This window comes from Paenibacillus sp. FSL R5-0475, assembly GCF_038004585.1.
In the GTDB taxonomy this organism is placed as follows: domain Bacteria; phylum Bacillota; class Bacilli; order Paenibacillales; family Paenibacillaceae; genus Paenibacillus_AQ.
This window is the reverse complement of the sequence record NZ_JBBORK010000001.1, coordinates 4,496,514-4,727,199: the sequence shown is the minus strand read 5'-3', so window position 1 is coordinate 4,727,199 and position 230,686 is coordinate 4,496,514. Positions and strand designations below refer to the sequence as shown.

The 230,686-nt window shown below is 43.8% G+C and carries 199 protein-coding genes, 16 tRNA genes, 2 rRNA genes, 1 pseudogene, 2 riboswitches and 1 other annotated feature (2 of these 221 only partly in view); of the genes and pseudogenes, 184 read left to right on the top strand and 34 right to left on the bottom strand.

Going from position 1 to position 230,686, the window contains the following annotated elements; all coding sequences use genetic code 11:
- From MKX41_RS21155 to MKX41_RS21100, 12 genes and pseudogenes are all read left to right on the top strand, one after another.
- On the top strand, positions 1 to 2,473 hold the 3' portion of the coding sequence (locus MKX41_RS21155; protein WP_340972936.1) for an S-layer homology domain-containing protein. It extends 845 nt beyond the left edge of the window; only the last 2,473 of its 3,318 coding nucleotides appear in the window; its start codon lies beyond the left edge, outside the window; it ends in the stop codon at positions 2,471 to 2,473.
- Positions 2,474 to 2,583: 110 nt separating this feature from the next.
- Entirely contained in the window at positions 2,584 to 3,612 is a 1,029-nt protein-coding gene (locus tag MKX41_RS21150) for a peptidyl-prolyl cis-trans isomerase (RefSeq protein ID WP_076300932.1), read from the top strand.
- Between the two features lie 267 nt (positions 3,613 to 3,879).
- Positions 3,880 to 4,785, top strand: coding sequence for an NAD(P)/FAD-dependent oxidoreductase (locus MKX41_RS21145; protein WP_340972933.1), 906 nt, complete (start codon positions 3,880 to 3,882; stop codon positions 4,783 to 4,785).
- A gap of 104 nt (positions 4,786 to 4,889) precedes the next feature.
- Positions 4,890 to 5,390, top strand: a complete 501-nt coding sequence (locus MKX41_RS21140; RefSeq protein ID WP_340975017.1) for a cysteine hydrolase family protein — start codon at positions 4,890 to 4,892, stop codon at positions 5,388 to 5,390.
- Between the two features lie 106 nt (positions 5,391 to 5,496).
- Positions 5,497 to 6,163: pseudogene (locus MKX41_RS21135) on the top strand (Type 1 glutamine amidotransferase-like domain-containing protein).
- A gap of 214 nt (positions 6,164 to 6,377) precedes the next feature.
- Positions 6,378 to 6,866: a DUF2199 domain-containing protein gene (locus MKX41_RS21130; protein WP_340972931.1), complete on the top strand. Its 489-nt coding sequence runs from the start codon at positions 6,378 to 6,380 to the stop codon at positions 6,864 to 6,866.
- A gap of 609 nt (positions 6,867 to 7,475) precedes the next feature.
- Positions 7,476 to 8,318, top strand: coding sequence for a membrane protein insertase YidC (gene yidC, locus MKX41_RS21125; protein ID WP_339798771.1), 843 nt, complete (start codon positions 7,476 to 7,478; stop codon positions 8,316 to 8,318).
- A 299-nt stretch (positions 8,319 to 8,617) separates the two neighbouring features.
- Complete coding sequence (locus MKX41_RS21120; RefSeq protein WP_340972929.1) at positions 8,618 to 8,866, top strand: DUF6678 family protein; 249 nt, start codon at positions 8,618 to 8,620, stop codon at positions 8,864 to 8,866.
- A 373-nt stretch (positions 8,867 to 9,239) separates the two neighbouring features.
- Positions 9,240 to 9,644 carry a GNAT family N-acetyltransferase gene (locus MKX41_RS21115; RefSeq protein ID WP_038573410.1) on the top strand — a complete coding sequence of 135 codons (405 nt, stop codon included), beginning with the start codon at positions 9,240 to 9,242 and terminating at the stop codon, positions 9,642 to 9,644.
- A gap of 70 nt (positions 9,645 to 9,714) precedes the next feature.
- Positions 9,715 to 10,143: an SRPBCC family protein gene (locus MKX41_RS21110; RefSeq protein ID WP_339798767.1), complete on the top strand. Its 429-nt coding sequence runs from the start codon at positions 9,715 to 9,717 to the stop codon at positions 10,141 to 10,143.
- 246 nt (positions 10,144 to 10,389) lie between these two features.
- Entirely contained in the window at positions 10,390 to 10,887 is a 498-nt protein-coding gene (locus MKX41_RS21105; RefSeq protein WP_340972927.1) for an LURP-one-related/scramblase family protein, read from the top strand.
- A gap of 436 nt (positions 10,888 to 11,323) precedes the next feature.
- Entirely contained in the window at positions 11,324 to 14,863 is a 3,540-nt protein-coding gene (locus tag MKX41_RS21100) for an alpha-amylase family glycosyl hydrolase (RefSeq protein WP_340972925.1), read from the top strand.
- 82 nt (positions 14,864 to 14,945) lie between these two features.
- Here the strand turns inward: MKX41_RS21100 and MKX41_RS21095 are convergent, their stop codons facing one another.
- Together MKX41_RS21095 and MKX41_RS21090 are read right to left on the bottom strand one after the other, a co-directional pair.
- Positions 14,946 to 15,539: a YdeI/OmpD-associated family protein gene (locus MKX41_RS21095; RefSeq protein ID WP_339267314.1), complete on the bottom strand. Its 594-nt coding sequence runs from the start codon at positions 15,537 to 15,539 to the stop codon at positions 14,946 to 14,948.
- Between the two features lie 188 nt (positions 15,540 to 15,727).
- Positions 15,728 to 16,648 carry a phosphotransferase enzyme family protein gene (locus MKX41_RS21090; protein ID WP_340972923.1) on the bottom strand — a complete coding sequence of 307 codons (921 nt, stop codon included), beginning with the start codon at positions 16,646 to 16,648 and terminating at the stop codon, positions 15,728 to 15,730.
- Between the two features lie 202 nt (positions 16,649 to 16,850).
- Between MKX41_RS21090 and MKX41_RS21085 the strand changes: the two genes are divergently transcribed.
- The 13 genes from MKX41_RS21085 to MKX41_RS21025 all read left to right on the top strand — a co-directional run bounded on the left by MKX41_RS21085 (position 16,851) and on the right by MKX41_RS21025 (position 29,549).
- Positions 16,851 to 17,729 carry an aminoglycoside phosphotransferase family protein gene (locus tag MKX41_RS21085; protein WP_340972922.1) on the top strand — a complete coding sequence of 293 codons (879 nt, stop codon included), beginning with the start codon at positions 16,851 to 16,853 and terminating at the stop codon, positions 17,727 to 17,729.
- 229 nt (positions 17,730 to 17,958) lie between these two features.
- A complete protein-coding gene (gene ahpC / locus MKX41_RS21080) occupies positions 17,959 to 18,522 on the top strand; it encodes an alkyl hydroperoxide reductase subunit C (protein ID WP_042192019.1) in 564 nt (187 codons plus the stop codon).
- Between the two features lie 14 nt (positions 18,523 to 18,536).
- Positions 18,537 to 20,066 (top strand): alkyl hydroperoxide reductase subunit F, encoded by a 1,530-nt coding sequence (gene ahpF / locus MKX41_RS21075; protein ID WP_042192017.1) that lies wholly within the window; start codon positions 18,537 to 18,539, stop codon positions 20,064 to 20,066.
- Between the two features lie 224 nt (positions 20,067 to 20,290).
- Positions 20,291 to 21,112: a methyl-accepting chemotaxis protein gene (locus MKX41_RS21070; RefSeq protein ID WP_340972919.1), complete on the top strand. Its 822-nt coding sequence runs from the start codon at positions 20,291 to 20,293 to the stop codon at positions 21,110 to 21,112.
- A gap of 114 nt (positions 21,113 to 21,226) precedes the next feature.
- Positions 21,227 to 21,943, top strand: a complete 717-nt coding sequence (gene deoD, locus MKX41_RS21065) for a purine-nucleoside phosphorylase (protein WP_149644832.1) — start codon at positions 21,227 to 21,229, stop codon at positions 21,941 to 21,943.
- 270 nt (positions 21,944 to 22,213) lie between these two features.
- A complete protein-coding gene (locus MKX41_RS21060; RefSeq protein ID WP_339271802.1) occupies positions 22,214 to 23,191 on the top strand; it encodes a cation diffusion facilitator family transporter in 978 nt (325 codons plus the stop codon).
- A gap of 73 nt (positions 23,192 to 23,264) precedes the next feature.
- Positions 23,265 to 23,585 carry a metal-sensitive transcriptional regulator gene (locus tag MKX41_RS21055; protein ID WP_042131123.1) on the top strand — a complete coding sequence of 107 codons (321 nt, stop codon included), beginning with the start codon at positions 23,265 to 23,267 and terminating at the stop codon, positions 23,583 to 23,585.
- Between the two features lie 109 nt (positions 23,586 to 23,694).
- Positions 23,695 to 23,931 (top strand): glutaredoxin family protein, encoded by a 237-nt coding sequence (locus MKX41_RS21050; RefSeq protein WP_042192013.1) that lies wholly within the window; start codon positions 23,695 to 23,697, stop codon positions 23,929 to 23,931.
- A gap of 104 nt (positions 23,932 to 24,035) precedes the next feature.
- The gene (locus MKX41_RS21045) at positions 24,036 to 24,365 is read left to right on the top strand and encodes a four-helix bundle copper-binding protein (protein WP_042192011.1); all 330 of its coding nucleotides are present in this window, start codon (positions 24,036 to 24,038) and stop codon (positions 24,363 to 24,365) included.
- A 207-nt stretch (positions 24,366 to 24,572) separates the two neighbouring features.
- Positions 24,573 to 27,005, top strand: coding sequence for a heavy metal translocating P-type ATPase (locus MKX41_RS21040; protein ID WP_340972916.1), 2,433 nt, complete (start codon positions 24,573 to 24,575; stop codon positions 27,003 to 27,005).
- Between the two features lie 32 nt (positions 27,006 to 27,037).
- Positions 27,038 to 27,661, top strand: coding sequence for a nitrite reductase (locus MKX41_RS21035; RefSeq protein ID WP_042192007.1), 624 nt, complete (start codon positions 27,038 to 27,040; stop codon positions 27,659 to 27,661).
- Between the two features lie 238 nt (positions 27,662 to 27,899).
- Positions 27,900 to 28,898: a globin-coupled sensor protein gene (locus MKX41_RS21030; RefSeq protein ID WP_042192005.1), complete on the top strand. Its 999-nt coding sequence runs from the start codon at positions 27,900 to 27,902 to the stop codon at positions 28,896 to 28,898.
- A 33-nt stretch (positions 28,899 to 28,931) separates the two neighbouring features.
- Positions 28,932 to 29,549 carry a dihydrofolate reductase family protein gene (locus tag MKX41_RS21025; RefSeq protein ID WP_340972913.1) on the top strand — a complete coding sequence of 206 codons (618 nt, stop codon included), beginning with the start codon at positions 28,932 to 28,934 and terminating at the stop codon, positions 29,547 to 29,549.
- Between the two features lie 63 nt (positions 29,550 to 29,612).
- On the opposite strand, the gene MKX41_RS21020 is transcribed toward MKX41_RS21025, so the two are convergent.
- On the bottom strand, positions 29,613 to 29,783 hold the full coding sequence (locus MKX41_RS21020) for a hypothetical protein (protein ID WP_156113190.1): 171 nt from the start codon (positions 29,781 to 29,783) through the stop codon (positions 29,613 to 29,615).
- A 192-nt stretch (positions 29,784 to 29,975) separates the two neighbouring features.
- Between MKX41_RS21020 and MKX41_RS21015 the strand changes: the two genes are divergently transcribed.
- The 11 genes from MKX41_RS21015 to arsC all read left to right on the top strand — a co-directional run bounded on the left by MKX41_RS21015 (position 29,976) and on the right by arsC (position 41,824).
- Positions 29,976 to 30,785 carry a CPBP family intramembrane glutamic endopeptidase gene (locus MKX41_RS21015; protein ID WP_340972912.1) on the top strand — a complete coding sequence of 270 codons (810 nt, stop codon included), beginning with the start codon at positions 29,976 to 29,978 and terminating at the stop codon, positions 30,783 to 30,785.
- 135 nt (positions 30,786 to 30,920) lie between these two features.
- Positions 30,921 to 33,308: an ATP-binding protein gene (locus tag MKX41_RS21010; RefSeq protein WP_340972911.1), complete on the top strand. Its 2,388-nt coding sequence runs from the start codon at positions 30,921 to 30,923 to the stop codon at positions 33,306 to 33,308.
- The gene (locus MKX41_RS21005; protein WP_076285527.1) at positions 33,286 to 33,942 is read left to right on the top strand and encodes a response regulator transcription factor; all 657 of its coding nucleotides are present in this window, start codon (positions 33,286 to 33,288) and stop codon (positions 33,940 to 33,942) included. The genes MKX41_RS21010 and MKX41_RS21005 overlap by 23 nt, the downstream gene beginning before the upstream one ends.
- A gap of 62 nt (positions 33,943 to 34,004) precedes the next feature.
- On the top strand, positions 34,005 to 34,532 hold the full coding sequence (locus MKX41_RS21000) for a DinB family protein (RefSeq protein ID WP_340972908.1): 528 nt from the start codon (positions 34,005 to 34,007) through the stop codon (positions 34,530 to 34,532).
- Between the two features lie 472 nt (positions 34,533 to 35,004).
- Complete coding sequence (locus MKX41_RS20995; RefSeq protein ID WP_339243541.1) at positions 35,005 to 36,966, top strand: ABC transporter ATP-binding protein/permease; 1,962 nt, start codon at positions 35,005 to 35,007, stop codon at positions 36,964 to 36,966.
- 27 nt (positions 36,967 to 36,993) lie between these two features.
- The gene (locus MKX41_RS20990) at positions 36,994 to 37,662 is read left to right on the top strand and encodes a response regulator transcription factor (protein WP_042191977.1); all 669 of its coding nucleotides are present in this window, start codon (positions 36,994 to 36,996) and stop codon (positions 37,660 to 37,662) included.
- Positions 37,663 to 38,988: a sensor histidine kinase gene (locus MKX41_RS20985; RefSeq protein WP_052404427.1), complete on the top strand. Its 1,326-nt coding sequence runs from the start codon at positions 37,663 to 37,665 to the stop codon at positions 38,986 to 38,988.
- Positions 38,989 to 39,037: 49 nt separating this feature from the next.
- Complete coding sequence (locus MKX41_RS20980; protein ID WP_340972907.1) at positions 39,038 to 39,586, top strand: GNAT family N-acetyltransferase; 549 nt, start codon at positions 39,038 to 39,040, stop codon at positions 39,584 to 39,586.
- Positions 39,587 to 39,668: 82 nt separating this feature from the next.
- A complete protein-coding gene (locus MKX41_RS20975; RefSeq protein ID WP_042191975.1) occupies positions 39,669 to 39,995 on the top strand; it encodes an ArsR/SmtB family transcription factor in 327 nt (108 codons plus the stop codon).
- A gap of 99 nt (positions 39,996 to 40,094) precedes the next feature.
- A complete protein-coding gene (locus tag MKX41_RS20970) occupies positions 40,095 to 41,384 on the top strand; it encodes an arsenic transporter (protein ID WP_340972905.1) in 1,290 nt (429 codons plus the stop codon).
- Positions 41,385 to 41,404: 20 nt separating this feature from the next.
- The gene (arsC, locus tag MKX41_RS20965) at positions 41,405 to 41,824 is read left to right on the top strand and encodes an arsenate reductase (thioredoxin) (protein ID WP_339798721.1); all 420 of its coding nucleotides are present in this window, start codon (positions 41,405 to 41,407) and stop codon (positions 41,822 to 41,824) included.
- A gap of 89 nt (positions 41,825 to 41,913) precedes the next feature.
- Here arsC and MKX41_RS20960 read toward each other — a convergent pair whose 3' ends face one another.
- Complete coding sequence (locus MKX41_RS20960) at positions 41,914 to 43,125, bottom strand: oxalate decarboxylase family bicupin (RefSeq protein WP_340972904.1); 1,212 nt, start codon at positions 43,123 to 43,125, stop codon at positions 41,914 to 41,916.
- A gap of 169 nt (positions 43,126 to 43,294) precedes the next feature.
- On the opposite strand from MKX41_RS20960, the gene MKX41_RS20955 reads away from it, so the two are divergent.
- From MKX41_RS20955 to MKX41_RS20915, 9 genes are all read left to right on the top strand, one after another.
- Positions 43,295 to 44,149 (top strand): copper amine oxidase N-terminal domain-containing protein, encoded by an 855-nt coding sequence (locus MKX41_RS20955; protein ID WP_340972903.1) that lies wholly within the window; start codon positions 43,295 to 43,297, stop codon positions 44,147 to 44,149.
- 49 nt (positions 44,150 to 44,198) lie between these two features.
- A complete protein-coding gene (locus tag MKX41_RS20950; RefSeq protein ID WP_340972902.1) occupies positions 44,199 to 45,755 on the top strand; it encodes a tetratricopeptide repeat protein in 1,557 nt (518 codons plus the stop codon).
- Positions 45,756 to 45,823: 68 nt separating this feature from the next.
- Positions 45,824 to 46,084: a binding site (T-box leader), on the top strand.
- A gap of 183 nt (positions 46,085 to 46,267) precedes the next feature.
- Positions 46,268 to 47,947: a glutamine--tRNA ligase/YqeY domain fusion protein gene (locus MKX41_RS20945; protein ID WP_340972901.1), complete on the top strand. Its 1,680-nt coding sequence runs from the start codon at positions 46,268 to 46,270 to the stop codon at positions 47,945 to 47,947.
- 74 nt (positions 47,948 to 48,021) lie between these two features.
- On the top strand, positions 48,022 to 48,228 hold the full coding sequence (locus MKX41_RS20940; protein WP_339267279.1) for a DUF2933 domain-containing protein: 207 nt from the start codon (positions 48,022 to 48,024) through the stop codon (positions 48,226 to 48,228).
- 266 nt (positions 48,229 to 48,494) lie between these two features.
- On the top strand, positions 48,495 to 49,754 hold the full coding sequence (locus MKX41_RS20935) for an Nramp family divalent metal transporter (protein ID WP_042194556.1): 1,260 nt from the start codon (positions 48,495 to 48,497) through the stop codon (positions 49,752 to 49,754).
- 81 nt (positions 49,755 to 49,835) lie between these two features.
- On the top strand, positions 49,836 to 50,471 hold the full coding sequence (locus tag MKX41_RS20930; protein ID WP_231573348.1) for a TrkA C-terminal domain-containing protein: 636 nt from the start codon (positions 49,836 to 49,838) through the stop codon (positions 50,469 to 50,471).
- Positions 50,472 to 50,665: 194 nt separating this feature from the next.
- Entirely contained in the window at positions 50,666 to 51,805 is a 1,140-nt protein-coding gene (locus MKX41_RS20925; RefSeq protein WP_340972900.1) for an ABC transporter ATP-binding protein, read from the top strand.
- Complete coding sequence (locus MKX41_RS20920) at positions 51,802 to 52,458, top strand: ABC transporter permease (protein ID WP_042191953.1); 657 nt, start codon at positions 51,802 to 51,804, stop codon at positions 52,456 to 52,458. Before MKX41_RS20925 ends, MKX41_RS20920 begins: the two co-directional genes overlap by 4 nt.
- Positions 52,459 to 52,501: 43 nt before the next feature.
- The gene (locus tag MKX41_RS20915) at positions 52,502 to 53,416 is read left to right on the top strand and encodes a glycine betaine ABC transporter substrate-binding protein (RefSeq protein ID WP_340972898.1); all 915 of its coding nucleotides are present in this window, start codon (positions 52,502 to 52,504) and stop codon (positions 53,414 to 53,416) included.
- 72 nt (positions 53,417 to 53,488) lie between these two features.
- Here the strand turns inward: MKX41_RS20915 and MKX41_RS20910 are convergent, their stop codons facing one another.
- Positions 53,489 to 54,640, bottom strand: coding sequence for an N-acetylmuramoyl-L-alanine amidase (locus MKX41_RS20910; protein WP_340972897.1), 1,152 nt, complete (start codon positions 54,638 to 54,640; stop codon positions 53,489 to 53,491).
- Positions 54,641 to 54,797: 157 nt separating this feature from the next.
- Between MKX41_RS20910 and MKX41_RS20905 the strand changes: the two genes are divergently transcribed.
- Together MKX41_RS20905 and MKX41_RS20900 are read left to right on the top strand one after the other, a co-directional pair.
- Positions 54,798 to 55,805, top strand: a complete 1,008-nt coding sequence (locus MKX41_RS20905; protein WP_340972896.1) for a TIR domain-containing protein — start codon at positions 54,798 to 54,800, stop codon at positions 55,803 to 55,805.
- Positions 55,802 to 56,038, top strand: a complete 237-nt coding sequence (locus MKX41_RS20900; RefSeq protein ID WP_076285512.1) for a hypothetical protein — start codon at positions 55,802 to 55,804, stop codon at positions 56,036 to 56,038. The genes MKX41_RS20905 and MKX41_RS20900 overlap by 4 nt, the downstream gene beginning before the upstream one ends.
- Before the next feature lie 368 nt (positions 56,039 to 56,406).
- On the opposite strand, the gene MKX41_RS20895 is transcribed toward MKX41_RS20900, so the two are convergent.
- The gene (locus tag MKX41_RS20895) at positions 56,407 to 57,492 is read right to left on the bottom strand and encodes an LLM class flavin-dependent oxidoreductase (RefSeq protein ID WP_340972895.1); all 1,086 of its coding nucleotides are present in this window, start codon (positions 57,490 to 57,492) and stop codon (positions 56,407 to 56,409) included.
- A gap of 242 nt (positions 57,493 to 57,734) precedes the next feature.
- On the opposite strand from MKX41_RS20895, the gene MKX41_RS20890 reads away from it, so the two are divergent.
- The 10 genes from MKX41_RS20890 to MKX41_RS20845 all read left to right on the top strand — a co-directional run bounded on the left by MKX41_RS20890 (position 57,735) and on the right by MKX41_RS20845 (position 68,367).
- Positions 57,735 to 59,072: a PQQ-binding-like beta-propeller repeat protein gene (locus MKX41_RS20890; RefSeq protein ID WP_340972894.1), complete on the top strand. Its 1,338-nt coding sequence runs from the start codon at positions 57,735 to 57,737 to the stop codon at positions 59,070 to 59,072.
- Positions 59,073 to 59,238: 166 nt separating this feature from the next.
- Positions 59,239 to 60,522: an ArsB/NhaD family transporter gene (locus MKX41_RS20885; protein WP_042191940.1), complete on the top strand. Its 1,284-nt coding sequence runs from the start codon at positions 59,239 to 59,241 to the stop codon at positions 60,520 to 60,522.
- 181 nt (positions 60,523 to 60,703) lie between these two features.
- Positions 60,704 to 61,480, top strand: a complete 777-nt coding sequence (locus MKX41_RS20880) for an ABC transporter ATP-binding protein (protein ID WP_042191938.1) — start codon at positions 60,704 to 60,706, stop codon at positions 61,478 to 61,480.
- Between the two features lie 104 nt (positions 61,481 to 61,584).
- Positions 61,585 to 62,388, top strand: coding sequence for an ABC transporter permease (locus tag MKX41_RS20875; RefSeq protein ID WP_339267262.1), 804 nt, complete (start codon positions 61,585 to 61,587; stop codon positions 62,386 to 62,388).
- A 36-nt stretch (positions 62,389 to 62,424) separates the two neighbouring features.
- Complete coding sequence (locus MKX41_RS20870) at positions 62,425 to 63,312, top strand: ABC transporter permease (RefSeq protein ID WP_340972892.1); 888 nt, start codon at positions 62,425 to 62,427, stop codon at positions 63,310 to 63,312.
- 23 nt (positions 63,313 to 63,335) lie between these two features.
- On the top strand, positions 63,336 to 64,943 hold the full coding sequence (locus MKX41_RS20865; RefSeq protein ID WP_340972891.1) for an FAD-binding protein: 1,608 nt from the start codon (positions 63,336 to 63,338) through the stop codon (positions 64,941 to 64,943).
- The gene (locus MKX41_RS20860) at positions 64,940 to 65,272 is read left to right on the top strand and encodes a 4Fe-4S dicluster domain-containing protein (protein ID WP_076285505.1); all 333 of its coding nucleotides are present in this window, start codon (positions 64,940 to 64,942) and stop codon (positions 65,270 to 65,272) included. Before MKX41_RS20865 ends, MKX41_RS20860 begins: the two co-directional genes overlap by 4 nt.
- A gap of 48 nt (positions 65,273 to 65,320) precedes the next feature.
- Positions 65,321 to 66,379, top strand: a complete 1,059-nt coding sequence (locus MKX41_RS20855) for an ABC transporter substrate-binding protein (protein ID WP_339243516.1) — start codon at positions 65,321 to 65,323, stop codon at positions 66,377 to 66,379.
- A gap of 39 nt (positions 66,380 to 66,418) precedes the next feature.
- Positions 66,419 to 68,029, top strand: a complete 1,611-nt coding sequence (locus MKX41_RS20850) for an FAD-binding protein (protein WP_340972890.1) — start codon at positions 66,419 to 66,421, stop codon at positions 68,027 to 68,029.
- On the top strand, positions 68,026 to 68,367 hold the full coding sequence (locus MKX41_RS20845; protein ID WP_076285502.1) for a 4Fe-4S binding protein: 342 nt from the start codon (positions 68,026 to 68,028) through the stop codon (positions 68,365 to 68,367). Before MKX41_RS20850 ends, MKX41_RS20845 begins: the two co-directional genes overlap by 4 nt.
- 205 nt (positions 68,368 to 68,572) lie before the next feature.
- Here MKX41_RS20845 and MKX41_RS20840 read toward each other — a convergent pair whose 3' ends face one another.
- Positions 68,573 to 69,118, bottom strand: a complete 546-nt coding sequence (locus MKX41_RS20840) for a glutathione peroxidase (protein ID WP_042191922.1) — start codon at positions 69,116 to 69,118, stop codon at positions 68,573 to 68,575.
- Between the two features lie 680 nt (positions 69,119 to 69,798).
- Between MKX41_RS20840 and MKX41_RS20835 the strand changes: the two genes are divergently transcribed.
- The 6 genes from MKX41_RS20835 to MKX41_RS20810 all read left to right on the top strand — a co-directional run bounded on the left by MKX41_RS20835 (position 69,799) and on the right by MKX41_RS20810 (position 76,104).
- A complete protein-coding gene (locus MKX41_RS20835) occupies positions 69,799 to 70,875 on the top strand; it encodes a bifunctional 3-deoxy-7-phosphoheptulonate synthase/chorismate mutase (protein ID WP_076285501.1) in 1,077 nt (358 codons plus the stop codon).
- 192 nt (positions 70,876 to 71,067) lie between these two features.
- Positions 71,068 to 72,510: a SulP family inorganic anion transporter gene (locus MKX41_RS20830; protein ID WP_445671345.1), complete on the top strand. Its 1,443-nt coding sequence runs from the start codon at positions 71,068 to 71,070 to the stop codon at positions 72,508 to 72,510.
- A gap of 189 nt (positions 72,511 to 72,699) precedes the next feature.
- Positions 72,700 to 73,182 (top strand): RrF2 family transcriptional regulator, encoded by a 483-nt coding sequence (locus MKX41_RS20825; protein WP_042191916.1) that lies wholly within the window; start codon positions 72,700 to 72,702, stop codon positions 73,180 to 73,182.
- A gap of 21 nt (positions 73,183 to 73,203) precedes the next feature.
- Entirely contained in the window at positions 73,204 to 74,202 is a 999-nt protein-coding gene (locus MKX41_RS20820; protein WP_340972887.1) for an LLM class flavin-dependent oxidoreductase, read from the top strand.
- A 189-nt stretch (positions 74,203 to 74,391) separates the two neighbouring features.
- A complete protein-coding gene (locus MKX41_RS20815; RefSeq protein ID WP_340972885.1) occupies positions 74,392 to 75,165 on the top strand; it encodes a hypothetical protein in 774 nt (257 codons plus the stop codon).
- A 105-nt stretch (positions 75,166 to 75,270) separates the two neighbouring features.
- The gene (locus MKX41_RS20810) at positions 75,271 to 76,104 is read left to right on the top strand and encodes a prohibitin family protein (RefSeq protein ID WP_042191910.1); all 834 of its coding nucleotides are present in this window, start codon (positions 75,271 to 75,273) and stop codon (positions 76,102 to 76,104) included.
- Positions 76,105 to 76,179: 75 nt separating this feature from the next.
- Here MKX41_RS20810 and MKX41_RS20805 read toward each other — a convergent pair whose 3' ends face one another.
- Both MKX41_RS20805 and MKX41_RS20800 read right to left on the bottom strand, forming a co-directional pair.
- Entirely contained in the window at positions 76,180 to 77,172 is a 993-nt protein-coding gene (locus MKX41_RS20805) for a ketoacyl-ACP synthase III (RefSeq protein WP_340972884.1), read from the bottom strand.
- Between the two features lie 10 nt (positions 77,173 to 77,182).
- Positions 77,183 to 77,524 (bottom strand): hypothetical protein, encoded by a 342-nt coding sequence (locus tag MKX41_RS20800; RefSeq protein ID WP_042191906.1) that lies wholly within the window; start codon positions 77,522 to 77,524, stop codon positions 77,183 to 77,185.
- Between the two features lie 322 nt (positions 77,525 to 77,846).
- Here MKX41_RS20800 and deoC point away from each other — a divergent pair, with 322 nt between their 5' ends.
- The 6 genes from deoC (at position 77,847) to MKX41_RS20770 (ending at position 85,321) form a co-directional block, all read left to right on the top strand.
- On the top strand, positions 77,847 to 78,524 hold the full coding sequence (gene deoC / locus MKX41_RS20795) for a deoxyribose-phosphate aldolase (protein WP_339267252.1): 678 nt from the start codon (positions 77,847 to 77,849) through the stop codon (positions 78,522 to 78,524).
- A gap of 312 nt (positions 78,525 to 78,836) precedes the next feature.
- Entirely contained in the window at positions 78,837 to 80,129 is a 1,293-nt protein-coding gene (locus MKX41_RS20790) for a homocysteine synthase (RefSeq protein WP_042131076.1), read from the top strand.
- Between the two features lie 209 nt (positions 80,130 to 80,338).
- A complete protein-coding gene (locus MKX41_RS20785; protein ID WP_340972883.1) occupies positions 80,339 to 81,415 on the top strand; it encodes a hypothetical protein in 1,077 nt (358 codons plus the stop codon).
- A gap of 540 nt (positions 81,416 to 81,955) precedes the next feature.
- Positions 81,956 to 83,920, top strand: a complete 1,965-nt coding sequence (locus tag MKX41_RS20780) for a heavy metal translocating P-type ATPase (protein ID WP_340972882.1) — start codon at positions 81,956 to 81,958, stop codon at positions 83,918 to 83,920.
- Between the two features lie 156 nt (positions 83,921 to 84,076).
- Positions 84,077 to 85,018: a thioredoxin-disulfide reductase gene (gene trxB / locus MKX41_RS20775; RefSeq protein ID WP_042191901.1), complete on the top strand. Its 942-nt coding sequence runs from the start codon at positions 84,077 to 84,079 to the stop codon at positions 85,016 to 85,018.
- Between the two features lie 69 nt (positions 85,019 to 85,087).
- Complete coding sequence (locus MKX41_RS20770) at positions 85,088 to 85,321, top strand: glutaredoxin family protein (RefSeq protein ID WP_042191899.1); 234 nt, start codon at positions 85,088 to 85,090, stop codon at positions 85,319 to 85,321.
- Positions 85,322 to 85,586: 265 nt separating this feature from the next.
- Here the strand turns inward: MKX41_RS20770 and MKX41_RS20765 are convergent, their stop codons facing one another.
- Both MKX41_RS20765 and MKX41_RS20760 read right to left on the bottom strand, forming a co-directional pair.
- Entirely contained in the window at positions 85,587 to 85,787 is a 201-nt protein-coding gene (locus MKX41_RS20765; RefSeq protein ID WP_042191897.1) for a hypothetical protein, read from the bottom strand.
- A 215-nt stretch (positions 85,788 to 86,002) separates the two neighbouring features.
- Positions 86,003 to 87,163, bottom strand: coding sequence for an ROK family transcriptional regulator (locus MKX41_RS20760; protein WP_076285493.1), 1,161 nt, complete (start codon positions 87,161 to 87,163; stop codon positions 86,003 to 86,005).
- A gap of 376 nt (positions 87,164 to 87,539) precedes the next feature.
- Here MKX41_RS20760 and xylA point away from each other — a divergent pair, with 376 nt between their 5' ends.
- The 9 genes from xylA (at position 87,540) to MKX41_RS20715 (ending at position 102,412) form a co-directional block, all read left to right on the top strand.
- The gene (gene xylA, locus MKX41_RS20755; protein WP_042131068.1) at positions 87,540 to 88,856 is read left to right on the top strand and encodes a xylose isomerase; all 1,317 of its coding nucleotides are present in this window, start codon (positions 87,540 to 87,542) and stop codon (positions 88,854 to 88,856) included.
- Positions 88,857 to 89,042: 186 nt separating this feature from the next.
- Positions 89,043 to 90,539, top strand: coding sequence for a xylulokinase (xylB, locus tag MKX41_RS20750; RefSeq protein ID WP_076285492.1), 1,497 nt, complete (start codon positions 89,043 to 89,045; stop codon positions 90,537 to 90,539).
- 215 nt (positions 90,540 to 90,754) lie between these two features.
- Positions 90,755 to 92,542, top strand: a complete 1,788-nt coding sequence (locus tag MKX41_RS20745; protein WP_076285491.1) for a sensor histidine kinase — start codon at positions 90,755 to 90,757, stop codon at positions 92,540 to 92,542.
- Entirely contained in the window at positions 92,539 to 94,080 is a 1,542-nt protein-coding gene (locus MKX41_RS20740; RefSeq protein ID WP_340972878.1) for a response regulator transcription factor, read from the top strand. The genes MKX41_RS20745 and MKX41_RS20740 overlap by 4 nt, the downstream gene beginning before the upstream one ends.
- Before the next feature lie 750 nt (positions 94,081 to 94,830).
- Positions 94,831 to 95,766, top strand: a complete 936-nt coding sequence (locus MKX41_RS20735) for an ABC transporter permease (protein WP_256716397.1) — start codon at positions 94,831 to 94,833, stop codon at positions 95,764 to 95,766.
- Positions 95,767 to 95,831: 65 nt separating this feature from the next.
- Positions 95,832 to 96,737 (top strand): carbohydrate ABC transporter permease, encoded by a 906-nt coding sequence (locus tag MKX41_RS20730; RefSeq protein ID WP_042131063.1) that lies wholly within the window; start codon positions 95,832 to 95,834, stop codon positions 96,735 to 96,737.
- A 146-nt stretch (positions 96,738 to 96,883) separates the two neighbouring features.
- Positions 96,884 to 98,641 (top strand): ABC transporter substrate-binding protein, encoded by a 1,758-nt coding sequence (locus MKX41_RS20725; RefSeq protein ID WP_076285489.1) that lies wholly within the window; start codon positions 96,884 to 96,886, stop codon positions 98,639 to 98,641.
- Positions 98,642 to 98,759: 118 nt separating this feature from the next.
- Positions 98,760 to 101,132, top strand: coding sequence for a glycoside hydrolase family 95 protein (locus MKX41_RS20720; RefSeq protein WP_340972874.1), 2,373 nt, complete (start codon positions 98,760 to 98,762; stop codon positions 101,130 to 101,132).
- 140 nt (positions 101,133 to 101,272) lie between these two features.
- Positions 101,273 to 102,412 (top strand): transglutaminase domain-containing protein, encoded by a 1,140-nt coding sequence (locus MKX41_RS20715; protein ID WP_340972873.1) that lies wholly within the window; start codon positions 101,273 to 101,275, stop codon positions 102,410 to 102,412.
- Positions 102,413 to 102,490: 78 nt separating this feature from the next.
- Here the strand turns inward: MKX41_RS20715 and MKX41_RS20710 are convergent, their stop codons facing one another.
- Positions 102,491 to 103,969 carry an amino acid permease gene (locus MKX41_RS20710; protein WP_042131059.1) on the bottom strand — a complete coding sequence of 493 codons (1,479 nt, stop codon included), beginning with the start codon at positions 103,967 to 103,969 and terminating at the stop codon, positions 102,491 to 102,493.
- Between the two features lie 201 nt (positions 103,970 to 104,170).
- Positions 104,171 to 104,376: riboswitch (Lysine riboswitch) on the bottom strand.
- A 103-nt stretch (positions 104,377 to 104,479) separates the two neighbouring features.
- Positions 104,480 to 105,616, bottom strand: coding sequence for a virulence factor (locus MKX41_RS20705; protein WP_042191874.1), 1,137 nt, complete (start codon positions 105,614 to 105,616; stop codon positions 104,480 to 104,482).
- A 243-nt stretch (positions 105,617 to 105,859) separates the two neighbouring features.
- On the opposite strand from MKX41_RS20705, the gene MKX41_RS20700 reads away from it, so the two are divergent.
- From MKX41_RS20700 to MKX41_RS20690, 3 genes are all read left to right on the top strand, one after another.
- Complete coding sequence (locus MKX41_RS20700; protein WP_340972871.1) at positions 105,860 to 106,825, top strand: MBL fold metallo-hydrolase; 966 nt, start codon at positions 105,860 to 105,862, stop codon at positions 106,823 to 106,825.
- 156 nt (positions 106,826 to 106,981) lie between these two features.
- The gene (locus MKX41_RS20695) at positions 106,982 to 108,607 is read left to right on the top strand and encodes an ABC-F family ATP-binding cassette domain-containing protein (protein ID WP_042131056.1); all 1,626 of its coding nucleotides are present in this window, start codon (positions 106,982 to 106,984) and stop codon (positions 108,605 to 108,607) included.
- 115 nt (positions 108,608 to 108,722) lie between these two features.
- A complete protein-coding gene (locus MKX41_RS20690) occupies positions 108,723 to 109,331 on the top strand; it encodes a histidine phosphatase family protein (RefSeq protein WP_340972869.1) in 609 nt (202 codons plus the stop codon).
- A gap of 82 nt (positions 109,332 to 109,413) precedes the next feature.
- Here the strand turns inward: MKX41_RS20690 and MKX41_RS20685 are convergent, their stop codons facing one another.
- Positions 109,414 to 109,599, bottom strand: a complete 186-nt coding sequence (locus MKX41_RS20685; RefSeq protein ID WP_042191867.1) for a hypothetical protein — start codon at positions 109,597 to 109,599, stop codon at positions 109,414 to 109,416.
- Between the two features lie 124 nt (positions 109,600 to 109,723).
- On the opposite strand from MKX41_RS20685, the gene MKX41_RS20680 reads away from it, so the two are divergent.
- Together MKX41_RS20680 and MKX41_RS20675 are read left to right on the top strand one after the other, a co-directional pair.
- Positions 109,724 to 110,593, top strand: coding sequence for a cation diffusion facilitator family transporter (locus MKX41_RS20680; protein ID WP_042191865.1), 870 nt, complete (start codon positions 109,724 to 109,726; stop codon positions 110,591 to 110,593).
- A 201-nt stretch (positions 110,594 to 110,794) separates the two neighbouring features.
- Positions 110,795 to 111,871, top strand: a complete 1,077-nt coding sequence (locus MKX41_RS20675) for a C40 family peptidase (RefSeq protein ID WP_076285484.1) — start codon at positions 110,795 to 110,797, stop codon at positions 111,869 to 111,871.
- A 236-nt stretch (positions 111,872 to 112,107) separates the two neighbouring features.
- On the opposite strand, the gene MKX41_RS20670 is transcribed toward MKX41_RS20675, so the two are convergent.
- Together MKX41_RS20670 and MKX41_RS20665 are read right to left on the bottom strand one after the other, a co-directional pair.
- A complete protein-coding gene (locus tag MKX41_RS20670; RefSeq protein WP_042191861.1) occupies positions 112,108 to 112,482 on the bottom strand; it encodes a hypothetical protein in 375 nt (124 codons plus the stop codon).
- Positions 112,483 to 112,608: 126 nt separating this feature from the next.
- Entirely contained in the window at positions 112,609 to 112,776 is a 168-nt protein-coding gene (locus tag MKX41_RS20665; RefSeq protein ID WP_042131050.1) for a DUF1328 family protein, read from the bottom strand.
- A gap of 188 nt (positions 112,777 to 112,964) precedes the next feature.
- On the opposite strand from MKX41_RS20665, the gene MKX41_RS20660 reads away from it, so the two are divergent.
- From MKX41_RS20660 to MKX41_RS20620, 9 genes are all read left to right on the top strand, one after another.
- Positions 112,965 to 113,471 carry a DUF948 domain-containing protein gene (locus tag MKX41_RS20660; RefSeq protein ID WP_076285482.1) on the top strand — a complete coding sequence of 169 codons (507 nt, stop codon included), beginning with the start codon at positions 112,965 to 112,967 and terminating at the stop codon, positions 113,469 to 113,471.
- A 60-nt stretch (positions 113,472 to 113,531) separates the two neighbouring features.
- Positions 113,532 to 114,056, top strand: coding sequence for a hypothetical protein (locus tag MKX41_RS20655; RefSeq protein WP_076300663.1), 525 nt, complete (start codon positions 113,532 to 113,534; stop codon positions 114,054 to 114,056).
- Between the two features lie 235 nt (positions 114,057 to 114,291).
- Positions 114,292 to 115,464: a SpoIIE family protein phosphatase gene (locus MKX41_RS20650; RefSeq protein WP_076285480.1), complete on the top strand. Its 1,173-nt coding sequence runs from the start codon at positions 114,292 to 114,294 to the stop codon at positions 115,462 to 115,464.
- Positions 115,461 to 119,129, top strand: a complete 3,669-nt coding sequence (locus tag MKX41_RS20645) for a response regulator (protein ID WP_339267232.1) — start codon at positions 115,461 to 115,463, stop codon at positions 119,127 to 119,129. Before MKX41_RS20650 ends, MKX41_RS20645 begins: the two co-directional genes overlap by 4 nt.
- Positions 119,130 to 119,216: 87 nt before the next feature.
- A complete protein-coding gene (locus MKX41_RS20640) occupies positions 119,217 to 120,083 on the top strand; it encodes a CheR family methyltransferase (protein WP_076300661.1) in 867 nt (288 codons plus the stop codon).
- Positions 120,084 to 120,104: 21 nt separating this feature from the next.
- On the top strand, positions 120,105 to 121,775 hold the full coding sequence (locus tag MKX41_RS20635; RefSeq protein ID WP_339267230.1) for a response regulator: 1,671 nt from the start codon (positions 120,105 to 120,107) through the stop codon (positions 121,773 to 121,775).
- 99 nt (positions 121,776 to 121,874) lie between these two features.
- A complete protein-coding gene (locus tag MKX41_RS20630) occupies positions 121,875 to 122,213 on the top strand; it encodes an STAS domain-containing protein (protein WP_042131044.1) in 339 nt (112 codons plus the stop codon).
- 18 nt (positions 122,214 to 122,231) lie between these two features.
- On the top strand, positions 122,232 to 122,684 hold the full coding sequence (gene rsbW, locus MKX41_RS20625; protein WP_042191848.1) for an anti-sigma B factor RsbW: 453 nt from the start codon (positions 122,232 to 122,234) through the stop codon (positions 122,682 to 122,684).
- Positions 122,681 to 123,451, top strand: coding sequence for a sigma-70 family RNA polymerase sigma factor (locus tag MKX41_RS20620; RefSeq protein ID WP_042131042.1), 771 nt, complete (start codon positions 122,681 to 122,683; stop codon positions 123,449 to 123,451). Before rsbW ends, MKX41_RS20620 begins: the two co-directional genes overlap by 4 nt.
- 207 nt (positions 123,452 to 123,658) lie before the next feature.
- On the opposite strand, the gene MKX41_RS20615 is transcribed toward MKX41_RS20620, so the two are convergent.
- From MKX41_RS20615 to MKX41_RS20605, 3 genes are all read right to left on the bottom strand, one after another.
- Positions 123,659 to 123,991, bottom strand: a complete 333-nt coding sequence (locus MKX41_RS20615) for a DUF5665 domain-containing protein (protein ID WP_042191847.1) — start codon at positions 123,989 to 123,991, stop codon at positions 123,659 to 123,661.
- A gap of 148 nt (positions 123,992 to 124,139) precedes the next feature.
- Positions 124,140 to 124,649 (bottom strand): YtxH domain-containing protein, encoded by a 510-nt coding sequence (locus MKX41_RS20610; RefSeq protein ID WP_340972861.1) that lies wholly within the window; start codon positions 124,647 to 124,649, stop codon positions 124,140 to 124,142.
- A gap of 106 nt (positions 124,650 to 124,755) precedes the next feature.
- The gene (locus tag MKX41_RS20605) at positions 124,756 to 126,516 is read right to left on the bottom strand and encodes a glycoside hydrolase family 13 protein (protein ID WP_340972859.1); all 1,761 of its coding nucleotides are present in this window, start codon (positions 126,514 to 126,516) and stop codon (positions 124,756 to 124,758) included.
- Positions 126,517 to 126,969: 453 nt separating this feature from the next.
- Here MKX41_RS20605 and MKX41_RS20600 point away from each other — a divergent pair, with 453 nt between their 5' ends.
- The 4 genes from MKX41_RS20600 to MKX41_RS20585 all read left to right on the top strand — a co-directional run bounded on the left by MKX41_RS20600 (position 126,970) and on the right by MKX41_RS20585 (position 131,833).
- On the top strand, positions 126,970 to 128,304 hold the full coding sequence (locus MKX41_RS20600; RefSeq protein WP_339798623.1) for a sugar ABC transporter substrate-binding protein: 1,335 nt from the start codon (positions 126,970 to 126,972) through the stop codon (positions 128,302 to 128,304).
- 19 nt (positions 128,305 to 128,323) lie between these two features.
- The gene (locus MKX41_RS20595; protein ID WP_340972857.1) at positions 128,324 to 129,631 is read left to right on the top strand and encodes a sugar ABC transporter permease; all 1,308 of its coding nucleotides are present in this window, start codon (positions 128,324 to 128,326) and stop codon (positions 129,629 to 129,631) included.
- Positions 129,628 to 130,464 carry a sugar ABC transporter permease gene (locus tag MKX41_RS20590; protein ID WP_042131038.1) on the top strand — a complete coding sequence of 279 codons (837 nt, stop codon included), beginning with the start codon at positions 129,628 to 129,630 and terminating at the stop codon, positions 130,462 to 130,464. Before MKX41_RS20595 ends, MKX41_RS20590 begins: the two co-directional genes overlap by 4 nt.
- A 364-nt stretch (positions 130,465 to 130,828) precedes the next feature.
- On the top strand, positions 130,829 to 131,833 hold the full coding sequence (locus tag MKX41_RS20585) for an asparaginase (protein WP_340972856.1): 1,005 nt from the start codon (positions 130,829 to 130,831) through the stop codon (positions 131,831 to 131,833).
- A 77-nt stretch (positions 131,834 to 131,910) separates the two neighbouring features.
- Here MKX41_RS20585 and MKX41_RS20580 read toward each other — a convergent pair whose 3' ends face one another.
- A complete protein-coding gene (locus MKX41_RS20580) occupies positions 131,911 to 132,135 on the bottom strand; it encodes a DUF1128 domain-containing protein (protein WP_042191840.1) in 225 nt (74 codons plus the stop codon).
- A gap of 144 nt (positions 132,136 to 132,279) precedes the next feature.
- On the opposite strand from MKX41_RS20580, the gene yyaC reads away from it, so the two are divergent.
- The 6 genes from yyaC (at position 132,280) to MKX41_RS20550 (ending at position 139,193) form a co-directional block, all read left to right on the top strand.
- A complete protein-coding gene (gene yyaC, locus MKX41_RS20575) occupies positions 132,280 to 132,807 on the top strand; it encodes a spore protease YyaC (RefSeq protein ID WP_256716395.1) in 528 nt (175 codons plus the stop codon).
- A 90-nt stretch (positions 132,808 to 132,897) separates the two neighbouring features.
- A complete protein-coding gene (locus tag MKX41_RS20570; RefSeq protein ID WP_340972854.1) occupies positions 132,898 to 133,704 on the top strand; it encodes an alpha/beta fold hydrolase in 807 nt (268 codons plus the stop codon).
- Positions 133,705 to 134,003: 299 nt separating this feature from the next.
- Complete coding sequence (locus tag MKX41_RS20565; protein ID WP_340972853.1) at positions 134,004 to 134,675, top strand: DUF6483 family protein; 672 nt, start codon at positions 134,004 to 134,006, stop codon at positions 134,673 to 134,675.
- Complete coding sequence (locus tag MKX41_RS20560; RefSeq protein ID WP_340972852.1) at positions 134,675 to 135,481, top strand: PhzF family phenazine biosynthesis protein; 807 nt, start codon at positions 134,675 to 134,677, stop codon at positions 135,479 to 135,481. The genes MKX41_RS20565 and MKX41_RS20560 overlap by 1 nt, the downstream gene beginning before the upstream one ends.
- Before the next feature lie 85 nt (positions 135,482 to 135,566).
- Entirely contained in the window at positions 135,567 to 136,757 is a 1,191-nt protein-coding gene (locus tag MKX41_RS20555) for a class I SAM-dependent methyltransferase (RefSeq protein ID WP_340972851.1), read from the top strand.
- Positions 136,758 to 137,000: 243 nt separating this feature from the next.
- Positions 137,001 to 139,193, top strand: coding sequence for an O-antigen ligase family protein (locus MKX41_RS20550; protein ID WP_340972850.1), 2,193 nt, complete (start codon positions 137,001 to 137,003; stop codon positions 139,191 to 139,193).
- On the opposite strand, the gene MKX41_RS20545 is transcribed toward MKX41_RS20550, so the two are convergent.
- Both MKX41_RS20545 and MKX41_RS20540 read right to left on the bottom strand, forming a co-directional pair.
- Entirely contained in the window at positions 139,182 to 139,835 is a 654-nt protein-coding gene (locus MKX41_RS20545; RefSeq protein ID WP_340972849.1) for an SdpI family protein, read from the bottom strand. The two genes, MKX41_RS20550 and MKX41_RS20545, sit on opposite strands and share 12 nt — an antisense overlap.
- Before the next feature lie 2 nt (positions 139,836 to 139,837).
- Positions 139,838 to 140,173: an autorepressor SdpR family transcription factor gene (locus MKX41_RS20540; RefSeq protein ID WP_076285584.1), complete on the bottom strand. Its 336-nt coding sequence runs from the start codon at positions 140,171 to 140,173 to the stop codon at positions 139,838 to 139,840.
- 217 nt (positions 140,174 to 140,390) lie between these two features.
- Here MKX41_RS20540 and MKX41_RS20535 point away from each other — a divergent pair, with 217 nt between their 5' ends.
- The 19 genes from MKX41_RS20535 to MKX41_RS20445 all read left to right on the top strand — a co-directional run bounded on the left by MKX41_RS20535 (position 140,391) and on the right by MKX41_RS20445 (position 155,959).
- A complete protein-coding gene (locus MKX41_RS20535) occupies positions 140,391 to 141,149 on the top strand; it encodes an SDR family oxidoreductase (RefSeq protein WP_340972847.1) in 759 nt (252 codons plus the stop codon).
- Positions 141,150 to 141,506: 357 nt separating this feature from the next.
- On the top strand, positions 141,507 to 142,121 hold the full coding sequence (locus tag MKX41_RS20530; protein WP_042191826.1) for a DedA family protein: 615 nt from the start codon (positions 141,507 to 141,509) through the stop codon (positions 142,119 to 142,121).
- A complete protein-coding gene (locus tag MKX41_RS20525; protein WP_340972845.1) occupies positions 142,118 to 142,684 on the top strand; it encodes a thioredoxin family protein in 567 nt (188 codons plus the stop codon). Before MKX41_RS20530 ends, MKX41_RS20525 begins: the two co-directional genes overlap by 4 nt.
- Before the next feature lies 1 nt (position 142,685).
- Positions 142,686 to 143,318, top strand: coding sequence for an MBL fold metallo-hydrolase (locus MKX41_RS20520; RefSeq protein WP_060625706.1), 633 nt, complete (start codon positions 142,686 to 142,688; stop codon positions 143,316 to 143,318).
- 186 nt (positions 143,319 to 143,504) lie between these two features.
- Positions 143,505 to 143,828 (top strand): hypothetical protein, encoded by a 324-nt coding sequence (locus MKX41_RS20515; RefSeq protein ID WP_340972844.1) that lies wholly within the window; start codon positions 143,505 to 143,507, stop codon positions 143,826 to 143,828.
- A gap of 75 nt (positions 143,829 to 143,903) precedes the next feature.
- A complete protein-coding gene (sigY, locus tag MKX41_RS20510) occupies positions 143,904 to 144,449 on the top strand; it encodes an RNA polymerase sigma factor SigY (protein ID WP_339267204.1) in 546 nt (181 codons plus the stop codon).
- Positions 144,436 to 144,771 carry a YxlC family protein gene (locus MKX41_RS20505; protein WP_339267202.1) on the top strand — a complete coding sequence of 112 codons (336 nt, stop codon included), beginning with the start codon at positions 144,436 to 144,438 and terminating at the stop codon, positions 144,769 to 144,771. Before sigY ends, MKX41_RS20505 begins: the two co-directional genes overlap by 14 nt.
- Positions 144,768 to 144,983 carry a hypothetical protein gene (locus MKX41_RS20500; protein WP_339267200.1) on the top strand — a complete coding sequence of 72 codons (216 nt, stop codon included), beginning with the start codon at positions 144,768 to 144,770 and terminating at the stop codon, positions 144,981 to 144,983. The genes MKX41_RS20505 and MKX41_RS20500 overlap by 4 nt, the downstream gene beginning before the upstream one ends.
- 52 nt (positions 144,984 to 145,035) lie before the next feature.
- Positions 145,036 to 145,227, top strand: a complete 192-nt coding sequence (locus tag MKX41_RS20495; protein WP_036680175.1) for a PLDc N-terminal domain-containing protein — start codon at positions 145,036 to 145,038, stop codon at positions 145,225 to 145,227.
- Complete coding sequence (locus MKX41_RS20490) at positions 145,227 to 146,141, top strand: ABC transporter ATP-binding protein (RefSeq protein WP_340972843.1); 915 nt, start codon at positions 145,227 to 145,229, stop codon at positions 146,139 to 146,141. The genes MKX41_RS20495 and MKX41_RS20490 overlap by 1 nt, the downstream gene beginning before the upstream one ends.
- Complete coding sequence (locus tag MKX41_RS20485) at positions 146,138 to 146,908, top strand: ABC transporter permease subunit (protein ID WP_340972841.1); 771 nt, start codon at positions 146,138 to 146,140, stop codon at positions 146,906 to 146,908. Before MKX41_RS20490 ends, MKX41_RS20485 begins: the two co-directional genes overlap by 4 nt.
- Before the next feature lie 243 nt (positions 146,909 to 147,151).
- Positions 147,152 to 147,535, top strand: coding sequence for a hypothetical protein (locus MKX41_RS20480; protein ID WP_042131017.1), 384 nt, complete (start codon positions 147,152 to 147,154; stop codon positions 147,533 to 147,535).
- Between the two features lie 122 nt (positions 147,536 to 147,657).
- Positions 147,658 to 147,945: an Asp-tRNA(Asn)/Glu-tRNA(Gln) amidotransferase subunit GatC gene (gene gatC / locus MKX41_RS20475; RefSeq protein ID WP_042131015.1), complete on the top strand. Its 288-nt coding sequence runs from the start codon at positions 147,658 to 147,660 to the stop codon at positions 147,943 to 147,945.
- Between the two features lie 27 nt (positions 147,946 to 147,972).
- Positions 147,973 to 149,430: an Asp-tRNA(Asn)/Glu-tRNA(Gln) amidotransferase subunit GatA gene (gene gatA / locus MKX41_RS20470; protein ID WP_042191806.1), complete on the top strand. Its 1,458-nt coding sequence runs from the start codon at positions 147,973 to 147,975 to the stop codon at positions 149,428 to 149,430.
- 11 nt (positions 149,431 to 149,441) lie between these two features.
- Positions 149,442 to 150,887 carry an Asp-tRNA(Asn)/Glu-tRNA(Gln) amidotransferase subunit GatB gene (gatB, locus tag MKX41_RS20465; protein ID WP_076300655.1) on the top strand — a complete coding sequence of 482 codons (1,446 nt, stop codon included), beginning with the start codon at positions 149,442 to 149,444 and terminating at the stop codon, positions 150,885 to 150,887.
- Positions 150,888 to 151,009: 122 nt separating this feature from the next.
- Positions 151,010 to 151,480, top strand: a complete 471-nt coding sequence (locus MKX41_RS20460; protein WP_339243492.1) for a GNAT family N-acetyltransferase — start codon at positions 151,010 to 151,012, stop codon at positions 151,478 to 151,480.
- A 46-nt stretch (positions 151,481 to 151,526) separates the two neighbouring features.
- Positions 151,527 to 153,437 (top strand): DUF4097 family beta strand repeat-containing protein, encoded by a 1,911-nt coding sequence (locus MKX41_RS20455; protein WP_340972835.1) that lies wholly within the window; start codon positions 151,527 to 151,529, stop codon positions 153,435 to 153,437.
- Positions 153,438 to 153,563: 126 nt separating this feature from the next.
- On the top strand, positions 153,564 to 153,995 hold the full coding sequence (locus MKX41_RS20450; RefSeq protein ID WP_340972834.1) for a Fur family transcriptional regulator: 432 nt from the start codon (positions 153,564 to 153,566) through the stop codon (positions 153,993 to 153,995).
- Between the two features lie 242 nt (positions 153,996 to 154,237).
- Positions 154,238 to 155,959 (top strand): glycosyl hydrolase family 18 protein, encoded by a 1,722-nt coding sequence (locus MKX41_RS20445; protein ID WP_340972832.1) that lies wholly within the window; start codon positions 154,238 to 154,240, stop codon positions 155,957 to 155,959.
- Between the two features lie 115 nt (positions 155,960 to 156,074).
- Here the strand turns inward: MKX41_RS20445 and MKX41_RS20440 are convergent, their stop codons facing one another.
- Positions 156,075 to 156,440, bottom strand: coding sequence for a DUF2614 family zinc ribbon-containing protein (locus MKX41_RS20440; protein ID WP_076285462.1), 366 nt, complete (start codon positions 156,438 to 156,440; stop codon positions 156,075 to 156,077).
- A gap of 128 nt (positions 156,441 to 156,568) precedes the next feature.
- Here MKX41_RS20440 and MKX41_RS20435 point away from each other — a divergent pair, with 128 nt between their 5' ends.
- The 19 genes from MKX41_RS20435 to MKX41_RS20345 all read left to right on the top strand — a co-directional run bounded on the left by MKX41_RS20435 (position 156,569) and on the right by MKX41_RS20345 (position 164,191).
- The gene (locus MKX41_RS20435) at positions 156,569 to 157,447 is read left to right on the top strand and encodes a nucleotidyltransferase-like protein (RefSeq protein WP_042191792.1); all 879 of its coding nucleotides are present in this window, start codon (positions 156,569 to 156,571) and stop codon (positions 157,445 to 157,447) included.
- 428 nt (positions 157,448 to 157,875) lie between these two features.
- Positions 157,876 to 159,433: ribosomal RNA gene (locus MKX41_RS20430) — 16S ribosomal RNA — on the top strand.
- Between the two features lie 242 nt (positions 159,434 to 159,675).
- Positions 159,676 to 162,604, top strand: a 23S ribosomal RNA gene (locus MKX41_RS20425).
- The 16S and 23S rRNA genes sit together here with 16 tRNA genes alongside, the layout of an rRNA operon.
- A 61-nt stretch (positions 162,605 to 162,665) precedes the next feature.
- Positions 162,666 to 162,741: transfer RNA gene (locus tag MKX41_RS20420), tRNA-Asn, on the top strand.
- A gap of 3 nt (positions 162,742 to 162,744) precedes the next feature.
- A tRNA-Ser gene (locus MKX41_RS20415) sits at positions 162,745 to 162,837 on the top strand.
- Positions 162,838 to 162,855: 18 nt separating this feature from the next.
- Positions 162,856 to 162,930, top strand: a tRNA-Glu gene (locus tag MKX41_RS20410).
- A 55-nt stretch (positions 162,931 to 162,985) separates the two neighbouring features.
- Positions 162,986 to 163,061, top strand: a tRNA-Val gene (locus tag MKX41_RS20405).
- A 17-nt stretch (positions 163,062 to 163,078) separates the two neighbouring features.
- Positions 163,079 to 163,155, top strand: a tRNA-Met gene (locus tag MKX41_RS20400).
- A gap of 26 nt (positions 163,156 to 163,181) precedes the next feature.
- Positions 163,182 to 163,259, top strand: a tRNA-Asp gene (locus tag MKX41_RS20395).
- 7 nt (positions 163,260 to 163,266) lie between these two features.
- Positions 163,267 to 163,342, top strand: a tRNA-Phe gene (locus MKX41_RS20390).
- Between the two features lie 20 nt (positions 163,343 to 163,362).
- Positions 163,363 to 163,438: transfer RNA gene (locus MKX41_RS20385), tRNA-Thr, on the top strand.
- Between the two features lie 5 nt (positions 163,439 to 163,443).
- Positions 163,444 to 163,529: transfer RNA gene (locus MKX41_RS20380), tRNA-Tyr, on the top strand.
- A gap of 7 nt (positions 163,530 to 163,536) precedes the next feature.
- Positions 163,537 to 163,610: transfer RNA gene (locus MKX41_RS20375), tRNA-Trp, on the top strand.
- 36 nt (positions 163,611 to 163,646) lie between these two features.
- Positions 163,647 to 163,722: transfer RNA gene (locus tag MKX41_RS20370), tRNA-His, on the top strand.
- Between the two features lie 40 nt (positions 163,723 to 163,762).
- Positions 163,763 to 163,835 (top strand) — tRNA-His (locus tag MKX41_RS20365).
- Positions 163,836 to 163,856: 21 nt separating this feature from the next.
- Positions 163,857 to 163,931 (top strand) — tRNA-Gln (locus MKX41_RS20360).
- 6 nt (positions 163,932 to 163,937) lie between these two features.
- Positions 163,938 to 164,012 (top strand) — tRNA-Gly (locus MKX41_RS20355).
- A 12-nt stretch (positions 164,013 to 164,024) separates the two neighbouring features.
- A tRNA-Cys gene (locus MKX41_RS20350) sits at positions 164,025 to 164,098 on the top strand.
- Between the two features lie 14 nt (positions 164,099 to 164,112).
- Positions 164,113 to 164,191: transfer RNA gene (locus MKX41_RS20345), tRNA-Leu, on the top strand.
- Positions 164,192 to 164,324: 133 nt separating this feature from the next.
- Here the strand turns inward: MKX41_RS20345 and MKX41_RS20340 are convergent.
- Positions 164,325 to 165,074, bottom strand: a complete 750-nt coding sequence (locus MKX41_RS20340) for an AraC family transcriptional regulator (protein ID WP_042191790.1) — start codon at positions 165,072 to 165,074, stop codon at positions 164,325 to 164,327.
- Positions 165,075 to 165,401: 327 nt separating this feature from the next.
- Here MKX41_RS20340 and MKX41_RS20335 point away from each other — a divergent pair, with 327 nt between their 5' ends.
- The 21 genes from MKX41_RS20335 (at position 165,402) to MKX41_RS20235 (ending at position 186,355) form a co-directional block, all read left to right on the top strand.
- Positions 165,402 to 166,541, top strand: a complete 1,140-nt coding sequence (locus MKX41_RS20335; RefSeq protein WP_339267182.1) for a BMP family ABC transporter substrate-binding protein — start codon at positions 165,402 to 165,404, stop codon at positions 166,539 to 166,541.
- 102 nt (positions 166,542 to 166,643) lie between these two features.
- Positions 166,644 to 168,206, top strand: coding sequence for an ABC transporter ATP-binding protein (locus MKX41_RS20330; protein ID WP_340972829.1), 1,563 nt, complete (start codon positions 166,644 to 166,646; stop codon positions 168,204 to 168,206).
- Positions 168,199 to 169,245, top strand: a complete 1,047-nt coding sequence (locus MKX41_RS20325; RefSeq protein ID WP_042131006.1) for an ABC transporter permease — start codon at positions 168,199 to 168,201, stop codon at positions 169,243 to 169,245. The genes MKX41_RS20330 and MKX41_RS20325 overlap by 8 nt, the downstream gene beginning before the upstream one ends.
- Positions 169,242 to 170,180, top strand: coding sequence for an ABC transporter permease (locus MKX41_RS20320; RefSeq protein WP_042131005.1), 939 nt, complete (start codon positions 169,242 to 169,244; stop codon positions 170,178 to 170,180). Before MKX41_RS20325 ends, MKX41_RS20320 begins: the two co-directional genes overlap by 4 nt.
- 44 nt (positions 170,181 to 170,224) lie before the next feature.
- Complete coding sequence (locus MKX41_RS20315; RefSeq protein ID WP_076285325.1) at positions 170,225 to 171,178, top strand: nucleoside hydrolase; 954 nt, start codon at positions 170,225 to 170,227, stop codon at positions 171,176 to 171,178.
- A 3-nt stretch (positions 171,179 to 171,181) separates the two neighbouring features.
- Positions 171,182 to 172,579, top strand: a complete 1,398-nt coding sequence (locus tag MKX41_RS20310) for an ADP-ribosylglycohydrolase family protein (protein ID WP_340972827.1) — start codon at positions 171,182 to 171,184, stop codon at positions 172,577 to 172,579.
- A gap of 375 nt (positions 172,580 to 172,954) precedes the next feature.
- Positions 172,955 to 173,716, top strand: a complete 762-nt coding sequence (locus MKX41_RS20305; protein WP_340975006.1) for a methionine ABC transporter ATP-binding protein — start codon at positions 172,955 to 172,957, stop codon at positions 173,714 to 173,716.
- Positions 173,709 to 174,371, top strand: a complete 663-nt coding sequence (locus MKX41_RS20300) for a methionine ABC transporter permease (protein ID WP_042191779.1) — start codon at positions 173,709 to 173,711, stop codon at positions 174,369 to 174,371. The genes MKX41_RS20305 and MKX41_RS20300 overlap by 8 nt, the downstream gene beginning before the upstream one ends.
- A 71-nt stretch (positions 174,372 to 174,442) precedes the next feature.
- Positions 174,443 to 175,270 carry a MetQ/NlpA family ABC transporter substrate-binding protein gene (locus MKX41_RS20295; protein WP_042191777.1) on the top strand — a complete coding sequence of 276 codons (828 nt, stop codon included), beginning with the start codon at positions 174,443 to 174,445 and terminating at the stop codon, positions 175,268 to 175,270.
- Between the two features lie 184 nt (positions 175,271 to 175,454).
- Positions 175,455 to 176,129, top strand: coding sequence for an ABC transporter ATP-binding protein (locus MKX41_RS20290; RefSeq protein ID WP_076285322.1), 675 nt, complete (start codon positions 175,455 to 175,457; stop codon positions 176,127 to 176,129).
- Positions 176,129 to 178,627, top strand: coding sequence for an ABC transporter permease (locus tag MKX41_RS20285; protein ID WP_340972825.1), 2,499 nt, complete (start codon positions 176,129 to 176,131; stop codon positions 178,625 to 178,627). The genes MKX41_RS20290 and MKX41_RS20285 overlap by 1 nt, the downstream gene beginning before the upstream one ends.
- Before the next feature lie 65 nt (positions 178,628 to 178,692).
- Positions 178,693 to 179,370 (top strand): response regulator transcription factor, encoded by a 678-nt coding sequence (locus MKX41_RS20280; RefSeq protein WP_340972824.1) that lies wholly within the window; start codon positions 178,693 to 178,695, stop codon positions 179,368 to 179,370.
- Between the two features lie 2 nt (positions 179,371 to 179,372).
- Positions 179,373 to 180,398 (top strand): sensor histidine kinase, encoded by a 1,026-nt coding sequence (locus MKX41_RS20275; protein ID WP_340972822.1) that lies wholly within the window; start codon positions 179,373 to 179,375, stop codon positions 180,396 to 180,398.
- 226 nt (positions 180,399 to 180,624) lie between these two features.
- Positions 180,625 to 180,927, top strand: a complete 303-nt coding sequence (locus tag MKX41_RS20270; protein ID WP_076285318.1) for a LiaF transmembrane domain-containing protein — start codon at positions 180,625 to 180,627, stop codon at positions 180,925 to 180,927.
- Between the two features lie 44 nt (positions 180,928 to 180,971).
- Positions 180,972 to 181,649 carry a PspA/IM30 family protein gene (locus MKX41_RS20265; protein ID WP_042130994.1) on the top strand — a complete coding sequence of 226 codons (678 nt, stop codon included), beginning with the start codon at positions 180,972 to 180,974 and terminating at the stop codon, positions 181,647 to 181,649.
- A 4-nt stretch (positions 181,650 to 181,653) separates the two neighbouring features.
- The gene (locus MKX41_RS20260) at positions 181,654 to 182,121 is read left to right on the top strand and encodes a PspC domain-containing protein (protein WP_042194525.1); all 468 of its coding nucleotides are present in this window, start codon (positions 181,654 to 181,656) and stop codon (positions 182,119 to 182,121) included.
- A 3-nt stretch (positions 182,122 to 182,124) separates the two neighbouring features.
- A complete protein-coding gene (locus tag MKX41_RS20255) occupies positions 182,125 to 182,829 on the top strand; it encodes a PspA/IM30 family protein (protein ID WP_042191765.1) in 705 nt (234 codons plus the stop codon).
- Positions 182,830 to 182,998: 169 nt separating this feature from the next.
- Positions 182,999 to 183,646 carry a cell wall-active antibiotics response protein LiaF gene (gene liaF / locus MKX41_RS20250; protein WP_042191763.1) on the top strand — a complete coding sequence of 216 codons (648 nt, stop codon included), beginning with the start codon at positions 182,999 to 183,001 and terminating at the stop codon, positions 183,644 to 183,646.
- 30 nt (positions 183,647 to 183,676) lie between these two features.
- On the top strand, positions 183,677 to 184,711 hold the full coding sequence (locus MKX41_RS20245) for a sensor histidine kinase (RefSeq protein WP_042191761.1): 1,035 nt from the start codon (positions 183,677 to 183,679) through the stop codon (positions 184,709 to 184,711).
- 18 nt (positions 184,712 to 184,729) lie between these two features.
- On the top strand, positions 184,730 to 185,383 hold the full coding sequence (locus MKX41_RS20240) for a response regulator (RefSeq protein ID WP_179085807.1): 654 nt from the start codon (positions 184,730 to 184,732) through the stop codon (positions 185,381 to 185,383).
- A 162-nt stretch (positions 185,384 to 185,545) separates the two neighbouring features.
- Positions 185,546 to 186,355, top strand: a complete 810-nt coding sequence (locus tag MKX41_RS20235; RefSeq protein ID WP_340972819.1) for a YwmB family TATA-box binding protein — start codon at positions 185,546 to 185,548, stop codon at positions 186,353 to 186,355.
- 18 nt (positions 186,356 to 186,373) lie between these two features.
- Here the strand turns inward: MKX41_RS20235 and MKX41_RS20230 are convergent, their stop codons facing one another.
- Genes MKX41_RS20230 through MKX41_RS20220 form a run of 3 tightly spaced genes read right to left on the bottom strand, consistent with a single transcriptional unit; the run spans position 186,374 to position 190,052 of the window.
- Positions 186,374 to 187,501: a Ger(x)C family spore germination protein gene (locus MKX41_RS20230; RefSeq protein ID WP_340972818.1), complete on the bottom strand. Its 1,128-nt coding sequence runs from the start codon at positions 187,499 to 187,501 to the stop codon at positions 186,374 to 186,376.
- Positions 187,498 to 188,592: a GerAB/ArcD/ProY family transporter gene (locus tag MKX41_RS20225; RefSeq protein ID WP_340972816.1), complete on the bottom strand. Its 1,095-nt coding sequence runs from the start codon at positions 188,590 to 188,592 to the stop codon at positions 187,498 to 187,500. Before MKX41_RS20225 ends, MKX41_RS20230 begins: the two co-directional genes overlap by 4 nt.
- A 32-nt stretch (positions 188,593 to 188,624) precedes the next feature.
- A complete protein-coding gene (locus MKX41_RS20220) occupies positions 188,625 to 190,052 on the bottom strand; it encodes a spore germination protein (protein WP_340972814.1) in 1,428 nt (475 codons plus the stop codon).
- Positions 190,053 to 190,405: 353 nt separating this feature from the next.
- Between MKX41_RS20220 and zwf the strand changes: the two genes are divergently transcribed.
- Both zwf and MKX41_RS20210 read left to right on the top strand, forming a co-directional pair.
- Positions 190,406 to 191,956, top strand: a complete 1,551-nt coding sequence (gene zwf / locus MKX41_RS20215; RefSeq protein WP_042191750.1) for a glucose-6-phosphate dehydrogenase — start codon at positions 190,406 to 190,408, stop codon at positions 191,954 to 191,956.
- A gap of 1,036 nt (positions 191,957 to 192,992) precedes the next feature.
- A complete protein-coding gene (locus MKX41_RS20210; RefSeq protein WP_042191749.1) occupies positions 192,993 to 194,591 on the top strand; it encodes a peptide chain release factor 3 in 1,599 nt (532 codons plus the stop codon).
- A gap of 98 nt (positions 194,592 to 194,689) precedes the next feature.
- On the opposite strand, the gene MKX41_RS20205 is transcribed toward MKX41_RS20210, so the two are convergent.
- Complete coding sequence (locus tag MKX41_RS20205; protein WP_042191747.1) at positions 194,690 to 194,926, bottom strand: small acid-soluble spore protein SspI; 237 nt, start codon at positions 194,924 to 194,926, stop codon at positions 194,690 to 194,692.
- A gap of 136 nt (positions 194,927 to 195,062) precedes the next feature.
- Between MKX41_RS20205 and MKX41_RS20200 the strand changes: the two genes are divergently transcribed.
- Positions 195,063 to 195,722, top strand: coding sequence for a potassium channel family protein (locus MKX41_RS20200; protein WP_076285312.1), 660 nt, complete (start codon positions 195,063 to 195,065; stop codon positions 195,720 to 195,722).
- A gap of 97 nt (positions 195,723 to 195,819) precedes the next feature.
- Positions 195,820 to 196,608, top strand: coding sequence for a TrmH family RNA methyltransferase (locus tag MKX41_RS20195; RefSeq protein ID WP_042194519.1), 789 nt, complete (start codon positions 195,820 to 195,822; stop codon positions 196,606 to 196,608).
- 72 nt (positions 196,609 to 196,680) lie between these two features.
- Here the strand turns inward: MKX41_RS20195 and MKX41_RS20190 are convergent, their stop codons facing one another.
- The 6 genes from MKX41_RS20190 to MKX41_RS20165 all read right to left on the bottom strand — a co-directional run bounded on the left by MKX41_RS20190 (position 196,681) and on the right by MKX41_RS20165 (position 203,657).
- On the bottom strand, positions 196,681 to 198,441 hold the full coding sequence (locus MKX41_RS20190; protein WP_340972810.1) for an ABC transporter ATP-binding protein: 1,761 nt from the start codon (positions 198,439 to 198,441) through the stop codon (positions 196,681 to 196,683).
- Positions 198,441 to 200,198, bottom strand: a complete 1,758-nt coding sequence (locus tag MKX41_RS20185; RefSeq protein ID WP_340972808.1) for an ABC transporter ATP-binding protein — start codon at positions 200,196 to 200,198, stop codon at positions 198,441 to 198,443. Before MKX41_RS20185 ends, MKX41_RS20190 begins: the two co-directional genes overlap by 1 nt.
- Positions 200,199 to 200,365: 167 nt before the next feature.
- Positions 200,366 to 200,851: a GNAT family N-acetyltransferase gene (locus MKX41_RS20180; protein WP_340972806.1), complete on the bottom strand. Its 486-nt coding sequence runs from the start codon at positions 200,849 to 200,851 to the stop codon at positions 200,366 to 200,368.
- Positions 200,848 to 201,927 (bottom strand): HAMP domain-containing sensor histidine kinase, encoded by a 1,080-nt coding sequence (locus MKX41_RS20175; RefSeq protein ID WP_340972805.1) that lies wholly within the window; start codon positions 201,925 to 201,927, stop codon positions 200,848 to 200,850. The genes MKX41_RS20180 and MKX41_RS20175 overlap by 4 nt, the downstream gene beginning before the upstream one ends.
- A complete protein-coding gene (locus MKX41_RS20170) occupies positions 201,924 to 202,595 on the bottom strand; it encodes a response regulator transcription factor (RefSeq protein WP_076285307.1) in 672 nt (223 codons plus the stop codon). Before MKX41_RS20170 ends, MKX41_RS20175 begins: the two co-directional genes overlap by 4 nt.
- Before the next feature lie 78 nt (positions 202,596 to 202,673).
- Positions 202,674 to 203,657: a LacI family DNA-binding transcriptional regulator gene (locus MKX41_RS20165; RefSeq protein WP_340972804.1), complete on the bottom strand. Its 984-nt coding sequence runs from the start codon at positions 203,655 to 203,657 to the stop codon at positions 202,674 to 202,676.
- A 113-nt stretch (positions 203,658 to 203,770) separates the two neighbouring features.
- Between MKX41_RS20165 and MKX41_RS20160 the strand changes: the two genes are divergently transcribed.
- The 19 genes from MKX41_RS20160 to MKX41_RS20070 all read left to right on the top strand — a co-directional run bounded on the left by MKX41_RS20160 (position 203,771) and on the right by MKX41_RS20070 (position 230,444).
- Entirely contained in the window at positions 203,771 to 205,183 is a 1,413-nt protein-coding gene (locus MKX41_RS20160; RefSeq protein WP_340972803.1) for a glycoside hydrolase family 1 protein, read from the top strand.
- Positions 205,184 to 205,391: 208 nt separating this feature from the next.
- A complete protein-coding gene (locus tag MKX41_RS20155) occupies positions 205,392 to 207,257 on the top strand; it encodes a beta-glucoside-specific PTS transporter subunit IIABC (protein WP_340972802.1) in 1,866 nt (621 codons plus the stop codon).
- A gap of 278 nt (positions 207,258 to 207,535) precedes the next feature.
- Positions 207,536 to 208,375, top strand: a complete 840-nt coding sequence (licT, locus tag MKX41_RS20150) for a BglG family transcription antiterminator LicT (RefSeq protein WP_340972801.1) — start codon at positions 207,536 to 207,538, stop codon at positions 208,373 to 208,375.
- Between the two features lie 206 nt (positions 208,376 to 208,581).
- On the top strand, positions 208,582 to 209,604 hold the full coding sequence (locus MKX41_RS20145; protein WP_042191724.1) for an ABC transporter substrate-binding protein: 1,023 nt from the start codon (positions 208,582 to 208,584) through the stop codon (positions 209,602 to 209,604).
- An 8-nt stretch (positions 209,605 to 209,612) separates the two neighbouring features.
- The gene (locus tag MKX41_RS20140; protein ID WP_340972799.1) at positions 209,613 to 211,670 is read left to right on the top strand and encodes an iron ABC transporter permease; all 2,058 of its coding nucleotides are present in this window, start codon (positions 209,613 to 209,615) and stop codon (positions 211,668 to 211,670) included.
- Positions 211,671 to 211,860: 190 nt separating this feature from the next.
- Positions 211,861 to 214,518, top strand: a complete 2,658-nt coding sequence (locus tag MKX41_RS20135; RefSeq protein WP_340972797.1) for a copper amine oxidase N-terminal domain-containing protein — start codon at positions 211,861 to 211,863, stop codon at positions 214,516 to 214,518.
- Positions 214,519 to 214,761: 243 nt separating this feature from the next.
- Positions 214,762 to 215,688, top strand: coding sequence for an EamA family transporter (locus MKX41_RS20130; RefSeq protein WP_339267131.1), 927 nt, complete (start codon positions 214,762 to 214,764; stop codon positions 215,686 to 215,688).
- Between the two features lie 159 nt (positions 215,689 to 215,847).
- The gene (locus MKX41_RS20125) at positions 215,848 to 216,636 is read left to right on the top strand and encodes an isocitrate lyase/PEP mutase family protein (protein ID WP_340972795.1); all 789 of its coding nucleotides are present in this window, start codon (positions 215,848 to 215,850) and stop codon (positions 216,634 to 216,636) included.
- 7 nt (positions 216,637 to 216,643) lie between these two features.
- The gene (locus MKX41_RS20120; RefSeq protein WP_340972794.1) at positions 216,644 to 217,699 is read left to right on the top strand and encodes a bifunctional transcriptional activator/DNA repair enzyme AdaA; all 1,056 of its coding nucleotides are present in this window, start codon (positions 216,644 to 216,646) and stop codon (positions 217,697 to 217,699) included.
- 201 nt (positions 217,700 to 217,900) lie between these two features.
- On the top strand, positions 217,901 to 219,430 hold the full coding sequence (locus tag MKX41_RS20115; RefSeq protein WP_340975003.1) for a response regulator: 1,530 nt from the start codon (positions 217,901 to 217,903) through the stop codon (positions 219,428 to 219,430).
- 28 nt (positions 219,431 to 219,458) lie between these two features.
- Positions 219,459 to 221,264 (top strand): sensor histidine kinase, encoded by a 1,806-nt coding sequence (locus MKX41_RS20110; RefSeq protein WP_076285332.1) that lies wholly within the window; start codon positions 219,459 to 219,461, stop codon positions 221,262 to 221,264.
- 15 nt (positions 221,265 to 221,279) lie between these two features.
- Positions 221,280 to 222,818 (top strand): response regulator transcription factor, encoded by a 1,539-nt coding sequence (locus tag MKX41_RS20105; protein ID WP_340972792.1) that lies wholly within the window; start codon positions 221,280 to 221,282, stop codon positions 222,816 to 222,818.
- A gap of 115 nt (positions 222,819 to 222,933) precedes the next feature.
- Positions 222,934 to 224,637: a sugar ABC transporter substrate-binding protein gene (locus tag MKX41_RS20100; RefSeq protein ID WP_042191712.1), complete on the top strand. Its 1,704-nt coding sequence runs from the start codon at positions 222,934 to 222,936 to the stop codon at positions 224,635 to 224,637.
- 84 nt (positions 224,638 to 224,721) lie between these two features.
- Positions 224,722 to 225,690, top strand: a complete 969-nt coding sequence (locus MKX41_RS20095; protein WP_076285296.1) for an ABC transporter permease — start codon at positions 224,722 to 224,724, stop codon at positions 225,688 to 225,690.
- A gap of 59 nt (positions 225,691 to 225,749) precedes the next feature.
- Positions 225,750 to 226,652 carry a carbohydrate ABC transporter permease gene (locus tag MKX41_RS20090; protein WP_340975000.1) on the top strand — a complete coding sequence of 301 codons (903 nt, stop codon included), beginning with the start codon at positions 225,750 to 225,752 and terminating at the stop codon, positions 226,650 to 226,652.
- A 47-nt stretch (positions 226,653 to 226,699) separates the two neighbouring features.
- Positions 226,700 to 228,232, top strand: coding sequence for a glycoside hydrolase family 43 protein (locus tag MKX41_RS20085; RefSeq protein ID WP_340972790.1), 1,533 nt, complete (start codon positions 226,700 to 226,702; stop codon positions 228,230 to 228,232).
- 28 nt (positions 228,233 to 228,260) lie between these two features.
- The gene (locus MKX41_RS20080) at positions 228,261 to 229,280 is read left to right on the top strand and encodes an endo-1,4-beta-xylanase (RefSeq protein ID WP_340972789.1); all 1,020 of its coding nucleotides are present in this window, start codon (positions 228,261 to 228,263) and stop codon (positions 229,278 to 229,280) included.
- 111 nt (positions 229,281 to 229,391) lie between these two features.
- Positions 229,392 to 230,186 (top strand): Nif3-like dinuclear metal center hexameric protein, encoded by a 795-nt coding sequence (locus MKX41_RS20075; protein WP_340972788.1) that lies wholly within the window; start codon positions 229,392 to 229,394, stop codon positions 230,184 to 230,186.
- Between the two features lie 84 nt (positions 230,187 to 230,270).
- Entirely contained in the window at positions 230,271 to 230,444 is a 174-nt protein-coding gene (locus tag MKX41_RS20070) for a hypothetical protein (protein ID WP_170880375.1), read from the top strand.
- Between the two features lie 221 nt (positions 230,445 to 230,665).
- Positions 230,666 to 230,686: riboswitch (cyclic di-AMP (ydaO/yuaA leader) on the top strand; it runs 164 nt beyond the window's last position.

Sequence of the window (230,686 nt, the reverse complement as noted above, 5' to 3'; positions counted from 1 at the left end):
CGCTCCAGAAGCGGCGAGTAGGTACGGCATTTATATTCAAATTGACAATGAAGATAGTGAGAATCCTTTAACAGCAGATCATATTTATGTTAAGGATTGTTATGTGCATAATGTTAAAGGTGATAATCGGAGTCCCCATACAGGGGTAGGCATATTTTATTATGTGACAAGTGCGGATACCTCGACTTTTAATGATATTTTAATCGAGAATAATACAGTTAAAACCGTTGACCGATCGGGAATTATTCTGAGAAGTCCAGATGGAACATTTAGTACGAATGTAGTGATTAGAAGCAACTTTGTTGAAGACATAGGCGGAGATGGGATCGTTGCAAAAACGAGTAAAGCGCCTCTAGTAGAATACAATATAGCAAAGGATACCTCAGCAAGAGCTAATAATGCTAACGTTGCGATATGGACCTGGTACACGGAGGATGCTACCGTTCAATACAATGAAGCCTATGGCACAAAACGTCTGCCTAATAATTTAGACGCCCATGGTTTTGATAGTGATTTTAATAATCGTCGGAATATCTTCCAATACAATTATAGTCATGATAATGGCGGGGGCTTTATGCTTATCATTAACGCTACTGAAGGCGGTTATAATGATTCTACTATTGTTAGATATAATATTAGTCAGAATGATAAGGCAAAGGTAATTGAATTATTAGGTGATAATACGAATGCTCAAATTTACAATAACACTATCTATCTGGATAGCTTATCCAACGCATTGATGGTACGAGTTAGTAACTATTTCGGCATTCCGAAGTCAGCAAGCTTTTATAATAATATATTTTATAATTTAGGAAGTGGCAGTTATGAATTTCCTAAAGTAGAAAACTTTTTGTTTGATACCAATATCTTTTATGGCATGTCGCCACCGGTTTCAACAGAGGAAGCGGACATTACTGTCATAAATTCGGTATACGGTGATCCAAAGCTGGTGAACCCTGGTTCTGGCGGAATGAACATCGATTTTGGCGATCCGAACAGACTTAGTGGGTATAAGCTACAATTGGATTCATCTGCGATCAACGCTGGTCTAGTTATCGAGAACAATGGAGGAATCGATTTCTGGGGAAATTCATTGTACAATGGGCAGCCGGATATTGGGGCATTTGAATATCATCCCGAGACTAACAGTGGGTCAGGCAACAATGGCAACGGAAATACGGGATCAGGAAGCAATATCATATATGTTACCCCAACTCTTCCGCCCTCTAGTAAAGATGCTTCACTTTATATACCAAAAGATACTGAGCTTCGGAAAGATTCTATGAAGGATGGAAATAAAGCAGTAAATGTCGTGATTGATAGTAGTCGACTAGCTCGAAAATTAGCTGATCTAAGCGTTAAGGATAAACCCACACTAACAATCGATATACCAGGGGGGCATTCATCGGTCGCTGTTCAATTACCACTGTCTATATTGTATAACAGTCTTAAAGATAATTCAGAAACTGTGATAACTGTAAAAAGTGACTTAGGTTCATTCGATTTTCCGCTTGAAATATTGAAGCGCAAAGAAATCGAGGCTGTGAATGCTTCTGATACAGGTGCCGCTCTGATCGTCCGTATGGATAAGAATAATACACAGATGACACAGCAGTTTGATCAAGCGTTTGCCAATCAAGGATTAGGTCGTTTAAGCGATATTTTTGAGTTCAAAGTATTTCTTAAATCTAATGATAAAGTAGAAGAAATTCGTAACTATGGCGACAAATTTATTACACAAGTGCTGAAAGTAAATAAAGCTATTAAGAATACTTCGCGAGTTACTGCAGTTGTTTACGATCCGGTTAGTGGGAAATTGAAGTTTATTCCATCGTTCTTCACTGTGAAAAATGATCAGACAGAAGTGGTGATTAACAGCAATACAAGTAGTTTGTACACCATTGTTCAATACGAGAAAGTATTTGAAGATATGGATGGACACTGGGCAAAAAGGGATGTGGAGAGCTTGGCTGCCAAAATGGTTATCCAAGGAACAACAAACCGCTTGTACTCACCAGATATGCAGGTTACACGTGCACAGTTCGCAGCTCTTCTCGTAAGGGCACTAGGATTGTCTTCGGATTTCGTTTCTAATGCATTTGCGGATATTACTTCTTCAGTGTGGTATGCATCAGAAGTCAATGTCGCTGCGAAATATGGCTTGGTTCAAGGAACGGGTGAAGGTGAATTCGATCCTGATAGCCTTATCACGAGAGAGCAAATGGTCGTTATGATGATGAATGCTGTTCGATTAATCGAGGGGGATGGGGGAACCGAAGTATCCAGTAATATTCCTTTTGAAGATAAAGAACAGATATCAGACTATGCATACGGTGCTATAGGAGCTGCTTTAAATGAAGGCCTGATAACTGGAAGGACGGCAACAACCTTTGCTCCACAAGACGCTGCGACACGTGCTGAAGCTGCTGTCCTCTTAAAGCAAGCCATGCAATATTTGAGGCTTATGAATTAAATTAATTATCTGGAATATCTGAGTTAAAGGTTGATTTAATATCAACCTTTAACTTTGATGATCTAAAAATATTTAAAGTTCATTCCTATGTGAGAGGAGTGTTATCTTTGATGAAGACGTTCATTATACTAGTGACAGTTATTGTTGCTTTGCTATCCTTATTTCTTATTGCACCGTCTTCCAATAATGATGTTGAAGATATTCAAACCGTAGCGACAATGAATGGTGAACCGATTCAAATCCCAGAATTCATGCTTATTTTGAACAATAATTATGTTGCAAAAACATATAATTATTTTTCAAATAACTACGGTGTCAAAAATTATAAAGATTTTTGGACAACAGTCTATGGTAACGAAAAACCTATAGACTATGCAAAGAATTTGGCCTTGAAAGAGTTGATTAGAATAAAATCAGAACAAATATTGATGAAAGAGTATGGAGTGGCTAACGATATTTCTTATGGATCCTTCTTGAATGAACTTGAACAAGAAAACAAACGGAGAAAAATAGCAGTTGATAATAATCAGGTTATATACGGTCCGATTGAATATAGCGAGTATCAATATTTTTCACATGTATTTGCTAATCATGTTGTAGAGCTTAAGAAAAAACTTGAAAAAGAAACCTTTAATATTAATGAAAGCGACTTAAGAGCGTTATATGAAAATGTAAAAGAAGAGTACTTCATGGATTCATATCAAATAAAAGTAGAAAAAATAAGTATGAAAAAAAGTAAGAACGCAGACAAGGTAATGAAGAACTTGTTAACAAGTCTACAAAATGGATATTCTTTTAAACAATTAAGTAATGCTAATCAAGAGATCTTGTTTGAAACACAGACCTTCAATGAAACTACATCAAAAACGGATTATGATGTAAATCCACAACTTCTTAATGAAGCCAAAAAAATAAGCGTTGGTGAGATTAGTAATATTATAGAAGAAAATAACACTTTAACAATTATAAGATGCATAGAAAATAAAGATAGAGGTTTTCAAGAGTATGACAAAGTTAAGGAGCAAGTCAAAACCCAAATCATAGATGAAAAATATGAGGAACTGATTCATAATAAAATAGAACATGCGGATGTGGAAATTTCCGATGTTGTGTTTAATAATTTAATCGTAGAGCAGTAGAGAATTCTACAATGAAGATGGGGCTCAAATCAGGTTTGAATGGAATAAATGCTTGCGTTTTAGTTATATCGAAGTTATTATAGACTCCTAAAGTCTTTAATTGGTTTACTGAATGAAATATTCAAAGCGGTGGGCACCGACTCAGACGGAAGCAGATCTTCTTTCTGGATATCATCCGTGCGATCCGTTCTTTTTTTGGGAATATTACAGATAACACAAGTCCTTAATATCTTTAATGTAAATTGAAAAGCGAAAGGGAGAATTAGTATGACTCATGATTGTGTAATAATCGGTGGAGGACCGGCAGGTCTAAATGCTGCTCTGGTGCTAGGCAGGGCAAGAAAAAATGTGGTTGTTATTGATGAAGGACGGGCACGTAATAGGGTTACTCGAGAAACGCATGGCTTTCTTACTAGAGATTCTATAAGTCCAAGCGAATTTAGGAGGATTGCGAAGCAGCAGATTAGTGCTTATCCATCCGTTACTTTTGCGGAAGATACCGCCCTATCGATTACGGGAACCGATGGCGATTTTCAAATTACGACGGTTCAAGGTCAGACCTATAAAAGTAAAAAGGTGCTCTTCGCCATAGGGATGAAGGACCTCCCGATGGATATTAAGGGACTCTCAGACGTATATGGTAAAAGCGCCTTTATCTGCCCCTATTGTGATGGATGGGAACTAAGAGATCAGCCTCTTGTCGTAATTGTTAAGGGAGCCGATGCAACGCATATGGCTCAAGTGTTATCTGGTTGGACGAAAAAGATTACCATATGTGCTAATGGATCTGATGACTTGACGGATGCACAACGCGAAGAGTTAAATCAACATAACATTCCTGTCTACGACTCACCGATTCAGTCGATCGAATCTGACAATGGCATGGTGCAGCAAGTTGTGTTGAAGGATGGTACTAGCATCGTATGTACGGGGATATTTTTTAGACCGAAGCTTATGATCGGGTCAGATTTGCCACAAGCCATTGGTTGTGAACTCACAGAAACAGGAGCAGTCATCATCGATAATCTCGGTAAAACGAACGTTCCAGGCGTTTATAGTGCCGGTGATGCAGCAACACATCTTCATCAAGCCATTATTGCCGCTTCTATGGGCTCCTTAGCTGGGGTCGGCATTAACAACGAGCTGAATGAAGAGGAATGGCGTAACGTATGATGCTATTGTACAAAATAGTCTAATTCATTTATTCCCTTGAGCTGAATCTACATCCAGATTAATATAGAAACTAGCTATATTTATTCTGAGAGGGGTAGTTCAAAATAAAAATTGGATTCCTAATTGTTGATATGCAAAATCTTTTCTTACACGATCATATGGAGAAATTAAATGTAAGTGAGGCTTGTGAATACATTAATCATGTGTCTGGGTTACTTCGTGCGAAGGACCAAATCGTCATCCATATACAAGACATGGAAGGGGCGAATTCGGATACAGATCCAGAAGCAAGAAATAGTATACCGGAAATTACAGTAGCACCGACAGATATCCAGATGGCAAAAGAATATTCTAATGCTTTTTGGAAAACGGATTTGGAACAACTGCTACGTGAACATGGTGTTGAATTCATCATCGTTGCGGGATTCGCCGCAGAACATTGTGTAACCTTTACTATTAACGGTGCACAAGAAAGAGGCTTTCAAGCAGCCCTTTTACAGAAGGCAATCCTTAGCACACGGCCTGATGCTATTACCTCGATTTACCGTGATCGGCATATGATCTCTTACCCGGTGATCGAGTTTTTAATGGAGACCATTGGTTGAAATTCTACTAATAGAAGCTAATGAAAATAAATGGAGTTACGTATTAGATTACTAATATGTAACTCCATTTTATAATTGTAAAAAATACATATGGAGGTAATTAAGTTTGACTACTCACTACTATCTCAGTTGGTTTAATAATTTTTTTCCAGAGAAGCTGGTCCATTGTTTGCATGAGGATATACAAGACAGAAAATCGCTTGTTATGATTAGCTGAACCGTCTGGTTATACAGGTGAGCAAATTAACATTGATGATGTTTCTGAATGTACATGGTTAAATCAGGCTAACATTATTTTTGATGAATATCATTTCATTGATTATCGCATGCAGAAGAAAGAGGCCCAGCGATTAATTCACAACGCTTCTGTCATTTTTTTATGCGGTGGAGATCCTGTTTTGCAAAACGATTTTTTGGCGGATTATGAATTATCAAATGTTATTAAGAACAGCAATGCCGTTATAATGGGTGCCAGCGCCGGTGCGATAAACATGGCTGCAAAATGGTTATGCTTGAAAAACACTGGCAATGAAGTTGAAACAAGTACTATTTATGATGGTATTGGCTTTGATCATTTTGCCTATGAATCTCATTCTAAACGTGACTATGCTACGTTTGTTCAAGGTTACCTGTTCCCCTTGTCTGAAGAGATTGATGTTTATGCGGCAGAACAGGAGAGTGCAATGCGTGTAAAGGACGGAAAAATAGAAATAATGGGTCCTCTATATTTAATTTCCCACTCAAAGATTCAGAAATTGGTTGAGACGCTCTAATTAGGCTTACAGCGAATCATCTCAGGTTTTTAAAATCCCCAGGACTTATTGTTGGGCAAAAATGATAAATTTTTAGACCGCCTTCAATGGCGGTCTTTCTATGTCCGGCAGATGCTAGCTGCCCATTTTATTGAAGTAAGGGGCAGGATAACTCAGTAATTTCGCGAATAAGACGTTATAAGAAATCAGCGAGAAACTATAAGGAGCAGAAAACATGAAATGCCCTCACTGTAACAACGAATTAAATGAACTTCCTTTATGTTACGGAAGTGAAGCACCATATTATTTTTACACTGTACCAGAAGAGAAAAGAACAGAATTAATTAGAGATTTTTGTGTAATTGATGAACAGCATTTCTTTATTAGAGGACATATTGAAATACCAATAATTGATAGTAAAGAGAAATTTATATGGAGTGTTTGGGTTTCTCTTAGTGAAGAGAACTTTTTGAAATCTAATGAATTATTGCACGTAGAAGGAAGGGAAACTGAAGAACCTTATTTTGGTTGGTTATCGACTGAACTTTCAATATATCCAATAACTACATTATCGTTAAAGACAATGGTACATACACAAGAAGTTGGTGCTGTTCCGTTAATAGAATTAGAACAAACGAATCATCCACTTGCAGTTGAACAAAGAGAAGGAATTACAATGGAGAGAGTTAAAGAAATTGCTCATTTAATTAATCATAGTCTGTAAGAGAAGAATTTGAAAGAAAGTATGGTCGAAAAAGCTGCCGTGCCGACAGCTTATAAAATCGTATCTACGCCGCGTCGCCGCTCTCCTTGGTCTGCTAAGGGGTTTCGGTGAAACGTAATCAGCAGACAACCCCGCAAGGCTAAATCCTTTGGACTCGGTGCGTAATGTCGATTAAGCTAGCGGGGCGCATTAGTGGAATAGCGGTTGCTTCGGCAGCCATTTTTTTATTTGTTCAACTAACGGGCAGGTTAGTGAAACCACACAGTTTTCTCTAACGTATAATCATTATTCAAATTTTTCCAATATGGCTCATACAGAGGTGAACTTGGCTGGAGCATTTTTATGACTTGGTTCAATTGGCGTTCTCGATCGCTCTCATCTATTCCTTAGTGTCAATTCCATTCACCTATTTTTCTACACAAGAGATACACTGGGGTTATGAAATTGCTCCAGCCGGTTTAACTTGGTTTGTAGCTGTCAGACTGTCACAACCGAGCAGCATTCAGCGGTGGATAGTACGTACCGCCAGACGAAGAGAAGCACCTAATGAAGAAGACCATAGTCCTTCCCCACATTGATATTCCATACTTTCAATTAGGGAGGACAACGATGAAAAAGATTTTGTTGTTTCAAAAATGGGCCAAACCCATTCTCGTCATGTTGATTGGAGTTATTCCGATCATTGTGCTCAGCGGGTGTTCGACAGCATCCCAATCAAACTCGATTAATGCCGATTCAGCAGGGGTATTTAACCACTTTTTTATTTATCCATTTTCGATCTTGATCAAATTCTTCGCGAATGTATTTCACGGAAACTACGGATTATCGATCGTGCTGATGACTTTCATCATCAGACTCGCGATCATGCCGCTCATGATGAATCAAACCAAGAAACAAATGGACATGAAAGAAAAGATGGCCGTCCTCCAGCCGGAGTTAACTGCACTTAAGGAGAAGTATAAGAACGACGTCAGTGCGGATGCAAAAAAACAACAGCAAGTCGAGATGATGCAGCTCTACCAGAAGCATCAATTTAATCCCTTAAATATGGGGTGTTTACCGATGCTTCTCCAATGGCCGGTCACCCTCGCATTTTACTACGCCATTCGTCGTACCCCAGAGATTGCAGCGGACGATTTTCTGTGGTTTAGCTTGGGGAAAACAGATATGATTTTGCCGCTTATTGCCGCTGCGGTGTATTACGTTCAGTTCCGCGTGTCTCAATCCGTTTCAGCGCAGTATCAGCAAAATCAAAATAACCAAATGGCTTTCATCGGATTGTTGTCACCGATCATGATGGGTGTATTTTCTTTTCAGATGCCCGCCGCGTTACCATTATATTGGGCAGTTGGCGGTATATTCATTATCGTGCAAACGATCATACTCAATAAAATGTACACGAAGCCAAATGTAGTGAGTAAAAACTTACCCACCGGTGTAGAAGATTTATAAAATTGAACCAGGTCATAAAACAATACTAAACACAAGGCATCTGAGGCGCGACCTCAGATGCTCTGTTTTTTATGTTGGCGGCTCGTTAACGGGGAACATAGTTCAACATAATGAGAAAAATGAAAGGGCCATCCCACAAAAGGATGGCCCTAAAACTTACCGTTACAGACAGCGCGGAGAACCGTATCATAAATAACGATTAAGCTAATGGCAAACTATAGCTCAATAACACCAGAACGAAGCTGCCGACTTGAATCGGCAGCTTTGTTCTGCTAACGGGCAGTTTTGTACAAGAGAAAATGATAAAATGGAGGACTAAAAACATTGATACTGGCTATATCAGCCTTTGGGATGGAGATTGGTATTACCATTTTTCAGATGGCGGCTACAAATTAATTGAGTGGTTAGAAATTCATGCTGAAGATGACTTGATAAAAACTGATTTAATTCAAATCCTAAAAAAAATACATGTTCCAGGTGAAGTAACTACCGACTCGATCATAATTTATGGTTATAAAAAAACTAATGAATTCATTGATTATATTTGAGTAATTGCGCCAACGGGTAGCGTTAGCTCAAATACGATTAGGTAGCCGTCAGTCAATGCGATCAGCTGCCTTTATTCAACTAACGGGCAGATTAACGCTATAAACCTTTTAGGATTAGTATGCTTAGGTAAAAGAAGTATTCTCATGAATTCTCTAATGTAAATAAATACAAATTCCACTTCAGTTAATCCATTTTCTATACATATTTTTAAGAGTATATTGAGGTAAATAAAGTGATTATTCACTTTGATAAATCCGAAATTGCTATGTCGGTATTATTTTATGGCTTCGTAAGGATTGCAAAACCATCGAAATATGGGAGTTTAAAACAGATGTTGTACCGTAGTTAGTTTTATGAAAGGAAGGTACAGGGGTGAGTATTTATTACGCTTCAAGCAAAGAGGATATCACTAAGGATGCACTCCAAGAGTTATTTCTTTCAGTAGAATGGGAGTCTGGCAAGTACCCAAACGAGCTTTTACAAGCAATCGGAGGATCTCATTCAATTGTTACCGCTTGGGAAGGAGGAAAGCTTGTCGGTTTAATAAATGCTTTGTCAGATGGTGTTTTAACGGTATATTTTCATTATATGCTTATTAATCCTAGTTATCAGAGTATCGGTATAGGTAAGGAAATGATGAATATAATGCTTGATAGATATAAAGGGTGTAAAACAAAAGTATTAATTTCTTATCCTCATGCAGTGGATTTCTATAATAAATTTGGCTTTAATACAGAGGATGGAGCTACACCAATGTTTATCTCAGAGTTGATATAATTGATGGTATAATTTTCATATACAAATAATTACATAAATTAGATCCTTATAAAAAAGGGGAATGAGCAATATGGCAAATATCGAGCACTTGCAGACCGTGAATGTTCCAGCTTCAAAGGTATATGAAGCATTAACCACTGCAAAAGGACTTTCAGAAATATGGACAAATGAACTAATAGTCAATGATCAGATCGGTTGTATAAATGAGTTCCTATTCGGCGGAAAAGGCTTAACAAAGATGCGAGTTGATGAGCTTGTTCCCGATAAAAAGATTTTGTGGCAGTGTGTTGATTCAGATCCAGAATGGATAGGTACGACAATTTCTTTTGATATGAAGGAAAAAAACGGGAAAACTTCAATCATTTTTCGTCAGATGAATTGGGAGGAAGTGACCTCATTTTATCGCGTATGTAATTATAACTGGGCTATTTTTTTGTACAGTCTTAAACAGTATTGCGAAGAAGGCGAGGGTCTTCCGTATCATAAACGGAAGTTTTAGAACCATTGAAAACACGGTTGGGTGACTAAAGTACAGGATCCCGAGAAATGATTTCGGAAGTACTGGGTAAGTACGAAGAAGTTTTCACCCAAGTTTTTACAATCATTCGGTTCAACTATTGGGAAACTATAGTTCAATAATGAGAGGGTTAACGAAAGGTAGTTCATGGTTAGGTGGCTATCACTATTAATATCTATGATGAAATCTGCGCTTTAATAATATGCTTATATCGAAGGAGGTATTGGAATGAAGCAGCTTTATATAAAGCAGAAGGTATTCAGTCTAAGTGGTAAATTTACGGTAAAGAATCCGCAGGAGCAGGATGTCTATTATGTAGAGGGCAGTTTTATGCAAATACCAAAGACGTTCTCCATTATGAATACAACAAGAGATGAAGTCGCACTTATTACGAAGAAGGTATTTAGTTTTTTACCGAAGTTTTTTGTTGAGGTCAATGGCCGAGAGGTGTTAACGATTAAGAAGGAGTTTTCTTTCTTTAAAGCACGCTATACGATTGATGCGGCTGACATTGAGGTACATGGTAACTGGTGGGACATGGATTTTCAGGTCTTGCAGCATGGTGTAGTCATAGGTAAAGTGAATAAGGAGTGGTTCACTTGGGGTGATAGCTACAAGGTTCAAATACTAAATGAGGAGATGGAGGCAATCATAATTGCGTTCGTTGTTGCAATTGATTGTGTAAAAGCTGACCAAGCAACTGCTTCCTCATCAGCGACGAATTAATTTAGGGACATACAAAATAATATATTTAAGGAATTAATATTTCATAAAATCATACTAGAATAGTTACGAAAGTATAGAGCCTAGTTCTATAAATAGCGGTAATTTAAGATTTTAATATGCCTTGAACAACTGATGAATGAAAACGATTGAACTATGTATTTAAACTCTTAAATTTTTATGTTTTTAGCCTAAAAGATGCATTGACCCGGAAAAGGTTGGAGCCTATAATCATAAACAGGGAAAATTCATTAGATATGGAGCTATCTGTAACCTGAGGATTTCTCAATAGTTCTATTTGTAAACGCATACAATGAGGTTTTTCCATATTTTCTATGAAGGAGGAGATTGGATAAGTTAGATTGTTTCTTTTTTTCTCATTTTTGCAAACGTTTGCACAACGTAATTTGCACTTAAAATTAATGAGGAGGTTATTTAATTGGTACGAAAACAATCTAGGCGGTTTGTTTCTTGGTTGATCATTTTTTCGCTAATCTTTAGTTTATTCGGTTTATCGGGCGGGGCTTCAGCCAGCAACACTGATTATACAGTCTCCTATACGAACACCACAGCATCTTCTGTGACACTGCATTGGACTACGAATAATTGGACGAATACTACGGACACAGTCATGTCTAAAAGTGGGACCACGTTTACGGCCAACCTCAATGTGCAGGAGGGCGCAACACTCATTTATTGTTATCACATCACAGCCCCGACGGATAGCTGGGACAGCAACGGAGGGAAGAACTGGACGGTAGTTATTCCGGTTGCTGGGAAGTATGAAGCTGAGAGCGCAGCCTTGTCAGGTGGCGCAAAAATAAATACGAATCACACCGGATATACCGGCACCGGTTTTGTTGATGGATACACAACCACAGGAGCAACTACCACCTTTAATGTTCAATCTTCCGCTGCAGGCGCCTATAATGTCACGCTTCGCTATGCCAATGCGACTGGCAGTGCCAAGCAAGTTTCCATTTATGTGAATGGAGCAAAGGTAAAGCAGACCAATTTAGCGAACTTGCCAAATTGGGATGCATGGGGTGAACAAACAGAAACGCTCTCCTTACAGGCAGGAAATAATACGATCGCTTACAAATATGACTCGGATGATACTGGGAATATCAATATCGACTATCTAACTCTTTCAGCCACAGCAACACCAACCGTAACACCAACCGTAACACCAACCGTAACACCAACCGTAACACCAACCGTAACACCAACACCAACACCAACACCAACACCAACACCAACACCAACGCCAACACCAACCGTAACACCAACACCGACACCAACACCAACACCAACACCAACCGTAACACCAACACCTACACCAACTTCGGCTGGCTTAACGGTTCATTTTAAGAAACCAGCAAACTGGAGCTCAACGATCCGAATCCATTACTGGAATCTGAGTCCGACAACAGTTCCAACAAGCGGAGCTTGGCCAGGAATTCTGATGAAATCGGACGGAAACGACTGGTACAGCTATACTATTGCCAACGCCACCGGCACAAGCCTTATCTTTAATGATGGCAACGGCAAACAGACCGCCGACTTATCCCGCAGTATAAAAGAGGGCTGGTATTCCTCGGATAATGTGTGGTATGACGCTAATCCAGAAATTCCGAAGATCCCTGTGATTTCAGTCTCTCCTACACCGAAGACATATGATTCTGCCCAAACTGTGAAGCTCTCCAGTATCAATACTGGCGATAAAATCTACTATACGACAGACGGGTCGACACCTACGACATCCTCTACCTTGTATACCACTCCAATCCAAGTGGCCTCTACTATGACTATTAAGGCTTTTGGTGTTAACTCCATCGGTCAAGCAGGCAGTGTAGGCACCTTTGCTTATGTCATTGACCTAAATCTCGACCTGCAGGCCCCAACGATAACCGCGAATTTACCTGTTGGGAATTCAAGCTCTGCGGTTACCGTCTCTTTTAATATAAAAGATAACAAAGGAGCAACGACCACCGCATATTACACAGATAATGGGACGGAACCAACTACCAGTTCAAATCTCTATGTCTCGGGCAATGCTTTAACTGCTCTGGCAGGACCGTCCATTCTTATTAATAAGACGACGACACTGAAATTCCTGGTGGTTGATGGTGCCGGAAATGAAACGAAGCAGAGCTTTGTCTATACGATTGGAAATAAAGGTGATTTCCGTGAAGACACCATTTATTTCGTAATTACTTCACGATTCTATGATGGTGATCCGAGTAACAATGTACATTCATGGGAGGATGCTAAAGCAGGAAATCCGGATTCAGACCCAGCTTGGAGAGGTGACTTTAAGGGACTGATTCAAAAGCTCGATTACATCAAAGCGCTTGGATTCAGTGCTATTTGGATTACGCCAGTGGTGCAGAATGCCAGCGGGTATGATTATCACGGCTACCATGCGATTAATTTTTCCAAAGTAGATCCAAGGTATGAATCAGCCGGAGCCTCTTATCAGGAATTGATTAATGCAGCTCATGCCAAAGGGATAAAGGTTATTCAGGATGTTGTTGTGAATCATACCGGTAATTTTGGGGAAGAGAATCTGTTGCCTATGTTCAAAAAAGATCCGACTGCAGCGGACACCGTAAATAACATGCTTAAAATTACGGATAAACTGCCAGCTAACTATGATACGATGACCCCTGATCAGCAATATCAGGCCAGACTCGCAATCATGAAAAATGCGGAAACTAACAATAACATGTATCATACCGAAAAAAGTCTTTCCTGGGAATCTTACACCGTACAGACAGGACAGATTGCAGGAGACGCCGTGGACTTGAATACTGAAAATCCTGTAGTGAATCAGTATCTAATTGACAGCTATAATCAGTATATTGATATGGGTGTTGATGCTTTCCGGGTCGATACTGTGAAGCATGTGAGTCGGTATATTTTTAACAAATACTTTGTTCCTGCTTGGAAATCAAGAGGGGGCTCAAACTTCTTTGTCTTTGGTGAAGTGGCTACTCGGTACAGAGATGTATGGAATAGTGGAATTCCGGCAATATCGACTCCATTCTATACATGGAAAAGCTCGAAAGCCTATCCGGGTGATGGACAAAATGACTACGCTTCCAACAAGCTGTCAGTGGAACAAGAGTGGGCAGATAACTCTACTACAACAGGGCAGCCAACCTCGAACAATGCTTTTTTAATAGGCAATAATTATCACGCGCCTGACTATTCGATGAAATCGGGTATGGATGTTATTGATTTCCCGATGCATTGGGCATTCAAGACTGCACAGGAAGCATTCAGTATGAAGAGCGGTGATCAATATTATAACGATGCTACTTGGAATGTAACTTATGTTGACTCTCATGACTATGCACCTGACCAAGCCCCAGAGAATCAACGATTTGCAGGGACACAAGACACTTGGGCTGAGAATCTCTCGCTGATGTTCACTTTCCGGGGAATACCTGCGATCTATTACGGTTCTGAAATCGAGTTTAAAAAAGGATCAGTCATCGATGTAGGCCCGAATGCACCACTTAGCTCAACAGGGCGTGCTTACTTTGGAGATCAAATTGAGGGTAGCGTTACTGTTCAGGACTACGGTAAGTATACAAATGCTACTGGCACACTTGCCGATTCATTAAACTATCCTTTGGCAAAACATATTAGACAACTCAATTTAATCAGAAGAGCTGTTCCAGCCTTGCAAAAAGGCCAGTATTCCACAGAAAATGTATCCGGTGATTTGGCATTTAAAAGAAGATATACCGATAGCGCAAAAGGTATTGATAGCTTTGCGTTAGTTACGATCTCAGGAAATGCGACATTTACCGGAATTCCGAACGGAACTTACGTGGATGCGGTGACTGGCGATACCAAAAACGTTACTAACGGTACAATCACTCTGGTATGCTCTGGAAAAGGAAATGCTAGAGTGTATGTATTGAACGGTAGCGGTGGAATAGGAGTAACCGGAACCTACCTGAAGTAGTATAAAGTCTTTTAGTAAAAAGAGAAGAAGCAACCTCAGTTCGGATTGTTCACCGATCTAAGGTTGCTTCTTCATATACAACTTAATCATTTAATCCTTTTCCATCCAGAATTTGCGGCATCCATTTTTCAACCCTAGATACTCGAGTTTTGGATTGCTTGGGTTCAGAAAAATGATGAAGGTATGCTCTTTGCCGCCCGGGCGTCAAGGCTTCAAAAGCATTTTTCAAGGCAGGCATTTCATCAAGTTTAGTTTGAAATTCATCAGGAATGATGAAATCTGTATTCTTTTTGAATTCCACTTCCAAACCAGCTTTTTCAACTTCGATGGCTTCATAAATATATTCTTTTATGATGCTTTCTTTTTCAAGGATTTCTTGAACATTGGTGAAACGGATCTGGCGTGCAGCTTGTACATTCTCCGTTTGTTGAATCAGAATCCCATGGGTATCCTTTAATAAGACACCTTTATGAAACAGCAGTGCAATATATTCTTTAAATCCATGGATTAAGACTATGTTTTTGTTCTCAAACGTGTAACAAGGATGCATCCATTTAAAGTCTTCGGTCAGCTCACAGTCAAGAACGATATTTCTCAACGTCTCGTATTCTTCCTGCCACTGTTTTACTTTCCTTAGAAATCCGTCCACCTTCGGATTCGTTTTACTATTAGTCATTAAGGAACACCCTTCTTCCTCGTAATCATATTAAGATTTCAACTTGCTTAGCTTGTCCCTTTTGTGGCTGATCTAATTGCATAGTTTGCATACAGACACTAGTAAAGCTAACATAATATTAGATGTCTCTTATGGAAATGGCTAGTAAAACTTATGTTAGCGAGGTATTTATGAACCGAATAGAAGTATCAATGTTTAATGCAAACTTCCTGCCACTTCATAAGCCAGTGATATTGTTGATCGCAAAATTCTTTAGATATACATTGTAATCCTTGGCACTGTACTATTCTTGAGATAATTTGAAAATGTCTGATCGCAATAAAATCGAAAATCGCAAGAATCTCCTGGTCGCTCAGTGTGCGTATTTTACTATATCCTTTATAAAAGCGTTCGTATAAACGTAAGGTTTGATCATACATTGATTCATGAAATTCATTAAAATGGGTATCATCACACATATATGCAACATCCATACTCGAATAATCACCTGAAGCGTCGTCAAAGTCAAAGAGAACATATTCGCCATGCTCGTTTCTGATCATATTTCCCGTATGAAGGTCACCGTGACAAAAGTTTTTTGGGAGCCTAGTGATGCGTTCCCATAATTCATTACCGTATTGATTAAGTTCTAGAATTTTTTCTGGATCAAAATGGAGTTCTTTCATATTGGAGATATAGCCATCGATGTAATCGACTTTCGTCCTGTTAATAAGTTTATTGGGATATAGTTTCATTAGGTTATGGAGTTCTGCAATCTGATTTCCGATACTCTCGGCCTCAAGCTTAACCTCGGGCATTGCGCCCTCGACATAATCGTATAATATACCTACGCAGCTACCAACCTGATTACTAAGCATAATATGGCTATCATTTTCGACAGTTCTAACCACAGATACTGCTGGATATGAATTTGCTTTTAAATAATCTAAGATCTGAACCGTCTGCAAGGCGTCATCCGATTTAAAGTTACGGTATATTTTAAACATATACTTTTGTTCTTGATTCTGTAAGTAATATACTTTACCGATCATTTCTCGATGAAGTTCGATATTCTCTATATTTATTTGATAGGCTCGCTTGATTTCACCGATAAGACTATCAACTTTCATAAGCTGAATTCTCCTTTGAGTAGAACTTGGGCTATATAAATTATCTTTACTGTATATCCAATATGTAAATACTAACGATAGCTTATGTCACAAACAAATATACGGAAGTATTTTACAATAATGACAGTGAAGTTGAATATGGGCTGTTCAGCGATATTTTTTATGATAGGTGACAAATAACTTTTGTTTGGAGAGATAAACATTGAATACAATTACCGTCGATTTAGTTGCAAGATTAATTAATGAACAATTTCCCGCGTGGTCCGATTTAGAGATTAGGCCAGTAAAATTCAGCGGGAATGATAATCGTACGTTTCATTTAGGTGGGCATATGAGCGTGAGGTTACCAAGTGCAGCAGCTTATGCTCCACAAGTAGAGAAAGAGCAACTATGGTTGCCCATATTAAGTAAAGAACTCACGTTACCTATTCAAATACCATTAGTCAAAGGGAAGCCTAACGAAGAATATCCATTGCCGTGGTCTATCAATAAGTGGGTAGAGGGTGAGACATTAACGCACCAAAATATTAATGATCTTAACCAGTTTGCAAGAGATTTGGGAGCATTTTTAATTGAATTACAATCTATTGATGCTAGTAGGGGGCCTTTAGCAGGAGAACATAATTTCTATAGAGGTGGATCTTTAGCTGTATATGATGAAGAGTCTAGACATGCGATTGAGCATAATAAAGATATTTTTAAAGAAGATCTATTGAGAGAAATCTGGGAATTAGCATTAGATTCTAAATGGAATTCCAAGCCGGTTTGGGTTCATGGAGATATTGCGCCAGGGAATTTACTAGTCAAAGATGGAAAGCTGTGTGCAGTCATTGATTTCGGAATCTTGGGTGTAGGCGATCCTGCTTGTGATGCGGCAATGGCATGGACCTTTTTTGATGAGGATAGTAGAAAGGTATTCAAGGATGTATTACAGATGGATGAAGAGACTTGGAATAGAGCAAGAGGATGGGCTTTATGGAAAGCATTAATCACATATAATGGAAATCGATATTCTAACCCAAAGGTAGCGAGAGAATCTTTAAATATTATCAATCTAATAGCAGATGACTTCGAATTGTAGAAATTGCCCTACATAAAACATGTAAACTAACCCATACTAGTTCATAAGTATGATAATTTATGAACATTTAGCGACTGACAACGATTATCATATTAGAATTATTATAAATAACTTGACAGGCCTTAATTTGGTTAATTATAATAATTACAAATAGTATTCAGATATGTGATGTTTGCAGATTTGAATATTGTATCCACAAAAAATAAAACTTAAAGGAGATTTAAATAATATGTCACTTATCGGAACAGAAGTCCTACCATTCAAAGCAAGCGCATTTCAAGATGGGAAATTCATCGATGTATCAGAAGAAAACTTTAAAGGTAAATGGAGTGTAGTTTGCTTCTACCCAGCTGACTTTACATTCGTATGCCCAACTGAACTTGAAGATCTGCAAAACCAATATGAAACCCTAAAACAATTGGGTGTTGAAGTATATTCCGTTTCCACAGATACTCACTTTACACATAAAGCATGGCATGAAAGCTCTGCAGCTATTGGCAAGGTAAAATACATTATGATCGGCGATCCTTCTCATGTAATTTCCCGTAACTTTGATGTTCTGATCGAAGCTGACGGTCTTGCTGATCGTGGTACATTCATCATTGATCCAGACGGTATTATCCAAACCGTTGAAATTAATGCTGGTGGTATTGGTCGCGATGCTAGTGCACTTGTTAACAAAATCAAAGCAGCACAATATGTACGCAATCATCCAGGTGAAGTTTGCCCAGCGAAATGGTCCGAAGGTGCAGAAACTCTTAAACCAAGTCTCGATCTTGTAGGTAAGATTTAAGGAGCGAAAGCTAAATGAAATTAGATCAAGAAATAAAAGCTCAACTAGCTCAATACCTAGAACTCTTGGAAGGCGACGTAGTACTGAAAATCAGTGCAGGCTCTGACGAAGCATCTCAAGAGATGGAAGCGCTGGTTGATGAAATTGCCAAAATGTCAGCTAGGATAACGGTAGAAAAAACCGAACTGCCTAGAACCCCAAGCTTTAGCGTAAATCGTGTGGGTGAAGATACGGGCGTAACCTTTGCTGGAACTCCGCTAGGACATGAGTTTACTTCATTAGTGTTGGCTCTATTGCAAGTTAGCGGAAGAGCGCCTAAGGTTGAGCAAAGTGTTATTGATCAGATCAAAAGCATTAATGGCGAATATAAGTTTGAAACTTATGTCAGCCTAAGCTGTCACAATTGCCCTGATGTTGTACAAGCACTGAACCTAATGAGTATCTTCAATCCTGGCATTACCCATACGATGATTGACGGCGGAGTGTTCAAAGAAGAGGTAGAACGCAAAGAAATTATGTCTGTTCCAAGCGTTTACCTTAACGGAGAATTTTTCGAAAGTGGTCGTATGACGGTTGAAGAAATTCTAGCTAAAATGGGTAGTACTGTAGACGCATCAGAGTTTGACAATAAAGCTCCTTATGATGTTCTTGTTGTTGGCGGTGGCCCAGCAGGTGCAAGTGCAGCAATTTACGCAGCGCGTAAAGGAATTCGCACAGGGATTGTCGCTGAACGCTTAGGCGGACAGGTTAACGACACACTTGGCATTGAGAACTTTATCAGTGTAAATTACATTGAAGGTCCTCAGCTAGTGGCTAAACTCGAAGAGCAAGTGAAAGAGTATGGCATTGATGTGATGAAGTTACAACGTGCCACACGTTTAGATAAGAATGATTTAATTGAAGTTGAACTCGAGAACGGTGCTGTTCTAAAGAGTAAGACGGTCATTCTGTCGACAGGTGCTCGTTGGCGCAATATGGGTGTGCCTGGTGAAGCTGAATTCAAGAATAAAGGCGTAGCCTACTGCCCACACTGTGATGGTCCTTTGTTTGCAGGCAAAGATGTTGCCGTTGTCGGCGGCGGTAATTCAGGGATTGAGGCAGCTATTGACCTTGCGGGTATAGTGAAGCATGTAACGGTTCTGGAATTTGCTCCAGAGCTCAAAGCAGATGCTGTACTGCAAGATCGTCTCTACAGCCTACCTAACGTTACTGTGCTTAAAAACGTGCAAACGAAAGAAATTACCGGAACTGATAAGGTAGATGGTATTTCTTATATCGATCGTGCGACAGAAGAAACTCACCATATTGAATTACAGGGTGTGTTTGTACAGATCGGTTTGGTTCCGAACACAGATTGGTTAGGTGACATGGTTGAACGTACTCGCGTTGGCGAGATCGTTGTAGATAGCCATGGTGCCACAAATGTACCAGGAGTATTTGCTGCTGGCGATTGCACTAATAGTGCTTATAAACAAATCATCATTTCGATGGGATCCGGTGCAACTGCAGCTTTAGGTGCATTTGATTATCTGATCCGCAACTAATCGATACTGTTAATTAAAGCAAGTAACCCAAAGCCCTCACTTTTCACAAGGTGGGGGCTTTTTTGTATGCTATCCGTATGTTATGAGAGAAAAAGGGGATTTGTAAACTTTTTTGGAGGATTTTATGAGAATTCCTCGAATACATATTTCAAATATGAATTAAGCAAAATTGAGAATTTAGCACGGTTGGAAAAACCTTTTGCTGGAATGGAGACTATATTTCTGTGATTAATAATATTGAATCTTTAGACAAATTTATCGCGATTATACCTATAATAAAATTATCTATTCCGGCTGATTTATCCATAGCCATATGTGATTTGGAACGGTTTGTTGCTTATTTTCCTGGCAATACCATTAATTTAAACATTACCGAAGGACAGCTTTTAAACAAAGAAGAACCGCTTTACATAGCTATACGAGAGAATCAAGAATTAAAGTCCGATGTTCCGGCCAACTTCTATGGATTTGAGTTTACGGGTACAGCGACACCTCTTCATGATCAAAACGGTCAGGTCATTGGCGGGATTGCAGTTCAGATTCGTAGACAAAGTGAATTAAAGGCTATTGTAGAACAAATCTCAGAATCACTGACCCAAGCTAATGAGCAAATCAATAATATTTCGTATGGATCCAATTCACTTGCGGATTACTCTCAGCAACTACTTATTCAATCCCAACAAGCTGGTAGAGATGTGGAGAATACTACAGAGGTCCTATCGATTATTAAAAAGGTTGCTGACCAAACGAATTTACTCGGGCTGAATGCAGCAATAGAAGCAGCTCATGCAGGTGAGAAGGGAAGAGGGTTTGAAGTCGTAGCTAAGGAAATTCGGAAATTTTCACGGGAAACCGTTTCTTCAACTCAAAACATAAATGAAACCATGTTACAGATTAAGGGGATTACGAACCAAATGGCTAATTCGATAGAGAAGATAGCGGCGATCGGACAAGAACAGGCTGCATCTGTTCAGCATACTTCTGCATTTATTGAGGAAATAAAAATAATGTCCCAAAAGCTTAACGAGTTTGCGAATAAATTGTAGCAAGAGAATCAGTTCTTTTTTTGTTGAAACAAAAGAATATTTTAAACGTATATTTAAATTCATGGATGGTATAGTAAGATAGTAGTTGAGTAACAAACTTAGGAGGAATAAATTATGTCAACGCCGCACAATGCAGCACAAAATGGTGAAATCGCCAAAACAGTATTAATGCCAGGAGATCCGTTAAGAGCGAAGTATATCGCAGAAACCTATTTGGAGAACCCAACCCAATTTAATACGGTACGGAATATGTTTGGATATACAGGCACTTACAAAGGTAAAGAAGTGTCAGTAATGGGTTCGGGAATGGGAATGCCAAGTATCGGTATTTATTCTTATGAACTATACAAAAATTATGGTGTGGAAAACATCATTCGTATCGGTAGTGCAGGTGCCTACACAGATAAATTGAATTTATTTGATGTGGTACTGGCGGATAGTGCGTGGAGTGAATCTACATACGCCTATGTGCAAAGTGGTGTAGAAGGAGACGTGCAGCTGCCAAGTAAAGAATTGAACGAAGTCATTGAAGAAGCGGCTAAACGTATTAACAAGCCACTTTTGACGGCTAGAATTCATTCAAGCGATGTATTCTATCATGAAGATAACGTGCCAGGCCACAATGAATTTTACAATGAACATGGCTGTGTATGTGTAGAAATGGAGAGCTATGCATTGTTCCATAATGCGAAAGTATTAGGTAAACAAGCAGCATGTATTCTTACTATTTCAGATTCATTAGTTACTCATGCAGTAACCACGGCAGAAGAAAGACAAAATTCTTTCAACAGCATGATGGAAGTTGCATTAGAAGCAGCGATTTCTCTTTAAGATTAAGAAGTGAAAGATAAACTAAAACATCTTTATACAGAAATTGTATAGAGGTGTTTTTTTGTGTTTTCAAGACTAAAGAGGATATACCCTTAGGTTCGTTATTGACAAGAAGAAAAATCCAGATCATAATAACATATGAGCACTTGTTCATATGTTATTATGATCTGGAGCTTTTGAATACCACTGCGCGCGCATACAAATACTATCTTGCTGAAGGTAAATAGGAGGTAAATCATGAAGGACAAGAAGAATAATCACAATCATCAGATGGAGCACGTAGACGGGCAACACTCCGATCACGATCACAGCGATCACAATCACTCCCATGCAGGACATGATCATTCCCATGGGCCTCACGGTCATCATCATTTTGATCCTAGCGGAAACAAAAAAGGACTAATGATTGCATTAATAATTACAGTAGGAATTATGTTTTTGGAGTTTTTTGGCGGACTGATCACTAACAGCTTAGCGCTGCTATCGGACAGTGGGCATATGCTAAACGATGCAAGCTCCTTAGCATTAAGTCTAGTGGCGGTCTGGTTTGCAACTAAACCTGCATCTCCCAATAAAACATATGGATTTCATCGGTTTGAAATTCTAGCGGCACTATTGAATGGGGTCACCTTATTTGTAGTTGCTGGTTTTATCATCGTGGAGGCTTATGGCCGATTCTTCGAGCCGCCTACGGTTGCAAGTGGTTCTATGATGCTGATCGCATGTATAGGTCTTTTAGCCAATGTTGCTAGTGCTTGGTCTCTTATGAGAAAAGGAGATGTAAAGAATAACATTAACCTTCGCAGCGCTTATCTTCATGTGCTTGGCGATGCTTTAGGCTCGGTGGGGGCTATTATTGCAGGTTTAGTTATGATGATTTTTGGCTGGTATATTGCTGACCCGATTATAAGCGTACTAGTTGCTCTATTAATTCTTAGAGGCGCTTGGGGAATCATTAAACATACCGTTCATGTTCTTATGGAAGGTACACCGATTACAGTGAATCCATCTGAGGTGAAGGCAGTTCTAGAAAGTATCGAGGGCGTTATAAATGTTCATGATCTTCATGTTTGGACAATTACCTCGGGTCTTGATTCACTAAGCTGCCATCTCTTAATCAAAGATCAGGAAGATGATCAACGTATTTTGCAGCAAGCCATTCAGTTAATAGCGGAACGCTTCAAAATCCAGCATACTACTATTCAAATTGAGACATCGGTGATATCCCATGAAGTGATGAAAGTCTAATTATATTTTATATTTTGAATAGATTAGGGGGGCTATAGTATAATAAAACTATATGGAAAGGAGTGATTGGTGCATGGAAGATCATACGCACGAGCACGAATCATGTAGCACGGGTGAACGAAAAAGTCATCACTCTGAGAAGACTAAAAAGAACCTGGTTAGCCGTCTCAATAGAATTGAAGGACAAGTAAGAGGGCTAAAAGGATTGATTGAAAAGGACACCTATTGTGATGATGTGCTGCATCAAATCTCTTCGGTCCAATCTGCTTTGAACGGCGTAGGAAAGCTTTTGTTAGAACATCATATGAAGAGCTGTGTCGTGGAACGAATCCAAGATGGTGAAAATGAAGTGTTAGACGAGTTATTAATTACCATCAATAAATTAATTAAATAATGGATAATAGAAAGGATTCGTTGGTGGAATCCTTTTTTGTTAGATTCAAATATAGTGTAGGGGGGTATACTAACAATGTTAGAAAATATACTGAAGGAAGGAGATCCATATGAACGTAGAGGTATTTACAACACCGACTTGTGAGGATTGCAGAAATTTTAAAAAGTTCTTGAATGAGCATCATATTCCATTTACTGAATTTAATATTGCAGATCATCCTGACCATGCAGATACGTTATTTAATCGAACGGGAAAAAGATTGGTTCCTACCATTTTCATTAACAATCAGGTATTCTTCGGATTTGTGTTCAATCGTCAAGAAATTGAGAAACAGCTGCATGTCTAATGTTCAGTTCGGACAATTTCTCTGAGCATGATAAGTTAGCTCACGATTGGGTATATATAGAGTAGGGGACTATACTAAATTACATCTTGAGAGGAGCTTTTATGATGTCACATCAAAACTACAAAGCGTGTATTGAAGAATGTTTAAAATGTATGGTGGCTTGTAATCACTGTTACTCATCTTGCTTGGAGGAAGATCATGTTGGAATGATGAAGGAGTGCATTCGCCTGGATCGTGAATGTGCAGAAATATGCGGATTCACTGCACATGCCCTGTCGATGAACAGTAAATATGCCAAGGCCTTATGTTTAGCTTGTGCAGAGGCTTGTGAAGCCTGTGGCAACGAATGCAAAAAACATGACCATGATCATTGCCAGCAATGTGCAGAAGCATGTTTTGCCTGTGCGAAAATTTGCCGAGAAATGGCTGCTTAACTCAGTAGGACTCTCTTCAGAGAGGACGGATTCATGAAGGAGTTTTCTCAGAAACAGGATTTCTGTTACTGAGAAAACTCCTTTTTAAGTGCTTTGGTGTATAGCTTGTCGCTTGACAAAATATAGGGTAGGGGGGTATACTAGCGTCAAGAAGATGATGATACAAACAATGGAAATCATCACAAAAGTGAAAGAGGTGTTTATATAATGACTACTGCTGCGGCGGGACAATCGCAAACTTCATTACAAATCACAGGGATGACTTGTGCTGCTTGTGCGAACCGCATTGAAAAAGGCTTGAATAAATTAGAAGGTGTAAGTGAAGCCAACGTAAACTTTGCAATGGAAAGGGCTACAGTGACTTATGATCCGAACATAGTGGACGTTAGTAAGATGGAAGCAAGTATTCAGAAGCTTGGGTACAGCACAGCTAAAGAAGCTGTAGAATTACAGCTTGTAGGTATGACATGCGCTGCTTGTGCATTGAAAATTGAGAAGACTCTGAATAAACTGCCTGGCGTAAGCACTGCCAATGTGAACTTTGCGATGGAAACAGCACATGTCGAATATAATCCCGTTGAAGTTTCTGTATCTGACATGCAGAAGCGGGTGGAGAAGCTTGGATACAAGGCTGTTCCCAAACAAGAGCAAGGTGACCCAGCGGAACAGCGACAACAAGATTTATCCAAGCAAAAACGTAAGCTGCTGATCTCCGCGATTCTATCGTTTCCACTACTGTGGGCGATGGTGAGCCACTTTTCCTTCACTTCGTGGATATGGCTGCCTGATCTTTTTATGAATCCATGGTTCCAATTGATTTTGGCAACACCAGTTCAATTTTATATTGGTAAACAATTTTACATCGGTGCTTATAAAGCACTTCGTAACGGCAGTGCGAACATGGATGTTCTAGTTTCACTTGGGACCTCAGCGGCCTTTTTTTACAGCCTTTATTTAACCATTGTTTGGGCTGTCGAAGGTGGGAGCGCGCATCATGGACCAGAAATGTATTATGAAACGAGTGCAGTATTGATTACTCTGGTTCTTATGGGAAAATTGTTTGAATCCTTGGCAAAAGGACGGACCTCGGAAGCTATTAAATCTTTGATGGGACTACAAGCCAAGACAGCTTTAGTTGTCCGCGACGGTGAAGAATTAAGCATTCCGGTAGAGGAAGTTATTACTGGTGATATAGTACTTGTTCGTCCAGGGAATAAAGTACCTGTGGATGGTGAAGTTCTGGAAGGGATCTCTTCGGTAGATGAATCCATGCTGACCGGAGAAAGCCTCCCTGTTGAAAAGAAAGCCGGAGATTCCGTCATTGGAGCGACGATTAATAAAAACGGCATGCTTCGAATCAAAGCAACAAAAGTAGGTAAAGAAACTGCTCTTGCGCAGATCATCAAAGTGGTAGAAGAAGCGCAAGGCTCGAAAGCTCCTATTCAACGGGTTGCTGACGTCATCTCCGGTATCTTTGTTCCTATCGTAGTTGGAATTGCCGTTATTGCATTTTTAGTGTGGTACTTCATCGTAACACCGGGTGATTTTGCAGGAGCTTTGGAAAAAGCAATCGCCATTCTGGTTATCGCTTGCCCTTGTGCTTTGGGTCTGGCTACGCCAACCTCCATTATGGCTGGTTCCGGACGTGCAGCTGAACTAGGAATCCTGTTCAAAGGCGGAGAGCATTTAGAGCAAACACATAAAATTGATACGATTATCTTGGATAAAACAGGCACAGTAACAAAGGGCAAACCTGAGCTTACCGATATTTTGGTCGAAGGCAACGAGACAGAATTTCTTAGACTGGTGGGTGCAGCTGAGAAAAATTCAGAACATCCACTTGCAGAAGCTATTGTCGCAGGCATCTTGGAAAGAAATATTGAATTGCCAGGGACAGAATCTTTTGAAGCTATACCGGGTTTTGGGGTCAAAGCTGTCGTGGAAGGCAAAGAGCTGTTAATTGGTACTCGGCGTCTCATGGACAAATACGGTGTAGAGGCAAGTCATGCTTATAACATCATGTCTACTTTAGAAGAATCCGGTAAAACAGCAATGCTTGTTGCTATAAATAAAGGGTACGTGGGTATGGTAGCTGTTGCGGACACCATTAAAGAAACCTCTCAGGCTGCTGTCAGTCGGTTGAAAGGAATGGGAATCCAGGTCATCATGATTACCGGAGATAACGAACGTACGGCAAAGGCGATCGCAGCTCAAGTTGGCATTGACCATGTACGCGCTGAAGTGCTTCCAGAAGGAAAAGCGGAGGAAGTGAAAAAATTACAAGCGCAAGGCAAGATAGTAGCCATGGTTGGCGATGGTATTAATGATGCTCCAGCTCTCGCAACTGCAGATATTGGGATGGCCATTGGTACCGGTACGGACGTGGCTATGGAAGCTGCGGATGTTACTTTAATGCGAGGCGATCTATCCAGTATTCCCGACGCTATCTACATGAGTCGTAAAACAATGACTAACATTAAACAAAATCTATTCTGGGCACTTGGCTACAACTCACTTGGCATTCCGATTGCAGCACTTGGTTTCTTGGCTCCGTGGGTAGCGGGTGCGGCAATGGCTCTCAGTTCGGTTTCCGTTGTTCTTAATGCACTCCGTCTGCAACGTGTGAAGATCCGTAACTAAATCACTAGAGGAATGAGGACGGAGATAAGGATATGGGAGAGATCACAAAAATCGCAGTTGCACCTCCAATTCAAGTGGGGGGAAGCCTGTTTACACCAGAGCAGCTTGCTACAATAGGAGCAATTCTAGGAACGAATGCAAAAATTGAAATGACATCTTTTAAACAGCTTTATTTGGAGGTGCCTCTTGAACAACGTGAAGTGATTGTGGAGCAACTTGAGCGTATAGGATTAGAAGTATATTCAGCGGGTTTTGTCACGAAAAGCCTGATTGCTTGTAATTTTTGTAAAGGGGCTGAGGAAGCAGGTCTGGCAGTTGCACAGAAATTAAATCAGTCCATCGCAGGGATTGAAACACCTATGCCACTGAAGATTGGTTATGCGGGCTGTGCACTCGGAACCAGCGAGCCTCTGTTGAAAGACATTAGCGTTGTGAAAATGCGTAATACCTATGAGATTTTTGTGGGTGGAGAACCAAAAGGGCTTAAGACTTCAATCGCTCAATCCCTTAGATCAGGGCTAAGTGAAGATCAACTTATTCCAGTGATTCTGTCATTGATTAACTACTATAAGGCCAACGCCAAAGGGAAAGAGAAATTCAGAAAGTTCATTGACCGGGTGACGATAGAATTGCTGCAACAAGTTGTTGCTGTGTAGGATAAGGTTTTAATTTTAAGAGGGGCTTCCTTTATAGGGGCTCCTCTTTTTAGTGTGATCTAAGAATAATGCTACGAAATGCAAAGTTTGTAAAATTAATAAACTATTTAAGTAAATAAAGTGTTAAAATTTATAAAAATAATACCTTTATTATCAAGATAAATAGATGCCATAGGGGATGGCATGGAAGATGCGATGATCATTATATAAACAGAATGAGAGGGAAGTTGACCAAATTATGATCAATCTTAGTTCAGAGCGACAACAGCAAGTTAGCTATATTGGGATTACTGAGGCTGATTTAAATGTATTGAAAAGTAAGGAGAAAGAATTCAAGCAAATCGTAAGCTCCCTTGTAGATGAATTGTATAAGCAGATGATAGAGGAACCTGAGCTACTCCACATCATTGAACAGCACAGTACGCTTGATCGATTGAAGGAAACGCAGCAGTGGTATTTTTTATCCATGGCATCGGGTGTGATTGATGAAGCATTTATTGAAAGACGACTGCTTATAGGTAAAATTCACTCGCGTATTGGTCTGACAACAAATTGGTATTTGGGCACTTACATATTATATTTGGATCTCGCTACAGCTTATTTTGAACGGATATTACCCACTGATTGGAAACCCGTCATTCATGCATTAACCAAGATGTTTAATCTGGATTCACAGTTGGTTCTGGAAGCCTACGAAGTCGATGAAAAAGCAAAAATAGAAAATTTATTAGAAAAGCAAAACCACTTGCTTACAGGTGTTAGTTCTGCGGTTCAAGAATTAGTATCCTTAATGGTTCAACTGAAAGATAGCAGTGAATCCATCGAGGAATTAGCTAGTAAGAATGCTGATTATCAAGAGAAAACACATCAAACTGTGTTATATCTTGACAAAGAGGTAGAGTCTATTCATCAAGTGGGTACAATGATTAGGGAGGTTGCTGATCATACACATCTTTTGGGCTTAAACGCAGCCATTGAAGCGGCAAGAGCAGGGGAGTACGGTAGAGGCTTTGAAGTCGTCGCGAATGAAGTACGCAAGTTAGCTCGTCGCTCTAAAGATTCAATCGGAACGATTGATGAGAAGCTGAATAATATCAACTCCACACTGTCCAAGGTGAAAAAAGAATCGGAACACAATTCCATGTATTCTAGAGATCAGGTGAAGGGCTCTCAAGAACTGGCCTCCTTCGTGAATCTGATTGAAAAAGTGACCGTCGAGTTAGAAAACTTGAAATAATCAAGCATGTCCTCATATTGCGGATCGAATGTTATGTATTCATTTCTGGTACAAGGAGCGATGAGTGTGCCTGTAGATCATCATGAACAAGATGTGGAAAATTCATCTAGAAAGATTGTGGCAGGATTATTCATGTCGCTGGATGGAGTGGTAGACTCGCTTGAAGCCTCACCTAAGAAGTGGGGGAGTAATGAAATGAATGAGACGATTGCTGCGGGTGTTGCACAGGCGGATACTGTACTGCTTGGACCACTTACTTACAAGATGTTAGCCCAGTTCTGGCAGCATCAGAGTGACGATCTACCCATGGCAAGATTCCTGAACCATTCTGACAAATATCTGATCTCCAGTAAGATTACGAAGGACATGCTCGAATGGCAACCTGCGAGCCTGATCAAGGGCAAGCTCTTCGAGGAAATAATGAAGCTAAAGCAACAGCCTGGAAAGAACATTCAGATCCCTGGTAGTCCGAAATTAGTCAGATCCCTATTACAAAATGGATTGTTAGATGAGCTTAGGCTTAATATCTGTCCCGTTGTCGTTGGCTCTGGAATGCGTCTTTTTGACGAGATCACGAATCTAGTCCCACTTCATCTTGTGGACTCAAAAACTTACAGCAACGGTGTAGTAGGCTTAACGTATCGCATATAATCTTTGAAATGAAACACTCCTTCAGAATATTCTGAGGAGTGTTTTTTTGTTTAGCAGTGCGGTTTAGACGTCGGTTTTGGAAACACCGTTTAAGCTGGGAACATAATCGGCAGCTTTATCGATGTTTACCATCTGAGCCGCTTCATTAAAGTTATTGTTATTCTGTGCATTGTTTTTCTTACTTGGTTGATGTTTGCCTGGTTCACCTTTGGGACTGGCGTTATTTTTTGGCATGACATTCACCTCCATATTCTCCCCATAGTATGAGAAGGTAGTTTGAATTTTATGCCAGACAAGGAGGTGATGGGGTGCACCCCCGCAAAAGATTTGCGGTTTTAACGGCAGTTATTTTCGGTGAAATGACCTGGCTGTCATTGTAGAATTGGATTAAATAGGAAAAATAGGCGTTTAATTATTAAAAGGTAGGTGAGAATATTGCTCTCTGACAAGAAACAATCTCTTCTATTTATTATTATTGTGTGGGCAATGGCACTTGGGATGCTGCTACTCCCAGAATCAGCACAAGGTCTGTACGGATTTACCCCGTTACTCACAGTATTTCTCATGATGTTCTTGATTGTACGAGATGGTTATCGTGCTGAGGGCTGGAGAAGGTTAGGTTTCAGATTTAGAGGAGGGAAAGAATACATATTGGCTTTGGTTATTCCCTTCATTTCACTGGGAGCGGGTTATGCTGTCTATTGGACAGGATGGGCATCAAGCTTGATCCCTCCAGATTCATGGATCAAGACGGCTATATATTTGGTCGTTTATATTGTTCTGGGTTCGCTATCTGCATTGGGGGAAGAAATAGGCTGGAGGGGCTGGCTGCTTCCGCGCTTTCAATGGATGGGAAGAGTTAGTTCCAGTATCACAATGGGTTTTATCTGGGCAATATGGCATTATCCAGCGATTCTTGGCCCACGTGCCTATCATTCTTCAGGGGACCGCTGGCTTGTGTTGACCCTGTTCACCTTATCCGTTGTATTTGCGGGAATTATTATTAATGAACTGCGTCTGACCTCTGGTAGCATATGGCCGGCAGTGCTTTTACATGGAACTAATAATGCTATAGATAGTGTGTTGCGCAATATTACTGCGAGTTCATCACCGATGCTAGAGTATGTAGCTGGAGAGAGTGGTTGGATCCCGGTAATTTTATATGGCGCTGTAGCTATTTGGATTCTGAATCGAAACCTCAGGATTAAACGGCAGCCGATCAGTTTAGCGCAATAACACTTGCGTTCGTTTATAAATGAAGGAATATCATGCATAAAAGTATATTATTCCCTATTGAATTCATTTAAAATGGTATAGGATACATGATCTGAATTACAAATATGTATAATTTTGTTCTTCCGGGGGATTCAAATGAGAGTGAAACTCCGTTATTTTTTCATATCAGGGTTACTTTGCGTTTTTGCCTTTCTTATCATTCATTTTGTGGGAATCATTCACTCCAATATCTTACTTGAAGTTGGTCTGGAGCAGAATGAACAAGGACAATATTATATCGCAGAGGTCGACGTTTCCAGTGAGGGTTATAAGCAGAATTTACGGGAAGGGGATATTTTAGTAGCGGTTAATGGAACACCTATTGAAAAAGTAGATGGACCGGTGAGATACGGAAATCTCACGCAAGTTCAATCCATTGACCTCCTCCGTATTTCTAAAGAGGGTACCCTGATCGCAGAACATTATGATATCAAGAATAAATCCTCGGTATATCATACGTTCACACAGCTTGTAGTACCTGGAGCAACCTTTGTTTTTTTGGTGGTGTTAAGTCTTCTTTTATATCGTAGAAAAAGTGGAGAACGCGCAGCTGAACTGCTAATGTTGTTCTTTTTATTGGTGGGAGTGACGTACTTCGCCGGATATGCCTCAAGCAGATCAGATCTCATCGGTAGAATTACTTTGAGTGGCTTGCTACCTCTAATCCCGCTGGTGTTTATCCACTTTGTCCAAGTATATCTGAAACGATTTAATGTTCTATTTCTTTCTGCTTTTCTAATCAAGACATACTACGGATTCGTCATTTTACTTGGTATGGTTTCAAGCTTTAGTTTAGTTATTTACTCCTGGGATAGAGCCTTATATTCCTTTATGCGTCTGATCATTATTGGACTCTTTGTTGTAGGCATCCTATACAGCATATTTCAGCTGCTCTATGTATACATCAATTACCGGAGCACAGCACTTAAATCGATGCTTAAAATTATGTTAACTGGACAGATCCTTGCGTTTACACCGTTTGTTCTTCTTTCAGCTGTGCCGATTGCGTTTGGGGTTGAATTGATTCCTTACGAAATCACTACGATTTTCTTGTTTTTAATGCCAGTTACCTATTTTTATCTGCTCACTGCTAAACAGCTATTTGATATTGATTTCGCTTTTAGTCGATTTAAATATGATCTGTTCATTGCTTTCATTCCGGCGCTAATCATTGTGGTAGTACTGGCGATCATTCAGAGTAGGCTGGAATATGATTGGATCAAATGGGTTCAGATGTTTTTGGTGGTGTATTTATCGATTACGACTTTCTTATTTTTTAAGGAGAAAATAGATCATTATTTCCGGCCTAAGCTGGTCCATGAACTTCATCATTATCAAGGGAGTTTGGAACGATTCTCTAAGCAAATCTCAAAGGTTATGAAGATATCTGATTTGGAAGCTGCACTCAACAAGGAGATCAATGAGATTATACCGGTTAATCGGTCGGCTTTTTTTGAGATAGATGAGGATGAAAATTTGCATAGTCTCGAGCCAATCGTGGATGATTCAGGCCAAGACATCTATATACAATTTGTATCACAATACCCTGTTCTTAAAGTAGGGGAGGTCATTCAACTCCAGCAAGGGATCCTACTAGTGTTAGGTCGTCATAAAAAGAGTGTTCATCTCCTATGGATCGATCATAAGAAGAATCATATCAAGATGAATATGGATGAGCTAAATTGGTTAAATACCATCGCAAACTATGCAAGCATCGTCTATGAGAATTTATATCTGATTGAAGGTCTGATTGAAGACCTTGAAGTTGAAATGAAAAAAGATCAACATGGGGCACCCTGGGTTCTGCGCCTGATTTTTAACTTGTCAGAGAATGAGCGAAGAAAGCTGGCGGCGGATTTACATGATTCTGCCCTTCAAGATCAACTTATTTGGCTTCGTAGGCTGGAAACGCTGATCTCCGATCACGAAATTTCACCGAGAATCTTACCGGAGCTGCTTCAGATTAAAGAAGGACTTCTGGATGTTATCTATCAGATTCGGGAGACTTGCAATGAACTGCGTCCTCCGCTTCTTAGGGAAGCTGGGATTGTGAAGGCGCTGGAAATTTTATTTGAGTATGCTCAGCTGCAGTCCAATTATATTATTAGCTTTACATCAAGTCCGATAGGCGAGTTAAGTGATGAACTGGTGATAGCCCTTTATCGAATTGTGCAGGAACTTCTGAGAAATGCCGGGAAGCACGCCAAGGCAAATCAGATTGAGATTGAACTGGATCAGAAAGAGCATCTCTATTTCCGTTACAAGGATGATGGAGTAGGCATGAATATCGTAGATATTAAAGAATCATTTCAGCATATGGGCTTGTCCGGCATCAAAGAACGTGTAGCGAGTCTAGAAGGGGATTGTACGTTTAACTCGGAGAAGGGTAAAGGGTTGGAGGTTATTATTTATTTACCGACAACGTCTTTTGTGGAGAAGAAAAATAGAGGAGGCGATGACGATGATACGTATCTTGTTGGTTGATGATCACCCTTCAGTTGGAGAAGGAACCAAGAATATGATTGAGCAGGATGCTGATATGGAGGTAACCTTTGTTTTGTCAGCGATGGAAGCTTTCGATATGCTGGAGCAGCAAGGATTTGATGTGATATTATGCGATCTTAATATGCCTACAATTAGTGGACTCGAATTCACCAAAAGAGCCGTTCAGCGTGATCCCGAATCTAAAGTGGTGATTTATACCGGATATGAAATCAGTGCGCATTATAACCTGTTGATGGAGTCAGGGGTTACAGGATTTATCTCTAAGACAGCTTCCAGAGAACAGTTGTTAAATACCATTCGTTGCGCACTAAGAAATGAGGCTGTCATTCCAGTTTCTTTACTAAAGCAGCTGCGCAGAAGTGATATCAAGATATCCAATAACCGGGATAATCAGTTCATTCAAGAAGTATCTATTAATCAAAAAGAACAAGAAATACTCCAAGAAGTTGCCAGTGGAAAAAGCAACAAAGACATAGCCAGCAAGCTCTTAATGTCACAAAGGACTGTGGAGTATAATCTGACGAGAATCTTCGAGAAGCTGAGTGTACATTCCAGATCCGAAGCTATCGTAGAGGGAAAACGGCTGGGACTTGTTAGAACGGAGCAATTTTGAGCTGGACAAATACATAGTCTTGTAAATTTACAATTTCGAAGATAAGAAGGAGAGAACTCATTATGATCGATATGGAACAAATATATCTAATTACGGATATCCCAGGTTATACGCCGGAAATTAGTCGTCTTTTATCCATGATGAACTATGCCAGACACACAACACTACAAGCCGTTGCAGGTTTAACAGTGGAACAATTGGACTACTTATTGAACTCAGAGAGCAACTCCATTGGAGCGTTATTATCACACTACGCTGCGGTAGAATATGCGTATCAAGTGGCTACGTTTGAGGGAAGAGATTTGTCTGAGGAAGAATTAACAATATGGGGGCCAGCGTTAAGCTTAGGAGACGAAGGGCGAGCGATGATTAAAGGGAATGATCTTAACTATTATTTAGACCGTTTAAATGAAGTAAGAGAAAGAACGTATGCATTGTTCGCAACCGTTGATGATGACTGGTTATATACAGAAGAGGAATTCTGGCATCACAAACAGGCGAACTACTATTTCATGTGGTTTCATGTATTCGAAGATGAAATTAATCACAGAGGCCAAATTAGATTGATACGAAAAAGAGCGCTAGCTTAAAGAAAGGGGAACATGAATGGAGTTATCTTAGCAGTGCTAATCTTTGATATCGTCTATTACACAGGTAAAGAAATTGGGCGAATGGACTATTATATGACTCACTAAATCCTTATAAAATGTGCCTAACAGAAAAAGGCGAATTCGACTCCATGCTGAGTGAGAATTCGCCTTTTTCTATGACTTGACCTAAAAATAAAGGGTGGAGAGTTACGAAGGGGAAATTTGGAACAGTAGGAGCGGTAGCGACCGCCTTTGTCTCCGAATTTCATCCGCTAAGCGGTACATTCAGGGAATTTGGAGACAACAGCGGCCGGAAGTCCAAAAGTTCTCCGTAGTTACCACTCCCTCCTTAAATGTATTGTCTCAAGATGAGGAGGTTCTCCAGTTCATTATCAGTTCACATAAATTTGTTAGGATAGGCAACATCAAAGGAAGAGATAAAGAGCGTGACCCAGGAGAGGAAGAGATCGGAATGAACATATTAGAGGTTAAGAATGTTAAAAAATCGTATACTTTGTATGGTAAGGAAAAGGTTCCAGTACTCCATGATGTGAATTTAAGCTTTGAGACAGGTGAATTTGTCTCCATACTCGGTGAGTCTGGTTGCGGTAAGTCCACACTAATGAATATCATTGGTGGAATGGACTCTGATTATGAAGGCGATGTCCTTGTTCGCGGGAAGAACCTAAGCAAGATGACCGAAAAGGAAATGGATGACTATCGCAAAAACAACATTGGCTTCGTATTTCAAAACTTCAATCTGATTCCACACTTATCAGTCTTGGAAAATGTTACGGTTGCGATGCAGATGACGAATACAAGCGAGAAGGAACGTAATAAGCGTGCTATAGAGATTTTGACGGAGGTAGGATTAAAGGATCATCTGAAAAAACGTCCGAATCAACTGTCCGGTGGACAGAAGCAACGGGTATCCATCGCACGCGCATTGTCGAACAATCCAGATATTATACTGGCAGATGAACCTACGGGTGCGCTGGATAAGGATACAGGTGATCAAATCTTAGTTTTGTTGGACAGCATAGCGAAAAGAGGAATCTTGGTCATTACCGTGACCCACTCGCAGAAAGTAGCTGATTACGGTAGCCGTATCGTTAAGCTTGAAGAGGGATTGGTGAAAGACGATATTCATTTGAAGGAACGTTCCATGGCTACCTATGATGGGGGAGATGGTTCGGCCCGAAATCTCAGCTTAATGGCTTCTTTCAAAATGGCCCTTCAAAATATGAAGCTTAACGCCAAACGTAATGTATTGGTAGCATTGGGGGGTTCGATAGGTATTTTAAGTGTACTCTTGATGCTTTCCTTAGGAAATGGGATCACGAGCTATATTAATAATGAAATAAATTCAAGTATGGACCCTTTACTGGTGGATATTACTAAGCCAAATCCAGAAGCCAAGGACATGAAGGGCCCAGAAGCGATGATGTTACCCGGCGTTACGTTTACAAAGGCCGATGTTGAAACGATTCGTAACCTTCCAAATGTAGATCATGTAGAGACCATAACAACCATTACAGGCAAATCTACCACGGTTTTTGGGGAACAAACGAGTAGTCTTACACAATTAACCACCTTAAACGATACGTTTGATAAAGCGACGATTAAAGCAGGGGCTTTACCGAAAGAAAATGAAGTATTATTACCAACGAAAATAGCGAGTCAATTAAGTGGAAATGACCAACCGAATGCTATGGTAGGGAAGTCTATTCATCTGTATATTAATGAAATGGATGCTCAACATAAACCGATAACATTGGAAAAAGAAATCACGGTCTCTGGTGTTTATGAAGCCACTGATCCAAGAGCGCAAATGTCACCAACAGGATATATTCCAACACAGACACTGGAGCAAATGTATACTGATAAAGGGATTACCATTGGCCCGATTCAGGTTAATGCTTTTGCAACGGATATGAAATATGTGAATGATATTAATAAAGCAGCTGTTGATGCGGGCTTCTCGGGCTCCCAAACGGCAAAAATCATGGAGCGTATCACGACTTATGTGGATATGGCTACGATCGTTCTATCTGGTATTGCAGGGATTTCGCTCATCGTATCAGGGATTATGATATTGGTTGTACTTTACATTAGTGTAGTGGAACGGACGAAAGAAATTGGGATCCTTCGTGCGATTGGAGCAAGAAAGAAAGATATCAAGCGAATATTCTTTTCCGAATCCGCATTATTGGGTATATTTAGTGGTGTCTTCGCAATAATCTTTGCAGCTATCATTAGCTTTGGTTTAAATATACTTTTGGAAAATGCTTTTGGCGTAAAGCTTATTAACTTATCTGGATCTTATATCGTATTCGGATTAGTTGTAAGTACAGGGATTAGTATTGTCGCTGGTTTGATGCCTTCATCGAAGGCTGCCAAGCTCGATCCAATGGAATCTCTGCGATACGAATAAATACAATGTTGGAAAGGAAATTGATGTATGAGCACAATTCTAGTGGTTGATGATGATTCCCATATCCGCAAATTAATACGATTATATCTTGAAAAAGATCAGTTTTCCGTAGTGGAAGCGGAAGATGGTCAAATAGCATTAGACATTCTAGCTCATACAAAAATAGATTTAGCGATTGTGGATGTGATGATGCCTCATATCGATGGTATTGAACTGACAGAAGATATTCGATCTTATATTGATATGCCGATCCTAATGGTTACAGCCAAAGGAGAGTCTAAGGATAAAGTCAGAGGATTTAATGCGGGGTCAGACGATTATTTAGTAAAGCCGTTTGATCCCATTGAATTGGTACTGCGTGTGAAATCTTTATTAAAGAGATATCATGTAACCCCTTCGAATGTTATTCAATTAGGGGGAGTAACGATTGATCTAGGGAATTTAACAGTCGCTAATGCCGATCAAATGGTTGAATTGAAAAAGAAGGAATGTGAATTGCTATTTGCTTTGGCGGGTTCGCCAAGGCAAATATTCACCCGCACTCAGCTAATAGAGAATATATGGGGAATGGATTATGAAGGCGATGAGCGGACGGTTGATGTGCATATCAAACGCTTGAGAGAACGTCTTGAACCCATCCCTCAGTTCATCATTTCTACAGTAAGAGGACTTGGTTATCGTCTGGAGCTAGCCTAGATGGTGAGAAAAAGCCTACGTCTTCGAATCGTCGTTACGTTCATTGGTATTGTTTTAGTCAGTTTAATTATTTCCTTTTTTCTTTTTATGCAGTTTTCAGAAAAAAATAATACCCCAAACCATATGTTTATTAATATTGCTAAAGATATAGCAAAGGTGACAAATCTAATAGATGATCCGGAAAAAGTAAACGCATTTGCAGATCTGCTTAATCGATTTGGTATAGATATAGCGGTTGTTAATGAGCCAAGTGAATCTGTTTTTTCTGTAGACAAGGAGAAAGTTGCTATCTTATTCAATTCCAACACAACCGATGCGGTCTTTCTATCGGGTAGGGGTGGACTTGCTATCGTAGGGGTTCCTAAGATAGATGATGGAAAAGGTGCTTTCATTATTAAGATTGATTTTTCATCGACTGTAAGAGGCTTGAGAATTACGCTTCTGTTTACACTATTAGCTGTACTAATCATCGGAAGCTTGCTTATCTTGTTCATGTCCAGGTATATTGTGAAGCCTATTAAGAAGCTAACTGTTGCAGCGAAGGAAATGGCGTCAGGCAATTTATCTGTCCGATTGACTTATCGTAATAAAGATGAATTTGGTGAACTGATGGAGAGCTTTAATCGTATGGCAAGTGAGCTGCAGAAAATGGACTCAGTTCGTGATGATTTTGTCAGCAATGTTTCTCATGAAATGCAGTCACCACTTACATCGATTAGAGGATTTACAAGAGCGCTGCAAGACGGTGTCATTCCATTAGAAGAGCAAAAAGAGCATCTGGATATTATCTATGAGGAAACCTTACGCCTATCTAGGCTTAGTGATAATCTGCTCCGATTAGCCTCACTCGATTCGGAGCACCATCCGGTTAATCCCACCACATTCCAATTAGACGAACAATTAAGAAGAACGATCGTATTAGCGGAACCACAGTGGGCACGGAAAGATATTATGATTGAATTGGATTTATTGCCTTGCGAGATCACGGTGGATAAAGATTTATTTGATCAGGTCTGGCAGAACTTAATAAATAATGCTATAAAATATACGGGGCAAGACGGTACCATTCATGTTGAAATTGAGATGAACGCGCAATTTGTGAAGGTATATATCAAAGATTCTGGTAAAGGCATTCCTGAGGAAGCACTTCCGCTTATCTTTGATCGATTTTATATGGTGGAGAAAGCGCGTAGCAGCGCTCTTAAAGGGAATGGACTTGGACTTTCCATTGTGATGAAGATTCTAAAAATACATGATTGTAATATTGATGTGGAGAGTAAAGTTGGAGAAGGAACCCAGTTTGTTGTAACGATTCCTAGAACCTAAACCACATGAATAGTTAATATGCTAAAGCTAAAGGTAAACTTTGAGGGGGATGATGATGAAAGATCTAAATCCTATCTATTTACGCGAATTGAAGCATACGGACTGGAAAGATGTTCATTCGTATTGTTCACAGGATCATGTGTGCCGTTTTCAAGCCTGGGGTCCAAATACTGCTGATCAAACTCGTTCATTTGTGAGCCAGGCACTAGATGACTCTCAAAAAGTTCCCAGAACTCGGTTCGCGCAAGCCATAGTTGCAGTAGGAACTGAAAATTTGATCGGCATGGTTGAATTAAATATTAGAAGCCATACGGACAGAAGAGGTGAAATCGGCTATATTGTCCATCCTGATGTCTGGGGACAGGGAGTCGCTACAGCAGCAGCCGGACTAATGTTGAAGTTTGGTTTTGAAGAACTGCATCTACATCGAATATACGCGACCTGTGACCCTCGAAATAGTGGATCATCCAAGGTGCTCACCAAGATTGGCATGACCTATGAAGGCAGATTAAGAGATGCTTTACTCATAAAAGATGGCTGGCGAGATTCTTTAGTGTTTAGTGTATTGGAGCAAGAATGGGATAAGGAAGTGCGCTAAAATAAAGTCTTGCTTCTAAATGTCTAGTTCATTACAATATAAGTATTCGCTTATATAAGTGTTGAAAGGAGGAGAAGTAGGGATGCAGTCACTGACGGATATTGCAGATGATTTGAAGCTCTTAGGAGATAAGACGCGACTGGCCATGCTTTCACTTTTGAAAGAACGGGAATGGTGCGTGTGTGAATTCCTTGATATTTTTGATATATCCCAGCCGGCGATTAGTCAGCATTTACGGAAATTGAAGAATCGAGGGATCGTGAAAGAAAGCAAACGAGGGCAGTGGGTGCATTATTCATTAAATGTCGAGGATAAACCACATCTTAAGGCTGTTCTTCAACAAATGCCCAGCTCAGCCGCGATATTGGCTAGTTTGAATAAGGAAGTTAAAGCACCGTGCTGCGACTAAAATATAGTTGTAGTTTTTTAAAGTGTATATAACTATATAGTTATATGGTGATATAGGATTTATTAGGATTTATTCATAGATTATAGGAGTGTTGAGAAAGTGGTCATTCTAGCCATACTTATTTTTATGGTAACTTTAATTTTTGTAATCTGGCAGCCTCGAAATTTATCGATTGGATGGTCAGCCTGCGGCGGAGCGATCATTGCTTTACTAGCTGGGGTAGTTAGTTTTAATGATGTTCTGGATGTAACACAAATGGTTTGGAATGCGACGTTGGCGTTTGTTGCAATCATCTTAATTTCCTTAATTTTAGACAGTATTGGATTTTTTGAATGGGCTGCGTTACATATGGCGCGAGCAGCACGGGGGAACGGAACACGAATGTTTGTCTATGTCATTGTTCTTGGTGCGTTGGTTTCTGCCTTTTTTGCAAATGATGGAGCGGCGCTAATACTTACCCCTATTGTACTTGCTATGGTTAGAGCGCTGAATTTTGATGAGAAAAAAGTATTTCCATTCATTATTGCTAGCGGCTTTATTGCGGACACCACCTCATTGCCGCTTGTGGTTAGCAATCTTGTGAATATCGTATCGGCTGACTTTTTTGGAATTACCTTTATGGAGTATGCGGGGAAAATGATTGTACCTACGCTATTCTCATTGATAGCGAGTATCGTGGTGCTTTATTTCTTTTTTCGCAAAAGTATACCGAAGCGATTTAATGATTCCGAACTAAAAGATCCGCAAGAGGCTATTAAAGATAAGAAGATGTTCCGTCTATCATGGATTGTACTGGCTATTCTTTTAATAGGGTATTTCGTTAGTGGATTCTTGAAGATTCCGGTATCAGTGGTTGTGGGAATCATTGCAATTTTGTTCATGCTCCTCGCGAGAAGAAGCCCTTCCGTCAAGGTGAAAGAAGTACTTACAGGAGCACCTTGGGCGATTGTGTTCTTCTCCATTGGAATGTATGTCGTGGTATATGGACTTCGGAATGCGGGTCTAACTGATCTACTCGCTAAGGCGATAGGAATGATTGCTGATCAGGGTCTATTTGCTGCAACTATGGGTATGGGGTTCATTGCTGCATTGATCTCATCATTGATGAATAATCTGCCTACTGTAATGATTGACGCACTCGCAATTGATGCAACGCATACAATCGGAGTTATTAAAGAGGCATTAATATATGCGAATGTTATAGGTTCAGACTTAGGGCCTAAAATCACCCCGATTGGCTCACTAGCAACGCTGCTGTGGCTCCATGTGCTTTCGGCCAAAGGTGTGAAGATATCCTGGGGAACGTATTTTAAGACGGGCATTATATTAACTATCCCAACGTTGTTTATTACACTTTTAGGTCTTTATCTGTGGTTGTTGATTACTTAATTTGAAAAGGGGAAGATCAGATGGACAAGAAAACGATTTATTTTTTATGTACAGGAAACTCTTGCCGGAGTCAGATGGCTGAGGGCTGGGCGAAGCAATATTTAGGGGGAGAATGGAACGTGTACAGCGCTGGAATTGAAGCCCATGGTCTAAATCCAAAAGCTGTACAAGCTATGAGCGAAGTAGGCATAGATATCACTGGACAGACCTCGGATATGATTGATTCTAATCTGCTGAATAATGCTGATTTAGTCATTACGTTATGTGGGGACGCTGCGGATAAATGTCCAATGACGCCTCCGAAGGTCAAACGGGAACACTGGGGCTTCGATGATCCGGCAAAAGCGCAAGGGACCGATGAAGAGAAGTGGGCAGTGTTCCAGCGTGTGCGTGACCAGATTGAGGAAAGAATCAAACGATTTGCGGAGACCGGCGAATAGTTACCAGGTGAAGCATCCTATTCTTTTAAAAATATAAGAAAGTATAAGTTTCACACTATACCTTATCCTTATATTTCTCGCAAAAACGCTTACCGTCCTTTAGGAACGCCGGAGGCGTTTTTGCTTGGCTTAGGATATTTCACAACGGGCCATTTCACTTTCCTTAAGGCGTTCATAACCTCTGGTCCAACGTTCAGGTTACTTTGAACCAATTCATGGGGAGTGAGAGCCATCCATTGATTCAGAGAAACGTCGGCAAAACGATCGCTTTTGAACATTTCAAGGAACCATAAGGAGTCATCGCCTGTATTCTGAATATAATGTCCAAACGCAAAAGGAACATATCCTACATCGCCTGCTCTGTAATTAAATGTTCTTGCTACACCGTTTCCAGCAAATACAGTCATACGTCCTTTTCCGGTAAGATAATATTGCCATTCATCGTTATTTGGATGCCAGTGCAGCTCTCTCATCCCTCCGGGTTCAATTTCTACCAATGCGGCAGCTACGGTTTTGGAGATGGGAAAGTTACTGGAATCGACTATTCTGACACTCCCGCCGGGAGTCCTCAGCGGAGGTTGAGCCAATAAGGAATGTTTAAAGGTTTGTGGGATCTCTCCGTATGGAGATTCTACCCTTTGACTTTGCAATGAACCCGGAACCTGATCCTGATAAATATAGACCTGTTCGGTAGGAATGGAGTCAAATGCAGCGGCAGGCACCCCAAAGTTAGCCGAAAGCACTTCTTTCGGAGTATGGGCAAACCAATCGGAAATGGACAAGGTGTTTAGATCAGAGAAACTTCCATCGTCGAATACAAGCAGAAACTCACAGCCTTCTTCAAGACCTTGTATAGAGTGGGGAATACCTGGCGGGAAATACCATAGATCACCTGGCCCCACATCTGCTATGAAGTTTCGACCATTTTGATCTACGGCAGTAATTCGAGCTCGACCTAGCAGCATATAAGACCATTCCGCTTGCTGATGCCAATGGAGTTCACGTACTCCACCGGGGGTTAGGCTCATGTTGACGCCAGCTAGTGTAGTGGCGATGGGGAGGTCTCTGACTGTCACCTCTCTCGACCAGCCACCATGATTAAGCTGCATATGTGCATCGGAAAAAGAAAATTTTAAATTGGGGACGAGACCGGCATCGGTCACGGGAGGGACAAACATGTCGGGATTCTCCAAATCCCGCATTATATCACGTGGTCCTTTATCTAATCCACCTGCGCCATCGCTTCGAATGGGCTGTGGGATATTTGTCTTTCTTGGCGAATCCTGTCCATCTGCAGTCATCCATCGCACTCCTTTCATGATTCTAAATAACTCAATGAAAATATATGCGGAATCCTGTCTTTTATGATGAATAACAAAAGTGGAACAAGTTGACATGCGCAAGGGGATCATTGATTATTACTAATAGAGGCTTTGTTCTAGACGGAGTAGAGAGGGAGAGGGGTTTGAGATGAATCACATTAAGGAGTCCTTACAACGATTAGGGAGAATAAGAGCTTATGTCATAGGTCTGTTGGTAATTATGTTCGCCGCGGGTTCCGCGGTTACACCTACATCGGTGTCGGCGGCTGTTCAGTTAGGGACTCAGGTAATGCCACTGTCATATGGTGGGTATTACGTCCTTTTTCCAGGTAAACTCGCTCCTTATTTTAAATCAGGTAAATTAATGGTGCCGATTCGGGCTTTCTCGAGTGCGATTGGTGCGGATTTGCTCTATGACGCATTAACGAACAGCGTTACAGTTTCACTACTGGATCGCTCTGTAGGGAAGATTAAAGCAGGGCAGCTAGAGGCAGAATTTAATGGGGAGACAGAAGATTCATTAGGGATCGCCCCAGAGATCAAGGATGGAATCCTGTTTGTTCCAGCATCCCCTATTCTAGAGGGGTTAAAGACATTTCGCTGGGAAACTCAGTTCAATAATGTGAATAAATTAACCCTTGGCATTGGCGCCAGAAAAGGGGAGGAATGGGCAAAGCCTGAGGCGGATCGAGCGCTTACCCCTTACCCAGTGGAAACAACAGCACATCCATATCCGTTATATCCGTTTAAGCTAACACAGACTCAATCTGGGAAAGAATACAGAATAACCTTAGGCGTGCAAAATACCTCTGGTTTTGTCATCCCTAAAGGGAATGCGGAACTGGAGCTGGTGAGTGTGGACAGTAAAGGTAACTCTTACTACCAAACGTTAAAAGGACCTGACTCTTTAACCTCCAAGGCGGCATTATTATCATTTTCCGTTTCCATTCCTACAGAGGCTGAATACGTCATTTTCAGATCACGTACATTGAGAGCGGAATAAGTATCATAGGTGTTCTAACAAGATATACAGAGAGCAGGTTAAGAAATAGATGACAGGTAACGAAGGGCAGCACTATCGCTTCAGTGAAGCACCCATTTGGGAGTTGCAGCGGGCTTATTATGAAGAACAGGGATTAAAGGCTTGGAATAATGATCAGGTTCCGCAGTATATTACGAGTAATCCTATGATTGCGACAGCATATGCGGAAATGATCTTCGGATTCCTGCAAGATCGGGCTGGACAAGGACATCTCTCTGAAACAGTCACTATACTGGAATTGGGAGCTGGGGCGGGTCGGTTAGCGTTCCATATCCTTAAGAAGCTATGCGAAATCATAGATTATGCGGGGACTCCACTTCCTCCTTTTCGTTATGTGATGAGTGATTTACCCGTTAAAAATATAACCAGCTGGCAGCAGCACCCAAGCTTACTTCCATTCGTAGAGCAGGGTATACTGGACTTCGCACGATTTGATGCTGTACAGGATACTGAACTGTATTTAGTACAGGCTAAGCTCAGCATCAAACCTGGTGATTTACAGCAGCCGCTGCTGCTTGTGGCAAATTATTTTTTTGACAGTATCCCGCAGGAATTAATTTATGTGGATGAAGGTAAAATATTTGAATGTGAGGTGTCGATTCAGTATTCAGAGGCTGCAGGATCGGACAACCCCTCTGATGTACTCGGTACAATCATTCCACAATATCATTATGTTCGAGCGGCTAATTACGAAGTGGAAACCTACCCCTATCACGATGTTATAAAGCTCTACCAGCAGAAGCTGGAGGATTCCCATATTCTGTTTCCTGTTGTGGGGCTTACTTGTTTGGAGCGGCTAGCTAAGTTGTCTATAGAAGGGTTCGTACTCCTTACAGCGGATAAGGGAGATCACCGAATAGAGAATTGGGAATTTGCGGAACCCCCTTTGCTGATTCATCACGGTAGCTTCTCCTTAACGGCGAATTATCATGCAATTCAGTATATGTTGGAGCAAAAAGGAGCACACTCCTTATTTACCACTCATCATTACAAAAACTTGAATATCGGATGCATTCTTATGCTGGACGCGCCGATGAGCTATACGAACACTCGGTTAGGTTACAAGCGGTTTATAGAGCGTTTTGGCCCGGATGATTTCTTCAGTATGAAGGAATGGATGGATCAGCAATTAGATACAATGGGTCTCCAGCAGATTTTGGCTTTTTGGCGCTTAGGTGGGTATGATGCAGAATGGTTTATCCATAGTGCAGAACAGATTTCGGAGCTGCTGCCGGATGCCAGTGATGAAGAAATGCTGGATCTTCAGCAGGGAATACGATTAATGTGGACAGGTTACTATCCGATGGAACAGAGCTATGACCTATCACTGGATGCTGGGTTACTGCTGTATGAAATGGATAAGTTCGAGGAGGCGTTAGCCTACTTAGAACGGTCTATGCATGACAATTCGGAAGAACCATTAGCCTTGGTGCTTTATAGTATGGCGATTTGTAATTATGAGCTTGGAGCTGAAGGGGCTGCACTGGATTACGCGCGTAGAGCTTTGGCTGTAGAGCCTGATAATGAAGTAGTGTTGGAACTGATAACGGCTCTGAGCGAGGATTAAATTGTAAGAAGACAGAAGTACAGCACCATTTACACTGGACCCTCAATTTGGTATCCTATACAAAATAATTAAACGCGATGACGAGAAGAGTAAATAAAATCATTCCTTCACAGAGAGCCCTGAATGATGAGAACAGGGTAAGGGAGATTTTATCGAAACAAGCCTCTGAGCGGCATATCGGAACCGATCGACGGGGATGGTATGACGGGAGCTCCTGTTATAGAGCTAGAGTATAACCAATGCGTAAGATGCATTGCCGTACTTGATGAGATTAATATGGCGACATATTAATGAACCTGGGGTGGTACCGCGAGAATTTCGTCCCCAAGACCATAAGTCTTGGAGGTGAGGTTCTTTTTTATTTAAATATAAGGATAAAGTATAAGTTTCACACTATACTTTATCCTTATATTTCTCGCTTAAACACTTACCGTCCTTATAGGACGCCGAAGGCGTTTATGCTTGTGCTGAATAATCAGGCGGATATCACTTATAAACAGGAGGTAATACCAATGAACAAGGAACCGGAAGTATTAGCAGAGAGTTACATCGACAGATTGATTCAAGAAGAGCTGGAAGCTGGGACTTACAGTAGAGATATTTGCACGAGATTCCCACCGGAGCCTAATGGGTATTTGCATATTGGCAGTGCGTATGCGATTCACACGAACTATACGACTGCGAAAAAGTATGGCGGGAAGTTCCATTTGCGGTTCGATGACACCAATCCTTTAAAAGAGGATCTGGAGTATGTAAATGCTATTTGCGAAGATATGTTATGGATGGGCTACCCGCCAGACCATACTTTCTACGGATCAGACTATTCGGAAAAAATATATAATAGCGCGGTAAAGTTAATCCAAAAAGGAAAAGCCTACGTCTGCGATTTATCACCTGAAGAGGTGTCAGCTTATAGAGGAACGCTTACGGAGCCGGGAAAGAACAGCCCTTATCGGGAGCGTTCTGTGGAAGAGAATTTGAAGTTATTCACGGAGATGAGGAATGGAGCCTATCCGACGGGAGCCAGAGTATTACGGGCCAAAATAGATATGAGCTCACCTAATATCAACTTGCGTGATCCAGTGATTTACAGAATCATTCATGCGGAGCATTATAGAACCGGCAACGATTGGTGCATCTATCCGATGTATGATTTTGCCCATCCTATACAAGATGCAATCGAAGGGATTACGCATTCCCTATGTTCCATTGAGTTTAAGGATCATCGACCACTGTATGAGTGGGTGCTGAATGAACTGGATACCCCTGAGGCTCCAAAGCAAAGGGAATTCGGACGCGTAAATATCACCGGCGTCGTTACTAGCAAACGGTATATTAGACAACTGGTTACAGGACATTATGTGGATGGCTGGGATGATCCAAGACTTCCAACGCTTCGCGGACTGCGGAGAAGAGGTTTTACGCCGGAGAGTATTCGGAATTTTGTGAAGGAAATTGGTTTTGTTAGAAATAGCACCATTGTAGATATTGCCATGTTAGAGCATTCGCTTAGACAAGATTTGAAGGCGAAGGCAACTAGCGTGATGGCTGTTCTAAAGCCTCTAAAGGTGGTTATTACTAACTACCCTGAGAATCAAAGCGAATGGCTGAAGATTGAGAATAACAGTGAGGATAAGACGCTTGGGGAAAGGGAAGTTCCTTTTTCACGGACGCTTTATATTGAACAAGAGGATTTCATGGAGGAGCCACCCAAAGGTTATCACAGGCTGACTATAGGGAATGAGGTTAGGTTAAAGGGCGCCTACTTCATTAAGTGCAATGAGGTGCTCAAGGACGAAGCAACTGGAGAAGTTATAGAGCTTCGCTGCACCTATGATCCGAGAACGAAGAGTGGAAGTGGATTTAATGAACGGAAGGTTAAAGCGACCATCCACTGGGTATCGGCAGAGCACGCGATCAAGTCGGAAGTTCATCTATATGAGCGGTTGCTAAAAGATAACGACGGTCCTAAAGAAGAGGATGAGCGCTGGGACGCGTATCTTAATCCAGATTCCCTAACCATTCTGAAGGATTGTTTGTTGGAGCCTTCCATGGCGAGTGCACTTCCAGAAGATAAATTTCAATTCATCCGGCATGGATTCTTCTGTGTGGATAAGAAATATACCACAGCAGATAAGCTGGTACTGAACCGAATTGTGCCGCTGAAGGATACATGGAAGAAAAATTCGTAATTCACAGCACATCCTTTCTCCACAACTTTTCTTTATGATATAGAGGTCATAATGAAATTGTAGGAGGTAATGCTATGAATTGGTCTTGGTTAATCACATTGATCTGTCCTTTGATGATGTTATTTATGATGTTCGGACTGGGTGGGAAACATGGACACGGGCACGGGCATGGGTCGAGAAAGCAAGCGTCGCCTGATTATCAGGAGCTTCAGAAAGAATTGAATGAGCTGAAAATGCAGAATGAACAAATGAGAAGAGATATTCAAAGTCTTACACTATAAGCTTTTCGGAGTAATTGGCTTAAGCTGGGCGAAGATCGGGTAATTTCTGATCATCGTCCAGCTTTTTTGTTCTTGGTCGTAGGTGGACAAGCATATGAAAATTTCTAATGAAACATATTTACATTTTTCAGAAATGAGCATATACTTTAAATATAAGTTGCACAGAGGAAACTTTCGTGTATATAGACAACTTTTTTTGGGCAAGAGGAGGAATGGACATGTTGGAACAAACTTTAATAGAAAAACCACATATAGAACAACCGCATATGAGACAACATAAAAACTCCATTTCGGCGCAAGCCGTACTTAATGGGGAGACCAAAGGAATTAAAAGATTACTTCCTTTCTTAGGTCCAGCGTTTATCGCTGCGGTTGCTTATCTGGATCCGGGTAATTTTGCCACCAACATTACGGCGGGTTCAAAATACGGCTATCTCCTATTATGGGTGATTGTAGCCTCGAACTTAATGGCCGTTCTTATTCAGGCCTTATCCGCCAAGCTTGGTATTGCTACAGGAAAGAACCTGCCGGAGATCGCTCATGATCGTTTTCCGAAGAGTGTATCGATCTTCTTATGGATTCAAAGTGAACTGGTGATAATAGCTACGGATCTGGCGGAGTTTATCGGGGCAGCATTGGGGCTTTATCTATTATTTGATATTCCCATGCTACCGGCAGCACTCATTACTGCGGTCGGTTCATTTGCTATCCTGGAGCTTCAGCGCCGGGGTTACCGTTCCCTTGAGGCCGGAATTGCTGCAATGATTCTTATAGTTGTATTAGCTTTTGCTTTTCAAGTAATTGTAGCTAAACCGGATATGGGTGCTGTTGCTGTAGGCATGTTCACACCTAAGTTTGAAGGGGTGGATAGCATTCTTTTGGCCGCAGGAATTCTAGGCGCAACCGTGATGCCACATGCCATTTATCTACATTCATCACTTACACAGAACCGTATTGTCGGAGTAAATGAAGCGGAGAAGAAACAAATCTTTAAACTGGAATTCATAGATATTATTATTGCGATGATTATTGCAGGGGCAGTGAATCTGGCGATGGTTATTGTCTCAGCCGCATTATTTTTTAAAAATGGTATCGTGGTTGAGGATTTGGATGTTGCGTTTCAGCAATTTAGTCACTTAGCTGGACCCGTAACGGCCATCTCCTTTGGCTTAGGACTACTCATCGCAGGACTATCGAGCTCTTCTGTAGGAACTATGGCTGGCGATGTGGTAATGCAAGGCTTCATCAACAAAAGAATTAACCTGTACTTACGCCGTGCGATTACGATTATTCCACCTTTGGCTATCATTGGTTTTGGTGTAAATCCAACGAAAGCACTCGTTATCAGCCAGGTGATCTTGTCCTTTGGGATTGCCTTTGCTCTGGTACCACTGGTTATGTTTACAAGCAATCGTCAGATTATGGGCGGGTTAGTGAATCGTAAGATGACAGCTGCTCTCGGCTGGCTTATCTCTGGTCTTGTTGTATCGTTAAATTTATTTTTGGTATATCAAATATTTGGATAAGGCAGGACATCTTTATTTGGTGAGTGAAAAAAGGTATACTTGAGCATGTTTATAATTCACGCCAGAGTAAGGAGATCGACAATGTCCATGCAAGAAATATCCGGTTATAAGTCTATAGCCCTTGATATTGCACAAAGAATTGTAAGCGGGGAATTTCCCGTACAGAGTAAGCTATCCGGGCGTTCTCTATTGGCAGGGCAATATCATGTTTCTCCAGAAACGATTCGTAAGGCTATGGGATTATTGAAGGATGAGAATATAGTGTTTGTTTCGCAGGGAAAAGAGATTATTGTCATCTCTGATCAAAAGGCGTATGAGTATATTACCAGGAATAACTATCTGAAATCAGCTTATTCGTTGAAACAGGATCTAGAGCAATTGTTGCTTGAAAAGAAGAAGCTCGACGGCAAGTTCGAGAGGGTACTAACTGGAATTATCGAGGCATCAGACCGGATGAAGAATTTAAAGCCGTACCACCCGGAAGAAATTACAATCCATGAAGAATCACATGTGGTTGGCAAAACCATTGGAGCATTACAATTTTGGCAGAATACAGGTGCTACGATTATAGCGCTTCGCCGGGGTGCGAACGTAACAATCTCCCCAGGTCCACATGTCATACTCAGAGAAAATGATGTACTTGTAGCAGTTGGTGATGAGAAAATGTACCAAAGAACAGAGCAATTTATTAATAAAAATGCAGAGAATCATTTATAATAATAGATCAAAAAAAGGCTATCCAGCGGGGTTTATCACTGGATAGCTTTTTTTATAATTACAATATTACATTTATTTACAAACAACTTATTATAACAATGTAGGTTGTCAGTTGGGGAGTTGTTTGTTATAGTTTAACTTACAGAGTCGCCCGGTGAGATGATCTGACGATAGAAATAAGAAGGAGAGACCCTATGCTGAAATTTGAAAAAGTAGGTAAGAAATACCCGAATGGTTATGAAGCAGTTAAGAATATTAGCTTTGAAATTGAAGCTGGAGAAATACTAGTATTGATCGGTCCGAGCGGTTGCGGAAAGACAACAACGATGAAAATGATAAATCGTCTTGTTCCGCATACTTCAGGCCATATTTATATCCACGGCAAAGATATCACCAAGGAGAACCCCGTAACCCTCCGCAAGAACATCGGTTATGTTATTCAACAAGCTGGTTTGTTCCCGCACTACACCATAGAAGATAATGTAGGCTTGATTCCCGACCTAAAGGGCTGGGATGTGAAGAAGAAAAAAGAACGGGTGCTCGAAATGCTCCGCCTAGTCGGACTTGATCCGGCCATATTTGCCAAACGTTATCCGAAACAATTATCAGGTGGGCAGCAGCAGCGTGTAGGTGTAGCCCGTGCATTGGCTGCTGATCCCGAGATTATATTGATGGATGAACCGTTTGGTGCTTTGGACCCTATTACCCGTGAGCAGCTGCAGGATGAACTGCTGCGCATGCAACAAGAAGTGAAGAAGACAATAGTATTTGTAACACATGATATGGATGAAGCACTGAAGCTTGGAGATAAAATCGCTATTCTTAAAGATGGTGAAATCGTTCAACTAGATACACCTTATGAGCTGCTCAGCCGGCCTGCTAATGATTTCGTAGAATCATTTATCGGCAAAAACCGTATTTACCAAAACCCTGAGTATATCCCCGTAACAGAAGTTATGCGCGACAATCCATCTACATCTCTTCCCGGGCGCACACTGGGTAAAGCTCTTACCTTTATGCGTCAACGCAAAATGGATACATTACTGGTTGGAAACGAGAAAGGTAAGCTGCTTGGCATAGTCTCCGCTTATGATGTTACCGCCAAAATGGAACAAAGCCTTACTATCGAGGAAATTATGACACCACCTCAAGTGGTGCTGCAGGATACAGCAACAGCAAGAGACGCATTATCATTGATTACGGAAGCTCCATACGGCATTATTCCGATTGTAACCGCTGAGGGGAACATTGCGGGGATTGTTACAAGAGGTAGTCTTCTGACGGCGTTTGCAGCACAATGGGGAGGCACGAAAGAGGAGGAAGTGTCTGTATGAGAGATCAATCGTTATGGCAACAACTCATATATCAATTAGATTTACGTAGGGATGATTTGATTCATTCTATGGGAGTGCATATGCAACTTGTGCTCTTGTCCATGTTATTTGCGATTATTGTTGGCATTGCGCTTGGAATCATGATTACACGGGTTAAACCACTGAAAGGGATTACGCTTGGTGCTGCGGGGATTCTTCAGACAATACCTAGTCTGGCGATGCTCGGATTTATGATTCCTCTATTTGGCATAGGGATGAAGACGGCAGTTGTAGCTTTGTTTCTGTATTCACTGCTGCCAATCATCCGCAACACCTACACGGGAATTACTGATGTGGATCCGTCTATAGTGGAAGCGGCCCGGGGAATGGGAATGAAGAGCTGGCAAATTCTATTCAGGGTTCAACTCCCTTTAGCTTTAAGTGTAATTATGGCGGGGATCCGTACTGCTGCAGTTATTAATGTCGGGACAGCAACACTGGCAGCCTTTATCGGTGCTGGCGGATTGGGTGAATTTATTTTCTTAGGTATTCAACGGAACATCGAAGCTCTAACCTTACTTGGCGCTATTCCGGCCGCGATTCTTGCACTCGTGCTGGATTATCTACTCGGATTGCTTGAAAGATTAACGACTCCAAAGGGATTGAAAGTATAACTAAAACTCTAGTCTTGAAAGAATATAAAAGGGGAGATTATATATGAAAATTCCAAAATTGATGACAGGCGTTCTAACTACAGTATTAATGGGGACGTTACTTGCTGGGTGTGGTGGCGGGAATAATAACGCTGCTGCGGGTAACAGTGGAGAAATCACGATTGGCTCCAAAAACTTCACGGAGAATGTTCTACTCGCTCATATGATGGCAGATTTGATAGAAGATAAAACAGATATTAAAGTGAAGCGTCAGATGAACTTGGGAGGCTCTAATGTAGCTTGGAGTGCGCTTGAGAATAATAATATCCAGCTATATCCGGATTACACCGGAACCATTGTAGCCAATTACTATCAAGAGGAGACGGGAAACTCTGAGGAATCGTTGGCAAAAACCAGAGAACTGCTTGAAAAAGATGGACTGGCCTTTCTGGATCCATTCGGCATAAATAATACCTATACTTTAGCTGTTAGTCGTGAAACGGCTGAGAAGTACAATTTAAAGACTTTCAGCGATTTGGCCAAAGTATCTGGAAATATGGTTCTTGGCGTAGAGTTCGAGTTCTTGGATCGTGAGGACGGATACCCCGGTATCCAAAAACTCTACGGAATGGATTTCAAGCAGAGCAAAGGAATGGACCATGGTATCATGTACCGTTCGATTGACGATGGGGAAACAGATGTAACCAATGCATACGCGACGGATGCACAAATTAAAGTACATGATCTGGTGATTCTACAGGATGATAAGGAATTCTTCCCACCTTATGATGCAGGACCGATTATTCGTCAGGAAACGTTAGATAAATACCCTGAATTGAAAGGCGTCTTAAATCAATTGAACGGACAAATCAGTGACGAAGAAATGCAGCAATTGAACGCAGAAGTTGATGTGGATGCGCTCAAGGAAGAGGATGTAGCTCGTAATTTCCTGATCAAAAAGGGATTAATAGAAGGCTAAATATGAAATATAAACTAAAGCAGGCTAGGGAATTTCCTAGCCTGCTTCTTTGCTGATTATTTATAGGTCTGTCTAGTTTCTGAAGTAGTCTGCCAATCCTTCGGCGATAGCCTTGGCCGCTTTTTTCTGATAGGAGGATTTACGGACAATTGACTCATCTGTAGGGTTGGTAAGAAATCCGAGTTCAACTAAGGTAGCTGGAATTCGATTCTCCCTTAGGATGTGATAGTCACCAAAGGACAACCCATTGCTCTTTAGACCGATGCCTTGTCCCAGCCGGGTTTCAATCGCCCGTGCCAGCTTTAGATCATCGGACTCGGAGTAAAAGAAGGTTAGTGTCCCGGACACTTTTTTCGGAGAAGAATTATAATGAATGCTTACAAATGCATCTGCACGCAGAGCCTCACTCATCTGAACACGCCGAGCGAGTGTAGGCTTCTGATCCTCCCGGGTACGTGTCATCTCAACCCGTGCACCTTTAGCTAAAAGGGCATCGCGGAGATAAAGTGCGGTTTGCAGATTCAAATCCTTCTCCATGGTGTTATATGTAGTGCCGAGCATTCCCGGATCACTGCCGCCATGACCGGGATCTACGACGATTAATTTTCTTCGTAAATTTCCTGTGTGCGAAATGCTGCTTGTAGTGCTTGTGCTTCTTGGCGTGGTTCCAGATCGGATGTATTGTGCTGCGACCCAACCGATGTCACCGCTAGCTGTTCGAATTCGTGCCCAATCGTTCTGACGAAGGAGGAGGATAGCTGTATCCTTAGCTTTTAAAGAACCGAGTACCTTATATTGTGTGCCTGGACCGCTTCGTACGCGTAGTGAATCTGCCGTAACTGTAACCTTTGTGGTACTACTCAAGGTGCTGGTTGAGGTGGAAGAAGTAGTGCTGGGTTTGGAAGCTACCGATGATCCAGAAGCGCCAGATTGCTTGGAGCTATTGTTCACCTTTTTAAGGTAATAGCCGGCTACCCAGCCAGAGGTGTTCCCCGTCTTAACCTTCAACCACCCGTGTTGTTCATCGGTCACAGTTACTTTTGCTCCGTTCTTAATAGATCCTACAACAGTTGCATTCTTTGCCGGCTCACTGCGTACATTTAAAGAGTTCGCGTATACCTGAGCGGTATAACTAACTGCTGCCGTTTTAGCTTCAGCAGGCTGTGACGCTGTTATACCCATAAGGCTTGCTGCAAGCAATGTGACACCTATCATTTTTTTCATAGTATCCTCGCTTTTTCAAAGTAGTCGTAATTTTTTACCCACTTTACGAGGTTTAGAATAATATTTTTTGAGAAATTTATGAGAACTTGGCCTCTTTTCCGGTGGTCTAAAGACTTGTATAATTATTACATATTGGGAAGGATGAAGGAGCACTGCCGTGACTAAACCAAAGCTATTCATTGGATCTTCCAGAGAATCCATACGTTATGCAAGAGCGATTCATGAGCAGCTGAAGAGGGATGCTGAAGTACATCCTTGGTATGCCAATGCCTTTCGAGCGAATGAATACACGATGGAGGCACTGGAGAGAAATTTGGATGAGAGCGATTTTGCCGTATTTGTGTTCTCGCCAGATGATGTCGCCAAAATACGCGGTAAATTTTATTATGTGACTCGTGATAATACGGGGTTTGAAATGGGATTGTTTTGGGCCAGATTACGGCGTAATCGTGTTTTTTGCTTAGTGCCGGATCAGGTGACTGCCCGCGACGATTTAATCCCTGGACAGAATGTTGAAGAATATCATCTGTTGTCCGATTTGTCGGGAATTACAGCTTTAGAGTATGAGATGCACCATGATAATCCTACGGCTGCTGTGGATGTGAGCTGTGGTAAGATTATTGACAGTATCCAGGGGTTTGGAAAATTCCGTGACCCGTTGAAAGATTTAGAACAGCTAAAGATGGAATTAAGGCGCAAAGAAAGTATCCTTCATTTTTTTTGGCAATATAATAGTAATGTGACCATCTCTGAGGATGGAGAGAAGTATCACGCACTCAGTGAGGCGATTCGCAATTCTTTCTTACCTCCGAAGCATTGTCGTGTGATCGGTGCTGCGATTTGGCAGGCTCAAGAGGAAGAACAGCTTGTTCAGGTGGGAGGGAATGTCGGACGTGGGCACTCCTATTCCTTGACTGTTACGAAAGGGAATGAGAAGCAGCCTAGTGTGGTAGATGCATTTTTATCGAGCAAATGGACTTTTTTTCAACGCACGGAAGTTGCGGAGGTATATATCCTATGCTATCCTCTAGGTAAGAAGTATGTTCTTTCCGTACACTTTTCAGGGAGTGATGGATTATCTGCGGATGATCTTAAGGCGGTAGTTGCGAATAATCAGGATTTATTCCGTACCATCAATCATTTAGTAGGGGAGGATTCAGCATGAAGCGAATAAAGGGTATTAACAACTTATCGGGTGCTGTTCTCCGTTCTGCAAGTGGTGGAAGCAGGAGTGCAGAAGATAATAAGAATACCACAAGTAAAACAGGGTCGAGCCATTCCGCTCAGCAACCAGCTTCAGCTCAAATTTATACTGCGCCTTCTTTAGATGGCGGAGACGATGAATATAAGAAGCTTATTAGCGGGAAGGTAGACAACAATAAACCATCCTTTGCGTGATGAGCATAAGTGCTGTCTCAAAAGTAGTGATCTACTTATGGGCAGCTTCTTTTTTTTGAGAGTAATTAGGGAAAAGCTCCCTGAAAATAGCTGATAATTACTCTAAATGAGTGAAATCAGGGAATTCCTCCCTAAAAATCGGGGGAATATCTATATTTACCGCCGAATCAGGTTAATTATAGGGAGGTATTCCCTAATTGTTAGTCTATTGAGTAGAAATCTCCGATTTTCAGGGAGATATTCCCTAATTCTTGAGCAGAGCTTCCGGTTCACTTCTTACAGCAAGACACAATGTTGCAACAGCACAAAAAGCACTTCTCCACGAGCGGGAGAAGTGCTTTTTTATTAACTGGTACAGCCCCTCAGTTCTATCGGCTATTCTTCTTGGCAATTTCGCGTCGTACGACAGGGGCGACCTCAGTTGCTAATAGTTCAATAGCTTTGGCTACCTTGGCGTAAGGAAGGCCGCCGATGTCGAGCTGAGTCATAAAGCGGCTATGGCCGAACAGCTCATGCTGATAGAGGATTTTTTCAATAATTTGCTGCGGGCTACCTACAGCCATCGTGTTATCAGCAGATACATATTGCCCAAAGTCGTCACGAGATACACTGTATTCTTGACCAGGTTTTGGGCTGATGGAATTACGATAACTATAGTAGTATGGGTAATATTCATCGAGCGCTTGCTGTGAAGTTTCGGCAATGTAGCCGTGGCTAGTAATCGCAATCTTTAAAGATTCAGGGGCATGACCCGCCTGAATTCCAGCGCGTCGATAAGTTGCAGCAAGCTCTTGGAAAGGTTCTGGACTACCGCTAAGAATGGCGATGGTCATTCCAGTCCCGAGTACCCCAGCTTTTTCCGCGCTTTCAGGAGAACCACCTACACCAATCCATACAGGAAGGCTTTGCTGAAGAGGGCGTGGTGCAATCTCAGAATCCTTCAAGGATGAGCGGAAGGAACCCTCCCAGTTCATAATTTCATGCTTATTAAGCTCGAGAAGCAGATTAATATTCTCGGCGAATAGTCGATGATAGTCTTCAAGTTCGTACCCAAAGAGCGGAAAAGATTCCACAAAAGCACCACGTCCAGCAATAATCTCTGCACGGCCATCTGATAGTAAATCAAGTGTGGCAAAATCCTCGAATACGCGCACGGGATCAATGGTGCTTAATACAGTAGTGGCGCTCGTCAACTTGATTCTGCGGGTAACCTGGGAGATGGCTGCCAGCACGACTGGAACCGAAGAAATTGCAAAATCAAGACGATGATGCTCACCTACACCGAATACATCAAGCCCCGCCTCATCCGCCAGCTTGGCCGCAGCTACAACTTCGTCGAGTCGTTGTTTCGGGCTGATCTTATTCCCGGTATGACAATCAGCCACAATATCTCCTAAGGTGTAGATACCGAATTCAAAATCGGATGCTGGTGCTGTGGTTACCTCGTTACTCATGATTACAAACCCCTTGTTATTCATATATTTGATAAAGCTTGTTCGTTTATAGAAGAATGTGATTATTATAACACAATAACTTACAAATTGTAAGTTTATGAGTAAATGTTTTGATTTCTGCTCTTGCGGATGTCAAAATGAGGAAGAATAATCCATGTTCTTACATCCTGCTCGTCATTAGTATTATATTTTATTTTGAGAATCTATCCAATTGAGGCATTTATATGAGGAGGCGTGTGGTGGTGAGAGGAATATTATTGAAGTCATATCTTCGTACTGCGATTATTGGTTTAGGGGTATTGCTTATGGTAAACCCGGTACAAGCTGCTGCGGTTGATTCGCACAGTTCCTTTATAGGCTCGAATTTAGATGATTATTATGTGAATTTGTCTGCTGCGAAGGTTGAGTGGTCCACTACGATGGATTTGCCAACGCTAGGAGATATACCGACGGACTACATTATGGGCAAGGGCGTTGTTGCAGTTGGTGCGGGCAAAGCTTTTATCCTACAAAAGGGTCAGCTTTTAGCCATTAACGCTCAGACGGGAAAAGTAATGTGGAAATATGGCTCCAAATTAAAGACACCGTTACTTTACCAAGATGGTGTGGCCTATGTGACCTCAGAAGCAGGCACAATCTATGCAGTCAACGCGGCTACTGGAAAAAATAAATGGAGTTCATCGGCAAACAGCAAAGGCATCAGCCAATTAGTTATTGATAAAGATCAGCTTTTTGCTGCCAATGGTGATATTCAAGCCTACAATCTGAAGGATGGGAAACTGCAGTGGCGTGATAATTTTGGTGAAAAGCTGTATGAACCGTTCATGGTTGAGGGAAACCTGATATTAGCTCAAAACTCAGAATCCGGAGCGTATACGTATGACATTCTACATGCCTTTGATCGAACAACGGGTAAAGAGCTTTGGAATAACAGAGATCATTATTTTCCGATTACTGAGATTAATGGAACGCTTATAACACAACGGAAGGCTACCTTATTCGACACTCTTCCTCTTACTACACTCGACAGTTTGGATGTTAAGACAGGTAAAGTAGTGAAGACGGTAGTTTATAACCCTGCTAATATTGACCCAAATGATCCTGAAGCACCAAGGGGGGGCATTGCTTGGAGTGACGGTGACAGAATTTTTATAACAGGACAAAAAGGTGTCTACAGCTATCCAGTCAATGCTGATCCTGCTACCGTAACACGCGATAATTATTCTTACGAATCCATCGGAGCTAAGTTATCCTACGCCGCTGGTCCTTATGATGGAAGAATTCTTTTTAGTAACGAACAGAGCATTTATGGTGTTAAAATGGTGAATAAATCAGCGGTTCAGTACAGTGGAATCAGCAATCCGATTGCCCGCTTCGATCTGCTCGGACATGGCATGTATGTAGCCCAGACTGACGGCAAATTAATCGCGATAGATTTGATTTCCGCAAAACCGGTTGTACAGCTCAAAACATCAGGTAGAGTGTTCGGCCCAACCTTGCTGGAAAGCGGTATGATTATTGTGCAGAGCAAAGGTATTTTGACCGCTTTCAAGGAGCCTCAGGTTTTGAAAATGAAATAATCGACTCCATAAAAAACGGCTCTCCGATAAATACTCGGCAGAGTCGTTTTTTATGGATTAATCCACAATTCCAGTGCGAAAAATACAAATCTATTTTATGATAAATAGGTTATATAATGAGTAGGTTATACATTAACGAAATTAAAGAGAAGGACCGGGGGATATCATGGAACAGCAAGCGATTTGGGCGATAGGTATTTTTCTACTGATTTATGGACTGATTATTTCTGAGAAAATTCACCGTACAATCTTAGCGATGTTAGGCGCTATTGTTATGGTAGCGATGGGTATTGTGGATCAGGAGACGGCACTGCATCATATTGATTTTAATACCATCGGATTACTTGTAGGCATGATGATGATTGTAGGGATTACTGCAGAGACAGGACTTTTTAAATATGCGGCAGTGAAATCAGCAAAGCTGGCGAAAGGGAAGCCGAGAAGAATCCTGATTGCTTTGTTTGTTGTTACTGCTGTGGCATCTGCTTTCTTGGATAATGTTACAACAGTGCTACTTATGGTGCCTGTTACCTTCAGTATTACAAGGCAACTGCGTATAAATCCGCTGCCTTTTTTGATGTCACAAATTATTGCATCGAATGTCGGTGGGACGGCAACATTGATCGGAGATCCACCGAATATTATGATCGGCAGTGCTGTGAAAGAGCTGACGTTTATGTCCTTTATCAGCAATCTAACACCTGTGATTATCATCATTATGTTAGCGTATATCCCGCTTTTACTACTGATGTTTAGTAAGCAAATTAAATCCACTCCGGAATTGCAGCAAAGTATCATGAACATGGACGAGAAGGCAATGATTACGGATCATAAGCTGCTGCGAAAATGCCTTACCGTACTTGGATTTACGATTATAGGCTTCTTTTTACATCAGGCGCTACATTTGGAGTCCGCTACGGTTGCCTTAGCGGGGGCTTTTTTACTGCTCTTATTAACTGGAGGAGAACACATGCTGGAAAAAGCTTTTCACAGCGTGGAATGGATTACGATCTTCTTTTTTATCGGACTGTTTGTTTTGGTATCAGGACTCGTCGAGACAGGTGTCATCGCGGAGCTAGCTGCCAAAGCGATTGATTTAACGGGTGGGGATGTGCTCATGAGCTCGATGATGATCTTATGGGTCAGTGCAATTGCTTCTGCGTTTCTTGATAATATTCCTTTTGTAGCAACGATGATTCCTTTGATACAGGAGATGGGGCAGATGGGGATTACCAATCTGGAGCCCCTCTGGTGGAGTCTAGCCTTGGGTGCCTGCTTGGGTGGCAATGGTACATTGATCGGTGCCAGTGCTAATCTGATTGTTGCTGGTCTAGCTGGAAAAGAGGGCTATCCGATTACATTCATGAAGTATTTGAAGGTGGGTTTCCCTTTAATGCTGCTGTCCATTGTGATCTCAAGCATATATTTATATTTAAGATATCTGATGTAAACAAGTGTGTCTGAAAAAAGTTTTATTGTTGACAGCTTTTCAAATGGATGATATTTTAAATATTATAATTCCAATTGATTTACTTTGAATAAAAATTACCGACTGTTCCTACAGAGGTATTGCGAATGTAAAAGCGCAATACCTCTGTTTTTTTGTATACAGAATTGAAGGAGGGGTCACGATGGGAGAAGCGTTGCTGTCGATTTCAAATCTAAATAAACGTTTTGAGACTACCGGAGGGCATGTTCAGGCACTGTATAATGTTGATCTCCATGTGCAAGAGGGTGAATTCATTACGGTCATCGGGCCCAGTGGCTGTGGCAAAAGCACGCTGCTGCGCATCGTGGCCGGTTTGGACAGTGGATATACGGGGAGCGTTACCTTAGGAGGGACGGAGATTGGGGGTCCCGGAATCGATAAGGGATTTATTTTTCAAGAGCATCGTCTCTTTCCTTGGCTCACCGTAGAGAAGAATATTGCTTCTGATTTGCCGCTAGGCAACAAAGAAATTAGACGTAAGGTCGATGAGTTGATTGATCTCGTCAAGTTAAATGGGTTTGAGAAATCTTATCCCCGGGAGTTATCGGGAGGGATGGCCCAACGGGTGGCGATAGCCCGTGCGCTACTGCGAAATCCCAAAATCCTGCTGCTGGATGAACCGTTTGGTGCACTGGATGCGTTCACTAGAGCGCATATGCAGACGGTGTTACTGGACATTTGGCGGGCCAACAAAACAACCATGATTTTTGTAACGCATGATATTGATGAGGCTGTATTTCTAGGTAATCGGGTAGTGATTTTAGAACCTCGCCCCGGGAAAATACGTAAGATTGTCCCGGTTGATTTGCCGTATCCACGAAAAAAAACAACGTCTTCCTTTCAAGAGCTACGCCTGAAGGTACTGAATTATTTTGAAAAAGTCGATGAGCTTGAGCTTATTGACGGGGCAGGAATATAAATATGTCGACCATACCAATGGAGACCTCCGAAAGTGTTCAATATTCGAGGGTCTCTTTTTGTTATTTAAAGAGATTGTAAAGCTAAAAAAGGTGGGTGCAGAGCATGACAAACCGGGCTATAGCCGTAAGAACTTCCGGACGCCCCGGAAAGGTAACAACATTTGGACTGGGCCTTCTGCTGCCGGGCACTGTGCTGATTCTGTGGCAGACCCTTGGACACTATGGAATGATCTCAGAGATGCTGTTCCCGACGCCGTATACCATTGCTGAATCATTTGTAACCTTGGCTGCTTCAGGGGATTTATGGCCGAACTTTAGGATCAGCTTGGTCAGAGCCCTTTCCGGATTCCTGCTCGGTGGTGGACTTGGTCTGCTATTAGGCATTCTCGTAGGTCTGTTCCGCAGATCAGAGAAATTGCTAGATCCATCCCTGCAAATGATTCGTATGATACCAAGCTTGGCGGTAGTGCCGCTATTCATTTTATGGTTCGGGATCGGTGAGGAGTCTAAAGTGCTGTTGATTGCTAAAGGAGCATTTTTTCCGCTTTATATTAATACGTTCATGGGTATTCGCGGCGTGGATAACAAGCTGTTCGAAGTATCTCGAGTGCTTGGATTCAGCCGGTTAAAGCAGGTTGTAAGACTAGTACTTCCAGCCGCATTGCCGAATATTATTCTCGGAGTGCGCCTTTCCTTGGGGCTCTCTTGGTTAGGTTTGGTAGTCGCAGAGCTGATTGCTTCCACTTCAGGCATTGGGTATATGATGTCGGACGCGCGTCAATTCGCGGATACACCTGTGGTGTTCGTGGGAATTATTATTTTTGCCATTGCAGGACTGGTGAGTGATTCTATTGTTCGCTACATTGAACGTCGGCTGCTGAGATGGCAGGACAGCTATCGCGGATAAACAGAAAACGCGCAAGAAACGAAAGGGGGATGCGCCATGAGCGATGGAGCAGAAGCGATTTTGAATAACACTACAAGAGCAAGAGAATCGCTAGATAGCAGTGATATTGCCCCTTTATCGACTAAGACATTGGAGAAACCCGCGGTACCTATAGCATGGAAATCTCTACTGTCAGATTGGGGAACGGGCGCTATCATTCCGGTGGTGACAATAGTAATTTGGCAGCTGGCAGGAAGCACCGGACTGATCTCCGCGCAGTTTCTGCCGACTCCATTGTCGATCGCCAGAGCTTTTACAGGCCTATTGGTGACTGGAGAGTTAACTCATCATCTAGGTGTCAGTATGGGGAGGGCGGGAGTTGGATTTCTTATCGGAGGTGTTCTAGGCCTTTTATTCGGAGTACTGACTGGCTTGTTTCGCAGTGTGGAATATGTGCTCGATCCTAGTGTACAGGTCCTTAGGCTTGTTCCTCATCTAGCTATAGCACCGCTGATTATTTTGTGGTTCGGATTTGGGGAGATGTCCAAAGTAGTGATCATTCTGACAGGGTCATTCTTTCCACTCTATATTAATACGTTTATGGGCATCCGCAATGTGGACAATAAGCTGTTTGAGGTGTCCCGGGTGTTAGGCTTTAGTCCTTACCAAAAGCTGCGCAGGCTGATATTGCCGGCAGCATTACCCGGGATTTTGTTAGGATTGCGGCTGTCATTGGCTGTAGCATGGATCGGTCTTGTTGTAGCTGAACTCATTGGATCACAATCCGGCATTGGATTCCTGATCAATGAGGCGAAGCAGAACTCTAATACAGAGGTTGTGTTTGTAGGCATTATTATCTTTGCTATTGTCGGGAAGCTAATCGATTCTTTGTTCCGAATCATTGAACGCAAGTTCCTGTTCTGGCGCGATAGTTACGAAGGGTAAATCATTTGAGGAGGTCTTGAGCTATGAGTGGATCGATACAAAAAGGATCGTTGAATTTGGTGGCAGATGTGCTTGTTATAGGTGGAGGACCGGCAGGAACATGGGCAGCCCTTACGGCCTCAGCGAAGGGGGCGAAAGTTGTCCTCGCAGATAAAGGCTACTGCGGTTCGAGCGGTGCAACGGCCCCCTCAGGAACAGGAGTTTGGTATGTGAAGCCGGATGAGAAGCTCCGGGAGGAGGCCAAAGCAAGTCGTTATACATTGGGCGGTCAGTTGGCTGAATCCCGCTGGATGGACCGAGTGCTAGACCGTACCTATGCCAATATGAACAAACTTGGCGTTTCAGGATATCCATTCCCTGTAGATGAGCAGGGTAACCAGTATCGCAAGAGTCTTCAGGGACCGGAATATATGAAATTAATGCGTAAGCTAGTGAAAAAGGCGGGCGTTAAAATTTTAGATCATAGCCCAGCCATGGAGCTTCTTGCGGATGAGCATGGCGTAGCCGGAGCGGCTGGAGTCCATACCCAGAGTGGTGAGACCTGGACAGTTCAAGCAGGGGCAGTCGTTATTGCTACTGGGGGTTGTGCCTTCCTAAGTAAGGCGCTTGGTTGCAACGTGCTTACTGGTGATGGCTATCTATTTGCAGCTGAGGCTGGGGCGAACTTGTCCGGCATGGAATTCTCCAATGCCTATGCTATCTGCCCTACGTTCTCCTCTGTAACCAAGACAGCATATTACAACTATGCCAGCTTTTATTATGAGGATGGAAGCATTGTGGAAGGGGCGGGTTCCAAGAAAGGGCGTTCAGTTATCGCTCGGAATCTGCTAGCAGGCAATCAGGTATATGCCAAGCTGGATGGAGCACCAGAAGATTTAAGACCTCTTCTGCGGGTGGCGCAGACGAACTTTTTCCTGCCCTTTGATCGACAAGGGATCGATCCTTTCAAGGATGCATTTCCGGTTACGCTTCGTCTCGAAGGAACGGTTCGTGGGACGGGTGGTATTCATATCACAGACGAAAGCTGTGCTACAGGTGTTCCCGGACTTTATGCGGCAGGAGATGCAGCTACCCGTGAGCTAATTTGCGGGGGATTTACTGGTGGTGGCAGCCATAATGCGGCTTGGGCTATGTCATCCGGCAGTTTTGCAGGAGAAGGGGCTGCTGTCTATGCGCAGAGCCTTGGCTCGAATGCAGCGTACCGTAATCCAGTCGGCTTATCATCTTCTCCACTGGTTCATCAAGAAGTGAAGCCTGGAGTATCAGCCCATACGTCAGAGGTTGTGTCTGCTGTGCAGGCTGAAGTGAAGCCGTATGACATTAATTTATTCCGTACGGATAAAGGGCTGACCTCTTCATTAGGTCGTTTGGATGAATTGTGGAAAGATCAGCGTAGCCGTGAGATTCAGCGTACACCTGAAGGGGTTAAAGCGCGTGAAGCTGAAGCCATGACTGCAACCGCCCGCTGGATGTACAATTCCGCGCTTGCCCGTACGGAGACGAGGGGCATGCATAAGCGTGAAGATTTTAAGGGAACGGATCAAGAACAGCATCATCGCTTGATTAGCGGTGGATTGGATCAGGTATGGGTGAAGACAGAAGCCGTGGCCAAGGAGGGTGTTCTATCATGATTGAGGTGATCAGCGCTGCCAGATGTGTAGAGTGCAACCAATGTGTATCGGTCTGCCCGACCAATGTCTTCGAACGGGTAGAGGATGGCATTCCTGTTATTGCCCGGCAGAGCGATTGCCAGACTTGCTTTATGTGTGAGCTGTATTGTCCTGTGGATGCTCTCTACGTTGCGCCAGATTCAGAGAAAGTGATTGGGGTGACAGAGGCAGGGCTAGAGGAGCAGGGATTACTTGGTGGTTATCGTGAAAAGGTAGGCTGGGGCAAAGGCAGACAACCGGTAGCAAGTCATGACTTTATGTACAAATTGGCGTCGAGGGCAGGGTTCTGACCTTGATTAAGATTAAGATAAATAACATAAATCTAGGGGGAGAAAGAAATGAAACCAGCGTACAGAGAGATTCAAGGGAAACGTTCTAAAAGGATACGATTTGCACTTTTAACTACGATTATGATGGTTATGCTGGTTCTTCAGGCTTGCGGAAATAACGCTGGAGGAAATGGAGCATCTGCATCCGGCGGCTCTAGTACAGAGAAATCTGGAGGCAAAGCCGAAAGTAACGTTCCAGCGGTACTGAACTTTGGTTTTATAGGCTCTAATAAGCTGAATGTGCCAGGTGGCGCGGAGGGCTGGGGCTTTTATAAAGGGATCATTCAAGAAGAGTTGAAGAAATATGGCATTACTGAAGTGAAGCTTACGGGCTTTCCAAACGGCCCTGATCAGACAGAATCCTTAATTAGTGGTCGATTAGATATCGGCAGCCTTGGGGATACACCTGCTATTATTGCTTATGCTTCTGGCGCCAAGACACGTCTGATTTCACAATCCTCAGCCAACACTATCGGTTATCTAATCGGTAAGAAGGATGGACCAAAGACGGTGAAGGATCTGCAAGGGAAGACTATTGCCATTCAAAAAGGCTCTTTCATGCACCGCTATGTGGTTGGATTACTTCAGGAGGAAGGCGTAACTGACTATAAACTCGTGCATATGCTCATTCCGGATGCTACCGCAGCTTTGGCCCGTGGAGATGTAGATGCTACGACTAATTTGGGTGTACCTGCGCTGAAGTTAATTGACCAAGGTTATACTCACTTAGACGATGCCTCGAAGCATCCGAACTTGCTCGGCACTAGTGCAACTGTCGTGTCCGAGGACTATCTGGCGAAATTCCCTGACTTTCCGAAGGCGTGGAACGAAGCCCGTGAGAAAGCCTTGGCGGATTTGAAACAACACGAGGATGAATATTATCAATTTTTGGCCGAAATCGGAGATACAACGCCAGAGCTGGCGAAGCAAGTAAATCCAATCAGTGATATCAAAGATACCGCGTTCACTGACGAAGGAACCAAGCTACTGGAGGGTACCAAGAACTTCCTTGTCGAAGAAAAATTAGCGAAAAAAGACTTTAATATTAGCGATTGGCAGCTGAAATAACAATTGCTTGGAAAGCGCAAATGCTTGGGAGGAAAAGATATGTCGCAGCTTAAGAAGGAAATGACAGTGGATGTCCTCGTGCTTGGCGGAGGTCCCGCAGGAGCTTGGGCGGCATGGAGTGCAGCGTCACAGGGTGCAAAGGTAGTCCTGGCCGATAAGGGCTACTTGGGCACAAGCGGCGCCACTGCTCCGGGCGGTACAACGCTGCTCGTTATCCCTCCAATTGCCGAGCTGCGTGAGCAGGCGGTTCAATCCAGACTAAAATCTGGTGGATATCTGTCGGAGAATGCTTGGATTCACCGCGTGCTGGATCAGGTAGAGCAGAATCTGGCTCTAGTCGAGCAGTGGGGTTATCCTTTTCCGAAGGATGATGAAGGTAACTCACTGCGTACACATCTGCATGGACCAGAGTACATGCGGATTATGCGAAGAGTTGTCCGCAAAGCGGGGGTCACGATCCTCGATCAGTCGCCAGCGCTAGAGCTTCTTCATGATGAACATGGGGTTGGCGGGGCACGTGGGATTAACCGTCTGACAGGGGAGTCTTGGGAAGTGAAGGCCAATGCCGTTGTGATGGCAACCGGAGGCTGTGCTTTTCTCAGCAAAGGTCTTGGCTGCAATGTACTGACAGGAGAAGGGCTGTTGATGTCCGCTGAGGTGGGAGCCGATTTGTCAGGCATGGAATTCAGCCGCCAGTACGCTCCGAGCTTTGCAGATGGAACTGTAACACGTGGCCGTATGCTAGCTTGGGCAACGCTTTATGATGCGGACGGTCATCCGCTGCATAAAGGGGATCGGACCTTTGGCAGCATCCCTGAAATGATGCTCAAGGGGCCGGTTTATGCTTCGCTCGATCTGGCAGATACAGCGGAGAAACAGGATTTTCTGCGAAAAGCGCATCCGATTTTCTTTATGCCGCTGGAGCGTGCGGGAATTGATGCGTTTAAGCAGAAATTCCCGCTCACCCTGCGCTATGAGGGCACGATGCGCGGCACTGGGGGTCTGCGCCTTACGGGCACGGACTGCCGGACGACCGTGCCCGGACTCTATGCGGCCGGAGATGCCGCATCTCGCGAGAAAGTGACCGGCGCCATCTCCGGCGGCGGGGCTTATAACGCTTCCTGGGCCATATGCAGCGGAAGCTGGGCAGGTCAGGGAGCCGCGCAGCATGCGCGCTCCAGCCGAGGGCAGGCGAACAGCCGCAATCTGACCGCAGCGGGACGCTACGGTCTGGCGGCTGGCGCCGACACCTCGGAAACACTGGAGGTGAAGCCGCTAGTCGCGGCGATCCAGCGTGAAATCTTACCGCTGCAGATTAATTATTTCCGCAGCGAGCCGGGCATTTCTTCAGCCTTGAAGCGGCTGAATGCCTTGATGGCCTTGTTGAACGGGCGCGTTCCCGCCACCGTACAGGGCATCGTGCAAGCACGCGAAGCCGCGGCTATGCTCGCGGTCGGCAGATGGATGTACACTGCCGCGCTGGCCCGGAAGGAGACGCGCGGCCTGCAAAAGCTCGCGGAATATCCGGAGCTTGATCCGCGTCAAACCCACCGGCTGATTGTATCCGGTATAGAGCAAATAAGCATCGGTACCGAGGCTGTGCCCCATGCTCATGAACTGAATCTACTAAAGGAGGGGCAGGCGATATGATTGAACTAATCAGCGTGGAACGCTGCGTGGGTTGTAAACTGTGTACGAAAGTATGTCCGACAAACGTATTCGAAATGCAGGGGAAGATTCCGGTTATTGCGCGTCAGGAAGATTGCCAGACTTGTTTTATGTGTGAAGCTTATTGCCCTGTAGATGCACTTTATGTAGCACCACAGGCAGATCAGCTGATCGGTGTAAATGAGGAGGCGCTAATCCAGACAGGGTTGCTAGGGAGCTGGCGGGCTGAGATCGGCTGGGGACCGGGCGCTAATGGCTCAATGGCTGAAAGGGATACCACCCCTTATTTTGAAGTGTTTACCGAGCAGTACCGCACGTGAAAAAGCCGCCCAGAGTTGGAGTCTGGGCGGCTTATTGTTGTATAGAAATTCAATCTATGTAGGCCTTTGTCCCGGGATTTCCACCGCGAAGAGCGGTTTCAATCAAGAAATCTGGGGACAACAGCGGCCGGAAGTCCAATTATTCACCGCAGTGACTACTGTGCTTTAAGTTGATATCATTAGTTCGGTATATATCTAAAAAAAACTATAGCAGTGCTTCGATCGCTGGCTCAATATCCAGCGGATCCACAGTAGATTCGAATCTTGTAATTACATTGCCTTCGCGATCAATTAGAAATTTAGTAAAGTTCCATTTGATTTCGTCATTGTTCAGTGCTTCCGGATCTTTGCTCTCAAGCATGCTTTGAAGCAGCTTTCCTGAAGAATGGTTCATGTCGAAGCCTTCAAATCCAGCCTGCTCAGTAAGGTGAGTGAAGAGGGGATGTTTATTTTCGCCCTTTACTTCAACCTTCTCAAAGAGAGGGAACGTAACGCCGTAATTGATTTGGCAAAATACATTCACTTCTTCATTGCTGCCAGGCTCCTGTTCCCCAAACTGATTGGAAGGGAAACCGAGGATTTGGAAGCCGCGATCTTCGTATCGCTCATAGAGCTTTTGCAGGTCGGAGTATTGGTGGGTAAATCCACACTTACTTGCTGTATTCACAATCAAAAGTACTTTACCTTTGTATTCCTCTAGTTCGATCTCTTTTCCTCGAATACTGCGTGCTGTATATGGATAAATGCTCATGCTGCTACATCCCTTCAGTTATGTATTGTCAACGCTAAAGCTGCCAGTGAATAAGAACAGGAAATATTTTCAATGATTTAATTGTAAACAATCAAAATATCGCTGTCAACTTCATACATAGAAAGGGATTGGAACCTTTTAAGCAGTGGCAGAATAGTATGGGTATGGGTTATTTCATACTTCAAAGCCTATTCTAGCGAGTTGTTATAAGAATAGTTGTATCTCATATGATTTTACTGCGTTAAAGCTACTCAGCGTTCCATTATTATCTTGCATCGGAAACATTTTTTGATTAAGATAGCAGAAACCAGCGCAAAAGACGCGCTGACATAAATAAGACTATGACGAAGAGAGTAAGCATTATAGCGGATCTTAACAGGGAAGGCGTGCCGGAGACTGAGAGCACCCTCATGAGACGATTAATGCCGAAGTTCACTTCCGAGTCGGCCCCTGAAGTAGTTTGTCACAGGTCGTGACAGGTATGAGTAGGGAGGCCCGCGCCCCGCGTTACCGGGTTTAAGATAGAGTTAATCTTTAGTCGAGGGAATCTGATTTTCTATTCCTTTGTGCTAGTTTAAGGGTTAATTCTAAATAAGGGTGGTACCACGGCTCCTCGTCCCTTGCGACGGGGGGCCTTTTTGCGTTTCAAATTATAAATAAGAAGAGGGAGTGGAAGGGTAATGAGTAACGTGGAATTGGATGTTCTTAGAGGTCGTCTGGATGAAATTAATGGGCAATTGCTGGAGCTGATTTCCGAGCGGGCTAAAATTGTGCAGGAGATTGGAGTAGTTAAAGAAAAGCAAGGTGTGCCTAAATTCGATCCAGAACGTGAAAAGAAAATGCTGGATCAGCTCGTAGCGAGCAACAAAGGACCTTTCACTAACGGAACCATCCGCAGCCTCTTCAAACAAATTTTTTCAGCATCTCTGGACTTACAATCCGATGAACATAAAAAAACTTTACTAGTAGCGCGTAAGAGTCACAAAGAAGACACTGTGATTGTTCTGCCAGGAGATGTTACTGTTGGCGGTCCTTCTTCACTGATGGTAGCTGGTCCTTGCTCTGTGGAAAGTGAACTACAGACCCGCACCGTAGCTGCAGCCCTGCAAAAAGCTGGTGTACGTGTTATGCGTGGAGGTGCCTTCAAGCCGCGGACTTCTCCTTATGATTTCCAAGGTCTAGGTATGGACGGCCTAAGAATATTACGTGAAGCAGCAAATGATTATGGTCTGCTGACCATCAGTGAAATTGTAGATCCAAGACATATTGAAGAGTCCTTAGATTATGTAGATATCATCCAGATCGGTGCACGGAACATGCATAATTTCGAGCTGCTTAAAGCGGTCGGAGAAGTCAATAAGCCTGTGCTGCTGAAACGCGGATTGGCTGCTACGCTCGATGAATTCATACATGCAGCGGAATACATCATGTCTCGTGGTAATACACAAATCATGTTGATTGAACGCGGAATTCGTACGTATGAAAAAGCGACCCGCAACACGCTCGATATCTCAGCAGTGCCTATTCTTAAGCAGGAATGCCATCTGCCAGTATTGGTCGATGTTACTCACTCCACAGGACGCAAAGATATTCTTATCCCTTGTGCAAAAGCCGCACTCGCAGCCGGAGCCGATGGTATTATGGTCGAGGTTCATCCTGATCCTGCAACTGCGTTGTCCGATGCTGCGCAGCAGCTGAATATTGATGAGTTCAACAACTTCTTTAATGAAGTGAAAGCTTCCGGACTATACCGGTAATCTAGAAATATAGAATTTGAATGATAATTCAAGGATTGGCTAGAAAATGAGGTGAATAAGCGCTTACAAGTCTATCTAATCTTTTTGTGAAGGTGAAGGCGGGTCGAGTACAATAAGGAACATTAGCGTTGCACCGGCCCCGGGTCTTTTTGAAAAGGCCTATATACCTTATTAGTCACAGGAGGAAATTAGATTTTGAAGCAGCTTACCTTAAATAATGGGTGGTTTTCTAACACTCGAACCGATATTTTATCGGGGATGACCGTAGCCGTTGCACTGATTCCTGAAGCGATCGCTTTTTCGATCTTGGCGGGAGTAAGTCCGATGGTTGGTTTATATGCCTCTTTCTGTATTGCAATTGTAACCGCACTTGCCGGAGGCAGACCCGGAATGATCTCGGCGGCTACAGGGGCTATGGCCCTATTAGTCGGAAGTCTCGTACTAGAGCATGGAATAGAGTATCTGTTCGCGGCAACTGTACTGGCTGGTGTGTTTCAGATATTGATGGGGATGCTAAAGCTGGGCCGATTCATCACTTTTTTGCCACAGCCGGTCATGACGGGGTTTGTCAACGCGCTGGCGATACTGATTTTTATGGCACAGCTTACCCATTTTAAAGGACAAGGCTGGGTGATGTACGGACTGGTAGCTCTGACCTTGCTTATTATCTACACGGTTCCTCGGTTTACCAAAGCCGTACCTTCAGCACTTGTAGCGATTGTTATTGTTTCTGTTCTTAGCATCGCTCTTCATCTGGACGTAAGAACCGTAGGGGATATGGGGAATATTACAGCAACTTTGCCACTATTCCATCTCCCGCAAATCCCGTTCACGCTGGATACGCTGCTTATTATTTTGCCATATTCACTTTCGCTGGCCGTAGTTGGGTTATTGGAATCACTGATGACTGCCACCTTAATAGACGATATTACGGGCACAGGTAGTGATAAGAACAGAGAGGCGAAGGGACAGGGGCTTGCCAATGTAGTCACTGGTTTTTTCGGAGGGATGGCAGGCTGTGCGATGATTGGCCAGTCAATGGTTAACATGAAGTCAGGAGGACGCACGCGTCTGTCTACGTTTGTATCAGGGATCTTTTTATTGTTCCTAATTATCGTACTTGGCGATGTGGTGAAGCAGATTCCGATGGGCGCGCTCGTTGGCGTAATGATAATGGTCTGTATCAGCACCTTTGAATGGGGCTCGCTTAAATCTCTAACCCGTGTTCCGCTTAGCGATGCGCTGGTTATGATTGTGACGGTGATCACCGTGGTGGCAACAGACAATCTTTCTATTGGCGTTTTGTTTGGGGTTCTGCTAAGTGCTTTAACGTTTGCTTGGAAAATAGCTTCGATCCGCCTAACAGTTCAGGAAGCAGCCTCTTCCAAAACATATGCGGTTACCGGCCAGCTGTTCTTCGGCACGACAAGCCACTTCATTCATGAATTCGCCTACGATAGCGATCCCGATCATATTATTATCGATTTTTCACATTCCCATGTGTGGGACCAATCTGCAGTTCATGCCATAGCGAAGACGATGAGCAAATACGCCGAGCGTGGCAAAAAAGTCACCATTACCGGACTTAATGCTCAGAGCTCACAGTTGGTTCAGCGGGTGGGACTATCCATATAAAAAAAGATTGCGCTATATGCGCGATCTTTTTTTTATAGCAGATATTAACTGTAAGAGAAGACGAGCAGGGTTTTACTTTTGGTGCAAACTGATATAAAGTATAAAGTGGATAATGTTTATCCGCTTTATACGCGGGTGGTATAGTCTACAGTTTGTATTAAGCAATTTATGTAGATCGAGGTGCTGTACATGCATATGAAAACAGGGGTAGAACAGTCAGTGTATGCACTGGTTCTGCTTAACATGCTGCCGGACAAAGCGGTGTTGTCTGGAGAAGCGATTAGCCAGCAGCTCGGAGCATCGGCGACCTATTTTCAGAAACTGTTAAGAAAGCTGGTAACCGCAGACATCATCACGTCTGTTCCCGGCATTAAAGGTGGCTTTAAATTAAAGAAGAGACCTGAAGATATTCGTGTATATGACGTTTACCTTGCGGTGGAAGGACAGCAGTCGCTGTATTCATCCAATGGTATTCTGGTAGACATGTTGGATTTAGAGAAAGAAGATAGCTGCTGCCTGTTAACCAATCTGATGGAAGAAGCTGAATCCTCTTGGAAAGCTGTATTAAAGCGGGAGACTATTGCTTCGTTGTCGGAGGAAATGCGTGGTGAACGCTTTAAAGATAAGATTGCAGCCTTAGAGGAATGGATCAGCAATAAAATGGTCATCTGACCAAAGAAGGGATGTATTCGCATGAGATTAAGCGTATTGGATCAGGCACCCGTGACAAGTGGTAACACAGCGGAAGGTGCTCTGAATAAAGCAGAAGAACTAGCTATTTTAGCAGATGAGTTGGGATATAGCAGAATGTGGATGGCTGAGCACCATGGCGGAAATACATTTGCTAGCTCGGCTCCGGAAGTAACGGCAGCCCGTTTAGCCGCTAAGACCAACCGTATTCGAATCGGCACCGGCGGTGTAATGATGATGCATTATTCTCCACTTAAGCTGGCGGAAGTATTTAAAACGTTAAGTGCTTTTTCCCCGGGGAGAATTGATTTCGGTGTGGGACGAGCTCCTGGTGGCGATACAAGTGCCATGTACGCTCTGTCTGAAGGCCGCGAGTTAATGCTGCATAACATGTATGATAAGCTTGGCATTACTATGCAGCTGCTTAGTGATCAGATTCCGGAAAATGAGTTGTATGCCAAAAATCTTGCCGCTCCAACGAAGGTGGCGCTCCCTGAGGTATGGTTGTTAGGCTCGAGCGGCAACAGTGCGCGAAAAGCAGCACAGATGGGAGTCGGATACTCCTTTGCGCAATTTTTTAATGGTGCGATGAGTAATGAGATTTTGGATCAATATCGGAATAACTACCAGCCTTCTATCTTCATGGACAAACCTGAGATTAGTGTATCCTATATGGTGACCACAGCAGAAACGAAGGAAGAAGCTGAGTATGAAGCATTACCGCAGGATATTTTTCGGTTGATGATGAGTAAGGGCCGGATTACTCAGGTGCTGACACCAGAAGAAGCTCAGAACATTTCGCTATCGGAAATTGACCGGATGTCAATCAAGGAAGGGCGCAAGATTCATTTAGTTGGTGCGGTTAAAGACATCGCCGTACGTTTGCAAGAAGAACAAGCACAATATGGATTCCAAGAAGCAATGATATGCAGCATCCCACATTCGCAGGAGAAACGGCTAGAGGTTTACCGACTACTGGCGCGTGAACTGCTAGGCTCTTGATTCTTTCCTCTCAAACCCGCATTTGATGCGGGTTTTTTGTATGCCCAATCTAGCTTTTTGATCGACGCATGCCCTCAAAAGACAATAAATTAACCCTCTCGCCCCCTAAAAGTAACATTTGAATATCTAACTTCATCTATGATTAATGAAAGATTTGATTTTAAAGAGAGGATAGGAAGTGAATAAGAGATGTTTCCTCTACATAAATCCGTTACGCTGACAGCTTTGCTTCTAATGAATCTGCTGGCAGGTTGCCAACATCAGGTTGACCCATCCCCCTCTCAATCGGCTAACGACTACCACACATCAAGACCGAAGCCAACGGACACCGCTGCAAATCTCATTAAGCTGGAGTGGAAGCTGGTGGATACAATCCCCGTAGTCTCTCAACTAAGTGCTCCACCTACAGGCGTTACTTTGATTACAGAGAAAAAGCTGGATAATTTCGGAGGAGTCAAAGTGAGGGTGTATACGATGGCTAGTGACGAAGACTACGTGTATGCCAACATTTCTACTTCCAAAGGACAATACAGTCTAGGGGCGATAGGAACTTATAATTATCGTCAGCCGGAGGATATCAAGGTAGAAGTGGTGCGGATTTTTAGCGAAAAGGTGCTGAAAATCACCGGTGGACTAGGAGCAAATAACTCGCTCACTAACTATTATTTAATCGACGAGAGTGGTAACCCCTCGGGATTGCTGCAGATAGATACCGGACATTCCAAAGAGCTGGATGTTGATGGGGATGGATCTATTGAGGGTGTAGCCGCGCATGGAAATCCAATGAGTGCCTACATTTACCGCTGGAATGTTGATCATGCTGAGGTAAGTTACGTTAATGATGCTTTAAGGGCGGACTCCGTAGTGCTAACGGATGAAGGAATATATGAAGCTTTTAATATCGGGGACAAGCAGAGCAAAAGATTCCGATTGACCCTAGAAGGACTGATCCCAGAGCGGTAATGCCATGACTACTGCTGCTGAAATATTTCCTGCGACCAATTCCCTCGAACCTCCGTATAGACGATTAAGCTTAAATGATTATCCATAATCTAGGAGGGGTATTGGATGAATATGCAAATGAATCCGAAATTGAAACAGCTGCGACCGGGGAAAATAGTTAGCGGTGTTGCAGCGGTGCTCATTGTATTGTTGATTGGCGCGAACTCTTTTGTATCTGTGGAATATGGGCATGTAGGTTTGTACAAAACCTTTGGTAAATTAAATGACAATACGTTGTCACCTGGTATTCATTTTAAAGTTCCGTTTATTCAGACGGTGATTCAAGTCAATACGCAGGTAACGAAAGCGGAGACCGATACTTCAGCCTCTTCAAAAGATCTTCAGCCCGTATCCACACATGTGGCGGTGAACTATTCCGTAAATAAGGCTTCTGCCTTTAATCTGATGAACAATATCGGGGGTAATTTTGATAATGTAATTATCAATCCGGCCATTCAAGAAATCGTTAAAGAAGTGACAGCCAAATATCCAGCAGAGGATTTGATTACACGCCGTGATGTAGTGTCGAGTGAGATCAGTGAGCACTTAACCGCTAGGCTGGCAAAATATGATCTGATCGTCAACGATATTAACATTGTTAACTTTAAATTCTCTGAGGCGTTTAACCAGTCGATTGAAGCGAAGCAGGTCGCCCAGCAGCAGGCGCTGAAGGCCGAAAATGATCTCCGGCGGATTGAAATCGAAGCGAAGCAAAAGATCGCACAAGCTCAAGCCGAAGCCGAATCTTTAAGACTTAAGAAGCAGGAGGTTACACCTGAGCTGGTGCAGCTGAAGCAAATAGAGGTTCAGGAGAAAGCGCTGGAAAAATGGAACGGCGTACTGCCATCTGTAACAGGGGGAGCCACTCCATTTGTGGATGTTCAATCCCTGACTAAATAATTCATTATTAGATTTCTGATTTGTTTCCTCTGATGAGAAAGCCCTACTTCTATAGAAGTAGGGCTTTTTATGCTATTAATATTGATAAAGCATTGTAGGAATTTGCCAACCAGCACCAACCGACCAGAAGAAGACATAGTCGCCACGTTTGATTCGTCCGTCTTCGACTCCGCGTTGAAAGGCGATAAAAGGACTGCTTGTAGCCGTATACCCGAACTCGTCACCTACATAGATGAATTTCTCATCAGTAAGTCCAAGACCCTCTTGGATGAGCTCGATATTTTTGAGAGAGAATTGTGAAAGGCAGAAGGCAGAGATATCATCTGTAGTCAGGCCGTTTCTTGAGAGAAGCTCTTTCATGTCTGCAACCGCCGCATTTACACAAACTGTACCGTCAAAGGGTGTCCAGCGTATCCGAATTTGCTCAGGTGTAATGTCCTTGTGATAAATATTCGATAAACCGCAAGCAGGGAACATAATATTCTCAGATCCCTCAGAATCAGTGTAATAAAGGGAGTCAATGAAGCCTGATTGCTCGCCACTTCGTTCCAGAATGACAGCTGCTGCGGCATCCCCGAAGTTAGGGTAAGTAATTTCATCATCCGTATTGCAGTGCACTGAGCTATAGTCGCTTCCCACGACGAGTGCGTACCGGATACTAGGATTAGCTTGCATATAACGACTTGTCTGCTCTACAGCAGACACCATTCCTGCACAGTTGGCATTGGAATCTTGCGTAATGGTCCGATGTTTACCATGTAGCATGTGGTGCAGCAGGAGTGCGTTGGTAGGATAGGTATATTCCGGTGTCTGTGAAGCGAACATGATCATATCCATATCTTCACCTTGTAAATTGGCTTCTTGTAGCGCTTTTTGGGCGGCCTTGAGTCCCATCGTTAGGGCATTTTCATCCTTATCGTTTACGATGTATCTCCGGTCACGACCCATGACTTCTAGGAATCGCTTAATGTCCTTGCCCATACTCTGGAAATGCTCCAGATAATAATCATTAGATACGACATGTTCCGGATGGTAATAAGCGGCTTGGCGGATGGTTATATGTCCCAAATGAAACCTCCTATGCTTCAATAATTTCGTAATTTTCTAATTTCGTTGCCCGGGCTACTCGGCTTAGCTGCATTTTTAGGACAGGGCTTTTGGCAATAATGAAGGTTACTTTTTTAAATCCTGATTCTTTATACAGTATGTAGCATTGCTCAAGCATAGGAAGAGTGTCGGGCGAGGATACGTTTAATGTCTTGCAATCTAAAATGATCTCATATTGTGCTGGGTCAAATGTACTTACGATTTGGTTGTACTCCTGAATGAAGCGCCCGGCGTCCTCCGGTGACATAGAACCTTCTACTTGTACATTCAGTTTTTGGGCTGCAGCGTTTGAGGTGAAATTAAAGTTTCCCATTTTAAATCGATCTCCTCCTAAATATGATGAAAGAAAAATTTAAATAAATAGGCTAAAAAACCCATTTATATAGATATTATCGTATTTTTTAATGGGAAAGTTTAGGGGGATTATCCTTTATATTTTAAAAAATACAAGAAGGTATAAAATTAACTTGAAAAGATAATTTAGTAAATAATGACCTTCTTTAAGTGTATTTATATGAGTTAATCGAGGTTAGGGTGGGTCTGATCGTCCAGTCGACTTTGCAAAGCAGAGTTCTATTGGTATGATTACAGAGATGAAAAAAATTAACTATCCAAATCATGGAGGAATGACAAAAATGAGCGAAATTACACTATCGCGGATCATTGATCATACACTGCTTAAAGCTGATGCACGGAAAGAAGATATCGTTAAATTGGCAGAGGAAGCAAAAGCATATAAGTTTGCTTCAGTCTGCGTAAACCCTGCTTGGGTAGCTACTGCCCATGAAGTGTTGAAGGATACGCCTGAAGTTAAAGTCTGCACAGTTATCGGCTTCCCGCTCGGATCCTCGACAACAGAGACCAAAGCATTTGAGACTACCAATGCTATCGCTAATGGTGCAGGTGAAGTGGATATGGTCATCAACATCGGAGCGCTGAAAGATGGTGACAATGAGTTGGTTAAACGTGATATTGCAGCAGTTGTAGACGCAGCTCGCGGCAAAGCACTGACTAAGGTCATTATCGAGACCTGTTTATTAACGGAAGAAGAAAAGGTTCGTGCCTGCAAGCTTTCTGTTGAAGCTGGAGCAGACTTCGTAAAAACATCCACAGGATTCTCTACAGGTGGGGCAACGAAGGAAGATATCGCGCTGATGCGTGCAACGGTTGGACCTAATGTGGGTGTGAAGGCTTCCGGTGGTGTTCGTAGTGCAGAAGATGCACATGTAATGGTACAAGCTGGTGCAAGCCGTATTGGTACCAGCGGTGGTGTAGCTATTGCTAAGGGTGAAACAAGCCAAAGCAATTACTAAAAGAAGATAAGTAAAATGGTAGCGGTGAGATGAGGTGGATAAGCTTTATCCGCCGCTATTCTATTTTTTATTGCGTAGACGTTCTGTGTCAGGTACATATGGTTTTACACGTTTCTTCGGCTTAAAAATTTTTATTGAAAGCGTTATCTGATATTCATCGGACATGCTTTCCTTCGAATAAATCAAAATATAATAATTCGCACCGGAATAATGAGATTTTTTTCTTTTCAAATGATGTCGTTTATGAGAGAATGGGTACAATTATTATTTGTTAAAGATTTCTATTCTTATTTATAAAGGGAGGAAATACCTATGTCAGAAGACCGTAAGCTGTCATTTGAAACTTTGACTGTTCATGCAGGCCAGGAAATTGATCCAACTACTTTCGCACGTGCTGTACCGCTTTATCAGACCACGTCTTATGGATTCCGTGATGCTGATCATGCAGCGGATCTGTTTGCGCTCAAAGAATTCGGTAATATTTACACTCGGCTGATGAATCCGACTACAGATGTATTTGAACAGCGTTTGGCAGCACTAGAAGGTGGAGCAGGTGCACTTGCTACAGCTTCCGGGGCAGCGGCTATTTCGTTCTCCATTCTAAATATTGCGGGCGCTGGGGATGAAATTGTATCTGCGGCAAGCCTATACGGTGGAACTTATAATCTTTTTTCTACAACGCTGCCTAAGCTTGGCATTAAGGTGCATTTTGTGGATTCGGATAATCCAGAGAACTTCCGTGCTGCGATTAATGATAAAACCAAAGCTTTGTATGCAGAAACTATTGGTAACCCACAGGGGAATGTACTAGATATTGAAGCCGTTGCAGCGATCGCACACGAACATGGAATTCCTCTTATTGTGGATAATACGTTCCCAAGCCCATATTTACTGCGTCCGATTGAGCATGGAGCTGACATCGTTGTTCATTCGGCAACTAAATTCATCGGCGGGCATGGTACATCTATCGGTGGAATTATTGTAGACGGTGGTAAGTTCGATTGGAAGGCAAGCGGTAAGTTCCCAGGACTTACAGAGCCTGATCCAAGTTATCATGGCGTTGTTTATACGGAAGCTGTTGGACCGATTGCTTATATTATCAAAGCCCGCGTTCAATTACTTCGCGATTTAGGTGCTTCTATTTCACCATTTAACTCTTGGATGCTGTTGCAAGGGCTCGAGACACTCCATTTGCGGATGGAACGTCACAGCCAGAATGCACTAAAGGTTGCGCAATATTTGGAGGCACACGCAGATGTAGAATGGGTAAGTTATTCTGGACTTCCTACTCATCCATCTCATGAATTAGCGCAAAAGTATTTACCTAAAGGTCAAGGCGCGATCCTTACCTTCGGTATTAAAGGTGGAAGTGCTGCGGGACGCAAGCTGATTGAAAATGTGAAGCTGTTCTCGCATTTGGCGAATGTCGGTGACTCCAAGTCATTGATTATCCACCCTGCAAGCACAACACATGCACAGCTGTCGGATGAAGAGCAAACCACAGCGGGAGTAACTCCGGAATTGCTCCGCTTATCGATTGGTACGGAATCTATTGATGATATTATTTATGATCTGGAACAGGCCATTGCCGCAAGTCAACAATAGAACAATGAAGTTCAAGGAAGGCATCTGCTGCTATGTGGCGATGCCTTTTTTGTGATTTAATAAGGAAAATTATTCATATGATTTGGCAACGCTTGCATATTTCATGGGAGGTTCCCGTATTTATAAGTGTGGTAATAAGATGTCGGTGGCATGATGTTTATTTACTAGGCGTACCGGCAGCAATCCAAAGATAAAGGGTGGGTGCGAAGATGAAGGGTGAACGTCAGCAGGATGGTTTTCGGAGTAGTGAAGAGCGCCCGTTCAAGTTCATGTATAAGGCCGGTGATCGGGCTGTTGGGATGGAAATGAGCCAAGCCGGATCCGTTGCCTCCGCTGCCGCAGAATTTATCACCGGAGTAGAGCAGAAGGATGTCGTAGAACCTTTGAACCGTTCTTATTTTAAGCGCCCTGGAGAACAGTCGGCTTTCTTAGTGCTGCGTGAAGGACGAGAAGAACGTGAAGAGCGCCCTACTACAAGAGAAGGAACAAGATCCGTTCAAGCTGGACCTTGTCTGATACGAAGTGAGGAATGGCTGCTTGAACCTGAATTGTTCTGTCTTTATGAGAACTGGTTATCCAGTGAAGATGAGCTGCAGGCTAATCGAATGCTGCAGCGGATTTATTATCGATTGCAGGCAGCGACCACAGCGCTGCTGGAATCGCCGGATGGTGAATGGGCAGCGCTCACCCTGCTGCATCCAGAGGAGCTTGCGGCGCAGCCCGCAAAGCTCACCGCGCTTCAGGACGCGCAGCTCGAAGCGCTTTTTACTGCGGTGGCGGAGAGCCAGCGGCAAGGCGGCGATTGCCGCCTTGACCTGCTGGTCGCCTACACCGCAAGCGGAGCCGAATTCGCCGCAAAGCGCGAATTCATCGAGGTCGTGGCCGATCAGACACTCGGCCACGCTTATGCGGCGGCGTGCCGCATCGGGGCGCTGATCGCGCCCGATGTGGAGCCCTCCGCCGCCGCGGAAATCGCGCGCATCGCCGATTTCCTAGTGCTCGACGGCGCGGCGAGCGAGCTCGCGCCGGAAGGGGCCGCCGCAGAGGGCTTCGCCCTGGCGGCGGGCGAGATCCTTGCCGCCGTGCGGAGCGTGAAGCCGGCGGCGGTAGTTCTCGCCGCGGGGACTCCGGCGGCGACGGCTTTGGCCGATCTGTATCAGATCGGCCTCAGCGGGATCTTTTGCAGCGCAGGTCAGCGGACCGAAGCGCTGCTTAGAGCAGCCTGTCTGATCTGGATCGCCAGGCAGCAGGAGACACTGGATACTGCCGCCGGTGGAAGGCAGTAGGACAACAACGAAGCGGCTGTCACATAAGCCGCTTTCTCTTCTAAATGTGACGTTTCATTTAGAATCGATAAAAAGACAAAAGAGCAGTGATTCTGCCGTTATTGGAGAATCACTGCTCTTCGTTATTGAATGATCACTGTAATTTATGGTTGGGAGCTCTTCTTCAACAGAGCTTTTAGATAAAATTCGCCACTAAACGGGCAGCTAACACATATTCTGAAATAAATGGCGGTTAGCTGAATAGATAGGCTTTACTTTTTAATTCCTGGTGGTATGATTAAAATATAAGTTGCACTAAGGAAATATAGTTGTACTATTGCAACAATGATTATCATTCTCACTACCTATAGTTTTCAATCATGCTGTCCCGGCTAAGCCGGGGCAGCATGTGTCATTTTAGGGGTCTTAATAATGGCTCTCATTCTCACTTGGCAGAAGTAAAACTCCACAAAACAAAGCGTATGCTCACGAAGCAAGTTTTGTTGCGAAGTAGAGTCAATGAAGTAAAACTCCACAAAACTTTAAAGGACGGCGATTATTATGCAAGCAACATCAAAACATTTACCCAAGCAGTCATCTATCTCTGGCAGCATGAAGAAGCCAGGCGCTCCAAAGCGCCGGTTCGATCCGCGTGCCATGCTCAGCAATTCTGAAATGCAGGCTGCTCTGGGCAGCGGACTGCTTATGCTTTTTGCTTGGTCAGTTAGTGGATGGTCAGAAATTCTTTCCATAGCGCTCTATGTCATTTCTTATACGATTGGTGGCTGGAACAAGGCAAAGGAAGGCGTAGAAACGCTCGTCAAAGAACGAGATCTCGATGTGAATCTATTAATGATTGCAGCCGCACTAGGCGCAGCTTCCATTGGATACTGGAATGAAGGTGCTATGCTTATTTTCATATTTGCACTCAGTGGAGCATTAGAGAGTTATACGATGGAACGTAGTAAAAAGGATATTTCCTCGCTGATGGCACTCAAACCGGCTACGGCTATGCGCATTGAAAAAGGAAGTATGAATGAGGTTAATATTGACCAGCTGGTGATCGGAGATCTGCTGCTTGTGCGCCCGGGAGATTTAATTCCGGCAGACGGCAAGGTATATCGGGGGGAATCGGCAGTAGATCAGGCTTCCATTACGGGAGAATCGGTTCCTGTAGAGAAATGTGCCGGTAGCGAGGTTTTTGCAGGCACTGTGAATGGAGAAGGCCCCCTTTATATTGAGGTAACGAAAGCAGCTGAGAACACCCTTTTTGCTAAAATCATCAAAATGGTAGAAGAGGCAGAGACGGAAGTTCCTAACTCCCAGCGTTTTATTAAAAGACTAGAAGCCATCTATGCACGGGTTGTCGTAGCCTCCACAGTGGCACTGATTATCCTTCCACCATTTTTGCTGGACTGGAGCTGGAGCGCAACCTTCTATAAAGCGATGGTCTTTCTAGTAGTAGCATCACCTTGCGCTCTGGTCTCTTCCATTATGCCAGCGATGCTGTCAGCCATCTCCAAAAGTGCGCGAAAAGGGGTTCTGTTTAAAGGCGGGGTCCATCTGGAAAATATGGCACGCACAACGGTTGTGGCATTCGATAAGACAGGGACGCTTACAGAGGGAACTCCTCAGGTAACTGATTTTATTGCAGGTGAAGGCTACAGTCGGCAAGAGTTGCTAACGGTTAGCGCATCCATTGAGCATATGTCCCGTCATCCACTGGCGGAAGCGATTGTGCGTAAAGCAGAAGAGGAAGGTTTAGTGCTACAGGGAGTAGAAGACAGTAAAACCACCACAGGTTGGGGAATTGAAGGTCAAATCGACGGACATCTCTGGAGAATCGGAAAGTCTAATTTACTCGATGAGCTGACTCCATCTGCTATGAATCCTGAACTAGAGCATTGGAAACTTAAGCGGCAGCAGTTGGCTGAAGAAGGGAAGACCGTCTCCATCATTTTGGACGGTGAGCAAATTGCCGGAATGATTGCTTTACAGGATACGGTTCGCCCACAAGCAGAAGCCGCAGTGCGTAAGCTGCAGGAGCTTGGGATTAAAGTAGCAATGCTTACCGGTGACCGTGACGCTACAGCTCAGGTTATTGCAGGTACAACTGGAGTGGATATGGTATTTGCCGATCTATTGCCGGAGGATAAAGTGAAGCATATCAAAGCACTACGTGAAAAGTATGGTCACGTTGTTATGGTAGGTGACGGTGTGAATGATGCACCTGCTTTGGCGACAGCAACCGTAGGCATGGGGATGGGCATGAAAGGGAGCGGCGCAGCACTTGAAATAGCCGATGTAGTGCTTATGAATGATAATATAGAAGAGATCGCTTCAACGATATCATTGGCGCGTCGTTCGCAGCGTATTGTGAAGCAAAATATGATTTTTGCTGTGACTGTGATTGCAGTGCTTATGATCAGCAACTTTGTGCAAGGGATCGCTCTTCCTTTTGGCGTGATAGGGCATGAAGGCAGTACGATATTAGTGATTCTAAATGGACTAAGATTATTGCGATAATATTTTTTAAAATTAAATTGTTCACAAAATAGTTTCGGAACTTGGGAGTCTGGCATATTGACATATTTGCTTTCAGTTATCATAATTAACACTACATTATAATTATTTTAAATAAGAAGCGACGTCATTGCCGTTTAGCTCAAGGAGGACATAGATATGTATAAATCAATAATTGTTGGTACTGGACCGGCAGGATTAACCGCCGCTATCTATTTGGCTCGTGCCAATTTGAACCCACTAGTCATCGAAGGACCTCAACCCGGTGGACAATTAACCACAACTACAGAAGTGGAGAATTTCCCTGGATTTCCTGAAGGAATCATGGGCCCTGACTTGATGGATAATATGCGTAAACAAGCTGAACGTTTTGGTGCAGAATTCCGTACGGGCTGGGTGAACAGTGTAGAACTTGGAGAGCGCCCTTTTAAGCTGAATGTTGAAGGAATGGGTGTTCTTACTACAGATACATTGATCATTTCCACAGGCGCTACAGCAAAATACCTCGGTATCCCAGGGGAGCAAGATAACGTAGGACGCGGTGTGAGCACCTGCGCTACCTGTGACGGATTTTTCTTCCGTAATAAAGAGATCGTGGTTGTTGGTGGCGGAGATTCCGCACTTGAGGAAGCGGGTTTCTTGACTCGTTTTGCTTCCAAAGTGACTTTGGTGCACCGTCGTGGAGAATTGCGTGCTTCGAAGATCATGCAGGACCGTGTACGCGCTAATGTTAAAGTAGACTGGAACTTGAACCGTACTCCTCTGGAAGTGACTTCGAGCGAAAGAGGCGTCAATGGACTAAAAGTGCTTAACAATGAGACTGGTGAAGAAGAAATCATCGAAGCAAGCGGCGTGTTTGTTGCGATTGGCCACCACCCTAATACCTCTTTCTTAGGTGGACAGATCACAACCAATGCGGATGGCTATATCATGACGAACCCAGGCACTTCCGAAACTAATATCCCAGGTGTGTTCGCATGTGGTGATGTACAGGATACTCGTTACAGACAAGCGATTACTGCAGCAGGTAGTGGATGTATGGCAGCTATGGATGCTGAGAAATATATCGAAAGCTTGGAGCACAGTGCAGTTATTCTATAATTTGGTTTGAAAAACCCTCAATGCTACAATTGATATCATCACTGTATATCTTTTATAGGAGGTCATACCATGGAGAATGTAATTGTATATACCTCAACAAATTGCCCGCATTGCCGTCAGGTGAAGAGCTTTTTAAGCGAAAAAGGCGTATCCTACGAAGAACGCAATGTCGAGCAGAACGATGATTTTGCGCAGCAAGTATGGGACATGGGAGTGAGGGCTATTCCTGTAACTGTAATCGGTGAGCATAAAATTGTTGGCATGAACAAAACTCAGTTCGACAAAGCACTCGCGACTGTTTGAAAATATAAGAATTTATATGCTGCACAACTATAATATTCTTATATTTCTACGAGGAGCCGATGTCGTCTTAATAGGACGATAAAGTCGTTTCTTCTTGTTAAATAAGATTTCCATAAGGAAATTGTAATGGGCCGCTTCCGATCAGGAGGCGGTCTTTTTTGAAATATAAGAAAGTATAAAATACCTGCGAGCTTTAGCATACAAAAAATAGTCTGACGCATCTGTGCGCAGACTATTTTTATGAAAGTAGATCTAGAAGTAGAGTTTAGGTTTGAGTGAAAGATGTAATGAGCTGAAATAGCACGTATACAGCAGCGCCGCTGCCAATAAGAATAAATCCTGATTTCTTTTTAGCTTGAAAAAAACGGAGCACGCCGAGGCTGATCAAAGGGGCAATAATGAGCAGAAAAAGCAACACAGTGATGAACATCTGTGCCGAGATATCAGACGTATCAACATAGGTCATGGACTCGCTCTCCATTTCAAAAAAGGGGTTGTAGTGATAAATGTCACACTAGCTTGACCTTTATTATATAGGATTTCTGTTCTTTTTACTGCACTTTTGATTCACTCAAATGCGTCAATTTTACGTCAATTATTTCAAAATATAAGAATGTATATGTTCCACGCTATAAATTATTCTTATATTTCTCACATAAACGCTTCGCTTACCGTTATGGATTATAGGGTCACCCGAATATCGCCCAGGAAATGCATAACAGCAGAGAAACCTGCGCCGATCATCGTTCCACGGCTGCCGAGCTTAGAGAATGTAATTTCGAGTTGCTGCTTATGGTAAGGAAGAGTACGCTCAGCTACAACCCGACGCAGCGGTTCGCCTAGCCATTCTTCAGCCTCAGACAATGCCCCACCGATCACAATAAGCTCTGGATTGAAGCTATTGATTAGATTGGTCACCCCGATACCGAGATATTCACCCATCGTTGAGAAGTGATGCAGGGCGTCTTCTTGCCCGCCGGCTGCAAAGCGAACCAGCTCTGGCGTAGTATGGGCAGGGAGGGAGAGATCGGGATTATCATAAGTTTTCTCAGAGGCATATAACTCCCAACAACCACGACTCCCGCAACTGCAAGGCTTGCCTTGTGCTTCAATCGTCATATGTCCGGTTTCGCCGGCATATCCTCTTGCACCCTTGTACAGCTCCCCACCAATAATAATTCCAGATCCAATCCCTGATCCCGCACTGATGTAAAGGAGATGCCTTACCTCTCGTGCCGCTCCAAAGTTGAGTTCACCCTGTGCACCCGCGTTCGCTTCGTTATCAATGGTGACAGGAACGGAAAATTCAGCTTCGAGTATCGCTCGCAGCTCGACCATTTCCCAGCCAAGGTTGGGAGCGAAGAGTACAACACCATTTTCATCCACCATCCCGGGGACACCTACTCCGATGCCGACGATGCCGTAAGGGGATTCTGGAGCGTTGATAATCAAGCCTGAGATAAGTTTTTTCATTTGTTCCAGAACGTAAGGGAAATCATGGTTTTCTAAAGAGAAATCGCTTTCGTAAAGAATGCCCCCGCTCAGATCACATAAGACCGCTGTTAGCTGCTTTACCCGTAATTCTATGCCGATTACACTACCAGCCATCGTGTTAAAATGCAGCATTAACGGTTTGCGGCCACCGCTTGATTCCCCAGGTCCGACTTCAGTTACCAATTCTTGCGTGCACAGCTCGGCTACCAAATTGGACACAGTAGCTTTATTCAGTCCGGTCATCTCTGAGACCTTCGCGCGCGAGAGTGGAGAGTGTCTTCGAATGGTATGTAGTACAATCGATTTATTTATTTTTTTGACCAGCGCTTGGTCTCCAGTAACCTTCACAAATCACACATCCTTCTTAAATTATAAGAAAGTATAAGCTTCACGGTATACTTTCTCCTTATAATTCTCGCATAAACGCTTACCGTCCTTAAAAGGACGCTAAAGGCGTTTTAGCTTGGCATAGTTCCCATTTGTTGTATGCCACTTAGTCTAGAGTGATGTGCTGCAAATTGCAATACGTAGCGTCCAGAGGAAATTTTCCAACAGGGATCTCCTATATTTGGGAAGAGGAGAGAGGAGGCTAGACAGGGTCCCAAAAAATGGTCATAAAAAACTTATCAAAACTTTGTTTAACCAATATACAAAGTCCGAAAGATGTGTTAAGATGATCCTGTAAACGCTTGCGGGCGAAGCACAAATTGAGGAGGATTACACAATGGCTTATTTTGAGACAGTGAACAAAATCTCTTACGAGGGAAGCCGTTCCACCAACCCTTTCGCATTTAAATTTTACAATCCTAAAGAAGTCGTAGCCGGCAAAACTATGGAAGAACATCTGAAATTTGCAATGGCTTATTGGCATACATTAACTGCTGGCGGTTCTGATCCGTTTGGCGCTGAAACAGCAATTCGCAGCTGGAACAAATTGAACGGTCTGGACAAAGCTAAGGCTCGCGCTGAAGCAGCATTTGAATTTATGGACAAGATGGATCTGCCTTACTTCTGCTTCCATGATGTAGATATCGCACCTGAAGGCGCATCTTTGCGTGAATTCTACAGCAACATCGACACTATCGTTGATATCCTTGAACAAGGCATGAAGACTTCCGGCAAGAAATTGTTGTGGAATACAGCTAATATGTTCACTAACCCACGTTACATGCACGGTGCAGGTTCTACACCTAACGCTGATGTTTTCGCACATGCAGCAGCACAAGTGAAGAAAGGTTTGGAAGTTGGTAAACGTCTGGGTGCTAGCAACTATGTATTCTGGGGCGGTCGTGAGGGTTACGAAGAATTGCTGAATACAGATATGGGTCTTGAACAAGACAACATCGCTCGCCTGTTCAGCATGGCTGTAGATTACGCTAAGGAAATCGGCTTTGACGGTCAATTCCTGATCGAGCCTAAACCAAAAGAGCCTACGAAACATCAATATGATTTCGATGCAGCAACAACGATCTCTTTCTTACAAAAATACAACCTCGACAAGCACTTCAAGCTGAACCTTGAAGCTAACCATGCTACGCTTGCAGGTCATACTTTTGAACATGAGCTTCGTGTAGCTCGTATCAACGGCATGCTCGGATCGCTTGATGCTAACCAAGGTGATACATTGCTCGGATGGGATACAGATGAATTCCCAGTTAACATCTACGATGCAACACTTACACTGTATGAAGTACTCAAGAATGATGGTCTTGGCAAAGGAGGAATCAACTTTGACTCTAAAGTACGTCGTCCTTCCTTTGAGCCTGAGGATCTGTTCCTAGCACATATCGCTGGTATGGATACTTATGCAAAAGGCTTGAAAGTAGCTGCTAAATTGATCGAAGATCGCGTATTCGAAGATTTCGTTGAAAAACGTTACAGCAGCTTCAATGAAGGCGTTGGTGCGGACATAGTATCCGGCAAAGCAACTCTGGCTTCCTTGGCTGAATATGCTTTGAACAATGAGAACCCACGCCCTAACCAATCCGGACGCCAAGAATACCTGAGAGCTACCCTTAACCAATACATCTTGGCTGAGTAGTCTTTACAGGGAGCTTGAAGCTTAGGCTTTGAATCCAGTTTGAACAAATGCAACGGGGGTTGCTGAAGAGAGCATTCTTCGGCAGCCCCCTTTTTGTAGTAAAAACTAAGTGGATACTTACGAAGTAAGTTTTACTCGAAGTAATTCAATGAATCCTATGCTCATAAAACTTTTAGGAGGTCAAAAATGAAATACGTTATAGGTGTAGATTTGGGCACTAGCGCAGTGAAGACTGTTCTAGTGGACCCACAGGGCAAGGTGGCTTTTGAGCATTCCGAGTCCTACCCGCTAAGCAGACCGCAGCCGAACTGGAGCGAACAAAATCCTGAGGACTGGGTAAAAGGCACGCTGGTCAGTCTTCGTCGTCTGATTGAAGTATCAGGCATAGACCCATCACAAGTTGATGGTCTTAGCTTCTCCGGGCAAATGCACGGATTGGTACTAGTGGATAAGGAAGGGCAAGTGCTTCGTCCGGCCATTCTTTGGAATGATACTCGTACTACTGCACAGTGCAGAAGAATAGAGAAGACGCTCGGAGCAAAGCTTATTGAGGTTGCTAGAAACCGTGCACTGGAAGGCTTCACACTTCCTAAAATTCTATGGGTACAAGAGAATGAACCTGAGGTATTATCACAAGCGTATCAGTTCCTGTTGCCAAAAGACTATGTGCGTCTCCGGTTGACCGGTGATTATGCGATGGATTATTCCGATGCTGCAGGAACGCTTCTATTAGATGTAGGTTCTAAAACGTGGAGTGCTGAAATTGCTGAAGCTTTTGAACTGCCGCTTTCCCTTTGTCCTAGACTGGTAGAGTCCTTTGAGCAGACAGGAACGTTATTGCCGGATATTGCGGAAGCGTCAGGTCTTTTATCTTCAACAAAGGTATTTGCTGGTGGTGCGGATAATGCATGCGGGGCTCTTGGAGCAGGTGTCCTTGGTGAAGGCCGGACGATGTGCAGTATTGGTACATCTGGTGTAGTTCTTTCCTATGAGAGCAACAAAGATTTAAATCTCGAAGGCAAAGTCCATTTCTTCAACCATGGTGAAAAAGATGCCTACTATATCATGGGCGTTACTCTAGCGGCTGGTCATAGCCTTACATGGTTCAAAGAAACCTTTGCGGCAGACAAAAGCTTTGATGAATTGCTAAGTGGAGTAGCTTCCATTCCAGCGGGTAGCGGCGGACTGCTCTTTACACCTTATATCGTAGGGGAACGTACACCTCATCCAGATGCGAATATTCGCGGAAGCTTTATTGGTATGGATTCAGGGCATACGTTGACTCATTTTACACGTTCTGTATTAGAAGGCATTACCTTTTCGCTACGTGAATCTATCGAGATTGTACGTGATTCAGGCAAAGAGATTACAGAAATCATTGCGATCGGTGGCGGGGCTAAAAATGAGGCATGGCTCCAGATGCAAGCAGATATTTTCAATGCATCCATCGTGAAGCTTGAAAGTGAGCAAGGTCCGGCTATGGGAGCGGCGATGTTGGCAGCTTACGGTAGTGGCTGGTTCACATCACTTAGTGCATGTGCAGAAGCTTTCATCCGTCCTGCGGATGTATATAAACCAGATCCGAAGCAAGCGGCAATCTATGACGGCTTATTTAACCTCTATCAGGAAGTCTACGGTCAGACCCGTGAACTGAATAACAAGCTGGCAGCGTACCGCCAATAATTAAGGACGCCGAAAGGTTTATGCTTGATATGTCTGATAAAAGGTCTTTCGCATATGGCGAAGGACCTTTTTATGACCATCTCGTTTATTGATCTGAGGATAGGCTGTATTCGAAGTTGTTGCCGTTCCTATTTTTCTTCTGTAAAGTATGGGGTATCTCCAGGGCAGCGTTAAACTCTGCATGAGATAGTGAAGGTTTCGGGGGGCGGAAGGCCATGTTCCAATGGATTGTTAAGCTGTTGAATGACATCAAAATCCGCAATAAGCTGTTGCTTGCTTTTTTACTCACCACGTTACTTCCGGTATTACTGGTAGGCGGTTATCTTACGTTTGAGATGAGGACCATGGCGTTTCAGAGCGCACTGGAACAAGCTTCAATCAACGTAGATCGGGTAAAGAAAAGAACGGAAGAAGTTATCGGTGTATCTCAAGATATCGCATATCGCTTGAGCAATGATGCACGGTTGAAGAGGCTTGCCATACGTCAGTATGTTAGCACTTATGATGTGGTGGAAGCTTACCGCGATTATTCGGATATGCGTGAGTATCTAAGGTTGTATAAAGATATATCCAACATTCGCTTATACACTGACAACGCTACGCTGCTTAACAACTGGGAGCTGATCAATCCATCACCTGAGATTAAAGAGAGCCAGTGGTATCAGAGAGCACAGCGGTACGATAGTCTTGTCGGTTGGGAATATATCGAAGATGAGCGTGATAAGCGGAATTATTTAAGTCTTGTCCGCAAAATCGAGCTGGAGGGCTCCAGTAAGATCGGTGTACTCGTTATTAATGTGAACAGTCAGCAGCTTGCATCCATTCTAAGCCAGGAATCATTTGATACCATGATCGTCGATGATCAAGACAATATCATTGCAGCGAACCGGAAAGATCGGACAGGTAAAAAGCTGGTGGATGTTTCTTTTGACACGAAGCTCTTGGGGCAGGGAAGTGGAAGCTATGAAGCAGTAGTAGATGGTGAAGCTTCCAAAATTGTGATCGAGGAGCTTAAACCACAAGCCAGCCGAAATGCACTACGAATTATATCTGTTTTTTCGATTGAAAGTATAGTTAAAGAACCCAATCAAGTGATTAAGCTTTCGATTACTGTGGTTGCGATAAGTGTTCTATTGGCCTTTTTAATTATATATAGCTTCTCCTCTTTGTTTTCACGACGATTGCTGCATTTAAGCAGACATATTAACCGAGTCAGTACTGGGGATTTTGATACGACATTAAAGATTGATGGCAAGGATGAAATCGCCCTGTTAGCTCGTCAATTCAATTCCATGGTACGCAGCATTAATGATTTGATGTATGAGGTACAGGAATCCAATGCACAGAATAGTCTGCTGGAACAGAAACAAAATGATATACGATTCAAAATGCTGGCCAGCCAGATTAACCCGCATTTCTTATTCAATGCACTAGAAGCGATTCGGATGGAAGCTCACATGAAGGGGCAAGTGGAAATTGCCCGTGTGGTACGTCTTCTAGGTAAAATGATGCGCAGTAACCTGGAGGTAGGCCGAAGTAAAATTTTGCTTAGTCAGGAATTAGAAGTGGTACGTTGTTACTTGGATATTCAGCAATTCCGTTATGAGGAGAGGTTGAAATATCAATTTACTGTAGACCCTGCCGTTGAATCTCTTTATATGCCCCCGCTTCTTATTCAGCCACTTGTTGAGAACGCAGTAATCCACGGACTGGATAATAAGATGGAAGGTGCATTTGTGACGGTGGAAGTTGTACAAGTTGGGGATCATGCTAAATTTACGATTACAGATAACGGAGTAGGAATATCTCCAATTCAGCTGGAGGAATTACTGAACACGCTTGAGCGTAAGGAAGAGCGTGAAGGTGAGCGAATTGGACTTCGTAATGTACATGACCGGCTAAAACTATCCTACGGCGCAGAATATGGGCTAACGATTGAAAGTAGACCTAATGTAGGAACGGTTATTTTCTTCTGCATACCAATGGAGGACAACAATCTATGATAAAAGTGATGATTGTCGATGATGAGCCGAAGCTACGGGAAGGACTTCGAAGTCTGATCCCATGGGAGAAGCTCGGTTATACGGTGGTAGCTACAGCAGCTAATGGCTTGCAAGCACTTGAAAAGTATCATACCTTCTACCCGGAGCTGATCGTTGCTGATATTCGTATGCCTGGAATGGATGGTCTGGAAATGATTAGTGAGCTTCGTAAAGAAGGCTCAGAAAGTCATGTACTCATTTTGAGTGGACATGCTGATTTTGAATATGCTAAGCGGGCGATTGGATATCGGATCGACGGCTATTTGCTGAAGCCAGTGGATGAGGATGAGATGATCGTATGTCTGGAACAGCTACATGAAACAATCGAGCAGGAGCAGCGGTTCAGTGACTGGAATGAGGAGGAGCCCGCTCGCAATAGGGAAACTTTACTCCGAGCGCTTCTACAGCCAACCTCAGAGGAAGAACTGGAGGAGGACCTTAGCAGACATGTGGATGCGCTAGGACTCGATCAGGGGAATTATAAAGTCATTCTCATTGAGTTAAGAAAAACAGCTGGTGCAAATGATGAGGATCTCCGGGGAATCAAAACAGTAATGGAACAGCATTTTAGTAATCATCCTAATGCATCATTCTTTACATTGTCACAGTATTTGGGCATTCTCATGAAGGATCCGGACCAGAGCGCGAGCAAGCGGGAAGAATTATATAAGGGATTATCTGCAGTGATAGAACCAAAGGGTTACGACTTCATTGCAGTAGCGGGGGGAGTAGTACCTCGACCTGAAATGGTGGGAGAATCGTTTAATTCAGCACGTGAGCTGTTAAGACGTTCCTTCTTCTTCAAGAAGGGGATCATCATCAGTACAGATCCTTCAGGATTTCTGATGGAGATGAAGGAGAAGACTGAAGAGGATCAGGAGACGGAGAGTCGTCTGCTGCTTGCAGTAGAAACCGGAAGTCTGAGCGCGATTCGACCGATAGTGCTAACTATCTGTGCTGAACTTGTATCTGCGGGCAGCGACGAATTGCGAATTAAAGAGACCTTTGTGAGACTCCTTAGTACTGTCCTGGCCCGTCTGGAGCCTACGTATCCGGAAATTCGCACCTATGCAGCAGAGCATTCCCCTCCAATAGGGGAGCTTTATCAAAGTTATTATTTGTCTGATTTGCAGGATCAGGCTGTCTCATTTCTCGAAGAAATTGCGGGCCAGATGACCAGTGGGCGTGGAAATGAAATTAAGAAGATTACAGAAATAATCAACCGTCGCTACAATGAGAACCTAAAGCTGGAGACCTTATCCGAGTTATTCTGCTACAACAGCGCTTACCTCGGTAAAATGTTCAAGAACACCACAGGAGAATACTTCAATACGTACGTGGATAAAGTGCGGATTGAGAAGGCTAAGGAATTTCTGACGCAAGGGATGAAAGTATACGAGGTGGCTGAGAAGGTAGGATATATGAACCCTGATTATTTCAACGCTAAGTTCCGTAAATATGTAGGAATCTCACCAACTTCTTATCGTAAAAGCATCTAAGGATGGTGTGGTATTCTTGTCTTGTCTGTTATACCCGTGGCTGAGTTCAGGTGGTTTTCTGAACTTTAGTCCACGGGTCTTTTTTTTTGTTTTCCCTACTCCCACCAATTGTACGTGGTGAAGTATTAATGTAGTTAAATAGACACCTGCTTAAGCTTATGCGGGTGAAGGGTTAATGCAGTTTCTTTTGATTTTCGGTTCAATAAAATCTGCTGGGAAAGGAGTTAAGAGGAATTTTTGAAACTGTAGAAGCGTTGAAATCTTCTAATTTTAAATTGGTGACTGGTAGAAGAACGAAGAGGAATATTTGGAACTGTAGAAGCGGAGCGTTCGCCTTTATCCTCGGATTTCTACCGCGAGAAGCGGTTCAAATCAGGAAATCTGAGGATAACAGCGATCGGAAGTCCAAATATTCCGCGTAGTGGCTGGTTACCAGAAGCCTAGTTAGAAATTTCGAAGAACCAGCGATCAAAAGTTCGAACATTCCTCGTAGTGACTAATATCCAGCAAGCAAAGTGTTTTTAGGAGTCCAATTCAAAGAATAATGCAGACGCCAGCAGCATTAGCCCCCCTGTGTCGATGAGCCGAAATGAGAATTCACCCCGGACAAAAATCTCTAATTTTCACCTGATTTTAAGTCGAATTTATAGGGTACTGCAATCGCTTACAAAGTTTTAGAATTAAGGCATAGAGAGGAGGGGCTTTATGAAAGCGGACACAGTAACTGCTCAAATCCCGCCGGACACCCGAATGCGCAACAAAAAGCCTGCTTCAGGAGGACGGTTTTGGAGAAGCTTTAAGAATCAAAAGTATTTGTGGATGATGTCGATACCTTTTGTGATCTGGGCATTCGTCTTCAGTTATCTCCCATTATGGGGCTGGACGATGGCTTTTCAAAAGTACAAGCCCGCACGTGGCTTTTTTGAACAAGAATGGGTAGGTTTTGAACACTTTAAGACATTGTTCAGTGACTCGCAATTCCTTCTGGCGCTACGTAATACGCTGGCGATGAGTGGAATGGGCTTGGTCGCAGGCTTTATCTTTCCGATAACGTTTGCAATATTGCTCAATGAATTGCGTCTTGGATTTTTTAAACGTTTTGCTCAGACCGTCTCGTATTTGCCTCACTTTGTATCATGGGTGGTTGCAGCGGGAATTGTAACTAAAATGTTATCTAGCGAAAATGGTCTTGTAAACGATCTCTTGTTAACAATTGGATTTATAGATTCACCTATCCAGTTCATGGCTCAGGGCCATCTCTTCTGGGGAATCGTTACTTTATCAGATGTGTGGAAAGAAACCGGATGGAATGCGATTATCTACCTTGCGGCCATCTCGGGTATTGGACCTGAACTGTACGAAGCGGCCCGAGTAGACGGTGCCAGCAGGCTCCGCCAGGTATGGCATATCACCCTTCCAGGTATCCGGCCGACCATTACAGTGCTACTCATTATGTCGATTGGTAATTTGCTGAATATCGGCTTTGAGAAGCAATTCTTGCTTGGAAACAACCTCGTTACCGACTATTCTCAGGTGCTGGATCTGTACTCTCTGAAATACGGACTAGGCATGGCGAGATATTCCTACGGTACCGCGATCAATATATTCAACTCAGTGATCAGTGTAATCCTGCTGTTTACGATTAATGGAATCTTCAAGCGTACAACTAAAGAGAGCCTTCTGTAACACAGAGGGCCCTTCTAACAATCGTGGCAGCAAAATTGCCCTTTTCTTGAAAGGAGAGCGTTACAGTGGGAAATACAGCTATCACCGGAAAGTCGTGGTCAGACCGGATCTTTGACTTCATTGTATACTTTGTAATACTGTTCGTGGTTGTAATCACGATCTATCCGTTTCTGAACGTGCTTGCGATCTCGCTGAATGATTCAGTGGATAGTGTGCGCGGCGGTATCACCATCTATCCTCGGGAATTTACCTGGGACAATTACTTGAAAATCTTCAGTTTCTCAGGGCTGATCACCGGGTTTAAAATATCCGCTTTGCGGACAGTCGTCGGTACTTTGTTCGGTCTGATCAGTGCCTCGATGCTAGCATTTACGATCAGCCGTCCTGACTTTGCAGGCCGAAAGTTCGTCTCCACATTCTTGGCGATGACCATGTATATCTCTGGAGGAATGATTCCAATATACATGCTGATCAAGGATCTCCATATGATGAACAGCTTTGCAGTCTATGTATTACCTGGACTGGTTAGTGCCTTTAACGTCTTCGTCATCCGCTCCTTCATTGACGGCCTGCCGTATGCACTGCAAGAATCGGCGAAGCTTGATGGAGCTAATGACTTTACCATCTACTGGCGTGTCATCCTGCCGCTGATGAAGCCGGCTCTAGCAACAATCGCGTTGTTCCTAGCGGTAGGTCAATGGAATGCATGGTTTGATACGTATTTGTATAATGGTTCAAGCCCTCATCTGACGACATTGCAATATGAACTGATGAAGGTTCTGCAGAGTACAACCAGTGGTAATGGTGGCGATTATCGCTCCAACATTGCTTCTCTAGCTTCGAATCAGGTCTCGCCAGAGTCTATCAAGATGGCGATTACGATTGTCGTAACCGTGCCAATTTTGTTGGTGTATCCGTTCATTCAGAAATATTTTGTTCAAGGTATGACACTTGGCGCTGTGAAGAGCTAATCACAGCTAACAGGGGAGCATAGTCTCCCCTAAGCTTTAAGAGTATTTTGTATCCGTTTTCTTTTCTTGTGGGAAGTTTTGGGATAAGTATTAACAGGATTTATCTGTGATACGATAGATAAACAATTTTAAGGAGGGTTTATGTAATGGGGAATAATAGAAAAATAAAAGCTAAAGCAACGGCACTTACACTTACTTCTATTATGATGCTCGGCATGCTCGCAGGTTGTGGTGGAAACAACGGCAATAACGCAGCTGGGGATGCAGCTGGAAATGCAACAAATAAGGGGAACGCGGCTAATTCGGCCAATGCGGTTGAGGATACTTCTCCGCTCACGATGACTTTCTTCAGTGCTGACCCTAACCCGAACTGGACAGGCATGCAAGATGAAGTAGGTAAAGTGATTACGGAAAAAACAGGAGTTACCTTGAATGCTGAATACGCGGTTGGTGACCCTGCTCAGAAAGTAGCGTTGATCGCAGCGAGCGGTGATTATCCGGATCTGATCAGTGCCAAGACCGACGTAAGCAAGCTGGTGGATGCAGGCGCAATGCTTGATCTGACAGATCTGATTGAAAAATATGCTCCGAACATCAAAAAAGTATTAGGCGAAGAAGGCATGAAACGCTCACGCTATAGTGATGATGACCACGCGATCTATGCTATCCCTACGTATGCAGGTGTGGATAACAAATACTTTGATGCTGGCGGCGGATTTGAACTACAGCACCGTGCTGTTAAAGAAGCTGGATATCCTGCAATTAAAACTGTCCAAGATTATGAGAACGTAATCAAGGCTTACCTGGAAAAACATCCAACCGATGAAAATGGTAACAAAAACATCGGTCTGACCCTAAATGCAGATGATTGGTACATGTACATTACAGTAACTAACCCAGCATTCACTACTACAGGCTCTCCTGATGATGGAGAATATGCAATTGATATCGACACACAAGAAGTAACTTATCACTTCCGTCGTCCTGCTGAGAAAGAATATTTCCGCTGGCTCAACCATATGAACGATATCGGATTGCTTGATCCGGAAAGCTTCGTTCAAAAGTATGATCAGTACAAAGCTAAAATCGCTACCGGCCGTGTTATTGGTTTGATCGACCAAGACTGGGGTTATGGCGATGGAGAAAGAGCATTGAAAGCTGAAGGTAAGCTGGATCAAGGATACGGACACTATCCAGTAACCCTGTCTGAAGAGTACAAAGAAACTTCCTTCTGGCCTACAGGCTTTATGGGTGGTAACGGCATTGGGATCAGCGTAGATGCTAAAGATCCAGTACGTGCAATTAAATTCTTGGACTACTTAGCTTCCGATGAAGGTCAAGTATTGGTTAACTGGGGTATCGAAGGCAAGCATTACAACGTAGTTGACGGCAAACGCGTCATTCCTGAAGATGTGAACAACCGTAAATATAATGACACTACCAATTTCCAAAAAGAAACAGGACTTGGCAATGTAGGATCAAACTACGCTCTGCTTAGCGCTCACTATGGTGACGGCGTATTGGATCCAACTGGAAACTACTATACAACTCGTTTCCCTGAGCAAGTAACTGTAGGCTACAATGCAGTTGAAAAAGAAACACTTGCTGCTTATAAAGCAACAACTTGGAAAGACCTCTTCCCAAATGAAGATGAATTCAAAGTTAAACCTTGGGGCGCGGCATGGAACATCACGATTCCTGGGGATAGCGAAATTGTCGTTCTCGACAACAAGCTGAAGGATATCAGTTGGAAACGGATTCCTGAAGCCATCTTGTCCAAGCCAGCTGATTTCGACAAAGTTTGGGATGCTTACATGGCTGAACTGGATAAAGCTGGTGTGACGAAAGCTGAAGATTTACGTGAAGAGCTGGTTAAACAACGCGTGAAACTTTGGAATGAGTAATTATTCCTGGAACACGGCTAATAAAATAAAAGCATGAAGATGGCGGGAAGTCCGAACGAAAGTCCGGGCTTCCCGCCAATTTCTTTTCATCTGTAATTATAGGATAGGAGGAATATACGTGGGAGAAAGTAAGAACACTGGGGTTCATGATCTCTGGTATAAGCAGCCGGCGGCTGAATGGGAAGAAGCACTGCCCGTGGGTAACGGCCGTTTGGGCGGTATGATCTTTGGCGGAACGGAAGAAGAACTAATTCAACTAAATGAAGACACCTTATGGTCGGGATTTCCGCGGGATACAGCTAATTATGAGGCGCTGCGCCATTTGACTCCGGCCAAACAATTAGTGGCAGAGGGGAAATACAAGGAAGCGGAAGCACTGGTAGATTCCAAAATGTTAGGCAGACGGACTGAATCTTATCAACCGCTCGGAGACTTGCGAATGAAGTTCAATCTTGGTGGTCTTGTAGAGGATTATCAGAGGGGGCTTGATTTGGATCAAGCGCTTGCTACGGTATCCTATACTGCTGGGGATGTAAGGATTGTGCGCGAAGTTTTGGCCAGCAGACCAGATGAACTTATAGTCATTCATATCCGTGCAGAGGGGAAAGAGGGGCTGGGTATTTTGCCGGATTTCTCAGTGGCTCTGACTTCGCCGCATCCTTTCCGACTAGAGATCACTCCGGATGGCGCGCTGATGATGACCGGTCGTGCTCCATCGCATGTGGCTGATAATTATGTAGGCGATCATCCGCGTGCCGTATTATACGAAGAGGGGCTTGGCATAAGTTTTGCCGCTGCAATGGAGATCCGTACAGATGGCGGCAAACGTAATGCTGAGAACGGCATGTTGTCGGTTTCAGGTGCGCGCTCCATTACGATCCGCCTAGCTGCCGCAACCGATTTTATCGGGTATGACCGGATGCCAGGAAGCGGCGGTAAGCTACCTTCGGAGTTGTGCCTAGAGCAATTGGCTTTGTCCTCTAATGGATATGCAGAGCTGAAGCAGCGCCATCTAGAGGATCATCAGTCCTTGTTCCGCCGCGTGGAGTTGACGCTTGCACCTTCGTCCTCCCGGATAGAGCTTCCCACGGATGAGCGACTAGTACGGTATCAGGAGGGGCAGGCAGATTCTGCGCTAGAAGCGCTGCTGTTCCAGTATGGCCGCTACCTGATGATTGCTGGCTCACGACCGGGGACGCAAGCTCTGAATTTGCAAGGGATCTGGAATCCCTATCTTCAGCCGCCATGGAACAGCAATTATACGACTAATATAAACACTGAAATGAATTATTGGCCAGCCGAGTTATGCGGTTTGGGTGAATGCCATGAACCTCTAATCGATTTTATTACGGAGCTTAGTGTGACTGGCAGCCGTACAGCAAATATTCATTATGGCGCACGTGGCTGGACGGTGCATCATAATACAGATTTGTGGCGTATGACGTCTCCGTCAGACGGCAAGGCGATGTGGGCATTTTGGCCAATGGGAGGCGTTTGGCTCTCTCGCCAATTGTGGGAGCGTTACGCTTTCCGTCCAGATGAGGAATATTTGCGCAACACAGCTTATCCTTTGTTAAAGGGAGCTGCGTTATTTTGTCTGGATTGGCTGGTAGAGCTGCCTGATGGAAGATGGACAACGGGTCTGTCTACCTCACCGGAGAATGTATTCTTGACTGCTGATGGTACACCATGCAGTGTTTCAGCTGGCTCAGCTATGGATTTATTGCTGATCGCTGAGCTGTTCAAGCATTGCATTCAGGCTGCTGAGATTTTGAATACCGATGCCCAGCTGAGGCAGGAGCTACGCCAGAAACAGGAACGACTCGCTCATCCTGGGATTGCACCGGACGGACGTATTCGTGAATGGAATGAGGATTTTACTGAACAAGAGCCTGGGCACCGCCATGTCTCTCATTTGTATGATTTATATCCTGGAAATGTAATTAGTCCTTCCTCCACACCAGAGCTAGCGGAGGCGGCAGCGTTATCGCTTAAGAAGCGCTTGGAAGGCGGGGGCGGACACACGGGCTGGAGTGCAGCCTGGTTACTTAATCTATATGCGCGTTTGAAGGATGGCGAGAATGCGTATAACTGTTTACGTCGTATTTTGCAAGATTCCAGTCTGCCGAACTTATTTGGTAATCATCCTCCATTTCAGATTGACGGTAACTTCGGAACTACGGCCGGAGTTGCTGAGATGCTCTTGCAGAGTCATCAGGAAGGGCTTGAATTATTACCCGCTCTTCCAGAAGAATGGTCTGAAGGCAGTGTGAAAGGTTTGGTAGCCCGAGGCGGCTTTATCACAAATATAGAATGGCGTGAGGGACGCTTAACGAAGGCGGAACTGACCTCGACGCATGGACAAATATGCAGAATTTACAGTCACCAGCCTTTGCTCATTCAAAGTCCCGATGGTTCACGAATAGGGATAGAGATGGAATTTGAAACCGTTATAGGAGAGACCTATATCATTACACCACTAAGCGAATAAAACACATCGTTCTAGCATATAGGCTGTTCTCAGAGTAGAATTATTCTACAGGGAGCAGTCTTTTTTTGCCTAAACGCTCATTATCTATTAAATGGTAGGGTTCATTACAAGTCTTTAGGAGCCGGAGGAACGGAATATATATGTGGAAAAAACGCTTCACATTAGTAAAGATCATTCTGGGAGGAGTGATTATATTCGCTGCTATTCCACCGATGATTTATTGGGGCTGGGGTCATGCTTATGCGGCTTCGAGTTCACCCACCCTTCGTTCTGTAAATGAAGTAGCACAGAAGCTAACGGGTGCAATGAACAACCGCAGGGAGACCATTACTTTTACTTATGAGAGCAAAGCTTCAAATTTGAAAACGAAAATACAAGCGGCTCTGGATCAAGCGATGGCTAGTGACCCTTATTTGTATTACATTATAGACAGCTACGGATATACTTATCGAGGAAGCGCAAGCACTGTAAAAGTTACGGTGGAAGTGAAATACTTGGAGACGCTGGAGCAGACGGCTTTTGTAAACAAAGAAGTGAAGGCTGCGCTGAAGAAGATCATAACGCCGGGCATGAACAATCATCAGAAGGTGAAGGCTATCCACGATTGGGTTGTGCTTCATCTGAAGTATGACACTTCGTATCGTAAATATACGGCTTATGAAGGATTGAAGAGTGGCAGCGCCGTTTGCCAAGGGTATTCGCTGTTGACCTATAAGCTGTTAAAGGAGGCTGGATTCACGAATAAAATCGTTGAGGGTACAGCCAAACAGCCTGGAGGACGTAGCCAGTTGCATGCCTGGAATCTTGTGCTGTTAGATGGACGGTGGTATCATCTCGACACGACTTGGGATGACCCGACACCTGATAAGGCAGGTGTGGTTAGCACAGCATACTACTTGAGAACGGATGCGCAGATGCGTCAGGACCATAGCTGGACGAAGTCTTATCCGGCAGCTTCTGTAGGCTATCATAAGACCTTGTCTGCGCTTGTGGAGCGTGGAGGACAGAATGCGGCTGTCTATAAACAGCTTCAGAAGGATCTCAATTATGAGCTATATGCCGAGGAGCTAATTGTACGTTCGGTAGGAGATCTGACTCGGCTAGCGAATAAGGCAATTGCCTCCGGTGAGGTGTCTATATTATTCCGTTATCAAGGGAGTGGGACCAAGCTTAAGAATGACCTGCAGGAGCTATATAAGCTTGGACTAGAGGATGTATCTTACTCCAGTTCTGCTTTTGACAATACGGGCGATCTCAAAGTGTTTGTGACTTGGGAATAGAAGGATAACCAAAAAGGACATCCCATAAGCCTAAATGGCTACGGGACGTCCCTTTTTTGTTTTTTTACCGGGTCTATTTTATTCTGGGTGAGTACTTAGGTCGCATTTATCCAAAGGAATAATATTACTCTTCCGGAACCAGCGATAGCCGACCCAGATCAAGACAAACAGCGGCAAGCTGATATAGGAAACGGCGATACCATACCAGTCGATATTTCCACCTGAGAAGGCGCCCATATTCTGACCGAGGATAGCTACAATACAAAGTCCTAAAGCAAAGATAGGTCCGAATGGGAACCATCTAGCTCGGTAAGGTAGTTCATCTAGCGAATGCCCTTGTGCTATAAAAGCACGTCTGAAACGGTAATGGCAGACCGCAATACCCAACCAGTTAATAAATCCGCACATACCAGAGGCGTTGAGTAGCCAGTTATATACGGCACCGTCACCAAAGAATGAAGCGAGAAAGGCGAGCATTCCGACAGCCGTAGTTACTAGCAAAGCGCCAACAGGGACACCACGGCGATTGAGCTTACCCAGTGCGCGCGGAGCCATGCCATCCTTAGCCATTGCATATAGGACACGGGTGGAAGCATACATTCCAGAGTTCCCTGCCGACAGTACAGAGCTGAGAATGACGGCATTCATTACGGATGCAGCAATTGCAAGCCCGGCTTTATTGAACACGATCGTAAACGGACTGACTCCGATGTCATCGATGCCTCCACGCAGAAGATCTGGATTCGTATAAGGAATCAACATTCCGATTACAAATATAGCAAGGATATAAAAGATTAATATACGCCAGAATACTTGGCGGATCGCAATTGGGACGTTGCGGCGTGGGTTCTCGCTCTCACCAGCAGCAACGCCGATTAGCTCGGTACCCTGGAAGGAGAATCCGGCTGCCATAAAGACCCCGACGAAGGCGAAGAAGCCACCGTGGAAGGAGCTGCCCCCGATTTGGAAGTTACTGAAGCCTACGGCTTCTCCACCCATAATGCCGAATATCATGAGGACACCGACAACGAGGAAGGCGATAACGGTAATGATTTTGATAATGGCAAACCAATATTCTGATTCCCCGTAGCCACGAGCAGATAGGAAGTTTAGGCCGAACATCAGCAGTAGGAACACCAGACTCCAGAGAAAGGAAGGGCTGTCCGGGAACCAATATTTAATGATGACGGTAGCCGCTGATAGCTCTGCTGCAATCGTAACCGCCCAGTTATACCAGAAGTTCCAGCCGATGGCGAAGCCAAAGGCGGGGCTGACGAAACGAGTGCCGTAGGTACTGAAGGACCCGGAGTCCGGTAAATAGGTGGCGAGCTCCCCAAGACTAGTCATGAGAAAATAAACCATTACACCCACAGCCGTATAAGCTAGAAGCGCTCCACCAGGTCCTGCTGAAGCGATCGCGCCGCCACTGGCTAGAAACAGACCCGTTCCAATAGATCCGCCAAGCGCGATCATGGTCAAATGTCTTGCTTTGAACGATTTTTTTAGCGCAGGCTGATTTATGTTGCCTTGCGCTGGGTTTTGCTGATTGCCCTGCATGAATATGACACTCCTTATGATCTAATCTTACTGTTCATGAACGGGGAGTGCTGAGCTGCTGACTCCCGCAAGGCGGGAGGTATACTTCGTGATTTCCAGAAGGTTATGGATGACTGTACGAAACATACAAATTCTGTAAACGCAAAGAAGCCGCAAACTATGTCTGCGGCTTCCATCTATACAGCTCCGCATCATACTCCCTGTGAAGATAGCGCAACACACTGCAGTCTGCTATTTACGCAGGCTGTACAATGTGACAGTTCCGTGCCTTTCGGCAACGGCCCCAGCCTGCACCGCTGTAAGAGCTACAGCGCAAGCTTCGGCGGATATTCCTTTCGGCGTGATTCATAGACGGCTCTAACGTCTCCACACGCGTACTCTTTATATCCGCGACCTCTACCTCATCTTAGTATGACGAGGCTATCTTTACTTCATTCATTTATAAACAACAGGAATTAGTATAAAGCAAGTTTACTTCTCAAAGCAATGACAAAATCAGGTACTTCCATGTTAATTACGACGGCGTTCTGACATCTGTTGCCATACGGTGCCTGCTGCGGCTTCACCTGAGGCGATACGCTCCAAAGCCATCTTGGCCTGAAGGCCAACCTCGAACTCTGGATCATCTGCTGCAAGTGTGAGTGCATCTTGAGCTTCGGATGTGCCAACTTCATAAAGAAAACGAGCTGCGCGCCAGCGGACAAGCTTGCTCTTATCTGTTAGCGCCGCCGTCATCACTGGCGTGGCGGCAGGATCGCCGATGTCGGATAGCGTATCGCCAGCCGTACGTCTTACGGCTGGGGCGCTGTCAGCCATCGCCTCATAGAGCAGCTCCATCGCCTCAGGCGTGCGAAGGTCGCCTAGATACACGACCGCAAGCCTGCGAATATGCAGCTTGGGATCGTGTAGCGCCGCCTTAAGCTCCGGCAGGAGCTCCGCCGTCGGCGTAAGATCCTCTAGCGCGGCGTAGCGCACGCGCCAATCCTCATGCTTCAGGTCTCGCAGCAGCTCATCCTGTGTGCGAGTTCGTCTCTGCTCGACGAACTCACCTTCGGCTCCGTGCGCAATGGCTTGCTGCACGAGGGAGTCGAGGCGTTCCTGCGGATACGCTGCCTCGATCTCTTGCTCGACCTCGCGCGCAATGTCCGCGGGCTCGCCATAACGCACGCCGTAATCGGTGAGCTTGCGCTCTTTGATCATCACGGCGCTAGCCACATCCATAACCGCTTTAGTAAAGCGGTTAGCTAAGGATATGCGCTCTTCATTCGCGCCCGTTTTGACGCGGATTTGCATCGGAATTCCGCGGAATAATTGGACGAAGACTTGCGCTTCCCCAAAATGAGCACCGGCATTCTCGTCAGCTAGGCTCCAATCTCCAGTTACACCTTCGCTGTTAGCGAAGCGGCTTTGAACTTCTCTTAGAATGGCTGCCCAATCGGCATTGCCTTTGCGCTCAAGTGCTGCGAAGTCAGCAGCATGATAAATGCTAATAACGCCCGGTATCGTTAACATTTCACGTGCCCAAGCAGGTGCGGAACGCTCACTTTCTGGAGTATAGGTTCTGCGAATTCCGGGTTCTAAACTTTCGTCCAAATGTAGCTTCATCGTATTTGGACTTGGAGTCGGTTCAATAAAAGTAATCTTCATACGTAGCTCCCCCTTGAACGGTATATGCACCGCCATACTTTATACACATATTATCTCATTTCTGGTGTGAAACCAAAAGAACTCTTCTATTATTTCGCTAAAGTCTGCAATTGTGAGGAATAAAAGGGCGAACCTTTACCATGCTATTTGTATATTTTGCAAAATACGCTGCTGTTCAATATAGTTGTAGTATATTCGCTAAAGCTAGGGTTGCTCGGTAAACTTCTGTAGAAGAGGTGTTGTATGCCTAAAACTCGTTACCATAACGTCGATAATGTAAGTACCGATAAATCATTAAAGGAATTTCGCCAGTGGCGTGAGGAGCGTCGTCGCAAGAAGAAGGACTATTCATATGTTGTACCGAATACGCCGCCCAGATTATCTTATCTGTCTGAGAATCGATTGGAGTCTACCATTACGTGGATTGGGCATTCAACATTTTTCCTTCAATATGAAGGGATGAATATCATTACAGATCCCATCTGGGCGAGAAGGCTGGGCTTTGAGAAAAGACTGGGACAACCTGGGATTCCACTTAGCGAAGTGCCACCGATTGACCTGATTCTGATTTCGCACTCTCATTATGACCATTTGCATATTGCCTCTATCCGCAAATTATATCGGGCAGGGACAACGCTTGTAGTTCCTGTTGGTCTGAAGCGAAAAATGCTTCGCAAAGGGTTCCACAACTGTGTGGAAATGGAATGGTGGCAGGAGATTAAGCTAGGTAAGATCAAGCTTAGTTTTGTGCCTACCCAGCACTGGACGCGGAGAACGCCATGGGATACGAATACTTCACATTGGGGTGGGTACATCTTGGAGCCCGCTGATTCCGGAAATCAGAAGTCTTCTCCGAATCTTTATTTCGCTGGGGACAGCGGTTATTTTCCTGGCTTTAAGGAGATCGGAAGTCGTTATAAGATCGATATCGCGCTTATGCCGATTGGGGCCTATGAACCGGAATGGTTCATGACCTCTCAGCATGTAAATCCTGAGGAAGCCATTCAAGCTTTCCTAGATGTAGGGGCGGAGACCATGATTCCGATGCATTACGGTACCTTCAGACTTGCTGATGATACCGCCCGGGAAGCACTGGATCGCATGGAGAACGCCCGAGTTAAACATGCGATTTCGGAGGAAAGAATTCGTACACTCGGTTATGGAGAAACACTGGTCGTACAAAAGGATAATCGCACATCTGGGGAATAATTGAAAAAATTCCTCCTTAAAAGTTGTCGCCGTAAAACAGTTGGAATAAGTTTCGTAGGAGTGAGATCAGCTTAAATGCCTATTTCACGGGATTTTTGCACTGATTTTATGCTATAATGAGCCGAAACCCTAAAGTGAAAAGGATGGTAATGCGTAATGATTAGCACAAGCGGCGTAACACTCCGCTACGGAAAACGCGCTCTCTTCGAAGATGTAAACATAAAATTCACCCCTGGTAACTGCTATGGTTTGATTGGTGCCAATGGTGCTGGTAAATCAACCTTTCTGAAAATTCTGTCTGGGGAGATTGAAGCGAACACGGGTGATGTTCATATAACACCAGGTGAACGCCTTGCAGTTCTGAAGCAGAATCATTTCGAGTACGATGAATTCCCAGTACTTGAAACAGTAATTATGGGTCACACTCGTCTTTATGAAATCATGAAAGAAAAGGACGCGCTTTATGCGAAGTCTGATTTCACGGAAGCAGATGGTCTGCGTGCCGGTGAGCTTGAAGGCGAATTTGCAGAACTTAATGGCTGGGATGCAGAGCCAGATGCGGCGGCTATGCTGATCGGTCTTGGCATTATGCGTGAACTGCATGATAAGAAAATGGCCGAACTGAGCGGCAATGAGAAGGTACGGGTACTCTTGGCACAAGCCTTGTTTGGCCGTCCAAACAACCTCCTGCTCGATGAGCCTACCAACCACTTGGATCTAGAATCGATTGGCTGGTTAGAGAACTTCCTCATGGATTATGAAGGTACTGTTATCGTCGTATCCCATGACCGTCACTTCCTGAACAAAGTATGTACGCATATTGCGGATATTGATTTTGGCAAAATCCAGATGTACGTTGGTAACTACGACTTCTGGTACGAGTCCAGTCAGCTTGCTCAAGCTTTACAGCGTGATTCGAACAAGAAGAAGGAAGATAAGATCAAGGAACTGCAAGCCTTTATTCAGCGTTTCTCGGCCAATGCTTCCAAGTCTAAACAGGCGACTTCTCGTAAGAAACAACTCGAGAAAATTACGTTGGATGACATTCGTCCATCTAACCGTAAATATCCGTTCCTCAACTTCAAACCTGAACGTGAAGCAGGTAAGCAGCTTCTGACGATCAGCGGATTGACCAAATCGGTTGAAGGTGAGAAGGTTCTTGATGAAATCAGCTTTGTAGTTAACAAAGGTGATAAGATTGCTTTCGTGGGTCCTTACTCCCAGCCTAAATCACTTCTATTTGATGTGATCATGGGTGAGCAGGAAGCGGATGCGGGTGAATATGCGTGGGGCGTCACTACAACTCAAGCTTATTTCCCGAAAGATAACTCCAGCTATTTCGATGGCGTGGACTTGAATCTCGTAGAATGGCTGCGTCAGTATTCTAAAGATCAGGATGAGACGTTCCTGCGTGGATTCCTTGGACGGATGCTGTTCGCCGGAGAAGAAGCACTGAAGAAAGCGAGTGTATTGTCCGGGGGCGAGAAGGTTCGCTGTATGTTGGCGAAGATGATGCTGAACGGTGCGAACGTGCTTGTATTCGATGAACCTACCAATCACTTGGATCTGGAATCCATTACGGCACTGAATAACGGACTGATCGATTTCGACGGGACTATTCTCTTTACTTCCCATGACCATCAGTTCATCCAAACGATTGCTAACCGTATCATCGAGATCACACCTACAGGTGTAATTGATCGCACGATGACTTACGATGAGTATTTAGAGAATCCTGAAATTAAGGAAATGCGCCAACGCATGTATCCTGTAGAAGTATAATATTTACTTTCCGTTATGCGGAAGGAACCCGTCAAGCAGCTACTCTAATCCTAATAGGATTAGGGTAGCTGTCTTTATAATTTCGATTTTGAAAAGGTCACGGTAGGTGGAGCATGTGGACAGAACTATTTTTATTATGAGGCATGGGGAGACCGAGTTTAATACGCAAGGTCGTTACCAAGGACAATTGGATTCACCTCTGACTGAGCATGGAATGGATCAAGTCAGACAAATGGGTAGGCTGCTTCGTTATTCGTTGGAGCATCCCTCCGAATGGAAGGTGATTTCAAGTCCACTTGGGAGAGCGCTGCAAAGCACACAAATTTTGTGTGAAATCTTAGGTTATGATTTCAATAAAATAGAAACGGATTCTAGGTTAAGTGAAGTTTCCGTTGGTTCTTGGTCAGGGCTAACGCTCAAGGAAATTGAGCAGGGCTGGCCAAATAGTCTTGAAGATACGAGTATGTATGATTGGTATTTTCGTTCACCAGATGGAGAGAGCTATGAAGCGGTTCAGGAGCGTGTCACAGACTGGCTGGAGAGCTTGTCCTCCACTCCGCGGGTCATTGCGGTTACACATGGATTAACAAGTAGAATTCTACGGGGAGTATACGCGGGGCTTGCAAGACAGGAAGCCTTATCACTTGAGGTTTCCCAAAGCGCATGTTTTCAGTTGGCTAATTGTACAATAAAGAGAATCAGTTATGAATTTGATGAGTTCTAGCCCATCCTTTAAGGCAGGCGAACGCATAAAAGGCTGCGTTGTCCCTGAGGGATGCGCAGCCTTTTATGTTTATAAAATAGTACTAGGACCCGCCGGTACGACGGCGTTGGTTGTTAGGCTTTTTGTTATTCTGACTTTTTAGTGGTTTAGCGGATCCGGCCTGAAAAGTTGATCCAGGTTTGGAGGAAGATTGTTGTTTCTTCTGCTCCAGCTTTTGCCGGATAGCTTCAGCTAAATTGATTTTTCCTTTTTCATTGTTTTCGCTCATTATGATAACCTCCTTTGAAGCAAGTCCTTCACTTTATTCTAATTGTTTTTAAATGCTGCTACAAGGGCAAGAATAATTGAAAGAATTCTTTTCTAACAAAACTGAAAACGAGGAGATAGCCAAAATGGTTGATATTTACGAAGATATACGTAAAGGCGAGCGGGGCGCTTGGGTTAGCATAGCGGCTTACCTCATTTTATCGACTTTCAAGCTGGTTAGCGGTTATCTATTCGCCTCTAGTGCATTGGTCGCGGACGGAGTCAATAATTTAACTGACATCGTAGCATCTGCAGCCGTGTTGGTTGGTCTAAAGATTTCGCGGAAGCCACCTGACTCTGACCATGCTTATGGACATTTTCGGGCAGAGACAGTAGCTGCATTGTTGGCTTCTTTTATTATGGCGGTAGTAGGTATTCAAGTGATTGTGGAGGCGGTGCGGTCCTTTTTCGATCGTGCAAAGGAAACCCCGCAGCTATGGTCTGCTGGTGTGGCTCTAGTGTGTGCAGTAGCAATGATGGGAGTATACATATACAACAAAAGGCTGGCTAAGCAGATAAATAGTAGTGCACTCATGGCAGCGGCGAAAGATAATTTTTCCGATGCTATGGTTAGTATAGGTGCTGCTGTTGGGATTGTAGGTGCTCAGTTCGGACTGCCATGGATTGATTCTGCGGCGGCAGTAGTTGTCGGACTGATTATCTCTAAGACGGCATGGGATATTTTTCGTGACTCGACCTACCGGCTTACGGATGGCTTTGATGAAGATAGATTGATGGATCTACGTAGTACGATTGCTCGAACACCGGGAGTAGAGGGGATTAAAGATGTGAAGGCACGGGTTCATGGGAATCATGTACACGTGGATGTTGTAGTGGAGGTAGACGCGAATATTACAGTGGTGGAAGGTCATAGGATCAGTGACTCCATTGAAGAGAGAATGAGCAAGCTACACAATATTATGAATGTACAGGTGCATGTGGAACCTAAAGATTAAATTTGAAAAATTCTATTTTAAGGAAAAAACAAACATATTTAAGGAGGATTCAAGACTTTAGTCCTGTATTTTACCATAAAGTGGCATGATTATATGTGCAATTTGGAGCATGTTCCAAATCCCGGGCAAGCCTATAATGAGGGCATAAAGGAATGTAGTTCACACCTTTGTTGAAATCTCATCATGGTATTGGGGGAACGTATGATTAAATCACATAAGCAATTAACAGCATCCTTATTGGTTTCAGCTGCAATTGTTGCAGGTTTAGGAGTATCTGCTCCTGGAAATGCAGCAGCAGCCTCAAGTCCATCAAATTCAGTTATGGCAGCAGCAGCCGGTCAAACAGCGGTCATCGAGGCAAGTGTTCGCCTTCGCAGTACACCTTCTACAAGTGGAGAAGTAGTGAAGTATTTGCAAAAAGGAGATCAAGTGCAGATTGTGGCACAACCGAATAGCTATTGGTATCAGGTGAAAGCAGCGGATGGATCCGTAGGCTATACTAGTACAGATGATAAGTATATCAGCGTAAATTCATCTTCAGTAGGTACACCAACAGCACCATCAGCACAAACGGGAACCATAAAATACGGAGTGAATCTTCGAACTGCGCCTTCTACAAGCGGAAAAGTACTGAGACTTCTGAAGAAGGGGGAACAAGTACAGCTTCTGGCACAGCCGAACAGCTCCTGGTATCAAATTCAAACCTCTGATGGTAGCATTGGATATATAAGTTCAAGTGATCAATATACTTCGTTCGCTAATAATGGGGGGACTGGGACGGTAACGCCGACACCAACGCCGCCAGCACCAGTACCACCTATTTCTACACCTGGGGCTTCTGCCCAAATCGAGAGCGTAATCTCAGCAGGTATGGGCTATCTGGGTACACCTTATGAGTTTGGTTCCAGCAGATATGATACAAGCACCTTCGATTGTTCTGATTTTATCCGGCAAATTTTCATGGATGCTGTGAATTTGAAACTGCCTGCTGATTCCCGTCAACAGGGAGATTGGGTGAAATCGAATAGTACGGTAGTTACGTCTACTTCCGGTTTGAAACGCGGCGATCTAATGTTCTTTATGGATTATAAAGGGAACTCCGCTTCAGCGTATGAAGGGATCGACAAATCTAAGGCAAGAATATCGCATGTTGCTATGTATCTAGGAGATGGACAAGTTCTCCATACGTATTCCGTAGCTTCAGGCGGGGTGAAAGTAGATAAATTAAGCGCTTCTTGGACGAATCGTTTCCTCTTCGGGGGATCGGTCATCCGATAATTATATAGGTATACAGAAGCGGCAGCATCGCATGTTTGTGACGGGTGAACAAAGGCGGCGTAAGCGCAAAAGCTACCCCCTCAGTAGAATGATCTACTGAGGGGGTAGCTTTTTGTAAATATAAGAATTTATATGTTCCGTTCTATAAATTATCCTTATATTTCTCGCTTAAACACTTGCCGTCCTTATAGGGACGCCGAAGGCGTTTATGCTTGTTATCATCTTTTCTGTACTAATTACATAATTACATTGGCAGCAACAGGAACCTTTACCCACGCTTTTCCTAGCCAAGTGTAGATTTCTCTCCATTCATTGCCCCAAGTATCCGTAATCACTTCACCTGTGGTATCAAGCGTTTGAGCGCTAAGCCAGCCTGCGGGAATCATACTGCCAACTGAAAAGTGGAAAGCTGTTTTTTCGGTTAGAACAATTTGTGGTGTGGCTGGAGTAATATCCGATGGGGTAATGATCGTTTCAAAAGATGTTGTGTAAGTGCTTCCAGTTCCGGGCGTAGAATCTGTAGTTGTCCCTGTTACCTCAGCGGCTGATGCTGTAGCTGCTATTGAAGCCATAAGTCCCAAGGCAAGTGTAATGCTGGCGAATTTTTTCATGTTAAGTTCCTCCTCATTATGGTCTAACTTCAAAACTTTTTCTTATTTTCTCAAGTGACATCTGTGTGGGAATGACCTATACTTTCTGCATGATGAATAAGATATATGGATAGATATGGGAGGAGGCTACATCGATCTACCTCTGCGTCCCGTGAAGAGGGAAACAACAAACAGAACCAAGAATACGAAGAATAGTATCTTTGCAAGACCAGCAGCGGCTGCTACAAGATTGAAGAAACCAAAGATACCAGCGATTACAGCTACAACTAGCAGAATTGCGGACCATTTTAACATTACATATCACCTATCCTTTTTTTGATTTGTAGTCATTGTATAAACGGGGACTTTGATTCTGAAACAAAGGGGAGCAGGGAATTTTGACAACGCTCGACAGATTGTTTCGGCATATGGTAGTAGGGGTAACTATGCAGTATACAAGGCTGATTAGCCACTATTTATGAGATTTGGAAGGGGTTATGAATATGATCATTGAACTTAGTGTAGCTCTCGTTGCTATCGCATTCGCAATACTTGTTTTCTTTCTAATTAAGACTTTGCAGTCAGCGAAGCAATCTCTCGACAAAGTAAGCCAGACCTTGGTGGAAGTGCAGAAGACGATGGATGAACTGACTTATGAAGTGAAGACTACAGTCAGACATGCAAATGAAATTACCGCTGATGTACAGAATAAAATTCAGAAGATTGATCCTGTCATAGATTCTGTGAAAAATTTGGGAGAAGTTATGAATGAGTTAACCTTAACCGTTAAGCAAGTTTCAGTAACTGTGATTGAGAGATATCGTAAATCACATGAACTGAGGGAGAAGCGTAAGGGGGTATCCATAAAAGAAGCTCCGCTGACTCCAGCTGAGGAACGTACGGTAAACTCTTATGATGCTGTTAATAACGAGAAAGCACCGGGGAAAATAGCTACTGTGTTAAAAAGTGTAGATGTAGCTGCAACTCTTTGGAAAAAATTCCGTCATTAAAGTTAAGGCAGCAAGTCCTCTGTAAATGGCGGCTGCAGATAAGAAAGGTGGGATAACAACATGAACATTATCATACTCTTGTTTAGTCTACTTTCCCCATACTTTGATGCGTCTCCACAGTTGACGCCTATCTCGACTTTTAGTGATCAGCCTAAGACAGTTCTTACATTTGAACATTCCTCAGAAACGAGCCCTGCTATAAATCAGTTTGATTCACTGCAAGGTGTTGCTTTATATGCTACGAAGGAAGAATTGCTTCTGGCCAAGGGCAATCCGCTGGCGGTAACAAATGATCCATTGCAAGGGACAGAGGAGTACCAATACGCAGATGTAACAGTGGGTGTTGGTGAGGGGTTTGTACTGTATGTGCATGTCTCACCTTCTCAAGCACAGCAGTTTGGTCTACAGGTAAATGGGGTGGGAATTGATCCCGTGAAGGATAATGTGCAATCGACCTTGGGTAAACCGTATTTTATCGCCGAAGATGGTGATGTATATATGAGAGGAAACAATGCGCTCAAAATATATCGAAATTTGGCAGGTGAATTTGAAGGTATTGATTTATTTGATAGTATTTCTTCTTAATATGTTTCACTTTTGATCATTTTGGTTAATAAACAGAGGCTGTCTTTACCATAGAGTAACCTCCCGAACCACTACATGTAGTGGTTCGGGAGGTTACTTTGCTGAAGGCGTAAATGAACCTATTACTATATTTACATATATTAAAAATAGAAATAACACATTTAAATAGCGTATGATATAGGTAATGAGTCGCAGAATTTTACGTTCGTAATACTATTCGTGTGAGGTGAAGATGATGAGAATCTTAATCGTAGATGACAATCCGACTAATGTTATCATTATCCGTGAAATCCTGAAAAAAGAAGATTACCGAAATTTCGTAACCGCATCCTCTGCAAAAGAGATGCTTACACGGTTGGGTATCGGTTCTGTGAGTGAAGATGGACGTCCTCGGATGTCAGATATCGATCTGATTTTACTGGATATGATGATGCCGGAAATGGATGGAATCGAGGCATGTCGTGTTGTACAGCAATACGAACACCTAAAGGATATTCCAATAATAATGGTTACAGCTGTTGGCGATTCCAAGAAGCTAGCAGAAGCACTGGATGCAGGTGCAGTAGATTATGTTACGAAACCCATTAACAAAGTGGAGCTGATGGCCCGAATTCGGCTCGCGCTGCGGTTGAAGCGAGAGAAAGATTGGCATAAGGAACGAGATCAGCGAATTCAAGAAGAATTGAGACTAGCCGCACTTGTTCAGAATGCTGTGTTGAGCTTGCCTCTTCAGGAAGAGAATTTTGAGGTCAATGCCATCTATCAGCCATCCTCTGAGCTTGCCGGTGATTTATACGCGTGGTACCCCCTTGGTGATGGCCGATATGGCGTGATCCTGCTGGACATTATGGGACACGGAATATCGTCATCTCTTTTTTGTATGTTTCTTGCTTCTGTGTTGAAGGACACGGTAACTACGTATGTAGAGCCGGAAAAGGTAATTCAAGAGCTCAATCGAAGGTTTAATCAGCTCTATATTGAGAAAAAGCTGATCCAATACTACTTTACGACCATTTATCTTGTGATAGATACCCGTATGAAACGTATTGACTACGTCAACGCCGGGCATCCACCTGCGCTATTTTTTGAAGGAGTGGCTAAGACTCCAGTCATGCTGGAAAGTAACTGTCACCCAGTAGGTTTGTTTGAACGGATTGATATTCAGCCACAGAGCTTAACCTATGAAGATGAAGGGCATCTAGTTCTTTATACAGATGGTCTATTGGAACTGGTTGAGGGCGAACAAGAAGAGCAGCTGAAATTTATGATTCAACATTTAAATGTTGAACATGAGTGGAACGAAGAAGCTATTCGAGCTGCTTTTTTCAATGTTGAGGTTCCTAAAGAGCGTGATGATGATAAGTGTATTGTGTGGATCTCACTGAAGAAGGGAACAGATAGAGAATGAAGATAAAGGCTAAACTCTTAATTGGCTTCAGTGCCATGTTAGCGATTATGCTTGCACTTACGATGATAGGATACGACCGCTTAAATTATATGAATAACCAACTGGAAGGGTATCAGGATAGATATATGAAGGGGCGGTCTTCTTCAGGGATGCGTGGAGAAGTCAATGATATGGCGCGAATATTAACCACGACCATGTTAAGTGCAGATGCATCATCGGTAGAATCTCAAAAGAATGAGATTGATAAAAAGATCACTAAAGCCAATGAGCACTACGAGAAAATAAAAGCGTCGATGACTAGCGCTGAAGAAATGCAAATGGTCAGTCAAATAGATGGCGCATACACTACTTATTTAAATTATCAGGAAAAGGTATTGAAACTGCTATCGGCTGGTTATTTTCAGAATGCTAGCACGTATTCCAACACAGAGGGACAAGCGATTCAGAATGCCGTGTTAAACGCTCTGAACAGTCTCTCTGATTATAATGCTTTTATTATGAATGAAGAGAGTACGAAGGCCAACGAAGCTTATAAAAGTTCGACTCAGATGGTAGTTCTAATGATGATTATGGGCTTACTTCTCGGACTTGGAGTAGTTCTATGGATCATCCCAAGCATCACTCGGGGGCTTAATGTCGTTTCGATGATGATTACCAGCTTTGGCAACGGTAAAGTGAGGGCTATACGGCGTATAAAGGTTACTACTAAAGATGAAATTGGTGAGGTTGCTCTTGTCTTTAAAAAGATGGCTTTAGATCTTGAACAGAAGCAGCAAATGGAACAGGCCTATGCGCAAGCGCAGAATGACCAATCCTGGCTGAATGCGAATGTTGCTCGGGTGACGGAACTATTGCGAGGTGTTAGCTCCTTGGATCAGGTCTCACAGACCTTCATCAATGAGTTTACCCCTGTGCTGGGAGCACAGTTCGGAGCTGTATATTTAAAAGATGCCAATCGTCCTGATTTTTTACGAAGCAGTGGATATTATGCAGTAGATAATGATAAGAAACCTAAGGACGGGTTTGTGATTGGTGAAGGGCTTGTAGGGCAAAGTGCGCTCGATATGCACCCGATCAGACTGGAGAAGGCTCCTGAAGACTATTCATCCGTTAAGTCCGGATTCGTGGATGCACAACCTGGATATATTTCTATCCATCCGCTTATTTTTGAAGACGAACTGCTAGGCGTAGTAGAATTTGCTTCATTCCAACCTTTTAGCAGTTTGAAAAATGATTTGCTGCAACAACTCGCTAATAATTTAAGTATTATTTTTAATAATATTAGCCGTCGTTTGATCGTGGAGAAGTTGTTGCGTGATTCACAAGCTCTTACGGAAGAGCTGCAGTGTCAGTCGGAGGAATTACAGACTCAGCAAGAGGAATTGCGTCGTTCCAATGAGAACTTAGAAGAGCAGACGGATGCGCTTAAACGTTCGGAAGAACTACTCCAGCGTCAGCAGGAAGAACTGGAGCATTATAATACGGAACTTATTGCCAAGACCCGCGCTTTAGAGGAACAAGTGCAGGAGGTTGAAGAGAAGAAAGACGAAATTGAGCATGCAAAAATTCAATTAGAGAAACAGGCCAAGCAATTATCCGTTACTAGTAAATATAAATCAGAGTTCTTGGCGAATATGTCTCATGAATTGCGAACTCCGCTCAACAGTCTCTTGATCCTATCGCAGCTACTTACGGAGAATAAGGATGGCAACTTGTCAGAGAAACAGGTTGAATTTGCACATACGATTTATATGTCAGGTGCAGACTTGCTTAAGATGATTGATGAGATTTTGGACTTATCCAAGGTTGATGCTGGCAAAATGGAACTGAACCAAGAAGAAATTAAATTAACGGAGCTGAAGAGCTTTGTGAAGCAGAATTTTGCTCCGCAAGCGCTCAAAAAGGGACTTTCTTTAAGAATTACCTTTAACGAGCCGCTGCCAGATAGTGTCATTGCCGATGGTCATCGGTTGAAGCAGGTGCTAAGAAATCTGCTTTCTAATGCCTTTAAATTTACGATGGAAGGATTTATTGAGTTCTCGGTTAGCCAAGCAGATGACAATCTTATTCCGCTAGATCTGCCAAGTGAAGTTGAATATATTGCTATTGCTGTGAAGGATAGCGGAATTGGTATTCCGGCAGATAAAACTGATATTGTGTTCGAAGCCTTCCAACAGGTGGATGGAACTACCAGCCGTAAATTTGGAGGGACAGGATTGGGCTTGTCTATTAGCCGTGAGTTAGCGCGTTTAATGGGTGGAGCTATTGTGCTGGAATCCCGTGAGGGTCAAGGTAGTACCTTTACTATGTATTTGCCGGTTATAGGGAATTATAATAAGCAACCTTCAGTAATAGAAGCTGCTGCTTCTAGAGAGGATGTAACCTTCGAAGAATATATCGGAGATATGACTCCAACCCTTGTACCAACACCAGTCCATGAACCTATTCCACAATTAATGATCGATGATGACCGTGATCATTTGACTGCAAATGATAAGGTTCTGCTTATTATTGAAGACGATGAGAGCTTTGCGAAAATATTGCTGGATATGGCTCATGGCCGCAATTTCAAAGGACTTGTAGCCCTTCAAGGCGATACTGGACTGCAGATGGCGAAGACTTATCTACCTGATGCGATTATTCTAGATATTCAGCTGCCTGTTATGGACGGTTGGACCATCCTTAGAGAGTTAAAAAGTGCATCACAGACCCGCCACATTCCTGTCCATGTCATCTCTGTGAATGATGAAGTGAAGCAGGGACTTATGATGGGGGCTATGGCTTATTTAAGAAAACCATCTTCTAGAGAGGCTCTAGAGCGGGCGTTCTCCCAAATCGAGAATTACACCTCCAGTACGTTGAAATACTTGCTGATTGTTGAGGATGATGAAATTCAACGTCGTTCAATCATGGAATTGATCGGTCACGACGATGTGGCCATAACCGCAGTTTCAACTGGCGGGGAGGCACTGAGTGAGCTACGGAAGCAGAGATATGATTGTATGGTTCTGGATCTGATGCTTGAGGATATGACAGGTTTCGATCTGCTGGATCAAATTCGAGATGATGAGGAATTAAATGATCTACCTATTATTATTTATACGGGTAAGGATTTGGATGGCAAAGAAGAGACGCAGCTGCGCAAATATGCGGAATCAATTATTATCAAGGATGTACGTTCTCCAGAACGGTTATTGGATGAGACTACGCTGTTCTTGCACCGGGTAGAAGCAAATCTTCCGGAAGATAAACGTAAGATTCTGCAGAAGCTTCATAATAAAGAAGAATTGTTCGAAGGAAAGAAAATACTGCTCGTCGATGATGATATTCGCAATGTCTTTGCGCTCTCCAGTGTACTCGAAGAGTATCACATGGAAGTGAAGTTTGCGGAGAATGGACGCGAGGCGCTGGAAATGCTGGTAGAGCAAGAAGATTTTGATCTTGTATTAATGGATATGATGATGCCGGAGATGGACGGATATGAGGCTATGCGCCGGATCCGCGAGATGCCGCAGTATCAGAAACTCCCTATTATTGCGCTCACCGCCAAAGCTATGAAAGAGGATCGTGCCAAATGTATTGAAGCTGGAGCCTCCGACTATATGAAGAAGCCAATCGCAACAGGTCAACTTCTATCTTTAATGCGAGTCTGGCTGTATTCGTAACCTCAATATTGGGGTAATACTTTAAAAGAACTAACAAAAAGCCATTCTTCAAAAGTACGGCGTGTTGATAAGGGAGTCGGGATAACAATGAAAGCAATAGAACACGGATATGAGGAGCAGCCCGTTCTGGCGGGAAGTGACGAACTGGAGCAAATTGAGATTGAGCTGCTTCTTGATGGGGTACACCGTTTATATGGCTATGATTTCCGGAATTATGCGTTGCCTTCATTAAAACGACGCATCTGGCATCATGTTCATGCGGAGAATGTACTCACCATATCCGCGCTGCAAGAGAAGGTTCTGCATGATCGGGCTTGTTTTGAACGATTTGTTTACAGTCTCTCTATTCCTGTTACTGAAATGTTCAGGGATCCAGGATTATTTCTAACTTTTCGCCAGAAGGTAGTTCCTTTGTTAAGAACCTATCCCTATATTCGTATCTGGCATGCCGGATGTTCCACTGGGGAGGAAGTTTATTCTATGGCCATCCTGCTACATGAAGAAGGGCTTTATGATAAAGCTCGAATTTATGCCACAGATATGAATGAGCGTTCTTTACAGCAGGCTAAGGAAGGCGTTTATGATATTAGCAGAATGAAGCAATACACAAAGAATTATTTGGAGGCAGGAGGTACTCGGGCATTTTCCGAATACTACACTGCGAAGTATAACTCAGTCATTTTACAACCGTATTTACGCAAAAATATTATTTTTGCTGAACATAATTTAGCTACTGACACTTCTTTTAATGAATTTAATGTTATTTTCTGCCGAAATGTAATGATTTATTTCAATGATGAGCTTCGTGATCATGTTCACGGGTTGTTTCATGAAAGTCTCAGTCGCTTTGGAATCCTTGTTCTGGGCTCTAAAGAGTCTATTCACTTTACGAAATATAGCGATTGCTATGAATCTTTAGACAGAGTGGAGAAAATATACCGTAACATAAAATAACGCATGAAGGAGGGTGGTCCTATGGGGTTTCAAGAACCAATTCATATACTACTAGTCGACGACCGTCCTGAAAACTTGCTGGCGCTGGAGGCGGTACTTGAGAGCCAGCATTACGAGCTAGTCAAAGCCACCTCCGGTGAAGAGGCACTGCGGTGTTTGTTAAGGTATGATTTTGCTGTCATCGTACTGGACGTACAGATGCCAGGTATGGATGGGATCGAAACCGCAAAATTGATCAAAGCCAGAGAAAAAACAAAGGATATCCCCATTATTTTTATCTCTGCGAACAGCAAGGAAGCGGAGCACTTATTCGCTGGTTATTCGGCAGGGGCTATTGATTATATGGTCAAGCCGTTCATTCCACAGATTTTGAACTCTAAGATACAAGGCTTTGTCGAAATGTACATCACGAGTAAGAAACATCAGACTCAAACCATGCTGCTGCAGCAAAAGACGAAAGAACTGGAAATTATTAATAGTGAGCTTATTAAGGCAAAAGAAGAGGCGGAGATTGCCTCTAAAGCAAAGTCGGAATTTCTTGCTATGATGAGTCATGAGATTCGTACACCTATGAACGGCGTAGTTGGCATGATCGATCTATTAATGGAGACGGATCTTACTTCTGAGCAAAAGGAATATTCGGAGATCATTCGGAAAAGTGCCGACACGTTGATTACGGTAATTAACGACATTCTTGATTTTACTAAAATGGAATCCGGAAAAATGGAAGTTGAAGAGCACTTATTTGAACTTCGAAATTGTATTCAAGAGGTGTTCAGCCTCTTCTCGATAGAAGCGGGAAAGAAGAACCTGGAGCTCGCTTATTTTATTGATCAGAAATTGCCTCGGCTTTTATATGGGGATATGGCTCGTTTACGCCAAGTTTTAATTAATCTGATCGCTAACGCAGTTAAATTCACAAATCAAGGTGGGGTCTATCTAGTCGCCTCGATCAAGAGCGTTGCGGATCATAAGATGGAAGTTGAGTTCACAATTATGGATACGGGTATTGGTATTTCTCCGGAGAAATGTGACCGATTATTTGAGCCCTTTTCGCAGCTTGATTCTTCCATGACACGAAAATATGGGGGAACAGGTCTGGGACTAGCTATATGTAAATCTCTTGTCGGAATGATGGGCGGAGAAATTCGGGTAGAATCGATGGAGCAAAAAGGAGCCACGTTTATCTTTACGATTCAGGCATCTATGCCAGGAGAAGATTTGATAGGTGGATATCAAGAAGAGGAATCCACGCATCTTGTTCCCAATCAAGAGGGGAGAAGTAGAATCCTTGTTGTGGATGACCATCCGATTAATCAGCGTCTAATGGTCAGCATGCTGGATAAGCTGGGCTATGCGGCCGATATGGCTGAAGATGGTCAACAGGCTGTGGAGATGGCGATTAAACATCCTTATGATTTTATCTTTATGGACCTTCAAATGCCAGTGATGGATGGCTTGGAGGCGACCGCTCAAATTCGTCGAGAGGGTGGTCCTGCTGCCGAGAAGACCGTTATCATTGCAATGACGGCGAACGTCATGGAAGGAATTCAGAATCGCTGTAAGGCCTCTGGAATGGATGATTACATCAGCAAACCGCTGAAGATGAGTAGTATAAAACAAATTATTTCTCGATATTCCAGCAACGACAATGTATTAGTAGAACCTGATATATCTATTTTCCAAGCGTAATCTAGTATTTACCAATCCGTTTTTTTAACGTTATCTGATTCAAAGGTATATCATTAAGGTTATTAATATAGAAAATATTTGTTCAGGAGAGATCGTCTAATGAATACGCATAAAAGTAACAAGTTCCATGCTAAGACAGAAACCAAAGGGAATGTATGCACAGTTTTCCTGAGTGGTGAACTTGATTTATCAGTTGCTTCCGATTTCCGCCTGGTTATGGAGCCACTTGTGGGAGATACCAAACTAGATCTAGTTATTAATCTAAAAGAATTAAAATACATCGATAGCACAGGGATTGGTATTCTACTTTCGATCCTGAAATCAAGACAAGGAATGGACGTTAAGTTTATGGTTGAGGATGTTCCTCCACAAATTCAGAAGCTGTTTGACATGACTGGTATTTCCAAGTTTTTTGCCTCCCAAGAGAATTCCCACTAGGAAAGGATAGAACAAAGAATGAGTGATGATGTGCAAAAAGTAATTCTTCAGTTGCCTGCTAGCGCAGAGTATGTGGATATTGTTAGGTTGAATTTATACGGCATTGCCTCGAAAATGGGTTTCACCTATGAGGATATAGAAGACATGAAAGTGGCAGTGTCAGAGGCGTGTAACAATTCAGTATTATATGCTTATGGCCAAAAAGACGGAGTAGTAGATGTTATTTTTGAGGTAGAGGAAAGCTCCTTATCCATTACAGTCAAAGACGAAGGGGAGAGCTTTGACGGCTTGGACAAGTCTAATGAACGTATGACACTGCACGATAAGGAGTTAAGTGACGTTCAGGTTGGCGGGTTAGGGTTCTACTTAATGCAAGCGTTGATGGATGACGTTAGTGTCGTAAGTGAAGCCGGAAAAGGGACGGTGGTAACTTTGAAGAAGCACCTTAATTTTAGCGAGGAGAAAGTATGAGTGACAAAGTGACTCCCCCCGAGTCCATGAATGAAGCAGTCACCCAAATTTGGGAGTATCAGCAGACCAAGGATAACGATCAGGCGACGTTGCTGATACAGAAATATGAGCCTATGGTGAAAATGGCTGCTGGGAAAATTTCCCGTAATCGCCCCGACTTGTATGAGGATTTATATCAGGTCGGGCAAATGGCGCTCATCCGGTTACTGCAGCAATATGATATCAGTCTCGGAATCCCTTTTGAGCCCTATGCGATGAAAAGCATGATTGGACATATGAAGAATTATTTGCGTGATAAATCTTGGTACATACAGGTTCCTAGACGGATTAAAGAAAAAGGAGCGCTTGTTCAACACGCGATTGATGAACTTACAGTGAAGCTTGAGCGTTCTCCTGCGGTCGATGAGATCGCTCATTATCTTGATCTGTCTGTTGAAGAAACTGTAGAAGTACTGGCAGGCAGAGAATGTTACCATTACGTATCTCTAGATTCACCGCTTTCTCAAGAGGAGACTGGAGCTACGCTAGGGGAGCTTATCAGCTCTGATGCGAACGATTACGAGACTGTAGAGAAACGAATGGATCTGCAGCAAGCACTAGGACAATTGAAGGAGCAAGAGCAGCAAGTGTTGCTGCTAGCCTTCCAAGATGGTCAATCCCAGCGGGCAATTGCTCAGAAGCTGGGGGTTTCACAGATGAGTGTTTCACGGATACAGAAGCGGGCCACTGAGAAGTTAAAGCAGATTATGGCCAACTCATCCTATTGAGCTCCTTTATGTGTAATATACATTACTTGGATTTGAATTCTATTGTTCGACGATAAGGACATGCCTCTCTCCGTGTGGAGAATAGCATGTCCTTTATTTGTGTTCCGCAACGCTCCTTACCCCGCTTGTCCGGCTAACCTTGAAGGATTAGCCGGACAAGCGGGGCAAGGGGGAACGGTGATAGATGGGCCATAGGTAGCCCAGTTGTTAGCTGTTCGCATCGATGTATTTTTTGATCTCGCCAAGGTACTCACCGATCACGGGAACATCAAGAAATAGGCTAAGAATGTAGCCCAGAACACCAAGGACTACGAACGTTCCGAGAGATAGGCCGAGACCTCGGGATATACCGGCCATCAAGTTTGTGATAATTCTTTTTTTGGGATCTGAGTAGTTATCAAGGATGTCCTTAAATTCTGATTTTTCTAGTGAATCAGCAATCTTGTCCAGACGATTGTTTAAGCGTTTGACCTCATGACGTAATTCGAAAGGATGTTCATCAATTTCATATGCTTTTGTTTGGCTATTTGATTCTCCCATGGAGCACCCTGCTTTCTGTAGCCCGATCGGGCATTCATTAAGGATCTATTCAATCAGATGAAACTTTATATAGGGTATAACTAAACAACAGCCAGCTGCGGACAGCTGGCTGTTGTCGGATGAAATGATAGCTGTATTATGCCGCAGATTAGTAACTGGATTTATAGGAGGATTTAACATCCTCTTTCGCATCTTTAGCCTCATCGGCGACTTCTTTAGAGGATGCTTTGGCTTCGTCAGCCACTTCTTTAGAAGCGTCTTTAACATCAGAGGCTACATTATTTGAGGCTTCACTTACAGTGTCACCAATTTTGCTGCCTACGTCTTGAAGGGTAGCGGCAATTTGCTGCTTGCTGTCACTGACAGTAGTGTAGATATCAGAGGCTTTGACTGAAACCGTACTAGCCAGATCGGTTGCTTTTTCACCTACCGTTGTGGCAATGGCTTTGGTCTTGTCAGTTACGACACCAGCAACTTCTTTGGTTTTGTCAGTAGCAAGCGTAAGTTTATCGGACAGATCACTGCGCATTTCACGACCAGGCTTTGGTGCAAATAATAGGGCTGCTGCAGCACCTATTAAGCTACCAATAAAGATGCCTTTGAAAAAGTTGCTTCCGTTTTCTACTTCATGCTCTACTTTATGTTCTACGTTACTCATCACCAATCACTCCTTATAAGTTATCTTACTTCGTATTTAAACTTTGGCGTATAGGCTGAAACAATTGATGAGCAAGGCGTAGATGGCGAGGGGCTCTTGTTATGGACTATTTATTAACAGCTTGGAATACCGCATAGCCGAATTCGGGCAGATTCAGATGTAGTAATGATGTGAATTTTTCTGTTCGCTTCTGCGTCTCTAGGTTTACCCATATAGCGTCCATCCCGGGTACAGGAATGGTGGCGTCGACTAACACCTCTTCATTGTTGAGCACGATTAAGAAGCGGTTATGTTCGTCCCACCGTTCATATACAAGCAGACTTGGGTGGTCCGGGATATCCAGCGATTTAAAGCCGCTACTACGGAACGCAGTATGCGACTTACGAAGACCGATCATCCAGCGATAGTATTCGAACAGTTCCCTGTTCTGTTTCTGGATGTCCCACTCCATACATTTACGATTATCTGGGTCATATTCACCTTCCATACCGATTTCATCGCCATAGTAAATACATGGTGCTCCCTGAAAGGTCATTTGGAACAAAACGGCCAGTTTTAATCTCCGGATGTCACCACCGCAAAGGGTCAGGAAACGAGTTGTGTCATGGCTGTCTAATAGATTAAAAGTGGCCTCTGTAATTTGCTGCGGGTAATTTGCTAGCATAGTAGCAATCGATAGAGAGAATTGTGAAGCATTAATTTGTCCGTGAGCGAAGAAATTAATCTGAATATTGGTTAGTGGGTAATTCATAACGGCGTCAAATTGATCGCCAAGTAGCCACGGCAAGGAATCATGCATAATTTCGCCTACAAGATAGGCTTCTGGATTAATGCTTTTGATCGTATTACGGAATTGTCGCCAGAACGTATGAGAGACTTCATTCGCGACATCAAGCCGCCAACCGTCTACACCGATTTCCTCAATCCAATAACGACCAACGTTCAACAGATAATCTCTGACTTCAGGATTCTCAGTGTTGAATTTTGGCATGATAGGCTCGAATGCAAATGTGTCATAGGTGGGAATTCCGTCGATGACTTGTGGTGGCCACTCACGCACATGAAACCAATCGGCATAACGGGAAGAGCGCCCGTTGGTGAGCAGATCAACAAATGGCGGAAAGGTATGGCCGCAATGATTAAAGACACCGTCTAGAATGACGCGGATCCCTTTGGAATGACAGGCGTCGACAAGTTCTTTTAGCAAAGCGTTGGTTCCCAAATGAGGGTCCACCAAGAAATAATCCTTTATATCATATTTATGATTGGTGGTTGCCTCAAACAGAGGATTGAAATAGATGGCGGTAATGCCCAATTCACAGAGATAATCCAAATGATCTAGTACACCTTGCAAGTCTCCTCCGAAGAAATTCCGGGGACTCGGCGTACCGCCCCAATCCAGCACATCTGCCGGATCGTTAGTAGGATCGCCATTTGCGAAACGCTCCGGAAAAATTTGATAAAATACTGCATCCTTCACCCATGCTGGAGGGGAGTGTACATCTTCACGGTTCAAGAAAGGAAAGTCGAATAAGCCCTCATATATTATGACTGGAGGCTCTGAGAAGAAGCCTTTTTCCAAATAATAAAGGACCTCATCTTTGTTATAAAGTGCAAAATAGTAAGTGAGTCTGCGATAAACAGGACGGACCGCAGCCTGCCAATAATCGAATAAGCTGTCAGAAGCCATGTGCTGCATGGGAATAACCTCATGGGTTTTGTCCCAACCGTATTTATCTCCGCAAAAAAGATCAATCTGTGACACGTTATCCCGTTTTGTTCTTATGCGAATATGCAGTGTAGACTCATCGTAGGCATATGACCAATTCTGCCCCATGCGATGATAAACGGCTTCTTGTTGAATCATAATCAATTTCCATCCCTTCGCGGCATGTAAACGCAAAAAAGGGCCAACCTCATGATAATCAGAGGTTGAACCCTTGGCGGTTTCATTGCCTTTAAATTTTGTCTGAATCTTATCATACCCCTCAAGATTAAAGCAATAGATTATTTCACATGAATTCACAATATGGAATATTTAGTATGTAGTTAAAAAAAGGAGAAAATATAAGGAAAAACAAGAAAAGTGCTATTAAATCACCCCATTTGGATCTATACTCTGATTGCAATCCAAATTATGGGTATTATAGAATGAGGGCGAACGAACTTGATTTTTCTTAATACGCAAACAAATTAAAGGCACTGTTACCTAAAAGGTACAACCTCGGCACTTTGTGCAAATGAGGTTGTACCTTTTTTGCATGCTCTTTTTCTATGCGTGTTAGGTCTGATCACTTATGAATAAAGGGGAGATGAGCAAATGAAGAAGAGTAAACGATCTAAAATGCAAGCGGTATCATTTAGTTTGACCCTGAGTCTGCTGTTGGCATTGACGGTTACGGCTTGCGGTTCAGGCAATGGGAACTCTACGGCTCAGCCGAATTCAAGCCCGAATTCCACAGTGAACGAGCCGGGGGGAACTACAAATGAGACGAATCCCGCCGAAGAGGAGCTGAAACCGGAAGCTGGGGCCGAATTAACGGTCTGGGAAGCCAAGGAGCAGGTTGAGTACATGAAGCAGTTAGCCGCTGATTTCGAAAAAGAATACGGCGTTCCTGTCAAGGTTGAGGAAATGGCGGGCGGCGATCAGGGAACAAGGTTGGCGACAGATGGCCCGTCCAAACTAGCCGCTGATGTGTTGACTCTCCCGCATGATCAGATCGGTCAGGCTGTCAAAGCGGGATTGCTTTTGCCAAATGATGTGTTTGAGGAAGAAACGAAATCAACTATGGTGGAGACAGCTATTCAGGCATCGACTTATGACGGTATCCTGTACGGTTATCCTAAATCGGTGGAGACCTATGCGCTGTTCTACAACAAGGATCTGATATCCGAAGCTCCAAAAACCTGGGATGATGTGATCGCTTTTGCCAATACGTACAATAAGCCGAAAGAGAACAAGTTTGCGATCATGTGGGAATTCGTCGGGTATTACAGCTATCCATTCATTGGCAGCTTCGGCGGATACATTTACGGTGACAACAATACGAATGTCAAGGATATCGGCTTGAATAATGAAGGCACCGTCAAAGGATTTACTTTTCTCCAGAGCTTAAAAGGAATTCTGCCATTGAATGCAGGAGATATCACCTATGACGTTAAAACCCAATTGTTTCAGGAAGGCAAGCTGGCAATGAACATCGACGGGCCATGGTCCATAGCGATGTTCAAGGATCATATCAACCTTGGAGTGGCGCCTCTTCCTAAGGGACCTGATGGTCAAGACAGCATTTCTTTTTCCGGAGTTAAATCGTATTATGTCAATTCCTATACGGTATATCCGGTCGCAGCTCGCCTGTTCGCACATTTTGCAAGCAACAAGGAGAATCAGCTCAAGAACTTTGAAATGACGGGTGCGATTCCTGCGAACATTGAAGCCGGAGAAGCGCCGGTAATCAAAGATGATCCGATTATAAGTGGATTCTTCGAGCAATTCCAACACTCCGTGCCGATGCCTTCCCTATCGGAAATCAAATCCGTCTGGGAACCGCTAAAGGCAGCATTTGTATCCCTGTGGAACGATCCGGGTCTTGATGTTAAGCAGACGCTCGATAAGACTGTATCAACGATTCAGGCCGATCTGGATTCGAAGTAAAGGACAGGTGATTTGAGCTATGCACAAAAAAACAGGTGCAGCGCTACTCTCGGCTATTATTCCGGGACTGGGCCAGTTCTTCAATCGACAGTGGCTGAAAGGATTAGTATTCCTGCTGGTGGGGTCTGCTGGAATCTATTTTATTGCTCATGATCTAATGGGGTATTTGCGGGGGTTGATCACACTTGGTGAATTTCCAAGCCGTATGGTCAAGGTAGGTAAATTAACCCGGATGGTGGAGGGCGATCACTCCATTTTTATGATGATCAATGGTCTGATGTCATTGCTGGCGCTGCTGTTTTATACAGCTTTTCATTTACTGAATATCAGGGATGCCTTCTTAGTTGGAGCTGCGCGGGACCGGAATGAGCCCATTCATTCATTCGGTGAATCGCTCAGACATATGGGGCGTAGAAATTTCGCTTATCTTGTACTTGCGATTCCTTTTGTGGCAGTGGTTTTTCTGACGATATTGCCGCTTGTTTTTTCGGTGCTACTGGCGTTTACGAACTATGCCGACCCGATTTTACCGCCTGCGCATCTAGTAGAATGGGTGGGTTTCGGTAATTTTAATAAAATGCTAAGTTTGGATGTATGGAGTTCAACCTTCGGCGGAGTGCTGACTTGGACACTGATCTGGGCGATTATTGCTACTGCGACGACTTACATTGGAGGTGTGCTCATCGCCGTACTTATTCACCAGCCCCGTGTTCGGTGGAAAAAGCTTTGGCGTACACTGCTGATCGTTCCCTTTGCTATTCCTAATATGATTTCTCTGCTCGTCATGCGTAATATGTTCAATAATCAGTTCGGACCGATCAATAGTTATGTAAGAGCTTTGGGATTGGAGGGGGTGGCCTGGCTGACTAATCCTTTCTGGGCAAAGGTCACCGTAATTCTGGCTAATATGTGGATCGGAATTCCGGTTACCATGATTCTGGCCTTTGGGGTACTGACAACGATTCCAAGGGATATGTACGAAGCTGCTGAAGTGGACGGAGCTGGGGCATTCTACAAATTCCGCATGGTTACACTGCCTATGGTGCTGTTCGCGACCGCTCCAATCCTGATTATGCAGTTTGCCGGTAACATTAATAGCTTTAACGTCATTTACCTGATGACCAACGGAGAACCGGTTAATCCGAATTACCAGTATGCGGGCCATACCGATCTGCTGGTGACTTGGCTCTACAAACTGGCGCTTAACCAATCGCAATACAGCTTTGCTTCCGTAATCGGGATTGTCATCTTCCTGTTGGTCGCGACCTTCTCCATCTGGAGCTACCGCCGAACGCGATCCTACAAAGAGGAGGATATGATTGCATGAAGCCAAAACTGACAGAAGCGTTTAAAACGATTGGAAGCCATTTGCTACTGATTGTGCTCAGTTTTATTAGTCTTTTTCCAGCGTTTTGGATTATTATGTCTTCATTCAAGACGGGAAACAGTTTGTTCAGCGACTCGTTGATTCCTAAAAATTTCACGTTCATTCATTACAAGGAACTGTTTGAGCAAACTAAATATTTGATTTGGTTCATGAATACACTAAAGGTTGCAGCGCTGTCTACGCTACTTGGCACTTTTCTGCTGCTGTTGACTTCGTATGCCATCTCTCGCTATCGGTTCACGGGCAGAAAAACGACACTGACCGCGCTTCTAGTTCTGCAAATGTTTCCGGGATTCATGGCTATGATTGCAGTTTACGTGCTGCTGAACACGCTTGGGCTACTGAATTCCCATTGGGCACTTGTGCTTGTATACAGCAGTGGCGCCATTATCACCAATGTGTTTGTGGCTAAAGGTTTTTTTGATACTATTCCTAAAAGTCTGGAAGATGCTGCGCGGATGGACGGGGCGAGCCACATGAAAGTTTTCCTCTCTATAATGATCCCGCTGTCCAAACCGATGCTTACCTATGCCAGTCTTATGATATTTAATGGCTGCTTTGTGGATTTCATATTCGCTGACCTTGTATTGCGTACGGAAGAGACGAGAACGCTCGCTGTCGGGCTTTTCCGGATGGTGAATCAAAGCAATTCGACCGAATTCACATTGTTCGCCGCCGGAGCGGTGCTGGTTGCTCTCCCGGTCACGCTACTGTTCATTTTCCTTCAGCGATTCCTGGTGGACGGTCTGACCGCGGGTGCAAGTAAGGGTTAGTTCGATTTGCGCTCCCACTCTACAGCAGTACTGAATTCTATAAAAACCACTTCCTTTTCAGAAGAGCAAGAATCTGATGCGGGAGTGGTTTTTTAATTTAAAAGCTTCATTTATGTTCCTGTCATTCAGGATTTATTGCTGATGGAATTGTTTTTGTGTGGTTTCTAAAATCTTCTTGGTGTGGAGAGGATTGAAGAATGATGAAAATAGGAGTAGAATTCCTCATGGAACTAACACTTAAGGGAGTTTGTGATGTACAAAAAATCCCCCGAGCACGGGGTTATTTTCTAGCATTTATTAAATGTAGAATCCTAATAAATCCTTGTGAGTTATAGAGCAGCAAAGAGAAAAGAGGAGAGTTACCATGGAAACAGTATTAGTACGAGAATATCGGTCAGATTTGCTGGAATGTGTCCATAGCGGACATATTGCTATCGTAGGAGAACACGGGAACGTAAAGGGCTATGCAGGTGATCCTGAATTTGTATCCTTTACCCGTTCTGCGGCCAAGCCACTTCAGGCTATCCCAGGCATTCGTGGAGGAATCGTGGAGCATTATGGTTTTACACCCGCAGAGGTTGCCCTAATGACTGCTTCTCACCGAGGAGAGAGCTACCATGTTGCCGCGCTAGAGAGTATTTCCTCCAAGATTGGGATCGATGAGCAACAAATGATATGTGCCACTAGCTATCCACTGGATTATACGAGTAGAGAGAATGCCATTCGCGGCGCGGGCAAAAGAAAGTTCTATCATAACTGTGCGGGCAAGCACATGGGGATTTTATCGTATAGTAAGCTCAAAGGACTACCACTTGAAGAATACTCTCAGCCGGAGCAAACGGTTCAGCGTGAAATTATAGATACGATTGCTTATATGGCTGGTGTAGCACCAGACAGTATTGGTCTAGGTACGGATGGATGCGGTCTGCCGGTATTTGCCATGCCTTTGACAGCCTTGGCGACTGCGTATTTGAAATTAGCCAATCCTGATTTAATTGCTGACGAGGCAACTCGCAAAGCGGTCACCACGATTACTGCGGCCATGAATGCTCATCCGGAGATGGTTTCTGGGTCTGGTCGCCTTGATTCAATCCTTTTGGAAGATGAAAATATTATTGCTAAGGGTGGATTTAAAGGCGTATATTGCTTTGGGTTGCGCCGCGAGCGACTAGGCATTGCCTTCAAGATTCTGGATGGATCAGAAGAAGAGTGGGGACTTATTGTACAGGGGATTTTAAATCAGATTGGATACAGTCAGAAAAATACTTTGGAAAAGCTGCGTAATGCATTTTCAGGTGTGATCTACAATGATGGTGGTACACGGGTAGGTCATGCAGATACAGAATTTCAGCTTCATTTCATGAAATAGGAACTTAAAAAGGAGCCCGTCGCTGCGCATCCATCTCGGATTCGCAGCGACGGGCTCCTTTTGTAAACGAAGAACAATTATTTCTGACGTAGACGGCCGAGTTCGGAGACGAGCGCTTCCACCTGAGAAATACTGAGTCTATCGCTGCCCATGGCTACCTCATAGACATCGAAGATATCTTCATATTTATCTACTGAAAAAGCGGAGGCTTGCATTGCAGCAGCACTTGCCATCTTCAGTTTGTTCTTGATGGCCTCGATCATATATTCAACATTTTCCTGACTAGGTTGTGTTAAATCCATAGGGTTATTAACATCCTTTCTGTACACTGATTCATGTATTTTACCATGATTGTGAGCTTGATCACCATTTTTTTGTCGGGCTCACAGAAATCATGTTAAATTAAAGGCATGAAATCAAAAATATCGTCGAAGGGAGGAAAGGTATTGGCAATTAGAGAACAGGGAAGCAGTAAACGAAGCAAAATGGACGATGTAGGATTGGTGTCCTTTTTTATGGAAATTGCAGCGCTACATTCAGCTAAGAAAGTTACCTTTCTGTGTATCGGAACGGATCGATCTACAGGTGATGCTCTCGGTCCACTAACAGGCAGCAAACTTCTGGAATATGGCTTTCCGCACGTAATCGGTACGTTGCCATCTCCTTGCGATGCAGATAATTTGGTGGCCAGAGTCGCTGAGATTCCATCTGAGCATATCATTATTGCTGTGGATGCTTGCCTAGGACCTCCAATAGCTCTTGGATATTACTTCGTTTCGAATGAGCCGCTTCAGCCAGCACAATCGGTGGGGGTATGCCTTCCCGCAGTGGGGCATTATAGCTTGGCGGCGATTGTAGATATCAACGGTCCCAAGCCCTATCGGACGCTGCAGACGACTCCACTACATAGAGTTATGGTTATGGCTGAACAAATTGCCGCCGCAGCAGCAAAAGGGTTTGGAATTGGGCGTTAAGAATAGGATGCCGGTTTCAAGGAGAGCTGTTTTGCTTAATAATAGATATTAGTTAATATATCTTAGTATTTTGGAAAGAGGGAAGCAGCCATGGAAAGAGTACGTTGTGACGGAAGCAATATTTGCTACAGTGATCAGGGGAAAGGCGAGGTTATTGTATTACTGCATGGCTTTTGCGGAAGTGCTGAATACTGGGAACAGATCATTCCCATCTTAAGCAGCGACTACCGAGTGATTGCTCCCGATTTACGTGGTCATGGAGCTTCAGAGGCTCCACTAGGCCCCTATACTATTGAACAAATGGCAGACGATGTTCTGGGCTTGTTAGATACACTAGAAATTTCTGAATGCACCATGCTGGGACATTCTCTTGGTGGGTATATTACACTTTCGTTCGCGCAGCGGTATGCCTCTCGATTGAAGGGCTTCGGATTAATCCATTCTACTGCATATCCGGATAGTGAAGAAGCTCGGGAGAATCGATTGAAAAGTGTCAGCAGGATTCAAAATGAAGGCATTACTCCTTTTGTGGACAGCTTCGTCCCAGGAATTTTTGCTAAAGCAACCGCTTCTGCATCACCACAGCTGCTGGAGCGAGCTAAAGAAATTGGTTACAAAACGCCTCCACAAGGAGCAGCGGGAGCTGCACTGGCGATGCGCGAGCGTCCGGATCGGCGTGATGTGATCACAGCAACCACGTTGCCGGTACTACTTGTTGCTGGCGAGCAGGATGGACTGATTCCTGCGGAGCGCACCTTTACTTCGGATAAACCAAATATAACGCAAGCTACGATTTCTGGAGCGGGCCACATGAGCCTCTTTGAAGCTCCTGAACGGTTAGCTGAGGTTATCAGGGAATTCACCCAAGCTACGGTTAGTATTAACAGCCATTCGTGATCGCTGAAATAATAATTCAAAAAGAGGCAGCTCCGCGTCAAAGTAACTGGCGTGGGCTGCCTCTTTTTTAGGAGACTATTGAAATTTACGGATTCCCAATCCGGCAATAGCTATGATTGTTACGCCGCTAATGAGGCACGGCATTTAATGTCAATAAGTAGAAGGATTCTAGTCATTATTTTTCCCGGAATTGCTTTAGTGGCATAGCGTAGTGCAATGGTTTAAGATAAATGAATAAAACACATATAATACCTAGATACAATAGCTTCACAGTTACAGTATGGAAAAGGGGGAAGTTCATGTTCCGAAGAGACTATATTGTCCGAATGATTGAAGATATGACGGCGATGGTTGCAAAGGTTCTAACGCTGAAGCAAGAGCGGAAGACAACGGAAGCCTTATGGGAAATTGATGAGCTATTGAACCGACATTTTCCGCTGAACTCACGTCTTTCAAATTCACTATCTGTAGAAGATATTATAGATATGTTCCGGTTTAATGGTGTATTGGAGTCAGATAAGCTTCAAGGTGTAGCTAAGCTACTTAAGGAAGAGGGCAGCATTTATGCTGCAAATGGCGATCATGACGCGGCACTATTCAGAAGTATGAGATCGCTGCATTTATATTTGTACGCAGATTTGCACGGCGCTGATCGAGAAATGCTGCAGATGACAGAGGATATTAATGAACTTCTGGAGGAAGTCAAAGCGTATCGTCTTCCAGCCAAGACGGAACGGCTGCTTCTAGATTATATGGAGTCAATCGGACATTATAGTAAAGCGGAGGACAGTCTGTATCGACTATGGGAGCAGGGGGAAGATGTCTCACTGGAAGGTGATGAGCTGTACAGACGGCTGCTGCTTAAATCACCGGAAGAATTGGAACAAGGCTCGCTTCCTATCCATGAAGTGGAACAAGGATGGAAAGAGTGGCGCCGGATCACAGAAGTTCGAAGGGAGTCGGAAGCCTAATGAATACCCCTTTATTTATTATCGATGCCTTTGCAGGAAAAGCATATTCAGGAAATCCGGCAGCAGTATGCTTGCTGAAGCATCCAGTCGACGAGGCATTTATGCTTAAGACAGCAGCAGAAATGAACTTGTCAGAGACGGCATTTCTCTGGCCGGAGAATGATGGATATCGCCTGCGCTGGTTCACGCCCAAGGTTGAGGTTAATTTATGTGGCCATGCTACTCTAGCGAGTGCACATATATTATGGGAGGTGGGATTGCTGGATCCAGAGGTGGAAGCTAGATTTTATACACGCAGTGGGTTGCTTAGAGCTTCTCGTGCGGATGACCTCATCTCACTGTACTTCCCGCCTTATGAGCTTAAGTCTTCTCCTACAATTCCGGCTCTTATAGAAGCACTTGGTATTACAGAAGCAAATGTGGTAGAAACTATGCTATATGCTGACAATGTACTTGTACGGCTCGATCAGGAATCCCTAGTTCGCGAACTTAGCCCAGACTTTGGGGCTTTATCCCGGCTTGAAGAGCGAGCCTTTGCGGTTACTGCAGAAAGCTCCATCGAAGGCATTGATTGTGTGTCACGGTTCTTTGCACCGAAGATGGGGGTAAATGAGGATCCGGTCACAGGCTCAGCGCATACTGCGCTAGCACCTTTCTGGGCTAGTCGACTTAACCGTACGCAGTTGACCGCTTATCAAGCTTCCGAACGAGGAGGCTTACTTCAACTTGAGGTAAGCAAAGATCAGATTAAGATGTCTGGCCGAGCAATAACTATTGTTAGTGGAGAGCTGCATGTGAAGCCCTGATAGGATAACTCTTGTAGAGCCGTGATATAATGGAACGATGATGGTTAGGAGACAATGATTCTCCATTTTTAATCCCGAAAGTGAGATGTGCGTTGTGGAATCTTTAAAAGCTCTTATTGAACAACTGATTAGTGACCGAACCTTGATTATGGCTACCTTAAGCCAAGTACGTAACAAAGGGGAGACCTGTACCAAGGTACAGATTAAACCTGTCGAACTAAAAGGTAAGTTGCATTATCAGTTTGCGTCCTATATTGGTACAAAGGTTGAACATCGCAACGTACCGGCAGAATTAGCAGCGGAGGACATGACTCTTTTATTTAGAGAATCATATCGCCAAGGCTTGTTATGCACGGTGGAAGCGGATTATCAGGTGCTGATTAGCAAAAAATTCAAAGTATCCATCCTTACCAAGTCTCCAAGTAAAAAAGAAGAGCCGGATCTGGCACACAACCGCCGCAAGCGTTATGTGCTGGAGGATGGAGAACCTGTGCCATTTCTTGTGGAGCTTGGCATAATGAACAGAGAAGGAAAAGTGCTGGCCAAGCGATACGATAAGTTCCGGCAGATCAACCGTTTTTTGGAGATGGTTGAGGATGTGCTTGCCGATCTGCCAACGGGACGGCCATTAACGATTGTTGATTTTGGATGTGGTAAATCGTATTTGACCTTTGCTCTTTATCACTATCTGACCGTCCGCAAGAAGCGGGAGCTTAATATTATTGGACTTGATTTGAAAGCGGATGTAATTGAGCATTGTAATGAGCTTGCTGCGAAAATCGGTTATGATCACCTGAAGTTCCTTGTGGGTGACATTGCCGAGTACGATGAGCTGGATCAGGTAGATATGGTTATAACGCTTCATGCTTGTGACACAGCTACAGATGCTGCACTCGAAAAAGCAGTACGTTGGGGCGCCTCCGTCATTTTGTCTGTGCCTTGCTGTCAACATGAATTGTTCGCGCAGATTGAGAATGAAGTAATGAGTCCGATGCTTTCACATGGGATACTTAAGGAACGTTTCTCTGCCTTGGCTACGGATGCTATCCGTGCCAAATTGCTCGATATGATGGGTTATAGCAGCCAGCTGCTGGAATTCATCGACCTGGAGAATACACCGAAGAATATTTTAATCCGCGCCGTTAAAAGCTCGGGTGGTGATAACTCCGTCAAATGGCGTGAATACACCGCATTCCGTGATTTTATAGGGGCGAAACCTTACCTTGAGCGCGTATGTACTGACCTGCTTCCGAGTGAAAGTTCGGTGGAGGGGTAGCACGAGCAATTTTCCCCATCCGGCGGAATTCTCGAAAAATAGTTGTACATTATGCAATTACACTAGGATGCAGTAACGAATATCAGAGGTTAGTTGTACTTTTTGCAACTATATAGCTTTTTTGATGAGAATTGGGACGGTACAGCTCCTTCGTGGAGAGGTATCGTCCTTTTTGCATTCTAGTTTTGCGAAGGGGAAATGTGGAAAGGATAGATATAACTTAACGAATATAGGGGTATCTAAATGGGGAGCGTTAACAGAGAGCGGAGTCTGGATTCAATAATCGTATATTTTAGTGCAGCCTTAGTCATCGCAGCCGGAGTAGGAGCTTGTTTGCTGCGTGGATTTTTTTTTACAGAGGAGATGTACCTCTTTCTGACCCTATGGTTTGTGATGTGTTCTGTGGCTTTGCTTTATTTGTACATTGGAGTAGGCAAGTGGAGAAGTAGCGCAGGGGGAGCAGGTGGAGTACGTAGAGCTTTGAAAATAATGTTGACTGCACCTTTAATAGTTCTATCACTCTATCTGATTCATTGGCTAAGAGATCCTCTTTCGGCACAGGGAACAATGAATGAAATATTACGGTGGGGCTTGTATGCTAGCTTTGCATTTTTGGTTTGTTTTTGCGCGTTGAATCGGGTGGGGCGTCAGCTTATCATTGCTGCGTGGTCTATTTTGGGCATATTCTTAAGCATAAGTGCTTTGCTGGCAGTGTGCGGGGTGGTAGAGTTACCTTTCGCTATAGCCTATAGCCACTCCTCTGCAGTTAGTGTTACAGGTGCCAGATTAGCAGGGGTGATGGAATATCCTAATGCCTTTGGTGCTGTGATGGCTGTTTTTCTACTGGAGCGGCTGTTTGCTGTCGCTGCTTATTATGAAAGACCTCAGAAGAGTGTGGATGGATGCGATAGATTGGAGCGGCGAGAACCGCGAAGCACGGCCGCCGCGCTGCTGCGCTTGCTGCCGCTGTTCCCGTACGCCGCCGCGCTGCTCCTCAGCGAGTCGCGCGGCGCATGGCTGACGGCGGCTTGCGCCTGCGCCGCCGTTTTGCTCTGGAAGCGGCAGCTCATCGCGCCGCTTCTTGCCGCTGGCGCCGCGCCCGTGGTCGCCGCGGCGCTGCTCTACCGCCAACTGGCCCGTGCCGGGTTGGCGGTAGATCCTTTGCCCGGCCTGCTGTTGCTGGCCGGGCTTTGGGCCGGCGCGTTGCTAGCCGGCCTATGGCTGTGCCGCCGCCAGCGCAACGCGGCGGGCAGTGCCCGAGCCGCCATGCTGGCATTGGCGGCAGCAGGTTGGACGGCGGCGGGCACCGCCGTCCTCCTGCACGTGCGCGAGCGGATCACCGGACCGTCATCGACGGTATCCGCGCGTGGTCTGTTCTACCGCGACGCCTGGCGGCTGGCGGTAGAGGCACCTTGGCTGGGGCGCGGGGGCGAGACTTGGCGGAGTTCATACCTCGCCGCCCAATCTCGCCCTTATGTTGGCAGCCAAGTGCATAACGGTTATCTCGACATCCTGTTGAACCTAGGATTTGTCGGCCTGGCAGCCATACTGCTTATGCTGCTAGCAGCAGGCTGGCTGCTGGCTAAGAGATCGCCGCGTCTGCTGCCGCCATTTTTGGTTATCGTTATGCATAGCGCAGTCGATTTTGACTGGAGCTACGGATTAATCTGGCTGCTGCTTTTTTGGCTGCCAGCACTTGCCCTGTCTGAATATGAGCAGAAACATCAATCTGCGAATACCCGCTTTACGTCCATAAGTTTGCTCACCACTCATTACGCATCCGCGAACCTCGGCGCCACTATCCCTGCATTCGCGAGCCTGTCACATCCATATCCCCGCCGACTATTTATCACTGTCGCCTGCTGCCTTTGTCTCATGTTATCTGTATTGTCCCTTCAGGCTGCACAAGGAGAGAGGTACTACCGGCAAGCAGTTCAGACGGTTGATCCCTCGGTGAAGGCAGATTTGCTAGAGCAATCACTAGCGTGGAATCCCCAGTCTCCCAAAACAGCTGTAGCATTATCCAGGCTACTTACGGGTGAACAAAGTGTGAGTTTACTCCAGCAGAGTTTGCAATATTCTCCGGATACTGCAAGTTTAAACTGGGAAATGGCTAGACGATGGATGTACAGTGATGATCCGGGAGCTGCATTATATTGGATACGTCGAAGTATTCAGCTTGATAAATACAACTCTGTTAAGTGGGTCAAAGGGATTGAAGGCATGCTTATGATGGGCCGGAAAAAGTTAGCGGAAGGGAATCGAATGGAGGCCATAAGCTGTATTGCCTCAGGGAACGAGCTTCTGCGGGAGTATAGAGTGTTGGCAGAATACGAGGGAAGTAAAGGTGAGCAGCATAATGACCGGAAGTTCCAAATAACAGAACAAGCCGACGACCTGAGTCGACGGCTTAGTGTACTTGCTTCACGATTTTAACTGACGTGAAATGATCCAAGAGTATAGAACAGGAACGAGAATAACAAGTACAAGAGCTGTAATAATAAGGGTCTGAGACAAGACGCCGCTCAAAAAGGCTCCCCCAAAAATAAGCAACCCGCCGATCATCCACATTCTTCCGGAAAGACGATGTGTTTTTCGCCACACCTCTGGGCTAGAGAGCGTCCATGCTGTGCGAACACCGAACAAATAATTATCTTTTACCTGTGGCATGTAGTTGCCGAGCGCAATAAACATCACTCCTAGGGCTCCTATAGCAATTTTACCCACATTAATCTCTTTACCCAGACCGTAAGCAACCGTGAGCACGAGCATGAGATTAAAAAGCACCCCAATGGCGAGTCTGCTCATAGCATAGGCATTTTCGAACTTCTTATAATTTTCCCGTTTAGGATCGATGCTACGTGTGAATTGCATGATCAGCGGAAGCACAATACCCAGGATTCCGAACATAAAAATAGCTATGTTTTTATCCCAATACCGGTTGACTTTACCCGAAATTCCCCACTGCGCGGGCAGCTCCTGTGGCAGCTTGCCATAATTGATTAAAGCATAAGCTAATGAAGCCAAACCTAATATTACAATCAGTGTATCTTGCCATCTCCATTTAAAATCCTTCATCTTCAATCAGCCTCCTTCTCAGAATCCATACCACGGCTTTGTTTTCCGTCCAGTGATTTGCTTTCCGTCTCCGTTTGCTTTCCCGTACCTGTAAGCTCGAGCAACCAGCCAAGAACCTCTTCGAGAACCGTCGTATTTAATGAATACATAATGAATTGACCTTTTCGTTCATCCTGTACGAGATCGGCATGCTTCAGTGCATTCAGATGGTGAGAAATGCTTGGTTTTGACATGTTGAAAAAATCAGCAATTTCACCTGCGGTTCGGTCCTTCTCCCTTAGTAACCGAATGATTTGGCGACGGGTAGGGTCAGCTAGTGCTTTGAAAGACTCATTCATATTCCACCCACCATTTCGATATTTAGGTAATTGTCTAAATATATAATAACCATTCTTATTCTTATCTGTCAATGCGTATTCTCCTCATTTTGATTGAGAAAGAAATTGTCACCGAATCTTTGGATTTACCGCCGTTTGCGGCTATGCCCTTGCTAATACTAACTGTGGGCAAGTATTCGATGAATGGTTCGAAACATAGAAGCGGAGGAGAGGATATATGATGCTGACGAATAAGGTTGCAGTTGTTACAGGTGCGGGTTCTGGGATTGGGGAAGCAATTGCTCTTCTTTTTGCCCAGCAAGGGGCTAAGGTTATTGCTGCGGACATCCATCTGGGGGATGTTGAAGCGGTGGCCAAGAAGGCAGAACAAGGTCATGGCAACGGGGTGGTGTATCCTGTAAAGGCAGACGTTTCGAAGGAAGAGGATACTCAGCGAATGATTGATGCCGCAAGTACACAATTTGGTGGACTTCATATTCTCGTTAATAATGCGGGGATCATGGATAAAATGACCCCGGCTCATGAAATCACAGACGACTTATGGGAGAACGTAATTGCAGTGAACGTCACCGGACCCATGAGAGCCATTCGTAAGGTCTTACCGATTTTCATGGCACAAGAAGGTGGATGTATCATCAATGTAGCATCGATCGGCGGCTTAGAGGGATCACGTGCAGGAGTGGCCTATACTGCCTCCAAGCATGCTGTCATCGGTATGACTAAAAATGTAGGGTATCAGTACTCGAAGCTTGGAATTCGCTGTAATGCTATAGCACCAGGTGGGGTAAAGACGAATATTGATTTGTCTAATCCGAGTGCTTTTGGTAGTCAAAAGGCAGGAGATGGTATGGCGTCCATGCCGCGAACAGGGGAAAGCAGCGAGATCGCATCGATAGCTTTATTCCTGGCTTCAGAAGCTGCGAGCTTCGTGAATGGAACGGTAATAACGGCGGACGCCGGATGGACCGCTTATTAAACAGCTTTTACATTTTAGACAAAGAGGTGTCCATTTCCATCTTCATTGCTGGAAGTGTACACCTTTTCTGGTTATACAGGTTGTTCTAACTCTTTTTAAGAGAGGGTCGATATAGGGTAATGGCCTCGCCGCTGTAAGTAGATGTGATAAGGTTGCTTGTGCTAGAATAGGCTAAGAGAAACTGGAAAATAGAGCAGAGCGGCAGAGCTTTTTAAAATATAAGAAAGTAAAAGTTTAGTATCTATACTTTATGTTCTTATATTTCTTGCTTAAACGCTAAGCGTCTTTATATAGACGCCAAAGATGTTTATGCTAGATACATAGCCATATTCTGCGGAAAAGGGAGGAGGAGTACGGTTGCATGTTATTTCTGATCTGATCTCAACATTGTTTGAATGGATTCAGAGTCTTGGTTATTTTGGGATTATGATCGGACTTATGATTGAAGTTATTCCGAGTGAAATTGTACTGGCTTTCGGTGGCTTTTTAGTATGGAGTGGAGATATTAATTTTTTTGGCGCCGTATTATTCGGTACGATTGGCGGAGTCATTGCACAGATTTTTGTATATTGGATTGGCCGTTATGGTGGCAGACCTGTTTTGGAGAAATACGGGAAATATATTTTCATTCAAAAGAAGCATATTGACCATTCGGAAGAGTGGTTCAATAAATACGGGACTGGCGTAATCTTTACAGCTCGTTTTATTCCGGTTGTTCGTCATGCCATTTCCGTTCCAGCTGGGATATCGAAAATGCCTTTAGGTAAGTTCACTTTGTTGACTACGCTTGCTGTTATTCCATGGAGTGCTCTGTTTGTATATCTGGGTATGACCTTGGGGAATAAATGGGAAGATATTGACAAAGTAGCAGCTAAGTATACCAACGAAATTATACTTGTAGCGATCGCTCTGATCATCATTTACTTTGTGTTTAAATGGTACAAATCCAAGAAAAAGGGGACTACAAAATGAAGCAGAATGTAGCTCAAAAGTTTGGAAAAGGCCTAACACCGCGCCAATTCGTAGAAAGTATGACGAAGAATCAACAGGCTTTTGAATCCTGGTATGAGAAGTTTAATTGGGATGATGAGAGCGATAAGGAATATTTCGAAAGTCTGAACCATCGCGACGATTTGCGGGTACTTATCCTAGCAGCGGATTGGTGTGGAGACGTAGTACGCAATGTTCCTGCTGTATTCCGTATTCTGGAGACGGCGGGAATGAAGACAGAGGTATTTATTTTGGAAGAGAATCCGGAGCTTATGGATGATTTCTTGACCATGGGTGGCAGATCTGTCCCAGTCGTGATTTTTGCAGACACTGGAGGATATGTGCTCGGACATTGGGGTCCTAGACCAGAGCATGTGCAGCGTATAATGAGAGAGTTCAAACGTGAGAATCCTGATCGTGAGGCCGCTGATTACGACAGCAAAATCGCAGAAGCACGTAAGGCTATGGGGCAAGCCTATGGGGAAGGAACGGAATATCAGGCAGTTATCGCAAAAGAACTGCGTAGTCTGATTTCCGGATTCTAAACTGATGCTAAATATACGTTCATTTAATCTGGGTCCGCTTCAAACGAATGCCTACTTACTGACAGGTGCGGATCCTGCGAAGGGTATCATCATAGATCCTGGTATGAATCCTGCTGCATTAGTGCGGAGTATCGAAGGAATGGAAATCGAAGCTATTTTGTTAACACATGCACATTTTGATCATATGGGCGGTGTAGACGAAATTCGTAAAGCTAAGAAATGCCCTGTTTATTTACATCCACTTGAAAGTGAATGGCTAAGCAGCCCCAAGCTGAACGGTTCACTAATGTGGTCGGAGGTGTCACCTCCTCTAGCTACAGATCCTGCGGAATATGATCTGGCAGAAGGGCAAGTTCTGCAGTTCATTGGACACACCTTCCGTGTGTACCATACACCTGGTCACTCTCCAGGCAGTGTAAGCTTCCTTTGTGGAAATGATCTATTCTCCGGAGATGTACTCTTTAAAATGGGAGTTGGGCGCACAGATTTGCCTGGTGGTAGGGAACGGGATCTGTTCGATTCTATTCGTGGCAAGCTATACAAAATGGATGATGAAGTGAAGGTTTATCCAGGACATGGTCCACGGACAACCATTGGATTTGAAAAGATTCGCAACCCTTATGTTCCTCAATAGACGTTGGTTCTAGTAGAACCGACAAAAACCGAGGAAGTTTTAATAGACAAAAGACTACAAAAGGACTAGAATGAGGTTAATTAAATGTAACATTAACCTCGCGAAGCACGCAGACTGCGGAATTAATCCCGGTTTGCGTTCTTTTTTTTGTCTTCATATAGGCTTAAAAGCATGGAGGGAAGTAGAATGGAGAAGAATATATACTACCCGCTGGACTACGGTTGGTATGACTCCAAGGAGAAATTGAACCATTTTTGCAGCAGTAATTGCCGATTTTTTTCGGAATGTTCAGGAAAGGGTGGCTTTTGTTCATCCATAGAACGTAGAGACATACAATTTGAAAATAAGGAACTTCGTAATGGCTTGCTTCAGGAGACCTGTGGGGTTTACGGGGGAGTACCAGTGGTTTCAGGAGGCGAGCTCAGAAGAACGCCTCTTTTTTGGCATTTTCCGGCAAGGAAAGGGATAATTCAGCCCTGGCGGCGTAAGTTGTGGGATCTCAAAAAATAATTATGGAGTGGAATGAACGATTCATAATACATATTCGTACTACAAATAGAAACGAAATCTTGAATGGAGGGGCAGATGAGCGATCAGTCGCTGGAGAGAATCAGACGGGCACAGCAGGGAGATACTTCAGCACTGTCTTCACTGCTGCGGGAACACTATACTTTTTTATTCAAATATTTAATCAAGGTGACCATGGACCCGTTGCTGGCAGAGGATCTTGTACAGGACACCATGGTCAGATGTATGGAGAAGATCAACACCTATAACGGAACTTCTTCCTTTTCCTCTTGGTTAATCACAATTGCTACCAGAATATTTATTGATCGAAAGCGGCGCTGGAAGCGTGAAGCGGAATGGAAACAGCGGGAGCAACAGGAACAGGGGATCCGTTCGATTCGTTGGCGATTTGAGAGCAGGGGGGAAGAGTGGGGTGAAGTGCTGGATTCCCTCTCCAAATTACCTTCTGCGCAAAGAGTGGCTGTGCTACTGAAGCATTACTATGGCTATAGTTATGACGAAATTGGCGAAATCCTGCGAGTTCCTTCAGGTACAGTCAAGTCGCGTGTATCCCTTGGACTTAACCAACTACGAAAGGAGCTGAATGAGGATGGAGAAGGATAAAGATAAGGAGCCTGAGTTGTATTTGCATAAGCTTTCAGATGAGCTTGACCGGTTAGATGCACAATATAATGACATCACACCACCTTCATTACAGGAACTGGAGAGGTTAATGGTTGATGCCTCTGTGCATAGAAAGAGCATGGAACGTAAAGAGCTGCTGTTATTCTGGGGCATATCGTTGATCCTGATCAGCGTATTTCTATCCATTCTCGGTTCTGCACCGATGATCTATTGGATTATTCAAGCGCTTATTCCTATTGCGGGACTTAGTGCTCTAGGAATAGCGAGGATCAGGAGGAACAGAGAAGGTGCGCAAGAATGAATGAGCTGCAGGATGTACCTCTATGGTTATGGTTTTGCATAGCGATAGCATTATTGCTGCAAGGGACATTGCTGTTCCGGGACGCAAGACGACGCGGAAGAAAAGCTTGGTTCTGGGGACTGTGGGCTATTACTACAGTTCCGTCACCCGCATTAGTCTACTTACTTGTTGTCATTCTTCCTGACCGACGTAGAAGGAAGAAGCAGTTGTAAAGCTTTAGTAAGAAGCTCGTTCCTTTCATCCTATTACAAGGAGTGGTACTTCATGGAAGAGGTAAAATGGGGTTTAATCATGCCGTTAATCATTCTGCAGGCTTTGCTTGCTATTATTGGACTGATATCTCTGGCCAAAGCGGATAACGTTCGTGGTCCAAAATGGATGTGGATTATTATCATTATTTGCGGAAATATATTAGGCAGCGTAGCTTATTTCACAATAGGAAGGAAAGATGTCTGATGTCACTCCTTCAAGTTACGAATTTGCGCAAAAGCTATGGGGCGCATGTTTCCGTAAATGATATAAGCTTTGAAATTGAGAAAGGACGGTGCGTCGCTTTACTTGGGCCTAACGGTGCTGGGAAAACGACCACACTTCGTATGCTGGCAGGGCTGTTAGAACCCACCTCCGGAATGATTTCATTTGAGGGGAGCCGTCCGGGAGCAGGATATCGCAGGGGATTAGGATATGTGCCACAGTCTCCAGCTTTTTATGGGTGGATGACTGGATATGAATATGTTATTTTCGCTGCAAAGCTTAGTGGAATGGGAACTAAAGACGCTACCAGCAGGGCATTGGAATCGCTTGAGCGAGTAGGGCTTAAAGGTGATGCTCGTCGCCGGATTGGTGGATACTCTGGCGGGATGAAGCAGCGGCTGGGTCTGGCTCAGGCGCTTGTGCATCGGCCTCGTCTACTATTGCTTGATGAGCCTTTATCTGCACTTGATCCAATTGGTCGCAGAGAAGTAATGGGACTGATGCGGGAAATACGTGAAGAGACAACTGTAGTTTTTTCTACACATGTGCTGCATGATGCAGAAGAAATTTGTGATGATATTATTTTAATGAATCAGGGCTTGATTGCTGAGAAGGGGTCTTTATCACAGCTTCGTTCACAATACAGCCTTCCTGTTATTCGTGTACGTACGGAGAAGCAAGAAAAAGCTATTCAGTGGCTGGAGTCTCTTGCTGCCAAACCGTTTGTACTAGAGACTCAGTTGTTCGGAGATCAGGCCATTTTTAATGTGAACGATGTAGACATGGCTCGTTGGACGATTCTGCAAGAAGCGGCGCAGCTCGAAATTCCATTGCTGCAATTTGAAGCGGGTTCTTCCACGTTAGAGGATTTATTTATGAAGGTGGTGGGAGTATGAGAAGCGCCTGGGTCCTTTATCGCAAAGAAATGCTCGAAATGACTCGCAGTTATAAGTTAATCTGGATACCTGTCGTTTTTATCATATTAGGCATTATGCAGCCGTTAACTACTTATTATTTGCCGGAAATATTAAAAGCTTCAGGTGATGTTCCCCCAGGACTGCTAGAGGGGTATGAAATACCGAGTGCCGCAGCTGTGATGGCGCAATCTCTGGGACAGTACGGAACGATCGGAATGTTAGTATTGGCGCTTGGCGCGATGAATGTTTTAGCTGGTGAGCGCTATAGCGGAACTATGGAATTAATTCTGGTAAGGCCGGTTTCTCCGGCCGCAATAGTGTTCGCTAAATGGGCAGCGCAACTGACCCTGTTGATCGTTGCTCTTGGATTGGGTGCAGCGGGCGCGGCTTACTACACGGAGCAGTTGATTGGTTCACTATCTTGGGGCGATGTTATCGCAGCTTCTGGAGTATATAGTTTATGGTTATTATGTGCTGTCTCGGCTACGTTGTTGTTTAGTGCCTTTTTAAAACCTCCAGTAGCCGCATTTTTAGCACTGGCGTTAATGGCTGGCTCGTCATTAGGCTTAAGCTTATTGCCTACATGGTTTGACTGGACACCCGCAGGACTTTCCGGGCTGTCAGCAGGAATTCTTACAGCTGGAGAGGGCTTTAGAGCAGGTCCATATCTTTCTGCCGGTGTATTGATCATAATTTGCCTTGTTGGGGCTTCGCTTTTGACAAGGAAGAATAACTTTCCCGACTGATTATTATCCTGTGCTGTATCGAATATAGTATATTTAAAAATATAAGAAAGTATAAGTTTCACACTATACATTTTCCTTCTATTTCTCGCATAAACGCATATCGTCCTTAGGGGACGCCGAGGCGTTATTGCTTGGTAGAATTCTCAGGATCGTCCGGCCTGCCGCTAGACAGTTCTATCTTTTTTTAGTAGACTGTTGAAATAAGCAAAATCATGATAGATTTTGGGGTCAGGAGGTAGGGCGATGCTGCGTTTAGGAGAAAAGATTGTCATTGTTGCGGACGCTTTTGAGCAGAGTCTTCCTATCGGGGAATACGGCTACCTAATTGCTTACGACCGCAATCCCGATAATGCGTTTGACTATGTTATACGTGTACCGGAAGCCAACAGGAACTTTTATGTTCCTGCTGAAGACATTGAGGCGGAAGAACATTTATTAGTAGCTGAGGCTGAAAGAGCAACGCATGAAGCGTTAATTGATTATGCTTTGTCCACGTACAATGAGAAGCTGTTCCATCATTTGATGAACGGTGAAGATATGGATACAGAAGAGACGGAAACAACGTCAACCGAAAGCATGTCCCAAGCAGATTTCATCAAACAAGTGAATCTTAGAGCTTGGATTTAAGGAAGGCCGGCGAAAGCCGGCTTTTTTGTTATAACCCCATCATTGAATTGTCCAAGCTTCTACAATATAATTAAAAACGTTATCCGGGCGCTTTAGCCCTTTAAACAGGAGGGATTTATCTTATGAGCATTACCGTTAAAGATGTGCAGCATGTGGCCAAGCTGGCTCGTCTGCAATTGAGCCCGGAAGAAGAGGCAACCTTTACAGAACAAATGAATGCTATTTTACAATATGCTGAGAAGTTGAATGAGCTAGATACGGAGAATGTGAAGCCGACCACGCATGTACTGCAGGTCAGTAATGTGATGCGTGATGATGTTGTGAAGGAAAGCCTAACGCAAGAGGAAGCACTTCTTAACGCGCCGGATGATGAAGACGGACATTTCAAGGTTCCAGCTGTTTTGGAATAACTACATAATTAGAAAGGGGGAAGAATCTTGAGCCTGTTTCAAAATCGATTGCCTGAAGTACATCGCATGTTAACTGCTAAAGAAGTATCGGTCAGTGAACTGACTGAAGAATCGCTGGCGATTATCGCTGAGCGGGATAAGAAAGTAAATGCATTTTTGACCTTGAACGAGGAGGGCGCTCGTAGCACCGCACGCGCTTTGGACGACAAACTGGCATCTGGAGCAGCACGTGGATTGCTGTTTGGTCTTCCTGCCGGAATTAAGGATAATATTGTAACTAAGGGACTACGCACGACCTGTGCCAGCCAATTTTTGAAAGATTTCCAGCCGATTTATAACGCTACTGTGGCTTCTAAACTGCAGCAGGCAGATGCCGTAACGATCGGTAAATTGAATATGGATGAATTCGCAATGGGTGGATCTAATGAGAATTCAAGCTTTGGTCCTGTACGCAATCCTTGGGATTTAGAGCGTGTGCCCGGCGGTTCCAGTGGCGGATCTGCTGCAGCAGTAGCTGCAGGCGAAGTGTTCTTCTCACTAGGTTCGGATACTGGGGGTTCCATCCGCCAGCCTGCTTCCTATTGTGGTGTTGTAGGTCTCAAACCTACTTATGGTCTTGTATCACGTTATGGACTGGTAGCCTTTGCTTCCTCACTCGATCAGATTGGACCATTAACACGTAATGTAGAGGATTCTGCATATGTGCTTCAAGCGATTGCTGGTTATGATGCCCAGGACTCTACTTCAGCTAAAGTAGAAATTCCTGATTATTTGAGTTCTCTGACTGGTGATGTTTCCGGACTTCGCATTGCTGTACCTAAGGAATACTTGGGAGCAGGTGTCGATGCTTCTGTGCGTGAGACAGTCTTGTCCGCACTTAAGGTGCTGGAAGGAATGGGTGCTGTCTGGGAGGAAGTTTCGTTACCACATACGGAATACGCAGTAGCAGCTTATTATTTGCTGTCCTCTTCGGAAGCTTCATCTAACCTCGCGCGTTTTGACGGTGTGCGTTATGGTGCACGTGTAGATGAAGGCGGAGGATTGCTTGATCTATATCTTAATTCCCGCAGTCGCGGCTTTGGCCCTGAGGTCAAACGTCGTATTATGCTAGGGACTTATGCGCTTAGCTCCGGGTATTACGATGCTTATTATTTAAAAGCACAAAAAGTGCGTACTTTGATTAAACAGGACTTTGATGACATCTTTAAAAAATATGATGTGGTCATCGGGCCTACAGCGCCTACGACAGCATTCAAATTAGGTTCACAGACGGAGGATCCGCTGACCATGTATCTGAACGATATTCTCACGATTCCTGTGAGCTTGGCAGGTATTCCTGCTGTTAGTGTTCCTTGTGGCTTTGCGGAAGGTATGCCAGTAGGTTTGCAAATTATCGGTAAAGAATTTGACGAGAGTACGATTCTGCGTGTTGCTCACGCTTTTGAACAAAATACTGATCATCACAAGCAGCGTCCACAGCTGTAGTAAAGGAGGGAATGGGATTACTTATGTCTAAATACGAAACGGTCATCGGCTTAGAGGTTCACGTAGAGCTTCATACCAACTCCAAAATCTTTTGCGGATGCTCCACTGAATTTGGAGCCCCGCCTAACACGCATACCTGCCCTGTCTGCCTGGGTCACCCCGGCGTATTGCCAGTTCTTAACAAACAAGCGGTAGATTACGCTATGAAAGCAGCGATGGCGCTAAATTGTACCATTGGTGATGTTAGTAAATTCGACCGCAAGAACTATTTTTACCCGGATTCACCGAAAGCTTATCAGATTTCGCAGTTCGATCAACCTATTGGTTTGAACGGCTGGATCGACATTGAAGTGAATGGAGAAACGAAACGGATTGGTATTACTCGTCTTCATTTGGAAGAGGATGCGGGTAAGCTTACGCACGTAGATGGCGGTTTTGCGTCGCTCGTCGATTTCAACCGGGTGGGAACACCGCTTATCGAAATCGTATCTGAGCCAGACTTGCGCTCGCCAGAGGAAGCTCGTGCTTATCTGGAGAAAATCCGTGCCATTATGCAATACTGCGACGTATCCGATGTCAAGATGGAAGAGGGATCGATGCGCTGTGACGCGAACATCAGTCTACGTCCAGAAGGACAAGAGGAATTCGGTATTAGAGCAGAGCTTAAGAACATGAACTCCTTCCGCGGTGTGCTGCGTGGACTGGAGTATGAACAATATCGTCAGGCTGAGATCCTGGATGATGGTGGAGTAGTTGTACAAGAGACTCGCCGCTGGGATGAAGCCCAAGGGAAAACTTTATCTATGCGTGGAAAAGAAGAAGCGCACGATTATCGTTATTTCCCAGATCCAGATCTGATCGTGCTGCATATTGACGATGCCTGGAAAGAATCCATTCGTTCGACGATCCCGGAACTACCGGATGCAAGACAAGCTCGCTACAGTGAAGAACTGGGTCTTACAGCTTATGATGCTGGCGTGATTACTTCCTCTAAACCGCTAGCGGACTTTTTTGAAGGATGCCTTACTTATACGCAGGATGCCAAGGCTGTAGCTAACTGGATCATGGGTGATCTGCTTGCTTATTTGAATAGTAATAACCTGGAATTATCTCAGGTCAAAATTACGCCGCAAGGGCTCGGGGAAATGATCGGCCTCATTGCAGGTGGAACCATCAGCAGCAAGATCGCTAAAACGGTATTTAAAGAAATGCTAGAGAGCGGTAAATTGCCTGCTGCAATCGTTGAGGAAAAAGGTCTGGTACAAATCAGCGATGAAGGTGCCATTAAAGGAATTGTGGAAGCTGTCGTAGCTGCCAATCCACAATCAGTGGAAGATTATAAAGCAGGTAAACAGAAAGCCATCGGTTTCCTCGTAGGACAAGTTATGAAAGAAAGTAAAGGTAAGGCAAATCCAGGTCTTGCGAATAAACTTCTGATCGAGGTATTGAGCAATTAAAACGATTATCGTCTTTAGTAGTCGATAACGTCGTTTATACTTGGGGTAATATACTTATGTAATAAGCTAAGGGCTTGTCGGCAACGGCATGCCCTTAGCGGCATATAAGGGGACTAGTAGGGATGAATACAATTATTAAGCTAAACCTCCAGGATGATAGTACCGTTAATGAACTATGGAGCCTCCAGCATAAGGCCTACCGGCTAGAAGCGGAGTTAATAGGGTTTCGTGAGATCCCACCGCTTATGGAGACGAGAGAGATGCTCAGCCGCTCTAAAGAGGATTTTTACGGCTGCTTTGATGAAGATGAAGAACTGATGGGTGCTATTGCTATAGAAGAAGAATCCCCGGGCAAACTCACGATTACGCGGATGATGGTGGGACCGGACTTTTTCCGCAGAGGTATTGCAAGCTGTCTCTTGGAATATGTATTTGAACATTTTTCAGGGATGGAGCAATACATCGTATCTACGGGGAAGCTAAACCTGCCTGCCGTTTCTTTGTACAGCAAGCATGGTTTTGTACCTATGGGATCGCAGGAAGTTGCTCCCGGTGTGGAATTGATTGATTTTTATCGGAGTGGTTCACTTTGAAGAAGCATATACACAGACCCATGTTTACGAAAGGAGGAGCCGAGATATGACAAATGATTCTGCAATACTCTCAGCGCAGGAAGAGCAGCGGGGTTCAGCCGATCTTGAGACTACGGAGAGTGAGATTCAGAAGAAGATAATCCCTCCACGTCCAAAACGGCGCCGCCGCAAACGCAAATTTATCGCTGGACTATTGGCAGCTCTCATCCCAGGAACTGGGCATTTATACTTTGGGCTTCTCCGCAAAGGAATTACCTTTATCTTCTTGATACTATTGGATATCTCAGCTTTAATTTATTTCTCATCCATTGGAATGCAGATTAATGTTCCGTTGCTTATTTTACTTGCACTGATTATTCCGGCGATATATTTCTATAATGTGTATGATGTACTGCAATCAGCGGACAAGATTCTCCGTTACCCTGAAGATCAAGAGCTTGATGATCCTGTGGCAAAAATAACTACACCTCCTAAGCGTCGTAGTATCGTCAGTGAACCTGGCGTATCCTTTGGATTTCTACTTCTTTTAGGGGGAGCGCTTCTCATTCTGTTTCGCCAAAAGCCAGCATGGCTGCAATTTTTTATTGAGCATTACTCCGAAGTGGCCGTGTCTGCAGTTTTATTATGTGGTGGTATATATGTAGGAGCGAGAGAAATTGTCAGAGGAATCGTTTCGCGCAAGAAAAATGAGTCTCATAACCGGCGTGTAGGAAGATATACGGCATCGGTCTTGCTTATTGCTATTGCTATCCCGTTGTTTCTGGATTGGAGAGACGGGTCGGATTATATGCTTTTACTCTTGAAGTGGTGGCCGGTCATCCCAGTGTTATGGGGGATTGAGTTCCTGTTCATGTATTTCTTCTCTGGTCGTTCAGGCTCTGTACAAAAGGGAACAAGAATCAGATTGGATTTACGCGGCCTTTTATCTGCTATATTGCTTGCTGCGAGTGTGTTTATCGTTGCCGAACAAGAACATTACTTATATCTGTGGAAAAATGTGAGTCTCAACCTTACAGCAGCTGCAGTCGACTATGGCGAGGCGAAGGGAAGTAAATTTCAGAAGGCTCCGCTTATTGTTCCAGTGAAGCTAAATACAGCCAAAATATCCGTTGATGGTATTAATGGAGATATTTTATTGCACCGGGCTCCCGTAGATAATATTCAAATTACTACTACAGTTTGGGTAGATCAATTGGAAGGTCCGATGGCTGAGGCCATTTCGGAACAGTCCTTTGTGGATGTTGTTGAAGGACCAACTATAAAAATCACTTCAAACAGCAAGGCGTACGGAGAATCAGGTAAGCGTCAGCCGCGAATGGATTTGGACATTTCTTTGCCGGAAGACCGCCGTTTTAACCTAGATGTTCGCACTATGAATGGTGGGATCACCCTGCAGAACATAGAAGCGATCGAAGATATTTCGCTGGAAACGGGAAATGGAGAACTTATTCTTCATCGTATCTTTGGTAATGTGAAAGGGAAAACACTGAATGGAGCTGTGCGTGCGAGATCCGTCCAGGGCAGCGTTGATTTATCAACGAGCGGTGGCAATATGAATGCTTGGAATGTCACAGGAGCCTTGAAATTATCAACGGCAGTTGGCAATATCGGTGCAACCGGGAATGAAGCCGAGATCGATATTTCTAGCAAAAATGGTAATTTAGAGATTGATGGAGCCAGATCGAAGCTGCATGCAGAATCCTTGAATGGCATCATTGATGTTCGTTCACATGAAATTGGAGGAGACTGGGACATTTATAGTGCAGTTGGCGATATTCAATTGTATTTGCCGCAGTTAGGGAACTATAAGTTGAATGGCTCAAGTGGATATGGCGATATTATTTCAGATTTACCTACCTTAACCATTGATAAGAAGAAGATATCTGGTGAAGTGGGCACAGGTGAGTTCAAGATTCAGGTTGAGGGAAACAGCAACTTAAATGTGAGAGGTTATTGAAAAAAGTAATTTTTCTTATATAATAATGAATATAATGTATCGACTTCGTTGACAAGATTGAAAACCCAGTCTTACAATTATAAGAAATATTTCTTTTATTTTTAAATTTAAAAGGCGGTGACAGTCATGGGGAGTGGCGTACAACATGCATTGGAACAATTAAAAACAACAGGTGTCCGTATAACGCCCCAGCGTCATGCGATTCTTACGTATTTGATGGAAGCAATGAATCATCCTACAGCTGACGATATATATCGGGCATTAGAGCCTGAATTTCCGAGCATGAGCGTGGCAACCGTATATAATAATCTCAAGATGTTTATGGAAGCTGGCATGGTTCGTGAGTTGACCTATGGGGATAGCTCCAGCCGTTTTGATGCCAATGTGTCTGATCATTATCATGTTATATGTCAGAAATGCGGTAAGATTGAGGATTTCAGTTATCCTTCACTTAGGGATGTAGAGCTGCATGCTGAGCAAGCTACAGGCTTTAAGATTACAGGATTGCGTATGGAGCTGCATGGATTTTGCAAAAGTTGTAGAGAGAAGCAGCATTAAGACTAGAATAGAACGGTATCAAGGCGATCTACCAAGTTATCACTAAACGTGCGAAATCCGAAAGCGGAGGACTCACGTTTTTATTTTTTTACAAATATAAGAACGACAACGTCATTTCTTCTTGAATATAACAATTTGTAGGATAAATGACTATTTTCTACTGGTTATACGAAACCAAGTGGATGTTATAATCGTAATGTTAGACTCTATTAAAAATCATATTATTATCTGGAGGATATATTTTGGACAGAAGACTGGGACAGAGGCGCGTCAAAAAGCGCGGAGGTTTTTTTAGGCGGTTATTTGGACTTTTAATCATTGTAGCAGCAGCATATTGGGTAGTGTTTTATGTATTGCCAAATCGTCAGCACATAGATGTAGATTGGAAAGCTCAAGCGCATCCCATCTTTGTAAAAGGAGAGCATACAGGTTATTCTGCCTCGGGGACTGGGGATAGCATGCTATTACCATTACCATTGTTGCAAGAGTATGTGGATCCTTCCATTCGTTATGAAGAGAAGACGAAATCGGTCATCCTATCAACGGATAGTGAGCTCCTTTACATGCAGGAGGATAAAACCGATGCTAGTCTGAACAACCGTCCGCTGCAACTGCGGCTAGCGCCTGAAGTAAAGGAGAAAGTGACCTACCTTCCTGCGGATGTATTAGAAGATCTATATGGGTTTGAAATACAGGAGGATACGAATACTGGAGCAATACTACTAATGACGGCAGGAGAATCTGTCTCGTTAGGAAAAGTTAAAGGTGAAAAAGGGGACAAGTCAGTAGCTCTACGAAATGAGGCATCCATCCACGCACCTATAGTTGCGGATATGTCTCCTGGAGCAGTCGTGAATATTTGGAATGAAGAAAATAAGGACTGGCTGTTTATACAATTAAGCAGCGGGTATGCAGGTTATGCCAAGGCAAGTGACATTGTTCGGGATGGTCAAAAGACAGTGGAACCGAAAAAATCCACGCCAACACGCGCTGAACGTAACTGGAAAGGGAAGTCAGTGAATTTGTATTGGGAGGCTGTTTACCAACGCAAACCTAACCCAGAAACCTTCGGTGAGCTACCAGGCGTTAACGTGGCTAGCCCAACCTGGTTTAGTATTATAGATGGTGATGGCAATGTGCGCAGTCAGGCCGACAGTGCGTATGTGCAGTGGGCGCATGGGCACGGGTTAGAGGTATGGGGGTTGCTTAGCAATAGCTTCGATCCAGACATGACTACTGAGGCATTGTCCAGCTATGAGAAACGGATGAATGCAATCGTACAGATCTTAGAATATTCGGATTTATACAATTTGGATGGAATTAATATCGATTTTGAGAATGTGTATACGAAAGACGGAGAGAATGTCACTCAATTTATGAGAGAGCTAAAACCGATGGCTCAGGCTAAGAATCTAATCGTCTCCATAGACGTGACACCTAAATCCAATAGCGAGATGTGGTCAGCATTCCTTGATCGTAAGGCTCTTGGGACATTAGTCGATTATCTAATCGTGATGGCTTATGATGAACATTGGGCAGCTAGCCCTATCGCGGGCTCTGTTGCCTCCTTACCTTGGGTAGAGAATTCAATAAGCCGGATCATAGAGGAAGACAATGTGCCGCCTGAGAAGGTGATTTTGGGGATCCCATTGTACACCCGCATCTGGACTGAGGCTCAAGTAGATGGCAAGACAAAGGTAAGCTCCAAATCCGTAAGTATGAATGCCGTTGAAAAAATTATCAAAGAGAAGAAGCTAACTCCTACATTTGATAAGGCTGCTGGGCAGAATTACGTAGAGTACAAGGAAGATGGCGCTCTTAAGAAAATATGGATAGAAGATAAGGTGAGCTTAAAATCAAGAGTTGAGCTTGCTAAGTCCATGGGGCTTGGAGGCATCGGATCATGGAATCGCAGTTTTAGCAATCCATCAGCATGGGAAGCATTACAAGAGATTCATAAGTAATCATAATTTCATTTATAACAAACAAAGAGGCCCCCATATCGGGGGCCTCTTTGTTGTATTAGCAAATATTTGAGTGCATTTTAACTAGTTAGTAATGAGCCTCTGTAAGGGGTGTTTAGTGGTTTAGTTGCTGATGCTCAAGCTGATCTGCAGTAATAGTAGCCTCAGCCCGATCCATAGTAAGAATGGTGTGGCAGAACATACAGCGGTCTGTTTTACCGAGCATCTTGGTCAGCTTGTGACACTCAGGGCACTCTAGCTGAACTGCACTCGTTGAGAGCATGCCAGCCCAGAAATAGATCGCAAGACTTGCCATCATGGAAATTAAACCGATTACAAGTCCGATTCCAGCGAATACTTTCCCAGTCGATCCCCAGAATACGATGCCTGCTGTACCCAAAACCATAAGTCCCATTCCGAGCATTGTGAGCAGTAATCCCCATGTGCGAAAAGCGTTGATCTTAGCCGTTTTAAACTTCATGAGTGTTTGCTCCTAACTAAATATAGTTGGGTTGTCCAAGAAGGAACTGTCTTTCATATGTAGAATAATAATTATAACTGAATTATAACTGACTGGACGCAAATTCGCCAAATTTAATGGAGGGAAGCATGGAATTATCCAATGTAACTTTGTTGAGTGGAGAAACGTTTGAAGAAAATGTTTTAGGAGCTGTCGCTTTGCGGCAGAAAGGGAGTACTCCTTTTCAAAGCGCGCTACTTCACGATTTTGATATGGTTGTGTTAGTTTTACATGAGGAACAGGATTTAGAACATATTGTTCGCCACACCATTGCCGGTGACACACGGACCCAGTCAGTCCATATTGGCCTTTCCGCTTTGGAGCGGGCTGTCATGGCGGGAGATAATAACGAGCTCCTTACTAGTTTGATGATTGGGGAAGTGATCTGGGATCCCAAAGGAATACTAGGGGATATGCGCCGGGAGATTTTACAATTTGAAGGGCCTCTTAAGGAACGAGTTGAGTTCATGGAGTTTGCACGATTCTTGCATTTGTATGTGAAATCTAAACGGTATATAGAAGCTGGCTACATTATGGATGCATATAACTGTGTGTTGATGGCTCTATATCATTGGGCAAGAATAGAAGTGAGTGAATCTGGTTCATTTCCAGAGCCGGCTGTTTGGGAGCAGGTTAAAAGTATGAACACTTCTGTCCATAAACTATATGAGGAACTAACCATCAGCACGGAGACCTTAGAGCAAAGAGTAGAGCTTGTTCTTCTAGCATGTGAATTTGGGATCATGTCCAAAATGACGGATTGTTGTGCATTGCTTTTCAATATTCTGAATAGCCGTAAGGAAGCGTGGAGTATAAAAGAATTACTACAGCATTCTGGCCTGTGTCAATTAGAGGCTGAGTTGCCCCTAGTTTTACGAAAGCTTGTTTCTCGTTCGCTAATCCGTGAGATTACTTTATGGGCTGACGGTCATGGGGGAGAGGGTCATGCGATCCGATATACCTTATAGAGAAGAAATTAGATGCAGGATTTGCCGGTAATCTATAGATAAAATAAGTTGGGATAGGGAGAGGCTGAGCACTCTCTTTTTTGTTTGCCCGCTATTATGATGCGCTCATATTTATTCTAATAAATTTATGGTTGACTCTTTCCTAGTTCATGTGTTAAATTATAACTCGTCCCTCTGACACAGAGATGTGCTTTCGAAAACATTCGAAAGACAACCGAAAAAAGAAATTAAAAAAAAGGTTGACTAAAACGAGGACGCTGTGATATATTATAAAGGTCGCTGCTGAACAACACAACGACGAAATAAACAGCTTGATCTTTGAAAACTGAACAACGAGTGAGTGGGAAATCACGAAAGTGAAATCCAAAATTAGAGAATTAATTTTCTCGTCAGATGTTTCAAAATGAGCATATCGCTCTTTTCAATACTAATTGGAGAGTTTGATCCTGGCTCAGGACGAACGCTGGCGGCGTGCCTAATACATGCAAGTCGAGCGGAGTTATTTTGAAAGCTTGCTTTCAAGATAACTTAGCGGCGGACGGGTGAGTAACACGTAGGCAACCTGCCCCTTAGACTGGGATAACTACCGGAAACGGTAGCTAATACCGGATAATTTCTTTTTTCTCCTGAAGAAAGAATGAAAGACGGAGCAATCTGTCACTGAGGGATGGGCCTGCGGCGCATTAGCTAGTTGGTGGGGTAACGGCCCACCAAGGCGACGATGCGTAGCCGACCTGAGAGGGTGAACGGCCACACTGGGACTGAGACACGGCCCAGACTCCTACGGGAGGCAGCAGTAGGGAATCTTCCGCAATGGACGAAAGTCTGACGGAGCAACGCCGCGTGAGTGATGAAGGTTTTCGGATCGTAAAGCTCTGTTGCCAGGGAAGAACGTCCGGTAGAGTAACTGCTATCGGAGTGACGGTACCTGAGAAGAAAGCCCCGGCTAACTACGTGCCAGCAGCCGCGGTAATACGTAGGGGGCAAGCGTTGTCCGGAATTATTGGGCGTAAAGCGCGCGCAGGCGGTCATTTAAGTCTGGTGTTTAAACCTTGGGCTCAACCTGAGGTCGCACTGGAAACTGGGTGACTTGAGTACAGAAGAGGAAAGTGGAATTCCACGTGTAGCGGTGAAATGCGTAGATATGTGGAGGAACACCAGTGGCGAAGGCGACTTTCTGGGCTGTAACTGACGCTGAGGCGCGAAAGCGTGGGGAGCAAACAGGATTAGATACCCTGGTAGTCCACGCCGTAAACGATGAGTGCTAGGTGTTAGGGGTTTCGATACCCTTGGTGCCGAAGTTAACACAGTAAGCACTCCGCCTGGGGAGTACGGTCGCAAGACTGAAACTCAAAGGAATTGACGGGGACCCGCACAAGCAGTGGAGTATGTGGTTTAATTCGAAGCAACGCGAAGAACCTTACCAGGTCTTGACATCCCTCTGAATCCACTAGAGATAGTGGCGGCCTTCGGGACAGAGGAGACAGGTGGTGCATGGTTGTCGTCAGCTCGTGTCGTGAGATGTTGGGTTAAGTCCCGCAACGAGCGCAACCCTTAACTTTAGTTGCCAGCAGGTTAAGCTGGGCACTCTAGAGTGACTGCCGGTGACAAACCGGAGGAAGGTGGGGATGACGTCAAATCATCATGCCCCTTATGACCTGGGCTACACACGTACTACAATGGCCGGTACAACGGGAAGCGAAACCGCGAGGTGAAGCCAATCCCATCAAAGCCGGTCTCAGTTCGGATTGCAGGCTGCAACTCGCCTGCATGAAGTCGGAATTGCTAGTAATCGCGGATCAGCATGCCGCGGTGAATACGTTCCCGGGTCTTGTACACACCGCCCGTCACACCACGAGAGTTTACAACACCCGAAGTCGGTGGGGTAACCCGCAAGGGAGCCAGCCGCCGAAGGTGGGGTAGATGATTGGGGTGAAGTCGTAACAAGGTAGCCGTATCGGAAGGTGCGGCTGGATCACCTCCTTTCTATGGAGAATCGTCTTCTGCAATGAAGACATTCAAATCGGAAGTTAAACTTCCACAACTCACTCGTTGCTCAGTTTTGAGAGTTTAAGCTCTCAGTAAGACTTGATCCTTGAAAACTGGATACCGAAACGAATTTGCGTTTTAGAACATCTTTTAGCAACTTGTGCAAACAAGTAAATGTTATTAGTGAGATGATTCCAAAGAGAGTGTCATTGTATGATATTTTCCTGTGGAAAAATCGAGGTTAAGCTAATAAGAGCACACGGAGGATGCCTAGGCGCCAGGAGCCGACGAAGGACGTGGCGAACAACGAAACTGCCTCGGGGAGCTGTAAGCAAGCTTTGATCCGGGGGTGTCCGAATGGGGAAACCCAGCTGTGGTAATTCGCAGTTACTCATCTCTGAACACATAGGAGATGTAGAGGCAGACCAGGGGAACTGAAACATCTAAGTACCCTGAGGAAGAGAAAACAATAGTGATTCCGTCAGTAGCGGCGAGCGAACGCGGAACAGCCTAAACCTAAGAGCTTGCTCTTAGGGGTTGTGGGACGTCTCACATGGAGTTACAAAGGAATATGGTAGGTGAAGAGGTCTGGAAAGGCCCGCGATAGAGGTAAAAGCCCTGTAGCCTAAACTGTGTTCTCTCCGAGACGGATCCCGAGTAGTGCGGGGCACGTGAAACCCCGTATGAATCCAGCAGGACCATCTGCTAAGGCTAAATACTACCTGGCGACCGATAGTGAAACAGTACCGTGAGGGAAAGGTGAAAAGCACCCCGGAAGGGGAGTGAAATAGAACCTGAAACCGTGTGCTTACAAAAAGTCAGAGCCCTATTAATGGGTGATGGCGTGCCTTTTGTAGAATGAACCGGCGAGTTACGTTTAACATGCAAGGTTAAGTCGAGAAGACGGAGCCGCAGCGAAAGCGAGTCTGAATAGGGCGATTGAGTATGTGGACGTAGACCCGAAACCGTGTGATCTACCCCTGTCCAGGGTGAAGGTGCGGTAACACGCACTGGAGGCCCGAACCCACGCATGTTGAAAAATGCGGGGATGAGGTGGGGGTAGCGGAGAAATTCCAATCGAACTCGGAGATAGCTGGTTCTCCCCGAAATAGCTTTAGGGCTAGCCTCGGTATAAGAGTAGTGGAGGTAGAGCACTGATTGGGTGCGGGGTCCGCAAGGATTACCAAGCTCAGTCAAACTCCGAATGCCATATACTTATTGCCGGGAGTCAGACAGTGAGTGCTAAGATCCATTGTCAAAAGGGAAACAGCCCAGACCATCAGCTAAGGTCCCCAAGTGTGTGTTAAGTGGGAAAGGATGTGGAGTTGCACAGACAACCAGGATGTTGGCTTAGAAGCAGCCACCATTGAAAGAGTGCGTAATAGCTCACTGGTCGAGTGACTCTGCGCCGAAAATGTAACGGGGCTAAACACACCACCGAAGCTATGGCTAGATACGTATGTATCTGGGGTAGGGGAGCGTTGTATGTGGGTTGAAGGTGTACCGTAAGGAGCGCTGGACAGCATACAAGTGAGAATGCCGGTATGAGTAACGAAAAGATCAGTGAGAATCTGATCCGCCGAAAGCCCAAGGTTTCCTGAGGAAGGCTCGTCCGCTCAGGGTAAGTCGGGACCTAAGGCGAGGCCGAAAGGCGTAGTCGAAGGACAACAGTTTGAAATTACTGTACCACCGTAATCCGCTATGAGCGATGGGGTGACGCAGGAGGGTAGTGACGCGGACTGATGGATATGTCCGTCTAAGCAGTGAGGCTGATGTGTAGGCAAATCCGCACATCGTTAAGGCTGGGCTGTGATGGGGAGCGAAAATTACAGTAGCGAAGGTCATGATCTCACACTGCCAAGAAAAGCCTCTAGCCAGGAGAAGGTGCCCGTACCGCAAACCGACACAGGTAGGCGAGAAGAGAATTCTAAGGCGCGCGGAAGAACTCTCGTTAAGGAACTCGGCAAAATGACCCCGTAACTTCGGGAGAAGGGGTGCCCCGGTAGTGTGAATAGCACGAGGGGGCCGCAGTGAAAAGGCCCAAGCGACTGTTTAGCAAAAACACAGGTCTGTGCGAAGCCGCAAGGCGAAGTATACGGGCTGACGCCTGCCCGGTGCTGGAAGGTTAAGGGGAGTGGTTAGGGGTAACCCGAAGCTATGAACCGAAGCCCCAGTAAACGGCGGCCGTAACTATAACGGTCCTAAGGTAGCGAAATTCCTTGTCAGGTAAATTCTGACCCGCACGAATGGCGTAACGACTTGGGCGCTGTCTCAACGAGAGATCCGGTGAAATTTTAATACCTGTGAAGATGCAGGTTACCCGCGACAAGACGGAAAGACCCCATGGAGCTTTACTGCAGCTTGATATTGAATTTGGGTACGATCTGTACAGGATAGGTGGGAGCCGTAGAAATCGGAGCGCAAGCTTCGGTGGAGGCGCCGTTGGGATACCACCCTGATCGTATCTAGGTTCTAACCTAGTACCCTAATCGGGTACGGGGACCGTGTCAGGCGGGCAGTTTGACTGGGGCGGTCGCCTCCTAAAGAGTAACGGAGGCGTTCCAAGGTTCCCTCAGAATGGTTGGAAATCATTCGAAGAGTGCAAAGGCATAAGGGAGCTTGACTGCGAGACCTACAAGTCGAGCAGGGACGAAAGTCGGACTTAGTGATCCGGTGGTACCGCATGGAAGGGCCATCGCTCAACGGATAAAAGCTACCCTGGGGATAACAGGCTTATCTCCCCCAAGAGTCCACATCGACGGGGAGGTTTGGCACCTCGATGTCGGCTCATCGCATCCTGGGGCTGAAGTAGGTCCCAAGGGTTGGGCTGTTCGCCCATTAAAGCGGTACGCGAGCTGGGTTCAGAACGTCGTGAGACAGTTCGGTCCCTATCTGTCGTGGGCGCAGGAAATTTGAGAGGAGCTGTCCTTAGTACGAGAGGACCGGGATGGACGTACCGCTGGTGCACCAGTTGTTTCGCCAGAAGCATGGCTGGGTAGCTACGTACGGACGGGATAAGCGCTGAAAGCATCTAAGCGTGAAGCCCCCCTCAAGATGAGATTTCCCAATTAGTAAGACCCCTTGAAGACGACGAGGTAGATAGGTTGGAGGTGGAAGTGCAGTAATGCATGGAGCTGACCAATACTAATCGGTCGAGGGCTTATCCTATACTTAGAACGCAAATTCAATTCGGATTCAGTTTTCAGGCGATTAAGCCTGGTATGAATATTCCCTGATAGCTCAGTTGGTAGAGCACTCGACTGTTAATCGAGTTGTCACAGGTTCGAGTCCTGTTCGGGGAGCCATATGGAGAGGTGTCCGAGTTTGGCCGAAGGAGCACGATTGGAAATCGTGTAGGCGCCACAAGCGTCTCGAGGGTTCGAATCCCTCTCTCTCCGCCACAAATTTTTACTTAGTATGGCCCGTTGGTCAAGGGGTTAAGACACCTCCCTTTCACGGAGGTAACATGGGTTCGAATCCCATACGGGTCACCAAATTTTCACTTGATTTTACATAGTGGACTTTGGTACAATAACAATTGTTGTTTACGGAGGCTTAGCTCAGCTGGGAGAGCATCTGCCTTACAAGCAGAGGGTCGGGGGTTCGATCCCCTCAGCCTCCACCATATTCATTTAAGAACGACGCGGGGTGGAGCAGCCCGGTAGCTCGTCGGGCTCATAACCCGAAGGCCGCAGGTTCAAATCCTGCCCCCGCAACCAATTTTCATCAAGTAATTATATCTTTTGGAACCGTGGTGTAGTTGGCCTAACATGCCTGCCTGTCACGCAGGAGATCGCGAGTTCGAATCTCGTCGGTTCCGCCATTTTCTTGGCTCGATAGCTCAGTCGGTAGAGCAGAGGACTGAAAATCCTCGTGTCGGCGGTTCGAATCCGTCTCGAGCCACCATATAGTATACAACTTAATATGCCGGTGTAGCTCAATTGGTAGAGCAACTGACTTGTAATCAGTAGGTTGGGGGTTCAAGTCCTCTCGCCGGCACCATCTTTGGGGGATTAGCGAAGTGGCCAAACGCATCAGACTGTAAATCTGCTCACGTACGTGTTCGGTGGTTCGAATCCATCATCCCCCACCATTTTTTTAGGGGCATAGTTTAAAGGTAGAACAACGGTCTCCAAAACCGTTGGTGTGGGTTCAATTCCTGCTGCCCCTGCCAATCTTTATCTAAAGTCTTTCTCTAAAGTTTAATATGGCGGTCGTGGCGAAGGGGTTAACGCACCGGTTTGTGGATCCGGCATTCGTGGGTTCAAGTCCCATCGGTCGCCCCATTTACTTTAAGAAGAACAGCAACAATATTAGTTTAATATGGCGATTGTGGCGAAGTGGTTAACGCACCGGATTGTGGTTCCGGCATTCGTGGGTTCGAGACCCATCAGTCGCCCCTTTTATTTTAAAATGTTATTGGGGATTAGCCAAGCGGTAAGGCAACGGACTTTGACTCCGTCACGCATAGGTTCAAATCCTATATCCCCAGCCATTTTATGCGGACGTGGCTCAGCGGTAGAGCATCGCCTTGCCAAGGCGAGGGTCGCGGGTTCGATTCCCGTCGTCCGCTCCAAAGTTTTCATATGGCGCCATAGCCAAGTGGTAAGGCAAAGCTCTGCAAAAGCTTTATCCCCAGTTCAAATCTGGGTGGCGCCTCCATTAAGTTCATATGTGCCGGCGTGGCGGAATGGCAGACGCGCTCGACTCAAAATCGAGAGGGAAACCGTGGAGGTTCGAGTCCTCTCGCCGGTATATCAAAAAGGTTTGTAAAGTTGCTTGTATAAGCAACTTTACAAACCTTTTTTCTTTGTCTTTGAGCTTTTATTCTTAAGCCGTTGAATTAGAGGCGTCTCTAATCAACGGCCTTTTTGTGTGGAGTGTTGTTTTATTGACTGCTTAGTCGGAATGCTCGTGGGGTGAGACCAATTTCACGTTTAAACATATTGCAGAATTGGGCGTCATTCACAAACCCAGCAGCAGCTGATACTTCAGAGATATGCATTTGGGTATGTTGCAAGAGAGACTTTGCATAATCCAGACGTTTCAATAGTAGATAGCGCAGAGGTGAAGAACCGAATCGTTCTTTAAATAAATGGCGGAAACGATCATAGCTGTATCCAGACATCTCAGAAAGTGTTGCGACCGATAGCTTATGGCGGTAATGCTCATTCATATAGTTTAGAACATATTGGACTCTGTCTTCCGTTGGTGATTGAAACCCAGAGGCGCTAAGAAGCCGTATCAGATGAACAGTGATTTCGCTCATTTGAAGGTTCAATAGTTCAGAGAATCCATCTTGTTTGCGCGTAAACTCTGCTTTCATTCGAAGCAAGATCTGTAGAACAGTATGGTCTTTATCATCTTCATATACGCCTTGCAAATTCTCCATATTTGGGTGATTTGAATGGAAGCCTACAAATAGTATAGTAGCATCCTCGCGATGATTCTCGTCATGTTTATGATTGGGTGGTATCAGCGCGAATGAAGAAGAACGAAAATGATAACTTCGCGAACCTACATTGGTAGTTCCTAATCCGTTTAAATAATAGACTAGTTCATAACATTCATGCTGGTGTGGTGGAATATAGGTATTAACCTCATGTGCTGCATTTACAATATATAGAACACGATCCATGATGAGCCTCCAATAATTATGTTTTAGCCGAATCGCACAAAATTATGACCGAAATCATATAATTATTTTCATTAATATTTGATATGATCGTATCAAGAAATCCGAAGATTAGCAACCTGACTGGCCATCTCGTTCGGAAATTAGTCGGATTATTCGTAAAAATTATAATTTTCTCTCTTTTTTTGAGTGTATTCGTTAAAATCATTAAAATTTTGACAATGTTACATGAAAAATGAGAGTTTCCATCTAAATCGTGAAATATACAACGGACTAAGAAGGAGAATCTCTCAAATTACTAACCAACTATAAATAGGGGGAATAGAAAAAATGAAAAAGAAAGTTCTTTCTTTGTTGTTACTAGTAGTAATGGTAATGGTCACAGCCTGTGGAAATAATACGTCGAGTAATGGATCTTCCGCGAATGCAGGATCTAATGCAGCTGAAGGTGGAGAAACAGGTTCAGGGGATAAACTCAAAGTTGTACTTCTGATTCCAGGAACGCTTGGAGATAAATCTTTCTTTGACTCTGCGAATAGCGGTTTGCAAAAGGTTAAGGATGAGCTGGGTGCAGAAACAAAAGTTGTAGAAATGGGTGTCGATAAAACGAAATGGGAGCCTACGTTTAACGATATCGCCGCTGAGGACTGGGATGTTATTATTTCTGGCGGATCGGAAATTACAGAGATGTTTAATGCAACGGCTGAATTATATCCTGACAAAAAGTTCATTAACTATGATACCGATATAGATGAAGCACCAGAGAATATGTACAACATGTCTTATGCAACAAATGAAGTATCTTTTCTAGCAGGTGCTGTAGCGGCGCTAGCTACACAATCGGATATGGAAAATGCTAATCCTGAGAATGTGATCGGTTTTGTAGGCGGCATGGACATTCCAGGAATTAACGCTTTCTTGGTAGGCTACATTCAGGGCGCTCAATATGTTGATCCTGATGTGAAGGTCGCTGTATCATATGCTGGCGATTTTGTTAACCCGGCTAAAGGCAAGGAGCTTTCGCTGATTCAATATAACTCCGGTGTGGACGTTATTTTTAACGTGGCTGGGGGTACAGGTCTTGGGATCTTTGATGCAGCTAAGGAGAAGAAGAAATATGCTATCGGTGTAGACTCCGATCAGGCGATGTTGCTTAACGATACAGATAGCGAAAAAGCAAACTTGATCGTTACTTCATCTATTAAAAAGATTGATAGTGCTATTCTGGGTGCCGTGAAGAGATTACAAGACGGTACACTTGAGATGGGTAAACGTGATGTGTTGAGCTTTGTAGATGATGGTGTAGGCATTGCAGAGAATGAGATCTATAAAAATATCTTTCCTGCCGATCTTCAGGCTAAAGTTGAAGAAGTGAAGCAAAAGCTGATCAATAAAGAAATTACAGTAGATAACGCGATGGGAATGGAAACCTCTGAAGTAGAAGCCATTCGTAACGCAGTTAAGCCTTAAGTATAGCTATAAAGTGATAAACCTACAGTTGGAGATTCTTCTTTTAGAAGAATTCCAGCTGTATATTTTTGCAGACCTCCAAGTCGAAAGGCGTTGAGACCTATGAACAAAGCTCTGCTGGAAATGCGGGGAATTACCAAGGTGTATCCCAATGGTGTCGTTGCAAATAAAGACGTGCATTTTTCTTTACGTGAGGGAGAAATTCATGCGATTGCGGGCGAGAACGGCGCTGGTAAATCAACTTTAATGAAGATCATGTTCGGCATGGAAGAGCCTAGTGAAGGTGAAATCTTTATCAAGGGTGAAAAAGTGAAGCTGCAATCTGCTCAGGATGCCATTGATAGAGGGATTGGTATGGTTCACCAGCATTTTATGCTGGTCCCTTCTTTTACGGTAGCAGAGAACATGGTGCTGGGCATGGAACCTCGTAAGGGCGTTGGCATCAATTATGCAGAAGCTGTACGCATGACCGAAGAGACTGCGAAAAAATACAATCTGGCAGTGGATCCAAAAGCAAAAGTGGAGGATCTCACGGTTGGTATGAAGCAAAAGGTTGAAATTCTGAAGGCGCTGCTGCGTGGTGCAAAAATCCTCGTTCTGGATGAGCCGACCGCAGTGTTGACCCCACAGGAAACAGAGGAATTGTTCCGGGAGCTTAAGCAGTTAAGAGAGCAGGGTCATACGATTGTTTTTATTTCACACAAGTTGAAAGAAGTTAAAGCGATCTGTGACAGAATTACGATCATGCGTAGTGGACGTAGTGAAGGTGTCTTCCAAACGAAGGATGTCACGGAGCAAGAAATCTCACGCCTTATGGTGGGCAGAGACGTCGTGTTGAAATATGACAAGGAGATTCTGTCTATTGGGGAGCCGGTAATTACTGTGCAGGGCTTAAGTGTAAATGATGCACACGGCAAAGCGTTGCTAACAGATATCAACTTTGCAGTACGCGGAGGACAAATTATCGGGATTGCTGGTGTAGAAGGGAATGGGCAGACACAGCTCATTGAGGCTCTTACGGGTAGCCTAAGAGGGGTCTCAAGCCAAGGCTCTGTGCTAGTGAAGGGAAAAGATATTCGTGAATCGGATATTTTAGATATTCGTAAGCTAGGCGTTTCCTATATCCCAGAGGATCGGATGCATCAAGGGATAGCCAGTGATGCGAGCATAGCGGATAATCTGCTGTCCACTCAGTATCGTACAAAAGCTATGAATAAAGGACCCTTTTTAAATGGATCACGAATTGCCAAGCTTGCAGTATCACTTGTAGAAGAATTTAAAGTCCGCTGTTCGGGACCTTCTCAGCCAATAGGTATGTTATCAGGTGGTAACATGCAGAAGGTTGTCGTAGCTAGAGAGTGTTCTACAGAACCGCAACTGCTTATTGCAGAGCAGCCGACACGGGGCGTGGATATAGGCGCGGCGCAGTTCATACATCAAAAGCTGTTGGAGCTGCGCTCAGACGATTGCGCTATTTTGCTAGTGTCAGCAGACTTAAATGAGATCTTGGAGATCAGCGATAGTCTACTAGTGATGTATGAAGGAAAGATTGTTGCCTTTTTCGAGGAGCCTTCCAAGGTTAGTGAAGAAGAATTAGGGCTTTATATGCTAGGGATTCATCGACAGGACGAGGAGCAAATCAGGAGGGCCGTAAATCATGTTTAAAGTAAAATATTTTGAATACATTCGAACATCGGCAGTAATCGTAATTGCACTCGCTATTGCTTTTCTGATCATCTCATTGGTCAGCAATCAGCCGGTGAAGACGATTGGGATATTCCTATTTGAGCCGCTATCCAGTAAAGGTCATATCGGTAATGTGATTGAGATGGCCATTCCGCTCATGTTCACTGGGCTAGCAGTTTCCTTGTTGTTCCGGGCAAATATGTTCAATTTGGGAGCTGAAGGGATTTTCTATTTCTCCGGTGTTGTAACTTCCGTGTTGGCTATTCATTTAACGCTGGACGGGTGGCTTCATCCGATCGTAGCTATTGCTGCGGGTTCTATTGTTGGTGCGTTGCTCTCGGCAATACCCGGGATCCTCAAAGCCAAATGGAATGCTAATGAGCTCGTTACATCCTTGATGTTCAATAATATTTTGTTTGGAGTAGGTTTATATCTACTGAACTATCACTTACGTGATGCAAAAGCATTTGCCAATGTATCCTACAAATTCGAGAAAACGGCACTGCTGAGTAAAATGGTACCTGGCACCCGTATTCATACCGGACTTATTATCGTTATCGTGCTTATTATTGCAGCGCATTTATTCCTATACAAGACTAAATGGGGATATGAGCTGCGAATGACAGGCATCAACCGGAACTTTGCACGTTATTCAGGCATGAAGACCGCGAAAGTTATTATACTGGTTCACTTGATTGCTGGTTTTATCGCGGGAATGGGTGGTTCCGTAGAAGTGCTAGGGATGTACAATCGATTCCAATGGACATCGTTACCAGGTTATGGCTTAGATGGTGCTCTTGTAGCGATGTTAGCCAAGAATAATCCGCTATCCGTAATCGGCGCTGCATTGTTCCTTGCATATATCCGGATCGGAGCCGACATGATGGCACGTCTATCGGATGTACCTTCAGAGATGATTTCTATTATACAGGCGATTATCATTCTTCTGATTTCGGCTGAACAATTTCTGAAGTTCTGGAAAAATCGGATGCTCTTGAAGGAGGCGAAGGAAGCGTGAACAGCTTGTTTGATGTAATTTTTACGACTGACTTTGCGTTTTCTGTTCTTCGAGTGACGACACCGATTCTGTTCGCCGCATTGGGAGCGTTAATCTCTAATAGGGCTGGCATCATCAACATTGGTATGGAAGGCATCATGCTTGTCGCGGCGTTAGCCGGTGTCATTGTAAGCAGCTACACGCATAGTGCGTGGGTAGGCTTACTTGGGGCTGTGATGTCCGGAACACTGATCGCTGGAATATTAGCTTTTTTCACACTGAAATTTAAAACACATATCATTCTCGGCGGCGTAGCTATTAATATGTTCGCTTCGGGAGGAACCGTGTTTATTCTTTATCTGCTGAGTGGAGACAAGGGTTCTTCTACTTCTCTGGCGAGTAAAGTGCTACCTAGTGTAGAGATTCCTTTGCTGAAGGACATTCCGGTGCTGGGGCCTATTCTATCAGGACATCACATTTTGACGTATGTATCTATTATTGCTGTGTTTGTTGTCTACTATCTCTTAAACCGTACACCGCTTGGTCTGCGCATTCGTTCAGTGGGTGAAAATCCACATGCGGCTCAATCTGTAGGAGTAAGTGTTGTGAAAATACAGTATATGGCTTTGCTGCTTAGTGGATTTTTCGCTGGTTTGGGTGGAGCTTACATGTCGATGGGTTACCTGTCACTGTTCACTCGCGATATGATCGCTGGTCGGGGCTGGATTGCGATTGCCGCAGAGTCTATGGGGAGAAGTACGACAGTGGGTACGGCGCTGACCTCTCTATTATTTGGTACGGCAGACGCCTTGTCGAATGCGCTACAGGTCTTGAAGATTCCTGCAGAACTGATCGCGACGCTTCCTTATGTAGCAACGGTAATTGGACTAGTGATCTATGCCGTATCTGAGACACGGAAAAAGAATAAAAAACTTAAAAGCCCGCTAGTGAAATAGCGATAAGAGTAACGAGGATTTATACAACTAAGGAGTGAATGACTATGCGAACACCTATTATTATTGACTGCGATCCAGGGCATGATGACGCAATCGCTATCCTGCTTGCAATAGCAAATTCGGAGAAGCTGGATCTGCGCGGGATTACAACGGTTGGTGGAAACCAGATCCTCGATAAAATCACAGAAAACGCACTTAAAGTGATCAGCTTTGTGAATGCTGATATTCCTGTAGCCAAAGGGGCTGCGGGTCCGCTGTTCGGCAAGCTTGTTACAGGTGAGGAAGCGCATGGTGAATCTGGCATGGACGGCCCACTATTGCCACCAAGTAAATTCCGGCCTGTAGAAGAAGGCGCTGTGGAATTCATGCTGAATATTATCCGTTCTTCGGAGGAGAAGATTACGCTCGTACCGATGGCTCCTTTAACAAATATCGCCCTGCTAATCACTGCTTATCCAGAGATTAAGGAAAGAATTGAAAAGATTTCACTGATGGGCGGAGGAATTTCTTATGGAAATGTAACCTCTACTGCGGAGTTTAACATCTATGTAGATCCTGAAGCTGCTCGTATCGTGTTTGAATCGGGTATTCCGATTACGATGAGTGGTCTGGATGTGACCGATAAGGCAGCCATTTTCGAAGATGAGATCGTAGCATTGAAAGAGCGTGGGCCAGTGTCCACTATGGTCGGAGAACTGTTAGATTTCTATTCGATCTTCGGAAAGAAAATGGGCTATGTCGGTAGTGCACTGCATGATCCATGCGCCGTAGCTTGGCTCTTGCACCCAGAACTGTTTGAATCCGAGCATCTATATGTAACGGTAGAGACAGAAGGTAAGCTGACGCGGGGAATGACGGTTGCAGACAAACGAAAGAAGACGGATCGCCCAGCGAATGTAGAAGTCCTGGTGGGAGTAGACCGGGAAGCATTTATGAAGTTGATTTTTGATTCACTGGAAAAGCTAGATCAAGAGCTGCTTGCGGCTGAAGGGAACTAACCTATGGCAGGATGGGAGAGACTTCAGGAGACGGTTCAGTTTGAATTGGTTCAGCGTGGAGAAGAAGGCTGCAAGATTGAAGGCTTCGCGGATAAACTAGCCGCTGCAGGTGCCGATGAGATTAAGCTGATGCAAGTATACAACGAGTTGATGGAGCTCACGGTTGCTGAGGACTTTCCTTATGAAGAGCCGTCTTCACTGGAGGAGATTCGTCGTCTTCGTCCAGAAGGTCCACGCAAGCTTGAGGCTGACTGGAGCGAAGCAGAATGGAGAGATAAGTTCTACGGAGCTTGGCTAGGTAGAAGCGTCGGTTGCGCACTTGGCAAACCATTGGAGTATTGGGACTACCTCTACGGTAAAGATGGACGTCCGGGTTGGGAGAATATCGAGCTGTGGTTCCGGGGTGCCGATGCATGGCCTATTACTGGCTATACGCCTGGGCATTCACGGGCAGAGGCAGATTATAGTCTTGGTTTAAGTGATTGGACGTATGCGAGTACCAGCGAGACTATTAAGTTTATGGAGAGCGATGATGATATTCGTTACACGGTTCTTGGCCTTATGTTGCTGGAGCAAAAGGGGCTGAGCTGGGATTCTTGGGATATCGGGAAGCTCTGGCATAAACATCTGACATACGCCCAGGTATGTACGGCAGAGACACAGTCGTATATGAATTTTGCGCAGGAAACGTCTCATCTGCATGGTGAGAAGCCTGCGGATTGGCTGGCGCGGCAGGAAAGAGTGCGGATGCACTTAAATCCATACCGGGAGTGGATTGGTGCGGCTATACGCGCAGATGGACTGGCTTATGGTGCAGCAGGCCATCCTGAGCTTGCAGCGGAGTTAGGCTGGCGCGATGCTTCTTTTTCACATGTGAAGAACGGAATCTATGGTGAGATGTTTAATGCGGCGATGATTTCGGCTGCTTTTGCTGAAAAAGATAACGAGCGTGTTCTTGAGATTGGTCTTAGTGAGATCCCTAGTACTAGTCGCCTGGCAAGTGACGTTCTACGAGGTATAGATATTGCGCAGAAGGCCAAAAGTGAGCGGGAGTTGGTAAGTAAGATTTGGGATACATTCAGCCACTATGATGCGGTGCACACCAATAATAATGCTGCTCTTGTAGCTGCTTCGCTGGTCTATGGCGGGAATGATTTTGAAAAAGCGGTCGTTACATCCGTTTACGGAGGAATGGATACAGACTGTAATGGTGCTACAGTGGGTTCTATTATGGGAGCGAAGCTTGGAGCAAGTGTGTTGCCGGCTTCGTGGATTGAACCGCTCCATGATACGCTATATGCGGATCTACCTGGTTTTCATCCGATAGCGATTTCGGAATGCGCGGAGCGCAGCTATCAGGTCTTCTTGAAGATTCGAGGAGAGCTTGGCGAAAAGTCTTAGATCAAGGATTACGAAAAGAATGAAAGGATGTCTTAAGCTATCGAGCTTAGACATCCTTTTTTTTCGTGGCGATCTAGTTCTTGAAATAGATGTAACAGCGGGTTTAGGAGTTAGGTAACAGGAGAATCCTGATTTGAAGAGGGATTAAGCTCAGTCATTTATTGGGAGATAAGCACGTGAAAATAGTCCGATATAATGGGCTTTTATTCTTTAATCCTTTTAATCTGATATATTATTAAAATAAAAATGATGACACAGAACATAAAATGCCTTATTATTTAAAGAGATTTTTAGTAAAACAGTTTTTAAATAATTATAGTACAAACCTTGGCTTAGAAGGTTTCAGAATAAACGGAAAGGAAGGGGGAGTTTGCAATCCTATCGCTGAGTCGGGTGAGTAAAGGATTCAAGCTGAAGGACGGCACATATCAGGCGGTAGATGATGTATCGCTTGATGTGAAGAAGGGATCGATTCACGGGATTATTGGTGAAAGCGGGGCAGGGAAATCCACGCTGCTACGATTGATTAATCTGCTGGAAAAGCCGGATCAAGGGACAGTTACCGTAGAAGGGCATAATTTAACCGAAATGCCGAGTAAACAGCTACGGAAAGCTAGGGAAAAGATTGGGATGATTTTTCAGCAATTTAATCTGGTCAATAACGTCACGGTAAGCCGCAACATTTCGATCCCTCTGGAACTGGCGGGGGTGCCGAAGCGTGAACGGATGAAGCGGGTGAAGGAATGTCTCGATTTTGTCGGATTGGCTGATAAGGCAGAGCAATATCCCGCACAGCTAAGTGGAGGACAGCGACAACGTGTGGCGATCGCCCGGGCGCTTTCGAACAGTCCAGGACTATTGCTATGTGACGAACCAACATCCTCACTAGATCCAGGAACAACTGCGGATATTCTAGACGTCCTGAAGCATATTAATGGGGGCCTTGGGGTTACGGTAGTGATTGTTACGCATGAGATGGATGTTGTCAAAAGCATATGCACTGACGTATCGGTGATGGAAAATGGTCGAATCGTAGATTCATTCTCACGCCAAGATGGTGATTTCCGGCCTGCTGCAGTCCGTACTGGATCTTACCGGGATCAAATTCTGGGTAAAGCGGGGGAAACGCATGTTTGATAGTGTACTTCAATATCAGGCACAGATGTGGGAATCGATCGGAGAAACTTTTATAATGGTCGGTATTTCTGTTGGTGCCGCACTGCTGCTGGGGCTTCCACTCGGGACGTTGTTGTTTTTTTGCCGAAAAGGGCAGCTCTATGAGAATAAAACATTGTCACTGGTACTCAACAGCATCGTAAATATTATCCGTTCATTTCCATTCCTGCTGCTTGTGGTTGCACTCATTCCGGTCACTCGTTTCCTCGTCGGAACTGCGATTGGAACAATGGCTGCCACGGTTCCGTTATCCATTGTTGCCATTGCTTATTACTCTCGTCTGGTGGAGCAGTCTTTGCTGGAGGTTCCTAAAGGAGTCATAGAAGCGGCGTTGTCTATGGGAGCCTCGAAGCTGGGGTTGATCTTTAAGTTTCTGTATGTAGAGGCTCGTTCGGGTCTAGTGCTCGGACTTACTACCTCCACCATTAGTTTTATCTCTTACTCGACCGTAATGGGGGTTGTTGGAGGGGGCGGGGTTGGTGATTTTGCGATCCGTTACGGATATCAGCGTTTTGAGACTGAAGTGATGATCTATGCGATTGTTGTGATGATTGTATTGGTTCAGTTGGTTCAATTCACAGGAGGTACGATCTCACGGCTGTTAGATAAGCGTTAATCGTTCAACCCGTACATCAAATTTTGTAATACAAAATGATTGAATATATAAACTGGGGGTTAGTTGTAGTAATGAAAAAATCAATGATAGTTGTGCTTATGTTAATGGTATTGGTCGTAGCGGGTTGTGGCTCTAATAAAGCAGCCGAGAACAATTCTGCAAAAGGTAGCGATGAGCTAACGAAATTAAAGATTGCTACATTGATTCCACCAATGACGGAAATTCTGGATATTGTGAAGCCACTTCTGAAGGAAGATGGCATTGATCTTGAAATCGTTGTGCTATCTGACAATGTGCAGCCTAATGAGGCTTTGGCGAATAAAGAGGTAGATGCTAACTTTTTTCAACATGTTCCTTATATGAAGCAGTTTAATGAAAGCAAAGGCTCCAATCTAGTAGAGGTACAGCCTGTCTATGACGCTATTTACGGTGGATACTCCAAGCGTTACAAGAATGTTGCGGATCTGCCGGAAGGCGCAACACTAGTAATGGCTAATGACCCTTCAAATATCGGCCGTTCTTTACAAATGTTCGCAGCAGCCGATTTGATTAAGCTAAAAGAAGGTGTAGGCATTAAGGCTACACAAGCAGACATTACTGAGAATCCAAAAAACTTTAAGTTTGAGGAAGTGGATCTATTGATGTTGGCCCGTATGCTGGATGATGGAGATCTAGTGGCAATGACTCCGGCTTATGCCAGCCCGCTTGGATTGACACCAAAGAAAGATGCACTGATTACTGAAGGCGCGGATTCTGAATTCACGATCACCTTGGTTGCGCGTGAAGACAACAAGGACTCTGATGCGATCCAGAAGCTAGCTAAACGGATTAGCGGACCAGAAGTGAAGAAGTTCCTTGAAGATAACTATGCGGATATTGCGTTGCCTGCTTTTAAATAAGCTTAAATAGTTAGATTAGTAATTCAACGAGACTTGTCCATTATGGGCAAGTCTTTTTTTACATATCAGAAAGTATGTATTGGGAGGCCCCGCTTTGTGGGGATATTTTGGTGTGTCACTAGAATGTAAGAACTGCTCTATATAATGGGTTGTAGAATAACAAAGCGGAATGGAGATGGGAAATATGTCTGTACTCAGTGCAATTAATCTCACAAAACATTACGGTAAGGGTACTAACCTGGTCAAGGCACTGGATGGTATTAACGTAAAGGTACACAACGGTGAATTTATAGCGATTGTCGGGACTTCAGGAAGTGGCAAATCAACGCTCTTACATATGCTAGGCGGGCTTGATCGGGCGACAGAGGGTCAGGTGATCATAGATGGTAAAAATATTTTTGGGATGAAGGATGATGAGTTGACGGTATTTAGAAGAAGAAAGATCGGATTTGTGTTTCAGAACTATAATCTAGTGCCGATTCTTAATGTATACGAGAATATTGTGTTGCCCATAGAGCTGGATGGAAACAAAATAGACAAGGATTTCGTGGATCATATTGTGAATACGTTAGGTCTTTCGCAAAAATTGGACAACCTCCCTGGTCAGCTTTCAGGCGGTCAGCAGCAAAGGGTAGCCATCGCACGGGCCTTGGCAGCTAAACCTTCCATTATCCTAGCAGATGAACCTACAGGGAACTTGGACAGCATCACTAGCCAGGAGGTCATTGGATTACTCAAAGTAACAAGCAGACAGTTTAATCAGACGATTCTAATGATTACTCATAATGAAGAGATTGCTCAGCTTGCAGACCGGACCATCCGGATAGAGGACGGTAAAATTACTGGAGGGGCATTGTGATGATGTTTCCAAACAGTAATAAGCCCGTTGTTAAAAAGCTGACGAGCAGAAGCCTGAAAGCCAATCGGACCCGAAATCGTTTTGTGATTCTGGCCATCGTGCTTACTACCTGGCTCATTACTTCTTTTTTTAGTATTGGACTGAGCAACTATAAGACCTTCGAAATGCAGCAATTGAAAATAAACGGAACCATGGCTGATGTCTACTTAACCTCCCCGTCAGAACAACAAATGAACAAGTTAAAGGAACTCTCCTATATTAAGACCATCGGACTCCAGTCCAGAGTAGGTAATGTGATCAATACGCCAGAAATAGGAGATCTTAATTTAGCTCTGCTCTGGTATGACTCTACAGAATGGACAGAGATGCGTAAGCCAGTGATCGATGGTCTAAAGGGAACTTATCCAGATAAGGAAAATGAAATCGCCGTTCCTTTATGGATATTACAGTCAATGGGGATGGATGATCCACAGATTGGTATGAGCTTGCCGTTAACTTACTCTTTTACCCGTGATGGGGTGAAATCTCAGCAAAGTAGCAATTTCGTACTAAGTGGATGGTTTACAGATTACAGTCATGTTCGTACCGGAAATTCTGGAGCTATGCTGGTATCGGGGGCTTTTGCTACAGCTCATGGCGTAGATCTTAAGAATCCCAAAAATGCCACTATTCTATTTAATGAGAAAAATACGGATGGACTTATCTCACGTTTGCAACAGGATATTCCTTTGGGAAAAAATCAAAAGCTTGAACCTGTCTCTAACCAATCGTCTACCTCTTCGGATAGAACAGCAACTTTGATTGGTTACGCTGGAATTATATTATTTGTTATGTTGAGCGGATATTTATTGATTTATAATGTGCTTTATATTTCTGTCTCACGGGATACCAGGTTCTACGGTCTGCTTAGAACGCTAGGAACTACACAACGGCAGATTAAAAAAATAGTTAGGGCACAGGCTTCACGGTTAGCACTTATCGCTATCCCACTGGGACTTGCCGCAGGAGCTGTGACTTCCTTCGTAATGGTGCCGCTGGCCATGAGTACAATGGATTTGGATACGGGCGTGGTGATTTCTTTTCACCCGTTAATCTTTATTGGAGCTGCGTTGTTTGCTTGGATGACCACCATGTTTAGCGCTATCAAACCTGCCTCTATCGCTGGCAAAGTTTCTCCAATAGAAGCGGTGAGATATACAGGGACGATGGTTAAAGCTAAGACGAAGCGGGGAACTGGCGGATCTAAGCTGCACCGACTGGCTTGGCGTAATATTTTTAGAGTGAAAAAACGGGCGATGGTTGTGTTTCTCTCTTTATTTCTGGGACTGACAACTTTTCTGGTGATCAATACACTTGTGCTTAGTATGAGTACAGATCATTTTATTGCTGAATACATGGATAACGATTTCACGCTGTCCAATCAAACGATGTTCTTTGGATTTGAGGGGGAAGAGAAAGCCAAGATTACAGGGGATATGATCAAGGAAATTCAGGATATAAAGGGAGTAAAAGAGGTCTTTAAAGCTTATAGTGGGATAGGTCAGATCAAGTATGATCCTGAGGTATTCAGTAAGTATGTGGATGAATTCGCAAAATCATATCACACAGATCGCCCTACCGATGATCAATTGGCTGAGCCTCAAAGCATGTTCTCAATGACCCATGTTATTGGGGTAGATGCAGATCAGGTTAAGAAGATGGAAGAAAAATTAGGAATCACTGTGGATAAGGAACGTTTTGAAAAGGGTGAGATTGCCTTGCTGGACAATTTTAGTCTCGCTGGTATTAAGATTGGAGATAACTTTCAAATCAGTCCTATAAATAGCGATGCAGCACAATTGTTTAAAATTGGAGGGCTTGCTGATTTCAGCTCTTTAGGGTCGTCACATTTTGTAGCTCCGAATGTATACATCAGTCATACTGCTATGGAGAAATACATGAAAAACCCACTTATAAGTAAAGTGTATATTAATGCTGACCCAAAAGACTGGAAGCCGATTACCGATCAATTGGAAGGACTCATCGGCGGAGATGGTGAGCTGAAGCTGGAGTCGAAGCTGTATATGGAAAAGTTCATGGAATCGGCTAAGCTAACCTTTTACATTATGGGTGGCGGAATTGCGCTCATTCTAGCGCTGATTGGAATTTTGAATTACGTTAATATTATGTATACAGGGGTTGTAGCTCGGAAGCTGGAGTTCGCAGTGATGGAGAGTATCGGGATGACCTCTAAGCAGATGAGAAAGCTGTTGCTGTTTGAAGGGGCAGGTTATGCGATCATATCGACACTGCTAATCTCAACAATAGGCACATTAATCAGTTACGGTGCTTATAGCCTGTTCAGCCAAGAGGCTACTTATGCAGTATTTAGCTTCCCAACCCTTCCGCTTTCTATTGCGATTGTACTCGTTTTTGCGGTTTGCCTGAGTGTTCCGCTTATTGCTTATAAGCAAATCAAAAAGGACAGCATTGTGGAACGTCTGCGGCAAATGGAATAGAGCTAATTAATTAACAGCGTAGCCTTCCTCTGCTTGTTACAATGATAAGTATAGAGGTGAGTTTAATGACAACCATTCTAATTGTAGAGGATGACCGTCTCTTAAACGAGGGGCTGAAGTTCATGCTTGAAAAAGAAAACTATAATATTATTCAGGCCTATTCTTTTCAGGAGGCGGCTTCTAGAATTCAGGATCAGACCATCAGTCTGGTCCTTTTGGACATTAACCTCCCAGATGGGAGTGGTCTTGCACTGTGCCAGGAAATTCGGCGAACGAGTTCCATTCCGGTTATATTTCTAACTGCCAACGATACTGAGCAGGATATGGTAGCTGGATTTGGGCTAGGAGCTGATGATTATATTGCGAAGCCATTTAGCATGGTCGTACTTTTGCAGCGTGTTAAGGCTGTTCTTCGACGAACAGGCACTGATGGTGGCTCAGAGCTGTTTCAATACAAGGATATTACAATTAACTCAGCCAAAATGAAGGTTTACAAATATGGACAAGAGATAAAACTAACCACCAATGAGTATCGTCTCCTTGCTATCTTAACCAAGAATAGCGGTCAGGTTCTAACTCGGAGGTTAATGCTGGAGAAGCTATGGGATATAGAAGGTAATTTCGTGGATGAGAATACGCTAAGCGTAAATATTCGTAGGCTACGGGCCAAAATTGAGGATGACCCTAAAGATTGTCAATACATTAAAACTGTATTCGGTATTGGCTACACATGGGGAGAGTAAGGATGAAGAACCCTTTTAGAAAAATTATTTGGAGCTCGTTCACCCTTTTGGCAGTAGTCGTTGTGTTGTTTGTATCTATGCTTATCTATTATATGCCTGAGAAGCATGTAGTTATTGGATGCGTGGTGTTTATTAGCGTGATGGCTCTGCTGTTTATAAGTTTTGTGCTCGCGCTTCGTAAAGAAATGCTAAACACGCTATCTTCATTGTCGGGATTGATTCAAGATCTTATCAATGGACAAATGACTCAGATGTTCCCGGTGCAGGAGGATACACTCCTCTCTAAATTACAGCATCAGGTTATTCAATTATCTGAGCTGTTGTCTTCGCAGAAGCAGCGCTACCGTGAAGAGAGTCAAGAAGTCAAAACATTGATCTCTGATATCTCTCATCAACTGAAGACCCCTTTAGCCAATTTAGGGATGTATAACAGTCTTCTTATGGATGAAGGGCTCCCCGCTGAAACACGCAGTGAATTTACTCGCCATATGGGTAGTCAGATTGAGAAGCTGTCTTGGCTTATGGAGAATCTGATCAAGTTATCACGGCTCGAATCCGGTATTATAGAGCTTCATGCTGCGGAGAAGCATAATCTTGAGAATACTGTGCTGTCAGCCATCAAACAGGCATTTCCAGCAGCCGAGCAAAAGAATATAGAGATCTTACTGGAAATGGATCAGGAGATTAAGCTGCAACATGATCCCAAGTGGACGGGAGAAGCTATCTATAACATCATCGATAATGCTCTGAAATATACGCTCGGGTCCTGCAGTGTTAGAATTACGATTCGCAGATATGATCTTTTTGCAAGGATTGATATTGCTGATGGTGGAATAGGAATTCCTGTCGCTGAGATGAATGACATTTTCAAACGATTTTACCGAGGAGCGGGATGTAATGGAACAGAAGGTGTTGGCATAGGCCTTTATTTAGCCCGTAAAATTGTGACCGAGCAGGGTGGATATATAAAAGTGAGATCGGAGTTAAGTAAAGGAAGTGTTTTTTCTATATTTTTGCCGTTACGCTGATTCTGAAGGTACTCGAAGCTTAGCCCCTAAATTGGGGGTTTTTCTCATTAAAGTCGCTATTTCATTGAGGAAAAGTGCTTTGCTAGCCCTATAGTGGTCTGCAGTCGCACAGCTACCTCGACTAAGGTCCAGTACCAAAAACCGTCGTTGGTCTGTTTTGAAAGTCTGCGAATTGCTCTAGAATAAGGCTATAAGGTTAAGGACAACGAAAGGCGGTGAGAAAATAATGCAAAGAAGACAAGGAAACGGATTGGCGGTTGTGCTGATTGTGATTGGTGCGGTAATGCTTCTCGGTTTAGCGCTTCCTCTGATTCACGGTATTTTCAGACTACTGTTCCCAGTATTGCTGGTTGTTCTCGGGTACTATGGGATTAAGAGTGGACGCAAGGTTATCGGTTGGGTACTAATGTTCATTGGTGTCATGTCCCTGATCGCGAAGCTTTCCTGGATCATCGGACCACTTCTAGGTGTGGCGTTGATCGTATGGGGAGTGTCAGCTTTAAAGGGTAGAAGAAATGGTACTTATTAAGAAGGATTGTACTTAAACAAGAAGCAGGGAGGGAGCAGGAGATTATGAGTGTTTTTCGTCGCATGAGGGATATTACAGTAGCTAATCTAAATGAACGTCTAGAGCAAAGCCAAGATCCTGTGAAGCTAATTGATCAATTTCTACATTCAACTCGCGAGGAAATCAGTGAAGCTGAAAGATTGTATCAGCAATACGCTTCCCATACGAAGCAATTGCAACAGCAAGTGAACCAAGCGACTGCCATGAGAAATAAACGTGAGGAACAGGCATTACTCGCATTAAAGGCAGGAGAAGATCATCTTGCAAAGCTGGCTTTGCAAGAAAAGATCATTCACGAGGAAAAGTTGGAGCAGTACAGCGGGCTACTAGAACAAAGTAAGCAATCCTTGTTTGAACTTGAGGGACAGCTGAATGAGCTGAAAATAGAGTACCAGACAGTTTATAGCAAACGTCAGTATTACGCAGCACGTATGGAGTCGCTGAGACTGCAGCAACGTATGAACCAAAGAGCAAGTGCTTATGGTAACGGCGGTGATGTTCCCAAAATGTTCGGACGTCTGGAAGATCGGATGTCAGATTGGGAATTAGAAGCGAAGAGCTTGCGCGATGTGCGTCGCATGGGACAGGAATATGCGGTGCAAGCAGGTGAGACTGTAGCAACCGTACTCGAAAGAGAAATGGCTCGCTTAAAGGAGAAACTGAACAATGGTGGAAAGGAGTAGCGCTATGAGTCGATTATATCGTTCAACTAGAGATAAAGTGATGACGGGTCTTGCAGGTGGATTATCTGAGACACTCGGTATTGATTCCACGCTATTCCGGATTCTGTTACTGGTCAGCATTCCGTTTACAGGAGGTGCCGTGATTCCAGTGTACTTCATTGCAGCGTTGGTCATTCCGAAGGAGCCTACGCATTATAATCCTTTCGGACCAGGCCCTGGTGCACCGGGTGGCCCATTCGATGGTCCTTACTCAGGTAGACCGGAACATGGACACGGACCGCATGCTAATGGCGGACATGGACCTTATGGACGCCAACCTAACTACAATCCTAATTTTGAGAAGAACAACGCATATTCAGCTCCGGATTCCGGTTTGGATGCGATGATGAAGGATATCGAGAAAAAGGCTTTACAAAAAGAAGTAGAAGAACTCAAACAAAAACTGTCTAAATATGAGAAAGGGGAATTGTAAATCATGGGAGTATTTCAAAGAATTAAAGATATGACTAAGGCGTCGGTAAATGACTTGTTGGATAAGGTAGAGGACCCAATCGTAATGCTTAACCAATATCTGCGCGATATGGAGGCTGAAATCCACGAAGCGGAAGTTACAGTTGCCAAGCAAATGGCGAACGAACGCCGCATGAAACAACGCGTGGAAGAAGCAGCAAAAATGTCCGCACAACGTGGAGCACAAGCTGAATTGGCACTGAAAAATGGCCAAGAAGAAGTGACTCGCAAGCTGTTGGAAGAAAAAATCTACTTCGATCAAAAACAAGCGGAATACAGCGATCTTCATGCTCAAGCTGAAGTGCAAGCGAAGGAATTGGTTGGGCAGCTGCATGATATGAAGGATGAATTCTACAAGCTGCGCAACAAGCGTAACGAGCTCGTATCCCGTGCTCAAATGGCTAAAGCGAAGAAACAAATGACGCAAATCAGCAGCGTACATTCCATCGAAAGTGGCAGTGCGTCACTCGGATTCCACCGGATGGAAGAGAAGATTATGCAGCTTGAAGCAGAAGCAGATGTAATGCGTGCACCTTACAGCCCATCCGCTGCCTACACTAAACCAGTCGATGTTGAGAAGCAACTGAAAGTGGATGAGCAACTGGCTGCACTGAGAAGCAAGCTGAATGATACACCGGCTGCTCCTTCTTTAAACAAAAAAGAAGAATAAATCCTGTTCCTAAAACTTAAGTAGATATGATATGCTGGACAAGAAGAAGCCATACGGTATGGATCTCCATACCGATATGGCTTTTGTAGCGGCTGGCTATAATATATTGATGGTTGTAGTTTTGCTTACAAAGTTAGTTTTGCTACGCAAAACTTTTGGGAGGTGCGAAATGGATAAACGAAACCGTTTGATTGCCATCGGACTGATCGGTGTTGGCTGCATGATGATTTTTGGTAGATGGCTCGGCTTTTTCTCCATTGTCGCGCTTCTATTCCTGTTCCTAGGGGTCTACCGCACGACGTCAGGAAAAGTGAAGCAGGGTTATAAGCTGCTCGGGATTGGCGCTATATTACTTTTGCTGGATCATTTGGTGCTCGTGCTGGGGATTTGTTTGATTTCATTGGGGATGTTTTTTACTAAATCCAAAAGAGTTCAGCGTAAGGAAGGGTTTATGCAGAAGCAAAACTTTTCGTCTAGATTTGACTGGGATCGCTCACCCTGGGTGATGCATAGCCTCAGCTCATGGCATATCCTTGGAGAGGCCGATCTTGATCTTTCACTGGCTATGGCGGAGCAAAAGGAAACGGTTATGCTGTTTCAAGGAATCTTTGGTGATATGGACATTCAATTGTCAGATGATTATGGTGTAGAAATAGAAGCCTTTGTGCTTTTTGGATCGATTGAATTCGGTAATGGGCGCGACACTGGTATGCTAAACCGTCTGAATTGGAAGTCCCCTAACTATGAGAGCAGTGAATATAAGGTAAAGTTTAGTGTGTCTTATTTGATGGGAGATTTGGATGTGCGATTATCCTGATTAGTTTGATACAGAAGGGAGGGTCCCCGTATGGATAAAAAGAACAAAAATATGATGTCACGCAGTATGGGTGAGGGGGCTCTGTTCTCTTTTGTCATGCTGCTTGTGATATTGTACACCATGTATACATATGGCTATTTAAAGCCTTTTGAAAGCTGGATGATTGGATTACGCACGGCATTTACTCTAATTCTGCTGCCCATGGGGTTCGGGGTTGGCTTTGGTTTCTATCAGAGCTTCCGAGTAAAGCGAAAGTTGGAACGCCTGAGAGAAACTCTCGTATTGTGGGAGAAGGGAAACTTAACGCTATCTATGCCTGACTTGGGTGACGATGAGTTGGGAAGGCTCGGAGAACAATTAGGCCGAATTAGTGGAAAATGGGAAAACCAAGTGACAACACTGCAGCGATTGTCTACAAATAACGCGAAGCTCGCGGAGCAAGCACGAGTATCTGCTATTATGGAAGAGCGCCAGCGGCTTGCGCGTGAATTGCATGATGCAGTCTCACAGCAGTTGTTCGCGATCTCTATGACCGCCACGGCTGTAGGCCGGACGCTGGAGAAGGATTTTGACAAGGCGCAACGGCAAATTGCACTTATCGAAGAAATGTCTGCTGTAGCCCAATCAGAGATGAGAGCACTATTGCTTCATTTAAGACCTGTTTATTTGGAAGGTAAGGGATTAGAGCAGGGGCTGCAGGAGTTGATCAAGGAACTTAAGGTTAAGGTTCCGATTGAAATCGTGTTTGAGATGGACCCTGATGTACAATTGCTAAAAGGGGTAGAGAATCACTTATTCCGTATTGTGCAGGAGGCAATCTCCAATACGCTTCGTCATGCGAAAGCAGAAAAGATGGAAATCAGGCTGCATCGGCGAGGAGATACGGTTCGTTTGACGCTCCGTGATGATGGGATTGGTTTTGAATTGGATGATAGTAAACAAACTTCCTACGGTTTGTCGAATATGCAGGAGCGGATGAATGAAATCGGAGGTTCCATTCAGTTTATTACCGCTCCGGGTAAAGGAATGCGGATTGAAATTACCGTTCCGTTAGTCAATGAATAATAGGAGGAAAGAGTGACCATGGAGATGGAGGAAGCCATTAAGGTATTGCTTGTAGATGATCATGAAATGGTGCGGATCGGACTAGCTGCTGTTCTAGGTACTGAAGACGGAATTGAAGTCGTAGGGGAAGCTGGAAGTGGGGAAGAAGGTATCCGCCTGGCACAAGAGTACAATCCGGATGTAGTCCTGATGGATCTCGTAATGGATGGGATGGATGGGATTGAAACGACCAAACACTTAATGAAGCAGTATCCCGAAATCAAAGTTATTGTGTTGACAAGCTATCTGGATGATGAAAAAATGTATCCGGTGATTGAAGCAGGTGCGTTCAGTTATCTACTAAAGACCTCACGAGCTAGTGAAGTGGCAGATGCCATACGCGCTGCGGCAAGAGGCCAGTCTGTACTGGAGTCACAGGTCGCCTCTAAAATGATGAATCGTTTTCGAAACAATGCAAAGGGTGAATCCCCTGCTTATAAAGAGCTTACGGAGCGCGAGATGGAAGTATTACGCCTGCTGGCGCAAGGTAAATCGAATCAGGATATCGCGGACCAACTAATTATTGGGATCAAGACTGTGAAATTTCATGTAACGAATATTCTCGCGAAGCTGGGTGTGGAAGACCGGACCCAAGCAGCAATTTATGCATATAAAAATGGACTAGCTGAATAATTGGATATCCCAATTGGTGTGAGTACAAGAACTGGCCAGAGTAAGAAGGGCTGGTTTTTTTGTGTGCACGAGTATATGAAAATACTTGTCTCCGTATAAAATCTTGTAAAGCGGACATCCTGTTTAGTAGATTAATAGACCGGATTGAGAGGGTGTTGGATTGTGGGGTATGTGGAAGAAAGTAAGGGAAAGAGACATGGTGCAGGCCGAAAAAGCGGTATTAAAGGAACGTTGCTGGTATTGATTCTATGCTGTACAGCGTTACTTTTGGCAGGTTTTCGGGGCGAAGGTGAAAAAGAGAGCCAGATCGCCCAATTGAAAAAGTCACTTCCTCTCCTGACCTCCCTTGGTAAAAGTGTTACAGTACCCGGCTCCCCTCTTCGTTTAGTTTTAAAATGGCAGGGAGAATTCAATGGTGATGGTCTAGAGGCTGGTGTCACTGCAACTAACCTATCCGATGATCTTGGGTTGGGAGAAACAAGCCGGGAAGACGGGGGGGAACATCTTACTTACCGTTCGGCCGCCGACAGAGCCGGTTTCCAAACCACCATGTTCTGGAGTGAGCTTGGAAACGGACGTAGTTATGTGATTGTAACCCTGGAGACACCTGATTTGTTAAATACTCCGGATCTGCAAGCTGAAGCAGAAGAAGCTGGTGCGAAACTACAGAAGATCGGCATCACAGCGGAATGGAATACCTCGCTTCAGGGGGCTGCGAAGGAGCAGGAGCACCCTCAGAAGGCTCTACTGTTAACGGAGCAGAATATGTACGCACAGCTGCCCGATCTTAAAGTACAGGAAAGCTACGAAGACGAAACAACAGCCAGCCATACTTATAGTACATCGGCATTGTTGCATTCCGTAATCAGCGGAAACCACGAGGTAGTCCTACAGGCAGCTATTCATCAGGATGCAAAAGAGGGCAGCAGCCGCGTTACGATTGGATTACCATTAATAACAATAGAATATTGAAAAAGACCAATCAAGGATCTATTGTAGAATGCCCGTACTTACAATTTTAACATCAACCTTGGTATGGAATTTTACTTTCCGGTAATCCTCAGACCAATTTTTGTTGCTCCAGACATTGTGATGATAAGCAATAAGTTTTCTTCCTACACCAAAGATATCACAGTTTGCCTTTTGGATTTCATTAACAACTGTCTTGGCTTCCTTTGTAAGCAAATCCGAAAGATCTTGACTGACTTTTTTAAGTTCTTTCTCGTCAAGTACATCTGTAAACTCTTCTACGACGGCTTGCAGCTCCAAGCCCAAATTTACATCAATGCTTTCATCATCAGCAATGGTTACCTTGAATTGCCGCTTTATTTTTTTTGAACCCACATTAATAGTAATGAAATTCCGAATATCATCGGAATGTCCCAAATCAAGTTTCTTAGTGAAGCGGGCATTTTTCCCCTTTTGTCCCATCAACAGAACCATCATGATTGACTGATCGGGGTTCAACATTCCGCTGTAATTCTGATCATGAAAAAGAGCTACCCCTTTCGTGATTATTTCGCCCCCATCTCTGCCTAGATATGGAAGAGCAAAGTCATGCCCTGGATCCATCAGGGAGCGGAACACGGTATCTGCCGTTTCTTTTGGAAAAATACTCATTTCTTCCAGACTATCGATCTTTTGCTTAAGGAATTCACCGATCTGTAATTCCCCAACCTTTTTTTGTTCAAGAATTTGGGAAGCTTCACCTTCCGTAATAATTAGCCGAACGTTGGATGTCGGATTGCTTGGATCCCTGTAATTCACATCCAGAATAGGGTACAGGCCTTTCTCAGCCGTAGTCCTTCCCATAAGCTCAAAGCCATATTTAATAAATCTAATGTTTCCCCTGACTTTATTTCGCAATTGATCGCTCGCATTGCGCACGGTCGGTCCGAAACTCGAATGGATTTCGTTCTTGGTAGCGCTTTGCTCAATATCGGGCGGAATGATTAATTCGATGGTTTCTTTGACCTCTCCATTCTCTGTATAATCAATTGCTGCACAATAAGCCAGATGCAGGTCTTTCAAATATTCCCGGTCCCAACATCCAGTAAGGCAGATGGAAATAAGGGTAATTAAAAGTACATGTGACTTGAATTTCATATCAAACTTCATGCAGAACCACCTGACTTTCTCTTCATAAATAGGGAAAGCATCAGTAATACCATCGAAAATCCGGCAATAAACACATAGGCTGCATAGGTTGTAACTGTATCAAAAAGATGAGCACCAGCAGGAGTTACAGGTGCAAGTGCAATCATAAATGAAATGATTTTTACAAAAGGAGTAAAACGTTTATGGCTTTTTCGACTAAATAAAACACTGAGTCCAATGGATGCTGCGTAGCAGTAGCTAACAATAGAACAAACAAGCGTAACGGCCCAGATCGGCAGAAACAAGATATCTGCACGGTCCACGATATAAAAGTTAAGAGATTTTACTAAGTAGATGACGGGCTCGGGTATCATTTTGATTTGCTCGGAGTTAAATACCATTAGACAGGTAGAGACCACGAAGACATAGAGCAGGGTTACAAACCCACTGGCTAAACTAATGGTTATTAATCTTTGTTTATTTGTACCTTCGGAAAGCGGATAGACGATCAGCATCATTTCGAAACCATACATAGATATAGTTGAATCCTGTACTCCCTTCATGATATTCCAGAACCCGTTCTCCAAAAGGGGGAGCATAAATTCCAGATGGGCTTGAGTTAAACCGTAGCTGACAAATAGGATAAGCGGGACAAAGAGAACTGTTGCCAGTGTAAAGAATCTGGCCAATACTGTAAGCTTTTCCCTTGCCAAATAGATAGTCATGATCGAGAAAAGGGCTAATATTGCCCATCTTGGTGTGGATTGCAGCATCCACCTCTGCAGAACCTCTACCGCACTGAACATAATATTGGAGCCTAGCAGAATAAAATAGCCGATGTAAGCAATTATAAGTATCCTGCCGATAATTGGACCTCCGAGCTTTAAGCATATAGAAAATAAGTTGAGTCCGGGAAAATTTTTCAGCAGAACCCATAGAAGAATGATAAAAAGTTGGGTAATGATGCCCGCAATCAAAACAGAGAGTGCTCCTCCACCCTGGGCCGCTTCGTTAAGCTTGAAGGGAAGAGACAGAATGCCAACCCCAATTTGGGCTTGAACCATAAAACAAAAAAGCTGCCCCCTTGTTATCATTTTTTCTTTTTGAGTCATTGTTGTAACTCCTGTCAGTTCAGATTAAATGATTATTCTTCTTCTGCCCCTGATTTGCTTGTATTCTTGCGGATGGACCATATCGGAAGGCGCAAAAAGGTGTCTTTCAAGCCTTGAATATTTATCGGGCTTAGCGGTGTAAGGTAAGGTTGTCCAAAAGATTCAAGCTTACACAAATGTACAAAAATAAGTGTCAAACCAAATGATATCCCAATATATCCGAACAAAGAGGCCGCAACCATAAGTGGAAACCGCATAAATCGGATAGCGGAGCTCATCTCGTTGGAAGGGATGAGAAAGGATGATATGGCAGTCAATGCAACAACGATGATCATTGTGTAAGAGACCAATCCAGCTTTAACAATGGCATCCCCGATGACCAAACCGCCTACAATCCCAATGGTTTGACCTACACGGCTGGGCAGACGGAGCCCCGCCTCCCGCAGCAATTCGAATATGAGTTCAAGCAGCATTGCTTCAACCAACGGAGGAAATGGGATCCGGGTCAGTGAACCTTGAATCGTAAAAAACAATTGCAAGGGAAGGACACTGGAGTGATAAGAAACGGTGGCAATATAGAGCGCGGGCAGTTGAAATGCTGTTATAAAACCAATTAGACGGATAAAGCGGACAAAAGAGGCAATAAGCCATCGATTGCTATAGTCATCCGGCGTCTGATAGAAGGTAAAGAAGCTGGCAGGTACAATCAGAGCTGTGGGATCTCCATCCAGCAGGATTGTGACGTATCCTTTCAGCAAGTAGAAGGAGGTAAGGTCTGGACGCTCTGTATTGATATGTTGCGGAAATATAGAGTACGAATTATCCTCCGTTAATTCCTGAATAAAGCCGGTGGAGAGCACCGAATCAAGAGTGATTTTTTTAATTCTAGACTCTACTTTTTTTACCAATTCAGGATTGGCAAGGTTCTCCATATAGATTAAAGCTACCTTTTTGGGAGCGATTTTCCCAAGAGTGAAGTAGCGAATAGTAAGGTTTGGAGTGGTGATTTGTTTACGAATCTGGTATAAGTTAACCGTCATATCTTCAATAAAACCGTTATGCGGCCCCCGAATAACTGCTTCATTTAAAGGTTCGGTTATGGTTCGTTCGTGCTTGACAGGAGTGGAGAAGATATAAAATTCAGATAGTCCTTCTACAAAGTAGAGGCATCCGCCGTTAATAAGTCCCTGAATGCCGTTGGTTAGTTCTGTTTCCATACCGAAGCTGAGCGTTGTAAATAGTTTGGAAAGCTCTTTGTCTTTGTTATTGTCAATGGGAGCAATCACATTCCGCTCAATCAGTTCTGTGTCTGCCACGGACTCCAGATAAAAGAGAATTCCTTCAGATCCGTTAAAGGATATTGTTCTTTTTTTGAGATCATCTGTATAGAACAAGGCTGCTTCGATGTAATCGGCATTTTGATCTACAGTAGTGAATGAGATCTGAGTTTTGTTAGTCATTAAAGGGCGCTCGACTTTCGAATTTTTTTCTTTTAACGTTCCCGGATGATTTGCAGAATATTCCTGAATGAAAGTAACTAATTGGTATAGGTGGTTCGTCTGCACAGCTTGAGAAACAAAACGATTCACTTATATTAATGGATAAAGTGACAAACACTTCGTCAATATAGATAGTTTAATAAGATGAAGTAAAATAGTAATAAGAAATTTTAATTGAAATTTGCGAAATCCCGAGAGTATTTGTCAGGAATGTGATAGCATCCTTTTTAGGAATATGCTAAAATGACATAACGTCGTTTTCTCGACGCTGAGAATGTCAATAAACTATATTACATACAGAAAGATGAGGAGCCATGGCTGAAAATCAAACCCTTGATGCACTGCACACACCCGGTGCTGTCTTTTTTATCTTTGGGGCAACCGGAGATTTAGCCCGGCGTAAGCTTTTCCCGGCGATTTACAGCTTGTACCGTGAAGGTAAGCTGGCACATGATTTTGCGGTAATTGGCGTGGCGCGGCGCCCGCGTACTCAGGAAGAATTTAGAAGTGATGTGAAGGAATCCATCCTTGAATTCTGCCGTTATAAAGCGGGAGAAGAGAATGAATGGAATGAGTTTGTACAGCATTTTGAATACAAATCTCTGGACATCAACGATATTGATGGCTTCCGTGAATTAAGAGCTCAAACAGAAGCTCTTGAAGAGAAGTTCAGAATTCCGGGCAATCGGATGTTCTATCTTGCGCTGGCACCTGAATTATTCGGCAGTGTCTCGTTCAACCTTAAGGCTGGCGGCATGCTGGATAGCACAGGTTGGAATCGCCTCGTCATCGAGAAGCCTTTTGGATATAATCTGGAATCAGCTGAGCAGCTGAACGAGCAGATCCGTGAGGTGTTCAAGGAAGAGGAGATCTACCGGATCGATCATTATCTTGGTAAAGAAATGGTTCAAAATATTGAAGTCATTCGTTTTGCAAATGCTTTTTTCGAGCCGCTTTGGAATAATAAGCATATTGCCAATATTCAAATTACACTTGGCGAAACCGTAGGTGTTGAAGAGCGTGGTGGTTATTATGACCATGCTGGAGCGTTACGGGATATGGGCCAGAATCATATATTGCAACTGCTGACTATGATTGCAATGGAACCACCAAGCCGTCTGCTTGCAGAAGATATTCGTGACGAGAAGGTGAAGGTACTTCGTTCACTTCGTCCTTATGGTACATCTGACGAGGTTCGTGAGAACGTCGTGAGAGCACAGTATATTCAAGGCTTGCATAATGGAAAGACCCTTCCTGCTTATCGTCAGGAAGATAAGGTTGATCCTGAATCGAGTACTGAGACGTATTTTGCTGCCCGTGTGTTTGTAGATAACTTCCGCTGGGCTGGAGTTCCTTTCTATATTCGTACAGGTAAACGTCTACCGGTGAAGACAACGGAAGTGGTAGTTGAGTTCAAGGGAATGCCAACCAATGTTTATTTGGGACAAAAGCATACGCTGGAGCCTAACCTGCTTGTTATCCGTGTGAACCCTATGGAAGGCATTTATGTAAAGATTAATGCCAAGAAGCCGGGTTCCGAGTCTGAAATTCAACCACTAGCTATGGACTTCTGTCAGAGCTGCTTGGTTGGAATCAATTCCCCGGAAGCTTACGAGCGTTTGCTTCATGACGCGGCACGTGGAGATTCCACTTATTTCACTCGTTGGGATGAGGTATCGTCGGCATGGTCGTTCGTGGATCGTATTGCGAAGGCTTGGAAGGAAGAGTCGAGTGATCTATCTGCTTATCCTGCTGGCACTTGGGGTCCGGTTGAAGCGGATCAATTGCTTGCTCAGGATGGCTTCCATTGGTGGCCGGTAAACGGTCAAGAAGAAGATAATGTAGTATGGCTGAAGAATAACTAAACTTTGCGTTAATGCTATCTCCCTGCAGAGGATGCAGGGAGATTTTTTGTAATGCTGAGATTAGAGAACACTCAGCCTCCCCAGGCCACTCTGGCTCCAAATGCCGCTCGGGCGACAGGAGCATTTTTTAAATAATTGCACTTTGTACAATTAAAATCACATATTGGGTGGAAATTAGTCTTTTAAGTGTATTCTCTGCAACTATTTTCTCCGCATAAGGCCGAAAAGCTAGCACATTGAATTTTTAATTGCATCAAATACAACTAAAGGCGATTGGAAATGCTAATACTTCTTATAAGTATAGGAAATACAACTATTTTACTATAAGAGACTGCGGAGAAATGTGAAATGAAATCAAGGGAGGGGCCTATATTCAACGGGGGGCCATGGGGAGCCCTGTTTTCAATTAACACACACCTCTTTGGGACGACCGAACGGACCTTATCCTCCGAAATACATGTTTTAGTCGAGCTTACGGACAAATGTATGCGAAAAACCGAATATAATGTGCCGCCGGTAACGTAAACGAGCCGATTGTATGCGAAAAACCGAATACAATGTGCCGCCAGTAACGTAAACGAGCCAAATGTATGCGAAAAACCGAATACAATGTGCCGCCAGTAACGTAAACGAGCCAAATGTATGCGAAAAACCGAATATAGTGTGCCTCCGGTAACGTAAACGAGCTAGCGCTGTTATCTGCCCTGAATCACCCGTGAATGGGCTTGTTATTAGGGAATAAGTGCAATAAGGACGCAGTCAGGCGTTTTTCATCTTGAGCTATTGGAACTGGTGAACAGGATATAGACCTGATTTGGGAGATATTTTGCTGCAAAAGCTTTTTAGTAGATAATGTCTGCCGGATTTTGATATACTTTAGAGGATGCTTTCACTTGAAGCGGACTGGAGCTAGACCTAAGATAGCTATTCATTCAGAAATGAAGGGGTATGAACGATGAGCAGAGCACCGATTTGAAGATAACCCCAGTGTAATTGAAGCAGAAGCAGGAATTTTATATATGAAGGGATATGTGTAATGAACAAAGCAATAGATCAGAAGCTGCAAAAGGAAGTGGACAGACGCAGAACCTTTGCGATCATTTCCCACCCGGATGCGGGTAAAACAACTTTAACGGAAAAACTACTGTTATTCGGTGGTGCTATCCGTCTGGCGGGAACGGTTAAGGCCCGTAAGGCGAACAAGCATGCAACGAGTGACTGGATGGAAATTGAAAAGCAACGGGGGATTTCTGTTACTTCCTCTGTGATGCAATTTGATTATTTGAATCACCGCGTGAATATTTTGGATACACCGGGTCACCAAGACTTTAGTGAGGACACCTACCGTACACTAACAGCAGCGGATAGTGCGGTCATGCTTATCGACGTGGCAAAAGGTGTGGAAACCCAAACGACCAAGCTGTTTCAGGTATGTGCTAAACGTGGGATTCCAATCTTTACTTTTATCAATAAGCTGGACCGTGAAGGACGCAGTCCGTTTGATCTAATGGAAGAGCTGGAGCAGGTACTGGGTATTCGCTCTGTGCCTATGAACTGGCCGATTGGTAGTGGACGTGAGCTGTGCGGCGTATATGACCGGATGAAGAATCAGGTGGAGCTGTTCCAAGGTGACGATCACTCCGTAATCAAGGTGCAAAAGGTTGACGGATATCGTGATCCAATCATTCGTGAAATGGCTGGGGAATATCTGCATGATCAACTGTGTCAGGATCTGGAGCTGCTGGATGTAGCAGGCGATGCTTTTGACTATGAAAAAGTACTAAGTGGTGAACTCACACCTGTGTTCTTTGGTAGTGCAATCAACAATTTCGGCGTACAGACTTTCCTCGATAACTTCTTGGATCTGGCACCGAAGCCTGAACCACGCCGTAGTACTACAGGTTTGGTAGAACCAATGAACGAGAAGTTTACTGGCTATGTGTTCAAAATCCAAGCCAATATGAACCCGGCTCACCGTGACCGGATTGCTTTCCTGCGTATTGTGTCCGGGAAGTTCGAACGAGGTATGAGCGTGAAGCATGTACGTGCGGGTAAGGACATTAAGCTGGCCCAGCCGCAACAATTCTTAGCGCAAGACCGTGATATCGTAGAGGAAGCTTATCCGGGAGATATTATCGGGTTGTTTGATCCAGGTATTTTTAGAATTGGAGATACACTGAGTCAGGCCGGAGATTTGGAATTCGATGAGCTGCCAACATTCTCACCAGAGATTTTTGCTAAAGTGAGTATTAAAAATGCTTTGAAATCGAAGCAGTTCCAAAAGGGTGTCGATCAGCTGACTGAAGAGGGTATGATTCAAGTATTCCGTACGGTTAACTTTGACGATATTCTGCTCGGTGTAGTTGGACAACTGCAGTTTGAAGTGTTCGAGTACCGCATGAAGGGTGAATATGGTGTGGATGTTCAGTTGCAGCGTATGCCATACCAGTTCGCGCGTTGGATCGTAGATGAGGCTAAACCGGATGCGAGTAAGTTCCGTATTAACTCTACGCTCGTTACAGATAAGAAGGGCAATTTTGTCGTATTGTTCGAGAATGAATATGCTATGCGGACAGCGATGGATAAGAACCCGACAGCTACGTTCCTAGAGATGGCTCCAAAAGCATTGCTATAGTAAGGAAGCTACAACTTTCTGATTGTTAATAAAAACCTCCGCTTTCAGCGTGCAATTGCACAATGGGAAAGCGGAGGTTTTTGACTAGTTGCGGCTAGCTATGACGTGATATTCCCGGGAGTAATCGTCTCCAGGTGATCATGGAGCATAGAAACCAAATTATCTTGCTTAGCGGTGTCTAAGTCCTTCCATATCATTTCAAACACGGCGCCAAGTCCCGGGAGTGCTGCTTCCGGTCCGTCTACCGAGCCTTCGATCATATGTCGCAAATCTTCTTCAGATTGACCATGCACTTTATGAATAATCGCCTGGCGTAAGTCAATAGTAACCGACATAAAGTACCTCCTTTTTGAAATATAGTGATATTCACTTCGTTTTAATGTACCCTGTATAGGTGCTGGAAATTCAAGTTTTTGTTCGTGTATGCTATACTGTTTTAGATATAGAAATGCTACGGGAGGTACATAAGACATGGCCAAAAAACAATATGCCATCATTGGCATGGGGCGTTTCGGATCCAGTGTTGCGAGAGCACTCAGCGGTATGGGGTTTGACGTACTTGCGATTGATGCGGACGAGCAGCGGACACAGGAGATTTCAAATATAGTAACACACGCCGTATCTGCAGATTCAACGGATGAAGAAGCGCTACGCGCACTTGGTATTCGCAATTTTGATGTGGTGGTTGTGGCTATTGGAGAGGACATTCAAGCAAGCATTCTTACAACTTTAATCCTGAAGGACCTTGGTGTACCAGCAATTATCGCAAAAGCAAAAAGTGAGCTGCACGGCAAAGTATTAGGAAAAATTGGTGCAGACAAGGTGATTTATCCTGAACGGGATATGGGAATGCGGGTTGCGCATCATTTGGCTTCGCCTAATATATTAGATTATATCGAGCTGTCGCCTGATTATAGTATTTTGGACATGAAGGTATCCGGATCGATGCTCGGGAAAAATCTACAAGAGCTCGATATCCGTGCAAAATATGGCTGTAACGTAATGGCTATTCGCCAAGGTGAAGAGATGAACATCTCCCCTCGCGCAGAGGATCGCTTGATCGATGGGGATATCCTTGTAATCGTTGGGCATAAAGATAACCTAACGAAGCTGGAGATCGCGTATCAGTAGGTGGTAACGTAATCATCAGGTTTATATGGGATTAGAAATGAAGAAGAATAAAGATAAGAGCAAGAATAACTGGCAGGGCTTAAGAAAGGAAGACTTTATGGAAATCATGTCTCCGCAAAATACGCGGGTTAAAGAGTGGGCCGGGCTGCAGGAGAAAAAGCACCGTGACAAGGCTCGTAAATATATCGTAGAAGGCGTTCATCTGGTACAGGAAGCGCTGCTGGCTGAAGCAGATGTGGAATGCCTTGCTTATGACCTGGACAAGGGAATGCCCGCTGAACTCAAGGGGCTTCTTCAGTCCGTTCAGGGCATGGATGTGATCGGCGTAACAGCGGCGATCATCTCGAAATGCAGCAGCACTAATACACCGCAGCCGGTGTTCGCCATCGTGCGGAAGGAACAGCAGGCGGTAGAGGCTATCCTAGCGAAGAAGGATAGTCTGGTGGTTGTCCTGGACGGTGTCCAGGACCCCGGTAATGTCGGCACCATCATCCGTAGTGCGGATGCAGCGGGAGCAGACGGAGTGATCCTAGGCCAAGGCTGTGCCGACCTCTACAATCCGAAGACCATTCGTTCCACAATGGGATCGATGTTCCATCTCCCTGTGGTTGAGGGAGATTTAAGTGAGATTTTGCCACAGGCCCGGGAACGCGGGGCATTGCTGGTAAGTACTTCGCTGCAGGGAGAAGAATCGTGCTATCAGCATGATTTTCACGGCAGTCAGTGGCTGTTGATTGGCAGTGAGGGCAAAGGCATTTCGCCGGAAACTGCGCGACTCGTGGACAAGAGTATCATCATCCCGATGGCAGGCCGCGCTGAATCACTAAATGCAGCGATGGCCGCGACGATTTTGCTGTTTGAGGGAATGAGACAGAGGGAGGCATAAGCTGCTTCTAAAAAAGGAACGGACGATAAAAAACTGCAAGCTCATGATTGAGTTGCAGTTTTTTTGTCGTTTTTAAGAAGCCTGCTCAAACTGGCTATTGTAGAGCTCTGCATAGAATCCGTTCTGAGCCAGCAATTCTGCGTGGCTGCCGCTTTCCAAGATATCGCCGTCCTTCAGGACCAGAATCACATCAGCATTCTTGATCGTTGAGAGCCGGTGTGCGATAACGAAAGAGGTTCTGCCTTCCATAAGCTTATCCATCGCCTGTTGAATCAGCAGCTCTGTACGGGTATCCACTGAGCTTGTAGCTTCATCAAGAATGAGCATTGGCGCATCTTTCAGCATCGCGCGAGCGATGGTCAGCTGCTGCTTTTGTCCGGCGGACAGATTAACTTTATCGTTCAGTACGGTGTTGTATCCGTCACTTAAGGATTTAATGAAGCGGTGCAGGCCAACGGACTTGCAAGCCTCTATAAGCTTCTCGTCTGTAATGTTCTGCTGATTGTAAATCAGGTTCTCTTTGATGGTACCCTCAAACAGCCAGGTATCCTGCAGGACCATACAGAACAGATCATGAATGTTCTCTCTCGTAAGGCTGCTGATCGGTGTATCATCGATGTAGATTTCTCCGCCCGTTAATTCGTTGAACCGGATGAGCAGATTGACCAGCGTAGTTTTGCCTGCGCCGGTAGGACCAACGATCGCCACTTTTTGCCCAGGTTTTACATCTGTCGAGAAGTTATTGATAATCAGTTTTTCTGAAGTCTCATACGCAAATTGTACTTGGTCAAATTTTACTTTACCTTTAGCAGTTGGCAGTGTGTTCTCTTTGTGGCTCTCGTCTTCCATTTCCTCAGCCTCCAGAAATTCGAACACGCGTCCGCCGGCTGCAGATGCAGCTTGCAGGCTCTGCGCGGCCTGGGCAATCTGGGACAACGGCTGGGTAAAGTAACGTACATACATAATGAAGGCGACGATAACCCCAAATGAAATCATACCGTTCATGGCGAGTACACCTCCAACGATACAAACGGCAACGAATCCTAGATTACCAATAAAGCCCATCAGGGGTGGCATCAGCCCAGAGAGGAATTGCGCTTTGAAGGCGCTGTTCTTCAGTCCCTGATTTAATTCGTGGAAGGTAGTGCGCATCTGCGCTTCGCCATTATACGCTTTAACTACATTATGTCCTGTGTACACTTCTTCGACATGACCGTTGATTTTACCTAAATACTCCTGCTGGCTAGCAAAATATTTCTGTGATTTCTTCATAATGACCACCATAAGGCCAAAGCCGATAATCGTTGCCACGATAGCGGTAAGGGTCATAATTACATTGGTCTTCAGCATCATGACGATCGAACCGACGAACATAGCTAAGGCGGTTACGACATTACCAATACTCTGATTCATCGATTGCCCGATGGTATCTACATCATTCGTTACCCGAGATAAAATATCACCTGTGGCCGATTTATTATAGTAGGAGATTGGAAGTTTGTTCATTTTATGAGCCAGATCAGTTCTTAATTTCTTCGAGACCTTCTGGGTAATAATCGACATGATCAAGCCTTGCGAGAGTGACAACAACGCACCGACGCCGTAAATTACGACGAGGGTAATGCCAATGGTAGTAATGCCGTCCATATCGATGCTGCCGGCAAGACCAGCTGTAATTTTGTCGGTGATCTCGGAGAGTTTGTCCGGACCGAATAACGTGAGCACCGTTCCAGCTGCCGCGCAGATTAGCGCAATCACAATAACCGGAACATATTTACGGCAGTAGCGGAGCAGCTTGCTCCATGTATTCTGGCCTTTATTTTTGGTTTTCATTATGCAAGCTCCTCCTTTGTAAGCTGAGAATAAGCAATTTCCTGATAGACGTCGCAGGACTGCATTAGTTCGTCATGCGTTCCCATGCCTGCGATTCGTCCGGCTTCCAGCACAATGATCTTGTCGGCATCTTTAATCGTACCAATGCGCTGTGCAACGATCAGCATCGTTGAATCATTCGCGTCTTTCTTAAGCTCACTACGCAGTTTGCGGTCAGTCTTATAGTCAAGTGCGGAGAAAGAATCGTCAAAGATTAATATTTCTGGACGCCGGGCAATCGCTCTGGCAATCGACAGCCGCTGCTTTTGCCCGCCAGACAGATTCGTTCCACCTTGGGCGATATGGGCATCATAGTTCCCCTCTAGCTTTTCTACAAATTCAGAGGATTGGGAAGTGTACACCGCATCTACAATATCTGAACTGAGGACCTGACCGGATCCGTTCTCACCAAATGCAATATTGGAGGACACTGTTCCGCCAAATAGAACAGCCTTCTGAGAGACATAGCCCATTTTATTCCGCAGCGCTTGCTGGTCGTATTCTCTGACATTGATACCATTTACCAGCACTTCGCCTTCTGTAGCATCATAGAAACGGGGAATGAGGTTAACAAGTGTACTTTTCCCGCAGCCTGTAGATCCGATAAAAGCAACCGTCTCCCCCTGCTTCGCCGTGAAGCTGATGTTCTCCAACACATATTCCTCTGCATCTGGATATTTGAAGCTAACCCCCCTGAATTCAATTTCATCTTCTCGCTTGACAGGGAATTGAGTTACTGATCCATTCTTCAAGCTAGGTACTGTTTCTAGCACTTCATTGATACGCTTAGCCGATACTTGAGCACGGGGCAGTAGAATAAAGATCATAATCAGCATCATAAAGGCCATAACCACTTGCATGGCATAAGATGAGAATACGATCATATCTGAGAACAAGCCCATCTTGGCAGTACCCTCGGCTGCTTGAATGAGCACTGCACCCACCCAATAGATGGAGAGACTGAGTCCACTCATAATCAAAGTAATACTCGGCATCAATAGGGTCATTACATTGTTGGCAAATAGGTTGGTGCTGGTAAGCTCGTTGTTAGCTACAGCGAACTTCTGTTCTTGATATTCCTCGGCATTATATGCCCGGATGACACGAAGACCGTTAAGATTCTCTCTGGATACACGATTCAGATTATCTGTAAGCAGCTGCAGCTTTTTAAATTTAGGCAGGACGAGCACGATACAGACTGCGACAATAACCACTAGCAATGCCACCGCGGCACCTGTCGTAAGAGTCCACTCCCAGCTTTTATCCGAAATCTTGAGTATCGCCCACACTGCGAGGATGGGTGCTTTCACAAGTAGCTGTAAGCCGATCACAATCAGCATTTGTACTTGCGTGATGTCATTCGTGGAACGGGTAATTAGACTGGCTGTTGAGAAGTTACTGATCTCCTCCATCGAAAAGGATTGTACCTTATCGAACAATTTGGAACGCAATCTTGCAGACAAATCGGCTGCTATTCTTGCAGCAATGCCCGCTACAACAACCGAGGTCGCCAGACTGCCAAGAGCACAGAGCAGCATCCAACCGCCTGCGACAAGGATTTCATTCATTTCGCTCCCTGGTGTCTGGATCAGCCGGGTAATATCACTCATGTAGTCAGGTAGTTCTAAATCCAGCCAGACTTGAGCGATAATGAACATGAGACTGATACAGAATAAGAACCATTCTTTGGGTTCCAGATTCTTGAGTAATTTCAACATAAGAATGACTCCTTTGCATTATCGTTGCTATGATCTTAACGAAGAATGATAAACTGAAAGTTAACTTTTGCTATGAAAAGAAAGAAGAGACCGTCCCTTAAGCCATAGAATGACTGCTTGGGGTGGTCTCTTCTGTTTGAGCAGATATACGTGAACACATTAGCATTTTATAAAAAGTACACATAATCTATGAATTCTTCAATAAAGTCTGCGCCAGTTTCACTTTTCCTTTTTTGATACATTGTGAATCCAACACTTTCGTACATCCGTTGAGCAGGGTTTAAATCGTCATTCGTGGTTACAATAATTTTTGTTACATCATTCTGGGTGATTCTATTAACCGCCTCTTGAAGCTGGATTTTACCATAGCCATTGCCTTTATGTTTTGAAGCAATGCAATTATGCCCAATTTCTGCATACTCAGGCATGTTTCTCGGGTCCCACACCACAAATCCGATGGGTTCATCATTTACAGTTGTGATAAAAGCATATTTATCTGCAATTTGTAAATGGTCAAAGAAAAAGTTGTCAAAATCCTGCCAATCAGAAATAGAGCTTTGTTCATATCTGCGATCAAATGAATACGCATCTGTCAATAATTCAAGGAGAATTCCCCGGTTAAAGCCGCTCAGTTTTTTGAATTGTACACTCATTTACTGGTAACCCCCAATTCTTTAGTTACCTTTTTAAAATCGGGGAGCAGCACGGTGAAAGTGGTTCCTTGCATTGGAACACTGTCGCAGGTGACGGTTCCGCCGTGCAGCTCAATGATTTTTTGGACAATCGTAAGCCCCAGGCCATTACCGGCAGTAGAGTGAGAGGTATCTTGCTGATAGAACTTGTCGAAGACCTTGGGAAGTGCACTTGGACTGATGCCTGCTCCATTATCACGGAACGTAATTTCAACCTGATCTTTCAACTGCCTCATAGTAACTTCGATTTCGCCGTGCTCGGGAGTGAATTTAATCGCATTGTCCAATAAATTCAGCCAGACCTGGTTCAGCATCTCTTTATTCCCAGGTACCATATAGTCCTGTACGTTGGCTTTGAAGGAAATATGCTTTTTCGTAAGTTTAGTATGAAGTAGCAGGACACATTGGCGAATTTGTTCTCCGACATTGAAGGGCTGCCGGTCGGTTAATATGGCCTGTGCTTCCACTTTGGAGAGGTTCAATACATTGGAGGCCAGTGTAGCCAGACGGGTAGATTCCTCGATAACAATATCCAGATATTCATTCCGTTCATCCTTACTCAGCTCGTCATCCTTCAGGATTTCAGCGAACCCTTTAATCGACACAATCGGAGTACGGAATTCATGGGAGAAATTGTTTACAAAGTCTGTTCGCAGAATTTCAATGCCACCCAGTTCCTCGGCCATCCGGTTAATATTCTCGGAAAGAATCTTGAACTCCGGAGGGTGCTTTAGCTGCAGCCGCATGGAGAAATCGCCTCCGGCCAGTTGGTCAATAGCATCAATAAATGTGCGGATTGATTTCAGCATTCTGCGACTGGTAATTACTGATGTGACGGTGCCGATAATAATGCAGGCAATCAATATAATCAAGGTGAGAATTTTTTTGTCCTGAAGAATCCGCTCATCAAGTAGGCCGAAGGCCAAGGACAAGTAGGTCAGAATTCCGGTGATTAACACTGTAATGAGGAAAATAATGAATACAGCAAGCGAGAAGTAGATTGGCAGACTGATTTTGCTGCTTAGCTTTTTGATCATTTTCTCACCGCCTTGTATCCGAGACCGCGGACGGACACAAGTTCGAATTCCGGATAGTTTTCAAAACGTTTCCGCAATCGGTTGATATGTACATTAACCGTAGTGTCCGTAGTCTCGCTGTCCATCCCCCAGATTTCGTCCATCAGCTGGATTCGAGTGAAAATGCGCTCCGGATAGGATAAAAGCTTATAAAGGAGATGGAATTCCTTCTGGGGAAGCATCTGTTTTTCATTGTCTCGAGTTACTGTTAACGTATCAAAATCAAGAATAATTTTACCGACTACAAGCTTACGGGCGCTTACAATCTGCGAGCGGCGCAGTAGGGCTTGTATTCTCAACAGCATTTCTTCTGTATCTACAGGTTTGGTCATATAATCGTCGGTTCCGAGGCGAAAGCCTTTTTTCTTATCTTCTGGAAGCTGTTTGGCCGTGGCCATGAGGATCGGGATCATGTTGTTCGCATTCCTTAGCTCTTCAGCAAATTCGTAACCATCCATCCCCGGCATCATGATATCGAGGATAATCAGATCAATGTGCTGGATTTCAAGAACTTCCAGTGCCTGGATTCCATTCTCGGCGGTTAATACTTCATAACCTTCCCGTTTCAGGACCGCGTTCATCAGCTTTCTGACATGCTTATCGTCTTCCACAACGAGGATCTTAATCATGGTTTCACTCCAATAGGTTTCGGATTTGACCGCTTTCCCCCATAATTCTAATTGATAAAAGTACTAAAGACAAAATCTTTAGTGGTTGGGCAAACTAGTTGTCTCCCGTTGAATTAGTTGAAACGACAGCGGCTGCAGCTCCATGTCCCTACCAAGCAGCGCTGGAGCCAACAGAAGAAAAGCATTCTCCGCTTGTCCCGCAATCGGATTCAGAATGGTCGTGATTCCAAGAGTTCGCGACAGCTCTGAATTATCAAAACCAACGATGGCGAGATCCCCGGGTACGTCCAATTTGTGCCTGCGTGCTTCGTTGAGAATACCCGCTGCCACCAAATCATTGGAGCACAGAATCGCATCTGGCCGGTCTGTTTCATCCATAAGGGAGCGCAGCAACTGCTCTCCGTCGTGGATACTGTAAATCGTAGAGTAATACCATTTCTCCATAACGGGCAGATTATATTTGGTCATGATTTGCTCATAGGCCAGGCGTCTGCTGTGGGTATTGATGCTGCTAGGACGGCCGAAAGCATTAGCGATGCGCTTATAACCTCGCTCTATCAGATGCTCCAGAGCAAGTGCATATCCATCATACTGGTTCATGGCAACGGACGGTATTTCAGGATGGTCCATACGCTGCCAGGATACGATTGGCCCGTATTTGCAGTAGGAAGAGATAACATTCTGTGCGTTGACGGAAGTCAGGATGAGCAGGGCGTCGACTCGTTTCATTTTGAGATCCTCAAAGGCCTGAAGCTCCTTCTGCTTATCCCCGCCGGTAGTATAAATAATCGTCTGATAACCATAATGATCGGAGATTTCGACGAAGCTGTTCATAAAGCTCAGAATAAGCTCGTTTAGGTCCATGGTGATCATGCCGATTTGCTGCGTTTGACCTTTGGATAAAGAAATGGCATTGCGGTTAGGGACATAGTCCGTCTCCTTCATGATGGCGAGAATTTTCTCACGAGTCTCCTTACTAACATGGGGCGATTCGTTTAGGACGCGGGATACCGTGGCTTTGGAAAAGCCTGACAGTTTAGCGATTTCGTCAAGAGTGGACATCGGTTTGTTCTCCTTCGCATGAATAATACTTGACATGTAACGCGTTCCAAGGTTTAGGATTCAAATTAGAGCAGTAATCCTATACTATCACAATAGCAAAGGCGGGAAAAAATATGGAATTGCAATTTCCAAAAGGATTCTTATGGGGCGGTGCTGTAGCAGCCAATCAGCTTGAAGGGGCGTATCAGGAGGATGGTAAAGGATGGTCCACCCAAGATGTTATGCCGAAGGGGATTAAGTCTGCGCCTACAGAGGTTCCTACCGACGATAATATGAAGCTGGTGGGAATCGATTTCTATCACCGATATAAAGAAGATATTAAGCTGTTCGCGGAAATGGGCTTTAAAGTATTCCGGACGTCCATTGCCTGGTCCCGGATTTTTCCAAAAGGGGACGAGCTGGAGCCCAATGAAAAAGGTCTGCAGTTTTACGACGACCTATTCGATGAGTGTCATAAATACGGCATCGAGCCACTGGTGACTATCTCCCATTATGAAACTCCGCTACATCTGGCAAGAGAATATGATGGATGGGTTAACCGTAAGATGGTGGATTTTTACGAGCGCTATGTGAGAACGATATATAATCGTTACAAGAACAAGGTTAAATATTGGCTGACCTTTAACGAGATTAACTCCATTCTTGAGTTCCCATTTATGAGTGGCGGGATCAATACGCCGTTAGAGAAATTGAGTAAGCAGGATCTGTATCAAGCTATTCATCATGAGTTCATAGCAAGTGCTCTGGCTGTGAAAATCGGCCATGAAATCAATCCTGATTTCCAAATCGGGTGTATGGTGCTCAGTATGCCGATTTATCCGCTCACTCCGCATCCGGACGATTTGATCAAGGCAATGCAAAGTGATCACAAAAATATGTTCTTTGCGGATGTTCATGCTAGAGGGTATTACCCTGGCTATATGAAGCGGTTCTTCAAAGAAAATGGGATTCACATTCATTTTGAACCAGGGGACGAAGAGATTCTGAAGCATACTGTGGATTTCATATCGTTCAGTTACTATATGAGCACTTGTGAAACGGCTGATCCAGAGAAACAGATCAGAGGAGAAGGGAACCTGCTGGGTGGGGTGCCTAATCCGTATCTGGAAGCGAGCGAATGGGGCTGGCAGATCGACCCGCAAGGCTTGCGTTATGTTATGAATATGTTCTACGACCGATATCAGAAACCGCTGTTTATCGTGGAAAATGGTCTTGGCGCTGTCGATCAGCTGGTATTAGATGGGAACGGCGAAAAGGTAATAAACGACGACTATCGGATCAATTATTTACGAGATCATCTGGTTCAGGTCGCGGAGGCTATTGCCGATGGAGTGGAAGTCATGGGCTATACAAGCTGGGGCTGCATCGACTTGGTTAGCGCAACGAGCGCCGAACTAAAGAAACGTTATGGCTTCATTTATGTGGACCGTCATGATGATGGTTCAGGTACTCTTGAACGATACCGGAAGAAGTCCTTCCACTGGTACAAAGAAGTGATTGAATCAAATGGACAGAACCTGTTCTAGTATGCCGGTTGACATCATGAATTGAACATGTTAATTTGTAAGTAACAATTAATCGGATATCAGGATTGCTACTGCATAGCAGGCAAAACCTAAGTTTCATTTATGTTTACGGGAGATTTCTCTCTCGTGCATGAATGTGATTTAGGTTTTTTTGCGTTCATTCCTTCTCGATTGATTAATTTATCGGTAACCAAAGGGGTGTAGGATAATGAGTTATGAACAGCTAGGTAAAGACATCATTCAATCTGTCGGTGGAGAGAAAAATATTAACAACGTAATTCACTGTGCTACTCGACTAAGATTCACGCTTAATGATGAACAGAAAGTTGATAAAGAAAAGCTGGATAAAATGGAAGGGATTATTGGTGCAGTTAGCAAAGGGGGACAATTCCAAGTCATTGTGGGTACCCATGTTGCTGATGTTTATAAAGAGATAAGCAAATCCATATCTCCTAATAGTAATTCTGGCGATAATACGGTTAAGAAACCTATAGGAACCTTGATTTTTGATGTGATTTCTAGAAGCTTCTCGCCTTTAATTGGTGCCTTAGCGGGTGCAGGTATGTTGAAAGCGCTGTTAACCGTACTGACTTCGTTAAATATTTTAGCGGCGGATGGAGAGACTTACAAAGTATTAGCCGGCGCTAGTAATGCTGTGTTTTACTTTCTGCCAATTTTCCTGGGCATTACGTTATCGATTAGACTTGGTGTAAATGCTTATGTAGGGGGCGCTATCGGTGCGGCTTTACTCGAACCTAATATTACGGGATTAGCTAGTGTTGAATCTCCACATTTCCTAGGTATTCCTTTAGTAATGTCGGATTATTCATCGAGCGTTTTTCCGATTTTCATCGCCATCTGTATATATTCTTTACTAGATAAGCAACTAAGAAAATTTATACACAAGGATTTACAATTGTTCTTGGTACCTATGTTATGTTTGATGTTGATTGTTCCTTTGACCATTTTGGTTTTCGGACCGTTTGGAGTAAATGTAGGGAACTTAATCGGAGACGCTATTGTGTTCCTCAGTAGTAAGAGTGGTATTATTACGGGTGCAATTGTGGGGATTTCCTGGACGTACCTGACCGTGCTCGGTTTGCACTGGGGACTCGTTCCGATTATTCTTGAAAACATTGCTAAGGGTGGAGATCCGATCTATGCAATGGCAGGTATGGCTATTTTCGCCCAACTTGGTGTAGCCTTAGGGATTTTCTTGAAAACAAAAGACAAAAAGTTGAAAACATTGGCCGGAAGTACCTTTTTACCTGGCGCGCTCTCAGGGGTAACTGAACCTATTATTTACGGATTGTTGACACGTTACAAACGGACTTTTATTTATGTATCTATTGCCGGTGGTCTAGGTGGAGCGATGTCAGGTCTTGCTGGTGTAAAAATGGAAGTATTCGCATTTGTGAGCGTATTAAGTCTTCCTGCATTCTCACCTTTGGCTATTCAAGCGATCATAGCTCTTGGGACGATTATATTGGCTACGGTGATTACGATGTTCTTTGGTTTTGAAGACAAAAAGAAAGCGAATGCTGTGGAAGAAACATCGAATGGTGTAGAAGAAAAGACGAATACTGAAAAGAGCGAAGTTATTCTCCCACACGCTGTGAAAAGTACAACTATTGTAAGTCCTCTAGCTGGTAACGTAATCCCTTTATCCTCCGTAGATGATGCTGCATTTGCTTCTGAAGCAATGGGCAAGGGGATGGCAATCGAACCTTCAGAAGGTAAGCTGTACTCCCCAGTAAGCGGGGTTGTATCCACCATTTTTAGAACAGGTCATTGTATTGCAGTCGTATCGGATGATGGCGTTGAAGTTCTAATCCATATCGGTATAGAAACTGTGAAGTTAAAAGGGAAATACTTTGATGTGAAAGTGGAAGAAGGAGCAACGGTTAAGCAGGGTGACCTACTGATTGAATTTGATCTCGAACAAATAAAAAATGAAGGCTATCAAAGCACAACGCCAATCATTATTACCAATACAGCTAACTATAGTGACGTCATTGGCACCAAGAAAGCAGCGATCACACCGGGGGAAGATTTGATGACTGTTGTCGTTTGATTTAGTGGCTGGCCATAAGAATTAAAATGAAATCGATCTCTTAGTATGGATGCTGAGAGGTCGATTTTTTATGAAAAACATAATAAAAATATAGCTAGTTGCGCATAATGGAAAGGATTGCTAGATGCTTGTCGATTAAATAAGTCCATGGTATGATTTTTATAAATTAATAATTGTGGATTGTTACTGGTCGTGCAGGCAAAACCCGAAGTCTAGCCATTTTTTAATGGTTACTTTTGGTTTTGCCTTTTTTAATTTCTGGTACAAGGGGTTGCCGTATGCGGATCGAAAAAGTGTTAAACAACAATGTTGTTACTGTCATAGATGATCTTAATTTTGAACTGGTAGTCATGGGAAGAGGACTTGCCTTTAAGAAAAAACAAGGGGACTATCTAGAAGAAGACAAAATTGAAAAGATCTTCACTTTAAGCAATCAAAAGCTTTCAGATAAGCTAAAAACACTGCTTTCTGAGATTCCAATAGAGCATATGGAGCTTTCAGAAGAGATTATCAATTTCGCCAAGCTGCAACTAGGTAAAATGCTGGATGATAGTATCTACATCAGTCTGACCGATCATATCAGCTTTGCGTTAGAGCGATTCTCAAAAGGGATGAAGATTAAAAACGCCATGCTTTGGGAGATCAAAAAGTTCTATAAGGAAGAATATGAGGTTGGGAAAGCTGCACTTCAAATTATTCATTCAAAGTTTGGCATTATGCTTCCCGAGGATGAGGCTGGACATATTGCTCTCCATCTGGTGAATGCTGAACTGAATGAAGAGATGCCGAATATGGTCAATATTACGAAGATTATGAATGACATCTTAAATATAGTGAAGCATCATTTTAGACTAGAGTATGATGAGGAGTCCCTCGCTTATTATCGGTTTATCACTCACTTGAAATTTTTTTCCCAACGTCTCATTAATGGCACTCCACCGCCGGATAATGAGAATGGCCTATTTAATTTAGTGAAGGAGCAATACAAAGAAGCTTTCGCCAGCGTTGAGAAAATAAAAATCTATATTGATAAAACATACAATCGTGAATTAACAAATGATGAAATGTTGTATCTCACCATACACATTGAAAGAATTACAAACCAAAAAATGGAGTAGCAAATATCCTAATGATCAAGGAAGCCCTTGATTTATTAGGATTTTTTTTTAGAAAAAAGTCCAGCTATATTAAATTTTAACTTTGACTTTCGGTGGAATCACGTATAAGATAACTATTATGTTATCTATGATAATCATTATCAATAGAATGATAACAATTATCATAGAATATAACTTCGAGCGTTATATACAGGGGGATAAAGAGAATGCACAAAAGGTTAATTAGTTTATTTATGGTTATTGCTATCATATTGGTAGTATCGGGCTGTGGTACTAACCAAAAGAATAATTCAACATCAAACACGGGAGCAAATGACAAACCAGCTTCTGAAAACGCAAGTAGTGAATCTACAAGCGGTCCGATCGTATTAAAAGATTCTAAAGGCGAGGTTAAGCTGGATAAGCCTGCGCAAAAGGTTGTAGTTCTGGAGTGGACATTTACGGAAGATATTATTGCGCTCGGAATGCAGCCGGTGGGGAATGCCGATAACGAAAACTACAAGTTATATGTAACTTCTGAAGTGCCACTCGATGCAAGCGTAACGGATGTTGGTTCACGCGACGAGCCGGATCTAGAGACCATTGCTTCATTAAAGCCAGATTTGATTATTGCGAATACGGGTGGACACGAAGGAATTTATGATCAATTAAAAGGCATCGCTCCAACACTGATTTTCGGTCTGTATCCGGAAGAAGGACAAGGCAATCAGTATACGTTGATGGAAGATACTTTCAAAACGATTGCAGCGGCTGTAGGTAAAACCGCGGAAGGCGACAAGGTTCTTGCTGACCTGGATGCACATTATGCGGAAGCGAAGGCAAAGCTGGCTGAAGCAGGTAAAGAAGGCTTGAATTACGTGCTGACGCAAGCTTACAGCTATCAGAATGCGGCAACATTGCGTCTTTTTACAGATAACTCACTTGCTGTACAAACATTGGAACGAATTGGTTTGAAGAACGACTGGAAACCCGAAAAATTCGAAGCTTACGGCTTCACTACATCAACGGTTGAAGCATTGCCGGCTGTTCAGGATACTAACCTGATGTATATCGTCCAGAAGGATGATAATATTTTCACTAAAGAGCTGAAGGATAATTCCGTGTGGAACGGCCTTAACTTTGTGAAAGAAAATCGTACCTTCGGATTGAGCAGTACTACTTGGGTGTTCGGCGGTCCGATATCCTCCAAAGTTATCGTGGATGAAGTTATAAATACATTAACGAAATGAGTGCTTTTATGAACGGGAAGAGCAGCAAAGAAGCCTCAAGCGGAATGACTTGGCGAATCATTGGAATATTTGGGGGCGGCCTTGCCGCCCTCTTTGTTCTGTCCATTCTAAGCCTAGGCTTCGGTGAAGCCAAAATCCCTGCAGCTATGGTATTGGAGGGATTGCTAAATCGTCAGGATGTGATGGAACATAATCTGCTCTGGGATATCCGGATGCCGCGTACGGTGATTGGCCTACTGGCTGGGGCCGCTCTAGCTGCGGCTGGAGCATTATTGCAAACGATAACGAAGAATCCGCTTGCTTCCTCAGATACATTGGGGATTAATGCTGGAGCTTATTTTATGGTTGTCCTAGGTATGGTTACTTTTCCAGCTTTGCAGCATGAGTTCCCATTTTTGCTTGCAGTAGCAGGGGGGCTGCTTGCTGCACTGGCTGCCTATTTGTTGAGTGGTGGTAAGGGGGCCACGCCTGTCCGATTAGCTTTATCAGGTATGATCGTGTCTATGGTTCTCGGCGCGTTTACATCGGCCCTACATATTTTTAACAAGAACGAAACGCAAAACCTATTTTTATGGGGCTCAGGCTCACTGATTCAGCTAGATTGGGACGGTGTTAAGTATGCCTGGCCTTTTGTTATTCCATTGCTAATAGCAGCTATGCTCGCAGGTAGGCAGTTTGACGCGTTGGAGCTTGATGAGTCCACTGCTCGTTCACTCGGGCAACGTGTTGGATTGACACGGGGGTTAGGTCTAGGTTTATCTGTATTGTTGGCTGCGGTCGTGGTCAGCGTGGTCGGTCCGATCGGATTTGTTGGTCTGGTGGCTCCTCATCTGGTTCGGCTTAGCGGTATCCGAAAGCATCACCTGCTTATTCCTGCGAGTGCGCTGTGGGGAGCACTGCTCATTACGGCAGCGGATACGCTTGCGCGTATGGTTCGTAGCAGTGTAGGTGAGATGCCAGTTGGGGCGGTTATGGCGATTATTGGAGCACCTTGGCTCATATGGCTGGTGCTCACCAAGATGAAGAATATATCGAGTTCAGGCTCAGGTCAGTCATCTATGAATATAGGTGGAACTGCGCTTCGGATGCGCTTTGTTCCGGCAGTGATAACCATGACCGTACTGCTCGTTGCGGTTATCCTTGTGAGTTTGTCATTTGGGGGAACGAGAATACCGATTAGCGAGCTACTGAGCAGTCTTATCTACAGCGGAGATGGATCTTATTCCGTCCTGTTGAATTTACGACTTCCTCGTACACTTGTTGCGGCTGGCGGCGGTATAGCGCTTGCCATTAGCGGTGTCTTGATTCAAAGCGCTGTCCGAAATCCGCTGGCTGATGCCTCCATTATTGGTGTGACCTCGGGTGCTGGATTGGGGGCGCTAACTGTGATGATCGCTTTTCCGGCACTGACGGTAATAGCGGTCCCCATTGCAGCAATTGCGGGTGGTGCTCTAGCTGCAGCCTTTGTGTTTGTTATGGCATGGCGTAGAGCCTTGAATCCGTCTGTCCTTATTCTGCTTGGAATAGCTGTATCAGCCATTGCCTCTGCGGGAATACAGGTTATGATCGTCAAGGGCAGTTTATGGAGCAGCAGCTCCTTAATTTGGTTAACGGGTTCGACTTACGGACGAAGCTGGAATCAATTTAATAGCTTGTTTATCTTTTTGATTGTACTCGTTCCTTTTGCTTATTATTTAGGACGTAGATTCGATTTACTAGCATTTGGCGATGAGAGTTCAACAGGTCTGGGCCTGCCCGTTCGCGGAACTCGGCTTTGGGCGATGATTATCGGTGTGATGCTTGCAGCAGGAGCCGTTGCAAGTGTAGGAACCATTGGGTTTCTCGGACTTATGGCGCCGCATGCGGTACGGATGATGATTGGGCATCACACGAGACGATCTATTGTTCTGTCAGGATTACTTGGCGGATTGATGCTCGTGATTGCGGATACGCTGGGAAGAACCATAATGGCACCGAAAGAAATCCCATCGGGTCTTATAATAATGTTGATCGGAGCTCCGTATTTCCTATTTTTAATGTATCGGTCGCAAGTCAGAAAGATGTAAATCTTGGGGAGAGAGCGGTAATACCGCTCTCTCTTTTTTATTTCTCTGAGTGCTTAGCTCATCTTTCATCATGGATTGATGGGTGTCTAGATTATTTTTTTGTAACCTATAAATCATGAAACTTTTATATACTTAGAAGCGTCAGATGAGTAGGTAAAAAATGTATTCGTCATTCCAGGAGGGTGGATCTGTGAAGAAGTTATGGATTTCAATTTTAGTAGTTTTAGTAGTCTTTCCGATGATGTTTCAATCATCTGTAAAGGCTGCTACTCCGATCAGTATTATTATTGACGGGGTTCGATTGTCTACAGATCAAGCACCGGTGATGGTGAATGGGCGGACGATGGTGCCGTTGCGGGCTATTTTTGAAGCCTTTAATGCCACCATCAAGTGGAATCAAAAAGCACAAACTGTAACTGCAACTAAAGATGATACAACGATTATGTTAAAGATTGGCTCAAAGACCGCCACCATTAACAATAAGGCTGTAACTCTAGACGTGCCTGGTTTGAATCTGAAGGGGAGAACGATGGTCCCAACCAGGTTCGTCAGTGAAGCACTGGGCCATGAAGTAGGATGGAACCCCAAGACGCAAGTTGTAACTATAACGACTTCAGCCTCTAACGTTGGAAATGTAGGCCCAGTATCCAACGTAGTAGCGCAGGATGTGAGTGATTTCGGTGATGGTCGTGATCTTCAGGTTAGTTTCACTCGAGCGGCAAATGAATCACTAGTAGATCATTACCGTGTTTTGATTGTGAAATCAGGGAATATTCTCAACTTGTCGTCCGCACAATCGATAACCTCTTACAATTATTCTACGGTATTACCAACAGGTACTAATCCTTCGATTAAATTAACTTCTGCTTCGAGGACTGTTGATGGTGATTCAATTAAGAGTAATCAAGCGTATGTGGCTTATGTCTTGACGGTTGGCAAAGGAAGTAACGCCAGTGCACTTTCTAGTGGTTCCTCCACTATGACACTAGTGAATAAGACTGTAGCGGCAATAAATAATGTACAAGTAAATGATATAAGCGATTATGGAGATGGAAGAGATTTATCGGTCAGCTTCAATAAGCTGTCAGATGAGTCGAAGGTAAGTTCTTATCGGATATTTGTTGTCAAAGCTACTAATTATTCGAATTTTAATTTAGCTACAGCAAATAATGTGACCAGTGCTAATTACACGTTAGTCAGCAAGACGGGAAATAATATCACGCAAATTTTATCTTCAGGAGCCAGAGATGTGGACGGAGCTCTTGTTAAAACTGGCGTGAACTACAGAGTGTTTGTCATGGCGATTGATAGCAGTAATGCAGCAAATAATGTATTATCTTCTGTTTCATCTGCAATTACGCTGTCCAACATAGGGGTTTCTAACTTAATTGTTAGCGACGTTAACAACTATAATGATGGCCGAGATTTGAGGGTGTCATTTACTCATGCGACGGACGAAACCTATATTAGCCAGTATCGTATCCTGGTAGTTCCGACGTCATATTACAGTAGCTTTAGTTTAGCTGAAGCCAATAATATATCGAGTGCCTACTATACAGCAGTGAGTACAACAGGTACTACAACCAATCAAGTATTGACTTCATCAACCAGAGATGTACGTGGAGCTTTGATAAAGAATGGAGTCAACTATAAAGTATATATTTTATCTATTGGAAGCAGTAATACTGGCAATGTGCTTTCGTCACCTTCATCGGTCATTACGTTGTTGAATGATTCTAGTGTGAGTATCGTCTCAAACTTGAGTGTCAGTGACGTTAACGACTATGGTGATGGCCGAGATTTGAGAGTGTCCTTCACTCATCCGACGGACGAAACCTATATTAGCCAGTATCGGATTATGGTAGTACCCACATCCTATTATAGTAGTTTTAGTTTAGCTGAAGCGAATAATGTATCAAGTAGCAACTATACATCGGTGAGTACATCTGGGTCTTCTACCAGTCAGGTATTGAATTCGTCAACTAGAGACGTTCTCGGAGCTTCGATAAAGAATGGAACTAGCTATAGAGTATATGTGTTAACCATCGGAAGCGGGATTTATTGGGATTCGAATGTGCTCTCTTCCGCTTCATCGGTCATTACTTTGTTGAATGATTCTAGCGTAAAAGCCGTTACAAACTTGAGTGTCAGCGATGTAAATGACTATGGCGATGGCCGGGATCTAAAGGTGTCGTTTAGCCATGCCACAGATGAAACGTACATTAACCAATACCGAATTATGGTGGTGCCTACGTCCTATTACAGCAGCTTCAGCCTATCCGAAGCAAATAATGTATCCAGTTCCAACTACACTTTGGTAAGTACTTCAGGCAACAGTACGAGTCAAGTCTTAGACGCCTCAGCCAGAGACGTACGTGGCAATTTGATAAAGGATGGAACCAGCTATAAAGTGTATGTGTTATCTGTCGGTAGTGGGAATTATGCCGGTCCAAATGCTTTGTCCTGGGAGTCATCGGTTATTACGTTGTCTACGACTAAGAGCCCAGTGAGCTCTGTAACCAATGTAACGTATAAAGAGGAGAATGGGAGAATCCTGATTAGTTTCGTAAAATCAGCCAATGAGTCCAATATTTCTGAATATCGAGTATTGGTGGTTCCTTCCAAACAAGGGTTTGGCTCTGCGGATGCTATTGAGGTGAGATCCTCGTATTATACGTCTGTAACCCCTAACGGGACGAATCCTTCAATATTCACTGCGACTAGGGATGTAAACGGAGATTCAATTGTTAAAGGTGTCAAATATAAGGTGTATGTTCTTGCTGTAGCCAATAATAGTGGTGTACAGAATGGTGGTCTTTCAAATTCAACAGAAGAGTTTGAAATATAACCGAAATAAAGTTATTGTAAACATTTCAAGTTGACACCCTGTGTGATTTATCATATTATAATTCGTATTGTTATAAGTAAATAAACCAAACTCTATCCAGTGGATGGAGTGGCGGAATTTTGTCAAAGATGTATTCTTTGGTTTCAGTCGCCCCTTGTCATTTCGATGACAAGGGGCTTTATTATGTGATTTGGACGGTTCAATAGGACGGTTCAACAGAAAGGAAAGAAGATTACGATGAATATGAAGTTACTCAAATATGCTTTACTAGTATTTATAGGAGCATGTAGTTATGGATCGCTGTCAACGATCGTCAAGCTTGGAATGAACGATGGATTTAGAATGCAGCAACTGGTCGGGGCGCAATACTTTTTTGGATGGTGCATGCTGCTCTTGTTAGTTGTATTATTTTCCCGGAAAAAACTCGGATTAAAGGTAGGTGCTTCGTTATTAGGCGCGGGGATTACCATTAGTATGACGGGTATTTTCTATGGGTTTGCCGTTGAACAATTACCTGCTTCGATTGCGATCGTTCTCTTATTCCAATTTACTTGGATTGGTGTGATTCTGGAGGCTGTTGTAGATAGAAAATGGCCCAGTCGAGAGAAAATAATTTCAATGGTTATCCTTCTGATAGGAACCATATTAGCTGGGGGGATTCTAGAACCTAGTGTAGGCGAAATGACTACGAGTGGTATTGTTTTCGGTTTGATGTCTGCGGTGTCGTTTGCCTTTTATATTTTTGTCAGTGGGAGAGTGGCTACGCAGGTACCTGCTGTGAATAAAAGCTTGTATATGACTACAAGTGCAATGATTATTATTATGGTTGTTTTTTCCCCTTCCTTTATTTATGACGGAGCACTTACAGATGGACTTTGGAAGTATGGTCTTCCTTTAGGGTTGCTTGGTATAGTTATTCCTGTGCTTTTCTTTTCTATTGGTGTTCCGAAACTGGGATCAGGTCTGGGAACGATTCTTGGTGCGGCGGAGTTGCCGGCAGCTGTTGTAGCCTCCGTGTTAGTCCTGCAAGAAGAAGTATCCCTACTTCGCTGGGTTGGAATTTTCGTTGTTCTGATCGGAATTGCTGCACCACAAATCATACCGATGCGAACAGGGAAAAAGTCACCTAAACCTTCCTCCAAACCATCACTCCGTAAGGTAGAACTTTAAACTGTATACTAACATCGATGGTATGATCAGGTCCTTATAGGATGAGATCATCAATCGGTGTTTTTTTTTGCGAAAAAAGATTGGTGTTAATTTTTCTGGTATGGCGAATCATTGTCTATTATATAGTGGTGCTATTCTATTTAATGGAGATGACCACTGATGAACAGAAATGACTATGACTATTTTAAGTCTTTGCACGATCAAGAAAATCCGCTAATGCTATATAACTGCTGGGATGTAGCTTCGGCTAAAGCGATAGAAAAAGCCGGTTCAAAGGCTATAGCCACAAGCAGCTTCGCTATGGCGGATGCATGGGGGTATTCGGATGGTGAACAGCTCTCATTTGAGCAGCTACTGTGGGCTGTTACGAGAATAGCAGAACATGTATCTGTGCCATTGACGGTAGATATTGAGGGTGGGTATGCTGTAGATGTAGAGTCCTTAGCCAATAACATAGAACAATTATTCCAATTAGATATATGTGGGATCAATTTCGAGGATCAAAAGGTGAATCATCCGAATGATGAATTATGGGCAATCGAGGAACAAAGTCATCGTATTCGAACTATACAGCAAGTGGCAGCCAAACTTCAAAAAAGTGTGTTTATTAACGCCAGAACCGATCTCTTTTTCAAAAATGGGGAGCATTCTTTGGATTTAGTGAATGAAGCAATTGAGCGTACCTGTGCTTACGCTGCTGCTGGAGCGGATGGAATTTTTATACCGGGACTCACCGATCGAAACTTGATTGAATATTTTGTGCAGCAGTCACCACTGCCTGTAAATGTTATGGTAATGGATGGTATGATTTCAAATGTTGAATTGCAAGAGCTTGGCGTAAAAAGAATTAGCTATGGACCGTATAGTTACTTTCAAGCACAGCATAATCTTCAAGAAGATGCTCGGGCTATTCTGCAGATACCTGTACATTATTCAGAAATGAGCTAACGACACTATGATCACTAATAAACAGCAAATCGATAAATATTATGAGATGTTAGTCGAAAAAAACTCCAATTATGAAGGTGTATTTTTTGTCGGCGTAAAAACAACAGGTATTATGTGCAGGCCAACTTGCCCCGCTAAAAAGCCTTATAAAGAAAATTGTGAGTTTTTCGCAACAGCCAAAGAAGCTTTGTTAGCGTCTTATAGACCTTGTAAAAGATGCCAGCCTTTGTCTAATCCCACGAAAATGTCCTTAGAAGTAAAGCTTCTTGTCGAAGCTATTGAGCGTAATCCGGAAAGAAAATGGACCGATAAAGATTTTGATGAGCTGTCGATAAGTGCAAATACAGCACGCCGGCAATTTAAGAAGCAATTTGGGATGACCTTTATTGAATATGCACGTTCCAGACGTTTAGGGCTGGCATTCAAACATATCAGGAATGGGGATTCTATCATAAACGTACAACTGGACAGCGGGTATGATTCGAGTAATGGGTTTAGGGATGCTTTTTCAAGAACGATGGGAACGGTCCCGAATCACTCCAAGCAGATTAAAGTGCTGTACTGTACCTGGATAGAAACGATATTAGGGTCTATGCTTGCGATCTCAGATGAAGAGTGCCTTTTACTGCTGGAATTTGTGGATCGAAAGGGACTTGAAAACGAAATTAAGAAATTACGTACTCGCTTGAATGCAACTGTTTTGCCTGAAAAAGTACCGGTGCTAGAGCAAATTGAAGAGGAATTAACTCTTTATTTCGCAGGGCAACTTACGGTGTTTAAATCACCGATTCGTTATTTAGGCTCTGATTTTCAGCAAAAGGTATGGAATGAACTTCGAAGAATTCCTGTAGGCCAGACGGTCTCTTACAAGGAGCTTGCAGAGAACATAAACAACCCTTCGGCTTGTCGAGCTGTAGCCAGAGCTAATGGAGCGAATCAATTATCGATCTTGGTTCCGTGTCATCGCGTGATCAATAGTAATGGTGAATTAGGGGGCTACGGCGGCGGCATTGCAAGAAAAGAATGGTTAATCAATCACGAGAATAACCTTATTCGAAGGTAGCTTATTAACTAAAAACATACTGAACTCGATGTGTCTGAAAGTCTGGATACGTCGTTTTTTTATGCTTTTACCAGATTTAAAAGTACTGTTTTAAGCAAAAGAAGGGAAAATTATGAATTCACAACAATATCCAATTGTGTTAGCATAATATATATTTTCATAAGAAAGCGAGCCTTATCTTAGGAGATTGGAGTGAACATCATGCTGAAGGTTCTGATCGTGGATGATGAGCCCTGGGTGCTTGAAGGGCTGAGAACGATGATTGACTGGGAAAAATATGGCTTTGAAGTGTGCGCGGAAGCCCATAATGGCTCAGAAGCATTGAGACTTATACAAGAATATAAACCGGAACTGGTCCTAACGGACATTAATATGCCGGTTATTAACGGTCTCGAGCTTATCGCAAAATTGAATGAAGTGATGACAAAGCCTCCGAAATTTGTGGTATTGACTGGGTATGATGACTTTAAATATGCACGTACGGCATTGCAGCAACGAGTGAATGACTATTTATTAAAACCTATTGATGATGAAGAAATAGAGTCCTTATTAAGCAGGATTACGCCTATGATCCAAAATGAAATCGCTTCCAATGAGGAGCTTGATAAGAAGCAATTCTTTGTCGTAAATAATATCGTCAACCGCCTAATACAAGGCGAGTATAACGAAAATTTAGAGCTTCTAACCCAGAGCACGTTGAAGCTTCAAGCGAATGCAGAGATAATGTGTATTCTTATCGAACCAGCCATGTCTATCAATCCATTGCATTCACGGATCGTCGACTATTTTCCCAAGGAATGTACCCGTTTCTTTCAGGATCGGTCGGGAAGAACAGGGATCATTCTTGAGTCTGCTTCTATTGGGAATGAGAGTCTGGACGCTATCGTCAACCAGATTCGTTCGGATATCGCTGAACATTTACATGAACCGGTACTCCTGGCGATTAGCACTAGAATGGTAGGCATATGTTCGATTCGAGAAATCTATATGCAAGCACTTGATGTATGGAAACGAAAGACACATCAGCAGAAGAGGGGGATCTTTTATTATAGCGAGCTTAGGGTTCTAAAGAAGAAGGAACACCATAAGGATCACTTCAAACAGCTGCTGGATAAGGTCCTGGCAAATGATTTAGAACAGATACAACCTTGTGTAAAAGAAGCGTTCGCCTCTTTCGTAGAGAATCTGTTGACGATTGAAATCGTGCAAGCCCAAGTGGCTCATTTGGAGCTTACAATTTGTACACTTATAGCTCAAATGAATGGTACTCCAGATACGATGATGATAAAGATTCAGCAAGAATATGGAAATTTAGGGGAATTAAATGATTATTTTGCATTAAGCCGCTATGTTCAAAGTCTATGTATGCTGGCGACGGTCTATCTATCTGAATTAGAGCAGCAGAATGAACAAAATACGATTTACAAGGTGATTCAGTGTGTGGATCGTGAATTTCGGAATAAATTGAAGCTTCAGGATTTAGCACGGCAATTTCATATCAATTCTACCTATTTGGGACAGCTATTCAGGAAACAAACGGGGCAGGGCTTTAGTGAATATTTAAATGCCAAAAGGATTGAGGAAGCCAAAAGTCTGCTTAAGCGAACGCAGCTGAAAATATCGGATATTGCGGTGCAGGTGGGATTCTCAAACACAGACTATTTTATTGATAAGTTCAAGCTGATTGTAGGGGTAGTCCCATCGGTTTATAAAAATGAAAATAAAAACTAATAGCTCTAGGGGAAGCAAGGTGTTTCGTATGGAGAGAAAAAAATTCAGATTTAGAAAAGTAGTGAATGACATTCCACTGAACTACAAATTTTCCCTCATTTACGTTATAGGCGTTCTACTCCCTATTATTATTATTAACCTTGTTTTTTTGGATCGGATTTCCGATTTGATCAAATCCAGAGAACAGCAAAACTTAGAAATCTCTTTAGAGAGGGCCAGAAAGGATATTCAAGATTTCATTGAGGGTGGAGTAGCAGTTAGTTATACGCTGTCCTCGGATAAGAATCTGTATGAATTGCTAGAGCGGAGGTATGGGAACTTGATTGAATTTTATGACACCTTCGACGAACAGCTTCGAGATCGGATGAACAGTTATATGCCAGTTAACAATCAACTTGAACGAATTACTGTATTTACGAATAATGACTCCATTGTTTCCGGTAGTAACTATCAGGTCATCACGGACAAGGTAAGGGAGAGTGAGTGGTATAAGCAGTTCAGTGCTGCGAATAAACATATGTTTCTTGCTGCTTATCAAATGAGCGCAGCGCCTAATGTGGCTTCTAATGCCCCGTATTTAAGTGTAATTGAGCGAATGGATGTATACAGCTCACTGAATACCTATGAGAAGCTGCTTAGAATTGACCTGGATCTCAGTAAAATATATGACATTATAATTAGAGAAAAGGATTATTTGAGTCTTTACCTGGTTAACGGGCAGGATGAAATCATTATGTCTGCTCAGAGCGGGTATCAGAGGGGTACGAAGGATCCTTATCCTGTGTTCGAGCTTCAGGATGATGAGCACAAGGAAGACATACATATTGTACCCGTTGGCGGGGCTAGTTATATAAAAAGCTGGCGAATTATAGGGGTTACGCAAGGGGAGCGTATTGCTCAGGCGATTATGGAGATTCGAATTTATGCGGGTATTTTGGCGTCCATTGTCACCTTGCTCACAACCGCCTTTTTATATGTGATGTTAAGATCGTACAATTATCGGGTGAAACGATTGTCTAGGCATATGCAGAAAGTAACGAATGAGAAATTCGATCTGATTCAAATCGATGAAGGACAAGATGAGATTGGTGACTTGATTCACAACTTTAATAGAATGACCACTAAAATTAATTCTCTAATTAACGATGTATACAAACTAGAGATTCAAAAGAATAACCTGGAGATGGAAAGAGTAAGGGCTGAACTGAATTTTTTGCAAAGTCAGATGAATCCCCATTTTCTCTTCAATACTTTAAATGCCATTTTAGTGGTCTGTACCAAAAATAATTATTCGGACGTTACAGACATCATTAAGAGTTTATCCAAGTTGCTCAGAAGACTACTTAGCTGGAAAGAAGATCTCGTTACATTGGAAGAAGAAATGACGTTCATTGAGATGTATCTGAAAATAGAAAAATTCCGGTTCAGAGATAAATTTGACTATCAATTTGAGATCGATGAGCAGTCGCTGCAATATAAAATTCCAAAGCTAAGCATGCAGCCGTTAGTAGAAAATTCCTGTAAGCATGGTCTGCAGGCCATAGAAGGACTCGGTATCATTAAAGTAAAGACGGAAATCGAGGATGGTCGTTTGCAAGTTACGATTTCAGATAACGGCAAAGGGATCGAACCAAGCCAGCTTAAAGAAATTTTATTTAATGTTCAAAATGAAGAAGCCTCCTCAGGAACGAATATCGGAATCCGCAACGTGTATCGCAGACTGGAACTATATTATGAAGATCAGGTTCGCTTTGAAATCAGCAGTGTCCCGAATGAAGGGACTGTTGTCACGTTTGGCATTCCGCTAAAGCTCCTGGAACGAAAAAATAGCTAGAAGGTGAGGGAGCCTATGAAATACAAAGTATTGTTGATCGATGATGAGCCTAGTGCTCTTGAGGGGATGCAGCTATGGATAGACTGGCAGGCGCTTGGCTTTGAAGTATGTGGAACCTCCAGTAATGGCAAAGAGGGCTTACAGTTAATAAAGCAGCTACTGCCGGATCTTGTCATTACAGATGTAAATATGCCGCTAATGAATGGTCTGGAAATGGTTTCCGCCTGGCAGCAAGAGGAGACTAAACCGATTAAGTTTGCCATACTAAGCGGTTATAGTGAGTTTGAATATGCTAAGACAGCTATACGTTATGGCATTAACCATTATCTGATGAAACCGCTTTTCAAAGAAGAGGCGTCAGAAGAATTGAAGGAGATATATCGGGAATTAGAACAGGAAACTCAGAAGCGAAGCTTAAATCAAATGGCAAACTCAGAGGAAGTTGTCTCTCTTCTTAAGAGCATTCTGAATGAGAAGGCAGAAGATAAGTCAGACTTTACAGTTCTTACACGTCTATCGGAAGGCAAAAGCCTTTGGAATATTTGTTTACTACAGACAGACCCGACGATGTATACGGAAATCAGAGAGAAAGCAGTAGCTCTCCTAACGAATACGGAATCGATGTTTCTGATCGATCTGGAGGCTTTTTGCTTTGGAATCGTATACGGCTATCCTTCGGAGTCTGATGAGGGTGCCGCAATATATCCTGCAGTAGCTCCCTTGCTGAATGAACACCCTAAGCAAGCCATGTATATTGCAGTAGGGGATAGCGAGGGCTCTTTGCTTCAAATTGCGAATAGCTACCGAACGGCGAAGGAAGCGTTAATGTATTATTTTTATAATTCGGATCATTCAGGATTCTTGACCTATCAGGGAACCAAAGATAGTCCCTTCAGCTATCACTATGATCAAATTCAACTGATGGATGACTTAATGAGACCCATTAACACACTGGACATAAAAGGCTTTAAACAAGCTGTGGGCTTGGCCTCTCGCAGTTTTCGTGAGATGCGCATCGCTCCAGAGGTTGTGAAGAAGATCGTTATTCATATTATGTATAAGATCGTTGAGTTTACTTCGAAAGCTAGTGAAGTTCAGGTATCCTCCTTGTTAACCCAAATAACAATCCCCGAAATGCGGGACTCGATGATGAAGTTGAACGATTTAATGCGTAATCTTTTATCATGTGGTGAGGCGAGTATTGATATTCTTCTAAAAGAACAAATCCAAAAATCACAGGGGATTGTACAGGAAATCAACAACTATATTGAAGCGCATTATCACGAAAATCTTACAATTAAAAAGCTGTCGGAGGTATTCTTCCTGCATCCAGTGTATCTGGGACAATTATTGATCAAGAAGAATGGCATTCATTTTAATGAGCAGCTGCATGACCTCCGGATTAAGGAATCTGCGCGTTTACTTCAACACAATAAGCTGAAAAACTGTGAGATCGCCGAGAAAGTAGGGTATTCCAATTATAGTCAGTTTCTCAAACAATTTGAAAAGAAGATGAAGATGAGCCCTAATGAATTTAAACATACGAATACCTAAACTTTTTGGGGGTACACCTTTAGTTCTGGTGTATTATCAATGGCATCATCACCTCTATAATTTAACTTGTAAGGGCTTACAATATGGTTACACCAACAAAATATGGAGGTGCTTTATGGGGGGCAAGTCAATATCAAAGTTCAAACTTAGTCTGATTGCTGTGTTATCCCTAAGTTTTGCTCTAGCAGGGTGCGGTGGAAATAACAGCGGTAATACTGCTAAGGGGGAAAACAAACCGGCAGAAACAACAGCTGCAACTGCAGCTGGAACCGATGACAAGAAGGTAGAGCCTTTTGAAGTTAGTATCTTTCTTGGAGAAGCAGGTCAGCAACCCACACCAGATAACAAAATTTACAAGATGATCAAAGAAAAAACAGGCGCATCATTCAATTTTGAATTCTTGGCTGGAGACCTTAAACAGAAGCTTGGCGTTATGATTGCCGGTTCGGATTATCCAGATCTGATGAGTTCCAATACCCAACTGACGGCAGCAGGTGCATTTATTCCTCTCGAGGACTTAATTGAAGAACACGCTCCGAATTTGAAAGCGCATTACGCAGCTTACTGGAACATGATGAAGGATCCCAATGATGGACACATTTATACACTTCCAAACTATGGTGCGTACAATGGTGAGATGAATACAACCTATTACTCTGGCCCAGCTTTCTGGATTCAGAAAGCTGTACTTAAAGATGCCGGTTATCCAACGGTTAAAACTTTGGACGAGTATTTCGATCTTATCGTGAAATATAAAGAGAAAAATCCAACCATTGATGGTCAACCAACAATTGGGTTTGAGATTCATAACAAAGACTGGAGAAACTGGGGATTGTTTAACGCTCCTCAGCATCTGATCGGTCATCCTAATGATGGCGGAGTAGTAGTTAAGGATAACGTAGCAGAAATCTTTGCGGATAAAGACTATGCAAAGCAGTACTATAAAAAACTTAATGATATGAATGCGTTGGGTATTATTGATAAAGAAGCATTTGTAATGGATTATGACCAATATTTAGCTAAATTGTCTAGCGGAGCCGTACTGGGAATGTTTGATCAGCACTGGAACTTTGGTAAAGCAGAAGATTCACTCAAGACACAAGGGAAAGATATGAGCACTTATGTAGGTCTGCCTCTTGTGTATGATACTAACACCAAAGATTATTATCTGGATCGTCCTGCTCTTAACTTGAATAATGGATTCGGGATTACTGTCAATGCTAAGGATCCAGTGAGAATCCTTAAACTTATGGACACATTGATTCAAGAAGATTGGCAAAGAACCCTCACTTGGGGGATTGAAGGCGAAGATTATCAAGTGGTAGACGGTCGCTTTATAAGAAACCAGGAGCAACGGGATAACGCAGTTGATGCTACATGGAAGCTAAGTAACAAAGCAGAAGCTTGGTATGCTACCGCTCCGAAAATGCAAGGGTACTTTGCAGACGGTAACTCAACGGATGCGGCAGCCCAACCAGAAGAATATAAAGCAGGGTTGGAAGCGTATGACAAGGAAGTTCTTGACGCATATGGATTCAACAGTTATGTAGATTTCTTCAGTAAGCCTGGACCGAACCCAGTGGCTTATCCTGCTTGGTCGATAGATCTTGTTGAAAATTCTCCAGCAAAAATTGCCGATACGAAGATGGGAGAAGTTAAGACCAAGTACCTGCCAAAAGCAATCTTGGCTAGCCCTTCCGATTTCGATAAAGTTTGGACTGAATTTGTTGGAGAACTTCATAAAGCGGATATTAAAGCTTACGAAGACAGAATCAATGAACAGCTTAAATGGAGATTTGATACTTGGAGTGTTAAATAGTTAGAGCTTGCTTAAAAATCAGAAAGTGGTGGCTTATTAGCCAACCACTTTCTGAAATATATGGATGATGTGGGGAGAAAATATATGGATGAGATTTTAACGGGAAAAAAAGTTAACCGGCATCCTAAAAGAAAAAAGAAGCAACCGATTACTATGACCTTGATTAAGAATCAGAAACAGCTGATTTGGATGTCAGTTCCATTGCTGCTGTATATTGTACTATTTGCGTACGTACCTGTTTGGGGATGGACAATGGCTTTTCAGGATTATAAACCAGCTAAGGCATTTGGCGAACAGACATGGGTCGGCTTGAAACATTTCAAGTTTCTATTTACGGATGATACCTTTTTAAGGGTACTACGAAACACACTGGCTATGGGATTAATTAATTTCTTTCTAGGATTTATAACCGCGATAACATTGGCCTTACTTCTTAATGAAATCAAAAATGTATTTTGGAAAAGAACCGTGCAGACCATATCCTACCTACCTCACTTTCTTTCCTGGATTATTGTAACAGGGATTGTAGGTGTCTCCCTCTCGGTTAACGACGGGATTATCAACATCGTGCTCATGAAATTACATCTTATCGATTCACCAATCCTTTGGTTGAGTGAAGGGAAGTATTTCTGGGGTATTGTGGGTGCTTCAACCGTCTGGAAAGAGGTTGGATGGAGTACAATCATCTACTTGGCTGCTATGGCTTCTATAGATCCAGCTTTATATGAGGCTGCTGAGATTGATGGGGCTAACCGGTACAAAAAAATGTTCAATGTAACATTGCCGGGAATTAAACCAACCATTGTAATCCTGATGATAATGTCCATAGGACATGTACTGGATGTCGGGTTTGAGGTTCCGTACTTGTTAGGGAACGGGCTTACTGTAGACTGGTCGGATACGATTGATATATTTGTATTGAAATACGGGATTGGGCAAGGGAATTACTCCTTAGCCACTGCGGGAGGCATATTTAAAACAGTCGTAAGTGTAACGTTGCTGCTTTTAGCTAACTGGACTTCGAAGCGGCTAGGGGAAGAGAGGCTGTTATAATCATGGAAAAAACTCAATTAATACCTCAGAAATCTCCAAAAAGTAATAGTAGAAAACGTATGAGAATTATAGGGATCGAACCAGTAGTGTTCGGTACCTTCAATACTATCTTTATGTTATGTCTAGTCATTGTTACCTTGTATCCATTCTTGAATACTATAGCAGTTTCCTTAAATGAGGGGAATGATACCATCCGCGGAGGCATTTATCTATTGCCTAGGGAGTGGACTATACAGAACTACAAAGCCGTTTTTGCCTCTGGTACAATTATTCCTGCTTTTTGGATTTCGGTAGCACGAACAGTGATATCTACGATCCTGAATCTATTTTTAACCACAATGCTTGCTTATACTTTAAGCCGGAAAGAATATGTTTTCCGCAAGCAGATTACCTTTGTTTTCGTTCTAACCATGTATTTTAATGCGGGTCTGATTCCAAACTATTTCCTAATTAAGGATCTTCATTTGCTAAACTCGTTTTGGGTATATGTAATACCAACTATGATAAGTGCATTTAATATGATCGTCATCCGTACTTATATTGGTAGCTTACATGAAAGTCTTATGGAATCCGCGAGAATCGACGGTGCCGGGGAATTCAAGATTTTTATGAAAGTAGTCTTCCCTTTATGTAAACCTGTTCTTGCTACCATTGCCCTTTTTGTCGCGGTAGGTGCATGGAACTCATGGTTTGATGCTTTTATCTACACCTCTTCCCGCCAGCACTTGAGTACATTGCAGTATGAATTAATGAAACTAATACAATCTAGTATGAATGCGAACAGTAGCGCAAGTGTAGCTAACGGGGCAGGGGTAACTGCAGAGTCAGCGGGGTCAATGGTTACTCCAAAGTCCATTCGTGCAGCCGTTACTATCGTTGCTTCGGTTCCAATTTTGCTAGTTTATCCATTTATGCAAAAGTACTTTGTAGTTGGAATGAATGTGGGAAGCGTGAAGGAATAAGCAGTTTGCAATCACTATTAAGGAATAGGAAGGTTGTTTGTTAAATTATGACCCAATCTCCGATCACATACACGAACCCAATACTTCCAGGTTTTTATCCAGATCCTAGTATCACTCGAGCAGGGGATGATTTCTACTTGGTGTGTAGCTCCTTCGAATATTTTCCTGGGGTGCCTATCTTTCACAGCCAGGACTTGATTCACTGGACACAAATTGGTCATGTATTAGATCGTGTAAGTCAGCTAGATACACGTAAGAGCAAAAGCTCTGGAGGTATATTTGCTCCAACCATCCGGTATCATGAAGGAACGTTTTACATGATAACGACCGAAATACACGGGAAGGGGAATTTCTATGTTACGGCCACGGACCCAGCGGGTCCGTGGTCAGACCCGATTAGTATTCCTTATGGAGGAATTGACCCTTCCCTAATGTTTGATGAGGATGGAAAGGTATATGTAACCACTCAGCAGGGAGCAGATTATGATTCCCACGCTATTCAATATGAGATAGACATTGCTACAGGAGCAGAATTAACAGAACCTGTTGTCATCTGGACTGGGGATGGTGGACCTTGGACGGAAGGACCACATTTGTACAAAATTAACGGAATGTATTATATCATGTCTGCTTCAGGCGGCACGGCAAAGGAACACCGAGAAATTATCGGTCGTTCTTCCTCCCCTTACGGTCCTTTTGAAAGATTAGAACAACCGATATTGACCCATCGCGGGACTGATAGTCCCATTCAGTATCTAGGACATGCTGATCTGATCGAAGATCGTAACGGGGATTGGTGGGCCGTATTCCTTGGAGTACGTCTAGTAGATTCCAATTATACAGTGCTAGGAAGAGAGACCTTTCTTGCCCCTGTAACGTGGAATGAAGACGGATGGCCGATGATTGATAATAACGAAGATATCGTAGGAGTGGATATGAAGGTTCCGCGTGTACCGGGTCAATCACCAAAGCCTGCGCTAAGCGGAAGGTATGACTTTGAAGACGATGTATTACCGTTCGCAATGACCTTTCTTCGTAATCCCGCTGAGGCAAGCTGGTCTCTAAATGAACGCCCGGGATGGTTATCTCTTTGGGGTCAATCTAAGGGTCTCAGTGATATAGGACAGGTGGCCTTTATAGGAAGAAGACAGCAGCATACTTCAGCAGAATGGAGTACATTACTGGATTTTAACCCTACCGTGGACGGTGAAGAGGCTGGACTTTGTGCTAGATTGGATGAGCATGCACATTATGAGGTTGGCTTGGTGCAAAAAGATGGCCACAGAGTCATTGCAGCACAATTAACTATTGATGGAATAACCCGTGTAGAAGCAGAAGTACCAATTACAGCTGAGCGAATTTATCTGAAAATACAGGCGGAGCTTACCGAATATACCTTATTGTTCTCCTTGGATGGGCAGGAATGGAATAAGCTATCTACAGCGGCAGCATACCCATTATCCCCACAGGCCGTAAAAGGAAATGGATTTACAGGTGTTCTTGTTGGCTTATATGCGACAGGTCATGGTAAAGTAGCTGAGGTACCTGCCCACTTTGATTGGTTCGATTATCGGTCATAATGAATAGCGTTTGTTAGGAGGGAACTTGTTGAGACAAGCTAGTGATTTTACAGAGCCTGCACTAAAGACAGTGTTCGCAGAGGATTTCAAGATTGGCGCAGCCGTCAACCCATTAACTATCCAATCACAGGAGCATTTGCTTGCTTATCATTTCAACAGTATTACCGCTGAGAACGAGATGAAATTTGAAAGTCTGCATCCACTTGAGGACACTTATAACTTTAGGGCAGCAGACCATCTGGTTGCCTTCGCCAGGGAACATCATATGGCGATGCGCGGACATACCTTGATTTGGCACAACCAGACAACGGACTGGCTGTTTGAGGATAAGGGCGGAGGACCTGTAAGCAAAGAGATTCTGCTTGCACGAGTCAAATCACATATTCAGACCGTTGTAGGACGTTATAAGGATGATATTTATGCTTGGGATGTTGTCAATGAAGTTATAGCCGATGAAGGAGAAGAGCTTCTTCGCCATTCGAAGTGGCTCGACATTGTTGGCCCGGATTTTATCGCCAAAGCGTTTGAATTCGCCAATGAAGCTGACCCTAAGGCATTATTATTCTACAATGACTATAACGAATCCCATCCATTAAAGCGTGACAAAATCTATAAACTGGTGAAGTCGCTATTGGAACAAGGCGTGCCGATCCATGGCGTCGGATTGCAGGCACACTGGAATTTATACGATCCTAGTCTGGATGATATTCGTGCAGCGATCGAAAAATATGCATCGTTAGGACTTCAGCTCCAACTGACAGAGCTGGATGTATCCATGTTCCGTTTCGATGATAGACGAATGGACTTAAAGACAGTACCTGCTGAGCTGCTCGAGCTTCAAGCAGATCGATATGAAGCGATGTTCGCACTGCTGAGAGAATACCGGGACGTGATTAGTTCGGTTACGTTCTGGGGAGCAGCGGATGACTATACCTGGCTGGATGATTTCCCTGTTCGTGGGCGGAAGAACTGGCCGTTCCTATTCGATGAAGGGCATAAGCCGAAGCCAGCTTTCCATCGAATTATCACCTCTGCCACGAAATCATAGAGTGGGCAAGCTGCTCAAATAATGAACTGTGAACCCGTCCTTATATCGATTAAGGGCGGGTTATTTATACGTTGATAGATTAGTAGAATAGATCTCAAAGGGCGGATTAAAGTGAGCGTGACAATTAGAACGATTCTGGAAGATTTAATAGGAGCTATGGAACAGATAGATGGGACTGTGGATACTCTTAAGCCGGGGAATCCAAAAATGGTGATTACAGGGATGGTTACGGCATTTTGCGCTACGCAATATGTTGTAGAACGAACGATTGCTATGAACGCCAATTTGTTGATCACACATGAAGGTGTGTTTTACAGTCATCATGAGACGAGCAAGTGGTTAAAGGATGACCCTGTGTCTCGCGCGAAACGGAGTTTGATTGAGCGTTCTGAACTGGCTATTTTTCGTTATCATGATTATTGGCATCGGCATCAACCGGATGGGATCATGGTGGGCTTGCTACGAGAGCTTGAATGGTCAGCCTATGTGGTTGAGCAGCAATCCACTGCTACAATCCTATCGATTCCAGCTATGACGGTAAGTGAAGCGGCTCTGTATATAAAAAGAAAGCTAGGCATCTCCTATGTACGTGCTGCCGGAGACCTATCCCAGATATGCAGACATGTGGGGATATTAGTAGGTTACAGAGGAGGTGGGACGATGGCTATTCCTCTTTTTAATCAGCACAATCTTGATTTAATTATTGCTGGCGAGGGCCCCGAATGGGAAACTCCAGAATATGTGAGGGATGCTGTCCACCAAGGCAGATCAAAAGCGCTGATTATGTTAGGTCATGCGGAAAGTGAAGCTCCAGGAATGAAATATTTAGCTGAAGTTCTGGCACATAAATACCCAATTATTCCCACTTATTTTATTGCTGAACAACCGGTCTATCAGCTGGTTTAATTCGTATAAACCGAAATGAAGAATAAATTTGCATATTATGGAGAAAATGATTGGAAACCAGGTCACTGAGAAAGGAGTGCTTCAATGGAAATTCCTTTGGAGGCTGATGAAGTGTTAAGTCGTATCAAAAAGCTTCAAACCGATGGAAGCTCGATCAGCAAAAAACAAGTGAAGCAAAGCGATCCTGATCTTATGAGAAGTGCGCTGTTCTTTTTTCCGAGCTGGGAGCATGCATTGAAAAACGCCGATCTGTTGTAGCCATATGATTGTATAACGAAGCCGAGTGGTTCAGGGATTGATTTCTGATGGCCGCTCGGCTTTTTTTAGATATATTGAGTAAACAAGAGTAAAAGAAAGAGAAAACGAAGTGTATGCTCAATATGAAATGAAAAGCATGGCTTTCAACATTATTTTGCCCACGGCTCAACTTTACAAGAAACCTTACACGGAGTATGATTCATCACATAACTGACAATTACATAAGAAGTCCGCTTAATTTC

Excerpts from the sequence above, each read along its gene's own strand:
- MKX41_RS20495 (WP_036680175.1), top strand. The coding sequence starts at position 145,036 with ATGGAAGAGGTAAAATGGGGTTTAATCATGCCGTTAATCATTCTGCAG.
- MKX41_RS20515 (WP_340972844.1), top strand. The coding sequence starts at position 143,505 with ATGGAGAAGAATATATACTACCCGCTGGACTACGGTTGGTATGACTCC.
- MKX41_RS20665 (WP_042131050.1), bottom strand. The coding sequence starts at position 112,776 with ATGTTAAAATGGTCCGCAATTCTGCTAGTTGTAGCTGTAATCGCTGGT.
- yidC (WP_339798771.1), top strand. The coding sequence starts at position 7,476 with ATGAAAAAGATTTTGTTGTTTCAAAAATGGGCCAAACCCATTCTCGTC.
- MKX41_RS20695 (WP_042131056.1), top strand. The coding sequence starts at position 106,982 with ATGATTAGCACAAGCGGCGTAACACTCCGCTACGGAAAACGCGCTCTC.
- MKX41_RS21030 (WP_042192005.1), top strand. The coding sequence starts at position 27,900 with ATGATCAATCTTAGTTCAGAGCGACAACAGCAAGTTAGCTATATTGGG.
- MKX41_RS20995 (WP_339243541.1), top strand. The coding sequence starts at position 35,005 with ATGAACATATTAGAGGTTAAGAATGTTAAAAAATCGTATACTTTGTAT.
- MKX41_RS20620 (WP_042131042.1), top strand. The coding sequence starts at position 122,681 with ATGAGTGACAAAGTGACTCCCCCCGAGTCCATGAATGAAGCAGTCACC.
- MKX41_RS21050 (WP_042192013.1), top strand. The coding sequence starts at position 23,695 with ATGAACGTAGAGGTATTTACAACACCGACTTGTGAGGATTGCAGAAAT.
- MKX41_RS20975 (WP_042191975.1), top strand. The coding sequence starts at position 39,669 with ATGCAGTCACTGACGGATATTGCAGATGATTTGAAGCTCTTAGGAGAT.
- MKX41_RS20840 (WP_042191922.1), bottom strand. The coding sequence starts at position 69,118 with ATGAGCATTTATCCATATACAGCACGCAGTATTCGAGGAAAAGAGATC.
- MKX41_RS21010 (WP_340972911.1), top strand. The coding sequence starts at position 30,921 with ATGAGAGTGAAACTCCGTTATTTTTTCATATCAGGGTTACTTTGCGTT.
- MKX41_RS20630 (WP_042131044.1), top strand. The coding sequence starts at position 121,875 with ATGAATACGCATAAAAGTAACAAGTTCCATGCTAAGACAGAAACCAAA.
- MKX41_RS20680 (WP_042191865.1), top strand. The coding sequence starts at position 109,724 with ATGGTTGATATTTACGAAGATATACGTAAAGGCGAGCGGGGCGCTTGG.
- MKX41_RS20705 (WP_042191874.1), bottom strand. The coding sequence starts at position 105,616 with ATGAAGATTACTTTTATTGAACCGACTCCAAGTCCAAATACGATGAAG.
- MKX41_RS20240 (WP_179085807.1), top strand. The coding sequence starts at position 184,730 with ATGGAGATGGAGGAAGCCATTAAGGTATTGCTTGTAGATGATCATGAA.
- MKX41_RS20615 (WP_042191847.1), bottom strand. The coding sequence starts at position 123,991 with ATGGGAGAATCAAATAGCCAAACAAAAGCATATGAAATTGATGAACAT.
- MKX41_RS20920 (WP_042191953.1), top strand. The coding sequence starts at position 51,802 with ATGAGAGATCAATCGTTATGGCAACAACTCATATATCAATTAGATTTA.
- MKX41_RS20700 (WP_340972871.1), top strand. The coding sequence starts at position 105,860 with ATGCCTAAAACTCGTTACCATAACGTCGATAATGTAAGTACCGATAAA.
- MKX41_RS21020 (WP_156113190.1), bottom strand. The coding sequence starts at position 29,783 with ATGCCAAAAAATAACGCCAGTCCCAAAGGTGAACCAGGCAAACATCAA.
- MKX41_RS20780 (WP_340972882.1), top strand. The coding sequence starts at position 81,956 with ATGCAAGCAACATCAAAACATTTACCCAAGCAGTCATCTATCTCTGGC.
- MKX41_RS20255 (WP_042191765.1), top strand. The coding sequence starts at position 182,125 with ATGGGAGTATTTCAAAGAATTAAAGATATGACTAAGGCGTCGGTAAAT.
- MKX41_RS21000 (WP_340972908.1), top strand. The coding sequence starts at position 34,005 with ATGATCGATATGGAACAAATATATCTAATTACGGATATCCCAGGTTAT.
- MKX41_RS20555 (WP_340972851.1), top strand. The coding sequence starts at position 135,567 with ATGTGCGTTGTGGAATCTTTAAAAGCTCTTATTGAACAACTGATTAGT.
- MKX41_RS20170 (WP_076285307.1), bottom strand. The coding sequence starts at position 202,595 with ATGATTAAGATCCTCGTTGTGGAAGACGATAAGCATGTCAGAAAGCTG.
- MKX41_RS20845 (WP_076285502.1), top strand. The coding sequence starts at position 68,026 with ATGATTGAACTAATCAGCGTGGAACGCTGCGTGGGTTGTAAACTGTGT.
- MKX41_RS21095 (WP_339267314.1), bottom strand. The coding sequence starts at position 15,539 with ATGACTAATAGTAAAACGAATCCGAAGGTGGACGGATTTCTAAGGAAA.
- MKX41_RS20275 (WP_340972822.1), top strand. The coding sequence starts at position 179,373 with ATGAAGAACCCTTTTAGAAAAATTATTTGGAGCTCGTTCACCCTTTTG.
- MKX41_RS20155 (WP_340972802.1), top strand. The coding sequence starts at position 205,392 with ATGAGTTATGAACAGCTAGGTAAAGACATCATTCAATCTGTCGGTGGA.
- MKX41_RS20740 (WP_340972878.1), top strand. The coding sequence starts at position 92,539 with ATGATAAAAGTGATGATTGTCGATGATGAGCCGAAGCTACGGGAAGGA.
- MKX41_RS20285 (WP_340972825.1), top strand. The coding sequence starts at position 176,129 with ATGATGTTTCCAAACAGTAATAAGCCCGTTGTTAAAAAGCTGACGAGC.
- MKX41_RS20715 (WP_340972873.1), top strand. The coding sequence starts at position 101,273 with ATGTGGAAAAAACGCTTCACATTAGTAAAGATCATTCTGGGAGGAGTG.
- MKX41_RS21090 (WP_340972923.1), bottom strand. The coding sequence starts at position 16,648 with ATGAAAGTTGATAGTCTTATCGGTGAAATCAAGCGAGCCTATCAAATA.
- MKX41_RS20280 (WP_340972824.1), top strand. The coding sequence starts at position 178,693 with ATGACAACCATTCTAATTGTAGAGGATGACCGTCTCTTAAACGAGGGG.
- MKX41_RS20645 (WP_339267232.1), top strand. The coding sequence starts at position 115,461 with ATGAAGATAAAGGCTAAACTCTTAATTGGCTTCAGTGCCATGTTAGCG.
- MKX41_RS20895 (WP_340972895.1), bottom strand. The coding sequence starts at position 57,492 with ATGAGTAACGAGGTAACCACAGCACCAGCATCCGATTTTGAATTCGGT.
- MKX41_RS20725 (WP_076285489.1), top strand. The coding sequence starts at position 96,884 with ATGGGGAATAATAGAAAAATAAAAGCTAAAGCAACGGCACTTACACTT.
- MKX41_RS20770 (WP_042191899.1), top strand. The coding sequence starts at position 85,088 with ATGGAGAATGTAATTGTATATACCTCAACAAATTGCCCGCATTGCCGT.
- MKX41_RS21055 (WP_042131123.1), top strand. The coding sequence starts at position 23,265 with ATGGAAGATCATACGCACGAGCACGAATCATGTAGCACGGGTGAACGA.
- MKX41_RS20110 (WP_076285332.1), top strand. The coding sequence starts at position 219,459 with ATGGAGAGAAAAAAATTCAGATTTAGAAAAGTAGTGAATGACATTCCA.
- MKX41_RS21130 (WP_340972931.1), top strand. The coding sequence starts at position 6,378 with ATGAAATGCCCTCACTGTAACAACGAATTAAATGAACTTCCTTTATGT.
- zwf (WP_042191750.1), top strand. The coding sequence starts at position 190,406 with ATGGCTGAAAATCAAACCCTTGATGCACTGCACACACCCGGTGCTGTC.
- MKX41_RS20570 (WP_340972854.1), top strand. The coding sequence starts at position 132,898 with ATGGAAAGAGTACGTTGTGACGGAAGCAATATTTGCTACAGTGATCAG.
- MKX41_RS21035 (WP_042192007.1), top strand. The coding sequence starts at position 27,038 with ATGGGAGAGATCACAAAAATCGCAGTTGCACCTCCAATTCAAGTGGGG.
- MKX41_RS20930 (WP_231573348.1), top strand. The coding sequence starts at position 49,836 with ATGTCCATGCAAGAAATATCCGGTTATAAGTCTATAGCCCTTGATATT.
- MKX41_RS20910 (WP_340972897.1), bottom strand. The coding sequence starts at position 54,640 with ATGAAAAAAATGATAGGTGTCACATTGCTTGCAGCAAGCCTTATGGGT.
- MKX41_RS20125 (WP_340972795.1), top strand. The coding sequence starts at position 215,848 with ATGAACAGAAATGACTATGACTATTTTAAGTCTTTGCACGATCAAGAA.
- gatC (WP_042131015.1), top strand. The coding sequence starts at position 147,658 with ATGAGCATTACCGTTAAAGATGTGCAGCATGTGGCCAAGCTGGCTCGT.
- MKX41_RS20765 (WP_042191897.1), bottom strand. The coding sequence starts at position 85,787 with ATGACCTATGTTGATACGTCTGATATCTCGGCACAGATGTTCATCACT.
- MKX41_RS20505 (WP_339267202.1), top strand. The coding sequence starts at position 144,436 with ATGGAGAAGGATAAAGATAAGGAGCCTGAGTTGTATTTGCATAAGCTT.
- MKX41_RS20535 (WP_340972847.1), top strand. The coding sequence starts at position 140,391 with ATGATGCTGACGAATAAGGTTGCAGTTGTTACAGGTGCGGGTTCTGGG.
- MKX41_RS20585 (WP_340972856.1), top strand. The coding sequence starts at position 130,829 with ATGGAAACAGTATTAGTACGAGAATATCGGTCAGATTTGCTGGAATGT.
- MKX41_RS20140 (WP_340972799.1), top strand. The coding sequence starts at position 209,613 with ATGAACGGGAAGAGCAGCAAAGAAGCCTCAAGCGGAATGACTTGGCGA.
- MKX41_RS21145 (WP_340972933.1), top strand. The coding sequence starts at position 3,880 with ATGACTCATGATTGTGTAATAATCGGTGGAGGACCGGCAGGTCTAAAT.
- MKX41_RS20915 (WP_340972898.1), top strand. The coding sequence starts at position 52,502 with ATGAAAATTCCAAAATTGATGACAGGCGTTCTAACTACAGTATTAATG.
- xylA (WP_042131068.1), top strand. The coding sequence starts at position 87,540 with ATGGCTTATTTTGAGACAGTGAACAAAATCTCTTACGAGGGAAGCCGT.
- MKX41_RS20160 (WP_340972803.1), top strand. The coding sequence starts at position 203,771 with ATGGAATTGCAATTTCCAAAAGGATTCTTATGGGGCGGTGCTGTAGCA.
- MKX41_RS20450 (WP_340972834.1), top strand. The coding sequence starts at position 153,564 with ATGGGGAGTGGCGTACAACATGCATTGGAACAATTAAAAACAACAGGT.
- MKX41_RS20270 (WP_076285318.1), top strand. The coding sequence starts at position 180,625 with ATGCAAAGAAGACAAGGAAACGGATTGGCGGTTGTGCTGATTGTGATT.
- MKX41_RS20660 (WP_076285482.1), top strand. The coding sequence starts at position 112,965 with ATGATCATTGAACTTAGTGTAGCTCTCGTTGCTATCGCATTCGCAATA.
- MKX41_RS20310 (WP_340972827.1), top strand. The coding sequence starts at position 171,182 with ATGGCAGGATGGGAGAGACTTCAGGAGACGGTTCAGTTTGAATTGGTT.
- MKX41_RS20590 (WP_042131038.1), top strand. The coding sequence starts at position 129,628 with ATGAAGCCAAAACTGACAGAAGCGTTTAAAACGATTGGAAGCCATTTG.
- MKX41_RS20670 (WP_042191861.1), bottom strand. The coding sequence starts at position 112,482 with ATGAAAAAATTCGCCAGCATTACACTTGCCTTGGGACTTATGGCTTCA.
- MKX41_RS21045 (WP_042192011.1), top strand. The coding sequence starts at position 24,036 with ATGTCACATCAAAACTACAAAGCGTGTATTGAAGAATGTTTAAAATGT.
- MKX41_RS20885 (WP_042191940.1), top strand. The coding sequence starts at position 59,239 with ATGGAACAGCAAGCGATTTGGGCGATAGGTATTTTTCTACTGATTTAT.
- MKX41_RS20610 (WP_340972861.1), bottom strand. The coding sequence starts at position 124,649 with ATGAGTAACGTAGAACATAAAGTAGAGCATGAAGTAGAAAACGGAAGC.
- MKX41_RS20185 (WP_340972808.1), bottom strand. The coding sequence starts at position 200,198 with ATGTTGAAATTACTCAAGAATCTGGAACCCAAAGAATGGTTCTTATTC.
- MKX41_RS20245 (WP_042191761.1), top strand. The coding sequence starts at position 183,677 with ATGGATAAAAAGAACAAAAATATGATGTCACGCAGTATGGGTGAGGGG.
- MKX41_RS20095 (WP_076285296.1), top strand. The coding sequence starts at position 224,722 with ATGGATGAGATTTTAACGGGAAAAAAAGTTAACCGGCATCCTAAAAGA.
- MKX41_RS20210 (WP_042191749.1), top strand. The coding sequence starts at position 192,993 with ATGAACAAAGCAATAGATCAGAAGCTGCAAAAGGAAGTGGACAGACGC.
- MKX41_RS20990 (WP_042191977.1), top strand. The coding sequence starts at position 36,994 with ATGAGCACAATTCTAGTGGTTGATGATGATTCCCATATCCGCAAATTA.
- MKX41_RS20460 (WP_339243492.1), top strand. The coding sequence starts at position 151,010 with ATGAATACAATTATTAAGCTAAACCTCCAGGATGATAGTACCGTTAAT.
- MKX41_RS20810 (WP_042191910.1), top strand. The coding sequence starts at position 75,271 with ATGAATATGCAAATGAATCCGAAATTGAAACAGCTGCGACCGGGGAAA.
- MKX41_RS20855 (WP_339243516.1), top strand. The coding sequence starts at position 65,321 with ATGAAACCAGCGTACAGAGAGATTCAAGGGAAACGTTCTAAAAGGATA.
- MKX41_RS20735 (WP_256716397.1), top strand. The coding sequence starts at position 94,831 with ATGCGCAACAAAAAGCCTGCTTCAGGAGGACGGTTTTGGAGAAGCTTT.
- MKX41_RS20825 (WP_042191916.1), top strand. The coding sequence starts at position 72,700 with ATGCATATGAAAACAGGGGTAGAACAGTCAGTGTATGCACTGGTTCTG.
- MKX41_RS20850 (WP_340972890.1), top strand. The coding sequence starts at position 66,419 with ATGTCGCAGCTTAAGAAGGAAATGACAGTGGATGTCCTCGTGCTTGGC.
- MKX41_RS20600 (WP_339798623.1), top strand. The coding sequence starts at position 126,970 with ATGAAGAAGAGTAAACGATCTAAAATGCAAGCGGTATCATTTAGTTTG.
- MKX41_RS20800 (WP_042191906.1), bottom strand. The coding sequence starts at position 77,524 with ATGGGAAACTTTAATTTCACCTCAAACGCTGCAGCCCAAAAACTGAAT.
- MKX41_RS20500 (WP_339267200.1), top strand. The coding sequence starts at position 144,768 with ATGAATGAGCTGCAGGATGTACCTCTATGGTTATGGTTTTGCATAGCG.
- MKX41_RS20165 (WP_340972804.1), bottom strand. The coding sequence starts at position 203,657 with ATGTCCACTCTTGACGAAATCGCTAAACTGTCAGGCTTTTCCAAAGCC.
- licT (WP_340972801.1), top strand. The coding sequence starts at position 207,536 with ATGCGGATCGAAAAAGTGTTAAACAACAATGTTGTTACTGTCATAGAT.
- MKX41_RS21060 (WP_339271802.1), top strand. The coding sequence starts at position 22,214 with ATGGAGCACGTAGACGGGCAACACTCCGATCACGATCACAGCGATCAC.
- MKX41_RS20100 (WP_042191712.1), top strand. The coding sequence starts at position 222,934 with ATGGGGGGCAAGTCAATATCAAAGTTCAAACTTAGTCTGATTGCTGTG.
- MKX41_RS20745 (WP_076285491.1), top strand. The coding sequence starts at position 90,755 with ATGTTCCAATGGATTGTTAAGCTGTTGAATGACATCAAAATCCGCAAT.
- MKX41_RS20490 (WP_340972843.1), top strand. The coding sequence starts at position 145,227 with ATGTCACTCCTTCAAGTTACGAATTTGCGCAAAAGCTATGGGGCGCAT.
- MKX41_RS20980 (WP_340972907.1), top strand. The coding sequence starts at position 39,038 with ATGATGATGAAAGATCTAAATCCTATCTATTTACGCGAATTGAAGCAT.
- MKX41_RS20205 (WP_042191747.1), bottom strand. The coding sequence starts at position 194,926 with ATGTCGGTTACTATTGACTTACGCCAGGCGATTATTCATAAAGTGCAT.
- MKX41_RS21120 (WP_340972929.1), top strand. The coding sequence starts at position 8,618 with ATGATAAAATGGAGGACTAAAAACATTGATACTGGCTATATCAGCCTT.
- MKX41_RS20960 (WP_340972904.1), bottom strand. The coding sequence starts at position 43,125 with ATGACTGCAGATGGACAGGATTCGCCAAGAAAGACAAATATCCCACAG.
- MKX41_RS20880 (WP_042191938.1), top strand. The coding sequence starts at position 60,704 with ATGGGAGAAGCGTTGCTGTCGATTTCAAATCTAAATAAACGTTTTGAG.
- MKX41_RS20225 (WP_340972816.1), bottom strand. The coding sequence starts at position 188,592 with ATGACTCAAAAAGAAAAAATGATAACAAGGGGGCAGCTTTTTTGTTTT.
- MKX41_RS20945 (WP_340972901.1), top strand. The coding sequence starts at position 46,268 with ATGAACAAGGAACCGGAAGTATTAGCAGAGAGTTACATCGACAGATTG.
- MKX41_RS20815 (WP_340972885.1), top strand. The coding sequence starts at position 74,392 with ATGTTTCCTCTACATAAATCCGTTACGCTGACAGCTTTGCTTCTAATG.
- MKX41_RS20300 (WP_042191779.1), top strand. The coding sequence starts at position 173,709 with ATGTTTGATAGTGTACTTCAATATCAGGCACAGATGTGGGAATCGATC.
- MKX41_RS20550 (WP_340972850.1), top strand. The coding sequence starts at position 137,001 with ATGGGGAGCGTTAACAGAGAGCGGAGTCTGGATTCAATAATCGTATAT.
- MKX41_RS20860 (WP_076285505.1), top strand. The coding sequence starts at position 64,940 with ATGATTGAGGTGATCAGCGCTGCCAGATGTGTAGAGTGCAACCAATGT.
- MKX41_RS20940 (WP_339267279.1), top strand. The coding sequence starts at position 48,022 with ATGAATTGGTCTTGGTTAATCACATTGATCTGTCCTTTGATGATGTTA.
- MKX41_RS20525 (WP_340972845.1), top strand. The coding sequence starts at position 142,118 with ATGAAGCAGAATGTAGCTCAAAAGTTTGGAAAAGGCCTAACACCGCGC.
- MKX41_RS20290 (WP_076285322.1), top strand. The coding sequence starts at position 175,455 with ATGTCTGTACTCAGTGCAATTAATCTCACAAAACATTACGGTAAGGGT.
- MKX41_RS20635 (WP_339267230.1), top strand. The coding sequence starts at position 120,105 with ATGGGGTTTCAAGAACCAATTCATATACTACTAGTCGACGACCGTCCT.
- MKX41_RS20195 (WP_042194519.1), top strand. The coding sequence starts at position 195,820 with ATGGAAATCATGTCTCCGCAAAATACGCGGGTTAAAGAGTGGGCCGGG.
- deoC (WP_339267252.1), top strand. The coding sequence starts at position 77,847 with ATGAGCGAAATTACACTATCGCGGATCATTGATCATACACTGCTTAAA.
- MKX41_RS20955 (WP_340972903.1), top strand. The coding sequence starts at position 43,295 with ATGAATCACATTAAGGAGTCCTTACAACGATTAGGGAGAATAAGAGCT.
- MKX41_RS20540 (WP_076285584.1), bottom strand. The coding sequence starts at position 140,173 with ATGAATGAGTCTTTCAAAGCACTAGCTGACCCTACCCGTCGCCAAATC.
- xylB (WP_076285492.1), top strand. The coding sequence starts at position 89,043 with ATGAAATACGTTATAGGTGTAGATTTGGGCACTAGCGCAGTGAAGACT.
- MKX41_RS20115 (WP_340975003.1), top strand. The coding sequence starts at position 217,901 with ATGCTGAAGGTTCTGATCGTGGATGATGAGCCCTGGGTGCTTGAAGGG.
- MKX41_RS20145 (WP_042191724.1), top strand. The coding sequence starts at position 208,582 with ATGCACAAAAGGTTAATTAGTTTATTTATGGTTATTGCTATCATATTG.
- MKX41_RS20595 (WP_340972857.1), top strand. The coding sequence starts at position 128,324 with ATGCACAAAAAAACAGGTGCAGCGCTACTCTCGGCTATTATTCCGGGA.
- MKX41_RS20200 (WP_076285312.1), top strand. The coding sequence starts at position 195,063 with ATGGCCAAAAAACAATATGCCATCATTGGCATGGGGCGTTTCGGATCC.
- MKX41_RS20900 (WP_076285512.1), top strand. The coding sequence starts at position 55,802 with ATGAAGCGAATAAAGGGTATTAACAACTTATCGGGTGCTGTTCTCCGT.
- arsC (WP_339798721.1), top strand. The coding sequence starts at position 41,405 with ATGGACAAGAAAACGATTTATTTTTTATGTACAGGAAACTCTTGCCGG.
- MKX41_RS20875 (WP_339267262.1), top strand. The coding sequence starts at position 61,585 with ATGACAAACCGGGCTATAGCCGTAAGAACTTCCGGACGCCCCGGAAAG.
- MKX41_RS20440 (WP_076285462.1), bottom strand. The coding sequence starts at position 156,440 with ATGAAGTTTAAAACGGCTAAGATCAACGCTTTTCGCACATGGGGATTA.
- MKX41_RS20175 (WP_340972805.1), bottom strand. The coding sequence starts at position 201,927 with ATGATCAAAAAGCTAAGCAGCAAAATCAGTCTGCCAATCTACTTCTCG.
- MKX41_RS20685 (WP_042191867.1), bottom strand. The coding sequence starts at position 109,599 with ATGAGCGAAAACAATGAAAAAGGAAAAATCAATTTAGCTGAAGCTATC.
- MKX41_RS20655 (WP_076300663.1), top strand. The coding sequence starts at position 113,532 with ATGAACATTATCATACTCTTGTTTAGTCTACTTTCCCCATACTTTGAT.
- MKX41_RS20230 (WP_340972818.1), bottom strand. The coding sequence starts at position 187,501 with ATGAAGTTTGATATGAAATTCAAGTCACATGTACTTTTAATTACCCTT.
- MKX41_RS20435 (WP_042191792.1), top strand. The coding sequence starts at position 156,569 with ATGGAATTATCCAATGTAACTTTGTTGAGTGGAGAAACGTTTGAAGAA.
- MKX41_RS20560 (WP_340972852.1), top strand. The coding sequence starts at position 134,675 with ATGAATACCCCTTTATTTATTATCGATGCCTTTGCAGGAAAAGCATAT.
- MKX41_RS20790 (WP_042131076.1), top strand. The coding sequence starts at position 78,837 with ATGTCAGAAGACCGTAAGCTGTCATTTGAAACTTTGACTGTTCATGCA.
- MKX41_RS20985 (WP_052404427.1), top strand. The coding sequence starts at position 37,663 with ATGGTGAGAAAAAGCCTACGTCTTCGAATCGTCGTTACGTTCATTGGT.
- MKX41_RS20710 (WP_042131059.1), bottom strand. The coding sequence starts at position 103,969 with ATGCAGGGCAATCAGCAAAACCCAGCGCAAGGCAACATAAATCAGCCT.
- MKX41_RS20295 (WP_042191777.1), top strand. The coding sequence starts at position 174,443 with ATGAAAAAATCAATGATAGTTGTGCTTATGTTAATGGTATTGGTCGTA.
- gatB (WP_076300655.1), top strand. The coding sequence starts at position 149,442 with ATGGGATTACTTATGTCTAAATACGAAACGGTCATCGGCTTAGAGGTT.
- MKX41_RS20950 (WP_340972902.1), top strand. The coding sequence starts at position 44,199 with ATGACAGGTAACGAAGGGCAGCACTATCGCTTCAGTGAAGCACCCATT.
- MKX41_RS20180 (WP_340972806.1), bottom strand. The coding sequence starts at position 200,851 with ATGAGTGTACAATTCAAAAAACTGAGCGGCTTTAACCGGGGAATTCTC.
- MKX41_RS20925 (WP_340972900.1), top strand. The coding sequence starts at position 50,666 with ATGCTGAAATTTGAAAAAGTAGGTAAGAAATACCCGAATGGTTATGAA.
- MKX41_RS20265 (WP_042130994.1), top strand. The coding sequence starts at position 180,972 with ATGAGTGTTTTTCGTCGCATGAGGGATATTACAGTAGCTAATCTAAAT.
- MKX41_RS20865 (WP_340972891.1), top strand. The coding sequence starts at position 63,336 with ATGAGTGGATCGATACAAAAAGGATCGTTGAATTTGGTGGCAGATGTG.
- MKX41_RS20785 (WP_340972883.1), top strand. The coding sequence starts at position 80,339 with ATGAAGGGTGAACGTCAGCAGGATGGTTTTCGGAGTAGTGAAGAGCGC.
- MKX41_RS21005 (WP_076285527.1), top strand. The coding sequence starts at position 33,286 with ATGATACGTATCTTGTTGGTTGATGATCACCCTTCAGTTGGAGAAGGA.
- sigY (WP_339267204.1), top strand. The coding sequence starts at position 143,904 with ATGAGCGATCAGTCGCTGGAGAGAATCAGACGGGCACAGCAGGGAGAT.
- MKX41_RS20325 (WP_042131006.1), top strand. The coding sequence starts at position 168,199 with ATGTTTAAAGTAAAATATTTTGAATACATTCGAACATCGGCAGTAATC.
- MKX41_RS20070 (WP_170880375.1), top strand. The coding sequence starts at position 230,271 with ATGGAAATTCCTTTGGAGGCTGATGAAGTGTTAAGTCGTATCAAAAAG.
- MKX41_RS20130 (WP_339267131.1), top strand. The coding sequence starts at position 214,762 with ATGAAGTTACTCAAATATGCTTTACTAGTATTTATAGGAGCATGTAGT.
- MKX41_RS20675 (WP_076285484.1), top strand. The coding sequence starts at position 110,795 with ATGATTAAATCACATAAGCAATTAACAGCATCCTTATTGGTTTCAGCT.
- MKX41_RS20220 (WP_340972814.1), bottom strand. The coding sequence starts at position 190,052 with ATGACTAACAAAACTCAGATCTCATTCACTACTGTAGATCAAAATGCC.
- MKX41_RS20480 (WP_042131017.1), top strand. The coding sequence starts at position 147,152 with ATGCTGCGTTTAGGAGAAAAGATTGTCATTGTTGCGGACGCTTTTGAG.
- MKX41_RS20640 (WP_076300661.1), top strand. The coding sequence starts at position 119,217 with ATGAAAGCAATAGAACACGGATATGAGGAGCAGCCCGTTCTGGCGGGA.
- deoD (WP_149644832.1), top strand. The coding sequence starts at position 21,227 with ATGTCAACGCCGCACAATGCAGCACAAAATGGTGAAATCGCCAAAACA.
- MKX41_RS20455 (WP_340972835.1), top strand. The coding sequence starts at position 151,527 with ATGACAAATGATTCTGCAATACTCTCAGCGCAGGAAGAGCAGCGGGGT.
- MKX41_RS21040 (WP_340972916.1), top strand. The coding sequence starts at position 24,573 with ATGACTACTGCTGCGGCGGGACAATCGCAAACTTCATTACAAATCACA.
- liaF (WP_042191763.1), top strand. The coding sequence starts at position 182,999 with ATGGATAAACGAAACCGTTTGATTGCCATCGGACTGATCGGTGTTGGC.
- MKX41_RS20260 (WP_042194525.1), top strand. The coding sequence starts at position 181,654 with ATGAGTCGATTATATCGTTCAACTAGAGATAAAGTGATGACGGGTCTT.
- MKX41_RS20120 (WP_340972794.1), top strand. The coding sequence starts at position 216,644 with ATGATCACTAATAAACAGCAAATCGATAAATATTATGAGATGTTAGTC.
- ahpF (WP_042192017.1), top strand. The coding sequence starts at position 18,537 with ATGAAATTAGATCAAGAAATAAAAGCTCAACTAGCTCAATACCTAGAA.
- MKX41_RS20605 (WP_340972859.1), bottom strand. The coding sequence starts at position 126,516 with ATGATTCAACAAGAAGCCGTTTATCATCGCATGGGGCAGAATTGGTCA.
- MKX41_RS20315 (WP_076285325.1), top strand. The coding sequence starts at position 170,225 with ATGCGAACACCTATTATTATTGACTGCGATCCAGGGCATGATGACGCA.
- MKX41_RS20545 (WP_340972849.1), bottom strand. The coding sequence starts at position 139,835 with ATGAAGGATTTTAAATGGAGATGGCAAGATACACTGATTGTAATATTA.
- trxB (WP_042191901.1), top strand. The coding sequence starts at position 84,077 with ATGTATAAATCAATAATTGTTGGTACTGGACCGGCAGGATTAACCGCC.
- MKX41_RS20105 (WP_340972792.1), top strand. The coding sequence starts at position 221,280 with ATGAAATACAAAGTATTGTTGATCGATGATGAGCCTAGTGCTCTTGAG.
- MKX41_RS20565 (WP_340972853.1), top strand. The coding sequence starts at position 134,004 with ATGTTCCGAAGAGACTATATTGTCCGAATGATTGAAGATATGACGGCG.
- MKX41_RS20580 (WP_042191840.1), bottom strand. The coding sequence starts at position 132,135 with ATGGATTTAACACAACCTAGTCAGGAAAATGTTGAATATATGATCGAG.
- MKX41_RS20330 (WP_340972829.1), top strand. The coding sequence starts at position 166,644 with ATGAACAAAGCTCTGCTGGAAATGCGGGGAATTACCAAGGTGTATCCC.
- MKX41_RS20935 (WP_042194556.1), top strand. The coding sequence starts at position 48,495 with ATGAGACAACATAAAAACTCCATTTCGGCGCAAGCCGTACTTAATGGG.
- MKX41_RS20650 (WP_076285480.1), top strand. The coding sequence starts at position 114,292 with ATGAGAATCTTAATCGTAGATGACAATCCGACTAATGTTATCATTATC.
- MKX41_RS20485 (WP_340972841.1), top strand. The coding sequence starts at position 146,138 with ATGAGAAGCGCCTGGGTCCTTTATCGCAAAGAAATGCTCGAAATGACT.
- MKX41_RS20820 (WP_340972887.1), top strand. The coding sequence starts at position 73,204 with ATGAGATTAAGCGTATTGGATCAGGCACCCGTGACAAGTGGTAACACA.
- MKX41_RS20190 (WP_340972810.1), bottom strand. The coding sequence starts at position 198,441 with ATGAAAACCAAAAATAAAGGCCAGAATACATGGAGCAAGCTGCTCCGC.
- rsbW (WP_042191848.1), top strand. The coding sequence starts at position 122,232 with ATGAGTGATGATGTGCAAAAAGTAATTCTTCAGTTGCCTGCTAGCGCA.
- MKX41_RS21110 (WP_339798767.1), top strand. The coding sequence starts at position 9,715 with ATGGCAAATATCGAGCACTTGCAGACCGTGAATGTTCCAGCTTCAAAG.
- MKX41_RS21105 (WP_340972927.1), top strand. The coding sequence starts at position 10,390 with ATGAAGCAGCTTTATATAAAGCAGAAGGTATTCAGTCTAAGTGGTAAA.
- MKX41_RS20340 (WP_042191790.1), bottom strand. The coding sequence starts at position 165,074 with ATGGATCGTGTTCTATATATTGTAAATGCAGCACATGAGGTTAATACC.
- MKX41_RS21025 (WP_340972913.1), top strand. The coding sequence starts at position 28,932 with ATGTATTCATTTCTGGTACAAGGAGCGATGAGTGTGCCTGTAGATCAT.
- ahpC (WP_042192019.1), top strand. The coding sequence starts at position 17,959 with ATGTCACTTATCGGAACAGAAGTCCTACCATTCAAAGCAAGCGCATTT.
- MKX41_RS21150 (WP_076300932.1), top strand. The coding sequence starts at position 2,584 with ATGAAGACGTTCATTATACTAGTGACAGTTATTGTTGCTTTGCTATCC.
- MKX41_RS20870 (WP_340972892.1), top strand. The coding sequence starts at position 62,425 with ATGAGCGATGGAGCAGAAGCGATTTTGAATAACACTACAAGAGCAAGA.
- MKX41_RS20335 (WP_339267182.1), top strand. The coding sequence starts at position 165,402 with ATGAAAAAGAAAGTTCTTTCTTTGTTGTTACTAGTAGTAATGGTAATG.
- MKX41_RS20835 (WP_076285501.1), top strand. The coding sequence starts at position 69,799 with ATGAGTAACGTGGAATTGGATGTTCTTAGAGGTCGTCTGGATGAAATT.
- MKX41_RS20085 (WP_340972790.1), top strand. The coding sequence starts at position 226,700 with ATGACCCAATCTCCGATCACATACACGAACCCAATACTTCCAGGTTTT.
- MKX41_RS20090 (WP_340975000.1), top strand. The coding sequence starts at position 225,750 with ATGAGAATTATAGGGATCGAACCAGTAGTGTTCGGTACCTTCAATACT.